We start from the raw sequence: 230,686 nt of genomic DNA on the forward strand, positions 1-230,686 counted from the left end.
TTCCCGCCTCAACGCAGTCACAAAACTGCCTTCCGCTCTGCTCAGCAGAGATAGCGCTGCGATCGGCACGCTGTCGCGTTACATCTTTACGCGCTGAGCTGTGGATAGAATGACCGGCATGGCTTTCCCTCTTGAACGCGTGCTCATTGTGATGCCCGCCTTCAACGAGCAAGAGGTGATTGCGAGTGTTGTGCGCGAGGTTCGAGAGACGCTTCCTGGTGCAACGGTACTCGTAGTGAACGACGGATCAGCCGACGCGACGACAGAGCGCGCTCGCGAAGCCGGGGCAAGGGTTCTTGAGCTTCCGTTCAACCTCGGTGTGGGCGGGGCCATGCGTCTGGGGTTCCGTTACGCGGAAGCGAATGGCTTTCCGGTTGCCGTGCAGCTTGACTCAGACGGCCAGCACAACCCTGCAGACGTGCCCGCCCTGGTAGCGCTACTCGACGCCTCGGAGGGATCCAACGGCGTTGACGGCGCTGACGTTGTTGTTGGGGCCAGATTTACCGAGGGTGACAACTATGAGGTTCGCGGACCAAGGAAATGGGCAATGCGCTTCCTCTCCGGTGTCTTGAGCCGAGCGTTGCACGTCAAGCTCAGTGACACGACTTCCGGGTTCAAAGCCCACGGACCACGCGCAATCAGCATTTTCGCTCGGGAATACCCGGCAGAGTACCTCGGCGACACGATTGAGGCGCTTGTTATCGGTCACCGCGCGGGCCTGCGTTTCGCTCAGCTCGGGGTTACCATGCGGGAGCGTGCTGGCGGCACTCCCTCACACAATCCACTGAAATCGGCCATCTACCTCGGTCGCGCGTTTTTTGCCCTGGCTATCGCTTTTCTGCGCCCGCGGCCAAAGACAGGAGTGGAATCATGACCCCGCAAGTTACATTCTCGGGATCGCTTCCGCCCTGCTGGTGCTTGTTGTTGTGATCGAGCTGCTGCGCCGAGGCCGCCTGCGCGAGCGTCACACACTCTGGTGGCTGATCGCCGGAGGCATCGGGCTTGTTGTGGCTGTCTTCCCGAATCTGCTTGAGGGCACGGCGAAGGCACTCGGCATTGAGGTGCCGGTCAACCTCGTGTTCTTCCTCGGCATCCTCGTTTTATTCCTGGTGCTCATGCAGCAGTCGGGAGAACTCACCCGCTTTGAGGAGCGCACAAGAACACTCGCCGAGCACACTGCTGCCCTAGAGGATCGCGTGCGTGAGCTGGAGCTTGGCGCTTCGCGTCCAGAAAACTCGGACGACCCCCGCTAACTTGCCGCCAGGTACGCATGCAGGGCGTCGCAGGCGTCGCGGGGGTGAAACCCGTTGACTCGATTTTGGTGAGCGACAGCGTGCTGTTCAGGGGCGCGGGGCCGCCTGCTTGCCCTCGAAGTACACTTCGGTGCTTACACCCGTGATGCGGTCAGGATCCTGACCGACCCCCACAAACACCAGACGGGCGATATCGGCCCACGACATCGGATCGCCCTCGTTTGTCAAGTTGTACAGGCCAAAGGCAGGCCGGGTGTCGAGCAAATGCCGGATTCCCGCCGCAACGTCTTCCGTGAAGCTGAGGCGGCCGACCTGATCGTCGACCACACTCGGATCGATACCCCGTTGGGCAAGCGACGCCATCGTGCGCACGAAGTTGTTACCCTCACCGATCACCCAACTGGTACGCACGATGTAGTGTCGCGGCGCAGTAGCCACCAACGCGTCGCCCGCGGCCTTCGTCTGCCCGTAGACCCCGAGTGGTGAAACCGGGTCGGCCTCACCAAACTCAGACTGTGAACCATCAAAAACGTAATCGCTCGAAACGTGCACGAGGGTCAGGCCATGATCAGTGGCGATGCGCGCTAGCTCGGCGACCCCCGTTACGTTCGCGGCCCAGCACTCGGCGCGACCCGTGGCTGTTTCGGCCTCGTCGACCTTTGTGTAGGCGGCAGCGTTGATAACGGTGTCATAGTCGGCCCAGCGAACGCTCGCCAGAGATGCAGCATTGCTCAAGTCAATGCGCGCGCGATCAGCGAAGTCCGCCTCGGGCAGCGCAGTGCGCAGCGCGAGCCCAAGCTGCCCACCGGCTCCCAGCACCAGCGTGCGCTTTGGCTTCATCGGGGTGACATCGGCCAGCACAGGGTGGTTCAGATCTTTCTCGGAACGCTCGGCCTGATCCAGCGGAATCGGCCACTCGATCGCCGCAGTGGGATCCGCAAGGTTTAAGAAGCAGTATTCGCCCTGCGCCTCAGCGCTCCAGTGCGCGTTGACCAGGTAGACGTAGGCCGTGTCGTCGGCGAGGGTCTGATACGAGTTACCAACCCCGCGCGGCACGAAGATTGCGGTTGACGCGTCGAGTTCAGTGGTGAACACCTGACCGAACGTCGGACCCTCGCGCAGATCGACCCAGGCACCAAAGATGCGCCCGGTCGCCACCGAAACGTACTTGTCCCAGGGCTCAGCGTGGATCCCGCGTGTCGCCCCGGCCTTGTCGTTAAACGAGATGTTGTTCTGCACCGGCCCAAAGTCAGGCAGGCCCAGCGCCAACATCTTCTCGCGCTGCCAGTTCTCCTTGAACCAGCCGCGGTTATCGCCGTGTACCGGCAGGTCGAGCAGCAGCAGGCCCGGGATCGTGGTCTCGCGGATCGCGAGCTGCTTCGTTGCCATATTTACTGCCCCTGTTCACGGTACTTGGCCTCGGTGGCAGCCTTCTGAGGTCGCCACCACGCTTCATTCGCTCTGTACCAGTCGATGGTCGCGACGATCCCGCGCTCGAAATCTGGGAACGATGGCTGCCAGCCGAGTTCCGTGCGCAGTTTGGTTGAATCGATCGCGTAGCGCAGGTCGTGGCCCGGGCGGTCGACGACGTGGTCGAAGGCGTTGGCGGGCTGGCCCATGGCCTGCAGGATCAACCGCAACACCTCAAGGTTGTTCTTCTCGCCGTCGGCACCGATCAAGTAGGTCTCGCCTATGCGCCCGGCCTCGACGATGCGCAGCACCGCGGAGGAGTGGTCGTCGGCGTGAATCCAGTCGCGCACGTTGAGACCCTCGCCGTAGAGCTTGGGGCGCTGGCCGTCGATCACGTTGGTGATTTGCCGCGGGATGAACTTCTCGACGTGCTGGCGCGGGCCGTAGTTGTTCGAGCAGTTCGAGATGGTGGCCTGCAGGCTGAAAGAGCGCACCCAGGCCTGGACGAGCAGGTCGGAGCCTGCTTTCGTTGACGAGTAGGGGCTCGACGGGTGGTAAGGGGTTTGCTCAGTGAAGCGCTGTGGATCGTCGAGTTCGAGGTCGCCGTAGACCTCGTCAGTCGAGATGTGATGGTAGCGCTTCTCGTGGCGACGAACGGCCTCGAGGAGCGTGTAGGTGCCGACGATATTGGTGTCGAGGAAGGGGCGGGGTTCTGCAGCGAATTATCGTTGTGTGACTCGGCCGCGTAGTGCACCACCACGTCGGTCGCCGCGACCAGCTCGTTGACCAGCTCGGCGTCGCAGATGTCGCCGCGAACCACACGCACGCGATCCGCTGGCAGGCCAGCGAGCGAGGCCTCATTGCCGGCGTAGGTGAACTTGTCGAGCACCGTCACCACGTCATTGGTATTAGCGACGAGGTAGTGTACGAAGTTGGAGCCGATGAAGCCAGCGCCTCCGGTCACAAGAATCTTGCGGGTCACGGGTTTCCTCCGGGTTTTTGGAATGCCAGTGCGGTACGAGCGCCCCCAAGTGTATCTGGCTCAGCCGTTAGCGATCTGCCTCGAAACGGAAGCAAACTGAAGTCCTCTGTTCCCTATGATGTCTACACCAGCGGGGAACAGGCATCGTGGAATAAGCTGTTGGGCAACACAACGAAAGGCAGTGGTACGCGTGAAGGGCATTGTTCTCGCCGGCGGATCAGGCACCCGGCTTTGGCCGATCACCAAGGGCATATCTAAACAGCTGATGCCAATCTTCGATAAGCCGATGATTTATTACCCGCTTTCGACGCTTATGATGGCTGGGATCCGCGAGATACTCATCATCACAACCCCCGAACATAACGAACAGTTCCGCGCACTGTTAGGCGACGGCTCGCAGCTAGGCATGCGGCTTGAATATGCCGTGCAGCCAAAGCCAGAGGGGCTCGCTCAGGCCTTCACTATTGGCGAAGAGTTCATTGGCGACGACAGTGTCGCACTTGTGCTCGGCGACAACATCTTCCACGGCACGGGGCTCGGATCCAACTTGCGCAAACACACCGATGTTGAAGGTGCTGTCGTGTTTGCTTACCATGTTGCGAACCCTAAGGCTTACGGTGTGGTTGAGTTCGACGCTGAGATGCGCGCACTATCGATCGAAGAAAAGCCAGAGAACCCAAAGAGCAACTTCGCCGTTCCCGGCCTGTACTTCTACGACAACGACGTGGTGAAAATCGCCAGCTCCATCAAACCGAGCGCCAGAGGCGAGCTCGAGATTTCGACGGTCAACGAGGAGTACCTGAACGCGGGCAAGCTGCACGTACAAACCCTCGACCGCGGCACCGCCTGGCTCGATACGGGCACGGTCGAATCAATGATGCAGGCCTCAGAATATGTACGCGTCATTGAGGATCGCCAAGGCTTCAAGATCGGGTGTCTCGAAGAAATCGCGTGGCGAAACGGCTGGGTGAGCGACGCAGATCTTGCTGAGCTCGCCGCGCCTCTGCGCAAGAGCGGCTATGGCGCGTATCTCGATGGAATTCTGCTCGAGGGCAGTCGGGCATAAGCTTTCTCGTCTGGGTTCACGGTTACACTATTAAGGTCATAGAGCAGGATCGCCACTGCCACTGGCTGAAGTCGTCTGTGCGTCAATTAAGGAAACAGTTTTGAAGCTTCTGGACCGCCCCGCGACTCAGACCCATCCGACAGCCCCTAAACGCCTGCGTTTGGATATTCAGGGCTTGCGTGCCCTCGCGGTCGTGTTGGTCGTGGTGTTCCATCTCTTCCCCACCCATGTCCCTGGCGGCTACATCGGTGTCGATATCTTCTTCGTAATTAGTGGCTTCCTCATCACCGGACACCTCCTCCGCGAGGTCGAAACCCGCGGCCGGATACGCGTCACCGAGTTCTGGGCGAAACGTGTCAGACGCCTCCTCCCCGCATCTCTCCTCGTACTCGTCGCATCAATCATCCTCACGATGACCGTGATGCCCGCGAACACCCGCATCCAAAACTATGGCGATATCGGCTACGCCGCCAGCTACATCCTAAACTGGCGCCTCGCCGCGAACTCCGTCGATTACCTCAACTCCGAGTTCCCACCCACCCTGGTCCAGCACTACTGGTCACTCTCGATCGAGGAACAGTTCTACCTCGTCTGGCCCCTCCTGATCGCGCTCGTGATCGGGATCGCCGCGCTCGCCAAGAAACCCCAACGCCGCTTCATTCTTTCCGCCCTCATTCTCGTTGGCGTACTGTCGCTCGGGTTTTCGGTGTTCGAAACGATGCGGTCGCAACCCTCCGCGTATTTCGTGACGACCACACGGGCGTGGGAATTCGCGTTGGGTGGACTCGTCGCAATGATCCCAGCGGCCAGGATCCTCCCGGCTCTTCGTGGGCTCCTCAGCCTCATCGCGTTGGCTGTGATCACAGCGTGCGCGTTCCTGTTTGGAGCCACGACCCCGTTCCCAGGCGCGATCGCGCTGATCCCGGTGACCGCGACCGCGATTCTGATCTGGTGCGGTGACAGTGACGACGGGAGTTGGCAGTTCGCGCCGCAGCGTCTCACGCATAACCGTGTTGTTCAGTTTTTGGGCGACACGTCGTACTCGGTCTATCTGTGGCACTGGCCGTTGATCCTTGCGGTCACGGCCGTGTTTCCAGCGGCTGGGTGGGGGTGGCGGCGCGCGCTGCTCGTGGTGCCGGTCACGGTCGGGTTGGCGTGGGTGACGTTGAAGGTTGTGGAAGACCCAATCCGGAAAGCTCCCGGGATGCTTAAGCGGCGCAGCGTGACGTTTGGGCTGATGGTAGTCGCGGTTGCCGCGATTATCGGGGTGTGTGCAGGGTCGAGTGTCGCGATCCAACACGACGTAAAAAAACGACAAACCGAGATCGAATCACTCCTCAACAACGAGAACATGCAGGGCGAACAGACCACGGGTTTGTGTGTGGGGGCGTGGGCGATCCTCAACAAGTGCCCAGACCCGTACCGGTATGACGAGGCCCTGATTGATCCAACCTTCGCACAAGAAGACACACCGCGTCGCTGGTTTACGGAGGGTGTTGGCAAAGAAAATTGCACACAACAGAGGGTCGGTAACTTTGCGGAGCGCTCCTGCCACTTCCCCGGGGACGGCAAGAACGTTCTACTCATCGGAGATTCCCATGCCGATCAGTTCATGGCCCCGCTGCAGACCATCGCAACCCAAGAGGGATGGAACTTTAGGCTGGAAAGTCGTACCGCCTGCGAGCTGTTTGTCACTCCGGCTGCCGACGATGACGAAGACGAGATTCGCTGCACCGAATGGAGCAAGCAGCTCCTCGATTCCATTGAGGCCGACCCAGACATCGACGTGGTGCTGGTTATAGCGCGTGCCGACCGCGTTCCCGCGGAGCGCACGGATGCTCAACCCGCACTTGCAAGGCTGCGCGATGCCGGCAAACAGGTCATTGTCGCCCGGGACACCCCCACAGTAGGAGTGCTCGGACCCGACGGCAAGGTCTTCAAAGGGCCAGAGTGCCTCACCGCGCAGGGAGTGGTTGATGATGCGTGCTCGTGGCCCGACACAAAGGACCTCGACTGGTTGACAACCGCTGCATTGGAGCTCGAATTGGATGTGCTCGACCTGCACCAGGTCGTCTGCCCCGATGGCACCTGCCACATGGTTACTGGTGATCTTATCGTCTATTCAGATGCTAACCACCTCACCGGCATGTTCGCAAAGTCGTTCACCGGGTGGCTGGAGCGCGAGCTCGTGCCACTCATCAATTAGGCGAACACTCACGCAGCGAAGCGCACCCCGTACGCCCTGTAAACCCCACCCAGATATTGGAAGTAGGATTGCCCGTTGTGAGTTATCAAGCAGCGCTTACTGACCCTGAGTATCGCACTCCAGGCAAGAATCTTGGTTTGTGGGATGCGCTCCGGCACCGCTATCTGCTGACGCTCCTGCTCAAGAAGGGCATCACGACCCGGTACTATGGTTCCGCGCTCGGCTGGATTTGGTCGTACGTGCGGCCGGCGGCACAGTTCTTGATGTACTTCGTTGTGATCGGCGTCATCTTTGGCATGACCCGCGGGATGGAGTACTTTCCGATCTACCTCTTCTCAGGCATTATCGTCGTCAATCTCTTCAGTGAGTCGCTGCGAAACACCACCTCGGCGATCACCGACAATGCTTCGCTCGTCAAAAAAATCTACCTTCCCCGCGAACTCTTCCCGCTCTCCGCGATCGGGGGCAGCTTTGTACACTTTCTGCCCCAGCTCGCAGTCTTGTTCGTTATTGTGCTCTTTCTCGGCTGGACAGTTACCTGGATGCAGGTTGTCGCGCTGATTCTCGCCCTCGTTACTGTGCTCACGTTTTGCCTCGGTCTCGGCCTATTCTTCGGTGCCATCAACGTTGCCTACCGTGATTCGCGCAACGTGGTCGATCTGATCCTCATGTTTGCGACTTGGGCCTCTCCGGTGCTCTACACCTGGGAAAAGGTCTACGATCATGCCCCCAACTGGTTGTTTCAGATTTACATGTCGAATCCGGTTACAGCGGCGGTAGAACTGATTCACAGTGTGTTCTGGCTTCCACTCGAACCGAACAGTCCGCGCCCCGAACACGTCATGCTCAACGCGCTTATCGCGCTAGTTATTGCACTTATTACGTTGCTGATTGGTCAGTTGACGTTCCGCAAGATGGAGGGGAACTTTGCCCAGCACCTCTAGCCCCAACAGTGGGAATACTTCGAGCGAAAAGCCCGCCATCGTCGTTCACGACGTGAGCAAGAGCTTCAAGATCAAGCACGCAAACTCGTTCAAAGAGGCGTTTGTGTCAAAATTGCGCGGAGAAGAAACCACCACACAGTTCCAGGCAGTCAATCACGTCAGTTTTGAGGTGCCGGCGGGACAGTCCGTCGCAGTCATGGGCCGCAACGGGTCTGGTAAGTCAACAACCCTGAAGATGATTTCTGGCGTGCTGCGCCCAGACACGGGATGGATCCGGATCCGCGGACGTGTCGCGGGTCTACTCGAGGTGGGTGCGGGCTTCAACCCGAACCTGACCGGGCGCGAGAACGTCTATCTGAATGCCGCGATCCTTGGCATGTCAAAAGAAGAGACCGACGCTCGTTTCGAAGACATTCACGAATTCTCTGAACTCGGTGAGTTTATTGACACCGAGGTCAAGCAGTACTCGTCGGGTATGTACTCAAGGCTCGGCTTCTCGGTGGCGGCGCACACGGAGCAAGACGTTTTGCTCGTCGACGAGGTGCTGTCGGTCGGCGATGCCGCCTTCCGTAAAAAGTGCACCGCGCGCATGCTCGAGATGCGGTCCCACGGCAAAACGATGTTTATCGTCAGCCACAGCACGTCTCAGGTTCGGCAGCTCTGCGATCGTGGAATTGTGCTACAGCAAGGCAAGTTAGTGTTCGACGGTCCTATCGAAGAAGCCATCGAGATGCACGAGAGTAGCGTCAGTGATTCGGATCGCCGTCTACAGCGCGGTTCAAAACGTCCCTTTGTCGCAGCGGAATCGCACGAGCGCTTCATGCGTAATCACCCTGACGCCTACGGAGCTCCTTTGGGGGCTCCCGCGGTAGTTGAAGAGAACGGCGGCGGTCTGATACAGGAGTGTGTCACCGGTCTCGTCGTCACCTCGAATGAGCTCCGTGTGAGCCAGGGCCTTCGCAACGGCGCCTTCCAGCGGGCATACGCCGCCGCCGGAGGCCCCGCGGGCGAGTGGGGTTTTCTGGTTGGCAAGATCCAGGTGATGGACCAAGAGGGCCTTCGGGCACTGCGGTTTCAGAACGGAACCGCTTACTTCAGACCTGAAACGGAAGAGATCGACTTCGTTAACGAAACAGCGTGACACTACGCTGCGAAATTGGCCAACCCAAGCTGCTCAAGGATCTTGCGTGAGGCTTCACCCTGTTCCCAGAGTAGGAAACGCTCAACAAACTCTTGCCGTTTCGGCTCGTAGCGATTATGCCAAGACTCAAGGTCTGAGCTCAGCCGAATAGCCTCGATGAGCTCTTCGGTCGTCTTGGCGACCGCTCCAGGTGCGACTTCATCGACATTGAAGTAGCTGCCCCGGGTTGCGTTGTAATGCTCGATGTCTGGCGTAAACAGTACCAGCGGTTTGCGAAGATGCGTGTAGCCAAACATCAGCGACGAGTAGTCAGAGACCACAACGTCGGACACAGACAACAGTTCGTTGATGGACCCGCCGATTTTGCGAACAGTGGCTCGGGATCGCGATGCCTCGGATTCCAACGTGGCGGGAATGTAAGCGGGATTAACACGAACCTCTCCCATGAGCTTCACAAATGGGGAAGAAACAGGATCCGACGCAAAATCGGTCAGCTCTTGGAAGTCGATCAGGGCCATCTGAGTGTGATTGAAGGGGTGCACCTTCATGACGAACTGATACTCGTCACCCAACTGCCGCTGCATCTCCCGCACATCGAGCAGGCAGGGAAACCGCGAACCCTTCTTGTTGCGAAAGGTCGGCGCGTACAGCACGATCCGCTTTTCGGGGTCGAGTCCGTACCGTTGCCGTATCGCAGCCGACTGATCCCTCTGAGAGGGCGTCACGAGCGCATCGTGCTGCGGCAAACCAGTCGCAAGAACCCGCACGTTTACCGCGTGTGATTTCATGAAGGTCTCAGCGACGAACGGACTCGTTGAAACAAGGTAGTCGTAGCGGCTCGCGCGTGCCAGAAAGGCGGCTCTCCCTTTCGCCGAAACGGCAAACTCGGAGTCGAGACCCATCTTCTTAATGGGAATGCCGTGAGTGACCTGCACTTCAACCTGACCGCGCCGCTTTTGCGTACACTGATTGGTTCGAAACCCAAGCTGAAAGTTCACGTCGTTAAAGAGGTACTTCGCCCTCCACAGGTAGCAGTAATAGGCGAGGCTGGTGTTACGCACCACCCGAATCCGGTGTGGGTGCTCAGCCAAGCGAGACACTTCCGCTTGAATACGCTCTTGTTCAGCGCCCGTCGCAAACACCACACTTCTAAACCGCGGGTTCTGTCGGTTCAGCTCGAGACAGATGGCAGGCGGGCCAAACGATGGTGAAAAACTCTTTCCCCAGTAGGACGAAAACACCGCCGTCTTTTTCATCACCGGAAGCCAAAGTAAAGCTGGCCGAAGCACCAGATACACCAGCGCATTTCGAATGCTTCGTTTCATCGCTGGCCAGCGACGTGCCCGCCGCTGTGGTCCCCGGTGTGTTGGTGCCTGCAAAGCTTGCTCAAGGGCAGCCGCATCATCATGCTTCGCCACCATTGCCCACTCAGCGATAGGGGAAGGCACCCGAGCAATCGCCTCATCTGACACGGGTCCTAGAATCTTGTGCACTTCTTCAGCGATGTAGCGCTGTGTCTCCGCATCGTGCTTCGGATACTCAAAAAATATGCGCCGCAGGTTGTAGTCCACGATCGCAAACCCAAGCTCCTCATTCAAACGAGTCGAGGATCCGCGCGCCGCGAAGTGCCCCTGAATATGCGCAAGTGCCCACAGTCGATCGTGTGCTTTGGTCGGACTGAGCGACTGCGTGATGCTGCCGGGGGTTCTGCGCCAGAAATACCCTGCCTCCGCCAACACGTCAAATGCCGAGGCTTTGTCGTAGAGAATGGGGGTGGTTGCGACGTCTTCAAAGATGCGCCCCTCCGGAAACCTGACGCCACTGCCGACAAAAAAGTCACGTCGATAGATTTTGTTCCACGCGGTGAAGTCACGCAGATACTCTGGGTGCTCGTCAAGCGTCAGTCCTCGCCTCGACTCTTGAAATAGATCTTCGCTTCGCACAAATGGTTTCGCGTGACGGTTTCGTGCAGAAAACCGGTACGGTGCCGCTGTAATGAAGTCAGAACCTGACTGAGACAGCACCTCAAGCATGCGCGCGTAAACTCCGTCAGGCACGATGTCATCTGAATCAAGAAACGTCAAGTATTGGCCTTTTGCCGCGTCAAGTCCCGTGTTTCGCGCTGCAGAAAGACCCCCGTTCGTTCTACTCACAATCTGGACTTCGGGTTGGCGGCCCGCCCACTTCTCGGCAATGAGCGCCGAACCGTCTGTAGAACCATCATCAACTACGATGACTTCGAACTCGCCCGCGCTCATTCCCTGCTGAAACACAGAGGCAAGGCACTGGTCGAGGTACTGGGCAACGTTGTACACAGGCACCACAACCGAAAGCAATAACTGTTTTTCTGGGCTATTCACTTTCTGTGCCAGTCATCAATCCGAGTGCAGCGAGAACCTTGCGCGATGCATCGCCTCGGTCCCACTCCAAAAATCGTTCAGTGAACACGTTCCGCTTCACGTCGAAACGTTCGTTCCACGAATCCGCATCCGAGCTCAAACGAATAGCCTCAATGACCTGCTCGGTCGTTTTGGTAACGGCTCCGGGAGCAATCTCGTCGACGTTGTAGTAGCTGCCGCGGGTTGCGTTGTAGTGGTCGATGTCTGGCGTAAACAGCACCAGCGGTTTGCGCAGATGTGTGTAGCCAAACATGAGCGAGGAGTAGTCAGAGATCACCACGTCCGCCACAAACATCAGTTCGTTGATAGAACCGTCGACTTTACGAACAGTGTCGCGGGATCGCGATGCTTCGTAATCCAGTGTCGCAGCAACGTAGCTGGGATCCAAGCGAACCTCACCCATCAACTTCACGAACGGGGAGGGAACGGGATCCTGAGCAAAATCGGTCAGCTCCCGGAAGTCGATCAGGCCAAGCTGGGTGTGGTTGAAGGGGTGCACCTTCATGACGAGCTGGTACTCGTCGCCGAGCTGATCCTGCATCATGTGGAGATCGAGCAGGCAGGGAAAGACGGATCCGTCGGCGTTGCGGAACGTCGGCGCATACACGGCGATTCGCTTTTGGGGGTCCAGGCCATACTTCTTACGGATCCGCAGCAGTTCCTGCGCATCCGGCGGTGTAAAGAGCACGTCGTGCTGCGGCAACCCGGCCTGCAGCACCCGCGGCTCTATGCCGAAGGAGTGTGCGTATGTCTCTGCGACGAGCGGGCTCGTCGACACGAGATAGTCACAGCGCTGACTGCGCGCGAGAAAGACCTTCCGTTCGGCGAGATCGATTGCAGCCTCCGAGTCGATCCCCATCTTTTTGATCGGGATCCCGTGTGTCGTCTGCACCTCGATTTGCCCTGGCCGCTTGCCGGTGAACTTATCGACACGGAAGGCGAGCTGAAAGTTGGCGTCGTTAAAAAGGTACTTCGCTCGCCAGATGTACCAGTAGTAGGCGAAGCTCGTGTTGCGAACCACCTTGATCCTGCGAGGATCCGCCGCGAGCTCTCTCACCCTCGCGCGAATACGGCGCTGATCGTTTCGTGTCGCGAACACGATACTCCGCATCGAGGGGTTCGAACGATTGAGCTCAATGCAGACTGCCGCCGGCCCGTCTGAAAGCGAGAACTTCTGGCCCCAGTAGTTTGAGAACACCGCAGTGTTTTCGAGTAGTGGCATCCGAAACAGAACGGGTCGGAGGGCCAGATACACGAAGAAGTTTCGCAGTCGGCGCGCGGAATCGGGGAGTCGACGTGAGTCACGTATGCGATCGCGCAGACTCTGTCGCGGCAAGGACTGAGATTGAACGGCGGCGGTTGAGCCGGGCGGAATATCTGGCAGATTCTCATGCTGCGAGGTGCGCAGCGCACTGTCGAGCCCCGCGGCGTCGCCACGCTTTGCCAGCATCGCCCAATCACTCAGCGGTGATTGCACCCGGGTGATGGTCTCATCGGGCACAGACGCAAGAACCTCTCGCGACTTCTCCGCGATATAACGCTGCGTCTCTTCATCGAGCTGAAAGTACTCAAGAAAGGTCCAGCGCAGGTTGTAGTCGACAATCGCAAACCCGAGTTCGTCCTGCAAACGGGGTGAGGATCCGCGCTCCTTGAAATAGTGCTGAATGTGCGCAAGTGCCGCCAGCCGGTCGTGTGCTTTCACGGGCTTGATCGTTTGAGTGATGCTGCCCGGTGTCATGCGCCAGAAATAGCCGGCCTCGGCGAACACGTCAAAAGCTTTGGCCTTGCTGTAGAGGATTGGGCTCGTGGCGATCTCTTCGTAAATGCGCCCCTCGGGAAAGCGCACTTCGCTCTCTACAAAGAACTCGCGTCGATAGATTTTGTTCCACGCAGCAAAGTCGCGCAGATACTCGGGATGCTGCTCGAGTGTGACCGCTCGCCGCGACTCATGGTAGAGATCGGCGCTGCGCGCAAAGGGTTTCGCGTGCCGATCCCACCCCGCAAACCGAAAGGGTGCCGCGGTGATGAAGTCAGACCCTGTCTGCCGCAGCACGTCAATCATGCGTCGGTAAGCTCCCGAGGGAATGATGTCGTCTGAGTCGAGAAAGGTTAAGAAGGTGCCGGTGGCCAGGTCAAGACCTGTGTTTCGCGCTGCGGAAAGCCCGCTGTTCGGCTGACGCACGCTCTGCAGTTCTGCGTGGCGTCTTGCCCACTTATCCGCGATAAGCCCTGAGCCGTCCGTTGAACCATCGTCGACAACAATGACCTCGAGTTCCCCAGGCGCAAACCCCTGGTCAAACACCGAGGCGAGGCACTGGTCGAAGTACTGGGCAACGTTGTAAACCGGCACCACGACCGACAGCAGCGGCTGCCCAGCAGAACTACTCGTGTTTTGCATCTGTCCCTCTCTAGTCGCGCGCCTAGCGCCGACGCTGGAGTTTCGTCCGGATCCGATCCCTCAGCGCCGCACCAGGTGGGCGGAGCCGGTGTCGAATTTCAGCAAGTTCGGCCCTGAACTCGCCCCTAAGCTGCTGTAGCTGTTCCTCTCGCGCGGCTTTATCTGCGCGAGCCTCAAGGCGCTGTAGGTTGGTCCCTTCTTGAGCCACTCTGGCGAGTGCCAGCAGCTCGGTGGTTCGTTCGTCAGCCCAGGTCAGTATCTCGGCAGGCGGGTGATCTTCAAGAAGCGGAGCCCCTGAGCCCGCAATATCGGAAACAATCCCGTCCCACCAGCGTGCCTGATACTCACGCATTTGCGCCCCGGCCGCCACGCTATGGGCGCGGAATGTGTCGAGACGCGCTCCAATGGCCTCCATAAGGCGCGAACCGAACAGCGGCTGCCACGCCTCGAAGGGAATCGCGAACTGTTCCATACCTACATTGCTGAGCGCGCCGCGCATACGAATTGCCGAGTAGTAGCTCGTCACGATACCAACGGCGGGCACTCCCACCGCGGCACCAAACACGACAGGGTGATAACGGGTGGATACCGTGAACTGGGCCCCCTGCGTTACCGCAAGCAGATCCCTAGCCGACATCATGGGGACGGATCGCACACGTCCGCTCTGAGAATAGCGCTCAATGTGTTCATGGCCGGTGACGTCATTTTTGGGTGTGCGTGGGGTGTTTGGATCAAGCGATCCCATATGTGGCAGCAGAAGCACGTTCACGTCACCCTGCGCCACGATGTCGTCGAGGATCGCTGCAATCCTGCGGTAGTAGTCCTGCTGTGAGAGCGCAGTAGACCACGAGTGAAACGTGAAGCTGGCGACTAGGTACCGTTCCGGCAACGCAAGATCCGCGAGTGTTTCCGGTGAGAGCGCAGAGGGCTCAAGCAGAACCGCATCGTCGAGTGTGTGCACGACGGAGGCTTCGCTCCCCGCGACCTCGCGCATGAGAGCGGTTGTGGTTGCCTCTCGTGCACCAAATACCCTCGCGTAACCAGCCATCTCGCGCATCAGCTTGCGGTCCAGGTCGTTCAGTTCGGGGCCAACTGTCTGGCTCGTGATATACAGCGGAATACCCCGAGCCTCCGCGATGCGCTTGAGCGTCAGCCGCTCAAAGATGTGGTGCGCCCAGCTCGAATTGAGGTTCCCGCCGCCAGCAATCAATACCGCGTCAGCGGTTTCAACCGACCGAAGAGTCTCAACCGCATAGTCCGGGATCGCCGTGTCATCGTTCAGCGCTGCGACGATCTCGGCGAAGCGCGCTTCCATCTTCTTACGATTAGGCAGCGTCCTAAAACCGAACTGTGGCACCGTATCAACGTGATAAAAATCACGCGACAGCGCAGGGTCCCCCGCGATGAGCGTCACCTCGGCTCCGCGACGCTGCAGCTGCGTGATGGCAACCTCGGTCATAGCTTCGTCACCGAGATGGTAGTCCCGCTGCCAGCTCACATCCCGATCACCACTACTCTCATGGTGTTCCAACCTCCGGCCGCAGTTCGCTTTGTCTCTGCGCAAGCCTACCCTGGCAGGGCATCGACTATCCCGTTCAGTGTCGTCGAGTCATCCGCGGAGAACGCACCCGCTATGAGGCGGTCTCGATAACCAGTGAGCAGGAGTGTCTCCTCAGGAAAAAACCTGTAGTAGCCACCATCGCCGCAGAGTCTCTGCCGCTCTTCAGCATTGTCCGCCGCAATCAGGTCGACGTGGCTCGGGTTTAAAGTCCAGTAGTCGCGTGCACCGAGTGGGGTGTCATTCAGGTACACGTTGCTCCAACTCTTCCCGAGTACCCTGTCCGGGAACGGCAGGTGGTTGTCGACGCTCACACTCACAACCGCGCGGGCCCGCTTCAAAAGCAGAAAGTGTCTGATGCTCCCAGCTGCCACAGCGGGCAACCCCGCGCGGCGCAGAGAGGTGAAAGCCGCAGACCCGGCTTCCGCAACTGCCCAGGCGTTGACCGCGGGGCTCACGATGCCCGCACGCAGCAGGCGCTCCAGCGAAGCTCCGCCCTTCGCAGTCATCTCAAACACGACAGCACCATTGAACCGGTGCAGGTATCCCGTAGCATCCGCGATCCGCAACGGTAGCGAGTAGCGCAGGCGTGCGAGTTTGCCACCGACTCGGCCGCCCAGAGAATCGTTGTCTAGGCGCTCAGCCCCCTCAACTCCATCTGTATCAAGAAGTCTTGGTCGATCCTGTCCCAGCTTGTGCCGGATTTCGTCGGCAAACAAGGGCGCGCCCCCGAGTTCGAACGCAAGCCCGTCTGCAATCAGGCTCGCACCCGCGGTGGGCGGTGGGTTCAATCGCAGGATGTGCTCGACCGCCCAGGTCCCCCCAAGGTACTCGATACTGCGCGCCTTAGAGTCCACGATCTGAGATGCCGTCCCTCGATTCGCAGCCCCCTGGGTAACGAGAGATTCGAAGAAACAAACGAGACGCACGCGGTGCTCTCACTCGCAACAACTCCCAGTCTCTCTACGGGCGAGGAGCGCAATTCACCCTGCGCAGCGGCTAACCAGGCAGCTCGCATATCGAGCGGTACATCGTGTAGTCGAAACGCACGGATCCGCGCGGCCCCGATGCTGCGTAAGTTTTTTTGCAGGGCTCCGCGAATCTCCGCGAGCACTCCGGCATCCGTCTCATAGACCGGAGAATCCGCGCTTCGGTTACGCCTGAACAAATAGAAGGTGAAGTAGAGAATGGTGTTCGCAAGCCACTGCGGGCAGTCGTCACTGCCCGTTTCATGTGCACTCAGCTCAAGCAGTCTTCTGTGGGCGCGCCCGAAAACAAGCTTGTACCGCGTCACATTCTGCTGCTGCTGATCAACGATCGACGAACCGTCACCTCGTCTGCGGTACTCGTAGACCGCCAGAGGCACCAGCGTGTAGGCGGCGCGCGTGAGCAACAGATATCGTGCGATGAAGTCGGAGTCGGAAGCCTGCGGAAGCTGCTCATCGAAGCGCAGCTGATGCCTCTCAATCAGTTGGCGGCGCAAAAAAACTGTGCCACCTGGGGTTTGCAGACGATCGGGTTCCCGTGCCAGATCCACCTCGTAAGGTTCGTCGCGGTCGAACCGAAAATCGAAGGGGTGCGGCAGCGGGTGACCGTCGGCGTCTTTGAGTGCAACCCTCCCAGAGAGCATCTGAGCCTGGGGAAACTGAGCGGTCGCGCCCGCGACAAGCGCGAGGTAATCGGGGCAAGCCAGTCATCAGGATCCGGACACGAAATCCACTCACCACGCGCTGAGTCGAGCCCCACATTTCGAGCGGAGGCAACCCCACCGTTCGGTTTCGAGATGAGGCGCACCGCGTAATCCGTGTGCTGCATCCACTCCCGCACGATCGCCTCAGAGTTTTCAGGGCAACCATCAATCACAAATACGAGCTCGTACTCCGAGTGATTCGCCGTCTGATTGTCGAGCGAGGCCAAAAAGTCGGGAAGGTAACGTTCGACCTTATAACAGGCCACGATTAGCGTGTTCTGCGGTGCTCGCAAGCCCCAGGCATCATTATCAAGCATCGTCCCCACTCCATCAGTCTGCCTAGCCAATCTACCAATCAGGGGCGACGCGGTGTACGAAACAGGTCCGCCCTGCCACTTCCAAGTGTCTGCACAAAGAAACGCATAGAATGGCACGGTGAGTAATTCTTCTGGAGCCAAACTGGTAGTTATCGGCCAGGGCTATGTCGGTCTTCCCCTTGCCGTCCGCGCCGTCGAGGCGGGCTACAACGTCGTCGGAATTGACTTCGACCAACGTCGCATCGATGCCCTCAATCAGGGCGAGTCGTACGTCGAAGACATTTCACACGACCAGCTGGCGGCGGTAATTGCCACCAGCCGTTACCAGGCGACCAATGACTATGCGCTCGCGGCGAACTTTGATTTTGCCGTGATCACGGTACCCACCCCGCTAAAAGATTCACTTCCTGACCTTTCTTACATCGAAAGCTCTGGCACTTCGCTAGCCCCTTACATTACGCGCGGCGCAACCGTCATCCTTGAATCAACGACTTATCCCGGAACCACCCAAGAACTGCTGGTGCCGGTGCTTGAGGCAGGATCCGGGCTCGTTGCAGGATCCGACTTCTACGTCGGCTACAGTCCTGAGCGCATCGATCCTGGCAACCAGAACTTCAGCTTCAAGACGACTCCGAAAATCGTGTCGGGCATCGATGCCCCTCGCTCGCGAAGATCAACGGCTTGTTTTCAGACCTCGTCGATCAGACCGTGCCGGTCAGCACTCCACGCGAGGCCGAGATGGCCAAACTACTCGAGAACACTTTCCGCCACGTCAACATTGCCCTCGTTAATGAGCTCGCTGTGTTTGCGCACGAGCTGGGCGTAGACGTCTGGGAAGCAATCGATGCGGCAGCGACAAAGCCGTTTGGCTACATGAAGTTCACTCCAGGTCCCGGCGTAGGAGGTCACTGCCTCCCCATCGACCCGAGCTACCTGTCTTGGAAGGTGCGCACCGAGCTCGGCCGCTCCTTCCGCTTCGTTGAATTGGCGAACGATGTGAATGAGCACATGCCTGATCACGTTGTGCAGCGGGTCATGCACATTTTGAACGACGAGGGCAAAGCTCTCAAGGGCGCAAAAGTGATCGTCGTGGGCGTGGCCTACAAGAAAGATTCCGGAGACTCTCGCGAGTCTCCGGCGCTCCGCATCATCGAGCTCCTAAACAGCTTCCACGCAACAGTTCTTGGTGTTGACAGCCTTGTGGAAGACCACCGCTGGCCCAAGGGTATCGAGCGGGTCGAACTCTCAGACGAGGTCCTCTCGGAAGCAGATATCGCTATCGTGGTGACCGATCACTCCGACATCGACCTCTCTAAGCTTGTGGGCTCAGGCTTGCCGGTCTTTGACACCCGCAACAGCCTCGAGGGATCAAACATCCACCGACTGTAATCATTCACGCGCCAGATCGCACAGTCACTGTGTGATCCGGCCCTGACTACAAGGCAGTTCTCAATGTCACTCTCTCCTCGCCAACTCGCAACGGTCGTTTTCGTTGGGGTGTGCATGCTGGCAGCTGCAGCGGTGTGCCTGTTCGCGCCGCTGCGTTTTGCGATACTTGCCGTACTGTTCGCCGTCGGCGGTTGTGTACTTGTGATCCTCGTTTTCCTGCGCAAGGTACTCTCTTCGATCTACCAGCTGCGCGATGCGATCAACAATGGTGAGGTCGCACTACAGTTATCAGCCAAGTCGCCAGCTGACGTCACAGAACGGCTTGATCGCATTGAACGCCATATGCCCGAGCGCATTACAGCGCGGGTCATTTTTGAGCTAGCTCAGCGCGACCCTCAGCTGCTCGACCCGGCTGGTTCAGACTCCTCGGAACGGTAACTCCTACAGACACATGTCCAGCACCACGCCAGCTGCAAACGAGCTTCAGCCTCATTCCGATTCAGATCATTTTTATGAGCTGACTGAAGAGGAGTTTCTCAAGCTCAACAGGGTGGATCCTTGGAAGATGCTCTCACTGGGCGCGCGTTTGCGCTCGCCCGCAATACTCAATCAACTCGCGCGCAGAGCCACGCACCACCAGCTCAATTGGGAAGAGCTCCGAGAAGCTCTGGCCACAGATGGTTCCCGCAGCCAAATACTCGAATGGCGTGTACCGCACGTCGTCTGCGCTGTGCTGCTAGCATGCACGCTCGAACCTGAAGAGCAAAATTTCAAACTCTTGCCGCGCGTGCTAACGCAAGCGCTGCCAGAATCTCGGCTCGGCACTGGAGGAGCGTCAGGCGCACTCAAATTCGCGGCACAGATTGCGGCAATGAGCGGTTCATTTGATCTCTTTACTGAACTCACAAAGTACCCGTATTTGAACCAGGGTGTCGCCTGGGCGGGAGAAGTAGATTTTCTTCGCCCGAGAACCTGCGACGAGTGGATCAACCCAAACGATTCAACCCATCCAACTGTGGTATTCCAGGAGTGGTGGTCGGCCTTCAACTCACCATTTACACAGCACGGTCTCGCCCCTACCGACTCCAGCCTGAGAACATTACGAGCCCGGATGATCTGTTCTCCGCAATCGAGTCGCCTGAGGTTGCGCCCTCCGCGGTTCCTGTTGACGAGCAAGAGCTCGTTACCATCATTGTGCCCACCTACAATCCCAACGCTGGGTTCCTGAACACAATCAATTCGTTGACGCGGCAATCCTGGTTGAACCTCGAGGTATTGATCGTTGATGATCGCTCGCAAGAGGGTCACGAATTCCTCCGTGCCGCTGCGGCCTCTGATCCTAGAGTGCGAGTGATCTCATTGGAGCAAAATGGTGGAGCATACCGCGCAAGGAATGCGGGAATGCTCGAGGCAAGAGGGGAATTCGTTGCGTTTCAAGACGCTGACGATCTCTCCCATCCTCAGCGCATCGAATTACAGATTCTACCGCTACGCGGCGGCCCGGAAGTAGCTTCCATATCGCGTGCGCAGCGGGTGCTCGGCAACGGAAAACTCACTTATCTCGGGTTCTTTCCCCATCGCAATAATGCTTCCTCGCTTCTCTTCCGCACGGCACCGGTCCTTGACACCCTTGGGGCATTTGATGCAGTGCGTAAGGGAGCTGACTCAGAGTTCACCGAGCGTCTCACACGTGCATTCGGATCTGAATCGATTGTCATGCTTGACGAGCCACTAAGTCTTGTTCAACTTACTCTCGGCTCCCTCTCACGTTCAGATTTTTTCCCTCTTTGGATGTCGGGCGATCGACTAAGCTACCTCCGCCAGTTCCGCGCTGCCCACACCATTATTGAAAACCAATCCACACCCGACTGGAAACTCTCGGCTGAGCGGCCCGCAATCTGCTGGTCTTCTCCGCGAATGCGTGGAGAATCCTGTGTTTCGAAGTTATCCGCCGCGGTTGTGTCGGACTGGAACATCAATATCGAGGCCTTCAGCGCTTCTAGCGGCCGCATACACGATCTTCTACCTAGCTCGGAAGGGCCAGTCGGACTGCTCAACGGCATGCGGCCTCGTTTTAGTTCCTTCGCACGCGCTCGAGTTCGCTCAGAGGTGACAGCGGGAGTCGAGTCAGGTTCCTTCAGATGGATGAACTGGCTCGACACCACACACGTCGAGACACTGGTGATCGACAACCCAGAGTATATTTGTGCACTACCCAGCGGCGAAGCCATGGGGATCACGGTCGACCGGGTGAAGATCGTACTTGATGAGACGAATCGCCGTTCTGGATCAGTAAGCATTCCCTCAATTTCTTGGTGCGAAAAGGAAATTAGGGAACGGTTTGGAACAACACCACACTGGCTCGTCTTCTCGCCAAAGCTCTTGGCACAGTTGCGTGCACAGGGTGTGTCAGCGGAGCTCATTGAGAAACGTATTCCCCGCCCCGCTGCTCCTCCTTCGTCGAGAAAGCCCGTTGTCCGACCTGCAGACCCACGCGGCACACTACCGAAGGTTGGGGTTCCTCTTCCTGCTAGGGCAGACAATGCAGACTGGGACTTCGAGACTCTGCGTGATCTCGTCCCAGATCCACACGTTGCCGAAACCGTGTTTTACGATGCCTCAGCAACCTACGAAAACAAGCTCGAGGCTGCCGGCATTACGGCGATCAGCAGCCTGGATCAAGGTAGAGATGACTTCTTAGCCAGTCTGGATTTCTTGCTGCCAGATGTCATGGGACAGAATCTGCTCGGTACCGAAGCCTGGATTCGTGATAGCGCTGCACACGAGCTACTTACGTTACTCCCCCATGAGATTGAGACCCACCAGGATATCGATGTGCACCGATATCCTCTATTCGGGTCACGCGAAGTGCTCTCTGCGTTAGCTACCAGTTCCGATTCTACTGACCGCTTCAAACGCGCAGCGAGCGGAGAGTCGCTGCGGCCACGACTGCGTTCCAAGGTGCCGCTCCGCTTCGTCATCTTCGGCTCAGGCGACGCGGATCAGCGGTCCGCAACCGAGACCTCGCTGAGAGGGCTATCAGGGTCCCACAACATAGTGGACGTGTTGGCCGTTCCTGGTACCACTCTCGATGCTCTGCAGGGGTCGCACCTCTTCAAGAACCTCGATCCTGACAGCCGCGTCTGTCTTGTGCGTTCCGGAACGGTTTTTGAGCAAGATGCTCTCTCCACGTTCACTGGCAATTCCGGTGAAGACTTACATGTCTTCACCGAGGTCTCCTACCCCTACGATCTCAATGAGCAGCTGGCTGATTCTAAAGTGATCATCGCGGGCGAAAAAGCTCCGCTCTGGGTAGGATCCACGCCGATTCTTGTACGAGCAGATGTTCTCGCCGAGGTCTTGCGTCGCTACCCTTCGGCTCAGACGACCGGCTTTGCGTTCGCCGCTGCCCTCTCTATCACCGGTGGATTCGGTGTGCTCGGGGGGTCAGCTCGCCTTCTCCACTCGAAGACCGCGCAAGCGAGTGCGCCGAGACCCTTGATATTTCCTGGTATACAGATTTTCTTCGCGATTGGACGGAGCTTCTCAGGCAGGCACGGGGACTAGGCAATACCCGACTCTACCTGCAACGCATATTTGTCTACCTACTTTCCGTCAGAAACAGAATCAATACTGGCTCTACGCAGAAACTGACGATAGATTCGCCTGATTGGGAAAAGTATTGCGATCAAATTAGTGAAGCACTCCAAGGAATCGAGGATCGTTTCCTCTGGCCACCCCCGCCTACAACGGGCGCGTCTTCACTACCATTCAGATACATCTGTTCTTGCTCCGGTTAAAACATCGCATGAGTTTTGTTCCGGTCCAAGGCACAGACGAACTCGGTCCCTACACAACCTTTGCGGGTCAAACGCTTGAGCGACCGTTTGAGATTCGCGTCTCGATCGATTCGATGGACGCGCACGATGGCTTCCTCACCATCCGTGGACGTTTCCCAGCTACGTTCACCTATGGTTCTCGAGACCTCACCCTGCACGTCGGAGAGCACAGCGAAGCTCTCACCGACCAGGGTCGCTACGCTGACACAATTTTGCACGGCCAGAAGCTCGCCCGCGCCCGCACATTCACTGCAAGGGTTCCTCTGCACATGGTATGCGGTCGTCTGGAGTTCCGGTTGGAGACGAAGGGAGAAGTCTCCCCACCATTACCCATTCATTTCAACGGTCCCATCTCAAAGCTCAGCCACAAGTCTCACGCATACTGGGCGATTCCAGGCACGGCGATCCTCACTTCCTCGGCAGAAAACAGCGTCCAGATCACCCCCTACTCAAAGCTGCGCCACGCTCGTGCGGAGGGACGCAGGCAACTTGCACTCCGCATGTTGAATACCCCCGAGCATCGAGCAATAGCTAGGTTGCGACTCAAGTATTTCTTGACACGGCCCAGCTTCAGGAAGCGTCGAATCTGGATGTACGCAGATCGCATTGTAAAAGGCGGCGACAATGGCGAGTACGCCTTCCGCTATGCGGTCACCCAACGCGACGGTATCGAGAAACACTACGTGTTACAGCCAGGAACTACCCTAGCTACTCATTTCCGAGATTCTAGCTTGCCGTTTCTTGCATTCGGCACTGATAAGCAACGCTTGCACTACCTGAATGCGGAGGTTGTGTTTGCTACCAGGCTCGGCCCTGCTGCCACTTTTGGTCTCCAGCAACATAGCCAAGGAATTCGGGACTTACTCAACTCGCGAACGGTCTATATGAACCACGGACTGGTGGTCGATAAGCTCGATTTCGCACTCAACGTTGGGTATACCGGGTTCGACCGAATCTGCGTGGTCTCCGAGGGGGAACGCAGCAACCTAACAGCACCGAACTATGGCTATGCCACACAGCAGGTTGTGTCGACCGGTTTCGCGCGTTACGATGGGCTACACTCGTCACCCAATCGAACGATCTTGCTGGCTCCCACTTGGAGAGCAAATCTACACCGACCACAGCGTGGCAATGCGACAGCCGAGGAGCATCGGGCGTTCCGGCAAACCCCCTACTTCCACACGTTCAACTCACTCATCAACAATCCGCGACTTCATCAGATGCTGCACGACTACGATTTTCGTCTCGTGTTTTTGCTCCATCCCAATGTCGGGTCTCAGCTCAGCGACTTTTCCTCAACTTCAGATCGGGTTGAGATTCACGCCGCTACCGATGACGTGAGCTACGAACAGCTCTTGACACAGGCCAACATCATGGTCACTGACTACTCGGGTGTGCAGTTTGATTTTGCTCACATGGGTAAGCCCCTCGTGTACTTTCACCCCCCGAGATCCCCTCACGCTACCGCGAGGATTCATTCAGCTACGACCGTGACGCATTCGGACCAGTTGCGACGACCGAAGATGAGCTACTCGATCAATTGCAGGAGAATCTAGAACGGGGTTGCACTCTGGAGCCATGCTTCGTGGAGCGCATCGAACGTTTCTTTTCTCACCTTGACCACAAAAATGCTCAACGAGTTTACGATGTGGGAATCGAACTTACGCAGAGCCAGAAACACGAGACCGCCAAGTGATTCAGCAAACCATCACACATGAGCTCAATCGTCCACAGGCTGAGTGGGACCTACTGCGGCCGCACACCACACTCATCGTTGCCTGCTACAGGGTAGAGAAATACCTACCAGCGTTCCTCGATTCATTGGAACAGCAGGATGTCGACCACGCAGGCTACGAACTTATCTTTGTGAACGATGGCTGCCCTCAGGGGTCTGACGAAGTCGTGAGGGAGTGGATGCAGACGAGTAACTACGCGGTACGTCTCGTGTCCAAGCCAAACGGTGGGGTTGCTTCTGCTCGAAACATCGGCTTGGGGCATGCGCGTGGTGCCTGGGTTTCACACCCCGACCCCGATGACAGACTCGATTCGGAGTACCTGATCACAATCGAAACAGCTCGTGATCAATTCCCCCAAGAAACAATGTTTGCCGCACGTGCGATTCTCTCCAACCCTGCTGGTGAGGAGACAGGGCACACCTTGGATGCGCGCTATGCCGGCACAGGCACCTCCATCATCGATCTCAATCTACAGCCGCGCCTCATCCACACTCTCGGTGGAGTGGTGTTCTTCAAACGCGATCTTATCGAGAGCAACGACCTTCGATTTCAAGAAAGCCTCCTCCAATCGTCTGACACTGATCTCATTGGACACTTCCTGTTGTGCAACGAAGCGAGATACGTCATCGTTCCGGGCGCTCGCTACTTCTACATGCGACGCTCCGACGGTTCCTCCATCGTTTCCACGCACAGTGGAAACATGGCTCGTTACGCTTCCCTGTTTGCCAACTCTCACATGAAGATGCTTGAACGGGCCGGGGAGGACTGCCCGCCCTGGCTTGCAAATCTGCTGCTCTACTTTGTGTTCATGCTGTTCAGACGAAATCGTCGATTGAACACGCCAGTCGATCTAGTGTCGAAAGGCGATCTAGCGACCATCCGCGAGCTTCTTCAGGCAAATCTGCGCCGTATCGGCACCAAGAACATCAGCCGTTTCGACCTTTTTGCGATCCCAATCGAGTTTCGGATGGCATGGCTCGCGGCGGTTGAAAAGCTTCCCTCTTCTCCCGTCGAGCACCTCAGCTGGCACCCCGCCACAAAAACCCGCAAAGTCGCCGTGTACACAAGCTCACCCGTCAAACCGTTGGATATTGGCGAGGGCGGACGGCGGCGAGGCATCATCGACTGGAAAAGCCGCACCGTGGAGTTCCTTGGCGGTGTATGGATCTATCAACACGTCTTTCGTATCAGCGCCGCGTCGCCCGCACCGGTTCGATTAGAGTGCTTTGAGAAGGAGTACACGCTCGAATTCAACGGAAACGTGCTGAACCCCAGCGAAATCCGAGCGCGATCGGGTCTCGAACCCCCGCTTGTCGTTCAGCCCAAGCGGCCCCGCAGCGCACCGAAGGTCGTGCCACCAAGCTCGAAACTCCGTCGCTGCCTCAAAGCAACCGGACTCTTGCGCGGACCAAACTGGGTATTTCTCGCGGATACACAGCACGAGACCCTACAGTGCGAGCTTCTGTATAAAGAAACTGCCCGGGCCTGGCGAGGCGCACGAGCATGTTTTGTTGCCGAGCAAGATTCTCCTCGGTTCACACAGCTCGAAAAGTCCGGGTTCCGGGTACTGGCAGCGGGATCCAGAGCACACTTTGAAGCCATGCAAACCGCCCAGTTCGTCGTGACTCCCCAAATTGGCGCCTTGGCTCTTGACCCGTTTCCCGGCCAGAACATATCGAGAGCCTGGCGGATCGTGCTTCTTCCGGAGCAAGCCCAAGACAGGCTTGCGTACCGACAAGCCGCCATGGATCATGCGGAATCTGTGCCCGTCTCGACTTCCGTTGAGTTTGACCGCCTTGCGGGGCGCTATAGTCGCACCAGCTTACTCACGAGTGATGTCGTTCTCACCGGACTTCCGCGCCACGACCTCCTTGAAAGGCTTAGAACAGCACCGTTCGACATCGCTATCGCACCAGACTGGCCGCATTCACTGCCTCACCCATCCACGATTGAGGCGGGGTCCCTGCTGGAGATACAGAACACAACCTTCGTGCGTTCCTGGGTAACCTTCTTGGCCTCTGAATCGTTGCGTCAGTTTATAGAAAGAACGGGTCGCAGGGCAAAACTACTACTCCCACAGGGTGTTCCGTCCTCGCTCTTTTCACCGCCAAAGACCATCGAAGTTGTCTCAGGGCTTCGGTCTTGCCTCGAAGCAATCGCAGCTTCGGCAGTGCTCCTGACCGACTTCTCACCTCACGCGCGCGATGCGGCCTACCTCGGTCGCCCGACCGTCTACCTGCAAGAGGATCCTGGGGCCACTCTAGGCGCACCGGACAGCCCTCTCGCACAGGCCTTCGCCTTCCGCAACGAAGGCTTCGGCCCCGTCGTTAGGTCGCATCCGGAGGCCGTCGAGGCTCTCGAAGCTTTGCTCCAAGCAACACCCACTCTCTACCAGGATCGGATCCGTGAGGCCTTCCAGTTTCGGGACGGGAAGGCGAGCGCGCGGATCGTACAGGAGTTGCAGCGGTAATCGAGGTTTACTCGAAGACCACCTTTACCCGCTTCGTCACCTTGCAGATCCGCTCTTCATCGCAGGAATACTCCTGCAGAGAAACAGCATACGCTTTCCCCTCGAGCGCACGGTGAATGAGGCTGGTAAACGGGTAGCTTCTGAGGTGAATCTCTTCCTCCCCGGCAGACTTCTGCTGCTCAGCAGAGATCTTGTTCTTCACATCTACGACCTTGTTGACAGCCATAACGCCCATGAGCGAGCTAGCTGCAATTGATACCATCACAAGAATGGTCGTTGCAGCGTAGCGAACCCTGCCCAACCGATTGAGCGTCGGGGCGAGCACTATGAAGACCCCGACCAAGAAACAGGCAACCGTGACATAGAAGTTCCTGGGGCCGAAGGGCCCGATCAGCAGGAAGGGCGAAGCAACAAGAACGCCAGCGATTATCCAGATGGCCGCTTCCCTGTTCTTGGAACGGCTTGTTGGCCACAGGCTGATAACCATCGCGGCACAAAACACCAAGAAAACAAGCAGCACACCTGCACCGACTGCCACCTTCAACGATCCGCCAAGGTCACTGACCTTGACCTGCTGCAAGATAAGGAGGGCAGCGGCAGCGCCAAGCATAACCGCGGGGCAATCCTAGCACCCCTTGCGTTCTTCCAGAGCCGACCACCGGCTGCCACGGCCAGCGCGATACCGAAATAGAAAATTGCGTTGTCCAGCACAAGGTGCTGACTCAGAAGCGGGATGTTGTCTGCGAGCCGAGAGACCAGCCCCCTAGCGGGCTGCTGTCATCGATCATCGGGCGGTAAGCGTCTTCCCCCGAGAGTACCTTTCGGTACCCGGGCGAGCCGAACATCAGAACTGCACCAACGATGGCACCGGCCAAGAAGGCTGCCTCTGCAAAGGAGAATCGTCGCTGAACAAGTCTGAGGACTGTCAACCCAACCGCCGCGACGACGAGGGCGACGGTAACTGTCTCCATATACAAACAGGCCGCTACCGAGAGGGGAAGGATCGCAGCGGCGCGCCAACGACCACGTAGGTCACGGAGCAGAACAACCAGCAGCAGCGCCAGAAAGACCGGGACCGCATAGTTGTAGTAACCCGCTGACCAGGTGATTGCCTGCCGCAGAATCGGAACCGATGGAACAATCGAGAACATCAGGATTACCGGAATAGCCGGCAGGTACCGCACCCTGGCCAAGCGGGTGATAGCCCATACGATCCCTAGGGAAATGGCTGCTCGAACTAGGGCATTGAGAACAGACGGTTCGAGAAACGCAAAGTGCATCGAGTTGCCAAGAATGCGTCCGTTGAGACTTGTGTAGAAGCCCTCCACAAACCCAAAGAAGTCGGGTCCACCCACCCGCGCTCGCGCCAGGTTAGACATCCTCGAAAAATCATCGCCGCTGTAAACCGTCAGCATGAAGAACACGAACAGAAATGCGTACATGCCCAGGTAGAGATACAGCTTGCGGGGATTTTTTTTCAACACGGTCCTTCACTCTATCCCAGTAATCTGCCTCGTTACTCTCTATCCGAAATCAATGTGCGTCCTGCCGCTATACTTGTGTCTATTCGCGCGCGTCCGATTCTGCACACAAGCCAACCTTTAATCGAACCAGTAGGCCCCCGCATTGACCAAGGAACTTCCAGCTAACCCAACCTTCTCCGTTGTCGTCCCGGTATTCAATGAAGAAGCTGGTGTCAAAGATTTTCACGAGAAGTTGCTTCTACCCGAACTCGAGCGACTCGGGCTCGATTTCGAGATCGTTTACGTCAATGACGGCAGCCGCGACAATACGCTCAGCATCATTACAAGAATCGGTCGCGAAGATCCTCGAGTTCGTGTTGTCGCACTTTCCCGAAACTTCGGAAAAGAAATTGCCACCACCGCGGGCATCCACATGGCCCGAGGAGAGGCAACCGTCATCATGGACGGTGACGGGCAACATCCGCCTGCGATGCTCGCTGAGTTTATTGAGAAGTGGCGTAACGGTGCCCAGGTAGTGGTTGGCATTCGCACGAAGAATGAAAACGAGGGCCTTGTTAAGCGGTGGGGATCAAAGATCTTCTACTCGCTTTTCAATGCAACTTCTGGAGCAACGCTTGTTCCTCGCTCCACCGACTACCGCCTGATTGATCGCGAAGTCCGCGAGGCTTTTATTGAGTTCCCCGAGCGCCAGCGCATCACCCGCGCACTTATTGACTGGCTCGGCTTTGACCGCAGTTACGTAGAGTTTGACTCACCCGCACGCCTTGCAGGGGAAGCCAGCTACTCTGTCAGGCAATTGACACGTCTCGCGATCAATAGCTATATCTCGCTTTCGCTCAAGCCGCTCTATTTCTTCGGGTGGGTTGGCGCGGCCATCACGCTGCTCTCGTTTATCGTAGGGATTTTTGTGTTCGTCGAGCAGTTCCTGATGGGAGATCCGCTCGGCCTCAAGTTCACCGGAGCTGCCCTTCTAGGAGTCTTCGTGGCTTTTCTCGTTGGCATCGTGCTCATTTCGCAAGCCATGGTCGCGGCCTACATGGCACACATTTACGAGCAGACGCAAGGACGGCCTCTCTTCACCGTCAATCGTCCCCGATCAGTGAATCTGTGATGCGAGCCCGACTTCGCTCAGTTTTCAACTCGAGCGGGTTTCGCTACCTGATTACCGGCGGTCTAGGATTCCTTGCTGAACTCGTCACGATTTGGATCGCTCGAGACGTCTTTAGAGCTAGCTCGATCATTGCGGTGGGCATTAGCTTCTGGGTTGGCATGCTCGCTTCGTTCCTCATGCAGAAGCTCTTCACCTTCCGGAATACTCAGAAGACAGCTATTGCGCTCACCAGGCAGTCCATTTCGTTTGCGGTGCTGGTCGTGATCAACTATACGTTCACCCTCGGCTTCGTTGCGCTCATGGATCCCGTTTGGTCTTCGCCAGAGCTATCAAGGGCCATAGCACTCCTCATCACCACAGTGTGGAACTACCTCGCGTACAAGTACATTATCTTTCGCCGATGAAACATAGAAAGAGCACCCGCCGAGATCTTCACGGCGGGTGCTCTTAATCACTAATTACTTGCTCTTGGCAGAGACAGAGTTGTAACCGGGGGAATACGCGACTCCACCGACCTTCACGTACATGCGCCCACCGCGACCGCCAACATTATGCCACTTCGAAATGTTGATGGTTGCCTTCGTGCTCATGCCCTTGTAGGCCTTGAGTCGGCTCGTACCCACCTTCATGTAGGTGGTCTGACCGGTTGGCTTGTAGTAAGCGCTCACCCATGCACCAGCCTGGTACTCCGGTGCTGTAACACTCAGGGGGAACGTCTGCCACGCGTAGGCCGTACCCGAGAAGCCGGTGTTGTTGCGTGATGCTGCCGGGTTGGCATTCACCGTGAAGAACTTAGCTGTCGAGATGGTCTTCTTCACGTAGGTCTTACCGTTCCAGGTGCTGCGGGTAACCGGCACGGCCAACTTGTATACACCGGGTGTGGTGTAGTAGCTCGCCGAGACCTTAACGGTGCTGGGCTTTGCGGGATCGATCCTGGTATATGGCCCAGCGGCATTCGCCTTGATAACCCACTTTGGCAGGACGCCAGCGTTCTTCTTGACGAGAGTTGCTGTCGGGCTTCCGTAGTTCGCCGTCCACATGCCGTAGTAGTTGTTGGAGGTTACCTGGGGGCCGTTGAAGGTGACCTTTGCAGTCTTGTACACAGTTCCCGGCTTAGTGGGTGTCTGCAGCGCGGGCAGGTTGGCAACTGCCAAGCTACCGAAAGAACCCGACACGAGAGGTGCTGCAGAAGAGTCACCCTCCTCAAGCCCCTGGAACTCCTCCGACGCAGGAGCAGCTTGGAGCTTCTGCTCAGACTTCACCAGCTTGTCCTTAGACTGAGCGGTCGCTTCGTTGTTCGTGCTACTGTCGATGCTCGTTCCGGACTCAGCAAACGCTGGGCTCACGAAACCCAGCGGAAGCGTGAGAGCAGCTACCGCAGCTACTCCCAATTTCAGTGTTTTGTTGCGCATGCGCGTGTTCTCCTTGTTATTTTCAAGCGTTTTTCTCGCTGCGCGAACGGCTCTAGCAGTATCCAATGCGGCATTGAAAGAAAAACGGAGTGGGGCCCCCTAAGCAATGAGGGTACTATACTTTTTGCAATGCGAAACCGTGAGGGAAAGAATTGTGCTAAGCATGAGGGCCAATTCAATGGACAGTCGACAAGTCAGACGAGGTCCTTTCCCTCACAAAGCGGTCTGCAAATAACCAACCAGATGCCATCGATCCAAGAGTAAATAGGTCGCAAAAATTACGCGAGTTTGAAGACCCTGTGGCTATCTAAAAGCCGCGAGACCATCGGCTGGTGCATTACTACAGTGCGTCTTGTTCAACTCACGCCGCCCCTGTTTCGTCCGTTAGCGTGGAGTCCGTTAGTCGACAGTGAGGCGGCTGCGCCACCTCGGCGACACCCGACGCGGCCAAAGCCGACAGTTCATCTTCCAAGGAGTCGAGCAGCAGCTCCACCCCTCCGAAGCGAACAAGTAAAGACGTTGCCTTCAAAGGCGTCTCTATTCACACCGAGTGCAGCGGCCCAACGGACTCAGGCAAACCGACCGTCGTACTCATTACAGGCGTGATGGACTCCCTCACCGCGGAGGTCCTGACAAGCGATTCCATTATGCTCGCTGGGCACTCATTAGGAGACATGATCGCTGCGCAGTACGCTGCTGACTATCCCAAAGAGGTTGCCTCGGTCGTGCTGATCGACGCAATTCCTCCCCGCGCGATTGTGGAGATTCCCAAGCTCATTCCTGAGACTGAGCCGGCAGACAAACCAGCAGGCGCCTCCCGGGCCGAGATCATGAGCATGACCAGCGGCGAGAACCCCGAGCGCCTGATGGTCACCGGTGATCCGCTTACGCCGATCGGAGATACTCCACTAACCGTTATCCGCCACGGACTCGACCTCTTCGCAGAGATCCCCACCTACGGCACGCAGCTCGACGAAATCTGGGTTGCCGGCCAAGAAGAGTGGCTAGCCCTCTCTTCTGAGAGCAGCATGGTCGTGGCTAAGACAAGCGGTCACTACATCTACGATGACCAGCTCTATCTCGTGGTAGACGATGTTATTAAGGCGCTCGGCTAGGCCACTACTGCCCTGCACCAAAACTGACAGTTCCCCTGGTAGTACGACTTCTCATAGAGGAATCGCTCTGCCAGGGGAACTTCATGGGATCGTGCCGGATCAACCGCACACTGTCAGGGGCGAGGGCGGATTGCTGTGCGCAAGACCACCTTCGGTGGCATCTCCGGGGCAAATTGCCGAAACATTGCGGCGAGTTCACCCGGCCCAGCCGGCTGGCCAGTGTCCGCTCGTACGAGTCCGTGCTCGGGAATCACGGCGCACTGACCCCTGGCAAAACCGGCCAACACAAACCCGTGAGACACGGCCATCGAGGTCATGTCTGCGAGGGTGAAGGCGATCGTAGTGCCGCCCAGCGCATAGTGCACGTGAGATGCTGTCACCCTCCAGACAGCAGCTGGCTGCGACTCATAGCGTCGAGCGGCCTCCCGGAGTTTAAGGAAGACGACACCCCAGAGCGCAAACAGCAGGAACGCGATGAACCCGACCACCACAAGCGAGCCTGCGGTGAGGCGACCTTCCACGGCAAGCGAAAGAAACGCGATGAACGCGGCAATACACACGGTGACTACTGAGATGAGGATAAGACCGCGGTACCCAGAGCCAACTCGAGACACCGCAAGGGTGTCCGTCCACGGGGGTCGCGTCGCGTTATAAAAGATAATCTGATCGGTCACAGAGTTTAACCTTATTGTGCGTAAGTCTCCCCGGGTCTCATTCTATCGCCGCCTGCCCCACTACCCAATTGTGTAGTGAGGCAGACGGGCCGCCCGGCCTTAGCTCAGCTCACGTACTGCAACTGGTACTGCGCAACAATCATGCGGTGGTCCGAGGCAAGATAGTCCTTCAGGTTGGTGTCAACGCTGCTGGTGTTCAGTCGCATCGACGTGACCGAGTAGCTGCGGACTTTCAGAGTATCCGCTGGGACCTTGAGCAACGCGTGGTCGATGACGACTCCGTCTCCCATGATCGTCTCGTTCGGAAGGTTGGTACCCCAGGCGGCAAGCTCTGGGGTGTCCTTCGCAGGTTTGGTGTAGTCAGGACCCTGAAACTTGTATCCGGTGTAATTGATCAGCGCATACGGGCCGGTCTGAATTGCGTTCTCCGCCGCAGTCTTACTTGTCTTTTGATAGACCGCGTTGAAGTCGCCCGTAATCATCATCGGTACAGTCGGTGTCTCGACGGAGGGAGATGCACAAACCGCAGCGCAGGCGTTGCTGCCCGTGTTGCGTGCGATTCGTTTGGCCAGCTCACGCTGGTAAGCCGTTGACTGTGCATAAGCACTTGGAAACTTAGTTCCATCTCTAAGGGTCTTCTCACCTGGGCTAAACGAATTCTCTGTAGGCAGATGAACATTGGTTACCACCAGCTTGTTCGCTCCATGGGTGGAGCCGACGCGCTGAAACTTCGCAGACACAAACACTTGCCCCTGGGTCGGAGTGAGCATACGGAGCTCCTACATGGCGCTTCCCTTCATGAGCGTTCCCTCCACAGAAACGAAGGTGCCGCTCGGTTGGGAGTTCGTCACGAGTTTGTACTGCGACGCCTGGTAGTAGATTTCTGCCTTCTCCCCGTAGCGCTTCTTCTGGTCCGCGGCGAGTTTTGAGTAACCGGGGCAAATTTTCTCCCTGTCAGCACTGCTCAGTTCCGCCTTCGTGAAGCCCAGGCTCTTCATCAGGGCCGCAACCTCCTTGCGATACGTGCTCTCTTTGACCTGTCCTGTTGAGGTCCAACTCGACCACACCGGATCGTCGGTAATCTCTTGCAGGTTCACAACGTCCACGTTTGCATCGCTGATAACAGCTTTTACGTGAGCCTTTCGGACTGTCCAAGAGCCCTTCTTGATGCAGTTTTGCACGGCCTTTGGGAACTGCTGCATGCATCTATCCCAGAGCTGCTTGCTCACGTTGCCAAACTCATAGGGGTTCGTACTCTTGTTGTCAACGCGTGTCCGATAGTACAGATTCTTTTGAGTGCAGTATCCCTCACTGATTCGATCCTCAGTGCACATACGAAAACCCGGAAAGTAGTCCGAGTGGCCGAGGTTGAAGGAACCGATCCTGGCGCACCCACTAACGCGAGCACCGTTGACCACGCAGCTGGCCTGTGCAGAGGTCGCTGCGAGTTCAGCCGCCGACGCACCCTCGGCGAGCTCGGCCGGCTCCCCAGCACTGGATCGCGCCGCGTCACCCTCCGGAATAAGCTCTGTGTTCTGCTCTTCCGGGGTCTCCATGCCTGGCACGTTCTCAACCTCAGGAGCGGTTACGTCTTCCTCTTCGGGAGCAATCTCAGCGTCTCCCTGAGCGTCCTGGGAGGAATCCACATCTTCGCCCTCAGAGGTATCCTCAACAGGGAGAGCATCTTCCTCGACACTCACAGTGGGGAGGGCTTCAGCGGATGAAGAGTAGCCCGGGGTGAGTGCCGTCGTTGCAACCAATAAAGCAAGCGCTCCGACCGAAAGTCGTGCTATAGATATTCGCGTGTTTCCTCCGTTTACTTCTCAGATTCAGTGAGGGCATAGAGCAATGCTGCTCTTCGGGAGTTTAGGTCTTATTCAGATCAGATACCAAGCTCCCTGGTTCCACAGGGTTGAGACGCAAAACCACAGCACACGACAGCGCCACTCACCGATCCCACAGGCCCAAGTTCACCCTCGAGTCCTGCAGCTTCTGCTCGAGTGGGGTCACCAAAGAGTTTGAATAGGTCGCCGTGAGATGCTGGTCATCCCGCCAAATGAGCACGTTCCCAATGACCGGCGCACACGAGGCAGCCGGGCATATCCAATCGTTCATGTTGATCAGCTTCGTGTCTTGCATGCCGTGCTGAGCTGGGATCTCGGGTGTGCTCAGCGCATCAACCGCTTCTGCGCGCGGCACCGCGCACTCGGTGAGCTGATCCGGGTGCGCAGACACGCACTCGGGAACGTCGATGCCCATGCGAGGAATGTCTTGAAGGACAGCGACCGGGATTCCCGCGTCATTGAGTTGCTGCCAGGTTCTGCGGAGCCCCTCAGCAAAGGGCTCCTCGCTCTGCGCGAGGGTGAGCTGGCCGTCATCCCAAAGTGCACGCTTTGCGGAGTTGCTCGTAACAACAAGGTCAGGCTGTTCTTCAATGAGCTTCTGCGTCACACGATCATTCCAATCGGTGCACGCATCGTAGCGCTCGCCCTCGCCCTTCAGCGTCACAACATCGGCGAACGGGCAGGCCGATTTTGTAAACACCCGCAGACGCCAGCCATGCTTTTCAGCCAGGGGGGTCATCGCGGGAGCCCAGTTCGCGGCGTGAGAATCGCCGACGAGAGCGACCGTGGTGTCGCCGTTTTCGTCCCCGAGCGTGCAACCAGGGTTCTGTGTAAACCCCTGGTCGGCGTGGCATCCAGTCTCGTAAATCACCGAGTTGTCGTCGCGCGCCTCGATCGCTGAGGGTGTGAAACCCCCCGGCACACTATCAACTGGTTCGCCAGCCCCCGGATCATCCACGAGTGCCATCGCCCCGAGTGCAGTGGACGGATCCACTCCACCGCCCTGCCGCGTTACCGGAGCCACAAACACACCCGCACCCACGAGCACAGAAACGAGCATCAAGCCAGCACCCGCGAACAGCGATGCTGAGACACGTTCCTTGAGCCGTGACCAATTGCGGAAGGGGTTCTCAATGAGACGGTAACTCAACCATGCCGGCACAAACGACAGGATCACCACAATAATCCCGTGCCTGAAGCGCAGCTCTTCGCCGAGCATGTAGGTCGCAACAACGACAAGCGGCCAGTGCCACAGATAGAGCGAGTAGGAGATATCACCGACCCACCGCATGGGTCGTATCGACAGCAGCACACCCACTCCACGGGTGCTGCGGCCGTTCATTCCACCGACGATGACCGCTGCGGCACCGAGCGTTGGTAGTAGCGCGGCAGCACCAGGGAACGGGGTCGCCGCGGTGTAAAAGATGCTCGCAGAGGCGATCCCACCGATCCCAACCCAACCGACAATCAGGCCGGGGAGGGTTGGGATGCGCTCAAGCTGGACCGCAAACACCGCGACAAGCGCCCCGATCGCGAGCTCCCAAAGTCGTGTGGTCGTTGCGAAGTACGCTGGCGCAGGGTCACTCGCGGTATAGGTGACAGACCAGAGCAGCGACGGGATCAGAAGAATCAGAACCCCTGCCCGTAGAGACCACTGCGTGGCCGTGTTTCGGGTTTGTTCGTTGCGCAGGCGGCGCACAAAGAGCAGCAGCAGCAAAATGATCAGTGGCCAGACAATGTAGAACTGTTCCTCAACGGCGAGTGTCCAGAAATGCTGCAGCGGGCTCGCCGCCACGTCGGCATTCAGATAGTCAGTGTTTGCCGCGAGCACCCAGTTGACTACGTACACCGCTGCCGCGGCAATCTCTATGCCAATGTCTTGCCAACGAATCTGCGGCAGGAAGAGCACCGTCAAGATTCCAGTCGCGACCAGCACGATTGTGGCTGCTGGCAGGATCCGACGCGCTCGTTTGGCGTAGAAGCTCGCGAGCCGAATGCGGCCCGTCGCCGTGGCCTCGCGCAGCAGAATACCCGTGATGAGGTATCCAGAAATGACGAAGAATACGTCTACCCCGACAAAGCCTCCCGGCAGAAAGGGGGCGTTCGCGTGAAACAGCAACACGACACCAACTGCGACGGCTCGGAGGCCCTGAATATCAGGCCGGAACATGCTTCCAGGTATGCGGGGTCGCGCATCCCTGCTAAGCACAACGTTCTGAGTCACTAATACCTTTCGAGCACACTCTCCGCCACCCCCGCAATCTTACGTGATCACGTCGTGTACGGTTGCAGAGGCAGGAAGGTGACACTATGTCGGTAGCACTCACGCACGGCGCAAAGAAAAACGTTGGCGACTACTTGATCCACTCAAGGGCGCGTAAGCTGTGGAAACACCTTGCCCCAGAGGTAGACCTCTTCTCAGTGCCGCGCTGGGAAGCAGCCGCGCTCCCTTTAGACGCGCAATCGCTCATTTTGTGCGGTGGACCGGGGTTCACGCCGCGGATGGTCGAGGGTGTCTTCCCAATCGTAAAGACGGCACTCGAGCGAGATATACCGATTTCTGGACTCGCGCTTGGCTGGCAGGGGCTGCCCAAGCGCAACCCCGGCTCGTTTGCGATGACGGCCAGAAGTGTCGCAACCCTACGGAGCATCGCTAACTCGGGAGCGCCGATCTCCGTGCGCGACGACGTGACTCAAGACATCGCGCGGCAGTTCGGGATCGACACGATCCGCACCGGATGCAGTGCTTGGTATTCGATCCCTGATCTCGGCCGGACTCCTTTGCCCACCTCTGAGTCACCACAAACTATTGTGTACACGACTCCCGCACAGCCCTCTAACACTCGTGAATCGATCGCGATCATGCGCGCCCTTCGCCGTAAATTCCGGGGAGCACGCCTCATCGCTTCCTTCCACCGCGGCATTCGCCCCGATGTTCAAACCACAAAGAAGCAAAGCGCACCGCTCATTGCACAGGCGGCTGCTGCACGTGTCCTAGGGTTTGAAGTTCGCGATGTCTCCTACGACCTTTCAAAGATCGACTTTTATCGCGAGAGCGACCTGCACATTGGTTACCGAGTACACGCACACCTCGACTATGTCAGCCGCCGTATGCCAAGCATTCTGATCAGCGAAGACGGCCGCGGATTCGGCCAAACCGAAACGCTTCACGGCAAGAATCATGTTCTTTGGGCGGGGAGCAAGAATCTGCTGGAACGGCTCGATCGCAGACTTACCACTGAGATTTCTGGCGGCTGGCCGTCACTGGCCCACGCGGTTGATGTTATTGAGAACAGCTATCCGGTCATGCGAGAGGTGATCCTCACGCAAGCAATCCTGGGTTCGAGGGCCTAATCAGCCAGATCCCCCTCAAGGATTGGGTCATCTTTCTGCTTGTTTGCCGTTAGGCGGCGCCCAATCACCGAGTCCCATCGCGCAACCTCAAGACCGGTGTTGGCTCGCAATGCGATGAGATCGCTCTCAGCTACCACGGTTTCGGTGGGGAGATCTCGGGTGACAAAAATCCTTCGACGAGCGTTTGCCACGGCCTCATGCTGTGCGGCAATATCGGGGTTGCCATCACCAGCTAGGCGGCGGACAGTTTCAAGTGAGGTTACATAGCTGCGCAGTTGTGCCTCATCGAAAGCGTGATAGTGGTCGTTGCCCACGCCATTGCGGTCGTCAGTGAAGTGCTTCTCGATGATCCTCGCACCCATAATCGCAGCCATATCGATCGCGGGAAGCGTACCGTCTGTCGACGGAGCGACGTGATCCGAGTAACCAATCACAGCACGATCCCCAAACCGCGATCGTAGACTCTCAATGCCCAGCAGGTTCGCATGCTCCTGCGGAGTGGGGTAGCGCAGAACGCAGTGAAGCAGGGCGATTTGCTCGGCACCAGCTTGCTCGAGGAGCTCAAGCGCCCAGTCGACCTCGTCGTAGGTTGATGCACCAACCGAAAGGATCACGGGCTTACCCGTTCCCGCCACAGCCCGGAGTAGCGGAACATTGGTCAGATCTGCCGACGCGATCTTCACGGCGGGCATGAGCGGTGCGAGCATGCCAACCGATTCAAGGTCGAACGGGGTCGAAAGGAAGTCGATACCGACCTCGGCACAGAACCCGGCGAGCGCCCGATACTCGTCAGCACCGAAGGTGTCGTATCGCTGAAACAGCTCATACTGCGAGGTTGTGGCTTCCTGCGAAGTGTCCCAGTAAGAGGGGCTGTTCCGTGCGCTCGCGAGCGTTGCGGCCTTGTAGGTCTGAAACTTCGCAGCGTGTCCGCCGGCGCGGGCCACAGATTGGATCATGGCTCGTGCACGATCCAGCGATCCCTCATGGTTCACACCGATCTCGGCGATGATGTAAGGGTCAGCGTATGAGCGTTCAAACATTGGTGTCTTGCACCTTTCAAACTGGCGTTGGAAACGCAGAATCAGTAGACGGAAAGTTCTTCGAAGCCTAGTCGGGCAAGGATCGCAGACAGCGTTTTGCGATTGCTGCGTTGCTTACCCGCTCGCACAGCCCTGTCAGCATACGACTGGCGCAGTTCAAGGTCGTCCAGCATTGACCGAGTAGCTGCGTCGAGCTGTTCGTCTGAAACACTGGCACCTAAGCCGAGCGCGAGCACCCCGTTTTCTTCGGTGGCGTGGTTGTGCGTGAGTTCTTTGGCATTCTGGGCGAGACAGATCGCCGGTGTGCCCCGGCTCAGTAGTTCGATGACCGTTCTGCCCGCTGATGTAAATGCGAGATCAGCCCGAGACATGAGCGCTGGCATGTTTTTCACGTTGTCGAGAACCTGAACTGCAAACGGAAGGTTGCTATTGAGGTCGAGCGCCCCTGCCCCCAGACCACGAGCTACAGTCACGTCGCCAACATAGCCGACACGGGCGAGAGAACCCAAGGCACGGTTCGCAAGACCTGAGGGATCTGTCCCGCCAAAGAGCACCAGCACATTGTGCACCTCGGCAACGACTCGTTTCGCTGCCGGTTCTCCGCTCTCAAAGCTGGGCGCGAGCAGTGCATAGTCTATGCCAGTCAGCTTGCGTTCTTGAGGCACTGACGGGTTATCTACAAACTCTGCGACGAGCAGATCAGCCTCGGCCGCGCCACCCCCACAGTCTTCAAAGGTCACGATCCGGCTGTTCGGCGAAGCCGCACGGATCGAGGCAATCTCGGCGGTTTCGGTGTCAAGCCTGTCAAGCACTATGAGTTCGGGGAGACTCGCTCTGAGCCTTGCGTGGAAGGCTTCCTCGTTCTCAACGAGCTCTACGCGGTAGGGAGTCCCCTCAAAGAACCGCTGCCCAAGCGGTTCACTTGCGCTCAAATAGACTGTGATGTCGTGCCGAGCCAGTTCCGAAACAAGAGCGAGCATGCGGTACACATGACCCATCCCAAGTTCACGCGACGCATCCACGCGGATCGCAACACGCATCCTGCTGAGCAGATGCGCCGCAGTCAGCAGATCTGCGTAGCTGTCGATGTCAACGGCTTCGTCGGCATCGAGCACGATTACCTCCACCGGTTCGATGATCCTGGTCTGTGTGGCTTCGATGTCACCCAGCCTGGCCGCAATAATCCCGCCGGTTTCTCGATATTCGAGGGGTAGTTGTTGCCGGTTCACACGCGCGGTGAAAGCGGGGACAACACTGCCGCTTTCGCTGAGGCGCCAACGCAGATGCTGGTCCGGCGCCACAGTCAACACCGACGCGACACCTGTTGATCCAAACGCTCGCAGCGCAGCACTCAGAGTGTCTGCGCTCAACAGCGGCGAGGTGGGTTGCACCGTAACCACAGGGTCAGTGTCTCGTGCGCCACGCCTGCGAAGCTCGGGGAGATTGCGCACAATCTTGGTGTCGAGTGTCTCTGCGGAGGGGGTCGGGGTCGTCTCAAGGATCACTTCTACGCCAGCTGCCTTTGCAACCGCATCAATTTCGACGTCATCAGTCACAACAACTACGTGCTCAGGGGGCAATACCTTGCGGGCCGTATCAATCACGTGCCGAATGAGAGGCTTGCCGCCCAGGCGTCTGAGGTTCTTACGAGGAATCCCGACGGAGCCACCGCGCGCAGGAATAACAACCCACGCAGTTGACCCGTCTTCTGCCTCACCCAAACTGAACCCCTCTGTGCTGCAATCTTCTCGGTCTCTAGCTTACCCGTGTCTGATTCACCCTAATATGTAGGGCAGGAACGTTCCGGGCGTCGAGCACGACGGATACTAGGACGGCTCCAAAAAAAGGGAGAACTCGGTGTCTACACAATCTGATCACACAGAGCAATTGCTGTGGTGCATGCGTCCAGCGATTGACCTTTGTCACCTTCGCGGTCCGCTCCCCGCGAAAATCAGGGACGTCCCTACAGCTCAACGCCCCTTCCGCCCAGCCACGCATCTTCGGTTTGGCGAATTTATGGTTGCGACGGAAACCGTCAACCAGGCGCGCGCGCTTGACCGCCTTATTTCCGCCCAGGCGACAGAGATCACAGTTTCGGTTCCCGAAGAACAGCATCGAGAGGTGCTTTTCGGCGGCCCTGGTGTGCAGCGCGCACTCGAACGGCTGACGAGCGCACTCTCTGACAGAGTGGACGGGGCGGTTCTGGCCTCGTTTGAGAATCAGCTTTACAAGGTCGCCACGGCTCTCGATATGTATCGCAGATTAGACCTCTCTATGTACTCCGGCGTTCTCGTCGCAACACAACACTCCCCCATTATTCGCGCACTGTTCGTTGCCGCTACCGAACAGCGTGTCCCTGTTGTTTACGTACCCCACGCTCCAGTGGCGGCAAACAGCGCCTACCTCGACCTGCCCGTTGACTACGCTGGTCTTCGCGGAGAAGGAGAGCGCGAGTTCTACCATCGTGAGCTCGGGATCGAGCTCACCGACCTCGGCATCGTCGGCAATCTTGCTAGCGACCTGCTGACTCGACCTGTTCCCGAGCTAAACCTCAACACTGCAGGTGTGCTCGCGCTGTCGCCTCATCAGCCCCACGTGCTCGAGCAGATCTTCCGCATCGTGGCCGAGGCTGACTGCGGCGACATGATCGTCGCTCCACACCCGCGTTCAGATCTCGACGCGATTCGGGATCTGCTCCCGCCGTCTTGGAGCATGTTCGAGGGCGAGCGAACGCTCGATTTGCTCGCCGCTGGCCCTCCGTTTCTCTTTCAGTTCTCAAGTGGCGTTGCGTGGGAAAGCGCTGCACTCGGTATCCCTACAGCGACAATTCACATTGATGATTCGCCCGTAAATTACCCATTCCTCGCCGATGAATCCATTTACCCTCCGATTCGAACCACAGATGAGACCCAGCGGTTCGTGTCGTTTGCTCGGTCTGGCACCTACGACCGAACTCAGATGCGCACCCACGCTGAGCAGTGGTGCGCTGTCGACGGTGACCAGGCTGTCGCTCAACTGCAAGAGCTTCTCGAAACCGTGTCGCCTCATAGCTCCCCAAACCGTCTACACGACGGCTGGGCAAAGGACGGGGTTGCCTTATCTCGATCTTGGATAGCTTCCACCGCAGTTGCTCCAGAGTCTGCCCACCAGTCGGCGCAGACTTTTGACTCTAGTTCACCGAGTTCAGAGAACAAAGGTACCCTGGTTTAGGTGTCCTCGCCCCCACCTGGAGTTGCATTGCGTTCACTGAGTTATCCATTTTTTGCCCTTGTACCGCGCAAGGGCACCTCGTGAAACCCACAAGATTCCTGGCGATTACGGTCGCAATGCTCACCGCTTTTGCGTTTCTCTTCGGCGGAGCAGACCTAAGCGCCACGCCAGCATTCGCTACGGAAGTGACTGATCCGACACAAACACCCCCACCGACGTCCGAGCAAGATCCAGACGAACAAGCTGACGTTCCCGGCGACGAGACTCCTATCTCTCCTTCTGGTCCCGACGGCCAGGAGAAACCGGAGATACCGAGTCCAGATCCCACAACACCAAGCTCCACGCCTCTGCCCCGACCAACCCAACACCGCTCAACAGCCGAGCCGCGCAACCAAAGACCCAGTGCAAGAGCATGTTCGCTCCCATTCGAGATGGCTACTGGCTTTTTCCGGGCGTAACTTACAAGGGAAACTTCGCCGATCCATTTGTGTTGCCCGTAAAGGAAGCAGGCGGAACGGTCTACTACGCGTATGCCACCAATACGGCGCAACGCAACCTTCCCATAATGAAGAGCACCGACCTCAAGACCTGGAACGTCACTTCCTACACTTCCAACCCTGGGTGGGCCGACAGTAAGTGTCTCAACAACTATGACCCCCTCAACGACAAGAGCATTCCAGCCGAGATTCGTCATTACAACTACAACGTGGCTAACAAACCACCCCTGTACCTTCCAAATCAGGTGGAAGCCTGGCTCAACGCCGACGGGCTCGTCTCACCTCGGCCCAGCTGGGCACGCTGGATGCCACAAACCGGACCCGGTGCCCTAGGCTGGCGCACACAAGAAACTTGGGCTCCAAGCGTGGCCCACTTTAATAACAAGTACCACGCTTATATGGCGGTGAGAGCAGAGGGTGCTGAAGACCGATTCTGCATCGCCCTTGCCCTCTCAACAAACCCCGCGGGTCCTTTTCGCTATGTCAAGGGCAACTCGGCTGTTGTGTGCCCAAAAGACTTCGTAAACGGTGTTATCGATCCGGAACCTTTTGAATACAAGGGCAAGTGGTACCTGCTCTGGAAGAGCGAATACTCTCCCAATAAGGGCCAGGGGCTGCACGCGCAACAGATCGATACCGCAACAGGTCGACTCAAATCGGGATCCCACAGGATAGATCTATTGCAGCGCGATACATCGGCAGGATCTTGGGAGAAACACGCCATCGAGAACCCCTCAATGGCAACCATCGGCGGAAAGACCTACCTGTTCTACGCGGGTGGTGAGTTCTGGCCTTACGGCCGCACCCTCAGCAATTACTCTACGGGATACGCTGTTTGCCCGCAGGGACCAACCGCCCCGTGTAGTCGCCCGTCCGGCGATAACCGTATCCTCGGCAGCGTAGGCAAGGTTCAGGGTCCCGGGGGTGGCAGCGCTTTTCAAACCGCAGACGGATCTTGGAAGTTCGCCTATCACGCCTACACTCGCGACGGGGATCCCAATACACGTCAGTTGCGCATCGCTAATATTTATCGCTGGAAAGCAGGTCAGATTTCAATCTCTGACGGCGCAAAGGCACGTTTTGCAGACGTTCCAGCTCATCATCAGTTTGCACAGCAAATCAGCTGGTTGGCTGGCGTAGGCATCACCACCGGCAATAAGAGCGGCAACTTCGTTCCATCCGGCTACACAAGCCGATCTGACATGGCAGCCTTCCTCTACCGTTACGCGGGTTCTCCCAAGTACACACCAAAGGGAGCTTCGCCCTTTGCAGATGTCTCCGAGTCGAGCAAGTTCTACAAGGAAATACGCTGGATGCAATCTGCTGGCCTCGCCACGGGCAACAGAAACCCCAGCGGAGGCAAGAATCTGTACAAGCCTGGGGATCCAATTAGCCGTGAGGCTATGGCTGCTTTCCTCTACCGTCTAAGCGGCACCAAGGGCTACACTCCCAGGGGAGCACAGCCCTTTGCCGATGTGAATCGCAACTCAAAGTTCTACCGCGAAATACGCTGGATGTACGACAACGGCATCACAACCGGCTACAAGGTGCCCAGCGGTAAGCCCCTCTACAACGAAAAGGGCAACACAAAGCGAGACGCCTTTGCAGCCTTTCTGCAACGCTACGATACGAAGTACCCGCAGCGCTCCCCAGCTCCACCGCTCAATTAAACTTCATTCTCCGAGGGAATAGAAGTCCCTCATTCCGAAGAGCACAATGCCCGAGTTAGCAAATGCTGAGATGCCGGAATCTGAGAAGCTAGACTCCGCGGCACGACCGTAGTCTTCAAGACCAATGCGTGACTCAGCCCTCTCCCTACTGTCCTCTATACCGTTCCTGTTCGTGTCTGAAAAAAGGACCCTGTCCGATTGCACCACCACCTTAGTGACGGCGCGGTACCCGGCTCGGCTCGCCGTGATTTCGACACTCAGCGATGATCCACGGTCTGCGAGGGCTGGTTCATAGGATTTGTGAGACGCGCCCTTGATCGCATCGCCATCACGTTTCCACTGGTAGCGCAGACTCGTCGGAGCCGGCCTCCACCCCTCGACATTCGCGGTCAACTTCTCTCCGACCACGGCCTGCCCGACAAGAACGGGTGCGGGAGTTTTCGAGAACGAGCTCACGATGTCTTTGATGTGAATGTATCCTTCAAAATCCCTCGAGTCGACCACGCGGTAGTGGTATGCACCACCCCATCCATAGTTGTACTCCTCGATCACAACCTTGCCGTTGCCAAGCACCTGAGCCACCCACGCCACGTGCCCAAACTCTGAAGCACCCGATAGTTTGCGCCGCTCCAGGCAACCGCTCCCACCTCTGGGACAGTATCGACACGTATCCCAACACTTCGTGCGGAGTCGGCCCACTGCCCGGCATTTCCCCAACGTGCTACACCCATGTACTGATTCGAGAAGGGAACACCGTTTGCCGTGTTCAAGCGCCACGCCACAAACGAGGTGCACTGCCGATAGGCAAAGTTCCATCTGTCCCATACCCCAGCTTCTCCAGCATACGGCCAGGGCAGATTGCGGTAGTAACTCGGGTAATTATCGCCAATGATTTTGCCGCGCAGGCCTCCAAAGTTCATCACGATCGGGCTATCGAGGATTCCCCCAGTTTGCCTGACCATGGGCAGCCCCGGTGAGTCAGACGTATTTTGCGGAGTAGGAGGGGCAACGGGCGGCGCAGGAATCGGGGTCGGGCTGGGAGTTGGGTTGGGTTTCGGGTCCGGCTTAGGATCGGGCTTGGGCTTCGGCGTTGGATCAGGCTTGGGATCAGGCTTGGGATCAGGCTTGGGCTTAGGATCGGGCTTGGGCTTCGGCGTTGGATCAGGCTTCGGTGTGGGTGTGGGTGTGGGTGTGGGTGTCGGCTCGGGAGCCGGAGTGGGCTCCGGTGAAACAGGAGTTGCTGGATCAGGCACTGCGCCCGGAGTCTCGACACCCTGGCCACCAGGCTCACCCACCCCAGGAGCCGGATCGGTGACCGACTGATCGGCAGGGCCACCGCTGGTTGGGGCCTCAGAGCCTCCCTGCACGGCCACCACTTCTGAGGCAATCCCCGACTCTGCCGCAGCACCCGCTGGCCTTCCCAAGCTGCCCGACAGCAAACTAGCAGCCAAGGTGCCTGATAGAACTGCCACCACCAGCGGTCGACTGAACGATGCCATAGGTCCCCCTTGTCCTAGGGGACCATTATGCAATGAACTTTTGTCCAGCCACTATCCCTTGCCAGGCAATTTCTTTACAACTACACTTCGTCTGGGATTGCCCGGTGCAGATAGGCCTTAGTGTTCCATCCGGTAGATAAACGCAGCCATTGCTCCACGTGAAACGTTGTCGTATGGCAGATATTTCGGCTTGCCCGATGGCTGCTTATTACCGGTGGAGTACCTCATCTTGTGCATCCAAGTGATCTCGCGATAGAACTTACTGCCCGGCTTTATGTCTGCAAAAGGGGATACCTTGGGGGCCGCATATTTGGCTCCCTCAAAACGGTACAGGAACGCGGCCATCGCGCCCCGCGAAACCGGATCCTTCGGTGCAAAAATGGGTTTGCCACTCGGCTGCTTCGTGCCGGTCGAATACCCCTTCGCATGCATCCAGGTGATCTGCCGATAGAACTTGTCACTCGGGCTTACATCGGCGAACGGTGAGACCTTGGGCGGCGAGAACTTGGCCTTCTCAAGGCGGTACAAGAACGCTGCCATCGCCTCACGCGAAACCGAGATGGTGGGTTCATAAACGACTCCTCTTCCGTCGTAGGTTTGGAACCCCGTACTGAGCCCCTCTGTGCCCATCCATTCGATCTCTTTGTAGAACTGCCGACTCTCGGGCACATCCGAGAAGAACGTTGTTGGCGAGCCAAACCACTGTGTGTAGTAAAGATAGAAATTGCGGTTGCCATATGATGAGCAACCGTCGCCTTCTCCCCAACCCGCATTCAACGCGGCTTGGTTAGGGCGGTAGGGAGTATAGGTGTAGAGCGTAGCGGTTGCGACATTCTGGATGTACACCTGCGAGGTGCCACAGGCATCCTTGGGGTTCCACTTAATGGTGTTGTAGCGGCCCGGGTTGTAATTCAGACCGTTCTGCGCGGTGTAACGCTTCAGGTGCCAGGCACCCCGGTAAACCTGCTTAGCAAAGCCTTTGTAAGCCGGGTTACAGTTTGCGCTGCCCCCTGGGCCGCTGTCAGGGCAATCAGATCCGGTTGCATAGTCGTACTGGCGCACTGTTGGCCAGGTATCACTGATCAGGCTCTGTTCGAGCTGCAGTCGCACAAGCAGCACCTGCGGGCTAATGCCACAAGATTGCGCCACCCGAGCGATGATTGTCGCTGCAGATTCAGGCGTCTTGCTCCCTTGATATGCACCACAGTACGCATCGGCGCTCATAGACGAAGAGGTAAACGTTTTCTCGTTCAGGCACTTATCCGCAACGATTCCAACGTTCCTGCCACCGACGATTGCCGGACCTCCGGCTATACGCCCGGGTTGACCGATGGTACAGCGTCCCGAGAGTTGCTGATTAAGAAACTTCTGAACGTCTGAGGTCGACATCGCCTTGCCGTTGTAGAACTTCTTGTCTGAAATAATGTAGCCCGCTCTAAAGCCATTGGCCTGCGCCGCAGCAGAGGCCCGAGCCATCGGCCTCGCTTCAAGAGCAGCCTGGGCCAACTTTTCGTCCAGCCCCTCTGGTGCAACGTCATCGCCGTCTGAGTTGTCGCCCTCAGACGTCGGTGGGGCAGCAGGTGTCTCAAGGGTATCGCTGCTGGTTGTTGGGTCGAGATCAACGGACTCTGCAGTCGGAGGCTGCTCCGCGTCTTCGCCCTCTGCAGGCGCAGCCGGCGGTGCGGTGGCCTCCTTGCTCGGGTTCGGAACCGGATCGCTGGTTCCAGAACCCTGTTCATCAGTCACGCCAACCACGGCGTCACTTTCAGCATTCGCAACGCTCCCCGGCACGAGCACTCCTGCGACGAGTCCCCCAGCAAGCACGGCGATCGAGAATTTCTTCAGTATCGCAAGCATGAGGTATAGCCTACCCGTTGGTTTCCATACGGAACAGGAACGCTGCCATAGCCTCACGTGAGACAGGGTCTTTTGGAGCGTAAATGGGCTTGCCACCCGGTTGCGGAGTGCCAGTCGAGAGACCCGAGGAGCGCATCCATGCAATCTCGCGATAGAAGCGATGATTCGTTGGCACATCGGAAAACGGCGAGGTTTTGGGAGGGGAGTAGCCCTTGGGCGCTTCGAGCCTATATAGGAACGCCGCCATCGCCTCACGCGATACCGCTGCTTTGGGATCGTAGCGGCTGCCAGTCGCCGTGCGAGTGCCAGTTGATAGCCCGGTCTCAGCCATCCAGGCAATCTGCCGATAGAACTTTTGGTTGACCGACACATCAATAAAGGGCGACTTGGCTGGCGGTTTCCGGGTCTTCAGTGCATCAAGTCGGTAAAGGAACGCCGCCATCGCCTCACGGGTCACGGCCGACTTCGGCCCATACACAGGGCCCTGCGCGGTAGCAGTGCCGGTAGATAGCCCCGTCTGGTGCATCCAGGCAATCTGCTGATAGAACCTGTGGTAAGTCGGGACGTCAATAAATGGTGACCTTTTCGGCGGAGTCGGCGCACCCTTCAGCTTGACGGGGTCCGAGGTGCGCGATGCTGTACCGTACGCTGTTTTAGACCCGGTAACCGTCACAGTGAGCCGGCGCCCGGCATCAGCGATGGAAAGCTTATAGCTCTCGCCGGTGGCTCCCGAAATCGGAGACCCATTGCGATTCCACTGGTATCTCAACTGCACTGGCTTGGGCCCCCAGGCGGCAGTGTTCGCTTTCAACACCGACCCTGCTCGCAGCTGCCCATCGATCACAGGAGTAGATGTCTGAAGCACACCGAGCGCAACCACAGACTCTGCCGAGCCTCGCTCGGCAGGCGCGTACCCGAGTTTCGATGCGACCACCCCACCGATAGCTTCACCCCAAGGTCCTGAGGTGTGATGGTGTAGCTACTCGAGGTTGCTCCGCTCACTGCTTTACCGTTGCGGTACCACTGCAGCTTGAGGTTGACCGGTCGGGGCTGCCAGTTGCCCAACACGGCGCTCACCTGCTGCCCAACCCGCACCGATCCTTTAATGCTCGGCACGGGTCTGCTGCTCAGGGTCTCGATGTTCACACTTCGGGGGTTGCTGTTGACCCTCCAGCCGCCGGCAGAGTACCCAAGATTGCTTAACCGCAGAAGCGGCGTAGCAAACTTTCCGCCCGTATTGTAAGCAATATTGACTCCCGAGCTGGCAAAGCCAACTATGTCGGCACGGCCATCACCGTTGACGTCGGTCACCATGCGCGGGTGACGATCAATGAGCCAGTTCGTTTTGCCGTCCTTTGTTGCGCCAAAATCACTCGACCATCGTTTCGTCACACCGAACTTCGATCCCGAACTGAGAGCCACCACTACCCCGGTTTCACCAAACCCGACAATGTCGGCTCGCCCATCACCGTTCACATCAGCCAGCACACGCGGGTGGCGACCCGTCTCCCATCCTGCGGTCACTCCAAAATCACTGGCCCAACGCACGGGTGTTTTGAGGCCAGATCGCGTGTTGATTGCGACGTACACTCCGTCATCCTTGAAACCGACGACGTCTGGTATGCCATCCCCATTCACGTCAGCGAGCATACGAGGGTGGTTCTCCATACGCCAGCCACTGCCATAGCCGAAGGCTGATGACCACTGCTTTGTGGCCGCAAAACCTTTGCCTGTGCTCAGCGCCACCGAGACTCCCGCATTCGAGAACCCCACGAGATCCATCTTCCCATCACCATTCATATCGGCAAGAAAGCGGGGATGCCGGTCCACGCGCCAACCAGAGCCTGCCCCGAAAGCCGTACTCCACCGCTGCTCAGGACCAAAGGTTGACCCCGTGTTCAAGGCAACGTAAACACCTCCGTCACCAAAACCAACGATGTCGGGAAGCCCATCCCCATTGACATCGGAAAGAGTGCGCGGGTGTTTGTGCACTTCCCACCCAGCGTTGACACCAAATCCGGTAGTCCACCGTTTGGCGGCGGTAAATCCACCACCCGTACTCGTAGCGACGTACACACCCTCGTTTGCGAAGCCCAAGACATCGGCTTTGCCGTCACCATTCACATCGACAAGCGTGCGCGGATGACGCAGGGGCGACCACCCGTTTGCTGAGCCAAAACCCGCGACCCACTGTTTTACAGGACCAAGCCCCGTCTTCGTATTGAGTGAGACCTGGACGCCGTCTATGCCGAAGCCAACCACGTCGGGCAAGCCATCACCGTTCACGTCTGAGTTCCACGGCAGCATCTCGAGTGTGTCGTCGAGTCCATCGCCGTTTGAATCGATCATGAGTACAGTCGAGGTCGCAGCCGAGGTCTTGGTCTCGGCACGGTAGCCTGCACGATCTCCCGTCACGTCGACGCTGAGTGTCGCGGTACGGTCGGTCATGGTTGGACGATATGTGCGCCCAGTCGCGCCAGGGATGGCGGTACCGTTCCGCTTCCACTGGTAGCGCAGTGCCGTCGGCGTGGGTGACCATCCGCTCAGATTCGCCGTCAGTTTGCTCCCGACAACCGCGGCACCGCTGATCGTCGGATTACTCGTCTTTGTGAACGGGTTCGAGAGATCTTGGATGTGAATGTAGCCCTGAAATTCGCTGGGACTAATTGTGCGGGCACCGTAAGCACCTGCCCACCCGTTGTTGTATTCTTCGATGACAATGTTGCCGTTGTCGAGCACCTGTGCCACCCAGGCGACGTGCCCGAACTCGGAGGCCCCTGGTACCAGGGGCCACTCCATGCAACGGCACCTACCTCAGGTGTGCTGTTGACAGTGATACCAACGCTGCGCGCCGAGGCTGCCCACTGCCCCGCATCTCCCCAACGCGTGAGCCCTTGTACTGGTTTGAGAAGGGCACACCGTTCGCGCTGTTGAGTCGCCACGCGACAAACGAGGTGCACTGCCGATAAGCAAAGTTCCACTCGTCCCAGATGTAGGCTCCGTTTGGGTACGGCCAGGGTAGGTTTTTGTATTTGCTCGGGTAGTTGTCACCGATGATGGATCCGCGAAGCGCGCTCAAAGCAGCTCTGCTCGATGCAAGGCCCTGCAGCGGATCGTCTGGCGCATCCTCTGCAGGTCTCGCTGTCTCGGGTCCGGGAGAGTTCGACGCGATCCCCCCATTGGGGCCCCGCGGCTCTTCTTCTTCAGCTGGCACCTCTGGGGTTGTCGCCGGTGGTGTCGGATCCGCAGTAGGTGGATCCGCCGGGTCGATGGTTGGTGGCTCCGTGGGTTCCGCGGTAGGCGGGTCAATCGGAGCCGCAGTTGGTGGATCCGTTGTTTCGTTTGTTGGAGGTGCAGTCGGTGACTCGGCCGAGGCGCCCGTCCGCGACCCCAAAGGCGCAACGAGCAGCGACACTATCAACGCTGCCGTAAGCACCGTCGCCGCGACCCCCGCCCAATGCGTGGCATTCGTCCCCCCAAATATCTCTTGCCTGGGGACTACCGATCCCCCGGCAACCCCCGTCCTATAAGCCCGCGAAACAGCACGCGCTTTACTGCCGCAGGGAGTAAACGGTACGCCCCCTTCATAACTACGTTACGCGCATACTGCGTGCGCGTCACAAATCCCATGCGCAACAGCTCTCGCTGCAGCTTCCATTCGGTGCGGGCCTCAGCCCAGCCGCCGCGGCGAGCAAAGGCTCCAGATCCCACCCGATAGCGCAACAGCGGATCCGCGATATTCTCAACCCGCGCCCCATCCGCAATGAGTTGCACCCCCAGCCAGTAGTCTTCCATCTTGCCGAAGGGCTGGTAGCGCCCAACACGATCGAGTGCGGCAACACGGTACATCATGGTGGGGTGGTTGAAGGGTTATGCGTGCGAGCGTGATCCCGAATGCGCTCGGCACCAACGGGTGGCACACGAATCGCGCTCGGGGTTGCGGGGTCATGCTCAAACTCCTGCATGCCCGTGCCCACCAGATCGTACCCCTGCTCGATCAGCTCCCACTGTCGCGCGAAGCGCTCAGGGCTTGAAACGTCATCCGCATCCATGCGGGCAACAACTGGGTGGGAACACGCGTCGAGGCCTGCATTCAGCGCCTCGGTAAGTCCGCGGTTTTCGGAGAGCCTGATCACCCGCACCGGAACAGAGCTACTGGCTTCGATGCGTTCGAGCTCCGCGGCGAGCGCATCTGGCACTGGACCGTCCTGCACTATGACAGCCTCGGCAGGTCGCAGAGTCTGCTGATCTACCGAACTCTCGAAGGCGAGACGCAAGTGCTCGGCGTTATCCCCCGCGTACACCGGGAGCAGGAGGGAGAAGTTCGCCTGGGGTGTTTCTGATGCAGGCATAATGTTCTAGCGTACCCGCTAAACCTCAATTGGCTAGCGTGCGTCGAGCTTCGATAGACGTTCGATCTCATACATGACGTCGACGGGCACCCCAGCGTTGCGCAGCACATCACGAGTCAAGCGCGGAGCCGTAGCCCAGCCGTCACGCCATCCTCTCTTCAGGCAATCCCGCAGTTGCGCGCGATCCTCTGATGCCCGGAAGGTACGCACCCAGCGCCTCGCGGTGGCGGCGGAGTACAGAAGCTTCTCCCAGCCGTGGAGCGCACGGCTGCAGCGGAACACCCAGAGTTTGTTACGCACCTCGTAGAAGAAGCGAGGACCAGGATCCTGATCGCTTGAGCCGCGTTTCGCAGTCTTATGAGTCACAACAGACCCTGGCACATACAGACCCCGCGCACCACGCAGCAGTCGGGCAGAGTATTCGAAATCGTCGTTCCAGAGGAAGTAGTCGGCGAGGGGCAGACCCAGTTCACGCACCCGCGATGCCCTCAGAAACGCTGAGACGAAAGAGATGGAGCGGATCTGCATGCCCCCGGCCTGCGCGGCGCGGCGGCGTTCACGTTCTCCCGCACGAATCTTGGCTTTGGGCGTGTTCATGGGGTGGTCCTGACCATCAGTCCAGATGACCCTCGATCCCATGACGGCCAGATCATCTTGCCCCGTGCCCCGATAGCACTTGTGTGCCTCAAGCGCCCCCGAGAGTGCGTCGGGGGAAGGAACCGTGTCGTCGTCCATCACCCAGACCCAGTCGATCCCCTCTTCGGCAACGGCAGCTGCGATCCCGACCGCAAACCCACCGGCACCGCCGGTGTTCTCAGTCAGTTGAATACACCGAGCGCGCTCGCCCCACTCTTCAATCAGTTGTTCGGCCTCTTCGCCGATTCCGCCATCAGATGCGTTGTCAACGACCACCAGGCGATCGACCGGTCGGCTCTGTGCGGCGAGCGCACGGAGCGACTCTTGCAGCAGCTCGCGCCGATTGTATGCCACCAATACGGCGGTTACGCGCATGCGAACACTCTCCCCTCAAGACAAATTGGCCTCGCCTAGTCTACGTTGCCCGCGAAGGAGCTGACTCGCTCGCGGCTCGAGCCCTTTACCCCGCTGCGGTAACCTGCGACCCGTGAGCCCACATCTTGGCGTAGAAGTCCATCGATCGGGAATTCACCACGTCTAAGTATTCGCTCGAGTCAAGGTCGAGGATCGATCCTGCTGGCACGTCCTTCGCCTTCACTAACGCAGAAACCCCAATGCCGGCCCGGTGATCCTTCAAATTCAGTCCGACGAGTTCAAGCAACGTCGGATACATGCTGAGCTGGTCGATCTCATCGCGGGCGAACTGTGCTCCGCCAGGCGCCCAGACGCGATTAAAGATCGTGCGATCGTCACGATCCTTCAGCTCGTCCCAAAAGCTCCCACCCTCGACATTCATCTTGCGATGGTCACCCATCAACACAACAGTCGTGTCGTTGAGGTAACCCTCGTTTTCCATGAAGTCGACAAACTCCGCCACCTGCTCCATGGAACAGAGCGTGATTGAGGTCATGGCCTTCTTCGTGGTCACGTCGCAATAGTCGTAAACGTGCGGTTCCTCGTGCGTATCGAGTGTCAGTATCGTGAGATTAAAAGGCTGCCCAGCATCGTGGAGCTGCGTTACCTTTTCCTTCGCGCGCTCAAACAGACGTCTGTCAGAGAGCCCCCAGTCATCGCGCGTCTCGGTCTCGCCCTCGCTCGCCCATACTTTGAGGTCGTCAACCTCGTCATAACCGTGTCCAGATAGAAACGTTCCTTTACCCGCGAAGTCCGCGTTGGCTCCTCCGAGAAAGACGTTTCGGTATCCCTTCTGTTTCAGCACGTCGCCAAGACAATCGGCTCCAGGCAAAAATTGTTCCACCTCGTGACCCTTATCGCCGAGCACATTCAGGTCGTTGTTGTCTGCGTTCGAACTCGCGGTGCGCAGTGGGATCCCACACTGCGTGCTCACGATTCCGGCCATGGTCCAACCACCACCCTCGTACTGCTGCAGACGAGGAACCGCTGCCCAGCCAGAAGTCGCCTCCTGCACAGGTGCAAGCATGTTCTCTTCGAAAACTGTGTCGTCTGCAAATGTATCCTCGATGGATTCAAGGTAGATCAATACGAGGTTTTTCGTGCCGGCTGCACCGTTCGTTGCGGTGACACTTTCATCGTTGCGCGAGCCGACACTCACTGCCGAACCGCCAGTCCCCGTCGTCGACTCAATCTTCGGTGCAGTGTAAAAGTCGGCGAGGGTTGTTCCGAGTGCTTTCTCTCGCATGGAAGCCTGCACGTAGTCAGCAGCTCCGATCGTATCGCCAAACACAACCGCACCGCTCAGGGGCAACACCACCGCAAGCGCAATCGAGATCCCGCGAAACAACCTGGTGCGAAGGGTGGTAAACCAATCCTTGGAACGCAGCCCGCGCCGAAACGTCTCAACTACCACCGCCAACGCGAGTGTGATGGCCACGGGAACCACGAGGATGGCCGCGACTGCCCCCGCGACGAGGGCGTCACCGCCGGCACCATCTCCACCACCGTTGATGTTGCTCAGCAACTGGTCAATAGAGATGACTCCAAAGGTTCGCCGAACCCAGATTCCGGCACCGGTAAAGACAGCGCCAGCAGCAACGAGCATCCAGAACCCGACGATTCCAGCGGCCCACAACCCACGTCTCGGGTTGACCGACTCTGCAGTCAATTCTTTTTCCACCTCTATCAATCGCTGAACAAGCAGCGATTTTACCCCTCGTCTTTTTTGGGCGGAGATGCTTCGGCAATACCTTCGGCAGTGAGCTGCCTGATCACGTCAAAGTCGGGCGCATCCGGTTCAACCGCGGGCGGAACGAGTTCGACGTTCACAATCTCGTGGCCACGCGACTTACCCGCAAGATCGACAAGCCTGCCCAGCATTGACTCGGGAATGTCGGTCTCAATGAGTTGGGTGCCCGCTGAGGCGATTCCCTGGAACTTGACCAGCACATTCGCGGGGTTCATCTGTGCGAGGATCGCCGCCTGCAATTCACGCTGCCGCTGCATGCGGTCATAATCGCCGTTGCTCGAGCCATAACGTGAGCGCGCGTACCATTGCGCCTGAAACCCATTGAGGTGCTGTTTGCCCGGCTCGATCCAGCCGTCCATGTTCACCGGTTGACCGTATTCATCAGCTCCACCACCAATTGGCAACCGTTCGGTGACGTCCATGGTGACGCCGCCTAGCGCGTCAATCAGTTCAGCGAAGCCGTCCATGTTCAGAAGCACGTAGAACTGAATCTTGAGTCCGAGTGCTCCCTCAACGGCTTCTCGCGTCGCCTCGATCCCCGGGGAAGAATCGCGTTTTTTGGCGTTCGGGTAGAGCTCGGGGTAAAAAAGCTCAGCTTCGGCGTAGATGCCGTTCAGAATGCAGCGCCCAACCTCACAGCCGCCGTAGTCGCCGAATGCGTTCGGACCAACCCCAAAACCGTTCGGATGCATCTCAGCCATGGGCGATCCCTCGGCGAACGGCGTCGCCTCAAGCTCACGCGGCACGCCGATAATCGCGGCCTGCCCTGTTTCAGCGTCGACACTGACCACAGAGATGCTGTCGGGGCGCAGACCCTCACGGTCGGCCCCCGCATCGGTACCGAGCAGCAAGAAGTTGTAGCGTCCGTCGACGGGGGCAACCGCGGGAGCGCTGCCGAAAATATCGCTGAGCGCCCCACGTCCGGCAGCCACCGACGTTCCAGCCCACGCTGCCCCAGCTGCAGGCACGAGGGTCAATACCACAGAGAGCACCGCGACCGGCAGCTTCCAATTGCGCTGCACCCGCCTCAGCCGGGTAAGGCCGAGTGTGTTGAGCCCAAGGATGACCCACAGTACAGCGTATGCAAACAGCGCCCACTGCAAGATGAGCAGCACCCAGCTGTTCGTAAAAATGGTCAGTGTGGCTGCTCGGGCAAACATCAGCCCGAGCACCGAGGCGATCCCTCCCACCAGCAAAATAATCGTGGCGGTGAGCCCAAAACGCCCAAGCTTGCGATTGCCGGAGAGAATCTGGGCGCTGCCGGGGAGCAGAAAACCGAGCACAACAAGCCAGCGCGCTCGCTTGCTCATGAGCGGCGGCGAGGTGAGGTCTGGGTTGCGCAGCGGCCGCTCAAGATCAAGTGTCACGCGTCGTATCCTCCAGGATTCGATGACTGCCAAGCCCAGGAATCACGACAGGCTTCTGCGAGCGAGCGTGAGGTACGCCAGTTCAGTTCACGGTTCGCCTTCTCGGGGTTTGCTACAACCTCAGCAACGTCACCGGGGCGCGCCTCCACGATGGTGTAAGGAATTGTCTGCCCGGAGGCCTGCTCGAAAGCGCGCACCACTTCGAGCACACTGGATCCCGTTCCCGAACCAAGGTTGTAACTGGCGACTCCTGCAACGGAGTTATTGAGGGCCGCGACGTGCCCCTCGGCCAGGTCCATCACGTGAATATAGTCGCGCACACCCGTTCCGTCGGAGGTCGGATAGTTTTCGCCGAATACGCTGAGCCGTTCACGCTTACCCACGGCAACCTGAGCAATAAATGGCATGAGGTTGTTCGGGATCCCTGAAGGATCTTCACCAATACGCCCAGAGGGGTGCGCCCCTACCGGGTTGAAGTACCGCAGCAGCACAGCTTCTAACTCGGGCCAAGCCAGCTGGGTGTCGCGAATGATTTGCTCATTCATAAATTTTGACCACCCGTAGGGGTTGGTGAGGCCAACGCCCACGCGGTGCAGCTCGTCTTGTGGCACATACTCGGGGTCACCGTAGACCGTCGCCGAAGAGCTGAACACCAGCTTCGTTACGCCGCGGTCGCGCATAATGTCGAGCAGCGTGGTGGTGGAATCAATATTGATGCGGTAATACTTTGTTGGCATAGCCACCGACTCGCCAACTGACTTCAGACCGGCGAGGTGGATCACGGCGTCAAATTCAACACCTGTGAGCGCCTCGGTTGCTCTGTCACGATCCGCGAGGTCAACTTCAACCACCGCGACGCTCCGGCCGCTCAGTTCTTCGACCCGACGCACCGCTTCGGGGCTGCTGTTTGAGAAGTCATCGAGAACGACCACGTCGTGTCCCTGGTCCAAGAGCACGAGGGCGGTGTGGGAGCCAATGTAACCGGCTCCACCTGTCAGCAATACACGCATGCATACCAGCGTACTTCGTTTGACCCGTGGACTCCCCGAATGATGGCGCTATCGTCACATTTCTATTTCGTCCTTGAGTTCGCAGGGCATAAGTTCAGGCTTCGCCCTCTCTGACTCATAGAATGATCTGGGACAGTTCTAGAACACGAATCAACGATGGGAGACATTACGTGGCAACACTCACTCTCATCGCCGAGCCTTTCCCTGATTGGGAAGCACCGGTGCACGCCGCTGCCGCTCGAGATCTTACGGAGGCCCTGGCTGTCACTGCACCACGCAGCTGCAGCACGCGCTACCTGATGGCAAAGGGTTCCACGGATCCCCACTTCACCTCCCCACTCATTCGCTCCGAACATCTGCCGTTTCGCTCAACGATGCTGCCGCTTCTGTGGCAAAACGGAGCAACCGCTCGGCCGCTCGATGGCGAGTTTGTGCACTCAATCACCCCAATGGTTCCGCTGCGTTCCCACGGCGACGACGACGGCACCCAGACCTCGGTCACTATCACGCACAGCATCGCCTGGGATGCCCCAGCGATTCTCGGTAATTCTCAGGCCAGGTTGTACCGTGCGTTCGTGCGCCGTGCGGTGAAGCTTGCTGACGTTATTTTCACGCCGACTCACGCAACCGCGCGGGCGCTGCAGGAGCACTTCGGTGCCGATCTGCCCGTTCAAGTTCTACAGCTTGGTGCTCCATCTGAATATCTGCGCCCAGACGACGCTATCGAGCGCCGCGCCGAGATCGGAGTTCCCGATCACTACGCGGTGACAACCGCCACCGCGAGCGAGCACGGCCGCCTGAGCTGGGTTATCGATGCGCTGCGCGCCGACCCTTCACTACCCAACGTGGTGGTACTTGAGGGACTGGATCCCGCAGCCAACGCCACCACACCGCCAAACATCCCCGATGAGCTGCGGCACCGCCTGAACTTCGTGAACCCTCGAGACTTGACCGACGTCGGTGCGGTGCTCAGCGGCGCTTCGCTTTTGCTACACCCCCAGACATACGTCGGCACTGGGTACACCCTGCTCGGAGCCCTCACCGGATCCGTTCCCGTGTTGCACGCCGGCCACCCAGCCGCGGAAGAACTCGTGCTCGATGCGGGTCTCGCCGCAACCGAAGCTGGCGAATTTGCTGCCGAGTTCAGCAGACTCTTTCGTGACCCCAACTCACTCACTAAGTTGGCGGTTCTCGCTCGCGACCGCAGCCGCGGTTTCGGATGGAACGGCGCGGCCTGGCAGCTCTGGGAAGCGCACGCTAATATGTAGTGTCTGCGCGGCGCTCATCTGGCACCTGTGGCACCTGTCTCGCTAGGAGTTGCCCTGTTCCGCGTCGACACGCGCCTTGAGCGCGGTGTTCTTCTCTTCAACCGCTGCTGTGAGTTCAGCGGCGTAAGCGTCAAGCTGGGCTGCGATGTCGCGATCCTGAACACCGAGAATGCGCGCCGCCAGCAATCCGGCGTTTTTGGCACCACCAATTGAAACGGTTGCGACGGGGATTCCTCCCGGCATCTGCACGATGGACAGCAGCGAGTCGAGGCCGTCGAGTTTCGCAAGTGGCACCGGCACACCAATGACTGGGAGTGTCGTCATTGACGCGACCATGCCTGGCAGGTGGGCAGCGCCGCCCGCACCGGCAATGATCACTTTGAGGCCGCGCCCAGCGGCCTCTCGCGCATAGCTCACCATCTTGTCGGGCGTGCGGTGGGCGCTCACGACCTCGACCTCGTGGGTGATATTGAAATCGCGCAGCACCTGGACCGCGTCGGCCATCACGCTGAAGTCTGAATCTGATCCCATGATCACTCCGACGAGGGGCACTGCATTGTCAGTCATAGTTTCTATCGTAACCGGGTCAGCGACGCGGGGTTGCTCGCGCGCCCAGGACTCACAACCTAGGCACTTTTGTCCTGTGCTTTTATGCCCAGGCCTTTTCTTCACTGGACCTTTATTACTTAGGTCAAGCAATCTAGTGCGATGACCAAGACAAAATCTGTCGCGGCGATCGAAATCGGTCGCCGCATTCGTGAGGCACGACAAAAACTTGGCATTTCACGTGAAGACTTGAGCGAGCTCTCCGAGTTGGAGACCACCAGCATAGGACGTATTGAAAGGGGCGAGTCAAGTCCCGCCGTGCAATCAATCGTCCGTATTGCCTTTGCGCTGGGGGCTGATCCCGGCAACTTCATCTCTGGCATTACCCCCGACGCTTACGCACCTCCCTCACACCAGCTCAAGGTCCGCGACCTCATCCGCCAGCGCAGAGAACAGCTCAACAACCGGGGCTAGCCGTTTCGCCACCCCACGATAAGGCAGAATAGATGCATGGGCGAACTGGGCATGAACCGCAGCAGCATCCGAGTTGGCGTCATCGGAGGCGGGCAGCTCGCCCGCATGATGGTGCCCCCAGCGATTCACCTGGGACTCGGCATCAGCGTGCTCGCTGAAATTGAAGGATCAAGCGCCGCTCGAGCAGCAGACGCGATCGGCGACTATCGCGACCCAGAAACGGTCTATACCTTCGCCGAAACTGTAGACGTCATTACCTTCGACCACGAGCACGTACCCCAGGAGATCCTGCTTGAGCTCGAGCGTCGCGGCAAAGCCGTGCACCCGCGACCCGACGCACTGCAGTACGCCCAAGACAAGATTTTGATGCGCCAGAAGCTTGAGGAGCTGGGTGTGCCAGTGCCGAGCTGGGCGGCGGTTGCTGATGAGGCGGAACTGCAGACGTTTATCGACACTCACGGTGGCCGTGCTGTCATAAAAACCGCGCGAGGCGGCTACGACGGCAAGGGAGTGCGTGTCATCGCTGACGCAAGCGAAGCTCGCGACTGGTTTACAACTCTCGCTGAGGATGCTCGCGGTGGGCACCTGCTCGCCGAAGAACTCGTCGACTTCACTCGTGAGCTCTCGCAGTTGGTTGCGCGCCGCCCGAGCGGTGAGACCCGCACCTGGCCCGTGGTCGAGACGATCCAGCACGACGGTGTGTGCGCTGTCGTACTGGCACCGGCACCAGTGGCTGATCCCGCCACACTCGACGAGGCCGCTCGCATCGGTTCCGTCGTCGCCGAGGGCGTGGGGGTAACCGGAGTGCTCGCGGTAGAAATGTTCGAGGCTCGTGATGGTCGTGTGCTCGTAAACGAACTGGCGATGCGGCCTCATAACTCGGGACACTTCTCGATTGAGGGATCCGTGACCAGCCAGTTCGAACAGCATCTGCGGGCCGTGGCAAATTTGCCGCTCGGCGATACCTCTATGACAGCTCCGGCCGCAGTCATGGTGAACGTTCTCGGTGGCCCGACCGAGGGACCGATGCTCGTGCGCTACGCCGCGGCACTCGCGGCGCACCCTAGAGCGAAGTTTCACAGCTACGACAAAACATCGCGGCCGGGCCGCAAGGTCGGCCACGTGACGGTCACGGGCGAGGATCTCGAAACCGTGCGAGCCGCAGCGCAGGCCGCGGCCGACGAGTTCAACTAGCGGACTACTCCGCCCTACTCAGCTGGGCGGGAGCAGCGGGTTGCCGGGCTGTCGGCCCCGCGGGCGCTGCACCGTTGAACCGATGCAGCGCCTCGCGCAGGGCCGCTAGGTCGTTAGTTTGCCACCCCTGAAACCGTTGCCGGTAATCGTGCGAGGTATGCGCGTGCAGCTCTTCGATCGCTGCCTGCGCCGCGGGACTCGCCGTGAGTAACACCACTCGCCGATCTTCAGCCGCCGCCTCGGCCTCGATCAGATCGAACTCCCGCAGCTTCGTCACCTGTCGGCTCACCACAGCCTTATCCATGCCGAGCAACTGGCTCAGCTGGGTCGCGGTGATCGGCCCCTTTCGCAAGATAGTCTGCAGCACCATAATGCCGACTCCTTTGAGCTCAGGGTGGACCTCCTCGGCGTACCGCGCCCAGCGCGCACGGGCAAAGGCGAACACCTGAGAGAACTCAGCGATGATCTCGGCGATCAACTCGTCACTCTGAGGCGGCTGATTCGGGATCGCGGAGGCCTCTGAGGCTACCGTTTGCATCACGTGCTGCTGCGACATACTGAATTCTAACGCGCTGGCGAATCTGGTGCGTAGACGTCAACTCCGGGCGGCCCTGAAAGCAAAGCCTCGTCGAGTTCGATTTCCGCCCCCGTGTTCGGAGTTGTTGCAACGGAATCGGATCGCGACCCAGCCACGATCCCCGCGACCCCGCAACAGAAGCAACAGAAGCAGCAGCGGCGTCTGCCGAGGCACGCTGCTCGGCGAGCCGCTCGGCGTTGCTCTTGTCACTCAGCGGGATGTTGGGCAGCAGTGCGATGGCGATAATCGCAACGATGGCGACGGGTGATGCCGCTAGAAAGACGTTGCCGATCCCGTGCCCGTAGGCGCTCTCAACGACGATACGAATGGGGTCCGGCAGCTCCGCGATCTTCGGAATCGTGCCGCCGGCGAGCGTGTCAGCCCCGACCAGTTGCTCAGGGCTGAGCTTGCCGAGTCCGTCCTTGATGTACTCAACCACAAGGTTCGCAAGCAGGGCACCCATGGCCGACATGCCCGCGGTACCGCCGATGGTGCGGAAGAACGTGACGGCTGAGCTCGCAACACCCAGTTGGTGTGGGTTGACCGTGTTCTGCACCACCAACACGAGGTTCTGCATGCACATGCCGACACCCGAACCGAGCACAAACATTGCGACGCCGACGAACCAGAATGACGTGTCGTAGCGCAACTGGCCCATCATGAAGAGGCCAACGAGCATGATCACGGAACCGGAAACCATGTAGCGCTTCCATTTGCCGGTGCGCGTGATGATCTGGCCAACCAGCGTCGAGGCGAGCAGCACACCCGCCATCATCGGGATCGTGAGCAGTCCCGACTCAGTCGGTGTTTTACCGCGCGCAAGCTGCATGTACTGACCCAGGAATACCGAGGTGCCAAACATGGCAAGGCCGACCGCGATACTGGCAATGACGGCCATGGTGAAGGTGCGGTTCTTGAAGAGTGTCATCGGGATCAGCGGCTCTTCGGCGCGCAGTTCAACGAAGACGGCCGCCGCGAGCAGCAGTAACCCACCGCCAACCATGAGAGCCGACTGCCACGACCACCAGTCAAATTCGGTGCCACCGAGGGTCACCCAGACCAGCAGGCTCGCAAACCCGAGTGAGATAAAGGTCGCACCAATGTAGTCGATCTTGATCTTGCGTTTTTCGGTGTGCAGGTGCAAAGTGCGCTGCAGCACAATGATGGCGATGATTGCAATGGGAGCGGCGACATAGAAGTTCCAGCGCCAGCCGAGTGTGTCGGTGATGGTGCCACCAAGCAGCGGCCCACCGACGGTTGAGATGGCCATGATCGCACCCATGATGCCCATGTACTTGCCACGCTCACGTGGGCTAATGATCTCGGCCAGGACGATCTGGCCGAGGGCCCCGAGACCACCCGCGCCGAGACCCTGAAGCACACGGAACGCGATCAACCAGGAGGGCTCCTGAGCGGTGCCCGCGAGGGCTGAGCCGACAGTGAACAGGACCAGCGAGAGCTGCAGCAGCACTTTTTTGCTGGTGAGGTCGGCGAGCTTGCCCCAGACGGGCGTGGAAATTGCCGAAGCGAGCATTGTGCCCGTGACAACCCAGGTGAAGGCGGCCTGGTTGCCGTTAATGTCAGCGATGATAATCGGCATCGACGTACCGACAACTGTCATGGAGAGCATGGAAACGGCCATGCTCATAAAGAGGCCCGTGAGCGCGAGGTTCTTGGCGCGACCGGCGAGAAGCCCCTCGACGGGGGCTTTCTGAGGGGACTTGATTTGAGTCTGAGACATCGGCGGAGCGGGGTCCTTTGGCGTACACTGTTTTAGTTGACAAAAATCAACTATATGAAGTTGGTTGATTTATGTCAACTAACACCGCGGACCCCAGCCTCACGGTGCCCCTGAAACACGATCTGTGTGCTAGACGGCCAGCGGAACACGCTCCGTGCTCAGAGAAGCCGAAACCATAATCGGCAAGTGGTCGGAGGTGCCCCGCTGCAGCGTGCGCACACTCTCGATGTCGAGCCCCGACGAGGTCGCAAAGTCAAAGTGCCCGCGGAACATCTTGTAGCGGGTGTAGGTGCGCTTATCACTCAGACTAAGTTCATAGCCGTGATCGCGCATTTCGAGGTCCAGCCGCCCCTTAAACACAGGATAGTTGTAGTCACCCACCATCAGTGCAGGGAGCCCCGGACCAAGCTGACGCAGCTCTCCGAGTGCGGTGTGAATCTGGTGGCGGCGCAGCGAGTTCAGCGCTGTGAGAGGGGCGGCGTGAAAGGACGCGGCAACAAAGTCACGCGAGGTCTCGCGGTCGTGCAGGCGCACACCGAGCAGGCGTTCGTGCGCGGGGGCGAGCAGCCTGTCGTGCAGAGACTTCTTGAGCTGGAAGGTGTGAGCCGCATGAGCCCGGAAGCGCTCGTCGCGCACGTACATCGCGAGCCCAAGACGATTCCGCTCGGTTGCATGCACCAGACTTAGGTGGCCGAGGTGCGCAGGCAGCGCGACAGCTTCAGCCTCCTGCAGACACAAAATATCAACACCGTGCGCATCAGCAAGTTCGCCGATCTCTGAGACAGCACGATTCTTGCGGAGGTTGTAGCTGACGATCTTCACTCAAGTCCTCTCAGCGGGGAGCATCATTCGACACCACACAGCAGCCTACGCCTCAAAGGCTGGGCTGTCGCCGGTTCTTACATGCTTTCTGAGCTATCGCACAGTTCTGAGCCATGGCGGACGCCCGGGCCTAGTTCATCGGGCGTAGCCTCACCTCAAGTGTGCCAATGATGAGGCGTTCCGAAACCTCAGTTTCTCGCCCCGATTCCACCTGAGTTGAATTACCCAGGTCGTCGAACACCGCAACACCATTCGTTGAGTGCAGGTCTTCGATTGTCCAGCCGTCGCCGACACGACGCATTCGCGCGTGGGTCTTCGACATGGTTCGTGTGGGGTCTTCAATCTTTAGGGCAGAAGTCCCGTCAACGGCGGTGGGCTTACGCCCGAGCACAATGTCGTCTCCAAGCAGTTCGAGCACTTCACCACTGGGCAGCTCAAGGCCCCAGCGGCCTCCCGCGCAACGACAACAGTGTGATCGAACTCTTCTTCTGAGTCTTCGGCGGCGTCAGTTTCAGGCAGAACAGCGGGTGCCACTGGAACCGCAGGAACCGCTGGCGGCTCCTGCGGAGGCACTGAGGTCTCAAAGATCGTCGGGACTGCAGGTTCGGCAACGGGCTCGAACTCGGACCCATGAGCGACCTCTTGCGGAACTGCAGCATTCATAGAAGCCGCGTGCATGTTTGGAACCTCTTCGCCTGCGGTCTCCGATTGAGTCGCAACGGGTTCGGGATCAGGCACGAACTCAGGAGCGGGCTGTGCCGGTGCCTGCACCTGCTCGGGAACGGGCACAGGTGCTGGCGTCACCGCCGTAGCCTCTATTGGCAGTTCGGGATCAACCCCAGGCCAGGAGTACAGCTCTTGCGGAGGCATGACCTCTCCCAGCGGAGATTCTGTCTGTGGTGGAGCACCCTCCGAAGCGAGTCGCTCAAACGCTCCCTCGGTCGTGTTGCTGAACCCCCAGTTGTTTTCGGGTGCTGGCGCTGCAGAAAAACTCGGCTGCTGAAAGTTCAGCTGAAAAGCATCAGGCACTTCAGCCACCTCAGGGTGTGCGGTCGGCGCGGGAGGCACGGAAGGAAGGGGAACCTGGGGCATTTGCCCCTGAGGTATCTGTCCCTGCGGTATCTGTCCAGACTGGCCAGCACCAGGGTAGGGAGCGGCCGGCACTCCCCCGGAAGCAGGGGGTGGAGCCCACGACGATTGCTGCGGCGGAAGCGCCTGCGACTGATCTAAAGGTTCGGAGTGCCCGTATGCCTGTTGCTGGTCTGAGTTCACCTGCCAAGCGGGGTCACCCTGCCAACCTGCGACCGGCTGCCCCGCAGCGTCTCCCTGCCAGGCAGGATCAACCTGCGGCGCGCCGTGCTGCACGCCCGGCACCACACCCTGCCACTCACCTGCCACGGGATCCTGTTGCACGGGCGGCATCCCCTGCCACTCACCGGCTGCGGAGTCACCCATAAAGTGTTGCTGTTGGTTCTGATACCCGCCGAATGGAGCTTGCTGCACCGGCTGACCATACCCGTCGTGTCCGACAGCATAGGGCAAATGACCATTTTGCCCAGCTGGTGCGCCCGGCTGCCAAGTGCCCCCGTAGGCCATATCACCGATGTGATTCGAAAGCATCGTGGCCCACAGCGGCGCCAGAAACGCCCCCAGCACCGTAAACCCGGCACCTTTGCCGAACTCGAAGTTGATGCGGTGAATCGCGATGATCGTCACGACAAGCGCCACAACATTCAACCCGGGCACTAGCAAGAACAGGGCAAGCCACCCAGGCAGGCCACCCCGCTGAATGAGCTGCCAGAGGTTCCAGATAGGAATCCAACCGTGCGAGGCGGGCAACCCGAGTTTCGGGAACAGCTTTGACAACGCCCAGAAATACCAGATGATGAACCCGAGGCCAACAAGCCCCAGATTACGGAGACGATGAGCATCCCACCGCCCAACGCTGCGCCAGTTATCCCGTCGTCCATGCATTACCCTCTTCTTGTAAAAAGCCTGCGGGTCACCCCGTGCAACCCAACTCTGCCACGAAATCGTCGCGACTCATACCTGGCACCAAGTTTTTCAGGGCACGCGGCGCCTCAACTGTTTGGCCCATAACCCTATTCTTCTGTTTCGTGCACAGAGCGAACGTAGGCCAGCTGTGCCACCTGCAGCCCGCGAGCCCTGGACACCACCTGGGCGCGGCCGGGTTCGCTGAGGATCGGCTTTACCCTGCCGATCAGCTGCCCCTCTTCGGGGTTGCCACTGAGCAACACACCGGTGACACCGAGGTCTGTCATGCCCTGCAGGATCGGGTCGTACGCGGCTCGTGAAGCACCGCCGGTGCGCCTTGTCACAATCACGTGCATGCCAACATCGCTGGCCTGCGCAAGCATCTGCGCGAGCGGGGCTGCGGGGTTGCCCTGCTGGGTGGCGACCAGATCGTAGTCGTCGATCAGCACATAACCCTCCGCCCCGTCCACCAGCTGCGGTTGCGCAGTTGTTCGGTCGTCACATCGGGGCCGGGCAGCCTGCCTCTGAAGAACTCGACCAGGGCCGAGATCCCCTCGCTTGCTTGCTCAGCCGTGGTGTAGTAGCCACCCAAATATTCGCTTGGAATTTCGCCGAGGTGAGCACGACGATAGTCGATCATGAAGATCATGGCCTTCTTGGGTTCGTAGAGACGCATCACCTCGTGCGCTACGCCGCGTAGCATCGCGGATTTGCCTGATCCCGAGTCACCAAAGAGGAACAGGTGGGGCTCAGCAACCGGGTCAAGACCGATCGGTGCAAGCTCGGCCTCGTCGAGACCCAGCAGCAGTTGCGACGGGTTCGCTCCGGGGTGTGCACGCAGCTCTTCAAGCGGCAGCACTTCTGGCAGCAGGCGCAGCTTGGGTCCGGGTTCGCGCTGCCAGGCGCTTGAGATTTTGGCAACAAGGTCTTCAACCCCGTCGACGAGGGTCTCCGGCGAACCGTCACCGTCGATGCGGGGCAGTGCGGTGAGCATCTGTAGTCCACTCACGTCGAGTCCGCGGCCGGGCAGCGCGGTCACGTTGCCCGCCGCTTTGCGGTTGATCTCGGAGTCGCCGGAGTCGCCCAGACGCAGCTCCATTTTTCCGCCGAGCAGATCTTTAATGGCGGGCCGAAACTCCAGCCATCGGCTGGCAGCGATAATCACGTGCACCCCAAAGCTGAGGCCGCGCGCGGCGATCTGCTGAATGTTTTCTTCGAGGGTTTCGTAGTCATCACGAATGGTGATCCAACCGTCGACGATCAAAAAGATGTCGCCGTATCCGTCGTCGAGCGCACCCTGCGCGCGGCGGGTGCGGTAGGTGTCGATCGAGTCGATGCCCTGCTCACGGAAGTACGCCTCGCGTGCGTTCAACAGCGACAGCACCTCGGCCACGGTGCGGCGAATCACGTCGGGTTCACCACGGGTGGCAAGACCCGAGAGGTGCGGCAGGTCACGAAGGCCCGCGAAGCTGCCACCAAAGTCGATCACAAAACACTGCACCTCTTGCGGGGTGTGGGTGAGCGCGAGCGCCGCGACGATTGTTCGCGCCGCGGTGCTCTTACCTGAGAGGGGTGCGCCGACGATGGCGAGGTGGCCGTTGGCTCCCGAAAAGTCGAGAGTCATGGTGTCGCGGCGCTGCTGCAGCGGCACATCGATCAAGCCGACCGGGATCGTGAGTCTGCGGTGTGCACGCCACCTGGGCGCGTGCAGCCCGAGCTCGTAGCTCACGGTCAGTTCACCGAGCAATTCGTCGAGCGTCGCGGGCTCTTCAAGCGGCGGCAGCCACACCTGGTGTGCGGCCGGGCCTAGGCCCGACATACGAGAGACGGCGATCTCGAAGGTGCTGCGCTTCTCTTCTGGCTCTTGGGCGATCAGCTCGGCTTCTTCGCGCTCAGCGGCCGCGGCCGCGTCTGCAGCTTCAAGTTCGGGATCGCTGAGCTCGAGTGGGGCTGCCGTGAAACTTGTGATGCGGGCGGTGCCCTTGGCCGACGAAGTCTCGGATCCTGCAGCCTTCAGCCTGCGAACCGGCGGCGGCCCCGACACGTAGGCGGCCCGGAACTGGTCGAGGTTTTCGTCGCTGCCGACCTTCAGCAGGCCCCGCCCGGTTCTTGCGGCAGGTGGTAGGCGTCGGGCACACCGATCACGGTGCGCGACTCGGCGGCGGAGAAGGTGCGCAGACCGATGCGATACGACAGGTGTGTGTCGAGGCCCTTCAGTCGCGATTCTTCGAGACGCTGAGAGGCGAGCAGCAGGTGCACGTGCAGCGAACGGCCGAGGCGACCGATGGCCACAAACGATTCAATGAAGTCGGGTTTTGCGCTGAGCAGCTCCGAGAACTCGTCGGCCACGATCAGCAGCGCGGGCAGCGGGGCGAGCTCCGTGCGCCCACCACGGCGAGCTTTTTCGTACTCACCAACGTTGACGAAGTTGCCCGAGGCGCGCAGCAACTCCTGCCGCCTGGTCATTTCGCCCTGCAGCGCGTCTTGCATACGATCCACCAGGCTGATCTCGTCGCCCAGGTTCGTAATGATCGAGGAGACGTGGGGCATGTCGGCCATACCGGCAAACGTTGCGCCACCCTTAAAGTCAACGAGCACAAAGTTCAGTTGCTCGGGCGAGTGCGTCAGCGCGAGCGACAGCACCAGGGTGCGCAGCACCTCAGACTTACCCGAACCGGTTGCGCCAATAATGAGACCGTGCGGGCCCATACCCTGCGAGGCCGATTCTTTCAGGTCGAGGATCAGCGGCGCGCCACTTAAGTCTTGACCGATGGGCACGCGCAGCCGATCCCGCTCTGGCAAATACCTCCACTGACTCTCGAAGTCGAGGTCGCGCACGTCGGGCATGCCAAGCAGTTCGATAAGTTCTTGCTGCTTGGTGCTCGTGCGGGTTACCTGGCCGCTGCCGCCAGCCTCTTTGTGCAGCGGGGCGAGTCTGCGGGCGACAGCCTCCGCTTCAACGAGGCTCATGTTGTCGGGGATAAAGCTCAGCTGGTGCTCTTTGCCCTCGGCCAGGTCGGCGCTGCCTGGCGAGAGTGCAATACGGGCCACGTTGGGATCGTCGTTGTCGTCCCAGCTGGTGGGCAGGTCAAGAACGGTGACGCCCTGGAGGCCACCAGAAAAGAGCGGGTTCGACATAGAGGTTTTGGCACCGTCAACAATCACGAGCAGGTGAGTGCCACCAGCTTGGGTGTCGGGGTTAAAGCGGGGGCGCTCACGCATCTCGGCGGGCAGCATGCTGGTGAGTATTTCGGGGTCGTCACTGATCATGCGCGCGGGTCCGAGGGCGTCACGCAACCTCGTCGACTGTACGTGAGGCAACCACTTTGCCCATTCCCAGTGGGGCAGCGAGTCGGCGCCAGCGAGCACCATAATCTGCAGATCTTCGGGGTCTTGCAGTGCGGCCAGGTGACTCACGATGCCCGGGTGAGACCACGAATCTGTTCGATGTTGTCGCCCACGATCTGCAGACTGCTGTAGCTCGAGAGACGTATGTACAGTGGCAGTTCTGGCTGGGTTTCGTGGGTGGCGATAAAGCGGTGTGCCGCAGTGGTTGAGACAGGATCGAGCTGCGCAATATCGGGCAGCTCGGGGGCTTCGATGCGCAGCGCGAGGGGTTGTTCGTTGGTGCCGATTCTGGTGTTGAGGTGGTCGTCAGTTGCCGCGTCTCGCTCCCACACACGGGTGCCGTCTTCGACCAGATAGCTGAGTGTTTCAGGGGCAGGGTACCGCCAGTTGCGTTCGCGGCGCTGCGCCTTTGCTGCGTTGCGCACCGTCTCACGGAGTCCGGTGAGGTACGCGAGGTACTCGCGGCGTGAGGCGAGGATCGAGGCCTGGCGTTGAGCACGCTGGCGCCAACCGTTGACGAACACAAAGCCAAGCGCAGAGACAAGAAACATGCCGCCGGTGAGCCAGCCCGTGGGACCGGCCTTGTTCAGCGACACCATAATGATTGCGCCGACACTGCCGAGCATGGGCAGCATCGAGGTGAGTATGCTGCTGCCACCGTCTGCCGCTTCAATCTCTGGGGGTGCTTGAACGGCGAGGCTGCCCGAGGGTACTTTGGGCGGGGCGAGACGGCTGCTCATGTGTGGTTCGTATTTCCCTTCAAACGAAGCGTGTCAGCGGGTGGGGTGTGCGAGATACGTGTCACACCCCACACGCTGTGTCAGTGGTTACGGTTCGCGACTGCCCGCGCGCGAGGCAGCAGCAGCGGGACCGCCGTCTCCCTCGTCTTCGATCTTCGGAGCAACATACCCAAGCCCGCTCCGCTTCGCATTCTTCTTGTCAGCGGCACCGCCACCCTGGCCGCCCATCATCATGCCGGATCGGCCAGCGCCCTTCGAACCACTGCCCGAGGCGGCACCGGAGCCCGCACCAGCAGCGCCGCCCTTGCCAGCAGCGGCCGCAGAGCCCTGCAACCCACTGCCACCACGAGCAGCACCGCCAGCGCCGACCGCACCGCCAATGCCGCCAGCCCCAAGACCGCCAGCGAGCCCAGCGCCAAGACCGCCACCACCGGCAAGCTTTGCGCCCGCGGCAAGACCGGCAGCACCCAAACCAGCAGCACCCAGACCGTTGCGGGCAACTGATCCGTCGAGACGACTATCAACGCTCGGGTTGCCGTAGTTGTTTCCGCCACCGGGGCGACCACCGTTGCCGTTGCCGCCACCGGTGTTGTCGGTGACATGGCTCGCCACACACCAGCAACTCAGACCAGAGTGGCTCATGCACCGGCACGAACCATACCCGCACGCACCCTTGGCGGTCGTGTGCCGCGGAATACACCAGCAGCCCGACCCAGAGTGACTCGTGCACAGACACGAACCATACCCGCAGGCACCGTTGTAGACGGGGTGCCTGGAAACGCACCCACACCCCTCGGAGTGATTTGAGCACGAGCACACACCACAGACGAGGCGCTTGGCAATATCTTGGTCGTTGCCACCACCATTATTGCCATCGTTGCCGCGGTTACCGCCGCTGCCGCCGTCACCGTTTCCGCCTCCGCCAGGACCAGTGGGTCCACCGGTGTAGCCAGGGCCGCTGTAGTTGACACCGTAAGACTTCTTTCCAGGGTCCCAACCACCACCATTGTCGCCCCCACCGTCAGGGACCTCAGTCGGAAGCGGGTCATAGTCGATCTTTTCAAGTGGGTTAAACTTGTCTGCTTCATCCCGCGCAAGCTTTTGAAGTTCAACCAGAGCTTTTTCCGCGTGTTCGTCACGCTTTGCCCCAAAGAAGTTGCTGAGATTCGAGAGCTGCGTATTGACATCAACCTTGCCAAACCCGGGCACATCAATTTTTAAGCCCCGGTTGACCGCATCGTGCACCTGGGGCGGAATGACTCCGCCGGGCAGCTCGCTCAGCAGTCTCTGCGCTTCTTCTTTTCGTACCTGGTTCGCAGAGTTTGCGATACACGCTTCCTCACTCGAACCAGTAATGAGCGCCTTACCCTGATTCAAGGCAGTTCGAATCTTTCCGTGGTTCGTTTTGTGAACCCTCAAGCGAGCCACAGCGACCTGAGAAGTGTCCCCCGTCCATTTCTGGGGCAGCTTAGCAATAAGACTGTCAATCTTGTCTTGCACGCTCTTGATTGAAGCGGCGAGACTGTCGAGGTTGTTGAGTTGCCAATCCTCCGCAAAGGCGATTTCTTCAAGATCACTCTCGCTGCTCATTTGTGTTCTCCTTCAAGATTCGGGGTTGCTGCGGCACATACTGCGGGTGGTCGGGCGGTGCCTGGTACTGCGGGTAGCCACCCTGAGGGTGTTCAGGAACAGGCTGCGGTGCAAGCGGCGGGTACCCTTCCGGGGAACCCTGCTGCACTGGCCATCCCTGCTGCATAGCACCTGCGGCGAGTTTCTTCTTGCGCGAACGAGACACCACAATCGGGATCGTGATCGCGGTCGCAAGCACACCCAACACCAGCACACCCACCACCACCCATACAAGAGCCTGCCCCACACCCTCAGCAGCAGTGGTTACAACGGGCTTCGGCTCCGTGGCTTCACCCTTTTGGTTCGGATCACCATTAGGCCACACCTCCTCAGCCGACGGGCTAGGGACCTTTCGATCCGCTGCACAAGCGTCCATCGTCTTCACGCCCGGGCCACAAGGAGGGTCACTAGCAGTCATTATGAACAATGGGTTCACATCAGGGAACTGTGTCGGGTCAACCGCGAGCATCCCCACCGGATTCACGACACCATACCCATACTGTTCGTCCGTCCATTCCGGGTCAGGCTTTTGTTCTCCTGTACCGGTTGTACGAATCATGGCCTGCAGCACCTGAAACCCCGAAGCCTTCGGGTACTTCTCCATCCCCAACGCAACCGTCCCCGCAACCAACGGCGTCGTCAACGACGTACCCTGAGAAATACCCGCCTCCCACTTCCCGTCATTGACAGGGACAAGCAGGTTCATGCCTGGCCCAACAACGGCCAGGTTGCTGGCTCCCTCAGCTTCCGACTTGATGCCGCCCTCACCCCCGGAGGTGATCACCTCATGATTCTGATCAATACCGCTCACCGCTACCACACCGTTCACGCCAAACGGAATATCTATAGCGAAACTCATTCCGGGGTTGTGGGCTCCCGCAACGACAGGCACCCCGGCGTGCATCGCAAGTGACTGCACAAAATCCCAATCAGTGGGATCGTCGCCTAACAGGGAGATGCTGATGATGTCGGCCCCGTCTTCAAGAGCCTGCGCTGCCGCAAGCGCGACCGCCGACCCCAGAAACCCCTTGAACTGCCCACCTATATGTGCAAGCTCAGGGTCGTCTCCCACGAACTCCTTGTATTGGAGTTTTCCCGACACGGGGTTCGCGGTGTCGCACCCGTCCCCTGCTTCGCGTATCTTTCCTATTGAATAAAACAGTACTTTCGCGTCCGGCACAATACCCCGGGCACCCAGTCCGCCGTCACTGGCGACCCCGTTGCCCACCAGCATCGACACCACGTCCGTCCCGTGACTCAGGGCAGGGTCACTCGTCACCGCAGGCTCGGTGTCTCCCGTGGTTTTGTCTTTACAGAACTGGCCCTTCACCTCGATATCGGCACCCTGCAGTTCGGCCGCATCAAGATTGATCGCGTCATCAATCACCGCAATCGTCACCCCCTTACCGGTCAGCCCCATGGCCCGGATCTCGTCAAACTTCAGATCCTGCGTGTGCCACAGGGCCGCCTCACGGTCTGCGGCGGGGAGTTCCGTTTTCAGCGGTTGCGCTGCCGCGCTCGATGCGATCCCGGGCAGCACACACAGCGTGACGAGCGTGGCGCCTATCAGTCTTGCGGTTCGACGGGATCTCATGGGTGAGCTTTCGGGGCCTTGCTGGTGGGCACATCACTGTTCAGTGCCTTCAACTGCCTTGCAATCTCTTCGTCCAGGTCCTGAAGCTCTTTGATCGCACCCAGCGAGATATCAAGATCCGCCTGAAGTACCCTCAGTTGGTCAGCGAATTCTCGGCGCATTCGAACACCAAATTCTCCGAGTCGCTTCGGGTAGTCTTTCACCCAGTCATTTTTGACCCCACTTGTCTGTTCCATCTCTGCTTCGGATGGTGGGGCGGGGTCGTAGTGTCGCACTTCCTTCACGAGGTCGTGGGTGTCTTTGTGGACGGCGATTACTTTTCCTTTTGCCACGGTTATCGCTGCTTTCTTCCGAGTGGGAATCTCAAACTGTTGATGAACTGAAGTTTTGGGTCAGGCGGCACGAACGAACATCGGCGGCTACTGGGAGTCATGTGTGTTCTCCTTCGACATTCGGGGGTTGCTGCGGCACATACTGCGATTGAATAGGCGGTGCCTGGTGGGGCGGGTAGCCACCCTGTGGTTGTTCAGGAACAGGCTGCTGCGGCTGCGGTACTGGCAGCGGGTACCCTTCCGGGGAACCCTGCTGCACGGGATAGCCCTGCTGTTGCACTGGGTAGGCCTGCTGCATGCCAGGGTGCGCCTGCTGTGCAGCGGGGTAAACCGGTTGCATGCCAGGGTGGCCCTGCTGTGCAGCTGGGGAACCCTGCTGCACCGTCGCAGCTGCGGCGAGTTTCTTCTTGCGTGACCTTGACACCACAATCGGGATGGTGATCGCGGCAGCAAGCACACCCAGCACCAGCACACCCACCACCACCCATACGAGAGCCTGGCCCACACCCTCAGCGGCGGTGGTTACACCAGGCTTCGGCTCCACGGCTTCACCCTTTTGGTTAGGATCACCGTTAGGCCACACCTCTTCAGCCGACGGGTCAGGGACCCCGTGATCCGCTGCACACGCGTCCATCGTTTTCACGTCCGGGCCACAAGGAGGGTCATCAGGAGTCATGATGAACAACGGGTTCACATCGGGATACTGTGTTGGGTCAATCGCGAGCATCCCCACCGGATTCACGACACCATACCCGTACTTTTCATCAGTCCATTCCGGGTCAGCTTTCTGTTCACCTGTGCCGGTTGTACGAATCATGGCCTGCAGCACCTGAAACCCGGAAGCCTTCGGATATTTCTCCATCCCCAGCGCAACCGTCCCCGCCACAAGCGGCGTTGTCAACGACGTGCCTTGAGAGATTCCTGCTTCCCATTTCCCGTCGTTGTCGGGAACAATCATGTTCATCGCGGGACCAACAACCGCAAGATTGCTCGACCCCCCAGCCATCCACCTGATACCGTCACCGTCCACGTAAGAGATCACTTCATGAGACTGGTCAACACCACTCACCGCCACCACACCATTCAAACCATAAGGGACCATTGCGGAACCACTAGGCCCGGGGTTGTGTGCTCCTGCAACAACCGGCACCCCGGCGTGCATCGCAAGCGACTGCACAAAATCCCAATCATGGCCGGAGTCGCCGCCCAAAGAAACACTGATGATGTCGGCCCCGTCTTCAAGAGCCTGCGCTGCAGCAAGCGCAACCGGTGACCCTAGAAACCCTGCATACAGTTCACGTACTGGTGCAAGCGCGGGATCGTCTCCCCAAAACTCCTTGAACTGGAGTTTGCCCGAGACGGGGTTCGCGGTATCGCAGCCGTCCCCTGCTTCGCGTATCTTGCCTTTTGCGTAGAACAGGACTTTCGCGTCCGGAACAATCCCACGAGCACCCAGACCGCCGTCGCTGGCGACCCCATTGCCCACCAACATCGACACCACGGCCGTTCCGTGACTCAGCGCGGGGTCACTCGTCACCGCAGGCTCGGTGTCTCCCGTGGTCCGGTCTTTACAGAACTGGCCCTTCACCTCGATATCGGCTCCCTGCAGTTCCGCGACGTCAAGGTTGATCGCGTCATCAATCACCGCAATCGTGACACCCTTACCGGTCAGCCCCAAGGCGCGGATCTCGTCAAACTTCAGATCCTGTGTGTACCACAGCGCCGCCTCACGATCCGCCACCGGCAGCGACGCCCTCAAAGGTTGCGCTGCCGCACCCGACGCAGCCCCGGGCAGCACAAAGAGTGCTGCGAGAACAGCACCAAGCAGCCTAGGAGGCAAGCTCTTTTTCATGCGGTTGAACCTTTCGGGGAACGACGGAGGCGGGTATGGCGGGGCGGATCCTGCGCGAGCGAACTAGCCGGGAGGCTGGACAGCGCGCAACCGCTGCAGCGTCGCAACCAGACGATCCTGCGCCTCGGAAAGCTCCGGGGTCAGAGCCACCGGACCCTCACCCGATTCTTCACGTTTGTCTGCCACTTTGCCGAGCGCCTCGCCCATCTGCTTGCGCACCGCGCGGGCCTCGTTTGAGAGGTCGATGCCCTGCACAATGTCAAACTCGGTGGTCTGCCCCAGGTCAATGCGCTGCTGTAGCACCTGCCAGTCTCGGCCATGCTCGCCCTTGCGCCGCTGCTCGATCAATGCGCCCTGCCGTTTGGCAGACTCGTCTTCACGCCGCCTGCGCTCTGAAGCGAGAGCCGCGGTTCTTGCCTCCACTCGGGCCGTCGCCTGCCGCAATTGCTCAATAGCGTCTGTCGGGTTCATTGTTCCTCCACACCTGTGATGTTCACTCGTTTATGCCGGGGGGCGCTCACCCTTGTGGTGCGCTGCCCGATGATCCCGACGGTTTTGCCTCGCTCACAATGTTGTAAATCTCAAGGCCAATCGAGGCCGCAGTCGTCAGCATCGACAGTGACTGACGAACCGGGCCGAGCATTCCCACAATTCCGGTGTGAATCGCATGAACAGCATCCATGAACCCAAGGAACTCGTTAAAGAGGTTGGTGATCTCAATCGTCCAGCCAATAATCATTGGGATTGCGATCGCGAGAACTTTACCCACGTTGATCTCACCCACAACCGGAACCCAAATCATTGACAGAATGTCTAAGCCAAACTGAACCAGACTCTGGATCACCTCGCCAATAAACGCAACGATTCCCTTGGCAAAAATTGCCAGCTGCTGATCCATCACGCCCGCCTGCTCACACTGCTGCGGCAGCGGTGCGAGCAACTGGCCCAACTTGGCGTGACACTCACCAAACTCGAACGCGGCTTTTCCCTGCCAGCCGTCGCCCACGAAGCTGCCGAGTTCACCCACCCTCTCATTGATCAACTGAACCGCCTCGCCACAGCGCGGCCACGCCTCGGCCGCTAGCTCCATGGAGCCCCAATCACCAATAAACGGCTTATAGACCCATTCTTGAAGGGGATCAAACCCAACCAGCATGCCGATCACGGCACTGATCTGCCCGAGACCCAGCGCCCCCTGGCTCTGCACACTCTCGAGAGCCTGCTCCATCAGGCCAGCGGGCACCGGCGGCGTCAGCACCGAATCTACGTTCACGGGGGGAGCAATCGTGCTCATCGTGCACTCCTTTCAACACGGGGAACGCTATAGGCCTGGGTAATAAGGGCATCGATACTAAACCCCGGAGTCACACCGCACACCGGCGTTCTGTAGTCTCCGCCCCAAACATCGTTGGGGGTGTTGTGAGCACGAAGAATCTGAATCTGTTCACGCTCCACGAACCGCCTACCCTCCGCAGCCAATTCTTGTTCTTTGAGGTGCCGGTACTCCTCCATGCGCCGTTCTTGCAGCCGCGCCTGCTCCCGCTCCGCCTCTATGCGCGCTTCTTCGTATCTCGCCCGCTCCCTGGCGTCTTCAAGTCTCGCGTCTTCGCTCCCGTTGAACTCCGCAGGCAGCTTGACGAAGTTCTCAAGGTGAGGCTTGCCAAAATCGCAGTTGGCCACGTACCAAGGAGGAAGGTGCGTCTTTCCGCTGCGGCATTCTGCACACGAGGGTGAGCACCCCAGCTGAACGTTCGCACCCTCACACAATTGACACCTGCACCCAGCGGGGTGAACATCACACGCGGTGCAGCGACAGCCAACCGGATGCCCCTGCTGCCCTGGGGTTTCCGGCCCCCATGAACCTCTGCATGCTCCGACTTTTCCGAACCCGGTCGCCAGTTTGGACCAGGATCTTCGGTCTCACCCAAAGCGACACACTCACCTCTGCATCTGGAGTTGTGACAACCAGGGTAGGGGCAGTTTTCGAACCGCTTCCCGAGCCTCTCATCCCTTTCTGCTGCAGTCTCTGGGCGACTGGTTTCCGGCCCAACAGGCGGCGGAGGCGGGGTCACGGGCGCAGGTGGCGGAGGCGTCCCACCACCGGAAGATCCGCCACCGGGAGATCCACCACCTGGAGATCCACCACCGGGAGTCGAACCCCCGTTGTATTCCGGGTGCTCTTCGCCATGAATTTCAGCAATCAGGCAGTCACAATAGTGGCGAATTCTCTCTTCGAGCTCTTTGGCCTGCAAGTATGATTTGTTCACACTCAGCGCGGTCTGGGTGAGCGCACCGCCGAGCGCATCTAAGTTATCCATGACGGCATCACGCGCACCATTATGAATGGGCTGCAACGGCTGTAGCAACAAACCAAACGAACCCTCAAGTGAGCAGTATTCGCGCGCGTAGGCCTTAATTTTGTGAAGTGCCTGCTCGCACTCAAGAATGTTTTGCTGGGCGTTCAGCATCGTTTCTTGGTCGTAGGCAATGGGTTGTGCCACTATGCAGCTGTCCTTTCATGTTGATGAAGTCGTTCCACTGGCCGGAGCCACATTTCGTTCAATACCGCGATGTCTCTGTGTTTCAACTAACTACCCCTGCTCTCAAGACACCTCACCCTGCACAATTGCGGCAGTAAAACTGCGACGACCGATGCGAACACGCGACCCGTCGTCAAGACGAACTCGCACGCCCCTGCTCAGCGGAGTCCCCTCGCCCGTGTCGTCAAAAATCTCTGACCCGTTGGTCGAGCCCAGGTCTGTCACCCAGACACTTTCGCCGCGATAGTCAAGGCGAAGGTGCGTCTTTGACACGGAACTCTCCGGGTCCTGCACAACCAGCAGCTGATCCTCCGCCTCCGTGGGATCCGGCCGACGGCCAAGATTCACGGTGACCGGGATCGGCAACTGTGCACGCTGACCGGTGTCGAACGTGAGAAGCAGCTGTTCTCCAATCTCAACGTTTCGCACGGGAGGCGGCGGCGCAAGGGGTGCGTCGACCGGCACAACCCCGGCGGGCAGATCTCTGCCGTGCGCACCGCGTGGCGGGGCAGTGCCGGTATCTGGCCCCCTGCTTGGTGTATTGGGCCGCACGAGAGGAGGGTGCGCTGTCTCGGCACCCCGCTGGGGGCGCCGACGCAATTGCGGTGGCCGCTGCGGCTGATACTGGCCCTGCTGCGCCTGCGGACGTGGCTGACCTTGGGGTAGTGAGTGACCCTGGGGCACCTGCGGGCCGGCTGCCCAGGCACCAACGACTGAACCCGTGGAGCCTGTTGCGCCAACGGGGCCTGCGGAGCCACAAACCCCGGTGGCATCGAAGCGATTGGGGTTTGCACTGGCTGCGGCGGCTGCGCTTGCGGCGCTTGAGCACGCACCGCCCGCTGCTGCCTCGACGAGACCGGCTGACTCGTGACCTGCCGCGAGTTCACGGCCCACCTCTCGGCGCCTCGCGCCCACTCAGCGCGCTCCGCCGCCGTCGGCACCTTCACCACGAGCGTGCGCCCCGCGCGATCCGCCAGGCTTCGCCCCATCTGCATCGGGTCGGCGGCGCTCGTGGCAACCACGATCCAACCGCCAATGTAAGCGACGGCGCTCGCGGCCCCCAGCACCAGCGATCGAACCGCTCCCCGCCCGACCCCAGGAGAGTACGGCGCGTCGTCGCGCACGGTTCGTAACCTCAACATCAGGTTGCCGAGCGTGATGCCTGTACGCGACTCAAGGATCGTGAGAATCACACCCAGCTCAAGCAGTACGAGCACACCCAACACAAGGCTCCGAAACAGCAACGCGACGGCAGCCGCGACACCCAACACACACACGGCGTCTACGGTGAAGGCCGCAAGTCGCGCACCGGTTCCCGCGGGCCTAGCCCAGGCACGCGAGCGCGCCAGCGCCGCGGCAAGTCTGGCTGAGGCTCGGGCATTGCTGACCCCGCGAATGTTAACGGAGTTGCCCTGATGCACAGGGCTTCCCGGAACTCCTGGCGCCTGCGGTGCAAGGGGAGACCCCGCGGCGGGATACATCTGCGGCGGTGCCGAAGGGGGCGCAGAAACAGTCATCAGCTCAGCACTCCCTGAAGCAGCTCGAGGGTACCCGCCGCCAAGAGCGCGGCTGGCAACACAAAGGCGATCGCAAGACTGTCAAATATGTCTCCCGTACGCGACCACCCGAGAGAGCGGTTACCGCGCGCAAACGACACACTGAGAACAGCCACGAACACACCAATAGCAATGAGGGCCGCCCCAAGAAGCGGAGCGTATGCCCAAGACGAGCCCATCGCAAAAATGAGGGTGAACACGATGCTGCCAAGCAGCACCGCGATACGAGGGGGGTTCTGCAGATCGGGCGCAACAGTGCGCCGTGACGTTAGCAAAAGACCAAGCACCGCAAACACCAAAAACGCTGCCGCTGCAATCTGCTCAATGAGGTTTGGGGCCGCAAGAGTCAGGGTTGCGGCAGGAAATCCGAGCCCTGCAAAAAGTGAGAGCAACAGCGTGAGCGCCTGCAGCCGTGCTTCGGCATTTGCCACGAGCTGCCGAACTGTCTTCTCTTCAACCGCCGAGATGTACTCCGGCACGCGGCCCCTCGCTGTCCATCGCAACACCATAAATTTGCCGTAATCAATAAAGTAACCCTCGTCGACGTTGACGAGCAGACTCGGAAGTGCCCTAAGCGCAACCACCGACGCACCCGCGACGGCAAGTGTTAGCTGCCGCAGGTCGACGGCCAGCGCTGAACTCGCGAGTGCAGCCGCGGCGAGAAGCACGGCGAGCACCACCACTGAAGAGGCTGCGGCGCGCACACGTGCAACCGGCGCGACAAAACCGACCAGGGCGGTGAGAATAGCCGCTGAGCCAGAACCCGCGGCAACCACGAGCGTCTCAAAATTCTCCGTTGCGACTGGAACCGCAAGAACACCGGCCAACGCTCCAAGCACAAGAAACGGCGCGGCACTCGAAAGTTTGGTCTTGTCTGTGCCACGAAGTCCCCAGGTCAAAGCAACAATCACCGCAGCAACCGCTACAACCACGGCAGCAACCCAACGATTCTGCAAATCCCCCGACACGATCACCATAAACGTGGCCGTTGTGGCGCACGCAACCAGGGCCCACGGCAACGTTCGCGTAGCAGTGAGTGCACCCGCAACTCGGCGATTCGACGCCTCTCTAAAGGCGACTGCACGCGTAACCGAGTAGAGTCCACCCTCGCGCAAATCAACCGCAGAAGTGGTTGGGTCAATCCGCGAGCCATCGGGTCCGAGTACCTGGTCCGCATCACCCAGATACACCCCCGCTGCCGCGAGAGCGTGCGTGAGCACATCGCCCTTTGGCACAACAAGGTCATGCCGCTCGCCCGAGGCGAACAGGGCAATGCGCCGAAGCGGGGTCGAAGTTTTGCTCAACGTTCCAAAAAATCTTTGTGTCTAGTCTCGCGAGCCAAAGCTCTCGCAAGGTGAAGGTGTTCTATTGGCGCACCGCAGGGCCGTGAGAAGCTCTCCCACGGCCCCGCAAAGGCACAAGGCGGAAACTAGCCACCAAAGCGGTTCGCGTTGCGCGAATCGCTCGACGAGTAATCTTGCCCGATCTGTCGCGTGCCGTTCGAAATACGATCGAGCAGCGCTTTCATGTTGTTGAGCGACTCCGTCCACTGACGCTGAGCGGTGTCGTAGGCAAGCTGCGCTTCGCCGCTCCAAGAGGAACGCAGCGCGCCGACTGCAGACTCGAGCTTATCCAGCTCGCTTTGAATGGCGTTAGAGCCGCCAGCGATATCTTGCGAAAGTGCATCAATTCGAGCTGTCTCGACTGACATTGACTGCATGTTTAATCCTTAATCTTTCTGCGAAAACCCGGGCCTGACGGCTTAGGCACCCGACATCATTGCGCCGAGATTTCGGATCGCCTGCTGGTGCGAGTCTTCCGTCTGGGCCTGGTCAGTTTCGGTGTCTTTCATTGAACGCTCGAGCTCGATCAGCACGTTGTTCAGCTTTACCGTCTCGGTGTCCCAGCTGTTCATGAGCTGAGTGAAAGCGCCGGCAGCGGCACCCTTCCAGTAACCCGACATTTCTTGGATCTTGTTACGTACTGCCTTGGTCTGAGCGTCGATACCCTGCTTCGCATCGGCGACGGCCTGTTGCCCCTTACGTAGGGCTCCTTCTTCTGCGGAAATGGTGTTAGCCAATTCAGCCTCCTTAAATTGCACTCGTCAATACAGATCGGAGTGGCTGCTGTTAGTTCAACGCATACTGACCATGACAGTAGTTGCCATTAGGGAAGGACAGCCTGCATTCATTAAGCTAAGGTACCTGTGTAGATTTTGCAAAGTTAATAACTGACAAATCTTCGTCGCATCACTTCTTAATGAGTGACAGTATGGCCTAATACAGGTAAAACAAATCTCAAGAAAAACTTGAACCTGGAGAGCAATAGTGAGCAGTTCCGCCCCCGATCTCGATTCGATCGTGCGCGTCTCCGTCGTTCACGCGGAACGTCGCACCGACGTCGCAATCCCCGGCAGACTCCCCCTCATCGAGGTGCTTCCCGGCATCGCCCGAAGCCTCGGTGTGCTTGATCCAACACTGCTTCACGGCGGTTACAAACTCACACGGGCCAATGGCAACGAGCTTGACCCCACCCGTGGCGCGTTTGCGCAGGACATCGACCAGGGCGAAATTCTCACACTCGCGCGCGGCGGCCTCATCTCGGTTTCCCGCCGCTACGATGATGTGGTTGAGGCCGTCATCGACGCAACATCATCACACCACGCCGCGTGGAAACCTGAGGATGCGGCACACACCGCAACCGCGATCAGCCTGACCTTGCTGGGACTCAGCGCAATCCTGCTCGCCCTGCAGCCAGCGGGCAGCATCGTTCCAGCATCCATCGCCGGTGTGAGCGCATTTGTGTTGCTCGCGGTCGCGGCCACACTCAGCCGCATTTCACAACACAGCGCGGGCATTGCCTTTGGGCTCGCGGCAGCGGCTTTCGGGGCACTATGCGGCTACCTGCTCGTACCGGCGAGCCCAGATCAGTCGTTCTGGGGCTACCCACTTGCGTGCGCGGCAGTCGGAGCCATCGTTGTGGGTGGGCTCTCAATGTTGGTCACAACGAAGCCGCTCGAACTGCTGCTATTGCCCGTCGCTCTGGGGGTTGCACTGGGCATTCCCGCGGGCATCGTCGGCGTCACTGAGATCACCCCGGCCGGCCCCTACGCTATCGCAATCGCGGCCTCCGGCATGCTTGCGGGGGCACTGCCCTGGCTGACCCTCAGCAGCACCCGCATCAAAGTGGTTTCGCCGCTCAGCGACATCGAGATGTTCGACCCACCACCTCCAATTGACGAGGCGAAAGTGACCGCGCGCGTCAACGGAGGCCACCGCCTGCTCATTGCCTTGCGTGTTGCCTTCGCGCTCGCAGTGCTGATTGGCACACCCGTGGTGGCGAGCGAAAGCTGGTTGGGTACGGTACTTGCGGCACTCACGGGCGCGACCTTCATGTTCCAGTCGCGGCAGTCAACACGCAGAGCCTCCGTTCTTGTGCTGGTTGCTGGCGGCACGGCAATTATTGCGATCAGCGGGCTCACTGCAGTGCTCTCTCACCCAGCGGAGGCCCCGATCCTGCTCGTCGTGCTACTTGTTGCAACCGGCGTTGTCACCGGCCTCACACTTCTCAGCGACAAAGTGCGTCTGCGACTCACAACGCTCGGAGACACCGTCGAGGTCATTTTGTTGGCGCTTCTTTTGCCGCTCAGCGTCGTTGTCGCCGGGATCGTGTAGCCGTGGCAACTAAAAAGGACCTCATTGAGGCGCAACAATTCAGCCGCAACCGGCTACTCTCGGCCTTTATTGGTGGTGCACCCGGCGGCAAAGAACTCGAACCTGCAAAGCCAATGCGTGCCGTATTTGGTGGCATCGCGCTCTCAGTAATGATCATTATCGCCGGACTGTTTATCGGTTTTTTGAACCCCGGACTGCCCAGCGGATGGGAAAACAACCGCCTCGTTGTGGCAAGAGACACTGGCGCGCGTTACGTCAGCGCAGACGGCACCCTACACCCCGTAATCAACACGGTGAGCGCACGCATGATTATTCCTCCGGGCGAGTTCGAGGTCATCAGTGTGAACCAGTCTTCGCTGAGTGGTGTTCCCATCGGCGGCACCATCGGCATCCTTGGTGGCCCCGACACACTCCCAAAGGTCGCCGACATTGACGGCACTCGGTGGCGGGCCTGCGCCGCAGAACAGAGCACAGAACTCTGGATCAGCGGTCAGGATCGCACACCCGCCGGGCCCGATACCGGCACAGTTGTGGTGCGAGACGCAGAGACGTTTGTCATTTCTGACGGAACGAGTTTTGCTGTGCCCCGCGGCCAAGAGACAGCGGTGCTGCGGGCCTTAGGCCTCGACACGGTCAAACCGCACGAGGTGCGTGGCGAGTGGTTGGCGCTCTTCAAAACAGGTGCAGATCTCACGCCGCTCAAGGTCGAGGGTGCTGGCCAAAAAGCCCCCGGCACTTCGCTCTCCATTGGTGCCGTGGTTCACCCTGCCGGCAACTCCGAGGAAGACCGCTACCTCATCACGGCCGAGGGCAAACTAGCACCGCTCAGCCCCCTTGCCCACCGGCTCTACATGCTCGGCACAGCGTCAAACGGTCTCGGTGAAACGTCTGAGATGAGCCCGTCAGAGCTCGCTACGTTGCCGACGACCGAGAGTGCCGGCGGCATCGACTGGCCAAAGGATCGCCTCACGCCTCACCCAGGCACCGGTTTTCCGTGCGCCACTCTCTCGGGTGGAAAAAAGGGGCAGCACACAGTTCTTGCTCAGGCCACCTTCTCTGGTGCTGGCACCTCGACAGAGGCGGCCTCGACGCCCAACTCAAAGTCCAACCAAGACAGTGTGTCTTCCACGGGCATCGACGTCCACATTCCTGAGAACACTGGCGCACTCGTGCGCGGAGGACCCGCGGGCGCACTCACCCTTATCGACTCAACGGGCATGGCCTATTCAGTGCCGGGCGACCTCGGCATCGGTCTAGAGCGACTCGGTTACACGAAAAAAGATGTTGCCGTGATGCCCGCCGAATGGCTTCATCTGTTGACCGATGGGCCCGAGCTCACCCCCGAAGCCGCCGGAACAAGCCCCAAGGCGTCTTGATGCGGCGGATGGATTCAGAGGGGACTCACACCGCGTGGCGGCACCGCACCCGCGTGTTCGCCGCGGCCGTTGTCGGTGCCGCGCTCGCGGGGCCGATGCTCGTCGTAGCACCGCTGATTCCCGCAGCAGCCCCCTCGGCTTTTGCTGCCGACAATGATTGCAAGCCTGGCGTCATGGCACGGATTCCCGGTCCCCCACCGGTACTCAAAGCAATTGAGGCGTTGCCAGGTGAGCTACGGTTCACGGGAGCGGGTGTACTCGTTTCCATTGTCGACTCGGGAGTCGATGGCACACGACCGCAGCTTGCACCAGCATTTACGGAGGGAAGCACCTCGCTTGTGCAAGACGGCGAGCGCCCTGACGGACTGGGCGATCCGCAAGGGCACGGCACCGCCATTGCCGGCATCATTGCAGCCCGACCCGAGGCCGGGTCAGGCGTCGTTGGGATCGCCCCCGAAGCCAGCATCATTTCCATTCGGGTCTTCAGAGACAACGACGACGAGAGCAAAAAGGCGGGCTTCGGGCCAGAAGCCCGCGCATCGCCGATGGCATTCGCAGGAGCGTCGATCTGGGAGCCAGGATCATTGTGGTTGCCCTCAGCGACGACGAAGACAGCCCCGATTTGCGTGACGCAACAGATTACGCCCACAGAAGCGGCGCTTTGGTCGTGGCCAGCGCCGGAAACCGAGACACCACCGACAACAAGGAGGACACACCCCGCTACCCCGCCGCCTACCCCGGGGCACTCTCAGTTACCGCGCTCAACAGCGAGGGGCTTCCCACCTATGACTCCATTCACGGGAAGCACATCGACGTTGCGTCACCCGCGCAGTCGGTACTCACAACCGCGACCGGTGCAGGCGACTGCATCTATGCGGGTGACGCGCCCACCTCAAGTTTCGCCACGGCCTACGTCGCGGGTGCCGCAGCACTTCTTGCTCAGGCATACCCCCATGAAGGCCCCGATGGCTGGTCATATCGACTCAAAGCGACAGCCCAGCGCCCCAACCAAGACTCAAACGATGACCAAATTGGCTGGGGGAGCATTCGCCCGGCCGCCGCGCTCAGCCTGCGCCCCGACCGAAGCGTGCGCGGGCCGGCGAGCCCGTTCGCAGACACCACCGACTCGGCGCTGCCCCCACCGGTCACACGAGTCAAACTCAGTGAATCACCCAGCAATGACTCCTCTGCGGCAATCGCAATTGCGGTGGGGCTCGGTGGAATTGTCATTCTTCTCACGCTTCTCAGAAGGCTGCGGGGTCGAGGATCAAAACCCGCGAGAGACAACTCGATAGGAAACTGATTCGCCCCGTCGCCCTGTCAACCCGTCACCCAGGAGGAAAAGCTTGTCGGCAACCGCAGCTGAGCGCATTGTTATTGATGACGATGTGCTCAACAAACAGCTCACCACACTCCGCTCCGCCGCTGACCAACTCGAAAAGGAGGTCGCGGCTGCCGCCAGCAAGGTTGGCGGCAACTCGTTTGGTGCCTTAAACGCCTTTCTCGCGGCTGCGGTCAATGGCATGATGCTCGAAACAAGTGCGACCATGGCCGAGGCCGCGGTGCTCGCGGAGCGAATGCACGCGGGTGTTTCGGGGGCCAGGGAGGCCTTTTCTGCTTTTGAAGATGAAGTCGCGTCGAGTTTTAAGGGGCTCATCAAATGAGCACCGCAACAGCACTGCGCGGAGGGAGCTGGGCAGCCGGCATTCCAACGGGTGGCTACACTGTTCCGACGGGTCCGCCACCCACGATTGCGTTCTGGGCGCTGAGCTACATCCAGCCGCTGCAGAACTGGTGGGAGGAACTACTCGGTGACCCCGCAAGCATCGCGAGCGTTGCTGATTCTTGGGATACCGTCGAGAGCAACCTGAGGACTGTCGCCGCAGACCTAGAAGCCGCGAGATCCAGCCTTGATGGGCTCGAGGGCCGCACGATTCGCACACTGGAGCTTCGCTACAGCGACCTGATCCCTGTCGCGCAAGACGCTGGCGATTGGGCGGGCTCCGCCGCTGCAGCCGCTCGTCTTGCCTCAAGCATTGTTGAGGCCGTCCGATCCTTCATTCTCGACTTTCTGTACCAGCTCTCCCGGCTCATTGAGGCCCTCTTCGGGTTCACTCTCAACCCCTTCTCGAAGCTCAAGGAATTGCAGAAGTTGATGAGCGCTGCAAGCGAGCTGATTCGGGCCGGCGGCGAACTGATTCAGAACATGTTCGACGCCTTCCAGCGGCTGATCGAACTGCTCGGGGCGCTCGGGCCGGTCATCGAACTCGCGAACCAGCACTTGCGCAGCGCGGTCGCGAACATGCTGCCAATTGTGGGTGGCAGCACTGGCCTGCTGGGCCTTATGGGAGGCGGGATCATGCGCGACTTCATGACGGATGGTGGTGACGTTTCGCGCTACGACATCGATGAACTAGAGCGACTCCTTGCTGCAGATCCCACCAATGAATCATTAAAACAAAAGGTGGCGGCGTGGAGGGAAGCGCACAAGGTTAAATCGTTGAACTCCCTCGCTGATCTGGTCGGCGTGAACGGCACGACGGACAGGATGGGCGGTGGCGACTCAACCGTCTTCGACATCAAACTGGTGCGAGCAAAGGACGGATCTGAACACTGGGTCGTGTCACTACCTTCCACTCAGGAGTGGATTGACATGGGCGGTTCAGGTGCGATGAACGACGGCAAAAACAACATCGCCCTCTTTCTCGACAACCCCGCGCTCAAAACGCAGTATGAGCGCGCTGTGATGCAAGCCATGCGCGAGGCTGGCATGAAACCGGGTGACCCGGTCGTCTTCACCGGGTTTAGTCAGGGCGGCATCATGGCAGTGAATCTCGCGAGTGACCCGACACTGCCCTACAAACCGATTGGTGTGGTGACCAATGGATCGCCGATCGGCACGTTCACCCCACCAGCAAATGTTCCCGTTGTTGCCTTCGAGTACATCACAGACGTTGTGCCAAAGCTTGACGCGAATCCCTTTCACGGCCTCGTGCCGGGGTTAGACACAAACCCGAACAATCGAGGCATGACAAATGTTCACACGAGGGTGCTCACAACCGGGTCTGAGGCGAACCCCCTGAGGCCGTTGGACAGTGCGCCCTGGACCGTTCATAACAACGACAAATATGTTGACGCCATCAAAGATCAGGCTGCCGACCTTTCAAAAGAGTACGCGTGGATGGGAGGTGATGTGATTGACCACCAGATCTTCAGTGCGACGCAGCGATAGTCGTCTCGGCGGGTGGCACTACAAGAGCCGCGTCTTCGCCATGCTCTGCGCGCTGCTCGCGCTAGGCCTGAGTGCGAGCGGCTGCGCAATCCCCGAAATGGGAAGTTACCTGACAACCATCCCAAAAACCTTGCAGACCCTCGACCATGATGTCGTGAGCGCTTCGGCCTACTCGCGTACCGGTGGCCTGGCTAGAGAAGTTGTGGTTGACGTTGATCTTAACCGCAGCACCGTTTCAACCGAAGAGCTGCGCACGTTTCTCGAGACCATAGTGCCACTGGTCGATCAACCTGGTGCATCACGCATCGAAGTAAATTTCAACGATTTTAGTTCTACCGCCACTGACACCTTGATGGGTGACCCGATCGACATCTCAGACTCTCGCGCGGAGCTCTTCAGACGCTGGGATTTAGTAGACCACAGCGGTCACTACGACACCAACAGCGTAAATGAAGACCTCTCCGCCCTTCGCGACAAGATAAAGGAAGTCAAGAAGCAACGGTGAGGAGTGGCGATTGGTCCCCCCTCCGCACATCATCATTCACAGCCTCAACACGATTGGAACAACAATGTCAACCGAGTTTAGTCAAGACGCACTGGAGCAAGCGCGCGCACGAATTGCAACCCAGGTTGCCGAGGCCGAAGCCAGAAACAAAGCGGTTTCGGCACTGGCAGACGGTCTTTCGAACATCTCTGCCACGGCGACCTCCCCGCGCGGCGAGGTGACCGCAACCGCAAAGCCCGATGGAAAAGTAACCGCCGTCAAATTCGCCCCCTCAGCTGAGTCGCTCACCGCTTCTGCGCTGTCGGACCTCGTGACGACAGTGATTGCCGAGGCGCAGCACAAGGCCGCAATGTCGGCCGTGAACAGCTCCGCTGAGACGCTGGGGGCAGACTCAGCTTTCGTAGCGCAGTTGCGCAGGGACGCGGAGGTGACCTTTCCCTCCCCGACCTCCGGCACAATCGAATACCGATAGAGAGCGCCCACCATGGACAGGATAGAAATCACCCCCTCCTCCCTGAGAGCGTGCGCCGCCTCTCTTGAGGCAGCCTCAAAAGAAATCGCCGCGACACTGACTGTGCTCAACGCTTCTCTCACCCTGCTCTCAGCGCAATGGACCGGCCAAGCTCACGAGGCATTCGATGCTGCTCGGCTACGCGCATACAGAAACCTTGAGGCACAAAGAGGTGCCCTCGCGGCAATCGCCAAACAGGCAGCCGAGGTCGCTGAAGGCTACGGCGAAACCGACAGGGCCGCCGCAATCGCCCTTGGTGGACAGTAAACGTCTGATCCGCTACTACCCAAAGGCCAGCAGAGCCACACCCCAGAGTCCAAACACGGCCACGAGCAACACCGCAGTACCCCCACCCAGCGCAAGCAGACTGTATTTGCGGTTCTGTCTCTCCGTGGAGGGCAGACCGTCACGCTGTGCAACAAACACATACCCGTTCGGGGGCGGCGGGCCGATCTTCGCATCAAGTGCGGCGGTCTCGTCAGAATACTGCTCATCAAGCTCGGCCCTGGTGCCGTACACGACCGGCATGCCCTGGCGGACCCCTACCCGCGGGAGCGCATCCTCGGTTTGCGGAAACGGAGACTCTTTCACCCTGCGGTGTGGATCAAGCGGTTGCTTGAACATGAGTTGGGCGAGATCAGCAGGGATCTCCACCTCCGGCTCATCAACCGGCATCGCGACGGAGCCGTGCTGCCGGTTCAGCATGGCTACCGTTGCGTCTTGAGTTTCGGCTCGTTCCGCTCGCTCAACGATCGGGTTGGCAACAACTACAGTCTGCTCCTCAACTGGCGGGGTGGCGACTACTGCGGTGTGATCCTTCACCGCCATGCCGGTAACAACGACAGTCTCTTCGACCTCGGTGCCCACCTCGGTTTCATCGTCGCGCATCACACCCTCCTCGTTGGCAGCGTCACGGTGAGTGTCTCATCGGCTTGTGAGGTGTCGGGAGCAGAGGTGTCTGACCCTACGTGCCAAGCCCTCCCACCAGCAAGCACATCAACGACAACAACAGTGATGTTGTCGCGTCCGCCAGCCTCATTTGCCCGCCGTACCAGTTCTTCAGCAACGGCCTCGGCTCGCCCACCCATGGTGAGCGTGGCTCGCAATTGCTCATCACTCAGTTCCGTGGTGAGTCCGTCCGAGCAGATCAGAAGTCTCGCCCCAGTCTCGACCGGCAGCAACCAGGTATCGGCAACACTATCGAGCGATCCAAGAGCCCGCGTAATGATGTTGCGCGGGGGCAGCTTCTCCCCTTCCACTCCCACCGCCATCGCGTGTTCGATCAGCGAATGATCAACCGTCAGCTGGCGCAGTTCTGAACCACGATGCAGGTAGACGCGAGAGTCACCGACGTTCAGTATCAGCCAGTACAGCTCGTGATCGTGCTCCACCAGCACAACTCCAGTGAGGGTGCATCCGGCACCGCGCTCGCGCCCTTCAGCCACACGGTTGACTGCGACACGAGCAGCGTCCAGCGCCTCATTCACGGCGCGCACTGAGGCCCGCTCGTCGGGCCTGATCCCGCTCGCAAACGCAGCGACCGCTGCCTGGCTCGCAAGGTCGCCAGCTTCATGCCCTCCCATGCCGTCAGCTACGAGAAAACAGGGCATGGCGGCGAGCGCTGAGTCTTCGTTTACGGCCCGGCGACGACCAGTATCCGTGCGCATCGCAACACTCAGCTCTAGCGCGAGCTCTCCCGCCTGCATCATGGTTGCGTCTCCATCGGCTTGACTCGTGCGTTGCTAGGTGAGGGTTTTTGAGGTTTCGAAGACGCGGTGGATCTGTTTCGCCCGAATGCCCCAACCCCAAACGAGGCAAGCGAATAACGCGCACGCAGTCGCTTCCAACCGCTGAGACCACTCAACCGCTTTGCAATCTCGCCGTCAACCACCTGCCACAGTTGTTGAGCACTCTCGACTCTTATGCCCTCGGGAGCATACACGGCCCGATCAACGGTCCAAGCGATCCAATCCCCCGATTCAAGACCCAACTGAGTTGCGGTTTCTCGGCGGCTTCCGGTTCGCTTCACCCTCATTCCCGTGTCTGCATAGAGGTCAATCACCTCGTCCCAGGCACCGAGCGTCTGTATTTCTGCCGAGGCTGCACCGCGCCTGCGTCGGCTGCGCGAGCGCTTCACAAATGGTAAGAAAAGCAGCGGTAGCGCGATCAGCAGCAGCGTCGCGAGGCTCAAGCCGATCACCCGAATGATAGGCCAGAGAGCACTCAACCCATCGGTGTTTTTGTTTGGTGTGTCCGTCGCTTCCGAGTCGCTCGTGCCAACGGGCGGATCGCTCTCGGTTGCGTCACGCTCCTCGGGAACAGACGGGTATTCCGGCAGCAACTCGCCCTCTTCGAGTGTGGTCGGTGGAATTTCTACCTGGGGAGTCACATCGAGCGGCGCCCACACCCCATCTGAACCGCGGGCTTCTACCCAGGCGGCAATGTTGTCGCCCGTGCACTCCCGCTGGCAGGCCGGCACCCCGGGCACCCCGTCGTCTTCACCGCCGAGCCGCACACCCAGCACCACCCTCGAGTCGAAGCCCATTGTGCGCGCGATAAGCGCGGCAGCGGTGGCGAACTGCTCGTCGTCACCGATTCCGGCCACGAGCATGTTCTCTTTTGCGCGCTCACCAGCGGCCTGCTGCTGGTCATTGAGCTGCTTGAATACCTGCTCAATGCGCGCGATCGAGTGCCCGCCCGGGCTCGGCACGAACTTCGTTCCGTATTCCTTTGGGAGCGCGGTCAACCAGTCTCGTTCCCCCGCCTCACTGGTGAGGGAGTGGCTGAGGTAGCCGCGATCCCGCAGCCGCTGAACCGCGTCGCTGAGCCCCTCACCGGTCGAGGGCAGCTGCTGCACACGCAACCAGCGGTCGAGTTCGGGCATGCTCTCAACATCGATCTGCGGGTCTGGGTGGGCAGGATTGGCTCCCAGTTTTGCATCGGCGACCACCGCCATATTGGCGGAGTAGCTGTCACCCGAGCGCAGGCCGCTCGTTGTGGGAACGGCAACAGCGCTGCCCAGATCTCGGTTCACATAAAAACTGTCGGCAAGTTTGTTAGCCCGGTTACCACCAAAACTTGGCGGCCCACCGAGCGGCATCGCGAGCGGTACCCACACACCCTCGTAGCCCTCATCAATCTCCACCCGCACCCGACTCGACTTGGGCAGCGATTCGCCGCTGGGGTATCGGCTAAACCGCCCTACGGCCACGCTATCACCAACGGTAAAATCGACACCATCATAGCGGTCGAGCACGGCGATACGCAGACGCGCGGGGAGTTGCTCTGAGCTGGAAACGCTAAAGACGGGGGTAGCAAGTAGGGCATCGCGCTTCCACACACGGTATCCGGCAAGGGGGCTCGTCTGCTTTCGCACGACAAGCTCCGGGTCGATGGCATCGCGTGCGACGCTGCGGGATCCATTATCGAGCACCGGCACAAATGTCAGCCCGGCAACCAGCGCAGCACACACGAGCAGCACACCAACACCAGCACGCACAACCGCGTTGCGCCGCACTGAGCCGAGGCCCTGGCGTGAGTTCGATGTGCTGTCAGACATCGGGTCCCGCCCGAGCCGAAGCGCCGCACGACGCGCCATGCCCGAAGACCAGGCTACCCAGATCGCTCCAACGCAGAACACTCCGAGCCACAGTGCGAGCTCTCTCGGTGCCGCCACTTCGAGCGAACCAAGCGTCACAGAATCACTCACATTGGACGCCCCAAAAATGGTGCCAAACAGCACCGGCAACATCATTGGGATCGCCGCGAACGGTGCCCAGCGTCCCCCACGCAGAGCGAGCGCCCCCATGGAGGCCACCGTGACCAGCATCACCACAAACAGCGGTACAAGAACGGTCTGATACGAACCGACCGGCAAAGTCAGCGTGAGCAGTTGTTTCCATCCGAGAGCGACGGACGCAAGCCCATCCCCAACCCCGCGCAGAGTAGCGAGTGCACCGCCGTTCAACGCGCTTGGCACCGCCAGCGGCACCACAAGAACAACAAACAGCACGATCAGGGCGGCGATCGTCAGGCTTCCCCAGCGCCACCGCCATCCTGCCAACACGGTGGCAAAAGCGCCGGCTCCAGCAGCACCCACAACCCACCACAGCTGCCCGGTCATGTAAATGGGTTCGGCGGCGAGACCGCCCAGCACAACCGCCGCAAGAGTGAGTAGCGCTGCCCCGGCAACCAGCGACACGGGAATCACCCGCGGTCGCCTCCGCCTGCGCACTACAGCGCTCACGCAGACACCCCCGCAGCATCAGCTGTGGCAGGTCACTCAGTTCACCAACGGTAAACAGCGTGCAGACATCAAGCAGGGTCGAACCGGGGTCGGCGAGCATCGCGCACCGCACCGCCAGCACCGTCACGTCTTCCGGAAAGGCCACCGCCGCCCGACGCAGCCGGGTGGGGCCTGGCACCGACCCCGTCACAGCGATCACGATCGACAGCGGCCGTCTCGACTCGGCCAGCCCCCTCGCCAACCACTCGATCGGTCGCGCTTCATCGTCTGCGGGTTCCAGTTCGGCCCAGGCGTCAAGCATTTGGGAGAGCGTCTGCGAGGGCAGCTCCTCGAGTCCATCAACGCTCGGGCGCAGCCTCCCGGGCGCCCACTGCGAAGCTATAAAGCGCTCACGCCCCTCACGAACTGACTGCATCGACAGCGAGGCTGCAACGCTCACTCCAAGCTCAAATTCTTCGTCGCTGGTGTACTCTGCCCGGTTTGCATCGAACAGAATCGCCGAGCGCGCTGTCTGGGATTCCTCATACTGACGCACCATCAGAGTGCCTGTCTTTGCCGTTGAACGCCAGTGAACGTGACGCATGGCGTCACCCTGCACATACTCCCGCACCGCGTGAAACGACAGGTCGGAGTCCGTCAAGCGCCTGCTCGCGGCACCGTCAAGGTCTCGCACGAGCCCCGCAGAACCCAGAGGTAAATACACCGTACGCGGGTGCACATGGATGAGGTGCCGGTCCCGCCAGGTCACTTTTCGCTGCACAAGACCCAGCGGATCTCGCCGCGAAAGGGTCACCGGGCCAACCTCAATAACACCGCGCTTTGAGGTTGGGACTGCAGCTGGAACCACCGCAGTGGCGTGCGGACCAATAAACGGAATCGGGATCCGCCTCAGCGCTTCGCCCACCGGCATCTCGGCGGTTGTGGGTAATGCCGGGCGCGCACTCGAGTTCTCAACCTCAATGGCAACATCAACCGCCCCACCGACAACGACGCGCATGCGATCCACAACTATTTTGATCAGGTACGCGCGGCTGCCAAGCAAAAATGGCAGACCGAGCAGAATCAACACCGCCCAACCACCGAAACAAACCAGGCCTCGACCCAGTGAAGTGTCGCCCCCAACACCGTAGCGAGCGCGGTGGCAAAAAGCACAAACCAGCCCGTGGGTGTGATGGTGCGTGAGATTCGACTCCAAACTCGCAAAATCTGCCGCCGGTTGCGGCGCCACAAGCGCTTCAGGCGGCGACGCATCAAATACGCAGCGCTATTGCCCCGAGCGCCGTGTCTTGCAGTTGCGTCGTGCCGAGAGTGCGGCTCTGGGTGCCCGTGCGCCGGAGCGGTGCACGCGACGTGTCTTTGTTCACGCGACGCCGTTCTCCTGCGGAGGAGCGATGTCAAGCAAGATCTGGCCAATAACCTGCTGTGCGGTCACACCGTCGAACTCGGCCTCGGGTTCGAGCACAAGACGGTGAGCGAGAACAGGCATGGCAAGATCTCGAATATCGTCTGGCGTAATGTAGTGGCGACCGTTGGCCACAGCCCAAGCCGACGCGAGGCGGACGAGTGCGAGCGTGCCGCGAACACTCGCTCCCAGACGCACCTCGCTCGCCCTGCGTGTCGCCTCCACCAGTCGCACTGCGTAATCGGCGACAAGCGGACTGACATGTGCTTTCAGAACAAAACTCTGCGCCTGGGTAATCGAGTTCGTCGTAACAACTGGCTTCAGCGGTTCCTGTGTGGATCGCTCCCCCCGCAGAATGCGAATCATCGCGGCCTCGTCGGGGTATCCAATTGAGGTCTTGATCATGAAGCGGTCGAGCTGGGCCTCGGGCAATCGATAGGTACCCGCCTGCTCAACCGGGTTTTGGGTGGCGATGACCAGGAACGGTTTACCCGCCTCGTGTGACTTGCCGTCAATGGTGACCTGACCCTCCTCCATCACTTCGAGCAGGGCCGACTGCGTTTTGGGGCTCGCCCGGTTAATCTCGTCTGCAAGCACAACGTTCGCGAAGATCGGTCCGGCGTGAAACTCAAACAGGCCCGCCTTCTGATCAAACACAGAAACACCGGTCACGTCACCGGGCAGCAGGTCGGGTGTGAACTGGATGCGGGACGACGTACCCTGAATGACCTGGCCCAGTGCACGAGCCAGGGCGGTTTTACCCGTTCCGGGAACGTCTTCAAGAAGCACGTGACCGCCCGCGAACACACTCGCCAGCACCAGCTCAATCACTCGACGCTTGCCGTGAATGCGCTGCTCAATCGCCCCAGCACACGCGCGAAACACCTGCGCCACCCACTGGGTTTGGTCAGCGGTCAGCGTCTCCAGCTGCCCGGGAGCATCGGTCTGGGTTGCCGCTGATGCTTGAAGGTTCATGGGTTCCTCTGGGGTGGTTGGGAGTTGGATCGGGGCGCCGGTTAGCTACGGACCGGTTGGTGGCGGCGTGTAACAGAGCTTGACCGTAGCATCATCAAGCATCTGGAAGTCATCTTTCCAGGTCACCGTGATCGGGATAGTAGTTGCGTCAGGCGTGCCTGCCGTGATGGTGGCGGAGTTCCTCATAAAGCTGGGTATGGTGATCAAGCTCTCCCAATCGGCCTGGGTCAAGGGTTTGTTGGCATCGTTGTAGCAGTTCGTGTCAGATGCAATCAACGACACGGTCGTTTTTGGCCCCGCTGTAGTTATCGGCGCCCATTCGGAGCAGGTTGCCTCAATTGCCGGGTTGATGCACTGGCGAACTTCGATGTTCTGCTCCCAGACACCTGGGTCGAGGGCAAAACTCGGTATGTTGACACCATTTCGTCGGTATTGAAGTACCGTGGCGGAGTCAGTCAGCTCGGGGGCAGGCTCCCTCTTCACCTTGTACTCTGCCTTCTTCGGGTCAGCGCTTTGGTCAGAAACCGCAGTATTGATTTCATACGTGAGGTTTCCACCGGGCTTCGCCACCGGATCACCGATAGTCTCATCATTGCTCAGCTTCGACGACCGGCCCCAATCGCTCGAAACACACACGATCGCCTGATACTTAAGCTGTCGTGCCAGGTTCGCGAAGTCCGGACTCGTAGATTTTGCATCCGCGCACGTGGGGGCACCATCTGCCTTAAGCTTAATCCCGTAGGTGGGTTCGCTTCCCTGAACGTCGCCGGCAAAAACGAGTTTTGCGGTGTGTGGGCCGGTGCTCTGCAGGGTCACAGTATCAAGCCTCGGTGCACCCATAACTGTCACATTGTCCTGCCGCGAATCAACAGTCGTTACGCCGCTACCTGCACCGGGAAGCGGCACGTTGCTCTTCGGTGTTGCCGTAAAGGTGATGTCTCCGACTTCAACGCCGTCGAGTTTCTGAGAGCCTTTCTTTCCGCTCAGCTCTAACTCGTGCCCCTTGTTAGAAACAACGGCAACGGACACCACGTCATCAGATCCCGAATAGCTCAGTGTAACCGAGCCGTGTTGTGGGTCTTCATTCGCTGCGTTACGAACCGCAACTGCTGTAAAGCTCGACAGACTCGGAGCCTTGTAAGCCCAGGCTTCCACCGAGGTAGACGCGGCCGATGAGCCAACTTGATTTACAGCGCTCGCAGAAAAGCTATGTTTTTCTCCGCTCACCAGCCCCGAGGCAACACACTGGTACGAGGAGGGCCCCTTTTCCGTGCAGGTCTTTGAACCCGGACCAGAGAGTGCAGCCCCAGTTACTTCAGGATGGGCCTGGCCGCCGAGGGTTACAGAGAACGTGACACTCGTGGCATCGAACGCGGTCTGCGTGATGCTCGTGGGCGCCTCAGGAACCCCTGCGGCGTCAAACTCGATTGATCCTGTGCCTGTGCGGCCCTGCGCATCGATCACGGTGAACCCAACCGTGCAGGTACCACCCACGACACGGTCGGCTGGCCAGGCAACTGCAACGCCCGCCTCGCCAACCCGCGAGAAGTTACCGACCTTGCATGATCTGGTGCTGACCGACTCGAGCTTGAGCCCGCCACCGCTCTTTCCTGCGAACGGGTCGTGCTCTCCAGCTGTGCCGATAACGCTGGCACCACACTCGGAACCGACTTTGCAGCGCAGCGCAAAGCTACCACCTCGCGGAAGGTCTTTGGGCGCGTCACCAACACGAACGGTCAACGGTGCCCGCGACTCTCCCGCACCACTCACCGAGACAGAGAACACATGCTGTGAGCCAGGGGCCGCGTCGGCTCGAGCGGCAACCTTGAGCCTTGATCCCTCTTTTGTCACCTCAAAAACGGAACCGTTACCCTCCGTCTCAAAACGCAACTTTGACGGGTCGCCCTCACGCCCTCCCGGCCACGTCACCATGTCTGTGAGTTGGATGGTCTCGCTTGCACCCGGCATGACCGTACGAACGAGAGCGTTCAACTGTGCCTCGGGCACACGCGGCGCAATGTTGATCGCAACGGGCAAATTGGTCCAGGCCTTTTGACCAACCAGCCGAACCGAAATGAGACAGGTATCACTCCACGGTGCTTCTTTACCCGCCACATAACGCACGGTGTCACTCGACACCGCCGAGCAAGTTGCCTGCCCGCGCCCACACTGAACCCTGTCTGCCGCAGCTCGGCGCGATCCCCCGGACCCAAATCGACCAGATCTTGCACGCGCTCTTCGACCGACTTGTCTTCATCGACGTTGAGGGGCTTCAGCCCGGCTTTCAAGGTCAATCGCAGCTCATCGAGCGGCGGCACCATCAAAAACCCGTAGCTCGAAACCTCTTGCCCGGTAATGTCGCTCCCGGTGAGTTTAAAGACAACAAGATCACCATCCGGGTTGTACTGCCCAATGATCTTGTTGCCATCGGCCCGATAGTTCTTGGCGTTTGAGCCCACAGCGACAGCTTCAGAGACGACAGGTCTCCGGTAGACCAGCGCACTTTATCGGTGACCACATCAACGCCGCCGCCAGAGAGCGCAGCGCGATCCCGCACGTTCAACACGGTGTCGTCAACCCTGGGGGCCTGCGCCCCAACTCGCTCGGAGGTCTGCACCACAATCAAACCGTCTGCCGTGCTCGAACTGACCGATGATTTAATCGTGTATCGGTACGAAACCGTGCCGATGTCCTTATCGGGAGCGATTGACACATTGCCCTTTTTCAGGTCAGCAAGATCAACTCGAGCGGCGAGCTTTTTGTACTCAGCACTGTCTTTTGATCCGGGCACGTTGGGCACAACTGACACAATGCTGAGCTTGCCGTGGGCAGGATCAATATCGTTATCGAGCGGGCGGACCGCCGCGGGCTGAGCACTACTTGGCACCATCCTCACGTAATCGGTTGAGGCGACAGGGGCGCTACTCTTTTCGTCTGAGGCGATCACAAGAATGCGCAGTTTGCCGACCGCAACACTGTCGAAGTCGTCGCGCACCGTGTAGTCAACGCTGTACTCACCGGGCTTGGCAGCCGACGATGCAGACACCATAATGCTCGTGCCAGAGGCTGAAAGGCTCGCGTTAACCTGCGGATCCTTAGGCGAGTCAACATCGACGAGACGAACACGGTCGCCATCGGGGTCGACCCCCGAAAGCGGCACTCGTGTTTCCGCCTGTTCACCAGGGGCGACCCTCGCTGTGACTGCGCGCGGCTGCGGGTCTCGGTTCGAGCCCTTCGCCACCACCGTGACGTACACCATGCCCACGTCGCTCTTCTCAGGCGAACTCGCACCGTAGGTCGTGTAGCTCAGACGGTAGACCCCCGGCTTATTCGGGGCAAGATAGCGCAGCACGTTACCCGAGGCGAAAGCAAGCTCACCCTTCGCTCCTGAGCCGGTGACCTCGGGGTGCAGCAGTAGTCGGTCCCCGGCGGTGCAACGTCGTTGTCAAGCACTCGAATGTCTGTGATTGATCCGGCCCGCACCGTGGCAACATCAGCGACCGCGATGGCCCCGTCTCCTCCGGTCTCTGGCACCTGGAACACCGTGAGTCTTCCCTGCGCGTTCGCAACCCCCTCGGCCACAGTTACGTCCACCGCGCCAATACGGCCGGGCGCTCCGTCTGCAGTGCTCCCGGCAACACGCACCTGCGCGTGCTCGATCACATCAGCGCGAAGCTCACCCTCTACGACGTTCGCGGCGGTCACGGATAGTGACCGATCACTCGCACCAGAAATGGCATCAAGCACATTCACTGTTGAATCAGAGAGAGGACGCACAAAAGCGCGCAGCGGCGGCAGTGCGAGCGAGGCACCCTCCGGTGTCGCCGTGACCCGCAACATGCCCGTAATCTCGCCACCGGTCACGGTATCCCGAATATTCAGCGCGACCATCGCGCTGCCTGTCTCAGTAGCCTCCACCTCAATAGTTCCCGATGCAAGCTGCTGGTTCAGCTGCAGCACGTTACTGCCGCTCTGCACCGTGGCGTTTGTCAGGGCGTACGATCCGGATCCGCCAGCAACTCTCTGCAGCGGTTGCAGTGTGACGGGTTCGCCAACTCGCACGGTCGCGGCCGTATCAATAAACTCGGCCGGAGCATTCGGCTGCACTGACAGCTGCAGGTTTCTCTGCTGTTGCTGACCGCGGTCATCAGCCACCGTGATCCTCAGCATCACCTCTGATGCACCGGCGTTGGGGTCGGTGTGACGAACGGCGAGTTTACCGTCGTTTGTAACGATGGCACGAACCGGGTCATCTGGGTTCACGACCTCGGCCCCAGACAACATGAGCACGTCACCCTCGGGATCAACCCAGCCCTCAAGAATCGGGTAGACAAGAGTACCTCCCGGTGTGATCGCTGGCACTCGCCACTCCCGTTGGCAGCCTTCAACCGGGCACCAGGCAGGAGCGGTGTTCGCTTCGTCGCCCATGACCGTCAGCGTGACTGTGGCGGTCTCAGACGAAAGTCCGCCATCAGTAATGCGATATGAGAACGTTGCCGTTCCGGTGGCCTCCGGTACCATTTGCACGGTCAGTGATTGACCGTCTGGCATAAGCTGAACTGTTCCGAAGGCTTCCGGCAACGGCGACTCAGTCAGCGACTCAGGAATGATTGTCAGCACGTCGCGTTTGTTTGGATCGTAATCATTGAGCATCACAGGCAGTGGTGCCTGCTGCCCAGCTCTCACCCCAAACGAGTCATCGACCGCAACCGGCGGCAGTTGCTCGGTCACCTCGTCGACAACCACCGTTCCGCGGTCCTCTTTTGGGGGATCCGAAATGTTCCACTGAGCGAGCGGGATCAACGTGCCCTCAGGCAGCGTCCACAGCATGCCGGTTCGCATTTCGCTGAGAACGGCACGCTCTCCGTTCGTTCGGAAGGTCGGGTTCAGGTCTCCCTTTTGCCGAATCGAGTTATCGAACTGCAGTGGCTTCAGTTCACCGTCTTGCCACAGCGATCCACCGCTCTGGCCTAGCCACGCGGCGTACATCTTGCCCGCAACCTCAACCGGCTGCGCTGGTGTTCCTTTCGCTTCAGCCTCGCGAGATGCTTTGCCACCCTTTCCCACACGCCACAGGCCACCAGCATCGGCTACGAGTACATCGCCGTTGGACTGAGCTGCGCTACTCGTCTGCAGTAGGGCCTCACCCTCGAAGCTCAGCTTTGTCTCGCTCGAATCTTTGCGCCACAGACGCCCCCGCTCAGCGTCAACCAGAACCCAGTCACTACCCACAAGAGTGAGCTGAGGATCGACCAGACCCTTTGCAGCATCTGGCAATGAGTCTGTAGTGCCTCTAAACTCGCCTGTGGCACCATCAAATCGGCGCACGGCATTTTCTTCAGACGAATAAAGAGCAACCTCACCGGTTGCCGAGACCGCAATTGCGTCTGCGTGATAATCCTTTTCGTTCGCTTCGGCCTCGCCGTTACCCGCCTTGTTCTTCGTCTTCGAGGTTGACTTGTTCTCAACTTTGTCGCTTTTCGCTTGCTCTTCAGCGAACGGGTTCATCTGTCGCAGTGAAGCCAGGCGGCTGCTCAGATCTGCGGTGTAAAACTTTGCATCTGCGCTAGATCCTTCGTTTGAGTCAGGATCACCCGAAAGCTCTCCAAAGTAAGCCGATCCTGGCTCGGTCAACACACCCACAAACCTGCCGGACGCCACGACAGCCCTAGTGCCTTCGGGCATTCGAACAGCAGAGGCCCCATCTTTCTCTGAGCTTTGTTCGTTCGATTCATTCCCGACGGTTTGCACACCGTCCTTCGGCTTTGCCGCATCCCCCAGATCAACCGGGTTTGAAGCCTCAATAGGCCATGCCCGCCCATTTCCATTCGAGAGCACAACCCCGCGCCCACCAAACTGCAGCAATCCGCTTACGTCACTGGCCTTACGCACAATGTCGAGCTCTCCGGTATCGGTGTTCACACGAGCGTACTGCCCGGCGTCGCGCGCCACCCACACACTTGCGTCTTCGCGCGGTGTCTCGCGGGCATCATAGCCACTCGCGATAACTGCGATGGTTGTTACCAGCGCGAACGCGATCCCACCCGCAATCCACATGCGCAAACCTCTGGTGCGCTCTGCTGCAGCGTCTTGGGACCGCCCGCGACGATCAACCAGCCCCGGGTGACTCATCTGCCACTCCAAACTGCCAGCACAATTGCGGCTATTCCGGCCACCCCGGCCAGCGCGACGCCCGCCCCGATAAGCCCGGCCCGCAACGGCGATGTCGGCCGATCCAACACAACGCCGTCGGAATCCATGCCACGCTTTTCGGCCAGCGCCGCAGCTCGCACTTCAGCTCGAGTCTGCCGACCTGCAACGGCACTCACCACTGGGCCACGCGTACCCGCTTGTACACTTTCGGAGCGCGGCAACCAGGACTCCGCCACCACCTCAAGCGGTGTCACGTCAAAGTGGTAAAAACGCTGCAGCTCTTGAATTGCCTCACCGAACTGCGCCATAGAGCTGAATCGCTCATGCGGATTCTTGCGCAGCGCGCGCGAAATGAGTTCGTCGAACTGCTCGTAGCCCTGCGCGCCCGGCACAGAGGGGTACACGGCCTTAACGATTCGCTCACTGAGCTTCGACCTCGTGTTCAGCCGTTTGTCCGCGAGCTCAAACGGCGAACGGCCAGCAGCGAAGGAATACAGCGTCGCACCCAGCGCCCACACCTCGCTCGTCACATCACCACTCGTTTGCAACTGCACAACCTCGGGAGCAGACCAGGGAATGGACATCGCAACGTCACCATCGCCGGGTTCTTGCTGACCAATCATCTGGGAAATACCGAAGTCGGAAAGCACGGGTCGACCGAGCGTCGTGAGAAGCACGTTTGAGGGTTTAATGTCACGATGCAGCACACCGGCTTTGTGCGCTGTCTCGAGTGCACCCGCGATCCTGACCCCAGCGTCGAGCACGTCCTTGAGCGGAACAGGGTTGCCCTTTGTGCGCGCGCCCATAGATTCAGGGCAGTACTCCATCGCGAGGTACGGCAGGCCATCGAGTGAAATGCTGGCCTGATAGATCGACACAACGGAGGGGTGGCTGCTCAGGCGCGCCATCACGTCAGCTTCGCTTTCAAACACCTCGCGCAGCTGAGCCACCGCCGCGGCTGTGTTGCTTGAGGGATTGAGCACCTTTACGGCAACAACACGGCGCGGCATGTCTTGCTCGTACAGGTGAACCTGGGCGAACCCGCCAGAGCCCAAAGGTCGAACGTAACTAAAGCCAGGGATCGCGGGAACGCTGGCCTGCGCGCGCTCAGCCAAGGCAAGTGGGCGACGCACCGCGTCTTGAGGGAATGTGTTGTACCGACATGATCCTACTCATCCTAAACTGAACCGCTGACAAGTGCATATTCGATACACAGGGTCGCTGCTCTCGCCAATGTAAAAAACGGCCCCCTGCCGAAGCAGGAGGCCGTTTTTGGCTCTAACTAGAGTCCGCTCACATCCAGGGGGATGCCGGGGCCGAAGGTCGTCGAAACGGCGCCCTTCTGCACGTACTTGCCCTTTGCCGAAGACGGCTTGAGGCGTGAGATCTCGTCGAGCACCGAGTTGATGTTGTCGGTGAGCTGCTCAGCGGTGAAGGATGCCTTGCCCACGATGAAGTGAACGTTGGCGTGCTTGTCAACGCGGAACTCGATCTTGCCACCCTTGATGTCGGTCACGGCCTTGGCCGGATCCGGGGTAACGGTGCCGGTCTTGGGGTTCGGCATGAGGCCGCGGGGGCCAAGTACCTTACCGAGACGGCCAACCTTGCCCATGAGCTCGGGGGTCGAAACAGCCGAGTCGAAATCGGTGTAGCCAGCGCCAACCTTCTCGATCAGCTCGTCACCACCAACCTCGTCAGCACCGGCAGCGATTGCTGCCTCAGCTGCAGCGCCGGTCGCGAACACGATAACGCGTGCGGTCTTACCAGTGCCGTGGGGCAGGCTCACGGTGCCACGCACCATCTGGTCTGCCTTGCGGGGATCAACACCAAGCTTGACGGCGACCTCAACGGTCGAGTCTGTCTTAGTTGAACCAGTCTCCTTCGCCAGGGCGACAGCCTCAGCGGGAGTGTAGAACTTTCCTTCGCCGATCTTCTCGGCGGCGGCGCGGTATGCCTTTGACTTCTGTGCCATGTCCGTTGCCCTTACTCGACCGTGATGCCCATGGAGCGAGCGGTGCCCGCGATGATCTTCGACGCTGCGTCGATGTCGTTCGCGTTCAGATCAGCCTGCTTCTGCTCGGCGATCTGGCGAACCTGCTCAGCGGTAACCTTCGCCACCTTGACGGTGTGCGGGGTGCCGGAGCCCTTCTGCACGCCAGCTGCCTTCTTGAGAAGCTCAGCTGCCGGAGGAGTCTTGAGAACGAAGGTGAACGAGCGATCCTCGTAGACCGTGATCTCGACGGGCACAACGTTGCCGCGCTGGGATTCTGTGGCCGCATTATAGGCCTTGCAGAACTCCATGATGTTGACGCCGTGCTGACCCAGCGCAGGACCCACGGGGGGTGCAGGGTTGGCGGCGCCGGCTGCGATCTGAAGCTTAATCAGACCGGTAACCTTCTTGGCTTTTGCCATGATAGTTTCCTTTCAATTCGAAGCCGCACCTTGCGGTGCAGTTCTCCCGCCTCTCCGGCCGTTCCGAAGCGCGGTGTGGTTTGCGTGATTCTCGAAAGAAGCCGCAAACCAGACAAGCATACCTGAGTTGCTTGAATCTCGCACTTGTGGTGCCACCACACCCTTGGGCACCGATCACGCGAAGAACACCTCTTTCAACAGAGATGAGGTGCCCGTGCGGTTTTCGGTGCCGAACCGGCTCACCCATACTTCGCTCACATGATCAGCCAGCGCCCGAATCGGTGCCGACTTATTCACAACCGCGACTTTCTCCTCCCGCCGCCACAATACTTCGACAGAATCTCAACATGGGCATTACACAAGACCTACGGGATCGCGGCGGGGTCACGCTAACTGCACATATTGCCGCGCTCGGTTACTCGCCCAACGCGATTAGGAAGGCTGTGGACCTTGGCTTGGTCGTTCGTCCAAGAAAACGGTGGCTCGCTCTCACCGATGCAGATCCGGCCCTGGTCTTTGCCGCTCAACACGGCGTGATTTTGTCGTGCATCACTCAGGCAAAGAGGTTGGGACTCTGGGTACTAAATCACAATGAGGCTCACTTTGCGGCTAGATCACGCGGACGCAGGCTACAGGTTCACTCCGGCATTGTTCACTGGCAACTCCCCCTGATCATTCGGGCACCAGAAACACTGGTCGATCCAATCGAAAACGTGCTTCACTGCGTCGCTCACTGTCAACCACACGACGTAGCACTTGCCATCTGGGATTCAGCGCTAAATAAGGGCCTCACGGACTACGCGTCTCTGGACTCACTTCCGCTTAGATCTCGCGCAAGACAACTGCTCGAAGAAACCACACCCTTCGCCGATTCAGGGTTAGAAACTTTCTTTCGGACCCGCTTGAGTTGGTTACAGATCTCAATTCGATTCCAGACATGGATCCACGGGCACCGCGTCGACTTCCTTATCGGCGACAGGCTTGTGGTTCAGATTGATGACAAGCAGCACTCTGGAACGCAGCGCACCGAGGACATGCAGCACGATGCAGACCTCACACGAAGCGGCCACCACGTGATCAGAGTAAACTACGAACTTGTTACGCATCGCTGGCACGTCGTGCAGCAGATGATCCTCGAGGCGATCTCACGCGGACTACATCTGGTTCGTTGGACTGCGGGCGAGCGGGTGCAGGATCAGCCCGACGCCATTTGTGACTCCAAACCACCGCGTCTCAGGTCTCGTCACGAGCACAATCACCAACAGGACACCGAAAAACCACTGGGACACCTCTTTTGAGCCCAGAAGCGGTGTCATACGCGGAATCGGTGCCGAACTGGCGGATAGTGACCTCCGGTTCCCGGAGCTGAGACCAAGACCCCAACGTTTAAGAATCACCCAAACGCAAAAAGCCCCGCCGAAGCGGGGCCTTTTGCAAAAACTACTAGATCATCTTGGCGACCTGGTCGAAGCTGAGTTCGACCGGGGTCTCGCGCTCGAAGAGCGACACCAGAACCGTGAGCTTGCCAGCCGCGGGGTTGATCTCGCTGATCGTGCCGGGCAGACCCTCGAAGGAGCCGGACTTGATGGTGATGGTTTCGCCGATCTCGAAGTCGATCTCGACATTGCCGGCAGCAGCGGCAGTGGCAGCCGCATTACCTTTGGCGGTCGCTGCAGGCTCAAGCTCGACGGTGCTCTTCAGCATTTCGAAGGCCTCATTAATGCGAAGCGGCACGGGATTGTGAGCATTACCAACGAAGCCAGTCACGCCGGGAGTGTGACGCACAACAGACCACGTGCTCTCGGTGAGGTTCATACGAACGAGCACGTAGCCGGGGATCCGCACGCGGGTCACCATCTTGCGCTGGCCGTTCTTGACCTCCATGACGTCTTCCATGGGAACCTGGATTTCATAGATGTCGTCTACAGCACCCATGGTCTCGCGTCGGTTCCAAAGGTTGGACTTCACCTTACGCTCGTAACCAGCGTAAGTGTGGATCACAAACCACTTGCCAGGACGGCGACGCAGGTCCTTCTTGAACGCCTTATAGGGGTCCTCCGCGGAGGCAGCTTCTGCATCCATCTCAGCCTCATCTTCGGCTTCCTCGTCAACAATCGCGTTGGCCGCAGCTTCAGCCTCTTCGGCGTTATCGATATCGAGGGCGTCTTCGACAGCAGCATCGGCAACGGGATCGGTGCCGTGTGCCAGTGCATCAAGCGCGGCGTCGAGGTCAGCCTCGGGATTCATGCTGTTATCGCTCGTCATCTGATTTTCTTGCCTTTGCTTTGCTTAAGATTCGAAACTCGTGAAATTCGGGATCCGAGCTGTTCAGACCCGGGGAACATCTAACCGAGTGGCGACCCGAAGAGGAACAGTGTGAACCAACCGAAGGCCTGATCCAACACCCAAACAAGCGCCATCATGACAACAACGAATGCGAGCACAACGAGTGTGTAGTTGATGAGCTCTTTGCGGGTCGGAGTAACGACCTTCTTCAGCTCAGCAATAACCTGCTGAATGAACAGGATGATGCGTCCAAACCAGCTCCGCTTTGCGGCACTGTCCGCTTTGGCGCGCTCGACAAGCCCGCCGCCGCTCTCGTCGACCTCGCTGCTGCTCACTAGATTGTCCTTTCACATTGTCCCGGATGGCGCTGAACACACCATCCGGGAGTGGCAGGGCGGACAGGACTCGAACCTGCAACCTGCGGTTTTGGAGACCGCTGCTCTACCAATTGAGCCACCGCCCTTCAGAACTTGACCCCTGAATCTCCGTAGCCTTTAGGCACAGGAAATTCTGGCAGAAGTCAACTACCTCGCAATACTCTACGTGATCCTCGTCGGCTTGTCTAACCCGGTCACCGCTCGCAACAAACTTTCAGCGCCCCCAAATCCCGCCACAACCCTGTTGTGCCGTAGGCTTGAGGGGTGAGCAACATTTCCCGTCTTTCGAAGAAGATCGCAGCTATCGCCGAGTCCGCAACACTCAAGGTTGACGCCAAAGCGAAAGCCCTCCAGGCAGAGGGGCGCCCCGTCATTAGCTACGCTGCCGGCGAACCAGATTTCGCCACTCCAGCACACATCGTTGACGCGGCTCGCAGGGCGCTCGACGAACCCAAGAACTTTCGCTACACAGCGGCAGCCGGGCTACCCGAGCTCAAGAAGGCGGTCGCCGAAAAGACCGCTCGCGATTCTGGCTGGGCCATTGATCCCTCGCAGGTGATCGTGACCAACGGTGGTAAGCAGGCGGTTTACGAGGCATTCCAGTCGCTGCTTGATCCGGGTGACGAGGTTCTCCTCCCCGCCCCTTACTGGACCACCTACCCCGAGGCAGTCCAGCTCGCAGACGGCGTCGCCGTTGAAGTGTTCGCCGGCGCGGATCAGGGCTACAAGGTAACTGTGGAGCAGCTCGAGGCGGCCCGCACCGAGCGCACCAAAGTACTACTCTTTGTCTCCCCCTCTAACCCAACCGGCGCCGTGTACTCGGCAGAGGAGACCCGCGCCATCGGCGAGTGGGCTGTCGAAAAGGGCCTGTGGGTTGTTGCTGACGAGATCTATCAGAACCTCACTTACGACGGCGTGCGCGCTGTCTCGATCGTTGAGGCAGCGCCCGCGATTCAGGATCGTGCGGTGCTTGTCAACGGTGTCGCCAAGACCTATGCGATGACCGGCTGGCGTCTCGGCTGGATGGTCGGCCCCGCCGACATCATCAAGGGTGCGTCGAACCTGCAGTCACACCTCACCTCAAACATCAACAACATTGCGCAGCGCGCCGCAATTGAGGCACTCACGGGTCCGCAGCAGCCCATCGAAGACATGCGCCTCGCCTTCGATCGCCGCCGCAAGGTGATCATCGAAGAACTCAACAAGGTCGAGGGCTTCAACTGTCCCACCCCAGAGGGCGCGTTCTACGCCTACGTTGACGTAACCGAAGCGCTCGGCAAGACTTACGGCGGGGTCACCCCAACGACCTCGCTTGAACTCGCAGACCTGATCCTCTCCGAGGCGGAGGTTGCAGCGGTTCCCGGTGAGGCGTTCGGCCCGAGCGGTTACCTGCGCTTTAGCTATGCGCTCGGCGATGAGGCGCTACTTGAGGGCATCAAGCGCATCCAGAAGCTACTCGGGGCTTAGGCAGCGCCACCCTCTGCAGAGCTGCATCCCTGTCCGGGTCGCTTGGGCACAGTCTTACGCATAAACACTGTGCCCAAGTGACCCGGACAGGGTGTACAACATAAATTCAGGACAGCTGGGAATAGATTCAGCCAGGTCGCGTTGAATCTATATGCACACGCATATAGATGAGGGGCATTATGGAATTCGGAATCTTCTCCGTCAGCGACATCACCCGCGATCCGGTCAGCAGTGAAACACCAAGCGAAGCGGAACGCATCAAAGCCACCGTGCAGATCGCACGCAAAGCCGAAGAGGTCGGCCTCGACGTGTTCGCAGTCGGTGAGCACCACAACCCACCTTTCTTCTCTTCAACACCAACGACCCTGCTCGCTTACATCGCGGCGCAGACGAGCACGCTGAAACTCTCAACGAGCACCACACTGATCACCACAAACGACCCGGTCAGGATCGCCGAAGAGTATGCAATGCTGCAGCACCTGGCAGACGGGCGTATGGACCTAATGCTCGGCCGCGGCAACACCGCCCCGGTCTACCCCTGGTTCGGCAAAGACATTCGGAGCGCGCTGCCGCTCGCCCTCGAAAACTACAACCTGCTGCACCGGCTGTGGCGCGAAGACGTGATCGACTGGGAGGGCAACTTCCGCACGCCGCTGCAGGGCTTCACAAGCACACCTCGCCCACTCGATGACGTACCCCCGTTCGTGTGGCACGGTTCGATCCGCACCCCCGAAATTGCCGAGCAGGCCGCCTTTTACGGCGACGGGTTCTTTGCCAACCACCTCTTTGCACCCTCCGAGCACTTCCTGCGACTCGTGCGTTTCTACCGCGAGCGCTACGAGTTTCACGGGCACGGCACGCAGAAACAGGCGATCGTCGGACTTGGCGGGCAGGCGTTCATTGCGAAGAAGTCGCAGGACGCGACGGAGCAATTCCGGCCCTACTTCAATGAAGCACCCGTCTACGGTCACGGCCCGCGGCTCGAGGACTTCACACAGCAGACCCCGCTCAGCGTCGGCAGCCCGCAAGAGGTGATCGACAAGACTCTGAGCTTCCGCGAGACGTTCGGTGACTACCAGCGCCAGATGTTTTTGATCGACCATGCCGGCTTGCCACTGAAGATCGTGCTCGAGCAGCTGGACCTGCTGGGCGAAGAGGTGGTGCCCGTGCTGCGCCGCGAGCTTGAGGCAGTTCGGGATCCCGAAACGCCCGACACCCCGTCGCACGAGGCGAGGGTGCGCGCCAAGTACGGTGACGCTGCCCCGCGCCAGCCGCGACCAAACGCGAACCGCGGTGACAACGTGACCGGTGGATCGCCCTACCAGGATTCGCCGGCCAAGGCGGGCGCCGCCTTTGGCCTCGGCGAGTAAGCTGCCGACCATGGGAAACAGCACTCGCATCGACGTTCGCCTCGCTAACGAAGCGTGGGAGGCGTTAATGACGGCGCACGCCACGCTCATGGGGCGCTACGCCTCCGAGGACATCTGGAGCGAGGCCACGGTGTCAGAGTACGACGTGCTGTACACCCTCGCGAAGGGTGATGGGCCGATGCGGATCAGCGAGATCCAGCAGGGGGTGCTACTCAGCCAGCCCGCACTCTCGCGGGCCGTGGATCGGCTCGTCACTCGTGGTTTGCTGTCCCGCTGCCCCGATGCGACCGACGGGCGGGCCGTGCAGGTCGCACTCACCGAGGATGGCCGTCGCGTGCAGCGCGAGGTCGGGCGGGCCCACGCGAAGAGTGTGGCCCGCGATGTGGGCGGCGCACTCACCCCCGACGAGATGCGCGATCTACAGAGACTGTGCGAGAAGCTCATCGCTCAGTAGGCTTCGGCGGTTGAGTGGGCAAGGCGAAACCCCCGGTCATTCTGCGCGAGGAACGAGTCGCAGAGTGACCGTGACCATAAATAGCTCACGCTCGCGCAGAATGACACTAAACGTTGAAAGGACCACAAAATGACCACAACGAAAACACTCGCCGTGGTGACCGCAGGCACGAGCGATCCATCCACCACGACCATGCTCGCGAATCGCGCGGCCGCTCGTGTGACCGCACTCGCGGCCGATCAGGGCGTCGAAGTTCTGACCCGCGTGATAGACCTGCGCGCACTCGCAAACGACATAACTGCCGCCCTCGTAGCACAGCACGTCTCTCCCGATCTGCAGAGAGCCATTGATGTGCTCCGCGACGCGGACGCCGTTATCGCGTCGACCCCTGTCTACAAGGCAGGCGCGAGCGGGCTGTTCACCTCGTTCTTTCAGGTGCTCGACAACGACCTGCTGATTGGCACTCCCGTGCTGCTCGCGGCGACCGCGGGCAGCGATCGTCACGCCCTCGTGATTGACGACCAACTGCGTGGACTCTTCGCCTATCTGCGCACGATCACCGTGCCGACCTCGCTGTTCGCGTCACCCGACGACTGGAACGGGAACGGCCTCAGCGCCCGCGTGGATCGCACGGCGACCGAACTGGTGGCGCTGCTCGTGGCGGGTTTTCGCTCCGTCGTTCGAGGCGATGCATGGGAGGCGTATCAGCACTCCTACGGCAGCGCGGGCGGCACGGAGCTCGGCATCGACCTCGACAGCGAGCTGATGCGCATGGCGACCGGGGGTCGTTAGTAATGGATTACCGGTAACCTGCAGCTATGACCGGTTCTCCTTCTTCTACGCCTTCACCTGACCATAAAAAGAACCCACTCGCATGGAGCGAGGAGCAGACGAGGCAACTTGAATCTGAGCGGTTTAGGTGGCGGTTTCCTAAACTCGCCGTGTTGGCTCTGCTCGCGGGGATCATCGCCCTCGTAGTTCCGTTGGTCGGGCTACTAGGGATCGTCCTCGGCGTCATCTCTCTTGTCATGATGTCGGCGACTGCGAAACAAGGGTCACAACCCACTCCAGGGCTCAATGCCATGGCAATCATCGGTATATGTCTCGGGGCATTTCCGCTTTGGGTCTGGGTCTGGGTGACTCTGGTCTTCGACGGCTTCAGCTACTCGTTTTGGAACTAGCCTGACGAATAATGAACTTTTCCGACGCCGCGAGGAATACCTAGTGTGAGCACAGACAGCAGCGTCATTACACGGTCCTTGCAGGAGCCCTCGGCCTTCGGCGAGATTTTTCATCGCCATGCCCCGAGGCTCTATCGGTACGTTTCGCGACGCGCCGGGCCGAGCGTCGCCGACGACGTCATCAGCGAGACATTTATGGTGGCGTTCGAACGGCGGGCCTCTTTCGATCTCAGCCGCGACGACGCAACACCCTGGCTGTTCGGGATCGCCACCAACCTGATGCACAGGCACCGCGTGGCCGAGGCGCGAACACTGCGCATGCTGGAGGAATCAGCGGGTGACACTGACGCTGACGCTGAGGACTCAAGCGAGCGCGGCGATCCTGCCCTCATCTTGGCGGAGCGAGAGGAGTTTCGAGAAACGGCTCGAAACATTCGACTGCTTTCGGTCAAAGATCGCGACACACTGCTGCTGTACGCGTGGGAGGGACTCTCCTACGACGAGATCGCACTGGCACTTGAGGTGCCGGTGGGCACGGTCCGCTCACGACTCAATAGAGCGAGGCGCGCACTGCGCGTTACGCCCGCACCTGAGGAGGGATCACATGAACGACTTCAGTACACTCAAAACCTTGCGTAGCGAGGTACCCACCCCCGGCCCGGATGACCTGGCACCAGCGTTTGCGCGGCTCGAGCAGGCTATGGCGGCTGAGGTAGTTGGCAGTGCGGCTGCTGGTTCGGGATCGCGCAGCGCCAAGCCGCGTCGTAGGCCTTGGAAGCGGCGGCTTGCGTGGATCGCGGGATCGTCGGTCGGGGCTGTCGCGCTTGCTTTCGGGGTGGGGCCTGCCGCCACCGCCTTTACGAACTATCAGACCAACGTAAGGCTGCACGAGATCGCTGGAGTTACCGTTGAGTTCAACGAGGTTATGCCGGGTCCGGGGCAGTATTTATTGTCCACAGTACGATCTGACTCGCGCAACTGCATGTCTGACGATGGGAGTGGAGATGTAACCTTTGATTGCCCACAAAACATCGAGCAGTCCGACGTGTATGTGCCGCATGACCTCGGCGCGGAGTGGGTATTGGTGGCTGAGTCGGGATTCATGAACACTGAAGGCGCTGGCGGCCCAGAACGAATCACCGCTCGTAACGGAGACTTCCACGGAGCTGTGAGCGATGATCCCAATCGCCCGGAAGCGCCCGGTGAGATAATCGCCGAGATTCCCTCGGAAGGTGGGGAGGCTGCCCTGCGATGGATCGATGAGCAGTATTATGGTGGCTCGAACTCCCGGATGAAGACAACTTCTTCCGTATTCAAGGACTGCTGTCGACAGGAATCCTGCCTGCGAAACAGCGCGCGTCGCTCATCGAGGCCATGGCGATGATTCCCGGTGTGACCGGCACACCCAACGTCGCGAATCTTGATGGAGTCAAAGGAACGGCGTTCGGCAGATCAGAGCCAAACCGCGCTGGTGAGTACAACGAGATTATTATCGATCCCACGACGGGTCTGGTGATCGGCGGGCGAACGCTCGCGGGAGAGGGCTACAAAGGAGTAAAAGCGGGTGACCCAGTATTCACATACGCGGTAACCACTCGCGTGGTCGATGCAGCACCAAGTGATGCGGTCTTGAGTCCAATTACGAATCACTGAAATGCTCTGACCCCGTCTTCCCGGCCCCACAACCGTCTCCGGTGTGCAGTTTTCTAACGTATGTTCGTCATGCGGCAGAAAGCTGCACACCGAAGGTGTACTCGCACTGTACCGAGGGCCGCTGTAGAGCGCACCCCCGAGTAGGTCGACGAGGCCACGTTGCACGGTAGGTCAATCGCCTCGATGACGGCCTCGGTGAGGTCGGTGTTGAGCATCCCGAGCAGAACCAGGCACACGGTCAGCGCACCCAGCATCCTGAAGAGCAGGGGTCGCCGCAGTGGTCGGTCTGGGTTCGGTGGTGGTGCTCGTGATGACTCCTTGGTCGTAGTGTGTACGCGTGTGGTTCGGGATCAGCGTGGCGCTGCTACACCTGCTCGCTGAGCTGCAGCATGATTGTGGTCGCGCGCTCAAGCGCCTCGCGATCCTTACCGGAGAACTCCACGAGCAGCGGCGCGATCCTCTCGGCCATTGACTGCCGGTAGTTCTGTAGTGCCGTCTCGCCACCGCTCGTGATGAGCACCAGGGTCGCGCGCCCGTCTTCGGGGTCGCGCTGGCGCTCCAGCCATCCCTCAGCGGTGAGCCGCTGCACGAGCACGGTGATGGTCGGCTGCGCAACTCGCTGCTGTGCCGCCAGATCACTGACGCGTGTTGGCCCCTGCTCGCTCAGGTCGGCGAGCACGCGCCAGGCGACGGAGGAGTAGGCGATGCCGGGCACACGCGCGACCATCCGAGTGAAGCGCGCGGCTGAGCGGATGAGCTCAAGCGCGGTGTCGCCGAGTGCTGTTGCGTCGTCGCTCTGATTGTGTGGATCCTGCACGATACCTCCCGAGGTTTGCGCAAGCAACACTACCGCAATTTACATAGCACTACTATGCAAATGAGTTTCAGCTCTCTCCGACTGATGCACCATCGGCCCAGGTGCTTTCTGATAACCAACGCCACCAGGTGCTGCACAACAGAAATGCCTCACGAGAGGGCAGTTTTACATGATCCGCCACGGACAAAACCTGTAAAATCGCTCTCTCGCGCAGGTTCGCGCCACACACTCGTGCAGATTCTTGCCGCAATACACAACTTTAAGAAGCCCCCGTCATCACCCCAAAGCAGTGCGAGCACAGATGCACCGTATGGGTTTCCATACGGTGCATCTGTGCTCACACCAGGGGTGGAGGGTTACTAAGCCCGACCTACTTTACGTACCCATCAGCCACGTCGAGCGCCGCATCGATGATGTCGAGACCCTTCACCAGATCCTCTTCCGAGATGATCAGCGGGGGCGCGATCTGCAGGCGGTTGCCAGCGGCGAACGGCCACAGGCCAGCGGCCTTGCACGCGGCCACAACTGCGTTGAACGGGGCCGCAGCCTCGCCCGCCGCGTTGAACGGCACGAGCGGTTCGCGGGTCTCGCGATCCAGCACCAGCTCAAGCGCCCAGAACAGGCCCTTGCCGCGGTACTCGCCTACCGAGGGGTGCTTCGCGGCCATCTCGCGCAGACGGGGTTCGACCACCCGCGAACCGAGATCCCGAACGCGCTCGATGATGCGCTCCTCTTCGAAGATGTCGAAGGTCGCAACACCGGCGGCGCACGCGAGGGGGTGGCCCGAATAGGTCAGTCCACCCGGGAACACGCGGTTCTCGAACGCCTGGTGGATCGCTTCGGAGATAACAACGCCACCGAGCGGCACGTAACCTGAGTTGACGCCCTTCGCGAAGGTCACGAGGTCAGGCGCAACGTCAAAGCCCTGGTAAGCGAACCACTCACCGGTGCGGCCAAAGCCGACCATGACCTCGTCACAGATCATGAGGATGCCGTACTTATCGCACAGCGCGCGCACGCCGGGCAGGTAGCCGGGCGGCGGTACGAGCACACCGTTGGTGCCGGTGACCGTCTCGAGCACGATCGCAGCGATGGTGCTGGCACCCTCAAGCTGGATCTGCTCTTCGAGGTGCTTCAGTGCTCGTTCGGCTTCCTCTTCAGGAGTCGAGGCCCAGAACGCACTGCGGTAGGCGTACGGTCCGAAGAAGTGCACAACCTCGCCGTCGATGACGTCATTCGCCCAGCGACGCGGTTCACCGGTCATGGTGATCGCGGTCGCCGTCGAGCCGTGGTACGAGCGGTAACGCGACATGATCTTGCGCTTGCCGCTCGACTGGCGGGCGAGGCGCACCGCGTACTCAATCGCCTCGGCGCCGCCGTTTGTGAAAAACACCGAGCGGGCACCCTCGAAGGAGTGCTCGACGATGCGCTTGGCGAGTTCACCGCGCACGTCGTTTGCCATGGCGGGCTGGATGGTCGCCATGCGCGCGGCCTGATCCTGAATCGCCTTCACGAGCCCCGGGTGCTGGTGACCCAGGTTCAGATTGACGAGCTGCGACGAGAAGTCGAGGTACTCGGTGCCGTCGTAGTCCCAGAACCGTACGCCTTCACCGCGAGCGATGGGCAGCGGATTGATCTGACCCTGCGCCGACCACGAGTGGAAGACGTACTGGCGGTCGTTTGCGCGCACCTCGCGCTGGGCGTCGGTGTCGCCGAAGGACTGCTCGGCACCATTGAGATCTGTGTAATCAGCCATTGAATACTCCTCGCTTAGCTGTTGCTGGGGAAGCCGAGGTCAACCTTCGACTGGTCGGGGTTCGGCCAGCGCGTCGTAATGACCTTGCTGCGGGTGTAGAAGTGAACCGACTCGGGTCCGTAGATGTGGGAATCGCCGAAGAGCGAGTCCTTCCAGCCACCGAACGAGAAGGATCCAACGGGCACGGGGATCGGCACGTTGATGCCGACCATACCAGCCTCAACCTCGAACTCGAACTGGCGGGCGAGGCCACCGTCGCGGGTGAAGATCGCGGTACCGTTGCCGAACTGGTGCTCGTTGATGAGGGTCACGCCCTCCTCGTAGGTGTCGACGCGCACGATCGCGAGCACGGGCCCGAAGATCTCCTCGCGATACACCTTGCTGTCGGTCTTGACGTGGTCAATCAGTGAGACGCCGGTGAAGAAGCCGTTGCCCTCGAACTTAGTCTCGCGGCCGTCGACAACCACGACGCCACCCTCGGCCGCAGCGCCAGCCACGTACGACTCAACGCGATCCCGAGCCTCGGCAGTGATGAGCGGGCCCATCTCCGAGGAGGGATCGGTGCCGTCACCGATCTTGAGATCCTTCATGCGATCCGCGATTTTGCCAACGAGCTCGTCGCCAACGCCACCGACAGCGACGACCACCGAGACAGCCATGCAGCGCTCGCCGGCCGAGCCGTAGGCTGCCGAAACAGCAGCGTCAGCGGCCATGTTGAGATCGGCGTCGGGCATCACGATCATGTGGTTCTTTGCACCACCGAGAGCCTGCACGCGCTTGCCGTTTGCCGCCGCGCGCTCGTAGATGTAGCGGGCGATCGGGGTGGATCCAACGAAGCTCACTGCCTTCACCGTCGGGCTGTCGAGCAGCGTGTCGACGGCGACCTTGTCACCGTTCACGACGTTGAGCACACCGTCGGGCAGCCCGGCCTCGCGGAACAGATCCGCAATGAAGATGGAGGCCGAGGGGTCGCGCTCGGAGGGCTTCAGCACCACGGTGTTGCCGCAGGCAATCGCGCTGGCGATCATCCAGAGCGGCACCATCACCGGGAAGTTAAAGGGGGTGATCGCCGCAACAACACCCACGGGCTGCTTGACCGAGTGCACGTCAACGCCGGTCGAGACCTGCTCGTCGCGCTCACCCTTCAGCAGGTGCAGCAGACCGGAGGCGAACTCAACGTTCTCAAGGCCACGCGCGATCTCGCCAGCTGCGTCAGAGAGCACCTTGCCGTGCTCGCTCGTCACAATCGCGGCAAGCTCAGGCGTGCGCTGCTTCAGCAGCTGACGCAGGTTGAAGAACACATCCGCACGCTTAGTGAGACTCGTCTTGCGCCACATCGGCAGGGCCGCTGCAGCCGCCGCGATCGCCTGCTCGACGGTTGCCGCCGAGGCAATGCCCAGTTCGTGCTGCTGTTCGCCAGTCGCCGGGTTGTACACCGGCTGGTAGCGCTCACCAGCGTCAATCTTCTGGCCACCAATAACGTGGGGGATGCGTGCCATTCGGTTCGCCCTCTTTCTGCTTTCGGTCAATGTGTTTGGGATCACTGGATCCCAGCGTTATAAGTGTGCCATTGCCGTTGGGGATCGCCTGCCGCCAAATCATCGGCACTTTTGCAAAGTGCCGTACAATCTGTATGAATTCTGAAGTTCACGGCCCGCGTGGTCGCGTTGACCAGACGGGGGATCCATGCCAGACCACACGACAGAGTCCGCGGGGCTCAGCGTTGCCGCCGTGCTCGAACTGCCGGAGGTACTCGCGGGGCAGCCCGAATTGATCACGGGGTCTGCCGCTTTGGATCGCCTCGTGCGGTGGGCGCACGTGGTCGCTGGCACCGGGGCTGCGGCTTTTCTTGACGGTGGCGAACTGCTCCTGACAACGGGGGCAGGCTGGCCAACCGATTCCGAGTTGCTTGCCGCGGTTACAGATACACTGACGGGAACCGAGCCAGCGGCTGTGATGCTCGAACTCGGCACCCACCTAGCCGAGGTGCCCCCAGAACTCGTGCGCAGCTGCGAGGCGAGTGGTGTGCCCCTCATTGCACTTCACCACGAGGTTCGTTTCGTGCAGATCACGCAGCGCATTCATCAGCGTATTCTCGCGACCCAGACCGAGGCACTGCAGGCGCGCGCCGGAGTGCACGCCATGCTCACTGAGCTCGGCCTCAATCGCAGCCCCGTTGACTACGTGATCGAGCGGCTCGCGGCGACGCTCGAAGCTCCCGTGGTGCTCGAGGATTCCGCGCAGCGCGTCGTCGCCTGGGCCGCGGGTGGTTCGCAGCCGCCAGACCCCGAGCGAATTCTGGATCGTTGGTCGTCAGCGGCGAGCCTCGCGGCAACCTTGCCCGCCGGATGGGCGCGAGTACCGGTCGAGGCCCGGGGCACCCGCTGGGGACACCTCACTGCGCTACCTGGATCACCGCACCCCGCGGGACGGCAGACAGTTCTCGAACTGGGAGCCTTCGCGCTCGCCCTCGGTAGGCTCGCAGACACGGGCGAGGATCAATGGCTTCAACTCAGCTCAAAACAGCTCTTTGGCCAGTTGCTCGGTGGGCGCTTCCGCAGCGATACCGAACTCGCGGTGCAGCTCGTGGCCGGTGGGCTTCCCGTTGCCGGGCGACGCCTACTCGGAGCCACCCTTCGAGGCTCTGGTGACTTCGGAGCGCACGAGAGCCTCGAGCGAGCGATTCTTGAGACAGCGCTCAGGCGAGCGGTATCTCCAGAGGGATCTGCGATCCTTACCCCGGATATTGACGCACCCCGCGAGGGAACACTGCTCGCGCTCCTTTCTTTTCCTGTGAACGATCCGCGAAGCACCTCGTCCGAGCGCGCCGAGCGCGTACCCGCTCTCGCCGAGCGATTCTCGCACGAACTCGGGATGCTGCTGCCTGACACGACACCTTCCGTTTGGAGAGCACAGCTCAGTCTTGGGCTGTCCGGCAAACGGATCGGGGAACTGATTGCGTCTCTGGAGCGTGTGCGGGCAGCAGGGTCTTTACCCACGACTGCCACAATCGGGCGAGTTATCGTGCAGCAGGCTGAGCGGCAACCGCTCGCGTACCTGGTGCGCGGACTCGCGGCGACCCCAGCGGTGCAGGAATTTGCGGCGGACATACTTGGCCCCCTCGTTGCCCACGACCGCGAGAGCGGACCCGGGCACAGCGGTGATCTGCTGAGGGTTCTCGACGCCTACCTCGCGCACCCCACAAATCGCTCGCTCGCCGCCCAACAGGCGCGACTGTCGCGGTCCGTGTTCTACCAGCGCATCGCCCTCATCGAGGACTTACTTGGTGTGGATCTCGCCAGCGGCGAGACAATCGCCACGCTCACCGTGGCGTTGCTGGCGCGGGGTGACCAGGGGCCCAGAATCACACGGACCACAGCGCCGGATAGTCATGACCCAGCTCCCGCACAAGCTGACGCAGTTTCGGCAGTGAAAGCCCAATCACGCAGCTCGTAGAGCCCTCAATGCGCTCAATGAAGGCTCCGGCCAGGCCATCGATCGCGAAGCCTCCGGCCAGCTCAAGCGGCTCGCCCGTCGCCACGTACGCCTCAAGCTCGGTGTCTTGCAGGTCGGCAGACAACGTCACCTTCGCGGTGTCGACGCCACCAACGGCGCCGCGCACCTCGCCACGCGTATGGTCGATCAGCCAGTGACCCGAGTGCAGCACCCCCGTATTACCGCGGTGCCGTTTCGAGCGTTCGAGCGCCACTTCGGGCAGGTGCGGCTTGCCGAGAATCTCACCCCGAGCAGAAACATCGAGTCGCCACCCAGCACAAGCCCGTCAATCTCGCCGCCGTGCCTGCGCACCACGTCTTCGGCCTTGAGCCGCCCCAGATACTCCGTCAACTCTGGCGCAGAGAGGGCCCGCCCTAACTCGGCCTCGCGCGCTGCCAAAGCTGCGTCCTCATCTACCTCAGGCGAGAAACAGATCGGTTCGATTCCAGCCCCGCGCAATACAGAGAGTCGAGCGGGCGAGGTCGAGGCGAGGTACAGACGCATGCGCCGATTCTATGGCAGAAATCTAGGGCGACCGTCGCCGCAGGGTTGCCGCAGCGAGTACCATTGCGACCACCGTCACTGAAGCAATAATAATCAGCGGGCGCCCGAGGTCCCACCCCTCAGTACCATCGGTCACGGCTGTCACCGCGTCAATTACATAACTCAACGGCAGCCAGTTTGAGATGGCGTGCAGCACGTCGGGCATCTGGTCGCGCGGCATAAACAGTCCGCCCAGAATAATTTGGGGGAACACAACGATCGGCATAAACTGCACAGCCTGAAACTCGGTCCGCGCGAACGCGCTCGCAAGCAGCCCCAGCGCGGTGCCAAGAAGTGCGTCGAGCACGGCGACCGCACCCAATTGCCATACTGGGCCGGTTACCTGAAGCCCACACACAACCACCGCGAACGTCACGGTAATAATCGCCTGCACTGTCGCCGCCAGCCCGAACGCGATCCCGTATCCCACAATGAAATCGCCCTTGCCAAGTGGCGTCGACATCAACCGTTCGAGTGTGCCAGACCGCCGCTCACGCAGCGTCGTGACCGAGGTAATGATGAACATCAAAATGAAGGGGAAGAGAGCAAGGATCGGCCCGCCAAACTGATCAAAGGTGCCTTCTTGATCGCTAAACAGCCACGCAAACAGACCCACTAACAAACTCGGCGCAAGTAGCAAAAGCGCAATGGAGCGAGGATCATGCGAAAGTTGCCTCAGCACACGTCCAGCGACAGCAAGAGTGCGTTTCGGGCTCACTGTGCCACCTCCCCTGCATGGCGTGGGCGACCCGAGGGTGAATGGCCCGTTCCTGCCCCGGCGATCACGGCAAGAAAGGCCGCCTCGGGATCGCGCTCGCCGGTCGACTCCAGCAGATCCGTCGGCGTAGTGTCGGCGACAATCTGGCCCTCGCGCAGCAGGAGCAAGCGATCGCAGCGCAGCGCTTCTTCCATCACATGACTACTCACGATCAAAGTCGCCCCCACGCTCGCGAGCTTTCGAAACAGCGCCCAGAGTTCGGCCCGGAGCACCGGGTCCAACCCCACAGTCGGCTCGTCAAGCACGATGAGTTCCGGTGATCCCAATAGAGCAGCCGCCAGCGACACCCGGTTGCGCTGTCCACCGCTCAGAGCCTCAACGCGCTGTTTGGCTTGATCGCGCAGCCCAACGAGATCGATCACGCGATCCTCGTCGCCCTTTGGTGCACCGAGTGCCCGCGCGAAGAACGCGAGGTTCTGCCGCACCGAGAGATCGTCGTAGACGGAGGCCGCCTGCGTCGCGTAGGCGACCCGGGTGCGCAGCGAGCGTGATCCCGCGACCTCACCCAGCACGCGCAGCTCACCCTGCGCTCCGGACTGCACACCAACGATCGCGCGAAGCAGCGTGGTTTTGCCACAGCCAGAGGGCCCCAGCATTCCTGTCACCTCACCACGCGGGATCTCAAACCCGATGCCATCAAACACAGTCTTGCGCCCGCGCCGCACCTTGAGATCTCGCACGAGAACCGCTGCTTGTTCCATGTTCTGATCCTAGACCCGCAAAAGCAATGGGAGAATGGTCAGCATGTCTGAAACCCGCACCACCGCGCCCCTTACCATCGGTGACGAAATTGAACTCGAAGTCACCGGAATCGCCCACGGCGGCGTGTGCGTCGCGCGGCACGACGGGCGCGTGGTGTTCGTGGCAGATGCCATCCCCGGCGAACGCGTGCTTGCACGCGTGACTGAGGCCCGCAAGAAGTCGTTTGCGCGGGCCGCCGTGGTCGAAGTGCTTGATGCGTCTCCGGATCGTCGCCCACACGTGTGGACCGAGGCAGCTGTTGAGCGCACGCCCGAGGAACGCGCGGGCGGTGCAGAGTTCGGGCACATCGCTCTTGAACGCCAGCGCTCGCTCAAGGCCGAGGTGCTTGCCGAAGCCATGAAGCGCTTCGGCGGGGTTGAACTCGCGAGCGAAGAGGGCGAGGATCTTGCGGATGCGCTCGCAGACCTCGTCGAACCGGCACCCGGTGACGATGAGACCAACGGGCTCGGCTACCGCACCCGTGTGCGCCTGCACGTCGATGCAGAGACCGGCGCGGTCGGCCCCTACGCCGCTCGCAGCCGTCGCGTTGTGCCAGTTGCGTCGCTGCCACTCGCGAGCGAGGGCATCAATCAGATCGCTCCACTCACAGACAGCATCATCGACGTTGCAACCGTCGACCTCATCGATCCTGCTGCCGATGATCCCCGCATGCTCCTCGGGCTCCCCGGCGAAAAGAAACGCGCTGGTGCCGACGACGTAGTGCGTGAGCTGGTCGAGGATCGTGGCTTCCTCGTGCGCGCAGGCGGATTCTGGCAGGTGCACCGCGAGGCTCCCACAGTGCTCTTCACCGCCGTGCGCGACGCTGTTCAAGATCTCATCGACGCAGAACGCTTCGATGCAACGGCGAGCAATCTCGACCTCTATGGTGGTGTCGGGCTTCTTGCTGCAGCGATGGCCGAGGCCGCTGGCCCCACGATTCGCGTTACGACCGTCGAGTCAGATGCCGGTGCCACCGATGACGCTGCCGAGAACCTCGCCGAGCTCGTGGGCGCACTCGCCGTCACCGCACGAGTGGATCGCCACCTGGCAGACTTGTTGAAGGCGACAGCACCTGTTCGAGATCGCATGCGCCGTGGCACCGTGGTGCTCGATCCGCCACGATCCGGTGCTGGCGGCGACGTCACTGCCCAACTGATCGAGCTGTCACCGGCGAACATCGTCTACGTGGCCTGCGATCCTGTGGCTCTCGCCCGCGACACGCGCACCCTGCGCGACGCTGGTTACGAACTCACGGGACTGCGCGCCTTCGATATCTTCCCGCACACCCACCACTTTGAGACTGTGGCGGTGTTTGAGCGGGGGTAAGCCGTCCCGCTGCTCGACGGCCTTGCTCGATCCGGCCCGGCCAGACCCGCGGTACAGATCACACCAAACCTACGAGTGGGCCACTTTCCCGATGCCATACAGTCCAGGAACGTGGCCCATTCGCAGGTTTCATGTGCTCTGCTCAGAGATTCAAACCGCTAAGCCCCTACGACGACGGCGACTTCGAAGACTCGGTCCCGTCAGCTTGCACGGCCTGCTTCTCGAGTGGTGCCAGCGGGTAGACGGTGATCCTTCCTCGGTGGCGCGGTCGGCTTCGCCTTCGAAAAATCCACGACCCCGTTGGGCCCATTCGATTGATCAATAGCATCAGCTGGAAGCGTTCTGAGGGGAAACACGTTCCATGCATACTGGCCACCGTTAGTTGGTCGTGGTGCCAGCAGCAATTGGTCACCTACATAACTGGGCACGTTGTCTGCGGTCGAGTTCTTTGTAGGATCCATCACCGTCACAACTGGTCGCCCATCCTGGTCAAACAACTGAACGTCCTGCAGCAAATTCCCGTCTGCATCAAATGCGAATAGGTTGCTCGCAAGTTGACCGTTCACCCACATCCCGGGAACACCATTCCCCGGGGCTTCTGCGTTTGTATTCCAGCCACCATTATCCTCTATGGCGTTTTGGTACCCCTGGTCATAACTGCCACCACCCAGCTGAGGGATCACGGTGGGGCGATGACGAGCGCGATCACAAACAGGACCGCACTACCAATCGAGCGCAGCTGGGGTAACCACCGCCACGGCATCCACTTGCCGCGCCCCCACTGCACACTCACCAAGGTGATAGTTATCAGAGCAACCCAGTCGAGAGGACCGTCTGGAAAGATGTCATAGAAATCGACGGAGTAAGGGCCGGGAACGAAGGTCCCCAGTATCTTAAACGTCAACCACGCACGCACCACCCACCAGATGGGCTGCAGCGCAAGCACAACATCCAACAACCCTGACAGCTTTGGCTTCGATCGGATTGCTCCAACGGCCGCGTCGCGCGTCGCACTCAGACGGCCTGCCAACACATCAAGCACTGAAGGCTGCTTCTCACCAGATTTGCCAATAACCGTCCCAGCTGCCGGCAACCCTGCGGCCTCACGAAGCTCTGCGGCGTAGGCGTCCGCATCGCCTTCGTGGGGCAGCGTCGCCCCTGGGTTTGAGTCCGCTGCCTGTTCAGCGAGCGAAGCTTCCAGCCCTCAGTGAGCTCAACGACATCACTCTCAGGGAGATCCCGCAGCGCGGCACGCACGCGATCGGCGAAGGCTTGAATTGATTCTTCAGTTGCACCGGCGGCAGTGCTGGTGCTGTTCTGGGTTTTGGTTGTCATTTTGTGGCTCCGGTCAGACTGGGGTTGGCTGAGTGGTCGGTTGCTGGAATGGGATCGAATTGCAGTTCAGTATCCGCGAGAGTTTTGGGGCGATCCACTCCGTTGAGCAACGATGAGAGCGAGCGACTAAACGCAGCCCAATCGAGGCGCTGTGCAGCGAGCACCTCGTGTCCTTGCGGGGTAATCGCGTAGTACTTGCGGTTTGGTCCGCCGTCGGAGGCAACAACATAGGTCGAGAGTGACCCTGCCGAGAAGAGCCGCCGGAGCGTTCCATACACCGAGGCGTCACCGACATGATCGAGACCGGCGGCGCGCAAACGGCGCACAACGTCATAGCCGTAACCGTCTTCCTGACTGATCACCGCGAGAACTGCGGCATCAAGCACTCCCTTAAGAAGTTGCGTGGTATCCAAATTAACCCCTGTTCCGCACACCACACTACTACGGATTGCGCAGTAGTGTGCAATCTGCAAGATTGTCTTCCGCCTCAGCTATCTTCGGAAAGCAGAATCCGCCCGACTTTGTGCACTTAAGACCGGGTTTTAAGCGCACAAAGTCGGGCGGATTCGGAGGGGTGGGTGGGAGTTGAGTAAGGGCGTTCAGGAACCGCCCGGCTACTTCACCTTCACGTTGCCGACCATCTCGGGGTGAATCGAGCAGATGTAGCGAAAATCACCCTCGTCCTTGAACACGTGCGTGTAGCTGCCGTCATAGACGAGCTCACTCACAAAACTGCCGTCGTCAGAGACCACGTCGTGCTGATTCGTGCCCTCGAAGACCCAGCGAACGGCCTGGCCTTTTTCGATCTCCACGTCAGCCGGCTCAAACTTGTTGTCGATCGCGCGCACCGTAACGACGGGCTTTGCACTGTCGTCAGACGGCACAGGTTCGGGCTTGCCCGAGGCGCACCCTGATAGGCCCAGAACCAAGCCCAGCACCATGACTCCTGCGATCCCGCCGCGGATCCCGCGCTTTGAAGCCGTGCGCACTCGTTCGCTCAACATCATTTGTTCCTCTTCTCTCGCGGCCAACATACCCTTGGGGCACACCAGTTTCACTCGACCGCTTGAGACGGTCGACCCCACCCGTTCCCACGCTCTAGTGCTGGTGCAGCGCTCGCGCCGCATCAGTAATCGCGCCAGTCATTGACGGGTAGACCGCAAACGCCGACGCAACCTGGTCGACGGTCAGCCGGTGCTCAACGGCGAGCGCTAGCGGAAAAATGAGTTCACTCGCGCGGTGCGCAACAATCACGCCGCCGATCACGGTGCCGGAGGCCTTCCAAGCAAACAGTTTCACGAAACCATCGGTGAACCCGATCATCTTCGCGCGCGGGTTCAAGCTGAGCGGGATCGTGTGCTCGATCGCCTGCGCCACGTCGCGAGCCTCTGCAAGACTGCGGGCGTTCCACCCGACCGTCGCGATCTCGGGGTACGTAAAGACGTTAGCTGCAACGTTGCGCAGGTCGATCGGTCGCACGAAATCGCCCAGCGCGTGCATTATCGCGGTACGCCCCTGCATCGCAGCAACCGAAGCGAGCGGATAGAAGTCCGTGCAGTCACCTGCCGCATAAATCGAGGGGATCGCCGTGCGGGCCACCTTATTCACGCGAATGTGGCCGCTTTCGGTGAGCTGCACACCGGCTTCTTCAAGCCCAAGGTTGGCCGTGTTCGGGATCGACCCCACCGCCATGAGACAGTGCGAACCTTCGACGGTTCGGCCATCTTCAAGTGCAACAATGACCCCATTCTCCGTGCGGGTGACCGACTCGGCGCGGGACTTCGACATCACGTTCATGCCGAGCCGCGCAAATTCACGCTCAATAACAGCGGCGGCGTCGGGATCCTCGCCCGGCAGCACCTGATCACGACTCGACACGAGTGTCACCTCTGCACCGAGGGTGCGGTAGGCATTGGCGAATTCCGCCCCGGTCACTCCCGAGCCCACCACAACGAGATGCTCTGGAATTGCGGGCAGATCGTATAGCTGTTTCCAGTTCAGGATCCGCTCACCATCGGGTTTTGCCGAGTCGAGTTCGCGAGGGCTCGCGCCCACAGCCAGCACTATCGTGTCGGCCTCGATGCGATCGAAGTCGGTGCCACCGGATCCGGCGGAGGTCGAAACGAGCACGGCACCGACACCGTCAAGCCGCCCCTCGCCTTGTACAACGTGCACACCGGCAGCTTCGAGGCTCTGCAGCATGTCGTGCGACTGCGCACCGGCCATCGCGAGCAGACGCTTATTGACCGCTGCAAGGTTGACCGCAATCTCGGGGCGCACGGGCTTTCCGTCTCCCCGGGAACAAAGGCTTGCACGCCGAGCCGTCCGGAATCACGGACCGCCTGCACGGCGCCCGCCGTGCCAATCAGGCTCTTCGAGGGCACCACATCGGTGAGCACCGCTGCTCCGCCAACACCGGCCCGCTCGATCAGCGTGACATCTGCTCCTTGCTGTGCACCAGCGAGAGCCGCCTCGTAGCCACCAGGGCCACCTCCGAGCACAACGATCCGATGCTTGCGTTCATACGACTTGGCCATGACTACAAGCTTACGCTGGCCACGACTCAGCTAGCGTCCGCTTAATCAGAAGAACCGAAGCAGTCCCGCACACAGTTCGGGTCACAGAATCGGGGCAGCCGCTTCTTCAACCGACGGTCGAAACTATGCCAATAGCCCTGCATGACAGCATTTTCGCGAGCCCCCGTCCAGAGGTGGAAGTTGCGGTCCACACCGCTGTCAGGCCATAACCACTCGTCGAACCAGGCGTCGACGGCTGTTTCCAGCGCAACACCAGGGTCCCCGCCTCCTACAAACAACCACGTTGCAGCGACGTTTACAGGTAGCGGCAGTGGCTCAATCTGGGCGCGATCACTGACCTCAACAAAAACCTGCCCATAGGCGGTGTCGGGCAACAGCTGCAACCACTCACGAATCTCGTCGAGATCGGCCGCGTCTCCGGCGGCCAGCACGCAATCAATCCCGTCGGGGTCGACGACCGAGGTGATCTCTGAGCCGTCTGATTCGAATGCCTGCACGCCACTATTTTAGGGCATCCTAAGTTACATCGGGTGAACTCTCGGCGTTCGATCAGTATCGCAGGGTCACGCGGGGAATACCCCGCACCCTCAGGCGTTCGTTCATGATGCAGGTAGCACCCGCGAGGACCAGCGGGCCATACGACACGAGCCGCCGATCCCGCTTCAAAACCCATAGGACCAACCGTGAACAAATCTGTGTACCAACTTCTGCACGCCCTGATCGTGTCGATCATCATCTCTGTGCCGCTGACCCTCGTCATGCTCGCCGTGAATGTGGGCTTCGATAATCCCGAGTTCGGCACGATCTACCTTCGCAGTTTCTTGATCGCCGTCGCCGTTGCCACCCCTGTGTCGCTGTTCGCGGGCCCGCTTGGAGCGAAGATACTCACGAAAGCAGCCCCTCCGACTCAGTCGTAAATCGCAACGTACCCGACCCGGCATTTGAAACGACGTATGATCGACAATCAGAACTCAACGCAACACCAATAAACGCCGATGTTGGAAGGACTGTCGTCAATGACGAGGATCGACTCCGCTCACGAAACACTTACAGAGGAATTTCGGGGCACCGGTTCGATTTCCGACAGCATCCCGGAACCTCGCGCGACGCAAGCCGACTCAGGCAGTGTACTTGAGCGCGATCCCGGCATGCCATCGAGCACCTGGCGTCTCCGCAGCGATGCTTGGGAGTACCTGCGATTCGGCGTGAAGCGTCTCGCACTCGGCAACGACGACACCGACACGCTCACCCCAGATAGCGAGATCTACCGCTCACTGCGCTCGCTTGAGACCATCGAGATGTACTGGGCAGGCTTCGGCCAGCGATACGTGACTGGGATTACAGACCTGCTCGAAGCAGGCGACTACGTCACCGCGCTCGACCGCATTGGACGGGTCGTCAACCGGCTGCGCGGCGACACGGTGCCCGAGGAGCCTCGCGAAGAATTCATCGATGAACTCGATCGTCTCGAGACCAGCGGCGACGGCGATCCCCGCACCCGCTTCGAGGTGCTCGTCATCGACGAGACCACCGCTGCTGACCGCGACACGATGCGCGCGGAAGCGCTGCGCCTGCGCAATCCGGCCGATGACTTTATCTACGAGTACGTCATCGTGCCCTCTGCCGACGACGCCGTTGCCGCCGTTCTCACCAATCCCAACATTCTCGCCTGCGTCGTGCGCCCGGGCTTCAGCGACCGCACCCGACAGAGCCTCAGCAAAGACCTCAAAGAGGCCATCGGTCTCGCCCGCACAGATTCAGAGAACACCAACACGATTGCACCGGCTCGCAGTTCGCTCGCCTCCGTGCAGCGGGTGCTCGGGATCGCCGATACACTCGCCGCGATCCGCCCCGAACTCGACCTGTATCTCATGGCAGGCGCACACATCGAAGAGCTTGCCGGGGCACTGACCCGCCGCTTCCGTCGTGTGTTCAGGCGCGAGGATCAACTGGAGCTTCACCTCACGCTGCTTCGACGCGTCTCGCACCTCTACGACACCCCGTTTTTCAGCGCGATTCAGGATCACGCGCGGCGCCCCGTCGGGGTCTTCCATGCACTGCCAGTGGCGCGTGGTGGATCAGTCGTATCGTCCAAGTGGATCAAGGATCTTGAGACGTTCTACGGTTTGAACCTGCTGCTCGCCGAAACCTCGGCGACCTCGGGCGGTCTCGATTCGCTACTCGCGCCGGTCGGCACCATCAAGAAGGCTCAGGATCTTGCCGCGCGTGCATACGGTGCGAAACACACGTTCTTCGTAACGAACGGCACCTCAACAGCCAACAAGATCGTGCACCAGGCGCTCGTCGCCCCGAACGATGTGGTGATGGTGGATCGTAACTGCCACAAATCACACCACCACGCCGTCATGTTGACAGGCGCAAGGCCTGCCTACCTCGAGGCATACCCGCTGAACGATTTTGCGTTCTACGGTGCCGTGCCGATCAGTCGGATCAAGCAGATGCTGCTCGACTACCGCGCTGCGGGCCGCCTCGATGAGGTACGCATGATCACGCTGACCAACTGCACGTTTGACGGCATAGTTTACGATCCCGAGCGTGTGATGGCCGAGTGCCTCGCGATCAAGCCCGACCTTGTCTTTCTCTGGGACGAAGCCTGGTTTGCGTTTGCCGCGTTCCACCCGGTCACTCGCCGCCGCACCGCGATGTCGGCAGCAAAGCGCCTGGAAGAGCGCCTCAAGTCCGGGACCCACGCGGCGGCCTACCGCGCTCAGCAGTCACGGCTCTTCGGAGCGGACGGCGATCCCGCCCCCGACGCAGCCTGGTTGAACGAGCGACTGATCCCCTCGCCTGATGCTCGGATTCGTGTGTATGCAACGCAGTCGACGCACAAGACGCTGACGGCATTGCGTCAGGGATCAATGATCCACGTCTACGACCAAGATTGGGTGCGCGAGGCGGAAGAGTCCTTCCACGAGGCGTACATGACACACACCTCGACCTCACCGAACTACCAGATCCTCTCGTCCCTCGACATTGGCCGCCGCCAGGTGGAGCTTGAGGGCTTCGAACTCGTGCAAAGGCAGCTCGATCTCGCCACGAGCCTTGCCCAGGCGATCGCGCGCCACCCGCTGCTGCGTCGCACGTTTAGGGTTTTGACCGCGCACGACCTCGTGCCCGCCGAGCACCGCGGGGTCGGCCGCCCCATGCCGTTGCGTGACGGCCTCACGAGCATGTGGCAGGCGTGGGCACACGACGAGTTCGTGGTGGACCCCTCGCGTATCACCATCGAGATCAGTCGCACTGGCGTCGACGGCGACACCTTCAAGCACGAGCACCTGATGGATCGCTATGGCATCCAGGTCAACAAAACGAGCCGCAACACGGTGCTGTTTATGACCAATATCGGCACCTCGCGCAGTGCGGTCGCGTACCTCATCGAGGTGCTCGTCAAGCTCGCCGATCGTTTTGAAGAGGAGCAGGCGCAGCGTGATCCCGAGCTGCCGTTTGAGTCTTCTGTGGAGTCTCCACCCCTACCCGATTTCAGCGCGTTTGCGCCCGGCTACGCGACCGATGCCTCCCTGCCCGACGGGGATCTGCGGGCGGCGTTCTTCAATGGACAGCGTCGCGGCACCGTCGAGCATGTCTCACCCGAGGTGCTGCGCGAGCGCGTGCGGGCTGGCGAGAAGCCTATCTCTGCCGGATTCGTGACCCCCTACCCACCCGGATTCCCGGTGCTGGTTCCTGGCCAGGTCATTACATCCGAGGTGCTCGACTTTATGGCTGTGCTCGACACGAGAGAGATCCACGGCTTCGATGCCCGCCGCGGGTACCGGGTGCTGCGGGGTTAGTTGGGAGGGGTGCCGGCACCGGCCTTGCCCTTGCCGCTTCGGCGCACTCGCACTCGCACTCGCCCCACGCACCCGGTATTGCCGAATGCACCCCTAGGTACCGCGATCTTTGGGTGCACTGGGCAACGAGGGGTGCGTGGATAGGCTGGAGACGGGTCTACGGCGAACAGGGATCGCGATCCCAAACGAGATAAGTCTGTCGCGAAACACACCCCGCGTGCGTAAGTGGGGCATGCCCCAACGGATCATTCGATAGCTCGTCACACCTCGGATCCAGTCTTCCCGCTGTTTCTCTTCGATAACGAGTTGGTTCGCGGTTTTCCCGCGTGTCATTTCGGGGTCCGTGTACTTCACAACCCCGTCAACCTCACCGAAGACACCAAGACCAAACAACTCAAAATCGACCCTGTAGGGCCGCCCACCGTATGGTGAGCGCACAGCCACCTGTGTCGCCACATCAAACCCGAAGTCTTCCAAGTACAGTCTGCTCACGCTTTCAGCCACCGACTCTGCGCTGCCATTGGCCCGCGCGAGAACTGTTCGGGCCGCCGCGTTCCCGCGCATACCTTTCACTTTTGAGACATGCTGCTGCGCCGCTCGGAGCCAGTCACGTTGTCGTTGCATACTCTTGCCGTCCCGACGCAGCGCCGCATCCATACTTCCAAGGCCAACTTCCAGTGAAGCAACCCTGGCAACATCCACTGCCGTCCGCATCAGTGAGGTACACAGGAACGGGCCGATTTGAATCAGGTCATCCGCTTCGAGCCGCCCTATATGGCGAACAATTTTGCCTTTGCTGTTCACCCGCGGCCCCTGCAATGCCGTCATGTGCAGTGGTTCATCTCGAAATTGGAACAGTGGAAGACGATGCAGAATCGCTGCTGAGTGATGGGAAAACACTGGCGGTTTTTCGGCTCGGGCAAGCGCCGCAAGCATTTGTATCAGGTGACGAATTTCGGAGGTCGTTTGGCGCCAGTATTCTGCGTCGACATAGCTGTCGCGCGACACTCTTCGCAGAAGGCCATCGGCCAGTGCACGTTCAACGCCTCGCCGGTTCAGGCCGGACGCCCGCAGCTGGCCGTAAGTTCGCAGTTGCGCCTGGGCCTCGGAGATCACTCGGGTTGAAAGCATCTACCCATCGTCTCTGAGAAGCATCCGTCTGGGGCCGATATATGGGCATTGTGAATAACTCGGTGACTTTGCCGTTAACTCTCCGTCTGTGAACGAAGGATCGGACCGCCGGCAGGCAGGAGTCCGTGCACCCAATACCGCCGTGAGCACCCCTTGTGCACCCTGAATATCGGGTGCACTCGACAGCAAAGGGTGCACGGCTACATAGCTGCCCTGGAAAAATTAGGTCAGGGCAGCACAGGGCAGGTGGGAGCGAAGAGCGCTCACACCGCAGACAGCAGCAGTGACAGGCCAAAACGCGCTGCAGCGTTACTGAGCGCGTCGTCGAAGGTCACAAGTTGCGAGCCCGTGGCGATCGCGGCATCAAGCACGCAACAGTCGGGCATTTTCAGACCGGTTGCCGCTCGAATCTCCGCGAGACGAAGCCCCGACCCCTCCGTCGGTACCCACTCTTCGATGCCCATCGCGGCAAGCTCGCGCGCCTTGAAATCTGCTAACCCACGTCGCGCGGGCCCCAACAGCACCTCGGCTTTCGTGAGAGGGTGCAATAGTAGATCGTCACTTAAATGGGCCATGAAAAACTCACGCGCACGCAGGTGGTGTACATCATTCGTGTTTCCGAGCGCAATCAGCACACTCGCGTCGAGCACGATCACTCAGGCCAATCCTCTCGAAGCTGCTCAAGGTAGTCCGCCCCGTAGGTGTCGCTCAGGCTCCCAGCGAAGGCCTCCAGGGCCGCCTCGCGACGCTTCGCTGCACCGCTCTGCCTCTGCTGACGCTCCTCTTCGATCGAGTGCGCGCCCCTCAGTAGCAGCTGCCTCACACGCTCAGAGTTTCGCAGATCGGGCCAGGTCATTCGAGCAACCTCAAGCGCCCGAGCGACCTCGGGCGTCTCGGTCACTTGAAATCTCGGCAACGTGGTGGGCATGTGGAAAGTGTACCACCAAGAGATCAGGTGCAACACCCCGCAAGCACCCTAAACTATCCGCATGACTGAAACGCAGGATCCGCACGCCCTCGCCCAGCAGGCCGCCGACACGATCGCAGAGTTGACCGGGGTGGAGCGGCACGACATCGCACTGACCCTCGGAAGCGGTTGGGGTAAAGCTGCCGACATGATCGGCGAGACCGTCGCCGTCGTGCCCGCCGAGCAGGTGCCCGGGTTTCACACGTCCGGGGTGCCCGGTCACTCGGGAACCTTGCGTTCGATCCGCCTTGAGAGCGGCAAACACGCCCTCATTATCGGGGCGCGCACCCACCTCTACGAGGGCAAGGGTGTGCGGGCCGTGGTGCACGGCGTGCGCACGGCGGCCGCGGCAGGGGCAAGCATCATGATCCTCACCAACGGCGCGGGCGGTGTGGATCCCGCTTTCCGCGCTGGCGAGGCCGTACTCATCAGTGATCACCTCAACCTCACCGCGACGTCGCCACTAGAGGGTGCCAACTTCACCGATCTCACCGATCTGTACACACCGCGCCTGCGCGACATTGCACGCACCACCGAGCCCGCACTGCAGGAGGGTATCTACGTGCAGTTGCCGGGTCCGCACTACGAAACTCCGGCAGAGATCCACTACCTGCGAACCATTGGTGGTCAGATCGTCGGCATGTCGACCACCCTTGAGGCCATCGCCGCACGCGAGGCCGGGATGGAGATTCTGGGATTCTCCCTCATCACCAACCCCGCCGCGGGCATGGGCGACCCGCTCAGCCACGAGGAGGTGCTCGCAGAGGGCCGCGCCGCGGAGCCGCGTCTTGCGGATTTGCTGAGCCGGGTAGTCCGACGCCTCTAATACCTCCGGTTCCCATGTCACGAATGTGCACGATCGGCAGCTTCAATACACGGGCACGGGAGGCCCAGCAGCCTCATACGGAAATATGACGATGATCCCTTAAGTACCGACGTTTCGCGATATTTTTGGAGCCGCCGAGCCGTTACGCTCGGGAACACACCCACCCGCATTCCCAAAGGAGAGAAATGCAGTCTGTTGATGTCGTCGTCATCGGTGCCGGATTCGCCGGGCTCATTGCCGCCCGTGAACTCGGTCAGGCCGGACTGAACGTGCTCACGCTGGAAGCGCGGGATCGCGTTGGCGGTCGCACCTGGACCGACCACCGCCTCGGGCACGACCTCGAAATGGGCGCGAACTGGGTGCACTGGGTGCAGCCGCACGTCTGGGCCGAGATGACACGGTATCAGCGCGAGATCGTGCGCAGTCCGCAGACTGAAGAGGTGTACTGGCGCGGATCCGACGGCGCGCAGAAGAGCGGCACGCTAGAAGCATTCATGGCGCTCATCGACGAGGGGCAGCAGTTGCTCATCGACGATGTGCGCTCGGCTATTCCGCGCGGCTCCGATCCGACGCAGGGGGAGATCCAGCAGCTTGACCGGCTCAGCGTGCAGGATCGCTTCGACACCCTGGGTCTCAGCCAGGAGGCCCGCAATGCCAACGAGTCCGTGTGGGTCGGTCACTTGAATGCGCCCCTCGATCAGGTCGGAATCTCGAGCGCGCTCCGCTGGGTTGCCGCGACGGGCGGGCACTGGCAGCTGATGCATGAGGCCTCCGCAACCTACCGCATCGTCGATGGCATGGGCGGGCTCACGGCGCTGATTGCGGCGGATGTGCCCGGCGAAATTCGTCTGAGCACCACCGTCGTGTCGGTGGCTCAGAACGATGATGGTGCGCTCGTGGAAACCGCTGACGGCGAGCAGATTCAGGCTCGCAAGGTGGTGAACACACTCCCGGTGAACGCGTCGGCGGGGATCAGTTTCACCCCCGAGCTGCCCGAGGTGTGGCGGCGACAGCGTGCCGAAACCGTGGCGTCCCAGGGCACAAAGGTGTGGCTGCGGGCCGAGGGGCACGTGACCCGCTTCTCCGCCTACGGCAGCCAGCAGGATCCCTTCTCCGTTCTCAAGGCCGAGTTCCACTGCACCGACGAAGACGGCAACGACTACACGATTCTCGTTGGCTTTGGTGGTGACCACACACGGGTTGATCTCGAAGACCTCACGGGCATTCAGGCCGCGGTGGATCGCGTGCGCCCCGGACTCACCATCACCGAGGTCGCGGCCCACGACTGGATGACGGACCCCTCGCCCGCACCACCTGGATGACGCACCGCCCTGGCCAACTCACCCGAGACCTGGCCGAACTACAGCAGCCACAGGGAGCCGTGCACTTCTCGACCACCGACAATGCCAACCTTTGGGGTGGCTTCATCGACGGCGCGATCGAGAGTGGTCTGCGCGAGGCGTGCAGGGTTATCGAAGAACTCCGCCAGCGTTAATCGATCAACCCTCGAAAACTACCCGCCCATCAACCACGGTGAGGCGAATCGGCACCTCGGGCAACTCGTCGGCGCTTGCCACGACAGGATCGGCACCCCACACGGTCAGATCCGCAACCGCACCAACAGCAAGCACCCCGCGATCGGAATGCCCACGAGCCTGTGCTGGCCACAGCGTGTAGGCGAGCAGAGCTTCTTCGCCCGTGAGCCGCTGCTCGGGTTCGAACACGTGCGCCTCTGCATCACCGGGGGTGTGCCGTCCGCGCGCCCACGCCATGCCGAGCCGAGGATCGTATTGCGCCACGGGCCAGTCAGATCCGAGCGTTACCCGCACACCAGCATCAATCACACTCCGCACGCGGTAACCGGTTGCATCGCGCCCTTCGCCGAGCCGCACGGCCCAGTTATCGCTGTTGTCGGCAGCTCGCCACTGCATGTGCAGGGGCTGCATCGATGCGGTGATGCCTGATCCTCGTAGCGCCTCAACGTCTTGATCAGCGAGCACTTCGAGGTGCTCGATCGAGTGGAACGGCAGTCCGTCTCGCGCAGGCAACCCGGCATACACCTCAAGCACGCGGCTCACCGCGTAGTCGCCAACCGCGTGCGTCGCGATCAGCATGCCAGCGTCGTGGTAGGCGCGAACGACCTCACCGTAACGATTCCAGTCGGGCCAAAAGGCCGCCCTGCCGTCTCCGCAGGCGTCAGCCGTGTGCAGCCAAGCGGTACCGGTGTCGATCACTCCGTCGCTGAACAGCTTGATCGCGCCGGTCTGCCACAGACGACCGCGGCGATCCTTGTTCGCTATGACGCGGGCGACCGCGGCGTCATCATCGCCAACGGCGTGCCAGTGGTGCACGGTGACGCGGTGGTCAAGCTCGCCACGCTCTTCGAGTTCAGCAAGCAGTTCGACCGTGCGGTCCTTACCGTCCATGATTGCACCGCCGGTGAGTCCGGTCGCTGCGAGAGTGCGGAACATATCGCGCAGCAGTTCGCGCTCTTCTTCGGAGCCCGGGGCTGGTGCCGCGTCGAACACCAGTTGATAGGCGCTGGGTTCGCGCAGTTCACCTGTGGGCATGCCTGCAGCATCGACAACAATCTCGCTGGCGTCGGCGAAGTCGCGCACCCCGGTGATACCCGCTGCGGCGAGCGCGGGGGCGGTCGCGAGACCCGTGTGCAGGTCGTAGCAGATGAGCGCGACCGGACGCCCTGGCGCAGCGTCTTCGAGCAGCGATCCCAACAGACCGGTCTCTTCGAAGGGTTCGTACTCGAGGTTCCAACCGCGCACCCAGGCGCCCTCGGGCAGGCGTGTGTGCTCAGCGGCAATCGCGTCTCGAATCTGGCCGAGGGTCTCCAGCCCGCCCAAGTCAATACCACGGGTAATCTCTGAGGCCCAGTGCGGGTGGGTGTGCGAATCAAACAGGCCCGGGGTCACGGTTGCACCGGCTGCATCGCGGCTCGGGATCCCCGCAGTCTCAGCAGCTGCACCCACCTCGGCATCACTGCCGATCAACACAATCTTGCCGTCACGGACGAGGATCGCTGTTGCCCCCGCGTGGTCAGTGGTGTTGGTGCGCAGGTTCGCGCCGACAAGCGCGATGTTTCCGCCGTGAACCATGTTGTGTGTTCCCCTAGTCGTTGATGATTGTGTAGTGCTTGCGCAGTGGCTCGTGGACCCGCCACACACCCTTCCACCCCGAGGGTGTCACGAAGACGTCGCCGGGACCAAACTCCTCGGGGTCTTGCCCCTCCACCTCAAGCGTGACTCGACCCGAGAGGATCGTGCAGACCTCGGAATAGCCGATGCGCTCGGCACCGAAAGACCCTGGGCTGCACTCCCACAGGCCGGTGTTGATGCGGTCGTTCCCCACAATGGCAGACTGGCCTCGGTGAGATTGCCTTCAATGGAGGTCGCCTTCGGAGAGTGTTCGCCGAGGTCGACCGCCGCGGTGTTATGGATGGCGTGGGTGAGGATCGTGCTCATTGTGAACTCCTTCGTTCTGTTGTTGTGAGATCTAGCCCCGGCCCGTCACCACGTCAGCGATGTGGGCGATGGGTGAGGTCTTTGCACGGCCAGCAAGCTCCGAGTGGTCGGCGATGCCGTAGGCAGCGTAGAGTCCTTTTGTGGCGATCCAGCGCAGGGGCTCGGGCTCCCATTTGCGCACGCGGTGGTTGACCCACGGCAGCGAAGCGATCTCACTCTTGTTTCCAAGAATCAAGTCGGTGATCGTGCGACCAGCGAGGTTGGTCGAGGTCACACCGGTTCCCACGTAGCCGCCACCCCAGGCGAGTCCCGTCGAGCGGTCAAGCCCAACGGTCGCCGCCCAGTCGCGCGGAACACCGAGCACACCCGACCAAACGTGGTCGACAGCCGCGCCCCGGGTTGCCGGGAAAAAGCGGTGCAGAATCTCGCCCAAGATATCAACGGTGACCTCGGGGGTCTGCCCGTCGGTGTCGGTGCGAGACCCGTACTTGTATGGCACTCCACGCCCACCGATGGCGATGCGGTCGTCTGCCGTGCGCTGCGCGTACATATACACGTGAGCGAAGTCGCCCAGCACCTCACCTTTGTTCCAGTTCAGTTCGTCCCAGACGGAAGTGGGCAGCGGTTCGGTCGCGATCAGCGACGAGTTCATCGGCAGCCACAGCCGGTGCAAACCCTTGAGATTTGCGGTGAAACCCTCGGTGGCACGCACGATGTACTCGGCCGAGACAGCACCGTGGGTGGTGCGCACACGATGCGGTTCGATCTCGACGGCGCGAGTGCGCTCGTAAATTTCGACACCGAGGCGCTCACAGGCTTCAGCTAGCCCGCGAGCGAGCTTTGCGGGCTGAATTCTGGCGGAGTGCGGGTGCCACACGGCCGCCCGCGTGTTCGCCACGTTAATCTTTGCCTGCGCTTCGGGCGCTTCAAACAGTTCGAGGTCGGTGTATTGCCAGCTCTGCTCGCTCGCGGCAAAGGCCCGGATCCTCGCCTCCTGAGCGGGCGTGTAAGCGACGTTGAACTCACCGCCCTTTTTGATGTCGGCGTCGATCCCCTCGGCATTCGCAACCCGAATGACCTCGTCGACGGTCTCGTTCATCGCACGCTGAAAACGCTCGGCGGCGTCCCGCCCGTGGGTTTTGACGTACTGCTCTCGCCCGCCGGTAATCGCATTGGTCAGCCAACCGCCGTTGCGGCCGGAGGCCCCGTAGCCGACGTGACGCTGCTCGATCACCACAACTCGCAGCTCAGGCTTCGCCTGCTTGAGGTAGTAAGCGGCCCACAGCCCTGTGTACCCCGCTCCCACAATCGCGACGTCTGCGGTCAGGTTTCCCGGCAGCTCTGGGCGAGGATCGGGCGCACCGATCTGCTCCCACCAGTGCGACACGTTGCCGTTAATCATGTTGCTTCTTTCTCTCTACGGTCTTGGATCGAGTCAGGATCACGCCGGAGCGTGCGGACTCTCATGTGGAGTCGGCGGGCTGTTGATCCACACCACCGAAGCGGGCGCTGCGGAGGCATTCAGCACTCGATGTGGTACCGAGCTCAAAAACTCGATCGAGTCATCAGCACGCATCGTGTAGCAATCCTCCCCAGTTCAAACACGACCTCACCACTGGTTACAAGAAACAGCTCTTGCGAGTTACCGTGCACGTATGCATCGCTGCCGGTAGAACCACCCGGCTCGAAGCGACCGGCGTACACCTCAAGATTGCGCAGCGGAGGTAGCGAGAGCACGTACTTCTCAGCGCCCTCGAGCGGCAGGCTAGGGCGATCCGCCGCCCGAAGCACACCCCTTGTGTGCACCGTTGTGTCATCGAGTAACTGGGCTGGCGCTACGCCGAGGGCATCAGCAATCTTACGAAGTGACGCGACGCTCGCGTTGGTGCGTCCGTTTTCGAGTTGGCTGAGAAAGCTTGAACTCACCCCTGCTGCCGCGGCGAGCGCACGCAGACTCAGGCCGCTCAGCTCTCGGAACGAAGCGACACGTCGACCAAGTTCCGTCTCGGCAGACTCTTGCAAGTTCACGGCACCCTCACCACTGAACACCTTGTTCAGTACACGCTTCCTCACTGTACAGCGACTTCGGCGACAAGGCAATGGAACTCAACTGCGCCTCAAGCAATTGCCGCGTAGACTTGTTTCGTTCTGCCACAAGCGGATAGGCCCAACGTCGAGCGCACAGCCCGATCTCGGCTTCGCGCGAGACATATTCAATCGACCTTGAAAGCTCCACGTGTCAGCCAAACCCTCTGCCCAGGCAACAGCCGCACCGCGCAACACTCGATCCCGCGTGATTCTCGCGAGCCTCATCGGAACCACCATCGAGTTCTACGATTTTTACGTCTACGCCACCGCGGCCGTGCTGGTCTTCCCACACCTCTTTTTCCCATCCGAAAACGAAACCACCGCTTTGCTCGCGTCCTTCGCCACTTTCGGTGCAGCGATGCTCGCGAGACCAATCGGGCGGTGTTCTTTGGCCACCTCGGCGACCGGCTCGGTCGCAAGACCACCCTGGTCGCCTCACTTCTCACGATGGGGATCGCGACGTTCCTCATCGGCGTACTGCCGACTCACGCCATGGTGGGTGCCTGGGCCGCTGCCCTACTGCTGCTCATGCGCCTGACGCAGGGTTTTGCGATCGGCGGCGAGTGGTCGGGCGCTGCTCTCGTCGCAACCGAGAATGCTCCCGAGGGCAAGCGCGCATGGTACGGCACGTTCCCGCAGCTGGGTGCGCCCCTCGGCTTCATCATCGCCAACATGCTGTTCTTTGTGATCAACCACCTGCTGGCCGACCCCGCAGCACCGGGACAGCCCTCGGCGACCTTCCTCGAGTGGGGCTGGCGGATCCCGTTCCTGTTCTCGGCGGTCATGGTGATTGTCGGGCTGTGGGTGCGCCTGAAGCTGGTTGAGTCGAAGGCCTTCGAGCAGACCAAGGAGCGCGGCACCGTCAAGCGTGTGCCCATCGCAGAGGCGTTCAAGAACCACTGGCGCGCGCTGATCCTCGGCACACTGGCCATGCTCGCTACGTACGTGCTCTTCTACCTGATGACCTCATTTACGCTCACCTACGGCACCCGCCCGGTGATGCCCCTGTTCCCGGCGCAGGCTACACCTACAACGACTTCATTCTGATGCTCGTGTTTGGAGTGGTGTTCTTTGGCATCTTCACGCTCGTATCGGGGCCTCTCGCTGACCGTTTCGGCCGCCGTCGTACACTTCTCGTGGTGACAGCGGGTATCGCGCTCTTCGGACTGTTGTTTGTGCCGATGCTGGCCAGCGGCAGCACGCCGATCGTCATGTTCTTCCTGGCACTCGGTTTCACGCTCATGGGTCTCACGTTCGGCCCGATGGGCGCGTTTTTGCCCGAGATGTTCCCGACCAACATTCGTTACACGGGATCGGCCGTCTCGTACAACGTGTCGTCAATTCTGGGCGCCGCCCTGGCGCCGATCATCGCCGTGTGGCTGTGGGGCCTCGCAGACGGCAGCCCGCTGTACGTTGGCCTTTACCTGACCGGAGCAGCGCTCGTTACTTTCGTGGCGTTGCTACTCACGAAGGAAACGAAGGGCGTCGACTTCGAGGAGTAAAGAGACTCTTTGAGTTTGGGAGTTTGGGAGTTTGGATCCCTCCACGAGTGTCCAGGCACCTGACGAGTGCCCAGGCACCCGACGAGTGCCCAGAATCCTGACGCGTGACTACGGGGGCCGCTCGTTAGTTACCTGGGCGCTCGTGTCCAGGTAACTAACGATCGCACTAGTACCCGCGCATGCGCTCCTTGAACTCATTGACGTCACCCTCCGCGAGCAGCGGAGTGGAGTAGGCATCCAGCGTGAACCCGTCAACCGGGTCATCTGGATTCGTTCGTCGCGCTTCCGCGGCCGCACGAAAGTCTCCGGTGGGATCACGCGAGAGATCGGTGATGCCCGCGTACATGCGCGTTGGCTGCCACCCATCCCAGCTCAGGTATTCCCAAATGGCCTGCTCTTCAGGTTTTACGCTGCCGTAGAGGTCTTTCATGCGGGCATCGGGCAGACCAGTTTCGTACTCGTTCATCGAGATGAGACCGGCGGCATTGTTCGCCATAAACACCTCGTTGGCGGTGGCCAACATGTCGCTCTTCTGCTTGAGGTCGTGCACCGGCTCATTGGTGGTCCAGCCTTCGAACGTTAACTGTTTAAGCATCGACTCACCACCCTGGCCGTTGCGTTCCGGCTTCACCTGTTCGTCGCTGGTCTTCGTCCAGCTGACCCCGTAGTCGCGGCTGAGCCGATCCCGAACCTGCGCAAATATCTTTGCGACACGGTCCCGCTCTGCCTCGAGCGACGGCTGGGCGAGAATCTCCTGCTCTGAGTGGTCCTTAACCCGGGAAAGGCCTCGCGATGAAGCTGACCGGTCGATTTTGAAACTGCGTAGCTGCCCGCCGACGCCGTCTGTAGTACACCGAGGCTGCCGACTGTCGCCACGTTACACAGCAGCACAACCGCGAGAGACACGATCCCGAGTCGCCGCGCGCGCTTGGTAATGAGCGCCGCAACAACTGCGGCGATAACCGCCAACTGCACCGCAAACACCGTCACACTGAACAGAGCGTCGGCGGCCCCTGAAAAAGCCATCACCACCAGTACGAGCGCAAACACAATCGCAACGCTCAGAGCAACCCAGCCGAGCCAGTGACCCCGCACACGTGTGCGCTGTAGCGTTGCGGTTTCAAGCTTGGGCGATGCCACCCCCCGAGTCTGCACGGTCGCCCGACTCGCTCCGCGATACCCACCCTTCGGCGGCAGCGGAGGTGCACCCTCCGTGTTCGACACGTAAGACCGAACACTCCCGGTGTTCTGATCCTGACTCACCATGGTCTGTCCGTCCCTCCGCCAAAGCCGCCGTCAGACTTTCCTTGATCACGGTCTTGGCGCTGCTGAGCACCATCTTTTAGCTTCTTCTCGATCTCGTCCAACTGCGAGTCGTTCGGTTCTTGGTCTTGCGGGTTGGGTTTGGGTTCTTGCTCGCCTTGCTGCGGCTCTTGAGGCTCCTGCGGTTGCTGCTGGTCTTGATCTTGGCTCTGACCATCCTGCGGCTCTTGAATCAGTTTCTCCATGATGCGGCGCACGAGCTCTTCAAGGCTTTCCTTCATCGGGCGTTGGTGGTCGGGTGATGCAGCATCGGCTTCGGCCGTGCCACACTCCTTGGGCGCGGCACTGAGAATCTCAAGCGCCTTACGATACAGCTCCTGCCCCTTCTGCAGGTCACCGGCACCGGTCGCACGGTCACCCTGGCGCTCAACCACGGTTGCCAGGTTGTAACGCACGGCGCACACCTCAAGTCCCGAGACGAGCGGCAGAGCTTCTTCGAGAGCAGCCCTCGCCTTGTCGAGTTCGCCCAACTCGGCGAGACCCGTGCCGCGGTTGTAGGGCGCCTTGTACGGTTCAAACCAGTTGGCCACGCCCTGCCACTCGGCGGCAGACACTGTGCCTTCAAAGTCGGTCGCCACAAAAGAGCGGATCGACTGGTGAGCAAACGCGTACATGCTGAGTAGCTTCAGCACGAGCAGCGCGGCGATCAGCACAATCGGGATCGCGGAAATGCCAATCCACTTGCGCGCGCGTCGCCTGCGACGATTCTTTTGGAGCAACTCACCAAGAAGTTCTTCGCTTGGTGTTGGGGCGGGGTTGTTGTGTCGTTCTCGCTCATCGTTCACCCCGCTCTTGTCGCTCTTGCCGCGTGAGCCTGCCCAGCCGCATTGCGGCCGCGGTTGCGTTCGCGACCTCAAACACCAGCAGCACAACCGCTATGCCCGCGGGAATCCAGTACAGCTCGATGACCGTGCCGATCTCTCCGGAAGCATTGCGAGTTGTGGTTTTGGGGGTCTCAGGAAGCCGTAGAGCCTCGTCCGCCGTGCGGTGCACGTAAGAGACGTCGAGCTGACCCGCAATCCGCTCAAGGTTCGCGGTGTCGAGCACAGACATCGCGTCTTTGCCCTGGTACTGAATGTACGACTCGTTTTTCGCTTCGGGATCGGCATCGGTCACCCGCATGGGGCCACCTTTTTTGGTGCCGTAGCCGAGCACAAGACCGCCGCCAACAAAGTCTGCGCTCGCGCGGAACGAACCCGGCTCCGTGTCCGAGGTCTGCTCACCATCGCCCAGGTAAAACACAAGCCTGGCGCGATCCTGCCCGCTGTTCGCCGCGGCCTGCAGCAGATCACGCAGCACCCCGTTGGCCTGGGTGATCGAGCTGCCCTTCGAGCGGGTCGTCACCTCGGGGCTGAGCGTTGCCATTGCCGCACCGACGGCCGTTGTGTCGGTCGTTAGTGGCAGCCGCACGGATGTGGTCGAGTCGAAGGTAACGAGCGAGAACCGCGCGCCTGGATACTTATCGACGATGGTCTTCACGTCTTCGCGCACACCGTCGAGCCGCGGCTTGTCACCGTCCCAGTCCTCGGCCACAATGCTCGCCGAGGTGTCAACGAGAATGAAGACATCGGCGTTTGTCGCGTACGACTCGGATTGTCCGCCAGGGATCCCGGGCCGCAGCAGCATGGCCACGCACGCGAGCACAAACACCACCCGAACACCCCACACCGCGCGCGCCCGCAGGCCCGGTGCGCGCACGAGCGCCCACACGGCAAGGCCAATCGCGGCGATCGCGACCGGCAACAGTACTGCCGGATGAATGACTGGATTAAAAATCACTGAGTTCACAGTCGGATCCTCCAAGCCACGAGAATCCAGGTAAACCCGAGCACCGCAAAGATGCCGATCCACAGGTCTGGGGAGTCGGTCTCAACGAGCTGCTGGCTACCCTTGAGCAGCGTCGCCTCCTGCTGCTGCACCTTCGCAATGATGTCTGGCACCGTCATGGACTCGCGTAGCGCGTAGGATCGCCCACCCGTCTCGACCATCGCCTTCGAGAGCTCTTCGCTCTCTTTTTTGGACACTCCGTCAGCAGGGTTGATCGCGTAAACGCGCACCTTCTGCTTCTTCGCGTAGGCCGCGGCCTGGTCGAGGGTCACGGTTGGTGCGCCCTGCAACTCGTTGTCGGTTGCGAGAATGACGGTTCGGGATCGCTCCTCACCCTCGTGGTCAAAGCCCATCACACACGAGGTCAGCCCGTCACCGATCAGCGAGGCTCCGGCACCGGTCAGCGTGCCAGCCCAGTGCTCGGGGTACTCATCGACATAGTCAAAGCTCTTTTTCATGCGGGCGAGTTCACGCTGAATGAAGTCGTAATCATCGGTCAGGGGAACACCTGCACGGGCGAACTGTTGAAGATTGTGAGGCCGATCCGCTCGCCCTTGAGATCGGGAAGAAGCTTCTCGAAGACCTCAATCACCTCGGTAACAACCTCGCTCATCGAGCCCGAAACATCGAGACAGAGCACGACATCTCGGTTGGCGTTTTCGGGCTGAATGAGGTGGGTCGACATCGGCCGGGCGGTCACCACCCCGCCGACGGCAAGAGCGAGCGCGCCGATCCCGGCCAGCGTACTGAGCATGACCCGCCTGCGTCGTATCGCGTGCTGGTACCCCGGCAACGAGCGCACGCGCTCAGAACGCGAAAGGAGTGCGGGTGACTCCGGCGCCTCTTCTTTGGGGCCCCGCCCACGCACGCCCCACAGCACACCAATGCCAACCGCGAGCACCAGCAGTCCGAGGGAAACCCACAGCACCCAGAGCTGACCAAACAGCTGCCCGGCAAACTCGGTCGTTTCACTCAGTACCACGAGGTCACCACCTGCTTGCCAGCGGCGACGCCGGCGACCGGATCGATCACCATGTCACTGCGGAAGATGCTCGGGTAGTAGTGGCGCTGCATAGCGTCGATGAGCGCGGGATGCACCCCGAGCTCGATCAGGTCGTTGAGCCCAGCACGGGGGCCTCAAACCCGCTGTAATCTTGCACAAACGCGCGCACTTCACGGCTCAGCCGCCGGTTCGCCTCACGGGCGTCGATCTCACCCGCGGTGTAGGCCTGTTCGACTCGCCCTAAGCGGTCAAGATACTCGGCACGCAAGGCAGCGGTGATGAGATCACTATCACCAGAAGGGGCATCGGCGATGGTCTCCCTAGTGAGCTTGTAGCGTGGACGTGTCGCCCACAGCACCACGGCTCCCGCGAGAATAACCACTGCAATGACACCAAACGCAAGCAGCAGCCAGCCCCAGCCGTACTGGGCCGGCGGGTAGAGCCCCTCGATGTCAGACACGGGACCTCCGATCAAGCATGCGCAGCAGCTCTGACACGGCCGTTTCTGGCTCGCGCAGTTCGGCGTGGGTGATCCCGAGTTTGACCATCAACGCCGCCCGGTGTGTGGCGTTAGCACGGTCGAAAGCCGCCAGCTCTTCAAGCACCTCTTCGTCACCGTTCAAGAAGTCGGGGACGCGCCAGCCAGTATCAATGTCTACTCGCTGGGTGCCTGATCCGCGCCTCTCAAGAATTGGATCGGCATCGGCGATGGTCACCCACACCACATCGTGTTGAACCCGCAATCTGCGCATCAGCTTTTCCGTGCGCGCCGAGATCGGGGCCGCATCCGCGATCACCACGAGGATGCACCGGCGCGACACCGTGCGCACAACCGTGTCGAGGAGCTTTTCAATGTCACTGCGGGCAGCGGTGGGTGTTGTGGCGGTCTGGATCTTGCGCAGGGCAACCTCTAGCGCACCCTCCGACCGGCGGATGTCGCTGCGCTGCACCTGCTCTGCGTCACCACTGAGCACCCCGAACTGATCGCCGTGACGCAGCGATAGGAACCCCAGCATGCCCATAGCGAGGATCGCAAGATCGCGCTTTGGCTCGCCGTCCGGGGCGAGGGCGGCCATACCGCGACCCGAGTCAACGGCAAACAGCACTGTCTGAGCGCGCTCTGCTTTGGAACGCTTCACAAGCGGCACTCCGAGCCGCGCGGTTGCCCGCCAGTCAATGTCGCGAATGTCATCGCCGTGCTCGTAGCGGTGCAGGTCGTCAAAATCGAGGCTGCGACCGCGCAGCGCGGACTGGTATTCGCCATCTAGCGCGTTCGTTGAGAGGCGCGATGACGCGATGAAGAGTTTGCTCTTCACCTGTTCAATCAGTGTGGACATGTCTCTTGGGGCCCAACGCCCTACGGAGTAGGAACTGCGCCGAAGATGGCATCGATAATCTGCTCGCTGCGCACACCATCGGCCTCAGCCTCGAAGTTCAGCAGCACACGATGGCGCAGCACGAGGTGGCGCAGGCCGCGCACGTCATCGGGGTCACGTAGCTACGGCCACTGAGCAGTGCGAGGGCACGGGCCGCCTGCAAGAAGGCGATACTCGCACGCGGGCTCGCGCCATACTTCACGTAGCGTGCGAGATCCTCGCCAATGTACTGTGCCGGTTCGCGCGTCACGTAGATCAACTGCACAATGTAGTTACGCACCACCGGATCAACATAGATGCGGCTGGCAATGTCTTGCAGTTCGAGCAGCTCTTGGCGGGAAACCACCGCGTCAATTGAGCTGCCCGAAGCAAGTATGCCCGAGTCGATGCGGCTCAGAATCTCCGCCTCCTCGGCTGGGCTCGGGTACTCAACGATCTCTTTGAGCAGGAAGCGATCCATCTGAGCCTCGGGCAGCTCGTAGGTGCCCTCTTGTTCGATGGGGTTCTGCGTCGCGATCACCAGGAACGGCTCGGGGAGGCGGTGCACCTCACCGCCGATGGTGGTCTGGTGTTCCTGCATCGCCTCGAGCATGGCGCTCTGGGTTTTGGCGCTGGAGCGGTTGATCTCATCGAGCAACACGAAGTTCGCGTGTACCGGGCCGAGCACGGTGCGAAACTCTGCCGTCTGAGCATCGTAGATCTGGTTGCCCGTGATGTCGCTGGGCAGCAAGTCGGGCGTGCACTGAATGCGCTTGAACGAGGCCTGTACCGCCTCGGCGAGCGTGGTTGCCGCAGTAGTCTTTGCGAGGCCGGGCACACTCTCAAGCAGCACGTGCCCACCGGCGAGCAATCCGACAAGCAAGCTGACGCGAAGGCGCTCCTGCCCCACCACCTTCGAGGTGTAGGCGGCCGAAATGCGGCCCAGCTTATCTGCTGCTGACGCGATTTCTTGCTCGCTCGGCGTCGTTCTGGTTGCGGGTGCTGCGACTTGGCTCATGCTCTGCGGGTGATCCTCACGTGACTCTTATTTCCCCGGGCAAGCATAGCCGTTGCCGATTGGAGAGATATGAGATTGCCGTGTGGATCGACCGAATCGGCCCCCGAATCGGGTGTAGCCATATTGCTAGTTGAAGGTGACCTCAACTAGCAATATCGCTACACCCGATCGAGGTGGTGGCGCAGAGCGGGACCACGGGACCACGAGGCTGCCCCCGAGAAAGGTCCATGGCTGCGGGCTACGTCGCCGACTCGCCCGCCTCCCCGGTGTCAACCAATAGCACTCCCGAAGAGATATCCCACATCATCGCGACATTGTCGCCACGGTTGTGGATCCTCGCTTCCTGACCCAGTCGCACGGCCCCTCGCTGCCATCGGGCAACTGCACAGTGTAGCGGCGCGAGGCCCCCAGGTAGGTCACGTCGGTAATGGTCACCGGGATCGCGTTCTGCGATTCCGTTGGCACGCTCCCCGCAGGTTCGAGCCGCAGGTTTTCGGGCCGGATCAGGATCGCGAGATCTTCGTGCGCCGATTGCCCGTCGGCCACCACACGGTGCCCGGCAACATTAATCGCGGTGCGACGCTCTCCGTCAGCAGCCCCCTTGCCGAGCAGCACCGTCGACTCCCCCAAAAAGCGGCCAACAAACAGCGTCTGCGGGGCCTCGTACAGGTCTTCCGCGGTGCCGACCTGCTCGATTCTGCCGTTGTTAAAGACCGCAATACGATCCGACATCGACAGCGCCTCTTCTTGATCGTGAGTCACGTAGACGAACGTCGAGCCAACCTCGCGGTGAATGCGTTTGATCTCGTTCTGCAGCCACTCGCGTAGCTTCTTGTCGAGGGCACCCAGCGGCTCATCCATGAGCAGCACGCGAGGTTCGTAGACAAGAGCCCTGGCAAGCGCGACACGCTGCTGCTGTCCGCCGGAGAGCTCGGAGGGGTAACGATCCCCAAAGTCCCCCATGCGAACCATGCCGAGCGCGGTCGCGACCTTCTCCTTCTGCTCCGCCTTCGAAAGCTTCCGGCGCTGCAACGGATACGCGATGTTTTCGGCCACGGTCTTGTGCGGGAAGAGCGCGTAGTTCTGAAACACCATGCCGATGTCGCGCTTGTGGGGCGGCAGCTTCGCCACGGGTTTGCCGTAGATGTGCAGCAGCCCCTCGGTCACCGAGGTGAAGCCCGCGATCATGTTGAGGGTGGTGGTCTTGCCTGATCCTGACGGGCCCAAAAACGTCATAAATTCACCCGGCTCAATCACGAGGTCGATCTCGTCGACCACCGTGCTCTCGCCGTAGCGCTTCGTGACCGAACTGAGGCTTATCCCTGCGTCGCCAATGGTGTGGATCGCGCGGGTGTTCAAGCCCTCGGCGCGCAACTCCTGCTCGTGCTCAACAGGCAAGGGAGTGTCGTTGTGAGTCATAGCGTTCACGCTACAGGTCGCTTTCTCTTGCGGGTGGCAAATTGCGCGACGAGCATCACGATCACCGAGGTGAACATCGTGACAACCGCGACCGCGGCCACCGTTGGGTCGTTAGTCTGTGTGACGCTGTTGAAGATCTTCACAGGGAGCGTCTGCAGGTTCGGGGACTGAATAAACAAGGACAGGATCACCTCGTCGAACGAAGTGACGAACGCAAAGAGCGCGCCAGCCGTGACTCCGGGGGCGATGAGCGGCAGAGTGATGCTAAAGAACGTGCGAACGCGCCCACCGCCTAGGCTGGCCGAGGCTTGCTCGAGGCGGGGATCAAGACCCTGCAGAGAAGCCATCACGTTGGTAATAACGAGCGGCATCGCCACAATCGTGTGCGCCAGCACGAACCCTGGAAGGGTGCCCAGCAGGTTAAGCCGCAAAAACAGCGAGTAGAGGCCGACCGCGAGCACAATACCGGGCACGATGAGAGGCAATAGGAAGTAACCCTCCATGAGCCCCTTGCCTCGAAACTTCACCTTTGAGAGCCCTAGCGATGCGAGCACCCCGACAGAGGTCGCGACGAGCATGGTCAGCACGGCAACCTGCAGCGATGCAAACAGTGACTTGAGCCAGTTCGGGTCGGTGAAGAAGTTTTCGTACCAGCGCGTCGAGAACCCCTTCGGTGGGAAGTTGAACGAGGGCGCCTCGTTGAACGACATGGGAATGATGACGAGTGTTGGCACAATCAGCCAGATCACAATGAGCACGGCGAAGATGCTGAGCAGGCGTTTTGAGGTCATCAGCGATCCACCCCGGAAACAGGCTGCCGTTTTTATTGAAGCGCGACACGATCACCAAAATGAGGATCGTGCACGCGAGCAAAAAGATGCCGAGCGCGGTGCCCTGGCCCCACATCAAAAAGACGCTGATCTGCTGCTGGATCATCGCCGAGATCATGATCTCCTTTGACGAACCGAGCAGGGCCGGGATGATGTAAAAACCGAGCCCCAGAATGAACACGGTCACTCCGCCCGAGAAGATGCCGGGTTTTGAGAGCGGCAGGTACACCGTAAAGAACGCGGTCACCGGGTTCGCCCCGAGATTCGAGGCTGCCGGCAGCAGTCGTTTGTCAATCTTCGCCATCGACGAATAGAGCGGCAGCACCATAAACGGCAGCAGCACCTGGCTCATGCCGAGGGCAACACCGAAGGTGGTGCGGATCAGCGGAATCGGCCCGATGTCGAACCAGGCGGCAAGTATGCCGTTAATAGGGCCGGTGTCTTGCAAGAGCACCATCCAGGCCAGCGTGCGCACCAGAATCGAGGTCCACAGCGGCATCATGATGAACAACTGCATCATGTTGCGCGTGCGATCCGACACGATCGTCATGAGGTAGGCGTATGGATACGCGAGCAGCAGGCACACAACGGTGACCAGGATCGCGGTACCGAAGGTGCGCAGCACCACGTTGAGGTTGCCCGGTGTGCTGAACAGCCACTGGTAGTTCTGCAGCCCCGGTTGGGGGTCCGTAACCGAGCGCACAAACACGTCGATCAGCGGTGCCAAGAAAAACAGCGAAACAATAACGAACGCCGGTATGAGCAGGAGCAGGGGCCGCCAGTTTTTTGGCCCCCGCTTCTTCACCCCGGTGTCCGCACCGAGGGCGATCGCGCGTGTTGACACGTCGCCCTCGGTGACAGAATCGATGGCCATTGGTGTTAGTTACCCGTTGCCCAACCGGCCCACGCTGCGGCGAGCGCGTCGTAGTTCTTGACCCAAAAATCCACGTTGGGTGAGATGCCGGTGTCGAGGTGCTCGGTGGTCATCCACTCGGTGAGAGTGGCGTCCATCTTGGGCTTCGCATCGACGTTGACCCCACCGTAGGAGGTAAGCTCGGTCATCTTGGCCTGCTGCTCGGCACCGATGGAGTAGTTGACGGCTGCGAACGCCGCGTCCTTGTCTTTGACACCCTTCGGGATGCCGTTCGAGTCGACCATGATCATCCACTGATCCCACATCGGTGCGACAGGAGCACCGGCACTCGCGGCACCGTAACCACGACCCGACCATACAAGACCCATGACGGCCTCACCCGCTTCAAGCTGCTGCTGCGCCTGCGCGCCGGTGGTCCAGCCAATCACGTTATCGCCGAGGTCCTTGTACATGTCGAAGGCACCGTTGATGTCTTCGGGCTTCAGGTTCTTGACGTCTTTGCCCTGCGCGGTGAGTGCAAACTCGACGGTCTGCGGATCAACGTAGGTTGACTGGCTGACGGTGCGCTTACCGGGGAACTTTTTGGTGTCGAAGAAGTCGGCGGCACTCTTCGGCGGGTTGTCACCGAACTTGTCAGTGTTGTATACAACGACCAGGCCGTAGAGAATCTGCGGCACCATGCACTTGTCGGTGATGGTGCCCTCGGGAATCTTCGAGGTATCAACCTTTGACATGTCGTATTCTTCGTAGAGCGTGCCACAGCCTCGGGCGGTGTCGAACTGCGTGGTGTTGACGATGTCCCAGCTCACGTTGCCGCTGTCGACCATTGCTTTGAGCTTGCCCGCGTCAAATGCGTCCTGGTTGACGGTCGCGCCCGAGGCGTTTGCAAACGGATCCCAAAGCGCCTTCGTCTGGCCGTCCTGGAAGACCCCACCGGATCCCGCGAAGGTGAGGGTGACACCGTCGAGGGCACCCTCTTTGATCTCACCAGCGACGGGGGTGCCGAGGTCGTGCGTCGGTGCCGCCTTGGGCTCGGATCCGCTACCGCTGCACCCAGCCAGCGTCAGCGCAAGGGCCGCGGATGCCGCGGCGAGCGCAAGCATCCTTCGAGTTCTAGGGTCTTGAGTGTGGCCATCCTGTTTCCTCACTTCATTGTGTGTTGTGCCGTCCGCCGAGCGGATGCTTTCGAAGCTAACAGCGTGCACGGGCACCTACGGGCCTCCCGTTACCCCTTCGTTACCGCCTGGGGCGATATTTCATAGCTTCGTACACCGCCCACAAATCAAGTAGTACGAACATAAGGAATCCAGCCCGCAAGCCGCCTCTGCGCACCACGTAGGCGATTCTCGCTTCTACTATGAATCAGGACACAGCACCCAGTTCAAGGAGGAACAGGCATGAACATTGTTGTCATCGGAGCCGGGCTCGCAGGGCTCACCGCGGCCTGGGAGTTGCACAAGTCCGGACACCAGTGCACTGTTCTTGAGGCTCGGGATCGGGTTGGCGGACGCACCTGGTCTGCGCGGCTGGGCAATGGGGAGGTCACGGAGCGCGGTGGTGAGTACGTGTTTCCGACCGAGTATCCGATTCGCAAGCTGGCCGCAGAAGTCGGTGTGCCGATCATGTCGCACAACGTGCGTTACGCCCGCCGCACGGTCAACGGTCGTATCATATCGTTCGCCGAACTCAGTGCGACCTCTGATCGCGTGCGCGCCACCCTGGCGGGCATGGTCGCTGACGGAGAAACCCGGGTGTCGCTTGAGCGTGCGTTCGCCGAAGCGCTCGGCCCTGACTACCGTCTAGATCCCGTCTACCGCCGCACCACCACCTCGGCAGCGGCCGATCCAACGCTCGTGAGTGCGGAGGCCGTGCTGCTGCACGAGTCATCGACCGCGGGTGGATACATCGAAGACGGCGGCCGTTTTGTCGGCGGCAACCAGTCGCTCTCGCTGGAACTTGCCCGCAGGCTCGGAGATCGGGTCCGCCTTGAGCACCCAGTCACATCCTTGGATCAGTCACCAAACGGTGTGCAGCTTCAACTGAGTGACGGAACGAGGATCGACGCCGAAGCGGCGGTTATTTCGGTTCCGCTGCCGATCCTGTGCGAAATCGAACTCGGGTTTGCTCTGCCAGAAGTGCAGCAGCTCGCCCTCGATCACCGGTTCATGGGTGTCGCCGCGAAACTCGGCGTGCCGCTCAGTTTGGTTGATGATGACGTCGCCCTGCAGAACCCCGAGCACACCTGGTGGTCATGGCGATCCCTATCAATTGACGGTGAGAGTCGTGTGAACGCTCTCTCCTCCTTCACGGGAGGTCCGTTTGCGTTTGAAGCGCTCGGGGTTTCGAACGGGCCGGAGGGCTGGGTGCGCGAACTACAAAGGATGCGACCCCAGCTCAAAATCGACGGGGAGGTGCTGCTTACCGACTGGTCGGTCGATCCCTGGACCAGGGGCGCCTACAGCGCACCGTCACTCGAATGGACAGCGGAGGACGCCGGCGCCTTCTCACGGGCCGCCGGTCGTGTGGCCATTGCGGGAGAGCACACCGGACTCGCGCAGTCCCTCTCGGGTGCGGTCGCCTCGGGATATCGTGCAGCCACCGCACTGGATCGTGCGCTCAGTGCATGAACCGAAGCGTGAACATGCGGATACATTGAAGCCATGACCTTCACAGTTAGGTCGTTACTCGATCTCCCTGAGGCCCGGACCACATCACTCACCCCGGGAGTCGGCGAGGATCGCACAATCTCCTGGGCGCACGTCTGCGAGTTGGGCGACCCCTGGCAATGGCTGGGTCAGGGGGCACTGCTCATGACCACGGGGATTGGGATTCCTGAGTCGAGTGAGGATCAATGCGGTTACTTGCAAAAGGTGCACGCCGCCGGGATCGCGGCCGTCGCGATCGATGAGGTAGCCGCGCGCGTTCCGTTCACCGAGGTGGCACTGCTCTATGCAGCGCACATTGGGCTGCCGGTGCTACAAACCGCACACGAGGTTCCCTTCGTTGTGCTCGCAAAAGCGGTGGCCTCGACGGGACGACAGGAGCGAGTCAACCGCTTGCACCTGACGGAGAGATTATACGCCGTGGCGGGGAAGCACACCGTCGAAGATGCCATCGAGACACTACTCGAGGCACTTGAAGAGGTGCTCAGCAGCCGACTTCAGCTGCGCCCGAGTCGCGGCGGCGATATCGGTCTCCCCCAAGAGTTACCGGGCACGATCTCTCAGATCTCCTCACGAATATATTCCACCCAGCTCCTCGCACCGGGAACACCAGAGCTGCGCTTTGCGGTCGAGGGTCCCACCGATCACGCGCTTATGCTGCACGCCGCCGGTGTAATCAGCAGCGCGCTGTCGGTGAAAGCTGCAGCCAGGCGCAACGAGTGGATGCACGGCTCACTCCTGCTGACCGATCTGTGCGACGAGTCCGTGCCGTCAAGCCCCGCCGAACACCTCGTTGCCGCGTACGACGTGCTCTCTCCCTATCTCTTCGCGGTGGTGCAGAGCGACAACGCACGCTCCGCGCTTGACGAGGTGCACGCCGTGTTTGCCGCGGACCGGGTTCCGGCCCTCGCCACGATCAAAGACGGGCACGTGCTGATCCTCGCCGAAACCGGGGATCGTGTCGAGCGATTGCTTGAGCTGCTCGCAACAAACGACACACGAATTGGCGTGAGCGCCCAGTTCTCGCAGCTGAACGATACTCCCGCGGCACTCAGGCAGGCGCGAAGCGCTCTGATACGAAACCGCCAGTCGGGCCGCGTACTACGCTTCGAAGAGAACGAGGCGACGTCACTGTTTCTGCCGAGCAACATGGATCAGTTGCGAGGGATCGCGCGCCAGGTACTTGGACCTCTGCGCACTTACGACGAACAGCGAGGCACCTCACTCACCCAAACACTGCGGGTGTTTCTTGAGGAGAACCGCAGTTGGGTGCGTGCGTCGGAGCGACTGTATGTGCACCGGCAAACACTGATTGCGCGCATCTCTCGCATCGAGAAGATCATCGACCGGGATCTATCTTCGATCGAAGACACGGCCGAGTGCTGGCTGGCGGTACAGGCCGCCATAGAGTGCGGCGATCTCGAGCCGGGCGAGTACGTGCCGGCGGACGTTGCCGATGAAGACTAGGCGTCGACACGCTCGCAGGCGCAGCGGCGTTCCTCGGGCACACCGGCGAGTGCCTCCTCAATGTGCTGGCCGCAACCCTGCCAGGTAGTCTTGCCACACGTTGCACAGGGGCTGGAGAACACATAGTGAATGCCTTTCGGTCGTTTGACTTGTGGACTAAGCCACACAGACTCATCGTACCTCTCTGCTTTGTATGCGAATCGAGACGGTTGGCAAGCGCGTCATGGCTCTCGGTGGTAGCTTAAAAGTCAGTGAATCGGCGGTAAGGGAAGAGGTGCCCGAGGATGGCAGACCGCACTCAGCAACTCATCGAGGAGGCGATTGCCTGGGTCGACCACGACCTCGACGAGGTCACTCGGCAGCAAACTCAGGATCTGATCGAACTCGCTCGGGCTGAGAATACCGACGCGCTCGCCGAGCTCGAGGCTGCCTTTAGCGGGCGTCTCGCGTTCGGCACGGCCGGGCTGCGCGGCCCCATCGGAGCAGGCCCCTCCCGCATGAATCGCGTCGTAGTGTCCCAAACCAGCGCTGGCTTTGCGGCCTACCTGCATGACCGTGCCGCCCGCGGCGAAACCAGCAAGAGCCCCTCGATCGTGATCGGTTACGACGGTCGCGTCAACTCCGAGGTATTCGCGCACGATGTCGCAGAGATTATGGCTGGGGCGGGGATTCGCGTGACGCTATTGCCAGAGGCAGGACCAACGCCGCTGACCGCATTCGCCGTGCGCTATCTCGGCGCATCCGCTGGCGTCATGATCACCGCCAGCCACAATCCGCCACAAGACAATGGGTACAAGGTGTATCTCGGCGATGCCGACGGCGGTTCCCAGATCGTACCCCCGGCCGACGGTGAAATCGCTGCCCACATCAATCGCGCAGCCAAGATCCCGGTCGCTGACCTTCCACGATCCCGAATCTATACCGTCGAGGGCCCCGCACTTCTTGAGGCCTATGTTTCTGAGACCGTCAATGCGCTGTGCTCGGGTTTTCCCCAGCACAACGGAATGACCGTCGGTTCACACACCCCCCTCGCCATCTCGTACACTGCAATGCACGGTGTCGGGTCAGCCATCGCGCAGCGAGTCTTCGCGGCCACGGGCCTCCCCGCGGTCACACCGGTGCCCGAGCAAGACGAACCAGACGGCGCGTTTCCCACTGTCTCCTTCCCAAACCCAGAAGAGCCCGGTGCACTCGACCTGGCTTTTCGCACCGCACGCGAAATTAACGCGGAGCTGGTGGTTGCGCACGATCCAGACGCTGATCGCCTCGCCATCGCACTGCCGCACTCTGAATCCGCTGATGGATACAGGCGGTTGACCGGCAACGAGCTCGGTTTGCTGCTCGGTTGGCGCGCTGCGGAGCGTGAGCGCGTGCGCGCTGCTCTTGCGGGGCGGGCGCCAGCTGGTACCCTCGCCTGCACGATTGTGTCGTCTCCTGCACTGCGCGCGGTTGCCGAAGACTACGGTCTCGATTACGCAGAGACCCTCTCCGGCTTTAAGTGGGTATCGCGCGTACCAGGGTTGATCTTCGGGTTTGAAGAGGCCCTCGGATACCTCACCCACCCCGAAATCGTGCGAGACAAGGACGGCATTTCGGCAAGCGCCGACGCCATCGCGATGGCGCGAGAGTGCGCCGCAGCGGGCCGCACGATTTGGGATCTATTGGATGACGCAAGCATGCGCTTTGGGCACTTCGCAAGCGGTCAGGTCACACTACGCCTGGCCTCGATGACCGCCGCGACCGCACTCTCGGAGCGGGTGCGGCAGCAGCCACCCCCGATTTTGCGGGGATAGCCGTGGCGCGGTCTCAGGATCTGCTGCTACCGGGTGCCGCGGAGGTACCGGCGAACGTGCTCCGCTACGATCTGGCCGACGGGTCGCGGGTCATGATTCGGCCAAGCGGAACCGAACCAAAACTCAAGGTGTACATCGACACGTTCAGTGACGAGGGTGGCCTTGCCCAGCGCCGCGAGACCGCCGAGTCAACGCTCGTGCGCGTTGAGGCAGCGGTGCGGAAGTACCTGGCGGCTGCTCAGAGCAACGAGACACCGTGACCGAGCGCTGGTCCGTAACCGATGCAGCCAAGTGGTTGCGTGTGCCCGGACCGGCCGACGATAAGTACCGCCGCGGAGTGCTCGGCATGCGCACCGGCTCGACGCAGTATCCAGGGGCAGCGGTGCTGAGCGTCACGGCCGCCTGGCGGGCGGGCGCGGGCATGGTTCGTTACAGCCCACCTCTCGGCGACAGCACACCGTCTCTCGGGTTGCCTTCTCCCGCCGCCGCTGTTCTCGCGACTCACCCCGAAACGGTTTTTGACGGGGGTGATCTGCGTTCCTGCAGCGCATGGGTGATCGGTTCGGGCACCGACCCCCTTCTGCGCGCGGAACCCGAACACAAACGACTGTTGAAATTGCTGAATGGGGCGGATCCCGTCGTCGTCGACGCGGGAGCGCTCGAGCTGGTTGGAGCACGCAAGGGCGCAATCGCCGCGCCAACCATCATCACCCCGCACCATGGAGAGTTCACAAAGTTGTGGCGCAGCTGCGGTCTCGGTGAGCTTCCGCGGTGGTGGGGTGACCTCAGAGACAACGGTAGCTCAGACCGAGTTGGCACGAGTCACCTGGCAGAGGCTGCTCTCTGCCTAGCGGGTTGCCTCAGAGTGTCGGTGCTGCTCAAGGGCTCCGTGACCGTGGCTGCGACTCCGAATGGCCGACACCTCGCTTCGGGCCCGGCAACTCCCTGGCTCGCGTCGGCGGGAACAGGCGACGTGCTGGCAGGGATCCTTGGCGCGCTCGCCGCAACGCACTCGGCTGAGGTGCGAGCTGATCCTGAACTATTTGCTGAGCTCGGCGCGACCGCAGCGACTCTGCACGATGCCGCAGCCCGTCTTGCCGCTGACGATCCCGCGGGTAACGGATCGGGGCATCCGATCACGGCACTTGATGTGGCGGCCGCGATCCCCTCTGCTTGGGAGAGCCTGCGCAAACTCGACGCCGGCTAGGACATGAACGATTGAGTGAACATCGCGGAACCGATACCCCAGTTTGCCGCGGAGACAAACATTGCAGCAATGGCGAAAGCAATGGCGAAAGCAATGCCTCGCTGGTTGTACATGTTGATGCGCACAAACGCGATTGCCACGATGACGAGGCCCACTATTGGAATGAGTAGACCAGCGCCAAGGGCAATGAACGCGAGTATGCCCATTTTCGGTGTACTGCGAGTTCTGGTTCATTCAGTTGTGGTGAACTGATTGGTTGTTCTGACATGAAACCCCTTCATTGGCGTTCGGACATTCGTTACTGCTCAAACTGAGCTTCGCTGAAGCGACGGATCGCTTCTTCAGGATCAGTGAGTGCGTCGCGTTCTTGCGGGTGATCTAGGTAACACTGCATCAACGCCGCCACCACATTCGGATCAGAGCCAAGCTCAGTCGCATCAACATGAAAAATCCGCCCCCCGTCAGCCTCGATGCGCACACACGGCAAGACATTCTTCCGCCACTCACTGCCCTTGTTCACCATCGCAACAGTGACGTTATTGATCTGGTCCCAGCGCAAAAACAGATCCTGATGCTTGTGATTCAGGCCAACATGATCCGGCGCTAGGCGAATACCGATGTTCGCCCGAAATACCCGCGCAACTTCTCGCCACCCATGCACGCTCAGGCCCAGAAAGACAACGCTGAATATCCACACCGACCAGGGCGCAGCACCCCCCACGTTCCCGCTGTTCTGTACCACTGCCACAATGAGAAAACAGACACCGTAAATGCCAAGCGTTGTTCCGATCAGCACAACCCCGGTCGTGATCAATGGGTTAAGTAGTGGGATTTGGGAAACCCAAGTCACTAGCGGCCAGGTGCGATGCCTCACACGGCCTTCCTTTGAATCAAAATAAATGCCGAGACCCATTGCGATGAGACCCCAAACCCAAAAGAGCATACTGATTCGAAAAAATCCCGATAGAAACGGTGGCGGAGGAAGGTAAATGAACGTGGCGGCAGTGAGAAGCGCAAAGGCAACTATCCAATAGCCCCACCAAGGCGTCTGGAAAGCATAAAAACCGAAGGCGAGACCTTACCGCCGCCAACTGCTTGAGTCCCCTGGCCCATATACACGTGAACCAACCGAGTTTTCACTTTCATCACCGAAATGACCCGTACGTCTCCGGCTGATGGCGCCTGCGCGGATCGAGCGTCGGAGATATCCGATATTTTCCGGCCAGTCCCTCATCAACAGCCTGGCGCGTGCGTAACGATACCCAGCTCTCCCAAGCTGCCTCGCCACCCACACCGCCAAAGTATCCACCCACTGCACCTGCTCCAGCACCTATTAGTCCGATCGTGATAGTGCCAACACCAGGAAAGGCCACAGTGCCTAGAGCGGCCCCTGCCGCGGCACCAGCCACGCCGCCCGCCACCCCACCGGCAAACCCAGCCGCCACCTTCGACGGCGACTCCCCGTCATAGATGTCATAGGCAGCCGACGCCAAACCGCCTAGGGCACCAGCAGCCTTGCCACCCTTCGACAGAAAGTCCTTCACCCCAAGCTTCTTGATCTCAGCATCGATACCGTTTCGCGCCTTCCGATGCACATCCTCGTCATACCGCTCACCCCGCGCATTCCGCGAAGGATCACCCGACCGAGCATCCTTCTTGTGATCCTGCCACCGATCCTCATACTCCTTCTGCTTGTCCAGAAAGTGAGACAAATCCTTGCTGATCCTACTGTCCGACTCCTCCGCTAGCGCATCAAAGGTCGCAAGCGAGCACTCAGTCGACCTCCGCGAAACCACAGATTGTTCAGCCCGTTCAACCGGGAGAGTTAGCCTCAACATCACACCTCAACCTGCGCATCACTGAAGCGACGGATCGCTTCTTCAGGATCAGTGAGCGCGTCGCGTTCTTGCGGATGATCCAGGTAATAACACGCGAACGCAGCAACCACGTTCGGGTCTGAGCCAAGCTCAAAAGCCTCAACGTGAAAAACTCGGCCCCCATCAGCTTCGATTCGCACGCACGGAACAACACGCTTCCTCCGCTCCGTACCCTTGTTCACCATTTCAACAGTGATGTTACTGATCTGGTTCCAGCGTAAGAAGCAGTCCTCGCGTCCATGATTAACACCAACACGATCTGCCGCAAAGCGAACACCAACATTTGTTTTGATCCCCGGTAGACCTCTCTCCAGGTGAACACGCTCAGCCCAAGAAAAGCGATGCCAAACAGCCATGCCGAACGAGGGGCGGCCGTCAACAGATTCCCGCCATCACGCACAAGTCCTCCAGCGACAAAAATTGCACAATAAATCGCAAACGTCATTACAAGTGTTGCGGACACTATTGACACGAGTTGGTTGACGAGCGGGATCTGAGAAACCCAAGTAAGTTGCGATACCATGCGATATCTAATTGCCCCCGTTCTAGGGTCAAAGTAGCTGACGATACTGACGGCAATAATGCACCATATGCAGAAAACGATGGTTAATGCAAAAAAACCATAAAAAAAAGATGGAGGTGGCGCATATATTAGAGTGATTAGTAACATGAAAATAAAAACAATTAGTCCGCCACACACAGCTAATCGTCTTTGAAGCGAGTGAGACCCAGCCCTAACGTTTTCTACGTCGTCTTTTTGACACTTTTCACTTAGGCGAATACTGCTCAATTGCGTCCTAGCGCTCATCATCGATAGCTTCCGTATGTCTCCCAATCATCGCGTGTGCGCGGGTCGATAGTCGGAGATATTCGATACTTTCCGGCTAGTCCCTCATCGATAGCTTGGCGGCTGCGCAATGAGACCCAGCCTTCCCAAGCAGCTTCACCTCCTTTGCCACCCCAGTACCCCCAAAGGCTCCGGTGATAAAACCTCCAGCAGCCCCACCGATTGCACCTGCCGCTGTGCCTAGCCCTGGGAAAAGGAACGTTCCTGCGGCGGCTCCTGCGGTTCCTCCGGCCCAAGCACCAGCAGCCCCACCAGCCAACCCACCAACAGCACCCGCCGCGACCTTCGACGGCGACTCCCCGTCATAAATGTCATACACAGCCGCCGCCAGCCCCCAAGCGCACCCGCAGCTTTGCCACCCTTCGACAAAAAGTCACCTACGCCGAGTTTCTTGATCTCTGCATCAATACCGTTACGGGCCTTGCGATGTGCATCCTCATCGTAGGTTTCACCCCGCGCATTCCTGGCTGGATCACCAGACCGACCATCCTTCTGATGCTCCTGCCACCGATCCTCATACTCCTTCTGCTTATCCAGAAAGTGAGACAACCCCTCACTCACCCGCCGATCCGACTCTTCTGCCAAAGCATCCCAAGTCGAAAGCCCAGAATCACGGAGATGTTTCGCCAAATCCTCCACCACATCAAGCTCCCCACACGCTCAAGCAACGGACCAAAATAATCGGTAATCCATTTTTCAAGGTCCGTTCTCCACGTCGCTACCAAGCCCTGAAGCTCCCGGAACAGCTCGACCTGTTCTGCATACGTTTTCTTGGCCGCTTGATCTGAACCATCGGCCAAACAGGCCGTCATATCGGGAGCTGTCGGCGGGTGAATATACCATTCCTCGGTGACCTTCAACTCTGCTTTCTTCGCTGCATCCGCATAATCAGCAAACTGGCTTCGGCCCCGCTCAATCAGCCCCCGTACGCATCGGTCACCGAAGAAGCATCCTTCGCAAAACTGGCTATGACCTTGATCGCGTCTGCGTGCTGGCTCGCAGCGTACGTAAAAGAGTCGAGAGACTCACCTTCCCAGAAGAAAGTCATATTTCCAGGAATAATCCCCAGCCGATTCGCGACGTCATCGAGCCTGTCATGAATCGTCGACATACTGCGAGAAAGGTCATATAGCGCCGCAACCTGCCCCACGATCTTCAAATCGATAGGCCCGCTCGAAGCAAACACGGCAGAGCTTAGTGGTTTAACCATCGGGCAACACGTCCTTCAGCTTCTTGAACACGTCTGCGGCCTCTTCATCACCCGAGAGCAAATCATTCGCAACCTCAAGCACGAGATCGCTGAGCCCTTCCTCAGCAAAAACAACCCGCTCCGCTTTTGCTTTCAGATCGGCACCAATCGCAGAAAGTTCGCTCGACGCTGACCCCGCATCAGCCGCAGTGGGAAACCCGCTCAAGGCTCCCTTCAGATCACCAACAATGTAGGAGAACGTGTTCAGCTGATTCTTAATACCCGCCAGGTCAATATCGATCTTGCCGCCACTCATGCGATCCTCCCATCAGCTAGAAGATTTCTCGGCAGCTCAGGATCAAACGCCACGATGTCAAACGGTTGCGTCTCTTGAATCGAGTCAAGCGCAACTGTCTCGATCAATTTCCAGGGCTGGTTTTTACCACACGCGTCGAGCAGTCGATCCAACGCCGTAAATACAAGAAGGGCACCTCGCTCATCAGTGGTCTGGTGTACTTCTGCGATAAGCCCTCCCTCGGGCAACTCCCTCACAGGAAGGTACAGCACCGGTGGAACTACGGTTGTGGAAGCGCTAGCGGATGCGGGCTGCTAGGTTCGTTGATAGGCGTCAAACAAACCACCAGCACTCTGGGCAGGATACTGCATCGTTGAACTACCTCGTCTCTACGAAACAACAAAATCCATTCATAGAATAGCAGCATTCATACACACCGGTGCAGCCCAGCAGGGCATTCCTGAGGCCGGTGGTTGAGGCGTGTCGCCATCCTAACGAGCAAGGCCCCTGGTGGTTTTTGACTTACGATGCCCGGTCACAACTCGCTGTAAGGTGCAACCGTAGTGTGAGCGCAGATCAACCGTACGCCCACTCATAGGGTTGATCTGGGCTCACACAACAGCGTTTTGGGACGCGGTGGACACGGTGGACTTGCACCACGAGGAAGCTTGATTTCGGCTCGCTGAAACAGCAGCCCCAGCCAAACCCCAAACGGCAGGGCAACCTCAGGAAGAACCTGAGAGTCCAGGGCTTTGGCAAAGCCGTTGCCAGAGTTGTTGTGGCGTGCTGCTGAGGCGTGCCGACGCTTGCGCTGCCCGCAATTCGGTAGTGTCAGTTTGCCGGTTGCGGTAACCGCAACACGGCACCACCATTCGTTTCAAGCAGCGCCGGCCACCCGGCCCGCGATCAACGGGCGACTCGAAGGAACACTCCCCCCAATTTCCGCCGCTTCACCAAGCAGTCCAAGTCCCCGGGCCATCCGCCCAGCGTTGTCGCTGGCCGCCACAAACAGCGGATCACCGGCGCGCACCCGCTCCCCCGGCTTGACCAACACTTCGACACCGGCAGCGTGATCGACCGAGTCCCCGGGCCGCGCACGGCCAGCGCCCAGACGCCAGGCCGCTACACCCACCTTGTGCGCGTCAACATGCTGCACAATTCCGTCAGCGGCAGCCCGCACGGTCTCCGTTTCACGTGCAACCGGCAACGGTGCATCGGGATCCCCGCCCTGGGCAAGAATCATACGGCGCCAGGCATCCATGGCTGTGCCGTTGGCAAGCGCAGGCTCGGGATCCACATCGCCCCGCCCCGCAAGCTCAAGCATTTCGCGGGCGAGGGCGAGCGTCAGCTCGGTCACGTCGCTCGGACCACCACCAGCGAGCACCTCCACCGACTCACGCACCTCGTTCGCGTTGCCAACGGCTCGTCCGAGCGGAGCATCCATGTCGGTGAGCAGGGCAACCGTGCGCATGCCCGAATCCTGTCCCAAGCGCACCATCGTTTCCGCCAGTTCGCGGGCGTCTGCCATCGAGGCGAGAAAGGCCCCTGATCCAAACTTCACGTCGAGCACCAGTCCATCGGCCCCCTCAGCAATCTTTTTACTCATGATTGATGAGGCAATGAGCGGAACGGAAGCGACGGTGCCCGTGACGTCGCGCAGGGCATACATGGCCCGATCTGCCGGGGCCAGCCCCGATCCCGCAGCGCAAATCACGCCCCCCACCTCGCGCAGCACCTGCTCCATCTCTGTGTTCGAAAGGGCAGCACGCCATCCCGGGATCGACTCGAGCTTGTCGAGCGTGCCGCCTGTGTGCCCGAGGCCCCGCCCCGAGAGCTGCGGCACTGCGACTCCCAGCGAAGCCATCAAAGGTACGAGCGGGAGGGTGATCTTGTCTCCAACTCCGCCCGTCGAGTGCTTGTCGATCGCAGGTCGCCCGAGGCCCGAAAAACTCATGCGCTCACCGCTCGCAATCATCGCCGTCGTGAGTGCCTTGATCTCGCCGCGGTCCATGCCCTGAATCACCACGGCCATCAGCAGCGCACTCATCTGCTCGGGCGCGACCGCGCCACGAACGTAGGCGTCAATGAGCCACTCGATTTCACTCGAATCAAGCGCTTCCGCGAATCGCTTCTTGGTAATGAGGTCGACCATGTCAAAGGACTCGACCTTGTCTATACCCACCCGTTTTGCTTCACTCAATGATGCTCGCCCCCTCAACTGGCATCCCGAACTCGGGGTTTTGCCCGACGGCAATCCAAGAGGCCGTCAACAGCAGTGCTCGACAGATGAAATTGAACCAGAGCAGCAGGCCGATGATCACCGCGAAAGTAGCAAGCAGGGGGTTGCTTGATGCTCCGCCGAGCAGAGCAGTTCCCAGAATCTTCAACCCAAGCAGCGCTACTCCGCCGAGGGCGCACCCACGCAGAAGTGACCATTTGGGCACCTGCACCTCGGCCAGGAAGCGGTGCATCGCGATAAGCACTAGCACGTCAAACGTGTACATCGCGCTGTAGCGAACAAGTGTACCGAGACCACCGAAGAACCAGCTGTCGGCGTCAAGCCCCAGCCAAGCAAACAGGCTTTCGGTGAAGTTCGAGCTCAGTACCGTGAGCGCCGCAGAGACCAGAATGGCCAGAAAAAACCCCATCGCGAGCATCAAGTCACGCAGTTTCAGCAGCAGCGCGCTGCGGTACTGTTTGACTTCAAGTCCAAAGATGATCCGGATCGAGCGACGGGTACCGGTGAACCAGTTCAGCGCCACCCAAATTAACGTCACTCCGGCAATGATGCTTGTCCAGTCAAGAGCTCGTGCACCAAGGAGCACATCAAGGGACACGGCCCCACGCTCGTTACTCTCTGCAAGCAGCCCGGGAATAAAGGTGTTGATCTGCATGACGATGGATTCGAGCAACTCAGTGCGATCCCGCAGCCAAATCCCGAGCACACCAAACCCCACCCAGAGCGCAGCGAACACCGCAAACAGCGCTTGGTAGCTCATGCCGCTCGTGAGTACGTTGCCGCCGACATTCGTGAAGTGCGAAAAAGTTCGCAGCGGCCTCGTACGCTGCATGCGACCCCAGAACCCTTTGCCTTTTGTAAAGGCCGCAGACACGCGCGACGCCCCGGTCTCCTCACCAGATTGGCGCTTAGAAAGTCGGGGCGTCGTCATGTGGCAATGCTAGCGGCCCACACGCAAGTTGTGCAGACTATGCAGTCTTTCCACTCAGGATCGCTGCCTTCACTTCGGCGATCGCCTTGGTCACCTGAATGCCACGGGGGCAGGCGTCGGTGCAGTTAAAGGTCGTGCGGCAACGCCACACACCCTCGGTGTCGTTCAAGATGTCGAGGCGCACCTGCGCGTTGTCGTCGCGCGAGTCGAAGATGAAGCGGTGCGCGTTGACGATGGCGGCGGGGCCGAAGTACTGACCGTCCGTCCAGAACACGGGGCATGACGAGGTGCACGCTGCGCACAAAATGCACTTTGTGGTGTCGTCAAAACGCTCGCGCGCCGCGATGTCTTGGATACGCTCTTTGCCGGCCTCAGGCTTCGAGTTCGCGACAAGGAACGGCTGCACCTCACGGTAGGAAGCGAAGAACGGCTCCATATCGACGATGAGGTCCTTCTCAAGGGGCAGACCCTTGATGGCCTCAACGTAGATCGGCTTCGTGATGTCGAGATCTTTAATCAGGGTCTTGCACGCGAGCCGGTTGCGGCCGTTGATGCGCATCGCGTCGGAGCCGCAGATGCCGTGTGCGCAGGAGCGACGGAACGCGAGCGTGCCGTCAACATCCCACTTAATACGGTGTAGAGCGTCAAGGATGCGGTCCGTTGGATACATCTCGACGTCGAAGTCTTCCCAGTACGCGTCGCGCTCCGACTCTGGGTTGTAGCGACGAATGAGGAGGGTGACAGTAAACGGCTTGGGTGCGTCGGGCGCGGCCGTCGTCGCGGCCTCAGCAGTAGCGGTGCTCATGCCTAGTACTTCCTCTCCATAGGCGGGTAGTTCAATTCGCCCTTGTCGTTCTTCGTAAACACAACCGGCTTCCAATCGAGACGAATGTGGTCCTCGGGATCCGCGGAGTGCGGATCGCCCGAGAGGTACGCCATGGTGTGCTGCATGTACTTCTCATCGTCGCGGTTCGGGTAGTCATCGCGCATGTGACCGCCACGGCTCTCCTTGCGGTTACGCGCCGTGTAGGCGAGCACCTCTGCGAGATCGAGCAAAAAGCCGAGTTCGATCGCCTCAAGCAGGTCGGTGTTGAAGCGCTTGCCGCGATCCTGAACCCCAACGTTCTTGTAGCGCTGGCGCAGGTTGTGGATCACCCCGAGCACCTCGGTCAGCGATTCTTCGGTGCGGAACACCTGGGCGCCGCGATCCATCGCTTCCTGTAGCTCCTTGCGGATGTCTGCGACCCGCTCGGTGCCGGTGCCGGTGCGGAAGTGCTCGACCAGCTCGCGAATCTCCTTCGAGGGATCAGCGGGCAGCTCTACAAACTCGGCACTGTTTGCGTAGTCAGCGGCACGGTTGCCCGAGCGCTTTCCGAAGACATTAATGTCGAGCAGCGAGTTGGTGCCGAGGCGATTTGCACCGTGTACGGAAACGCAGGCGCACTCACCAGCGGCGAAGAGGCCGGGAACGACCGTGTCGTTGTCGCTGAGCACCTCGGCGTCGTTGTTCGTCGGGATGCCGCCCATTGCGTAGTGCGCGGTCGGGAAGACTGGCACGGGCTCGGTGACCGGATCGACACCGAGGTAGGTACGGGCGAACTCGGTAATGTCGGGCAGCTTGGTCTCAAGTACCTCTGCACCGAGGTGGGTGCAGTCGAGATAGACGTAGTCCTTGTGTGGGCCAGCACCGCGTCCGTCGAGCACCTCCTGCACCATGCAGCGGGCGACGATGTCGCGCGGGGCCAGATCCTTAATGGTCGGCGCGTAGCGTTCCATAAACCGCTCGCCACTCGCGTTACGCAGAATCGCTCCCTCACCGCGGGCGCCCTCCGTCAGCAGGATGCCGAGGCCCGCGAGGCCCGTCGGGTGGAACTGGTAGAACTCCATGTCTTCAAGCGGCAGACCCTTGCGCCAGATGATGCCGACGCCGTCACCGGTCAGGGTGTGCGCATTAGATGTTGTCTTGAAGATCTTGCCGAAGCCGCCGGTCGCGAACACGATCGACTTGGCCTGGAAGACGTGGAGGTCACCCGTGGAGAGCTCGTAGGCGACGACGCCCGAGGGGCGCTTCTTGCCGTTCTCCTCGGTCATAACGAGATCAAGCACGTAGAACTCGTTAAAGAAGTTGACGCCGAGCTTGACGCAGTTCTGGAACAGCGTCTGCAGAATCATGTGACCGGTGCGGTCAGCGGCGTAGCAAGCGCGGCGCACGGGAGCCTTGCCGTGGTCACGCGTGTGTCCGCCGAAGCGACGCTGGTCAATCTTGCCCTCTTCGGTGCGGTTGAAGGGCAGGCCCATGTTCTCGAGATCGATGACCGCGTCGATGGCCTCCTTCGCGAGAATCTCAGCCGCGTCCTGGTCAACGAGGTAGTCGCCACCCTTGACCGTGTCGAAGGTGTGCCACTCCCAGTTGTCGTCCTCGACGTTGGCGAGCGCCGCAGCCATGCCACCCTGCGCTGCACCGGTGTGCGAACGGGTCGGGTACAGCTTCGTGATGACGGCGGTCTTGGCCTTCGGGCCAGCCTCGATGGCGGCCCGCATGCCCGCGCCGCCAGCGCCGACAATCACAACGTCGAACTGGTGGTAGGTGACGCCGTCCTTGACGGTCACTTCCTCGCCCTCGTGGGTGTTGGTGGTCACGTGAATCCTATCTTCCGTACAGGTGGGGTGCGTAAGCGCAGATTAGCGAGTCGCGCAGAATGATGCGACGAGCGAGGGATCCGCTCCAGCGGGGCAAGGATCAAGCGTGTAGATCACAAAGGTGCCCAGCAGAATCAGCAGCGCAGCCGACAGGAAAAGCGCGACCTTAAATGCCTTTGCGAGACCCGGGCGCGATACGTAGTCATTCACGATCGTGCGCATGCCGTTTGCGCCGTGGATCAGTGCGAGCCACAGCAGGAGGGTGTCCCACACCATCCAGAACGGATTTGAGAGCTTGCCGCCAACAAAACCGAAGTCGATCGCGTGAACACCGTCACCGATCATCAGGTTCGAGAACAGGTGGCCGAACACCAGCACTACGAGCAGCACGCCCGAGACGCGCATGTACACCCAGCCCCATTTTTCCCAGTTGGTGCGCTTCTTTGCCGGCGTCTGTGAACGCGGGGAATCAATCGTCATAGTCATGTTTTTCTCGCCCCTCGCCTAGTGACCGAACACGTTCATCAGGTGACGCGGCAGGAAGCCAGCCATGGTGATGACCCATGCCACGATCACTATCCAGAACATCACTCGCTGGTACTGAGCACCCTTGCGCCAGTAGTCGACAAGAATGATTCGGATTCCGTTGAATGCGTGGAACACAATCGCGGCGACAAGAGCCGCCTCACCGAGACCCATGATAGGCGTCTTGTAGGTGCTCATGACGGCGTTGTACGCCTCTGGACTCACGCGAATAAGCGCGGTATCGAGCACGTGCACGAGCAAAAAGAAGAAGATGGCGACGCCGGTGATGCGATGCAACACCCACGACCACATTCCCTCGTTGCCACGATAGAGCGTGCCACCCGGGCGACTCTTTTTCTTCGCCGCCGGTGCGACCTCTGCCGTTTGGCCTGACACGAGCATCCTCCTTGGTCCTGCTTCGTCGAGTTGTTGCTCGACAGCTGACAACGCGAAATCTAACCGGAGTGCGGGCATCGTTGCACCCACATTAACCTTGGGTTGAGAATCCACTGCGTCCCTATTATGTCACCATTCGGGGCGAGGCTTGGCACGCTGCGGGCTCTGACACGTTCGGCGAGACTTTTCAAATGAGCCAATACCGATTCATAGACCTGAGCCACACGCTTTGCGAAGCCCCCATAACACTTGTCGGTGCGCCAGCTCCTTCCATCGCCTCGCATCTGCGCAAGGGGGAGAGACACTATTGACCGCGGCGCCGCCAAAGTTTGTGGGAACCGGCACTTTTACTGTTCGCGAGTTCACGAAGACCCTGCGATGGAGGCTGCCAACCCAGCCTCCCCAGATACTCCCTCGTTAGGCTTACCCTTATGCCCAAGGCAACTACTCACCCCTCCGCACTCGACCGGCTCACCTGCGTTATCCCTGCTGGTGGTGTGGGATCACGGCTGTGGCCCTCTCTCGCGCAAACGCCCCCAAGTTTCTACTCGACCTCACCGGCTCCGGTGATTCCCTTTTGCGGGCAACGTGGGATCGCCTCGCTCCTGTGGCACCGCCCGAGCGAATCATGGTGGTCACCGGTAACGCACACCGCGATTCCGTCGCGGCACAACTGCCCGAATTACTGCCCGAAAACCTCGTGACCGAGAGCGAGCCCAAAGACTCCTCTGCCGCCATCGGCCTTGCCGCAGCGATCCTCGAACTGCGCGATCCCGATGCCATCCTCGGTTCTTTCGCCGCCGACCACGTCATTCGCGGCGACGTACTCTTCCAGCGCGCGGTCGCAACGGCGGCGCAGGCGGCCGACCAGGGATACATTGCGACAATAGGGATCCACCCCTCGCACCCGGCTACTGGTTTTGGCTACATCGCCTGCGGCTCTGCTCGCGGCGACCTCGCACCCTTCGATGTGTACGAGGTCACCGAGTTTGTGGAGAAGCCAAGCGCCGAGAAGGCGAGCGAATACTTGGAGGCGGGTGGTTACCTCTGGAATGCTGGCATGTTCATCGCCAAGGCCTCGGTGCTGCTCGATCAAATGGCGCTGGCAGAGCCAGACATGGTGCGTTCGCTGCGCGAAATGGCGGCGGCGTGGGGCACTGAGCGCAGCGCAGAAGCGCGCGAGCGCCTCTGGCCAGTCCTGCCAAAGATCGCCATCGACTACACCGTTGCCGAGCCAGCGGCTGCGGCGAGCAAAATGGTGTGTGTCGCCGCTCACTTCGACTGGGACGACGTTGGCGACTTTGCCAGCGTGGCTAATCTACTCACGCGTGGCCGTGGAAGTGACCTCGCCGTGCTCGGAGATGGCGCCCAGGTGCTATCAGATGCGTCAAGCGGCATTGTTGTCTCTGAGAGCGATCGCCTAGTGGCCCTCGTTGGCATGGAAGACGTGGTGGTCGTTGACACCGCTGACGTGCTGCTCGTCACTTCGAAGAGCCGTGCGCAAGACGTCAAGAGCCTGGTTAACCGTATGAAGGTCTCGGGCGGCGGGCACTTGCTCTAGCAGTACCGGCCACTTCGCTCGGCGCAAATCGGGAACGTAGAGTGCGCCGAACGCGCAAACCCAGCACTGTCCAGGATCGCGCACTCACCCAGGGTGAACAGAATTGTGGTCCCGTAATGCTGCGGGCCAGCCTCAGAGAGAGCGGAGGTTGTGTCCGCCATGACATCTCCGCGTTACTGCGTCAATACGCGAGATCACGAGCACCCAAAAAGCACTTATACAGCCTAATCACAAATGACCTGCGCATGTACTCCCTGGCAACCATTCTCCAGTTCGAGCAGTCTAGTGCGGTGCCCAAAACCCACTCAGTCGCAGCTGTTGAAATCGGCCGCCGTATTCGAGAGGTAAGGCAGTTGCTCGGCATATCGCTCGAAGATCTCGGTGAGCTCTCTGAGATTGGCTGGACGAGCATCGGCCGAATCGAGCGTGGAGTTTCAAGTCCGAATGCAGAAACCCTGGTGCGTCTCGCAACGGCACTCGAAGTTGATCCCGGCCAATTCTTAACCGGCATCACGGCCTCAGACTACGGCCTACGCACACACCAGATCACCGTCCATGACCTCATCAAGGCGCGTCGCGAGCAGGGTTAAGTCACGGGCCCCCTGCCTCCTTTACAACGCTGAGGACCAGCTGAAATGATCAGGGCGGCAAAGGACAACAGCGACTCCACGCTCTGCTTATATCCGACTCTGAATTACGGCCCGGCAGGAGACCCGGTTACAACCCTCGGCCGCACGGGTCGAACCGACAAAACAAATCACCCGTTCCGGGCAAATGTCGTCAATAAAAGCTTTCAAACACCAAGTTCTCCTCTGTGCAATAATCGCAAGAGGATGGTGAAGGAGGGGGCATGCCACTATCAGTTCCTCACGTACTGGTTGTCGATGACGATCCCGATGTTGCGCTTCTCGTCAAGACACTGCTCGAACGTCGCGCTGGGTGCACTGTAGAGGTCGCAACAGACGGCATCAGCGCGGTGAAACTCGCTGTCGAGACCCAGCCAGATGTTGTGGTGACCGATATTGAAATGCCCGGACTCAACGGCCTCGAACTCGTCGAGGAATTGCGACAGAAGATCCCCGGAATTCCTATCATTGTGATGACCGCGCACGTCTCCGTAGACTACGCGGTGTCAGCGCTTCGGGCGCAGGCAGACGAGTTCCTCACAAAGCCCCTCGACAACGCTCGCCTCATTGAAACAGTCAAACGCCTGGCAGCCGAGGGCCGGAGTCGGCGTGCGGTACAGCGCACTCCCGAGACAGTTCTTGCGATTGGTGCGCATCCCGATGACGTAGAGATCGGAGCCGGCGGGATCCTCGCCGCCCACGCCCACGCAGGCGACAACATCACGATCCTCACAATGTCTCGGGGTGATCGTGGCGGCAATGCAAACGATCGACAGGGTGAATCGCTCGCGGCAGCCGAACTGCTGGGTGCACGGCTGTTCTTGAAAGACCTGATCGACACTGAGATTTCAAGCGGCGGTGCAACTGTTCGGCTGATCGAAGAGGTTGTGCAAGAAGTGCAACCGACGATCGTGTACACGCACTCCAGCCATGATCGGCACCAGGATCACCGGGCAGTGAGCGAGGCAACAATTGTCGCGACTCGCAAGATTGGCACAGTCGCCTGTTATCAAAGCCCCTCCGCGACAATCGACTACCGGCCAACGCGATTTATTCGCATCGAGCAGTTCTTAGATGAGAAGCTCGAGTTGCTGAAGTGTTACGAGTCGCAGGTACTGAGCCGCGACTATCTTGCGCCCGACTTCGTCACGGCCACCGCCCGCTACTGGACCCGCTTCGGCGGCGGTACAGCAGTGGAACCACTTGAGGTGGTTCGGGAGAGCTCAGAGCTTGCTCGCGCCCGCGAGCACCTTCGACAGGAGAGTCAATGACCACTCGCGTACTGGTTACAGGCGCTGGCGGCCCCGCAGGAGTTGCAGTGATTCGATCACTGCTCAAGCGAGCAGACCTCACAGTGTTTGCAGCCGACATGGACGGTTGGGCAAGTGGCCTGTACCTGGTACCCGCCGAGCAACGCCGCCTCGTACCGCCCGGCCGCAACGACGATTTTGTGCCAGCCCTCAGCCGAATAGTCGCCGAGGATCAACTCGACCTCGTCATCTCGACGGTTGACGTTGAGTTGCTTGCTGTTGTTGACCGCCGCGACGAGCTCGCGCCGGCGGTGTTGGCTGCACCCTCTAGAGAGACACTGCAGGTTTCGCTTGACAAGTTGACCCTCGCGGAGCGCTGCGCAGACACAGGGCGTGCTCCACGCACGGAGCTCGCTGGACCAGACGCGCTCGCTGTCGAGTGGGAGTTCCCCGCGTTTGCTAAGCCTCGCCAAGGTGCAGGCAGCCGTGGGATTCGTATGGTTCAGGATCGCGCGGCACTTGAGGCGCTGCCGCTCGACGAGGGCCTGATCGTGCAAGATTTGCTGCCGGGCGAGGAGTACTCAGTTGATGTCATCGCCGACGCAGCTGGCAACGTGGTCGCGGCGGTGCCTCGCACCCGTGCACGTGTCGACTCGGGTGTTGCGATCGCTGGTCGCACACTGCACGACCCCGAGCTCCAAGAGACGGCGGCTGCTGTCGCCGAGGCCATCGGTCTCGTGGGCGTTGCAAATGTGCAACTGCGACGGGATCGCTCGGGTCGCGCAATGCTGCTCGAAGTGAACCCTCGTTTTCCGGGGGCGCTGCCCCTCACTATCGCTGCCGGGGTCGATATTCCGTCGCTTGTGGTCGACCTTTTCCTTGGCAGAGACATCCCCGCGAAAGTGCCGTTCGCAGAGATCGCGACCGTGCGATATCTTGAGGACGTCATCATCACGGTTGACGAAGTGCTGGAGTCAGCTCACGCAGGGCACCAGGATGAACTATGACAGCTGCACTTCTGCGCGGTGACCATCACGTTCACTCAACTTTTTCTGATGATGCCACTTCAACGCTCGAAGAAAATGTCGTCGCGGCAGTGCGGGCGGGCCTCGACACTGTTCGTCTCGTCGATCACGTTCGCGGCAGCACCACCTGGGTACCCGAGTACCTCGCGGCGGTGCGCGCGTTGCCCGTTCCCGACGGACTGAGCATTCTCACCGGAGTAGAAACCAAGGTGCTCGATGTTTCTGGAGCACTTGATCTCCCGGCGCTGCCTGCCGGGATCGACCGCATCCTGATCGCCGACCACCAATTTCCCAGCGGCGAGGGTCCTCTGTCACCGAGCACCGTCGTGGAACGCCTGGCAACGGGATGGTCGACCGAAGACGCTCTCGATGAGCTGGTCACCTCACTGGTACAGGCAATGCGACGCTACCCCGGCAACCAGCTTGCGCACTGCTTTTCGATCCTACCCAAGGTCGGCCTCAGCGAGAGTCAACTCGGCAGCGAGCGCCTTGCGGTCTGGGCCGAGACCGCTGCGGCCACAGATACCCATGTTGAGATCAACGAGAAGTGGGGCTGCCCCCTGCCCGCGACCCTGGCAGCGCTGCGGCGATCCGGAGCCACCTTGGTTGCCTCAACCGATAGCCACAAGGCGGAAGACGTCGGCCGATACCGCCGCGTGCCCGAGATTCTGGGATCCGTGAGCATCCATGGGTGACTCCAACTGGCCGCAGGTTACACTCATCGTCTTCTTGTTGGTGTGTGTGTTCCTGGGCACTACACCGGTGCTCAACACCGCGCTCCAATTCTTAGTATTACCCCTCCACTCAGTGAGGAACCATTACCGCCGCGCCGCACCGTACTTTCCGAATGTCGCGGTAATTGTTCCCGCCTGGAACGAAGCACTGGTTATTGGGGCGTCCATTGATCGACTCTTGACCCTGGGGTATCCGGCGGAGCGTCTACGCATATACGTCGTCGACGATGCCTCAACCGATGACACCCCCGTCGTTGTGCTTGACAAGGCTGCCGAGCACCCCGGCCGTGTGGTTCACCTGCGCCGCGATGTGGGGGCGAGGGTAAAGCGCACACGCTCAACCATGGCATCTCCCGTGTGCTCGCGGAACCGTGGGCGGAAGCGATCCTCATCATGGATGCTGACGTGATCTTCGCGCACGATTCGCTCCGTAAAATGACCCGCCACCTCGCAGATAAGCGGGTTGGCGCTGTAACCGCATACATCGCAGAGGGCAGCGATGATCGCAACTACCTCACCCGCTTTATCGGTGTGGAATACATCATCGCCCAGCTCGCTTCACGACGTGCACAGAATGTACTCGGGGCGATCGCGTGCCTTGCTGGCGGGGCACAACTCCACTCGCGCAGCAACCTCGAAGCCATCGGCGGCAAGATCCCCACCGGCACACTCGCCGAAGACACAATGACAACCTTTGAGAGTCAGCTCAATGGGCGACGTATGGTGTTCGAGCCGCACGCAAAGGTGTACGCGGAAGAACCCCGGTCATTGGACGCACTGTGGAAGCAGCGCCTACGCTGGGCGCGCGGCAACGTGCAGTTGACCTCGATCTACAAACGGGTGTGGTTTCGGCCAAGCCGCAAACATCACCTAGGCAGCATTCCATTTGGGTTGAGCTGGTTCAGCATTCTGCTGCTACCGGCGTGGATGCTGCTCGCGTCGTTCTCGCTACTCGCGCTGCTACTCATGGACACCACTCTCGACGAGGTTGCTTTCCGCTTCACCTGGATCGCCGCAGCGTGTACCTACATCTTCTCAATGGGGTTTTCAGTGCAGCTAGATCCCGCGCACGGCCTCAGGTCCTGGCGAGAAGCTCTGCTGTTTCCGGGAGTCGGGGCGATGCTCGTGATGACGATCGCGATCTTCCCAAGGACCTCCGGGCTTGCAATGACCGACCTCTTTGGAAACACCTCTGAGCAGAGCCGGTTTGCCTTCACGATTCTGCTTTATCTGTGGGGGCCAATCTCTATGTTGGGCGCCTGGGTTGCGCGCCTCGTTGAGGGTCTGCCAGGGGGACGATTCTTCACCGGGTTACTCATTTACTTTTTCGGATACGGATCACTGCTGTGCGCGATTACAGTTGACTCATACATAAAGGAATGGCGCCGCGCCGACGCCTCATGGGTGAAGACCGAGAAGGTGGGAAGGGTCGTGTCATGAACGAACAATCCTCACATGCTAAACACGGCACAGACGAGATCACTCGCGACGCACGCAAAGAGCTGTGGTTGATCCCGCAGGCTCTATTGGCGTTCGCCGTGGTGGCCGCAATCGCCGTCGTGCGAGAGTTGGTGTTGCGATGAATGCTCGCCCACTCGCGCTTGTTGTTGAAGACAGCGACGATCAATCAGCACTGCTGCGGCACCTTCTTGAGCGTCAGGGGTATGAGGTCTTCAGCGCAGCCAATGCAGAAGTTGCCGTGGCCGCCTTTGTGAACATCAAGCCACGCATTGCGATCCTCGACCTTCGCCTGCCCGGCATGAGCGGAACGGAGTGCGCTCGACTCGTGCGAGAGCGTTTTCCCGGTTGCTTTATTATCGTCAGCTCCGTCCTCGACGTGAGAGACTACCCTGCCGCCGATGCCGCTCTACCGAAGCCGATCACGGGTGCAGATCTACGCAAGCTACTTGAGGGGCTAGCTCCGTGACCGCAGCGGACGAGAGCGCCGTCGAAGACCGCTGGTATCGGGCGTTCTCACGCGCCACACCACTCGTCAAACAGCTGCCCAACACGATAGCGATGACGGTTGCGCTCATCCTCACCTTTGGAGTGCCGGATCTGCCGATCACCAACCTCGCGGTCACGCTCTGGAGTGGGGCCGTCATCTTTGTTGCCACGGCCTACGCAGCGGTCCTCAGCTGGCGACATCGGCTAGACGGCATCCTCGTCTTTATCATTCCGATCATCGACATCATTGGCTTTGGCATGCTGCGGGCTGGCACAGGCGCTAGCCTGTCGATTTTTGCGTCACTCGTGCTCATACCAGTGGTCTGGCTCGCAACGGCACCGGGCATTCGCTACGTTTTTTTGATCCTCTGCATGAGCTCACTCATCATCTTGACGCCCTACTTCGTAGATCCGCCCTCCACCTATGCGGATTGGCTACGAGGCGTCATCGCACCAATCGTCTTCGCAGCGGCAGCCGCCATTGTGAACGTGCTGTCGCAACAACAACGTCGACGGGCTGAGCAAGCAGAGGAACTTGTGAACGAGCGTACCAAGGCGCTCAACGAAAACGTCGAGATGATCACTCAGCTACGCACGAGTGAGCAGCAGTACCGCACGCTGCTCGAATCGTTTGAGAGCCTGTGGTCGTCGATCACAGCACAGGCAGTCATCGCAACGGATTGCCGAGGCACCATCGAGGCGTGGAATCCGGGGCCGAACGTATGCTCGGGCTCAGCTCTGCGGAAGCGCTCGACAGCGTGCGGATCGACCGCTTCTTCCCCTCATCTGTGCTCACGATGCTCGCGGATCAACACCCAGACGTGAGTCACCCCCACGCCCCGGTCGATATGCCCGCGGGAATACAGGCTCTCTTTGCCCGCGCAGACACCGACACACCGGTCGAGGACGACATAGATATTGCCACAGCGGGTGGATCGACCGTACCCGCTCGAATCACGGTCACTCCTCGCAAGAGTGGCACGGGCGAACAACGCGGATACTTACTTGTGGTCACCGATGAGACGCGTTCCGTAGAGGTCGCGCGAATGAAGGATGATTTCGTTGGGATGATTTCTCACGAGCTGCGAACTCCACTCAGCGCGATTATTGGCTTCATCGACCTGCTGCGCAACGACCCCGAGACACCACTTACAGCCGAGCAAAACGAGTTCGTGAGCATCATTGAGCGCAACGCGCAGCGCCTCCTCTCTCTCGTAGGTGACCTGCTCTTCACAGCACAGGTCGAATCTGGGCGCTTTCCGCTTGAGCCACAAAGCATCGACATGTGCGAATCCGTGCGGTCGGCTGTCCGTTCAGCGACACCGCACGCCCAAAGAGAGGGAATCACCCTCTCAGCGGAACTCCCCGAAGAACCGGTCACTATGTCGGTCGACCCGGGCCGCATAGGCCAAGCCCTCGACAATCTGCTCTCGAACGCGATTAAATTCACTCCTCGCGATGGTCAGGTGACCGCGGGATTGAAGTGAACCCCGACGAGGTTGTGCTCTACGTTCGAGATACCGGGCTTGGTATTCCAAAAGATGAACAGGGCATGCTTTACAACCGGTTCTTCCGCGCCTCAACGGCAACCAGAAACGCGGTACCTGGAGTCGGACTCGGTCTCACCATCACAAGGGCCATCGTCATCGCACACGGTGGCACCATGGAATTTACGAGTGAGGTTGGTGAGGGAACCGAGTTCCGAATGATGTTGCCTCTTGCCTCGAGTTCCGAGGCCTCTCAAGTAAGCGCTGCAAGCAACTAGGCACCTCAAACATAATTAGGCCGGAACCAAGTCCCCCACTTGGTTCCGGCCTGGACCCCACACTCTCGGCTGTCTCGCTCGAAGCGTATCCACCGGGACTGTGTGTCCCCCTTCTTTCGGGTTCTCCCCGTGATGACTATTGTGCACGGAATCAAAAAACTCGGTAAGGGGTTGACACAGCTTTACGGAAGCAATATGCGATAGGTGCTGCGTGATTCAGCGCGACTCCTACAGGCCAAACTGCAACGAAGAGCACACAAACTCGAACCGGCACTCACTCGGTGCATTCCTGACAGGAGCATCCATCTCGTTCTAACCCTCAAAGTCGCGCAGCCACTACTGAATTTTGGCGTTTGAGTACTGATTCTTGTCACCGAGGAGCGAGATTACAATGCTTCGATGACAAACTTGAATACAAGTGGAGGATGAGCACCTATTTTTCTAGACAAATGGGTGTCATTCCGAGCAACCGGTCCCCCAGACACAATTGGTATCTCGGAACTCACCTCCGCTGGAGGATGCGCCTCTCCCCGGGCCCCTCCAATATTGTGGCGGCCTCGCGGTCAAAGACGCGCTGAGGCCGCCACTCCGCTCTTCAGACCTCTATCTGATCAGCGCTCTCAACCCGGCCCGCGCAGCCATGAGTGTCACCACCAGCAGAGTTACAGCAAAGAACCCACCCAGATAGATGGCGTCACCCATCACCATGTCAATCAGCCACAGTATGAGCGCCTTGCTGCCAGCCGCAACCACAAAGAGGCTTGCGCCCGCCAACACACGCACACGCCCAGTCTCTGCTGCCTTGATCCTGCCAACGATGCCGGTCTTCGCCCAAACAACTACCTCAAGCACAAGTTTGAGAATGATCGCAGTCAGCAATGATGCAAGAAACGACTCGCTAATAACTGCAGGAAAGAGCTGCGTGAAAGTACCGAGCACCACGAGGTAGATGAGCACATCGGCGAGATCAAGGGCACTGATCCTGGGTCTGGACATGGATCAATGGTATTCCTGGACAAGAACAAACAAGAAACCCCCACCTCAGTGGGGTTTCTGTGCTGTTCAACTGGCGGAGACGGGGGATTTGAACCCCCGGTCGAGTTAACCCCGACCCTTCATTAGCAGTGAAGTCCATTCGGCCGCTCTGGCACGTCTCCATAAATGAACAGCGTCACCTATTCTAACCGGATGATCCCGCGAGCAGGAAATCGAACGCGAAGAAGTTAACGCACAGTTCGTCCGAGCGAGCAAATGTTCTGGTCGGGGCGCACTCCCGTGATGTCAGATGGCAACTCCACCTTGCCATTTGTGTTGGGGGTCGGGGTATCAGTGGGAGTTGGCGTCGCCGTGTCAGTGGGAGTTGGCGTAGCGGTTGCATCCGCTGCAGCAGCATCCTCGGACGCGGTCACACCCGATGAATCAACACCGTCAACGGCGACCCCCTGGCCGACACCAGTGAGATCAAAGGGCTGACCGCTCTTGATCACGTCGAACAGCGTCTCAGCAGAAGCACGATTCGGCGTGAGGCGCCCCGGTTCGTATGGGTGGTCAGTCGCCGGGTACTGCACGAAGTTCACACGATCCAGATCGATATCTTTCACGGTGCGCGCCATCGCCAGCATAAAGTCAACGCTCTGCATGTTCTTCGACAGCGTCATATTCGTCACCGCGGCTTTCGCGAGCGAAAAGACCTTCACCGGGTCAGAGAGTGTGTCGGCCTCTTTCAGCTTTCGCACGAGCGACGACATGAATATCTGCTGGTTGCTGATACGGCTTGTGTCACCTCCATCACCTACGCCGTGTCGGGTGCGCAGAAACTGCAGCGCTTCCATGCCCTGGATTGTGTTGTTGCCTGCAGGGAGACTCAAATCAGCATCTGGGTCTTCAATGGGCTGAGCCAGGCAGACATCAACGCCGCCGAGCGCGTTGGAAATACCAATCACACCGTCAAAGGTAATGAGCCCAGCGTAGTTAATATCCATGCCTGTGAGGTCTTCGATCGTGAGCACGGTGCAGGGCAGGCCGCCGTAAGAGAGCGTGCTGTTAAGCTGCTGCTCGCTCATTGCCGGGTAGTCTCCGCCATCGGGATTGGGGCAGCTCGGGATCGGCAGCATCAGGTCACGAGGAAAGCTGACGACAGTGGCGTTTTTGTGGTCCGCCGAGATGTGCAGCATCAGCGTGACGTCGTTGAGCTCGCCTTCTTCGCCATCGTTCAAGCTCTGCCCCTGACGCGAATCGGACCCCACAAGAAGGATCGTGACTGCACCATCGAGCGATTCAGCGTTCGCGCCAACGATCTCAGGGCCCGAGCCTATGTCGACTGTCTTTACCTGGCCGAGAGTCCCCCAGACGGCGTAGGCGATGGTTGCGACTCCGCTGAGAGCGACAACCAGAGTCGTCGTCAGCAGGATTCTGAGGGCGTTGCCCCAAGCGTTTGAGCGGCGTAATTTGCCGTGGCGCACGATTGCCGGCTTAACGGCCGCAGCGTCCTTTTTTGCCATCCAGAATTCCTCACACGTTACGCGCGACAGTCGCCGCGCTCGTTCGCAACGGCCAAATCTACCCGAGGGGTCTGGGTAGGCCCTTGGAGAGTCCTGTCTGAGTTCTTCGTCTCAGCTTGATTTTATGCCACGATAGTGAATATGGGCTATCTTGCGTACGGTACCTCCGCCGAATATGAGTTTGATGACCGTGTGCTTGCGCACCTCAAGGTGGCCATCAGTTTAAAGCTGCGGCGCCAAGAGTGTTTCTTCTTGAGTTGGTCCAATCCCGCTGACCGAGGGAGCGGACGTGTGTCTGTGTGGATGTCCCCCAACATCCCCTGACGTTTCGTTTCGCCGGCAGTAAGGCACCCGAGCTGAGCGACGTTTGGCTTCGTGTGCTCGGCGAACTCTCCAACACCCCTCGCGGGCTCGTAGTCATTTCTGAGCGCGAGGCAGAAGCCTACGCGCAAAGTCACGCTGCGGATTAGCGGAAAGGCAACACAACATGGGCTTCCTCCATTACAGTTCGAATCAGGTTTTTCTCTTTGAAGATCGCGTTCTCGCCCATCTCCGGTCGGTCATTCTCGGCAAGCTGGTTCTCCAGGAAAGCTTCGCCTTTACTTGGAACGACGCCGGGGTGCAACGCAGCATCTGGATGCACCCGGGTTTGGCTCTTCAGTTCGAGTTCAGTTCAATTGAGGCACACGAAATTAATCGGGGTTGGATCGAGGCACTCGCTGCGACTGCGAACAGTCCCGGGGGCCTCAAGCTCTTGCCGGAGCGCACCCCGAGTTCCAGCAGTTAGCCCCCTCGGGCTAGGCTTGCTCGTATGCGCATCGCCACCTGGAACGTCAACTCGATCCGCACCCGCTATGGCCGTGTGGTCGACTGGCTCGTTCGCAACGACGTCGACGTGCTCGCCATGCAAGAGATCAAGTGCCGACCGGATCAGTTTCCCGTAGAGGCGTTTGAGCAGGCCGGGTACCATCTCGAGATTCACGGGTTGAACCAGTGGAACGGCGTCGCGTTCGCGAGCCGCCACGAGATGACCGACGTGTCTCGCGGTTTCGATGGCATGCCCGGCTTTGGTAAGCTGATCAAGGGGCAAGAAGAGGTTCAGGGCGAGGGACCGAACGGGTTGCCACTTGAAGCACGAGCTCTCGGGGTGACCGTTGGCGATCTTCGTTTGTGGAGCCTCTATGTGCCCAACGGGCGCGGGCTCGATGATCCTCACCTCGACTACAAACTGCGCTGGCTCGAAGCACTCCGCGGCAACGCCGAGGCGTGGTTAGCCGAGGATCCCGAGCTCCCATTGGCGCTCATGGGTGACTGGAACATCGCCCCGCTTGAAGGCGACATGGGTGACCCGAGTTTTGTCGTGGGGCAGTCAACGCACGTGTCGCCGGTTGAGCGCACAATGTTTGAGTCGTTTGCCCCCTACGTTGAAGACGTCGTGCGCCCCATCGCTCCCGAAGGCTATACCTTTTGGGACTACAAGGCCGGGCGCTTTCCGAAGAACGAGGGCATGCGTATTGACTTCATCATGGGATCGCGCGCATTTGCCGGCGCAGTGACAGGAGCATCGATCGACCGCGACGAGCGCAAAGGTGACGCACCGAGCGACCACGTGCCCGTGGTGTGCGACGTCGATCCGACTCTGCTGAGTGACACCTTCGAAGACGAGTACGACCGACCAATGGTGTTTTAGCCTCAGGTTCTGGCGCGGGACCGCTGCTGCGGAACTAGGATGGAACGCATGGCTGAAACACTTCGTGTCGCGTCCGTGAACGTCAACGGCATTCGTGCTGCGTACCGCAAAGGAATGGGCGACTGGCTCGCCTCAAGCGGCGTTGATGTGCTCGCGCTGCAAGAGGTGCGCGCCGACGATTCCCACATCACCGAGTTGCTCGGCGAAGAGTGGCACATATTGCACGACCCCTGCGAGATCAAGGGACGCGCGGGGGTCGCAATCGCGAGCCGTGTCCCCGCAACCGCGCACCGAGTTGGGCTCGGTGCCCTCGATGCGCAGGAGCAGATCCAGTCTTCGGGTCGTTGGCTCGAGGCCGACTTCGAACTCGGTGGCAAAACCTTCACCGTCATCAGCAACTACACACACTCGGGTGAGGTCGATACGCCTCGCCAGGAGGCGAAGTGGGCGTTTCTTGACGCGATGGGCGTGCGCATGGACGAGCTGATCGAAGAGCGCGAGTACGTCGCTATTGTCGGCGACTTCAACGTTGGCCACCGCGAGTTCGATATTAAGAACTGGAAGGGCAACGTGAAGCGCAGCGGGTTTTTGCCGCGCGAGCGCGCCTACTTCGATCGTTTCTTTGGGCCGCGCGGCGAGACCGTGATGGGCGTCGACGGCTCCGAGGGTGTTGGCCACGGTTGGGTCGATGTCGGTCGCCGATTTGCTGGCGAGGTCGACGGACCCTATACCTGGTGGTCAAACCGCGGTCAGGCCTTCGACAACGACACCGGCTGGCGCATTGACTACCAGGTTGTGACCCCCGCACTCGCTGAGCACGTCGCCGACTACCGCGTCGCGCGCTACCCCTCGTACGACACACGCTGGTCGGATCACGCTCCCGTGATCGTCGACTACACCGCGTAAATCATCTTTTTTCTGAAAGCACCCCCTCTGCCATGAATACACCCGCTAAACCCGTCATTTTTTCGGGCATGCAACCCTCAAGCGACTCGCTCCACCTCGGCAACTACATTGGTGCGCTGTCGCAGTGGACGCAGATGCAGGAAGACTTTGACGCGTTTTTCTGTGTCGTGAACCTGCACGCGATCACCGTGCCGCAGGATCCGAAGGAGCTTGCAGCCCGCACCCGTGCGACCGCTGCACAGTACATCGCTGCTGGCATCGACCCCACCAAATCGACGTTGTTTGTGCAGTCGCACGTGCCCGCGCACGCCGAGCTCGCCTGGGTGCTCAACACCATGACGGGCTTCGGCGAGGCCAGCCGCATGACACAGTTCAAAGACAAGTCACAGCGCGCAGGAACAGACTCGGCCTCCGTGGGTCTCTTCACCTACCCGATCCTGATGGCCGCCGACATTCTGCTATACCAGACCAACGTCGTGCCCGTTGGCGAAGACCAGCGCCAGCACGTAGAACTGACCCGCGACCTTGCAGCCCGTTTCAACTCGCGCTTCGGCGACACGTTTGTGGTGCCGGAGGCGCAGATTCAAAAGGGCACGGCCAAGATCTACGATCTGCAAGATCCAACCTCGAAGATGTCGAAGTCAGCAGAGACCGAGGCCGGATTAATCAAGGTGCTGGATCCCGCAAACGTGACCAAAAAGAAGATCATGCGCGCGGTCACCGACGACGACGCTTCCATTCGTTTTGACCGCGAAGCAAAACCCGGTGTCTCAAACCTGCTCACTATCTATTCGGTGCTGACCGAGCGCTCGATCGAATCACTTGAGAGCGAGTTCGAGGGCCGAGGCTACGGTGACCTGAAGAAGGATCTCGCAGAGGTCGTCGAGGAGACGTTCGCCCCGGTGCGCGCCCGCACCGAAGAACTGCTCGCTGATTCTGCAGAGCTCGATCGCATCCTCGCGGGCGCGGCAGAGCGCGCAAACGAGATAGCTGGTCGCACACTTGCCAACGCCTACGAGGCGCTCGGTCTATTGCACGGGTAATTCTCTCCACCGCCCATAAATCGGGTGTAGCCATATTGCTAGTTGGCGGCGGCTCAACTAGCAATATGGCTACACCCGATGGGAGTGGAGGAGCAGTGGAGGAGCAGGTGCGCAAGCGGTAGCCCCAGCAAGCCGCGATCCCTACACTGGGGACCATGACTGACGTTGTCGCCAGCCCAGAGCAGACCACCCCGCAGGGGCGCGAGGATCCGCCTCGCTCTGCCAGCCGCGCCCTTTCAGCGGTGAAGCGCACTCCGTTCACGATCACGCTCGTACTCGCTCTGATCGCTGTCGGCATTGCGACCGGCACACTGCTCTCCCCAGCCGCAGATAAACCCTGGTTCCAAGACGTCGCCACCGGCCTACCGTCATTCGCCGAGGGGCGCTGGTGGACGATCCTGACCTCACCGTTTTTTGTCGATCACCCGGTCGGGTATCTGCTCCTCGCACCGCTCGTGATCGGCGGTGTGGGCTGGGCCGAGTGGCAGTTCGGCTGGCTACGCACTCTCGGCTTGTTCGTGGCGGGTCACGTCGTTGGCATTCTGGGGGCCGCAGGCATTGTCGCCCTGATCGTGCCAACGGGCTGGCCCTGGGCTGTGCGACTCTCCGAGGCGTACGACGTTGGCCCCTCCTGTGGCGCGTTCTTTGCGCTTGTTTTTGCCAGCGCGACACTCCCGGCTCCGTGGCGTCTGCGGGCACGCGTCATTATTCTCGTGTGGACCATCATCTCGGTGCTCTACCTCGGCCGCATCTACGACCTAGAACACGCTGTCGCAATGGCCGTGGGGCTCGTTGCCAGCGGGTGGCTGCCGGCGTTCCGCCATCCGTCAGGCAGGCCGAGCGAGCGCGAGTGGCGCCTCATTGGGTTTGCGGGCCTCATCGCAATTGGTGTGATCCAGGTGATCGATCTTGTGGTCCCCTTCGACGGCCCCCTCGGCCAGAACCACCCGGTCGCCTCGTTTATTGACGTCGCGATTGACGTGGTAGTGATTCTGCTGATCGCCAACGGGGTGCGGCACGGCTACCGCATCGCGTGGATCGGTGCCCTGATCATCGGTTCCTACAACGTTCTGACAGCGGCCCTCGGCGTTGCTATCGTGCCGTTGCTCGTGGATGCCGGCGCGATCGGCTCGCCCGAGGAAGTGCTGGGCATCTTTATCGCACCCGCAGTGTTATGGGTGGCGATCATGATCTTCATCATCGTCGGTCGCGGCGCATTCCGCGTGACTCTGCGCCACTCGCGCCGCAAGCTCAAGGCTGAAACCCTCACCCCGAACAGACAGTAGATCGCATCAGGCGCTTCGGTGGTGGCACCATCTCGTGGATGCTGAGCTGGCCCGCGAACCGCTACATGGCGGTCGGTGATGGTGTTGTGGGCTATCAGGCGCACGCTGGCGTCGCGATCATGCTCGGGGATCCGATTACTCCCGCGGGCGGTCAGAGCGAGGCGTTCGCAGAGTTCACCAGGGTGACTCAGCAGGCTGGCCTGATCCCGTGCGCGTTCTCTGCAAACGGGGTCAGCGAGCAGGCGAGACCAAAAGGCTGGCGCGCCGTCGTGGTTGCCGAAGACACGATCGTGGATCTGCCCGGCCTCGAGTTCAAGGGCAAGTCTTGGAACGCGGTGCGCACCTCGATCAACAAGGCCGGGCGCGAGGGAATCACGTTCCGCATGGCCCGTCTCGCCGACGAACCCTGGAGCACGCTCGCGCAGGTGCGCGCAATATCTGAGCAGTGGACGGGAGACAAGGGTCTGCCCGAGATGCGTTTTACCCTCGGCACGGTCGAGGAGGCGCTCGACCCAGAGGTGTACGTTGGTCTCGCGTTCGACGACGAAGGCAGCCTGCACGGCGTCACCTCGTGGCTGCCCGTATACGCGGGCGAGGGGCGGATCGCGGGTTGGACTCTCGACCTGATGCGGCGTCGCGATGGCGGTTTTGGGCCGGTCATGGAGTTTCTGATCGCCTCGTCAGCGCAGTTCTTCGCCGAGGCGGGCTACGAGTTTGTGTCGCTCTCTGGTGCGCCGCTGGTGCGGCCCGAGGGTGTCGATGCCGGCCCGGTGGACCAGGTGCTCGAACAGATCGGCGGCATGATCGAACCACTCTATGGCTTCAAGTCACTGCACAGGTTTAAGCAGAAGTTCAATCCGCGATCCGAACCGATGTATTTGCTGTTCCGAGATGAGGGCGACCTACCTCGGATCGGCATCGCGCTCACCCGCGCTTACCTGCCCGATGCCTCACTGCGTGACCTGGTTGCCTCGGCTACCTCCGTCTCGCGATCAGCTACGTAGCCGCATAGGCTGGCGGAATGGATACACAACCCAGGCGTCCCTCTCGAACCGGAGCCGTGCTCAGCACAGGCGGCGAGATCGTTGGCCTCGTGATGCAAGTGCTGCTTGTGTACCTCGGTGCCGACATTATGTGGGGTGCCGAGGATGACAACGAAACCGCGCGACTGCTCGCCTGGTGCCTCTTCGCGACGCTCTATCTGGGGGCGACGATACTGACCCTCAACATTCTGGTGCGCCTGGAACAACCGGACCCCGCGTCGACGCGCGTGCTTGTCGGGCATCCACTCACGCGGTTCTTGTCGACCCTGATTACCTTCGGGGCCAGCATCATTGGCCTCAGTGTTGCCCTCGAACTCATCACCAGCATTGGTCTGCAGATGCAGAACCCGGTGCAGGAGTTCGCGGCCATCTGGGCGATGATGCTGTCTTGGGCGATGTTCAATTGGGGCTACGCACGCATCTACTTCTCGCGCTATCACCGCGCTCAGGATCCGCCGCTGTCATTCCCGGGAACACCCGAACCGCGGCTCGTCGACTTTGTGTACCTAGCCTTCACGAACGCGACGACCTTTGCCGTGTCAGACGTGAAAGTCACCAGCTCTCGCATGCGCTGGACCGTCGTTTGGCACACCACACTCGCGTTTTTCTTCAATGCTCTGATCATCGGCCTTGTGATCAAGGTGATCGCTGACGGGCACCTCTTCGCTGAGCTGTTCAGTTGAAGTGTTGAGCCGCACTTATTCCCCGTTACGCACTCAGCGAACGGACCCCACACCTACCGCGTAACAGCTACAGTGGGAAGCGTGTTCCGGGGTCGGTGAGAATCCGAACCGGCGGTCAAAGTCCGCGACCCTCGCTCCCGCGAGGTTGAACCGGTGAAACTCCGGTACCGACGGTGATGGCACGGTGGTCTACTACCTGTCTAGTCCGGATGTGAGGAACGCAGGGTTTTTGTGAACCCTGCGCCCGGCACGCGTAGAGACAGCGAGACCGGATGCACGAGCGAGACACCCTCACGGGGGTGGACTACACAGACGCCATGCGTCGCGGGTTTGCGCTTGCCCGCCGCGGCCCCGCTGATAACCCGAACCCCCAGGTGGGTTGCGTGATCCTCGACCCAACCGGCCACATTGTTGCCGAGGGCTGGCACCGCGGTGCTGGCACTCCACACGCCGAGGTTGATGCGCTCTCGCGAGTGCCCGCCGAGTGGCGTGAGCGTTCGCGCGAGCTCACCGCCGTCGTGACCCTTGAACCCTGCAACCACACCGGTCGCACCGGGCCGTGTGCTGTTGCGCTCACGGAATTTGGAGCGGGTGGGATCGGGGCAGTCGCCTATGCGCTCGGCGACCCTGGGCAGGCCTCCTCGGGTGGTGCCGAGACGCTGCGTGCGCGCGGTGTTTCTGTGACCGCCGGTGTGCTGGCTGGTGAGGCGCGAGCGTTGCTCGAGCCGTGGCTGGCGCGGGCCTTTCCTTCGCCGGCGGGATCGGTACGGCCCTCTGAGTCTGCACTGCCCTCTGAATCGCCCCGGCCCCACGTCACCGTGAAGTGGGCACAGACCATCGACGGCCGCGCAGCCGCTGCTGACGGCTCAAGCAAGTGGATTACGGGGGCCGATGCTCGGGCCGACGTGCACCGTCGCCGCGCCGAGGCGGACGCGATCCTCGTTGGCACTGGCACGCTGCTTGCCGATAACCCCTCTCTTACCGCCCGCGCCGAACACGGCGAGCTCCTTGTGCCCGCTGCCGAACAACCGATCCCTGTGGTTATCGGGCACCGCCCCGTTCCTTCCGATGCGCTCCTGCGCCAGCATCCGGCGCTTTCGGCAAACGGCCTCGATGCGCCGATACAGTTCAGCGGTGACGACCTCGTTGGTGCGCTCGCGCAGTTGCACGAGCGCGGGATCCAACGCCTGTTTGTGGAGGGTGGCCCCTCGATTGCGAGCGCACTGCTCGCAGAGGGTTTGGTCGACGAAGTGCTTATCTATATCGCGCCCTCACTGCTTGGCGGACCTCGGCTTGCCCTCGGCGACATTGGCGTTGCTTCGATGACCGGTATCAAGCAGTTACTCGTCACGCACACCGCCCAGCTCGGTGCCGATCTGCTGATCGAGGCGGCCGTCGTTGGCTCTAGTTCTTCACCCGCAGCACGCAGTCAGAAAGGTTCCTAATGTTTACAGGACTCATTGAGGAGATCGGCGAGATCACCGCGATTGAACCGATTGGTGATTCACTCCGCCTCACGATTGCGGGGCCACTGGTCACGAGCGACGCAACCCACGGGGCGTCCATCTGTGTCTCGGGTGTGTGTCTCACCGTGATCGAGCAGGGGAAGACCACCGATGGTCGCGGCACCTTCACCGCCGACGTGATGGCGCAGTCGATTCGCATGTCCGCACTCAGCGACCTCGCCGAGGGCAGCAGGGTCAATCTCGAGCGCGCGGTGCGGGTTGATACCCGCCTCGGCGGTCACATCGTGCAGGGTCACGTCGACGGCACCGCAACTCTGCTCTCTGCCACCCCCGGGGATGCCTGGCAGGTGCTGCGGTTCTCGCTCAGCCCAGACCTTGCACCGCTGCTCGTCGACAAAGGTTCGGTAACGCTCTCAGGCGTCTCACTGACCGTTTCGGCGATCTCGAACGAAACCGAGACCGAGCAGTGGTTTGAGGTCTCTCTGATTCCGGAGACACTCTCGGCGACGATCCTCGGTTCGCTACAGCCCGGCGATCGCGTCAACGTGGAAACCGACATTCTTGCCCGTCACGTCGCGCGGATGCTCCGCCTCGGCGTAACGACCCCAACTCCCACTCCACCCATCAGCTTCAGCGAAGGATCACAGGCATGACTACAACGAGCACCGGCATCTCTCGCATCGAAGAGGCCATCGAAGCCATCAAGGCTGGGAAACCGGTCATCGTCGCGGATAACGAGAATCGCGAAAATGAGGGTGATGTGATCCTCTCGGCCGAACTCGCGACACCGGAGTGGGTGGCGTGGACCGTGCGCTGGTCATCAGGCCTGCTGTGCGCACCGATGTCGAACGAGGTCGCGGACCAGCTTGAACTACCCATGATGGTGAGCAACAACGAGGATGTACGCGGAACGGCATACACCGTGACCGTCGACGCGGCTCACGGGGTTACCACCGGAATCAGCGCAAGCGACCGCACCACCACCGTGCGCGCCCTCGCCAACCCAGACGCCGTGCCAAGCGACGTGCGCCGCCCCGGCCACGTACTCCCGCTTCGCGCGGTTGATGGTGGCGTGCGCGCCCGCGACGGACACACCGAAGCGGGAGTTGAGCTGATGCGCCTCGCTGGTCTGCGTCCTGTCGCGGTGATCGCCGAGATTGTTGCCGAAGATGGCGAGATGATGCGTCTGCCCGAGCTCATCAAGCTCGGCAACCGCGAGGGTATTCCCGTCATCACGATCGAGCAGTTGATCACGCACCTCAATGAAACAGACCCCAAGGGTGCGCCTCAGGGAGAATCTCCGGCAAACCAACACCGCAGTGTGAGCCTGCGCGCAAACGCACTGCTGCCAACCGTACACGGCGAGTTCCGTGCCCTGGCCTACCGAGATCGCAGAGTGGGCGTCGACCACATCGCGCTGGTCTCGCTGATGCCCGACGGATCGCTGCCCGGCGATGACGCGCTGGTGCGGGTGCACTCCGAGTGCATCACCGGCGAGGCGTTCGGATCGCTGAAGTGCGAGTGCGGGCCGCAGCTCGACGCTGCCCTTGAGCGAATCAACGAGAGTGGCGGCATCGTTATATACCTCCGCGGGCATGAAGGTCGCGGGATCGGTCTGGCTAACAAGCTCCGCGCGTACCAGCTTCAGGAACAGGGCGCCGACACCCTCGATGCCAACCTGCAGCTCGGGCTGCCAGCCGACGCCCGCGATTACACCGCGGCGGCTGAGATCCTCAACGATCTTGGCATCAGCCGGGTGCGTTTGCTCACCAACAACCCCGACAAGGTTTCGCAGTTGCAGCAACACGGTGTTGTGATCAGCGAGCGCGTACCGCTGCTGGTTGGTGTCAACGAAAAGAACATTGGATACCTCAACGCAAAGCGCGATCGCATGGGACACGTACTTCCCACCGACGTCGCGTAAACACCCCAAGCCAAAGGAGCACTCATGAGTGGAGCTGGAGCCCCAGACCTTTCCGTCAACGCGAGCGGTCTGCGCATCGCGGTCATCGCCGGAAGCTGGCACGAAGAGATCATGTCGCCCCTCATCAAGGGCGCGCACGAAACCGCAATCGCCTCGGGCGCGGATCACACACTGTTCCGTGTCGCTGGCGCCTTTGAGCTGCCCGCCGCCGCGCAGGCGGCACTGCAGAGTGGCTTCGACGCGGTCGTTTGCCTCGGCGTGATTATTCGCGGCGGCACGCCCCACTTCGATTACATCTGCAACTCCGTGACCGATGGCCTCACCCGCGTGCAGCTCGACTCGGGCAAGCCTGTTGGGTTTGGTGTGCTGACCACGGACACCGAGCAGCAGGCTCTCGACCGCTCAGGTCAACCCGGAGCACCCGAGTCGAAGGGCAAGGAGGCCGCCGAGGCTGCCCTGCACCTCGCGGTTCAGCTGCGGCGGATTCGCGAGGACGGACCCACGATGGAGCTCGTACCGGGGCGACGGTGATCCACAACCCACAAATTGCCAGGGGCACCGGCCTAGAGTAGAAGCGTGGCAGTGCATACTGAGCAACCAGGTAGCTCCGGATCCCCCGAACCCAAGGGTTCCCGCAAGCCCCGCCGGGGCGGCAAACCCCCGGCGGTGAACAGCACCCCGAAAGGACCCAGGGCCTCGCTTCGAGAGCTCGTGCCGTTTCTGTTCGAGCAGCGCAAGCTACTCACGCTCGCGCTAGTGCTCGGCCTTGTGGCCGCGATCGCCTCGCTGCTGCAGCCCATTTTGCTCGGCCAGGTCATCACGCGAGTTGAGGGGGGCCTCGCGCTCGACTGGATTCTGGTGGGGCTCTCGGCCATCGTGATCGTGGGTGCGGTGCTGAGCGGGCTGCAACACTACGTGCTGCAGCGCATGGGCGAGGGTGTGGTGCTCAACAGCCGCAAGCAGCTCATCGCGAAGATTCTTCACCTGCCGATCTCGCAGTTCGATCGCCGCCGCACGGGTGATCTTGTGTCGCGAGTTGGCAGCGACACGACACTGCTGCGGGCCGTGCTCACGCAGGGATTCGTTGAGGCCATTAGTGGCCTGCTCGTGTTTGTGGGCGCTCTCATCGGCATGCTCGTGATTGATCCCGTGCTGTTTGCGATCACGTTTGGTGTGATTCTCGTCGCCCTCGTGGTTGTGGTGGTTGTGTCGGGCAGGATCAGGCCAGCCGTCGCAAAGTCTCAAGAAAAAGTGGGCGACCTCGCCGCGCAGGTGGACCGCACCATCTCGTCCATTCGCACGATTCGCGCCGCCGGTGCCGCGAAGCGCGAAGAGCAGGCAACCGTGCGTGATGCCTCTGAGGCGTATGTGCTCGGCGTGAAGGTCGCCAAGATCTCGGCGTTCATTGTGCCGGTGTCGTTTCTCGCAATGCAGCTTTCTTTTCTGGTTGTGCTCGGCCTTGGCGGGTATCGTGTCGCGACCGGTGCGATCACCATCGCGCAGCTGGTCACCTTCATCATCTTCCTGTTCCTCATGATCATGCCGCTGGGCCAGGCCTTCGGCGCGATCACCGCGATCAACCAGGCGCTCGGCGCGCTCGGACGCATCCAAGAGATCGCAAACCTGCCGTCGGAAACCGACAACGATGAGTCGCTCTCCCCACTGGGCCGCATCGCACCACTCAGTGAGCTGCACCGCGAAGATGCTCCCGCACTCAGCTTTTCTAACGTGCACTTTACGTATCGCTCGGCAGCGCCGGATCGGGCGGACGCTCGTGCCCTCGTGAGTCGCGGGGCCAAGCGTGACGCCGAAGCGGCCCCCGCTCGCATCGTGGAGACCCCGGTGCTGCACGGTGTGAGTTTCGATGTGCCCCGCGGGTCCCGAGTTGCACTCGTTGGCCCCTCCGGTGCCGGCAAGTCGACAATTCTCGGCCTGATCGAACGCTTTTACGATCCCGAGTCGGGCTCGGTTTCGCTGCACGGTGCCGACATCCGCGCCCTTGACCGCGCTGAGCTGCGCGCCCAGATGGGCTACGTTGAGCAGGACGCGCCCGTGCTCGCTGGTAGCCTGCGCGACAACCTGCGCCTGGCCGCCCCGGAGGCCTCTGACGTGGCGTGCGAGCGTGTGCTGCGTGCGGTGAACCTCGGCAGCCTGCTCGACCGCACAGCGGCGGGTATCGAGTCGGGATCCCCACTCGATCTGCAGGTCGGCGAAAACGGGGTGATGCTCTCGGGTGGTGAGAAACAGCGCCTCGCGATTGCGCGTGCTCTGCTCACGGCACCGCCGATCCTGCTGCTTGATGAATCGACCGCGAGCCTCGACGGCGTCAACGAGCGGCTCATGCGAGACGCGCTCGACTCGGTCTCAACCGGGCGAACACTCGTGGTGATCGCGCACCGCCTGGCCACCGTGGTCGACTCCGACAAGATTGTGGTGCTCGACGATGGTCGGGTTGTCGGCGAGGGCACCCACGAGGAGCTCATCGAGAGCACTCCGCTCTACCGGGATCTCGCGGCGCACCAGTTACTCGTTGCGGATACTGAGGCATAGTGGGCGCTGAGGCCTGGCGGATTGGGCAATGACGACGAGGTACTCGTCCTTGGCCCCGCAAAGCGCACAAGGGCTTCACGAATTAGTCGGAGCCGCCTGTCGGATTTGAACCGACGACCTGTTCTTTACGAGGGAACTGCTCTACCCCTGAGCTAAGGCGGCCTGCGTGCGAGAACGCTCGCGCACACGAGGTAATACTCTAGCATGGCGGCAGGCCGCACTTCACATCGAGGGTTGCCCGGTCTGTCTCGCCACTACTTACAGCGTGTACCCTCAGCGGGCAGTGTCCCATTCAGCAGGTAATCATCAACCGCGCCGTTTACGCAACCGTTGCTGCCGTATGCCGTGTGGCCCTCACCCTCGTAGGTCAGGAGCCTCGCACTCTCAAGCTGTTTCGTCAGAGATTCGGCCCAGCGGTACGGCGTCGCGGGATCCCCCGTTGTGCCAACCACCAGGATTGGGTCGGCGCCCTCTGCTTTGACCGCGGTTCGCTCGGCTCCGGGGTACGGCCACCCGGCACAGCCGAGATCACCGTACCCCTGGAACTGCCCGATGGTCGGCGCGATCTTCTTGAGTTCGGCGGCTTCTTCGCGCATACGCTTCACATCGACGTCGCTGGGATAGTCAAGGCAATTGATCGCAGAAAAGGCTTCCGTTGAGTTGCTCGTGTACTTGCCATTCTCACGGTCGTAGTAGAAGTCTGCGAGCGAAAGACCAGTGTCGGCATTGCCGTCGGCCACAGATGTGAACAGCTGGTCAAGATAGGGCCAGTTGCTCTGCGAATAGAGGGGCGTAATGATTGCGGTGAGCATCGTGCTCGCGGTGAACATGCGCCCATCAGAACCCTTCAGTGGCTTCGCATCAACACCATCGAGCAGATTTCCGATCGATGCCATGGCCTCGTCAACGCTGCCACTCAGTGGACAATCCGAACGCTTCAAGCAGTCCGTAACGTACGCGCGCAGGGCCAACTCAAACCCGAGTGTCTGCTCGCGAACGACCTCTCCGAGCGAGGTTGTGGGGTCCATCGCGCCGTCGAGCACCATGCGCCCAACTTTGTCGGGGTAGGCGTCGGCATAACGCGCGCCAATAAATGTTCCGTACGAGTAGCCGAGGTAGTTGAGCTTTGGATCGCCCACGATCGCACGCATCATGTTGAGGTCTTGCACGGTCGAAGCAGTACTGACATGCCCCAGGAGCGCACCGGAGCTCTCGGCACACGCGGCACCAAACTCGGCAGACTCCTTCTCGGCGGCGGCGATCCACTCATCGCTCCCCTCCGGCAGCTTGTCGGCGGGGCTCAGTCCGAATAGGTACTCGTCCATGCCAGCCGCGTCGAGGCAAGTCACCGGCGTCGATTTGCCAACGCCTCGCGGATCCCAACCGACCACGTCGTAGTCTCTTTGTACAGCGGGCTCAACAGCAGAATTCACGCTGTCTAACACAAAGTCGGCGCCTGAGGCACCGGGCCCACCCGGGTTCACAAACAGTGAGCCGATTGCTTTTCCGCTCTTCGCGGGCTGCTTTACCATGTGCAGTGTGATGCGCTCGCCAGCGGGGTCGTTCCAGTCGAGTGGCGCATACACGTCGGCGCACTGCATGCCCCTGCCACACGACTGCCAGTTTGGCACCTGGTTCTCGAAGTCGGTCGCGGTTCCCTTGGGCACCTCGGGCAGCTTCGTTGCGACCGCAGTCGACTGAGCATCACCCTGAGAGGTCAGGATAAGTGGGAAAATGATGAACGCCGCCAACGCAACCACGGCGACCATTGAGACGATCGCGATGGTCACGGGCCGCTTCAGAAGGGCGCGCTTTGGAGGTTCAGCCTGTTTCACCGGCATCATCCCCTGCAGCTCTGGCGGCACAGGAGGTAGCGGCGGTTCAGGGGTTCCCGGTGCTCCAGGTGCTTCGTTCACAGCGTGCTCTCTCTGTTGGAAACTTTTTCGGCGATGACCCCTGCAAACAGCGCCTCGAGCACCAGCCCTGGGGTGATTCCCCTGGTCAGGCGAACACGCGCGGTCTCAATAGCCGTCACCATAGCGAGCGCGTGTTCGGGGTCCATCGGTCAGCAAGGTCTTCGATGCGCGAAGCATGCTCAAGATTGACGAGTTCTGGCTTCGCCTCAAGCGCAGTAAGCAGCACGTCGCGATATAGCGACAGCAAATCGGTGAGAATGCGGTCAATGCCGTCTCGCAAGCTGCGCGTGGCTCGCCGTTTTTGATCCTCTTCGAGTGCTTTTATCTGTGACCGCATTTGCGGGGGATGGCAGCACCCGGAGCAAGCCCGAGACTGCGCATGGCATCGTCTCGCTCACTCGCGTCAAGTCGCTCAGTCAGCGCGGCCGCGTCGGCCTCTGCCACCTTCACCAGCGAAGACGCCGCGTGCATCGCATCACCCAACGTCTCAATGCCGAGCGCAATCTTGATGGTGCGATCACGCCGATCCATCGATTCAGGATCAGTCGCGAGCCTTCTAGCCATACCTATGTGGCTCTGCGCCAGTCTTGCAGCACGCTCAGCATCAGCCTCACTCGCCCCGTCGCGCTCGTGCAGCAACTTTGCGATGTCACCCGCGCTCGGCGTCACAAGGCGCAACGATCGCGCCCGTGACCGAATCGTCGGCAATAGGTCGGCTTCGCTGGGTGCGCACAGAATCCAGATCGTGCGCTCGGGTGGCTCCTCAAGCGCCTTCAATAACACGTTGGAGGTGCGCTCTGGCATACGATCCGCATCTTCGATCACAATCACCCGGTAGCGGCCCTCGGCAGGTGAGTAGTGGGCTGTCGCCACGATCTCGCGCGCCGCCTTAATATCGATCACGAGCTTTTGCGTCGTGAGAACCCCCAGGTCAGGGTGTGTCTGTGCTTGCACTTGCTGGAAGACAGCCTCGCGGTCTTCCTCGCTGCGGGCGATGAGCGAGGCCGCGAACCGGAAAGCCAGATTCGACCGGCCTGATCCTGGTGGCCCAGTAATCAGCCACGCGTGCGCACCTGGCGCCTCGGACTCGCGCTGCAGCGTCTGCACCGCCTCCGGCTGCCCGACGATCTCTGACCAAAAACTCACGCGCCAAGCGTATCGCGAGCCACTGACGTTGATACTGGTAATGCCCCGTTCCAGGGCTGACTCGCCCACTGACTGGCCCCGTGCCTTCAATTTGATCTGTCGTCCAGGAGCGGGGGTTACAGGACCCAGCCAGGCGAGCATGACCTCATAGGAGCCTGGTCAAGAGGCCTCTTCAACGTCCTGTCTGCCCGCCCGGCCGGTTGCCTCCCAACAGAAACCGGAAAGGCAGAACCATCATGACAAACATTGCTGAACCCTGCGACATCTACGCCGGGGTCGATACCCACGCCGACACACACCACGCGGCCGTGATCGATCAGAACGGGAAACACCTCGCAGACGCGCAGTTCCCCACCACGCCCGCAGGCTATGTAGCTCTCACTGCGTTCATCCTCATGTACGGCATCCTGGTTCGTGTCGGGATCGAGGGAACCAGTTCCTACGGGGCCGGCCTTACCCGTCATCTCACCTCTTTCGGGCATCACGTCATCGAAGTGATCCGCCCGAACCGGCAACTGCGCCGTATGAGCGGAAAGTCCGACCCGATCGACGCCTACGCTGCCGCGAAGACCGCGCTCACTGAAACGAAGCAGCCCACCCCGAAATCCGGTGACGGCACGGTCGAGCAGATCCGGTACCTGTTCGCTGCCCGACGCTCAGCGATCAAAGCGCGCACTGCCGCGCAAGTACAACTGAAATCACTCCTCGTGACCGCACCCTCGCTTCTGCGTGAACGGTTCCGTAACGTGACCGATGCAGCCCTCGTCGCTGACCTCGCAGACTTTGATATCCGCCCCTACCCGAGCATCAAGGCATCGTGATCGCACTGCGAGCACTGGCACGCAGACACCGCTATATCTCGACTGAAATACACACCCTGGATCAAGAACTCGAAACCCTCACGAAGCACACCAACCCGGCTCTGACCGCAGCGCACGGGGTCGGAACAGTCACTGCCGCGCAGCTCCTCATCACTGCAGGCGATAACTCCGACCGGCTCCGCTCAGAAGCCGCGTTCGCGGCGCTCTGCGGAGTGAGCCCGATCCCCGCGTCCTCGGGCAAAACAACCAGGCACCGGCTCAACCGGGGCGGAGACCGGCACGCAAACTCCGCACTTCACCGGATCGCGCTCGTACGGATGAGTCACGAGCCGCGCACGAGAGCATATGTCGAGAAGAAACGCGCGGAAGGGAGAAACAACAAAGAAATCATCAGGTGTTTGAAGCGAGCGATTGCGCGCGAGGTGTTCACACTCCTCACGAAGAATGTTGAGGTGCCTCGCGTGGATGATCTTCGGCCATTCAGGCAAGCGCTGGGGATCACTCTGCAGCAGGTCGCGGAACATTTCAATGTATGGCTGACCAAAATCTCACGCCTTGAGCGTGGCCTCACGCGTGATGATCAACTCGCTCAGGCATATCGGGAATGGCTCGAAACAAGCGCGCCTAAGAGTTGACAACAATAGGAGCATCAAACTTGCTCGGGCTGATAGCGCGCAACGTTAGAGGTCGACGTAGCTGATCCCACCAGCCTCAACGTGGGCAGCCCCCGCGCTCAGTTCTGCGGCGAGCGCGGTCAACGCGACAACTTCTTCTTCTGCGATCTCAAAACCCTGCGCGACCTCGTCACTGTACTCGGCGGCACCGATCCCGTACCCGCGCCGCCGCGCCTCTGCCTCTATCTGCGCCGCAACCTCGTACGAGCAACGCACGATGACTTCCCGCCGTAGCCCCCGGCGCTGCCGCTTCGCCTCAAGCACCGCGCCCGCCACAGACGAGCGATAAGCGCGCGTCAGTCCACCCGCCCCCAGCAGCACTCCTCCGAAGTACCGCGTCACCACGGCGACAACGTCACTGAGGCCGGCGGAGGTGAGCGCATCGAGCATCGGAGCACCAGCCGTGCCGCTTGGCTCGCCGTCGTCGTTGGAGCGCTGCACCCGGCCATCCGACCCAATCACAAACGCCGAACAGTGATGTCGCGCTCGGGGATGCTCCGCCCGCACGGCAGCGATCACCTCGCGTGCAGCGGCCTCGTCTTTAACGCGCTCCAGCCGAGTTATAAAACGGGATCGCGAGATCTCAATCTCAGTTTCGACCGTCTCTGCGATCGTCTCGTACTCGGCAGCCATGCCTCCATTCTGCCGGTTCGCGCTATCCTTGCGAGCATGGCCGTACGAGTGGATAGCTGGGTGTGGGCGGTGCGACTTGCCAAAACGCGCAGCCAGGCGACAACCATGTGCCGCGGAGGTCACGTTCGCGTCAACGACCAGACTGCAAAGGCGGCACAGCCGGTGAAGATCGGTGATGTGGTGCGCGTGCGCATTCGGGGTTTCGACAAGATCTATCGCGTCACGGGACTCGCAACCCGACGTGGCAGCGCAACCGAGGCGGCCAAGCACTTCGAGGATCTAACCCCACCGCCGCTCCCCGGGTTGAGCAGCCAGCCGCGGTGATTCGGGATCGCGGCGCCGGCCGCCCCACCAAGCGCGAGCGCCGCGACATCGACCGCCTGCGGGGTCGCGACGTGGATCCGTTTGACCAGGACTGACCCGTGGTTGCCTGGTGCCGCGGCGGTTTGGCGCCTTGGCGCCGCGGGGCATCCCACTTGAGCTTCCGCGCGGTCGCCGGGTCCGCCACGAGCGCCCAGATTACCGACGAAAGGCCCAGCTACCCACGTGCAGGCAAGACGGCCTCTCGTCGGTAACCCGTGCACTCGTCAATAGGGACTGCCCGGACTCGCGCACTTGCCGCAGATCGGGTCGGTAAACTCAGGGGGTGGCCGCGCTTGTTAGTTCTTCCCCCACCACGCTGCGTCTTTCCGCAGCCGAGTGGCAGGCGCGGGCGACCGAGCACGAAGACCGCGCAGACGCGCTCACCGCGGGGCATCGTGAACGTAAACTGCGCGGCGAGAAGCACCCCATCGAAGACTTTCTCTGGCACTACTATTCGGTAAAACCTCGGGAACTGCGGCGCTGGCATCCCGGTGCGGGTGTGGTGCTTGAGGGGGCGGATCGCGGATCCTGGCGGCACTACATGACCGTTGCCACAGCCCCGAACCGATCGGGATCCGACCCCACAGACAACTCGGTCACAACTAGCGCAGACTCCCTCGACACCAATCTCCGCACGGATTCTTTTGTCGACCTCTCCGAGTTCTTCGCCACCCGCGGCGGCACCGTCGACTACGTCGAAAACCTACTCTCGGCGACACTCGAGCGCACACCACGTTACGGTTGCTTTGGGCTACACGAGTGGGCAATGGTCTACCGTATGACGCCCGAACAGCTGCGCCACAGTGCGCTGCCCCTGCGCATCGGCCACGAGGCAACTGACCTCGTTGTGGAGCAGCACCCAATCGCGTGCACTCACTTCGACGCGTTTCGGTTTTTCACGCCGGAGGCGGCGCCCCTCAACACTCTGCAGCCAACCCGGGAAACCCAACCAGAGCTTGAGCAGTCCGGCTGCCTGCACGCCGGCATGGACGTCTATAAGTGGGCGTCGAAGCTCGGCCCGATCGTGCCCGGCGAGGTTCTGCTGGACACCTTCGAACTTGCGCGCGATATTCGGGTGGTTGACATGCAGGCCTCACCCTACGACGTGAGTTCGCTCGGGCTGGCGGTGATCCCGATCGAAACCCCCGAGGGCAAGCGCGAATACTCACGGTTGCAACGCGGGTTCGCCGAACGTGGCAACGGGCTGCGGGAGCGGGTGCTCGAGGCGATTGCGGCGGCCCGGGCCCTCGAGGGTTCGCAAATCTAGCGGTGCGAGTTTGCCGCTTGGAAGGTGCGCAACCGGCAAACTCACACGACTCGATGGGCGCGCGGGATAGGCGCGCGGGATAGGTCTGCGCGGGATAGGTCTGCGCGACAGCACAGGCGCGGCCCGGGGCTCGGCGTGGCCCGGCGCCCCCTAATCGCGCGCCTGGTTGGCGATGTGATTGTGGTGTTGAATCACCTCGGCGACCACAAAGTTAAACCACTTTTCGGCAAACTCGGGGTCCAGGTGCGACTCCTCAGCGAGGCTGCGCAGTCTCTCAATCTGCCTAGCTTCGCGCGCGGGATCAGACGCCGGCATGTCATTCGTCGCCTTCAGCTCGCCGACCTCTTGGGTGCAGCGAAACCGCTCGGCCAACATGTGGACGAGCGCGGCGTCGATATTGTCGATACTCGAACGCAGGCGACTGAGGCGGTGTTGAGGATCTTGCTCGGCGCTCATCACACAGCCCCTAGCCGAGCAGGTCGTGGCGCACCACAACCTGCTCACGCTCGGGGCCGACACCAATGGCCGAGATTCGGGATCCACTGATGGCCTCAAGGGCGAGAATATAGTCTTGCGCATTCTTCGGCAGATCCTCGAACTTGCGGGCACCCGAGATGTCCTCTGTCCACCCCGGGAACTCCTCGTAGATCGGCTTTGCGTGATGGTAGTCGCTCTGGTTGACGGGCATCTCGTCGTGGCGCACGCCATTCACGTCGTAGGCGACGCAGACAGGGATCGTATCGAGACCCGAGAGCACGTCGAGCTTGGTCAGCACAAAGTCAGTGACACCGTTGATGCGGGCGGAGTAGCGCGCCATAGGTGCGTCGTACCAGCCACAGCGGCGTGGGCGGCCAGTAGTGGTGCCAAACTCGAAGCCCTGCTTGCGCAGGTATTCGCCCGACTCGTCGAAGAGCTCAGTGGGGAACGGACCTGCGCCAACGCGCGTCGTGTACGCCTTGATCACCGAGATGATGCGGTCGAGCTGGTGGGGCGGCAGCCCCGATCCGGTACTCGCTCCGCCCGCCGTTGCGTTTGACGAGGTAACAAAGGGGTAGGTACCGTGATCGATGTCGAGCATGGTCGCCTGACCGGCCTCGAACAGTACCGTCTTGTCGTCTTGCATCGCATTGTGCAGCAGCAGCCCCGTGTCGCACACCATCGGCTCGAGCATCTCGCGGTAGCTCAGCAGGTCTTCGACAACCTCGTCAGCCGAGATAGCCCGACGGTTGTAAATCTTGACGAGCACCTGGTTCTTAAACTCGAGTGCGGCCTCGACCTTTTGACGAAGAATGCCCTCGTCGAAGATGTCTTGGATGCGGATGCCGACCCGGTTAATCTTGTCCGCGTACGCGGGGCCGATCCCGCGCCCCGTGGTGCCGATCTGGCGTTTACCCAGAAAACGCTCGGTGACCTTGTCAAGGGTGCGGTGGTAAGCCGTAATGACGTGCGCGTTAGCGCTCACCTTCAGGCGGGAGACATCGACACCGCGGCCACCGAGCGCCTCGAGTTCACCCTTGAGTACCTCAAGGTCAACCACCACACCGTTTGAGATGACCGGCGTGACACCCGGGGTCAGAATGCCGGAAGGGAGCAAGTGCAGTGCGTACTTCTCTTGCCCCACAACAACCGTGTGGCCGGCATTGTTACCGCCATTGAACTTAACGACATAATCGACGCGGCTTCCGAGCAGATCGGTCGCGCGACCCTTACCCTCATCGCCCCACTGGGCACCGGTGATGAGCACTGCGGGCATTTCAGCCCCTTCCTTCGACGGTGGCAGTTACCGGCCTAGTCTAGCGAGGACGGCCGACATAGACAGCTTCGGGCGTTCCGCCGCCCTCCAAACAGGGGTGGCAATCAGGGCAAGATAGTCGCGACAAGCCCACTAGGCCTCCTCGATGGCCCTGATCGCCTCAGGGTCGGCGCCCTCCAGAAATTCCGTCAGGCGATCAACTTCGCTCTGCTCACCAATCGTTGCCGCCGCACGACGCAGCGCATAGAGCGCGCGCAGCACACCGCGATTGGGCTCGTGCGACCAAGGCACCGGGCCAGCACCGCGCCAGCCTGACTTGCGCAGCGTGTCAAGGCCACGGTGGTAGCCGACACGAGAAAAAGCGTAGGCCTCGATCTCACGACCCTCAGCATCGGCCTCATCAGCGAGGATCGCCCACGCGAGGGGCGATTCGGGATGATCCCGAACAATCTGCTCCGCAGGCCGCCCTGCAGCCAGAGCAGCATCTACGTCTGAATCAACTGCGAGCAGGGTGGGTTCGGGGCCAAGAAGGTTTGTGCCAATCATGCGGCCAGTCTATGCGGCGAATCTATGCAGCACGGTTGCGCCGTGGCAGTTACCCCGCGATTTGCAGCGACAGCAGGATCCGCTTCAGTGTTTTGTACTCATCGCTCTGCGCAAAGGACTTGGCCTCATCCGTAGAGGCGAACAGGTGCGGTGGGTTCTCAGCACTGACTTGCGTGGCGTCCGCGAACGAAATCGTTGTCTCCCCTGGGTGCAGCAGATTGTAGAAGGCACAGGAATCCGTTATGCCCTCGTCGGAGAGCCCCAAACTGGCCACAACACCCTTGTCGGTTTGCATTGCACGGTAGACGAACTGCGGCGAAGTGAGATTTTTGATTGTTCTGCTCGTCAGTGTGTAGCCCGGAATCGTCGCGGGTTCTGCATCCATCTCTTGCACGTTCAGAGGCGCAGCATCGCCACACCTGCCACCGAACCCCGATGCCTGACTTGAGAACACCAACTGCTGTTTACCCTGGCCGTCGTTCACTAGAAACTGGAGCGGACCCTGGTTGCCGTACGGCGAAGGCTGCTCCACGACCGCCCAACCGGGCGGCACCTCAAACGAGTAAGGCATGCGCGCGTCAATAAAGCGCTGCCACAAGTCGGGCGTCGATGTTGGGGTGGGAGTTGGCGTAACGGTAGGGGCAGGAGTGGGGCTCGGTGAAGCTGTGGACTTCGCCGTGGTTGTGGGCTTGGCGGAGGGTTCAGGATCCGGCACCGTCGCACACCCAGCCACCCCCGCAAGCAGACCAACCACTACGAGCCCAGCAGCAACAGTCCTGCGCATCCCAAGCCCCTCACCTCAATGCCCAGACCAACACGCCTAGCGGTAGTTCACAAACTGCAGGGCAACATCGACGTCTGCCCCCTTGAGCAGCGCCATCGTTGCCTGCAGATCGTCACGGCTCTTCGAGCTGACGCGCAGCTCGTCGCCCTGAATCTGACTCTTGACCGACTTCGGACCCTCGTCACGAATCAGCTTATTTAGCTTCTTCGCGGTCGCCTGGTCAATGCCCTCCTTGAGCTTCGACTCGATGCGGTATTCCTTGCCACTCGGGTAGGGCTCGCCGGTGTCGAGCACCTTGATCGACATGCCTCGCTTAATGAACTTGGACTGCAGCACGTCAAGCACCGCGTTCGCGCGCTCCTCCGTGTTTGCCTTGATCATAATCGTCTCGCCGCTCAGCGAGACGTCGGCACCTACGCCTTTGAAGTCATAGCGCTGCTCGACCTCTTTGCGGGCCTGGTTAATCGCGTTTTCGACCTCCATTGAGTCGACCTTGCTCACTACGTCAAAAGAAGAATCAGCCATGCCAATAACCATACCCCCGCCCACTGACGTTGATACTGGTAATGCCCCGTTCCAGGGCTGACTCGCCCACTGACTGGCCCCGTGCCTTCAATTTGATCTGTCGTCCAGGAGCGGGGGTTACAGGACCCAGCCAGGCGAGCATGACCTCATAGGAGCCTGGTCAAGAGGCCTCTTCAACGTCCTGTCTGCCCGCCCGGCCGGTTGCCTCCCAACAGAAACCGGAAAGGCAGAACCATCATGACAAACATTGCTGAACCCTGCGACATCTACGCCGGGGTCGATACCCACGCCGACACACACCACGCGGCCGTGATCGATCAGAACGGGAAACACCTCGCAGACGCGCAGTTCCCCACCACGCCCGCAGGCTATGTAGCTCTCACTGCGTTCATCCTCATGTACGGCATCCTGGTTCGTGTCGGGATCGAGGGAACCAGTTCCTACGGGGCCGGCCTTACCCGTCATCTCACCTCTTTCGGGCATCACGTCATCGAAGTGATCCGCCCGAACCGGCAACTGCGCCGTATGAGCGGAAAGTCCGACCCGATCGACGCCTACGCTGCCGCGAAGACCGCGCTCACTGAAACGAAGCAGCCCACCCCGAAATCCGGTGACGGCACGGTCGAGCAGATCCGGTACCTGTTCGCTGCCCGACGCTCAGCGATCAAAGCGCGCACTGCCGCGCAAGTACAACTGAAATCACTCCTCGTGACCGCACCCTCGCTTCTGCGTGAACGGTTCCGTAACGTGACCGATGCAGCCCTCGTCGCTGACCTCGCAGACTTTGATATCCGCCCCTACCCCGAGCATCAAGGCATCGTGATCGCACTGCGAGCACTGGCACGCAGACACCGCTATATCTCGACTGAAATACACACCCTGGATCAAGAACTCGAAACCCTCACGAAGCACACCAACCCGGCTCTGACCGCAGCGCACGGGGTCGGAACAGTCACTGCCGCGCAGCTCCTCATCACTGCAGGCGATAACTCCGACCGGCTCCGCTCAGAAGCCGCGTTCGCGGCGCTCTGCGGAGTGAGCCCGATCCCCGCGTCCTCGGGCAAAACAACCAGGCACCGGCTCAACCGGGGCGGAGACCGGCACGCAAACTCCGCACTTCACCGGATCGCGCTCGTACGGATGAGTCACGAGCCGCGCACGAGAGCATATGTCGAGAAGAAACGCGCGGAAGGGAGAAACAACAAAGAAATCATCAGGTGTTTGAAGCGAGCGATTGCGCGCGAGGTGTTCACACTCCTCACGAAGAATGTTGAGGTGCCTCGCGTGGATGATCTTCGGCCATTCAGGCAAGCGCTGGGGATCACTCTGCAGCAGGTCGCGGAACATTTCAATGTATGGCTGACCAAAATCTCACGCCTTGAGCGTGGCCTCACGCGTGATGATCAACTCGCTCAGGCATATCGGGAATGGCTCGAAACAAGCGCGCCTAAGAGTTGACAACAATAGGAGCATCATCAGGCGGTAGCGGCCGTTGCTGGCGGTGATCCCGAACGACCATTGAAACATTTTGCAATGTGTCACATAACAGGAGTGAATAGTTTGCTATGCTCTTCGACGGTCGGGCATTCCGCTCACAAGCACAATGACCCACACTCCCGTTTTCTCACATCGAAAGGACCACCGTGTCGACAAGCACAGCGCCGCAGACCAAGCGCAGCCTTCCTCAGTGGATGACCTCGTTCGGTTGGCAGATCCTCGCGGCCCTGGTTCTTGGCCTCGCGCTCGGTGCGCTGGCCCTCGCCATTGGACCAGACGCTGCAGACAACCCGAACGGCCTCCAGGCAACACTGGACACGATCGGCAGCAGCTACGTTTCGCTGCTGCGCGCCGCCGTCGTGCCGCTCATCTTCACGGCGATCGTGTCGAGCATCGTTGGGCTGCGAAAGGTAACCAACGCGGCACGGCTCGCTGGCCAAACGCTGCTGTGGTTCGGGATCACCGCGCTCATCGCGGTTACCATCGGCATCGCGCTCGGTGTGACGCTGCAGCCGGGGGCATCCGCTGCGGGAGACTCTGCATTGAAGCCCGCTGATCCCTACGCCGTTGGCACCTGGTGGAACTTCTTGATCGGGCTCGTTCCCACAAACTTCTTGGGCCTGAACGTGAGCGCCTCGTTTGACGCAGATGCGGCATCGGTCTCGGCGAACGCAAGCTTTAACGTGTTGCAGGTCATCGTGATCTCGGTCGCGATCGGCATCGCCGCGCTGAAGCTGGGCCAGAAGGCTGAGCCGTTCATTCGCCTCACCGAGTCAGCCCTCGCCATCATTCAGAAGGTGCTGTGGTGGATCATTCGTATCGCACCACTCGGCACCCTCGGCCTGATCGGTAACGCCGTCGCGGAGTACGGCTGGAACAAGATGGGATCACTCACGTGGTTCGTCGCGGTGCTGTACATCGGCCTCGCGCTTGTGCTGTTCGGGGTTTATCCCGCGCTCATCAAGGCGAACGGACTCTCGGTGCGCCAGTACTTCTCGGGCGTGTGGCCCGCGGTGCAGCTCGCGTTTGTGAGCCGCTCCTCGATCGGCACATTGCCGCTCACCGAGCGGGTTACCGAGCGCAACCTTGGTGTTCCCGCAGCTACGCGTCGTTTGCGGTGCCGCTGGGCGCGACCACCAAGATGGACGGCTGCGCCGCCGTGTACCCCGCCGTTGCCGCGATCTTCATCGCTCAGTTCTTCGGGATCGAGCTGACGCTCGTGCAGTACCTGCTCATCGCACTCGTTTCGGTTGTTGGCTCTGCCGCGACCGCTGGCACCACCGGCGCGACCGTGATGCTCACGCTGACGCTCTCAACACTTGGCCTGCCGCTTGAGGGTGTGGGCCTGCTGCTCGCCGTTGATCCGATCATCGATATGGGGCGCACCGCTGTCAACGTGGCCGGCCAGGCACTCGTGCCGACCATCGTGGCGAAGCGCGAGGGGATCCTGGTGCTGGATCGCTACAACGCACCGCGCCAGGGGCTGGCCTTCGACAACGGCGACGACGCGGATGCGCCCGGCTCGGGGCTGAGGCGGGCGACGCCCGGGATCCCGAGCCGGCCGTGAAGGCGTAGCTGCGGGCACAGTACCCCGCCACCAAGGTCGCCCGGTCGCGCCCGCGCCCGGTCACTCCGGTAGGAGACGGCACTTCTGAAGGATGGATTCGTTCGAATCGGCCCTGCGGGAGTGCCATTTCCTTTTGTAGTGACAGGGCCGAGTGCGGCGTACCCTGTAGACAGCACGACAACAGCAGGGAGCACACAATGAAGTACATGCTAATTATGCGAGCGACCGACGAGGCTCTCGCGGCCTCGAAAGAGATTCCCTTTGAAGAGATGATCGCCACGATGGGGCACTACAACGAAGAACTCGTGAACGCCGGCGTGATGGCCGGCGGCGACGGACTCACCGAACCAGAAGAGGGGTTCGTTGTAGATTTTGCGGCGGATCCGCCCAGCGTCACCGAGGGAGCCTACGGAGCAACCGAGTCACTGTTCAACGGCTTCTGGATGCTCGAGGTCGCCTCACGCGAAGAGGCAATGGAGTGGGCGAAGAAGTGCCCGCTCGGCCCGGGGTCAAAGCTCGAGGTCAGACGCATTCACGGCGTTGAGGACTTCCCACAAGATAACGAGTGGGTGCAGAAGGAAAAGGAGTGGATCGAGCAGGCTGAGAAGGCATAAGCACGGCCATTCTGCGTACGTGAAATGCTGAGGCGAAAACACGAGGCCTTTTTACGCATTTCGCACTGGGGCCACGGCCCCAGTGCGAGTCGCAGAATGACAAAGGTTACCTCACCGAGGCCCGCCGCATCGCTAACCAGGTGACGAACAGCGCGACCACAATCACCACGATTGCGGTGAGCGCCACCCCGAGTCCGGTGATGCCGGCGAAGATCGACCCAAGATTGGGAGCGAGGATCAGGATCGTCACCGCGAGCAATAGCCCGATGCCACCTCCAACAACCGCCGGGCCCTTCGCACCGAAGCGCACCCAGATGGCTCCGAAGAACCCACCAATGGTCAGGCAAAACATTACGCCGAGGAACACTGTCGCCGCGAGAATCAGCGGATTACCTGCGCCCAGCGCATTGACGTCAAGCACGTACACCGACATGAACCAGTGGTTGGTGGCGACCTCAAGACCGAGCAGGATCAAGAGCACCAAGGTAATGTAAGCCGCTTGCAGAGCATTCGCGAGCATGGTGCCCAGCACAAAATTGCGCCGTGTGGCGCCGAGCGCGAGCCCGAAGGGATAGGTGGTCGCCACGGCCTGAACCCCGTAGTAGATAAGGAAGCCGGGCAGCGACCAGACGATGCCGCTGTTCCAACGGGCACCTTCGACGTAGGTGGCCATATCAGCGCCCGCACCACTGCGCTGAATCGCAAGTGCAATGATCATACTCACCACCATCACAAGGCCAACAATGCTGAGTGGTGCGACAACAAAGGTGCTGAGTTTGTTGAGGTGCAGTCGCGTCACCTTCAGTGTGCGGTTCATGCTGCGCTCCGTTCAGTGCGCGACGCTCCCCGCGCCGCTGTTTCCGCTGTGTCGTTTTCAGCTGCCGTGTCACCAACTCCGTAAGCGGCAACGAGGTCTTGCAGAGACACCGGGGTGATCTCAAGGCCGACGGCCTCGGCTGCGACTCGATCCTCGGCCAGTGGTTTCTCACCCACAACCGCGGTCGCAAGCCCACCGATGCCACGCTTTGAAAGCACCTTGCGCCCGGCCACGAAGGTTTGGAGAGCTGCCGCCCTGCCAGCAATTTGGAAGGCGCTGCCGCGAAGCGCGTCAACCTCCTCGTGATGCACCACTCGACCCTGCTCAAGCACGATAACGCGCTCAAGCAAACGATCCATCTCGTCGATGAGGTGTGTCGAGAGGATGATCGTGCGCGGGTGCTCGGCATAATCGCGGAGCAGTTCGTCGTAGAAGATGCCGCGGGCGGTCGCGTCGAGGCCCAGGTACGGCTCATCGAAGAACGTGATCGGCGAGCGCGAGGCGAGCCCCAGCACAATGCCGAGGGCCGACAGCTGACCGCGCGAGAACTTCTTCACGACAGGTTTGCTCGGGATCCGGAACGCCTTGATCAGCCGATCCGCGGTGGCCTGATCCCAGTTCGGGTAGAAGATGGCCGCCGCTCGCACCGCGTGCTTCAGTTTGTAGTCGTCGGGGTAGCGCTGGTTGTCGCGCACGAAACACATTTGCTCGATGATCTCGGCGCGCTCGAACGGCTCCCGGCCGTTGATGCGCACGGTGCCAGAGCTGGGCTGATCCTGCGCTGTCACGAGCGACATGAACGTGGTCTTTCCCGCACCGTTGCGGCCAAGCAGCCCCGTAATGGTGTTTGCGTGGACTTCGAGCGTGACGTTGTCGAGCGCCGTCGCGCCCCGAACCTGCGAGTGAGACCGCGAGTCTCTATGGCAATCTGGGTGGTCATTGTTTCGTTTCTTTCTCAATAAGTCGAATGATGTCTGCCGCGGTGAGCCCGAGCACTTGAGCCTCAGCGAGCAGCGGTTTCACGTAGCTCTCCGTGAGGCCCTGCTGCCTGTCGGCGGCGATGCGCTGTCTCGCTCCCTCCGAGACAAACATGCCGATGCCGCGTTTTTTAAAGAGGATTTCCTCGTCAACCAGAAGGTTGAGTGCCTTCCCCGCCGTCGCGGGGTTGATGCGCATGTGCGCGGCGAGCTCGTTGGTTGAGGGAACCTGCTCCCCCTCCGCGTACGTGCCCCGCAAGATATCGCTTGCGAGCTGATCTGCGAGCTGAAGGAAGATCGGGCGTGTGTCGTCGAACACTCCCTACCTCACTTTCGGTTCTTTGGTTAGTTACTCCACCAACTAACCTACGCACCATGAAAGTCGTTGTCAAGCGCATGCCCACCGCTTAGGAAGGAATTAGCACTAAAAAGGAGCATTTCGCACGAAGCTCTCCCGCATGGGGGCCATCTCCTTCTCTAAGTGATAGCGCAGCTTCATGCGGCCCAGTCACCTCACTGAAAAACAGTCATGAGCACAAGCGAGTCCGCGCCATCAATCAAGTACACGCGCGAGGAATACCCGTCCGTCGAGAACTTGGCGTCGAGTTCAGGGGACCCAAACACTGCTCCGTCTGGAATCACGGCGCGCAACGGTTCAGACAGCCCCGCAATTACCTCGACCGGCTGCACCTCCGCTGCGCTCCTCAAGGCCTGCGCCTCATGTTCTCGCACTTGAGCGAGCTGCCGAGGCATCGGTGCACAAGAAGCGAGCATGCGCCCAAGGGCGACGACTGCGACCGGCCTGATAAAAACACGTCGTTTTGCCCGCTCAAAACGGCCCTCGTTCACGAACCAGCCGCTCTCTGCCACACTCAATCTAACCAGCACTCGGGTACTAGTTCAGGATCCCAAGCTCCATCGCGCGGGTCACCGCGCGAGTGCGGTCACCCACATTGAGCTTTTCAAAGACGTGGATCAGGTGCGTTTTAACGGTCGATTCACCAATAAACAGGCGCTCCGCAATCGCCGGGTTGCTGAGGCCCGCCGCGACGAGAGCGAGGATCTCGTGTTCGCGCGGGGTCAGCTCGGGCGCTGCCTTGCGCGGGGTTGAGGCCCGCGCCACCAACTGCGCCGCGATCGAGGGCGCCAGCACCGTCTGGCCAGCAGCAACCGCGCGCACCCCTGCGGCAAGCTCTTCAGCTGGAGCCGCCTTCACGAGGTAGCCACTCGCACCAGCCTCAATCGCGGCGAGAATTTGGTCGTCGTCTTCGTAGGTCGTGAACACCAGTACCCGCGGTCCATCAAGCCGGACGATTCTGCCGGTCGCCTCTACACCGCCAATGCCGGGCATGCGGAGATCCATGAGCACAACAGCGGGTTCAAGCTCAGTCGCCAGGGAGACCGCTTCCTCGCCAGAGGCAGCCTCACCCACCACCTCAACATCAGATTCAGTGTCGAGCAGCCCAACGATTCCTGCACGCACAATGGGATGATCGTCGACAACCAACACCCGAATCACAGTAATCCTCCTTTGTCGGCGACGCCATCGGTCCCGAGAACAGCAACGAACGGCAACCTAACCTCAAGTGTGGCGCCACCCCGCACCCCCGCACCAAATCGCACCTCGCCTCCGGCCGCACGCAGACGATCTCCCAGCCCGGTGAGGCCAAACCCCAAGGCGCCTGACGTCCCCTGGCCAGGACCAACGCCGTTGTCTTCAACCCGCAGCATCGCAACGTGCCCGCCATGAGCGCCTACCTCACTATCGAGCACCACCCGAACGGCAGTGGCCCGCGCGTGCTTTCGTGCGTTCGCGAGCCCCTCCTGCACAGCACGAAGCAGGATCACCTGCTGCTCACGGTCGAGGGGCAGGATTTCGAGCGAGCACACAACGTCAAGACCAGTATCGGCGCGCAATCGTGCCGCCACTCGCTCAATCGCGGCTTCAAGACCACCATCACCGAGGGGTTGGGTAGTGGCGACCAGGGCTCTGGCCTCGGTCAGCGACTCAAGCGCCGCGGAGTGCACACGGCTCAGCCGATCCTGCACCAACCCCGCGTCGCCCGCGGAAAGCGCACGCTCCGCCTGCTCGCTCAACATGACGAGACCTGTGAGGGTCTGGGTGAGCGTGTCGTGCAGTTCGCGGGAGAGCCTCTCGCGCTCTGCAGAAACGCCGGCCTCTTTCGAGAGCACGGCAACCTCGTGCTGGGTAGCCTGCAGCTTCTCTGCGAGTCGACGCTGGGCCTCGCCGCGCTCATAGATTCGAGTAATCCAGGTGCCCATGACAACCGCAAACACAAATGAGGCAACACCAACTCCCACCGCGACCCAAAGAGCATTTGGCACGCCGAGTCGCACGTATGAGACAGCGGAGCCAATTCCCACCAAGGTTGAAAGTACCGCACAAGCCACCACTGCTTGGCGATACTGCTCCAGGATCGACCACACCATCGGATAGGCCAAAAATTGCACGGTTGCGAAGCTTGGATTCACGGTGGCGGCAGCACCAAGCAACAGAATCCACAGCACCAAAAACACCAGGTCTCGTGGCAACGGTGGCTCTGGACAGGCAAGCGTTGTGCGCCTAACAGCCGCCCTACCCAGGGTGAGATAAAGCAGTGCAAACGCAAGAATCACACCGATTGAGATCGTCGCATTGTTCACCCCGGCCGTGGTGTCTGCGGTTCCCCAGTCGACGGCTCCAATTGAGCCGGGCACCATCATCACACCCAACCCGACAACGACGCCCAGGTCCCACCACCGAGTTGGCCAACGCTGATGGGTATCGCCGTCAGCCAACGTAATGTCAGCGCCAGATGCCGTGTTACTCATGGTTTAACCCTTCCATACGCCACCGACAGCTACGGCTACGACCGCCGCTGCCACCGGAACGTCAGTAGGCTCACCACGAGCCCAACCACGAGCCAGATGCCCAGGTTCAGCGCTACCAGGCCGAGATCCCACGATCCCCCGCTTCTTGCGAAGCAAAGTGATCCGGCAAGAATACCGAGCGCATGCCCTGGGCAAGCCACTTCAGAGGAAAGATGCCAGCGATATTCTGCAGCCACTCTGGCAGCATTGAGAACTGCAGGTACACGCCCGACACAAACTGCAGAATCAGCACGATCGGAATCACGACCGCCGTCGCGCTACGCGACGAACGGGGTAGTGCAGACAGCGCGATCCCGAGCAGAGTCATGGTGACGATACCGAGCACAAAGATCCAGCTGAAGCGCAGCCACAGCGCGGGGTCATTCGGCAGTTCAACCCCGAGCGCGAAGTGCGCAAAGGCTAACAGCAGCGCGAGCTGCAGCATCGACGTCACCAGGATCTGCCCGGCCTTGCCCAGGAAGTAGCTGACGGGCGACAACGGTGTTCCGCCGAGCCTGCGCAGCCAGCCCTCACTCTTTTCTCGGGCAATGTCGATCGCGAGGTTCTGTAGGCCAGAGAGCAGAATACCCGCCGCGACCATACCCGGCAGGTAGTAGGCCGCCATGCCGATGCCACCGGTACCATCAGGCAGCGCCCCAACCTCGCCCTGCGATTCGAAGGCGACGCCGAAGATTCCGAGCATCAGGATGGGAAATAGGAACGTGAAAAATACCGTGTCAGAGGTGCGGAAATAGCCACGAAGTTCCATACGGGCGGCCGAGAGTGCTGAGCGCAAAATGCCTGGCAACTTGAGTGCCTGAACTTCGCGGGCGGGTGCGATGGTGGTCATGCGTTTACTCCTTCGAGTGCCGCGTCTTGCGCGATCAGGTCGAGGTAAATGTCTTCAAGAACCGGGCGCTTCACCTCAAGGTTTCTCGGTTCAGTCCCGCCACTCGCGGCCACCAGCTCGGCGACCAAGCGCGCGGGCTCGTCAGTGCGCTGCTCACGCTGCTCACCGGCATTGTCGACCCAACTCACGAGCGGAGTCCTCGCCTCAGGGCCACCCAGTTCCGCGGGAGGAGCCTCAGCCACAATCCTGCCGCCCGTCAGCACACCAACCCGGTTGGCGAGCTGCGCCGCCTCATCGAGGTAGTGCGTGGTGAGCAGGATCGCGGTGCCGTCGCTCGCAAGACCACGCAGCATGTCCCAGAATTGGTGGCGGGCTTCGGGATCAAAGCCGGTCGTCGGCTCATCAAGAAACAGCATCTCGGGCCGTCCGACGATCCCAAGCGCAACGTCGAGGCGTCGCTGCTGGCCACCCGACATCTTGTTGGCGCGCAAGCCCGCCTGCGCGGTGAGCCCGACGAGGTCAAGCACTTCGTCTACATTGCGCGGGTTTGGGTAGATCGTGGCAAAGTGACGCAGCAGTTCGCGCGGAGTGTTCGGGCCGAAGTCGCCCGTGCCCTGCGACACGAACCCGAGCCTCGATTTCCATTTGCGGGGAGCGATCAGCGGATCCTCACCGAGCACCATCACCTCACCCGAGTCGCGGCGACGCAGCCCCTCAAGAATCTCGATAGTCGTGCTCTTGCCAGCTCCGTTCGGGCCGAGCAGCGCGTAGGTTTCGCCCGCCGCAATGTCGAGGTCGACCCCGCGAAGAATCTCTCGCTCGCCGTAGTGTTTTTTGAGGCCGCGCACGCGCACGACAGCCTCAGTGTTGGTTGTTATTGTCATACATAAAGCATCCCGCGCTTCGCAGTGCGGCGACAGCCTCCGGTGGAAGGATCTTCGCATCCACCGGTCGGTGGATGGCGGCACCTTGTCGCTACTCACCTCGAACCTCGCCCGTTCTATGCTTAGAGGCATGAACCAGCCAAACACGCTGCCCGAACTTGCCCCAGCGCCCGTTTCACGAGCCTTCGGTTCAGATAACTGGGCTGGCGTCCATCCCGAGGTCATGGCGGCACTTGCAGCCGCCAACGTAGACCACGCCCCCGCCTACGGCGGCGACGCCTGGACCGCGAGCTTCGACGAACTCGCAAAGCGTCTCTTTGGCGAAGACACCGAGGCGTTTCCGGTGTTCAACGGCACGGGGGCTAACGTACTCGCACTGCAGGCGGCACTGCCGCGCTGGGGCGCCGTAATCTGCGCACAGACCGCACACATCAACCTCGACGAGACCGGAGCCCCGAGAAAACCGGCGGCCTGAAGCTGTTGCCCGTGCAGACCCCCAACGGCAAACTCACTCCCGAACTTGTTGCGCGCGAGGCCTGGGGTTGGGGCAGTGAGCATCGTGCACAGCCCCTCGCGGTTTCGATCTCACAGGTCACCGAAGTTGGCACCTGCTACACACCAGACGAGATCCGCGCACTCGCCGACTACGCCCACGAACACGGCATGCTGCTGCACGTCGACGGCTCGAGGCTCGGCAACGCGGCGGCCTATCTGGGGTGTTCACTCGCAGACATCACCAGCAATGTTGGAGTCGATCTACTCAGCCTCGGCGGCACCAAAAACGGCCTGATGGGCGCAGAAGCCGTTGTGGTGCTTCGCCCCGGATCCGCCCCAGGCATTCCGTTTCTGCGCAAAATTAACCTGCAGCTCTCCTCTAAGATGCGTTTTATCTCGGCGCAGTTGATCGCCCTGTACGAGGGCGAGCTGTGGCGCAAGTCGGCGTTGCACGCAAACACGATGGCAGCACGTCTCGCAACTGGCATTGAGGCACTGATTGCGAGCGGTGCGGCAGACGGGGTGCGGATCGCCTATCCTGTCGAGTCGAACGCGGTGTTTGCGGTGATCCCACCGAAGATCGCAGAGCGGGCCCGCGCGCAGTACGCCTTCGCCGACTGGCCCTCGGGCGAACACGTGCGCCGCCTCATGTGCGCCTTCGACACAACGCCCGAAGACGTCGACGGTCTGATCGCGACGCTCGCGGGCTGATCTTGCCCCTATCTCCACCTCTACAGCATGCGCATTCGTAATCGAGTGCGTCCATATTGCTAGTTGGCGCGAGGCGAACTCGCAATATGGCTACACCGGATTGGTGGGGTGCGGTGGGGTGCGGTTGATGGGCCGGCTAGGCAGATACCTTGCGCGGTGACAGGCGTTCCAGCAGCACCGACAGCACCAAGGCCGTCACGATTCCGATGACCGGAGGGATCCCGACGCCGAGCTGACCCGCGAACCAGGCCAGCGCGCACGCCAAGACATAGACACCCAGGTTGACAAGGTTGAAACGAGGCAGAATCTCGCCGACCGGCATCTGCGTGCGTCGCCAGCGCGCAAGGTAGTCGCCGATAATGACACCACCGAGCGGCGGAATGAAGGTGCCCAGCAGACCGAGATATTGGGGCAGATGCTCGTGCACCCCGACGAGCGCGAGCACAGTGCCGATGACGGATCCGATGATCACAAAGCGAGTCTTGCTGGGCTTCTCGAACAGCTCGGCACCCGCGACACCAAACGCATACGCAGTATCGGCGTTCGACTTCCAGAGGTTTCCGAACAACAAGAACAGTCCCCAGCCGACGAGCCCGAGCTGGTAGAGCACCAGCACAAAGTCGCCCTCGCCAAAGGTGATGGCGCCGATGGCACCAAAGAAGATCATGAGTGCGTTGCCAATGAGGAAGCCGATCAGGCACGCCCACACGGCCTGCCGCCCGGTGCGACCGAAGCGTGTCCAATTGGGGGCCTGCGTGCCCGCCGACACAAACGTACCAACGACGGTGGTGATGGCGACGGCAAAAGTCATCTGTCCACCGGGTTGGATCGCCGCGAGGCCGACCCAACCGCCGACCTCATCGAGCGAGCGGAACATCACCCAGAACGCCAAGATGAGAATGAGGGGTGTCGACACGAGCGACACCCAGTACATGCCGCGGTACCCGTAGCAGGCCGTCGCGCACATGAGGGCACTGACGCCAACCATTACAGCAGCCTTCGCGGCGTAGGTCTCCCACCCAAACGCCTGCGCGGTAAGCTCACCGATCATGCCGATCACAACGCCGTACCAGCCGATCTGTGTACCACCAAGCAGGATCGAGGCGAGCTTAGACCCCCGTGTGCCGAGCGTGTAGCGGGCCATCACCACGGTCGTGAGGCCAGTGCGGGCGCCGATCCACCCCAAAAACGCAACGTAGGTGCCGAGCACGAGTGATCCGACCGCAATCACGAGCACCAGGTCGCTCAGCCCAAACGCCTCGCCCAGCGCCGAGCCCGCGAGCATCGTTGGCGTAAACACGGTAAAACCGAGCAGCACCACCATAAGCGAAAACGCGCCCTTGCGCGCGTGCTGCGGCACGGGTGTGACCGGGTAATCGGAGTCTATGACCTCAGAGGGCGATTCGGGATCAGCGGCGCGCACCGCAGACTCCGCGCTCACGCGCCGAGCTCGCTCGCACCAGCACTGAGCTCACTCGCCTCAACACCGATGTCTTCGGCCCACACTTCTGGCCGCTCGCTCATCATGCGGTCCATCAGCGCGATGCACACGGCATCGTCGGCGATGACGAGCTCGGTTCCCTTTGAGCGCAACCACTCTTCCGATGCCTCGAAGCTGCGGTTTTCGCCGATCACGATGCGCGGGATCTCGTACAGGATCGCGGTGCCCGCGCACATGGTGCAGGGAGAGAGTGTTGTGTAGAGCGTGCACTCGCGGTAGACGCTCGCGGGCAGGCGGCCAGCCCGCTCGAGGCAGTCGGTCTCGCCGTGGCGGATCACGCTACCCATCTGCACGCGACGATTGCGTCCGACAGCGAGCACCTCGTCACCATCGGCGCCGTGGCGCACGAGAGCCGCCCCGATCGGCACTCCGCCCTCGTCCCAGCCCAGTTGGGCCTGCTCGATGGCGAGGTCCAGAAACTTACGATCCGCGGTGTTCAACGTTGGGCTCAAGGGCATGAACTCAATCGTATCGCGGCTCCGCCTTCTGGGCTCCCTCCCTCACGAGGGAGCCCTCGCAAAAACATCATTCGTCTGGCGGATGGTTAAGAATACGCTTGGACCCTAGATTCGAATCAGGCACAACACAAACTCTCCCCAGACCGCCACCGCCACCGCCACCGCCACGAAGCAGTTCATCTCCCCGACAATCATGAGCACCATGACCGGCGCAGGCATTGGACTCGGCATGGGGTCGAGCATGGCGGTTGCCGGTTTGACTGACACGCCCCTCGGTCTCGCAACGGCGGTCACAGTGCCCACCACGATGATCCTCGCGATTTTCGGCGCACGCCTTCTCACTCTGCGCTCGTGCGCTCGGAACGCCTAAGCGCTTGCGCCAGCAACCACTCCTAACTTAGGCTAGCCTTACTAACGTGTGACGAGGTGCTCAAGTGAGAACTTCTCGGCTCACGCGGCCCACCCAACCCTAAGGAACTCGCTTGCGCACCTCCCGAATCTTCGGCGTTGCCGTCGCCGTCATTCTTGCCGCGTCTCTCGCCGCCTGCGCACCAAGCAGCGGTAAAGACCAGACGGGCAGCACACCCTCAGACGCAGGATTCCCCGTCACCATCAAACACGCCTACGGTGAGACCGTCATTAAGAAGAAGCCGGAGCGAGTCGCGACCGTCGCCTGGGCAAACCACGAGGTGCCACTCGCGCTAGGCATCGTGCCGGTCGGCATGGCAAAGGCGACCTGGGGCGACGACAATGACAACGGCGTGCTGCCCTGGGTTGAAGACAAGCTCAAAGATCTTGGGGCCAAGACCCCCGTGCTCTTCGACGAGACCGATGGCATCGACTTTGAGGCCGTCGCCGACACTCAACCCGATGTGATCCTCGCCGCCTACTCAGGCCTCACCAAAGAGGAGTACACCACACTCTCGAAGATTGCTCCGGTAGTCGCTTACCCCGACGTTCCCTGGGGCACCTCGCTTGAAGACATGATCACCATCAACGCCAAGGCGCTCGGCAAAGACGCCGCAGCAAAGGAATTGATCGAAAAACTCCAAGGTGAGATCGACACCGCCCTCAACGCGCACGCCACCCTCAAAGATAAGAGAGTGCTGTTCACGTTCCTTGATCCCTCCGACTTCTCGAAGATCGGGTTCTACACGGCACATGACACCCGTCCCGGCTTTCTCGCGAGCCTCGGCCTGCCTCAGCCAAAGGCGGTCGAAGAAGCCTCCGCCAAAACCGACGCGTTCTACACGGAGGTCAGTGCAGAATCGGCCGACAGCTTCGACGACGTCGACATACTCGTAACCTACGGCGATCCCGACAGCGATCTGATCAAGCAGGTACAGGCCGACCCGCTGCTCTCGCAGATTCCCGCGGTCAAAAAGGGACTGATCGCGATCCTGCCAGACGCGACGCCGCTCGCAGCCTCCGCGAACCCGTCACCACTCTCGATCGGCTGGGGCATCGACGACTACTTCGCGGTGCTCGCGAGCGCCATCCCCGCGGCGTGACGCTGCTGAGCCCACCGAGCGCATCGCCCCAAACTGACCGGCTGCGCCGCTCCGCGCTACACAAAAGTATGTGGATCGGCTGCGGAGTAGCGCTCGTTGTGGTGCTGATCGTTGCTTCGGTGGTGCTCGGTGCGCGCGAGGTGACTTTCTCAGATGTTGTTTCTGCTCTGCAGGGATCTCACGATTCAATTGGCGAGGCGGCAGTCGCGAAGCGGATCCCGCGCACCGTTCTCGCCCTGCTCGTGGGGGCAGCGCTCGCGATGTCGGGCGCGGTCATGCAGGGCGTCACGCGCAACCCTCTCGCAGACCCCGGCTTACTGGGGTGTCGAGCGGGGCATCGCTGGCGGTTGTTGTTGGCATCAGCTTTTTTGGTCTGACTCAGCCGATGAGCTTCATGGCGGTGGCGATCGTGGGTGCCGCCCTCGCAGCCGTCTTCGTCTACTCCATCGGTTCGGTCGGTAGGAGCGGCGCGACCCCGCTGCGGCTGGCGCTCGCGGGTGCGGCCACCTCCGCTGCATTTATTTCGCTCACCAGCGCGATCATGCTGCCCCGGGTTGATCTGCTGCGCACCTTCCAGTTTTGGATCATTGGCAGCGTGGGTGGCGCCAATTGGGAGAGCATCGCCGCGGTGCTGCCGCTGCTCGGCGTCGGTACCCTCGTGTGCCTCCTCAGCGCACGCAGCCTCAACTCGCTCGCACTGGGTGACAGTCTCGCTGTGGGTCTCGGCGTGCGGGTCGGCCGCGCGCGCCTCGTGTCGTCGCTCGGGGCCGTGATTTTGTGCGGTGCAGCCACGGCGATTGCTGGTCCCATCGGGTTCGTTGGGCTCGTGATCCCGCACCTGTGCCGCCTGTTGGTGGGTCCGGATCACCGCTGGCTGCTCCCGTTCTCAGCGATCGTCGGCGCGGCGCTGCTGCTGGCAGCCGATGTTCTCGGGCGCATCGTTGCCCGCCCGGCAGAGATTGAGGTGGGCATCGTCGTGGCGCTGCTGGGTGCACCGTTCTTTATCTGGATCGTGCGTCGGCAAAAGGTGCGTGAGTTATGAGCACGAGTGAACGCAGCCCCAGCGCCCAAAACCCTGCGGCACCGTCCGCCGCGGCCACTCGCGTTCTCAAAGGTCGCCGCCAGCGCCAGCGCAGCCGCACGCTCATCACGCTCACGCTCGTCACCATCACGCTTGTGGTGTGCTCGGCCACCCTGTTGCTGGGCCGCACGGTCTATAGCCCCGCGGACGCGCTCTCGGTGCTCATGGGAGACACGGTGCCCGGGGCCTCCTTCACCATCGGAGAGCTGCGGCTCCCGCGCATGGTGCTCGGTGTGCTAGCCGGATTCGCCTTCGGTGCTGCTGGCTCGACCTTTCAGACCATGCTGCGCAACCCGCTCGCCTCCCCCGACGTCATCGGCATCTCGGCTGGTGCCAGCGCCGCGGCGGTCATCGGTGTCGTCACACTCTCACTCAACGAAACCGCGGTTTCGTTTCTAGCTCTGCTCGGCGCACTCGTCACGGCCGGGGCGATCGCACTGCTGTCGCACCAGGGCGGATTCTCGGGCATCCGCTTCATTTTGATTGGCATCGGGATCGGCGCGATGCTGCACAGCGTTACCTCGTACGTGCTGTCTCGCGCGTCTGACTGGAACATTCAATCGGCCATGCAGTGGCTCTCAGGCAGCCTCAACGGGGCGAGCTGGGAGCGGGTGCTGCCACTTCTGCTCGCGTGCGCCGTCTGTGTTCCCCTGCTCATGCTCGGCAGTTCCAGCCTCGGCACGCTTCGTTTGGGCGACGACACCGCCCGCGGCCTGGGTGTGCCGGTGCAGTTGACACGCATCGCCCTGATCCTGGCAGCCGTTGTGTTGCTCGCGTTTGCGACCGCCGCCACCGGACCCATCGCGTTTGTAGCCTTTATGGCTGGCCCGATCGCGGCACGCCTGGTGGGCTCGAGCGGTTCGCTGCTGTTTCCAGCGGGGTGTGTGGGTGCGCTGCTCGTTATCGCCTCTGACTTTGCGGGGCAGTTTCTTGTCGACACGAGATACCCTGTTGGCGTGATTACGGGTGTGCTGGGCGCCCCCTACCTGCTCCTACTTCTTATTCGCATGAACCGCACCGGAAGCAAACGATGACTCTCACTCACCAACTGGCGGCGGAGTCTGTCACGCTCAGCTACGGCGACCGCATGATCGTTGAGGACTTCTCGCTCAATATCGAGCCGGGTGCCATCACCGCGATCGTGGGGGCCAACGGCTGCGGTAAGTCAACCCTGCTGCGAGCGCTCGCGCGCCTACTGCGCCCGCGATCGGGGCAGGTGTTGCTCGACGGCGTTGCCCTGCAAGATACCCCTCGAAAAAACTCGCTCGTGTGCTCGGCCTGCTGCCGCAGAGCCCGATCGCGCCGGAGGGCATCGCCGTTGCCGACCTGGTGGGCCGCGGTCGCCACCCCCACCAGGGACTGCTGAGCTCTTGGAGTCCCCGCGACTACGAGGTGGTGGCCTCGGCACTTGAGGCAACCGGCATGAGCGAGTTCGCGGATCGCCCCGTCGACGAGCTCTCTGGCGGGCAGCGGCAGCGGGTGTGGATCGCGATGGCGCTCGCACAAGAGACGAGTGTGCTGCTGCTCGACGAGCCGACGACGTTCTTGGACGTCGCCCACCAGATCGAGGTGCTCGACCTGCTCACCGATCTCAATCGCGATCGCGGCACGACGATCGTCATGGTGCTGCACGACCTCAATCTCGCGGCCAGGTACGCCGACGTGCTCGTTGCGCTGCGCGACGGCGCGGTGCAGGCAGTGGGATCGCCCGGAGCGATCCTCACCCCCGAGCTGGTGCGCGACGTGTTTGGTTTAGAGAGTCGGGTGATTCCGGATCCCGTGTCTGGCACGCCGCTCGTTATTCCGGTCGGGAGACACCATGCTGAGTGAGTCGCAGGAAACGGTAATCGAGAAGGCAGACTCCTCGGACACAGCGCTAGAGGCGCCCTTTACCGTGGTCACCGCCCGAGTGGATCTGGTTGAGCACCCATGCCCCAACTTCGTGCGGGTGCACTTCGTGGGCCCCGGCATCAACGGGGTCGGCACCCCCGGCAAAACCCTCGACCAGCGGGTCAAGCTCATCTTTCCGAGTGACCACGGCACTCTCCCCGACATCGTGGGAGCGGGCGGCGACTGGTACCAGGCCTGGCTCGCCGTGCCGTCAACCAGGCGCGGAGCAATGCGCACGTATTCGATCCGCGAGCTGCAGGTGATCGGCGGTCACACGCGACTCATCATCGACTTTGTGCTGCATCTCGCCCCCGGAAAAACTGGGCCCGCCTCGCTCTGGGCGAGCCAGGCGAAGGTCGGCGACGAGCTGCTGCTGGTGGGTCCTCGCCGCGGGCGGTTCGATGGTGGTGGTATTGAGTTCGATCCGGGATCAGCGAAGACGATCTTGCTTGCCGGCGACGAGACGGCGGCCCCCGCTATTGCGCGCATCCTGGAAGACGTAGACCCTGCGACCAAAGGGGTCGCGTTCATCGAGGTTCCCAGCCCCTCCGATGTGCTCGATATTCGGGTGCCCTCGGGGGTTGAGGTGCACTGGCTGCCGCGCTCGGCCAGTAGTCACGGCGCCGAGCTGATCCCGCGAGTGCTCGGCCACCTGGGCGCGCAGTCGCACGTGCACATCGCCGACGACGGCACCGAGAACCTGGTGTGGGAGACGCCGGGGTTTTCAGCCTCCGGCGAAGAGATCGTTGCAGAGGGCGGCGCCGATGAGAACCGCGACGCCGACTGCTACTACTGGATCGCGGGCGAGAGCCGCGTGGTCACCACACTGCGCAGGCACCTCGTCAAAGACCTCGGCATCGCCCGGGCGCAGGTGGCCTTTATGGGCTACTGGCGGCAGGGTGTTGCTATGAAGGGTTAGTGCCGCTTCTAAACCCCAACACCACCAAACACCAACCGCGCCGCAATCACCAGCATCACTGCGGCGACAACACCATCGAGAATCTGCCAGGAGCGCGGAGTCGCAAAGAACTTCGTGAGCATCCGCGCTCCATAGCCGAGCACAAAGAACCACACGACGCTCGCCAGCGCACCGCCTGCCACGAACCACCAGCGCGCCGGGTCGCCCTGTGCGTTACCGATCGAACCCATCAGCACCATCGTGTCGAGGTACACGTGCGGGTTCAGGTAGGTGATCGCGAGGCAGGCGAGGATCGTGCGCTTCAGTGAGCCATCCGATCCCTCGCCAGCAACCAGCACCTCGGGCTTCATCGCCCGCCGCGCTGCCGACCACGCGTACCACAGCAGAAAGGCGACACCGCCCCAGCGCACAATCTCGAGCACCACGGGTGCCCGCTGCACCACAAAGCCGATCCCGGCCACACCAAGCAATTCGAGTACCGCATCAGTGAGCCCGCAGATCAGCACAACCGGCAGCACGTGCTCGCGCCTGATCCCCTGCCGCAGCACAAACGCGTTCTGCGCACCGATAGCCACGATGAGTGAGAGGCCGCTGCCAACGCCGATGAGAAGAGGAAGGATCATTCCTCCGACGTTAGGGCCTGCAAGCCCCGAATTGCTACTTTAGTGGGGCTAATTATCCTTCACCTCAATAAGCAGTGCTTAATTTTAACAATTGGGCTCTTTCTTGGAACACTTCTCTCGACGGTCGAGTCGATGATGTGGGGCAATATTGCGACATCTCAGTCCTGCATGAGAGTGAGAGACTTGGTGGCCTACACCTGGGCGACGAACTGGGCATCATTTATGCATCTCGAAACGGTGAGCACACCGCCAAGATTGTGTCAGGCGGCAAAACAGAAACGTTTAGCTTCGATCTCACCCGGCAACGCTGGCCGCGTTCCACGGCACTTTCCCATGGGCGCTGGCAAGAGGTGTTGTGGCAGACCCAGGTCAAGGGTACCTCTTCCGCGGAGCCGTATCCGGCTCTCTGGCTGCCGCTCAGATACTCGAGCCCGCAGACACCGCGCACGCAGCGTCACAACGCAGCAGGGTGACTCGGGCACCGGGACCGAGGAGAAACCCGCTGCGCCGAAGAACGAGACTGGGCGGCAGGTGGATCGCCAAGCCGCAGAGGCCGAGGATTCTGTTGCCGGCAACCCTATTGAGGAAGGCAAAAGGCATCCACCCATCGACATGAAGGAGGTTACCGTCATCCGGCCGCCAGAGACGTTCTGGACGGGCGACCGCGGACAAAATGACTGAGACGGTACCCCATTGACGCTGAATCGTTTCCGTGAATAACTTAGATGTGCGGGGATATTCCGACGTAATCGGGATAGTGAGGACGAGGGCGATGATTGCTGATCATGCGGCATTTAGCATTAGGGGAACATCTTGGCCGAAACGCGGCGTGAGCACTCTAGCTTTCCTGCTGCTTGTTTCCCTTTCTCTCTTCGTTCCGCAACCGACGTGGGCGGCGACCAATGCGACCAATGCGACCGTTAACGCCAACCAGACCTTTTATACGTGGGTGCAGAGTGGAGAGACGTTTTCTTCGACGTTCACTGAGGCGGGACAAATCTTCTCTGGCTCCGGAAACCCAATCGTGACGGTCGTGCGGCCTGACGGGTCATTTGAGGAGTGTGTCAACATCATCGTGGGTGCACCGTTCGGCCAGGTGTGCAGCTTCAGTGAAGTGGCAGCCGTGACCGGGGTGTATGAGGTGCGTTTGCGCAGTTCGGATCCCAATTCAAGCTACGTCAACGCACCTATGCGCTGGACAATAGCCGCATCGGGCGTGAGCGGTGAAATATCCGGACGCACGTGGTCAAACAACTTTTTCATGCGAAATGAGAACACTGGGTTTGTGCCGCTTCTGAACCTGTGGGTGCAAACGGAGTACGGTTACGCCTACGCGCTCAGCATGTCGGGATTGCACGGCATCAACTCCGCGTACAACGCCGATGCCTTTGGGGTGGTCGATACGAACACATGCGCATCCGCTCACCAAAGTTCTGCATTTACGGCCAATAGTTTTCCAAACATTCGAAACGTGGTTGGGTCATCGTGCGAATTCACGCCATACAAGGTCTTCTTTGAACGACCTGCCCCAGACCTGCCCGAAAGCGTGACGCTGACAGATGGATCCTCAACTTGGCTGCAATTGCCAATCGGGGAGCCAGCCATTACATCCCTAGCGTTCACCCCCGATAGCCCAGGTGCCATGGCGGGTACCGTGGACATCGTTACCCAGAACATCGAGGGAACAGGTCGCCTGCAATTTGACACTGACAATGACGGAGATTTTGCTGGTCCGAATGATCGCCAGGAGAACCTGGCAATTCGCAGCGGAGACTCCACGTCGATTGCATTCGATGGGCTCGACGGCGATGGCAACCCGATTGGCGGGAGCATTGGGTTTGGGGTTCGCCTGACAATTAATAGCGTGGGAGAAGTCCACTTTACGCTCGACGATATCGAATTGTTGCAGGGTGGTCTCAGCGTTACTCGCTTGAATGGCCCGACTGAGGGAAGGTCTCAACTCTTCTGGGATGATCGTCCGTTGCAAGACGTTGCCTTCGATGCGCAGGCGAACATCAAGTGTTCCACGACACCGGCTAACTTTGGGGGAGAGAACGGTACAGACGCATCCACTGGGGTTCATGGCTGGGATTTTGGGGCCTGTCCTGACGTTGGTTCGCTCAATAGTGCCCCGACAGATACTGTCAATGGAGGCAGCTGGGGAAACAACAGGGCGATAGACAACTGGGCATATGTGGGTGTTGATCTGCAAGAGACGATTCAGGTGGTCAATGATCCCCCTCAGCTTTCGCTCGTGAAGAGCGCGGATCGAGACACGTACGCCGCCGGAGACCCTATTGAGTACTCCTTCCTGCTCACAAACACCGGAACCGTGCCGGTCTCAGACATTGCCATCGAAGAGCTGTCGTTCACAGGAAGCGCTGACCTTTCCGAAGTGGTGTGTCCTGATCCTGCCTCCTTGGAGCCAGGCCAGTCGTTCACCTGCACGGCCAGTTACACGGCTTCGCAGGAGGACTTGGATCGAGGCAGCATCGACAACACCGCGGTCGCAAATGGCACCGGTGAAGCTGGTGATCCGGTTCGCTCGAATGAAGACTCGGCCCGAGTGATAGGAGACCAGCAACCGAAGCTCGAGCTCGAAAAATCCGTTGATCAAAAAACCTACGTAACGGGCGACACTCTCACCTACACGTTCACGGTCACCAACGCGGGAAACGTGACGATGCGCAATGTTGACGTGCGCGAACTTGAATTCTCTGGCACGGGAGAGCTCTCTGAGCTGACGTGCCCAGCGGAGGAGACCCAGAGCCTTGCGCCAGCAGCTTCCTTTACCTGCACCGCAACCTACGTGACGACGGGTGATGACCAAGAGGCATCCGAACTCACGAATGTTGCTCGCGCCAGCGGCACCCCCGGAACACCGACGGCGCCCGGTGTTGACTCAAATGATGATTCCGCCCGGGTGGCGGCAGAGCCGATAGCGCGAAACCCGCTCGTGGTGACCGGTAACAATGGGGTGTCGCCTCTGCTGCTGATAGGGGCTGGTGCGCTTGTAGTGGGAGGGATCGGCGCGTTTGTGATTGCGCGGCGGAACCGACGAGAGCCACGATGAGCAGCCGAGCTAGATACTCCTCTAAAAACCTGTAGGGAAGCAGCGACAGAAGCATTTTGGCGCACAAACAGCGTAGAAAAATAGGCTTCACCAACCAAAAGTGGCGGGTTGCGTGGTCACCGGACGGGAGCATCCGCCACCAAGAACGCAAATCTACGCCACAGCTACCCAACTATCAACGTAGCCTTTAACTTAGAACCATGGACCTTCCCGTCGAACACCTGCAGACCTTCGCCGCGATCATCGAAGAGGGCAGCTTTGAGGGTGCCGCGCGCCGCCTCCACATCACGCCCTCTGCCGTTAGCCAGCGCGTGCGTGCGATGGAGGAGCGCGCCGGGTCCGTGCTGCTGCGCCGCAGTCGCCCGGTGGCAACCACCACCGCCGGCGCGAGTGTGCTGCGCGCGGCACGACAGGTACAGCGAGTGGTTGGGGATCTCGCCACCGAGCTTGAGCAGGGCCCGTCTGGTGGCGCACTGATCCCGATCGTGGTGAATGCCGACTCCCTCGCGACCTGGTTTGTACCCGCCCTCGCCCGAGCCAGCCACGAAACCGGCGCTCGCTTCGAGGTGCTGCGCGCCGACGAATCGGTATCGACCGAGCGGCTGCGCAGTGGCGAGTCGATGGCCGCGCTCACCGCGACCGCCGAGGCGGTGCCGGGCTGCAGCTCAACGCGTATCGGAGTGGATCGTTACCAGGCCGTCGCGAGCCCCGAGTTTGTGATGCGCTACTTTGCCAAGGGCCTGTCGGCCGAGACGCTCGCTGCCGCTCCGGTTGTCGAGTTCGACCGCCACGACGACTTTCAGGCACGCTTCATTCGCCGCGTCACCCGGGCGCGGATCGACCCGCCGCGCCACTTCATCCCGTCGTCGGCGGAGTTTGTGCGCGCGATCGAACTCGGCATGGGCTGGGGCATGGTGCCCCGCTTGCAAGGAGTCCCGTGCCTCGAAGCTGGCAGCCTCGTTGCGCTCGGATCAGGTAATTCCATCGACCTACCGCTCTACTGGCAGCGCTGGAACCTGCGCTCCCCCGTGCTCGACAGGCTCTCCGTAATCATCGCGGAAGAGGCAGCAAAGGCACTCGGCTGAGCCCAAAACCGCGAGGCGGCGAGCGTCTACCCCACCATCGCGAACCCGGCGATCAGGTACGCGATAAACGACAGCACACCGGCGGTGGCCGCGTAGGGCAGGATCGACAGCATGAGGTTGAGCGGCTTCACGCCGACCGACTTCGACGCCAGAATGATGCCGTCACCGTAGAGGCAGGTTGTCGAGCCGAGTGCGGCTCCTGAGAACACCGCGGTGCCGGCGAGCACCGGATCTACCCCGACCGCGATTGCGAGTGGCAGCACGACGGGCGTGATGACCGCGGCGAGATCCCAGAACGCACCGGTCGCGTAAGCGTAGACACCGCACACCAAGAAAACAATCGCGGGCAGCAGTGCACCGTGCATGACCGGCTCGGTGGTGCCAATAACCCACTCGGCAAGCTTCAGGTCGGTGTTGATCTGCTGCACCATAAAGGCCAGCACAAACAGGATAATCACGTAGCCCATGCTCATGACACCCTCAAAGGCCTGCTCGAACACATCACGGATGCGCATGCGCTTCTGCGCAACGTACAGAATGATGGCCACAACAACCGCCGCAGCGGAGCCCTTCACAATATCGACCTCGGTCAGGATCGTGACAGCTACGAGCGTGATGATCGGGATCAAAAAGTTGTAGGGCAGCGGCCGCCGACCCTCGGTGTCGGAATCAGCGAGTTCAAAGGCCCGTTCCTCAGCGGTGAGCCCCTCGGGCAGCGTATCGTTCGTGCGATCCACCCGCAGCTGTTCGCGGCGCAGCGGCCCAACCAGCGGCAGCACACCGAGCGCGAGCAGCAGACCAATGATCAGCGCAAACCAGCCGAAGAACACAAACGGCAGACCCTGCACGTAGGCACCGAAGCCCGAGCCGTTAACTGTCACGCCGTCTTGCTCAAGCAGTGCGGCAAAAAACACCGCCCAGGTCGAGAACGGGATGATGACCGCGATCGGTGCCGAGGTTAGCTTCACGATCGAGCCGAGCAGGGTGCGAGGCACACCGTAGCGATCGGTGACGCGCTTCATGGAGGTGCCGACGGTGAGCGCATTGAGGTAGTCGTCGATGAACAACGCGACCGTAAGCAGCCAGGTCAGCACCAGCGACTTGCGCCGCGAGTTGACGAAGCGCTCAGTCCACTTCGCGAAGTCACTCACCGCGCCCGACACATTGAAGTACGCGATGAGGATCCCGAAAAGCACGACCACAAGCGCCAGCCAGTGCACGGTCTCGTTCGACAGCGACGCACCAAACGTTGAGACGAGGGTGTCGAAGAACCCCCAGCCACCCAGCAGGATCGCACCGACAATGCTGCCCGCGAAGAGGCCAAGCAGCGCACGCTTCGTGAAAACCGAAACGATCAGAACGGTGAGCACCGGCAGCAGCGCCAGAGCGGTATTTTCTATCATCAGTGTCCTTCAGGCGCGGCATCGACGCTGCGCCGGTTGTGAGGGTTGGGGTTAAGGCGTGTGATCCTCGCGGATCCCATCGAGGTAGGTTGCGAGCACAGGCAGGTCGAGCAGTTCGTCGCCCGAAGCGGTTGTTGGGTCGGCGGCCCAGACCGCCAGGTCGGCGCGGGATCCTTCGCAGATCACTCCCTGGTCAAGGTCACCCTGCGCGTGCGCCGCGCCGCGGGTATATCCGTGTAGCGCCTCTGCTGCCGTGAGCCGTTCGTGGGGCTCGTAGACAAAGCCGTTTGGATCGCGGGGGTCTCGCCGCAGCACCGACCACGCAAGCCCGAGGCGCGCGTCGAGGTCGGCAATCGGCCAGTCAGAGCCGAGGGCGAGCGACGCCCCGGCCCGCAGCACCGAACCGGCGTTCCAACCGCGTGCCGCGCGCTCGGGCCCCAAGCGCCTTGCCCACTCGTCACTGCCGTCTTCGATGCGCCACTGCATGTGCGGCAGCTGCATCGAAGCGGTGATGCCGTTCGCAAATAGTCTCACGATGTCGCTCGGGTCGAGGCACTCGAGGTGTTCGATGCGGTGAGTCGGGCGGCCGACGGCCTTGCAACCCGCGGCCTCGTATGCCGTGATCGTCTCGCCGACGGCACGGTCGCCGATCGCGTGCGTCGCGATCTGAAACCCCGCGTGGGTGAACTCGCGCACGGCCTCAACGAACGCCGCCTGCTCACCCCAGAAACCGGTTATGCCATCGCCGTCAACATCGGGTTCGTACAGCCAGCCGGCTCCCGTGTCGATCACACCGTCGGCGTAGAGCTTAATTACTCCACCCCGCCAGCGCTCGCCCGCGCGATCGCGCTGCGCACGAATCGTGGCCCGCTCCGCCGCGGTGTACGAGGGCTTCACGTCCATTGCGCTGACAATGCGAACCGGCAGGCCCGATCCCGAGCTGTCGAGTTCTTCGAGCAGGTCAAGCGTGCCCGAGTTGCCGTCCATAATCATGCCGCCGGTGAGTCCGGATCGCCGCATGCGCGCGAGCGTGCGGCGCGCTGAGTCGAGGGTCTCGCTGCGGCTGAGTTCTGGCATCGTCGCGAGCAGCGGCTGGTATGCGCTGTCTTCGCGCAGTTCCCCGGTCGGACGCCCCAGGTCGTCGACCACAACCTCGGAGGTGTCGTCGAAGCTGCGGGTGCCGGTGACCCCGCCCCTGCGCAGTCCCTCAGAGCTCGCGAGCGCAGTGTGAAAGTCGAAAAAGAACAGCAGAGCTGGCAGGCCGTCGACCGCGTCGTCAATAAGCTCGGCGCGAAGGCGTTCACCCTCAAAGGCGGCGTAGTCCAGGTTCCAAGCGCGTACCCAACCGTCGGTTGTCTCACGGCGAACTCGGCCCGCTTCCTGGCGAAGCAGGTTCAAGACCTCGCGCAGATCCACCACGCCGCCAAGATCCACACCCTGCGTGAGTTCGACACCCTGAATCGGGTGGAGGTGCGCATCGATAAGTCCGGGGGTGAGAGTCGTGCCGCTGAGGTCTTCGAAGCGAGTGTGTGAAGCCGCAAAGGCCTGTGCCACTTCCGCGCGATCGCCCACACCAAGCACTCGACCCGCAGAGATCGCCACAGAGCGCGCATCGACACAGTTGTCACCCGAAACGAGACTCCGAACCCGAGCCCCCTCTAAAATGATGTCGGCTGACGTCACAGGCGCGCTTCCCCTCTCCCGTGACGATTCCCACGGACCAGCTGTTAATTTACGCTCATTCAATTATTATTGCAAAACGCCCAGGAAGGCCCATGTCCTCAGAAATCGAGACACCAAAGCCCAGCGGACGCCCTGCAGGCCGCCCAAGATCCGCCATCCTGTCACGAGAGCGAATTCTTGAGGCCGCGTTTGTGCTCTCCGACGAGCGAGGATCCGATTTCACCCTTGCCGCTCTCGCCCGTTCACTCGGCGTGCGAGCATCGGCCCTGCACCACTACTTTTCGAGCCGCGAGGACCTCATTGCTGGCATGCGCGGGCAGCTGACCCTGCGGGTGGGTGAACACGGTTTTGACACCCTGAGTTGGCACGCGGCTGTGATTCCCTGGGCGCGCGCGTACCGCGAAACCCTCGGTCAACACCCGGGATCATCGCAGCACTCGCGACACTTCCCGTTGACGGCGAACCCGAATCCATCGCAGATTACAACCGGATCGCAGAAGCCTTCCGACGCGACAACTACCCCGAGCACCGCATCGTGCCCGCCATCATCGCCATCGAGTCGTTCATCATCGGATCGGCGCTCGACGCACTCGCCCCACAAGACAATCTGCGCCCTTCACGAGAGCCGGCGGAGGCAGAAGCCCTCGCCTCTGCCGAAGCCGCCGCTCGCGATCATGCCGCGGCGCAGAGTGAGACCGTTACAGAATCCTCGTTTGAGTTTGGGCTGCACGCCCTTGTCTCCGGGCTTCGTGCCGCCAGCACCCCCGCGACCCTGGGCGAACACTAATGTGGGGCGTGCTGCAGGGCTTCACCCTGATCCTCGGCATCATCGGAGCCGGGTACCTTGCCGCGCGCTTTGGTATCGTCGAGGGGATCAGCGCCGCGTACTGAACAACATGGCGTTTTACGTCGCCACCCCCGCGCTTCTGTTCTCTGTACTTCACACGAGCGACCCGAGTGTGCTGCTGTCGCCAGTGATCCTCGTGACCAGCACTGCGGCGCTACTCGCCGCCGCGGTGTATATTGTTGCCTCGCGGCTCTGGTTTAAACGCGATCTCGCAAGCACAACCCTTGGCGCAACAACCTCGGGTTACGTGAATTCAAACAATCTGGGCCTACCTGTAGCCGTCTATATTCTCGGTGACGCCGCGTACGTCGCTCCCCTGCTGCTCGTGCAGCTTGTTGTGTTTGCGCCCGCGATCCTCGCCATTCTCGAAACCACCCGCGGTGATGCACGGCCTCACCGTGCAGATCGAGGCGGTGTCGCGCGCGGGGCTCTTGTTGCGTTCGGGCGAGCTGCACGCAACCCCATCATCGTGGCTTCAGTGCTGGGATTTTTGGTCGCGCTCCTGCAACTGCCGATCCCGAGTATCGCCATGGGCCCGATCGATATGCTGGGCCAAGCCGCGATCCCAATGGTACTGATGAGCTTCGGAATCTCACTTCGCGGGCAGCGCGCTCTGCAGCCTGGCTCCGGCCGCGGGGCGGTATTCGCGGCGTCTGGGATCAAGGTGCTGCTGATGCCTGTCTTGGCTTGGACGATCGGCACTGCGTTTGGGCTCAGCCCGCACGAGGTCTTCGTAGCAACCACCATCGCCGCCCTGCCAACAGCCCAGAACGTCTACAACTACGCCGCAACGTACCGCCGCGCGGAGACGATGGTGCGCGACACGGTGTTTCTCACGACGTTCACCTCGATTCCAGTTATTGCCAGTGTTGCCTGGTTGCTCGGCGGTTAGATGCGCGGGAATATTTGTTTCGTTCACCCTGTTTCACTCCTGCGGAAAGCACGTCCCGCACCACACAAAAAGTAGGAGACCACCCGTGAATCCGCGCATTGCACAGACCAGCGCCCCTCTGCTCGACACGCTCGCAGAGCGCTGGAGCCCCCGCGCTTTTGATATTGAACACTCATTGCCCGAGGGCGCACTTCGCGGGATTTTCGAGGCCGCACGCTGGGCACCAAGCGCAAAAAACACACAGCCCTGGCGCTTCATCATTACGCGCCGCGGCAGCGAGAGCTTCGCAAAGATTGAGGCAGCGCTGCTCGGCTTCAACCAGACCTGGGCCGGCAACGCGGCCGCCCTCGTTGTCAACATCGCCGAGACCACTGACGCAGACGGCAACAAACAGCCCTGGGCGGAGTATGATCTCGGCCAGGCGGTCGCACACCTCAGCATTCAGGCGCAGAGCGAGGGTCTCCACCTGCACCAGATGGGCGGCTTCGATCGCGACGCGATCCGCACCGCGTTCGATCTTGAGGAGCGTTTCCTGCCGGTCTCGGTGACCGCCATCGGTGCAATCGGTTCGCTTGATCAGTTGCCCGA

214 protein-coding genes, 3 tRNA genes, 22 pseudogenes and 1 riboswitch (2 of these 240 cut by a window edge) are annotated in these 230,686 nt (G+C 60.6%); of the genes and pseudogenes, 99 read left to right on the plus strand and 140 right to left on the minus strand.

From position 1 onward, the window contains the following. The 3 genes in view from G7066_RS13235 to G7066_RS13245 are tightly spaced (at most 21 nt apart) and all read left to right on the plus strand, a layout consistent with a single transcriptional unit that may run on beyond the window. A protein-coding gene (locus tag G7066_RS13235) for a glycosyltransferase family 2 protein (protein WP_166331535.1) crosses the window boundary here: on the plus strand, positions 1-97 show its final stretch. It extends 791 nt beyond the left edge of the window; only the last 97 of its 888 coding nucleotides appear in the window; its start codon lies off the left edge, out of view; the stop codon is at positions 95-97. 21 nt (positions 98-118) lie between these two features. After that, positions 119-874, plus strand: coding sequence for a glycosyltransferase family 2 protein (locus tag G7066_RS13240; protein ID WP_166331536.1), 756 nt, complete (start codon positions 119-121; stop codon positions 872-874). After that, positions 819-1,253: a DUF2304 domain-containing protein gene (locus G7066_RS13245; RefSeq protein WP_166331537.1), complete on the plus strand. Its 435-nt coding sequence runs from the start codon at positions 819-821 to the stop codon at positions 1,251-1,253. The genes G7066_RS13240 and G7066_RS13245 overlap by 56 nt, the downstream gene beginning before the upstream one ends. A gap of 28 nt (positions 1,254-1,281) precedes the next feature. Here G7066_RS13245 and G7066_RS13250 read toward each other — a convergent pair. Together G7066_RS13250 and rfbB are read right to left on the minus strand one after the other, a co-directional pair. Then, positions 1,282-2,642: pseudogene (locus G7066_RS13250) on the minus strand (sugar nucleotide-binding protein); the annotation flags it as partial. A gap of 2 nt (positions 2,643-2,644) precedes the next feature. Next, positions 2,645-3,645, minus strand: a pseudogene (gene rfbB / locus G7066_RS13255) (dTDP-glucose 4,6-dehydratase). Positions 3,646-3,835: 190 nt separating this feature from the next. Between rfbB and rfbA the strand changes: the two are divergent. The 4 genes from rfbA (at position 3,836) to G7066_RS13275 (ending at position 9,002) form a co-directional block, all read left to right on the plus strand. After that, a complete protein-coding gene (rfbA, locus tag G7066_RS13260) occupies positions 3,836-4,711 on the plus strand; it encodes a glucose-1-phosphate thymidylyltransferase RfbA (protein WP_166331538.1) in 876 nt (291 codons plus the stop codon). A gap of 100 nt (positions 4,712-4,811) precedes the next feature. Next, positions 4,812-6,917: an acyltransferase family protein gene (locus tag G7066_RS13265; RefSeq protein ID WP_166331539.1), complete on the plus strand. Its 2,106-nt coding sequence runs from the start codon at positions 4,812-4,814 to the stop codon at positions 6,915-6,917. A 77-nt stretch (positions 6,918-6,994) separates the two neighbouring features. After that, on the plus strand, positions 6,995-7,861 hold the full coding sequence (locus tag G7066_RS13270) for an ABC transporter permease (protein ID WP_166331540.1): 867 nt from the start codon (positions 6,995-6,997) through the stop codon (positions 7,859-7,861). Between the two features lie 52 nt (positions 7,862-7,913). Further along, entirely contained in the window at positions 7,914-9,002 is a 1,089-nt protein-coding gene (locus G7066_RS13275) for an ABC transporter ATP-binding protein (protein ID WP_244303009.1), read from the plus strand. 2 nt (positions 9,003-9,004) lie between these two features. Here G7066_RS13275 and G7066_RS13280 read toward each other — a convergent pair whose 3' ends face one another. The 6 genes from G7066_RS13280 to G7066_RS18015 all read right to left on the minus strand — a co-directional run bounded on the left by G7066_RS13280 (position 9,005) and on the right by G7066_RS18015 (position 17,364). Next, entirely contained in the window at positions 9,005-11,362 is a 2,358-nt protein-coding gene (locus G7066_RS13280; RefSeq protein WP_166331542.1) for a bifunctional glycosyltransferase/CDP-glycerol:glycerophosphate glycerophosphotransferase, read from the minus strand. Next, on the minus strand, positions 11,355-13,799 hold the full coding sequence (locus tag G7066_RS13285; RefSeq protein ID WP_166331543.1) for a bifunctional glycosyltransferase/CDP-glycerol:glycerophosphate glycerophosphotransferase: 2,445 nt from the start codon (positions 13,797-13,799) through the stop codon (positions 11,355-11,357). The genes G7066_RS13280 and G7066_RS13285 overlap by 8 nt, the downstream gene beginning before the upstream one ends. A 22-nt stretch (positions 13,800-13,821) precedes the next feature. Continuing rightward, positions 13,822-15,297: a polysaccharide pyruvyl transferase family protein gene (locus G7066_RS13290; protein WP_166331544.1), complete on the minus strand. Its 1,476-nt coding sequence runs from the start codon at positions 15,295-15,297 to the stop codon at positions 13,822-13,824. 68 nt (positions 15,298-15,365) lie between these two features. Further along, the gene (locus G7066_RS13295; RefSeq protein WP_166328082.1) at positions 15,366-16,214 is read right to left on the minus strand and encodes a hypothetical protein; all 849 of its coding nucleotides are present in this window, start codon (positions 16,212-16,214) and stop codon (positions 15,366-15,368) included. Continuing rightward, a complete protein-coding gene (locus tag G7066_RS18010) occupies positions 16,145-16,840 on the minus strand; it encodes a hypothetical protein (RefSeq protein WP_166331545.1) in 696 nt (231 codons plus the stop codon). Before G7066_RS18010 ends, G7066_RS13295 begins: the two co-directional genes overlap by 70 nt. Continuing rightward, positions 16,825-17,364 carry a glycosyltransferase family 2 protein gene (locus G7066_RS18015; protein WP_166331546.1) on the minus strand — a complete coding sequence of 180 codons (540 nt, stop codon included), beginning with the start codon at positions 17,362-17,364 and terminating at the stop codon, positions 16,825-16,827. Before G7066_RS18015 ends, G7066_RS18010 begins: the two co-directional genes overlap by 16 nt. 118 nt (positions 17,365-17,482) lie before the next feature. Here G7066_RS18015 and G7066_RS16530 point away from each other — a divergent pair, with 118 nt between their 5' ends. The 7 genes from G7066_RS16530 (at position 17,483) to G7066_RS13335 (ending at position 26,798) form a co-directional block, all read left to right on the plus strand. Continuing rightward, positions 17,483-18,190 carry a nucleotide sugar dehydrogenase gene (locus tag G7066_RS16530; RefSeq protein WP_244303011.1) on the plus strand — a complete coding sequence of 236 codons (708 nt, stop codon included), beginning with the start codon at positions 17,483-17,485 and terminating at the stop codon, positions 18,188-18,190. Next, positions 18,073-18,753 (plus strand): nucleotide sugar dehydrogenase, encoded by a 681-nt coding sequence (locus tag G7066_RS16535; protein WP_244303012.1) that lies wholly within the window; start codon positions 18,073-18,075, stop codon positions 18,751-18,753. The genes G7066_RS16530 and G7066_RS16535 overlap by 118 nt, the downstream gene beginning before the upstream one ends. 63 nt (positions 18,754-18,816) lie before the next feature. Continuing rightward, positions 18,817-19,191, plus strand: a complete 375-nt coding sequence (locus G7066_RS13315; protein ID WP_166331547.1) for a hypothetical protein — start codon at positions 18,817-18,819, stop codon at positions 19,189-19,191. 594 nt (positions 19,192-19,785) lie between these two features. Next, positions 19,786-22,320, plus strand: coding sequence for a glycosyltransferase family 2 protein (locus G7066_RS13320; RefSeq protein ID WP_166331548.1), 2,535 nt, complete (start codon positions 19,786-19,788; stop codon positions 22,318-22,320). Between the two features lie 241 nt (positions 22,321-22,561). Further along, positions 22,562-24,148, plus strand: a complete 1,587-nt coding sequence (locus G7066_RS13325; RefSeq protein WP_166331549.1) for a CDP-glycerol glycerophosphotransferase family protein — start codon at positions 22,562-22,564, stop codon at positions 24,146-24,148. Beyond that, positions 24,043-24,288 carry a CDP-glycerol glycerophosphotransferase family protein gene (locus tag G7066_RS18020; protein WP_166332081.1) on the plus strand — a complete coding sequence of 82 codons (246 nt, stop codon included), beginning with the start codon at positions 24,043-24,045 and terminating at the stop codon, positions 24,286-24,288. Before G7066_RS13325 ends, G7066_RS18020 begins: the two co-directional genes overlap by 106 nt. Beyond that, complete coding sequence (locus tag G7066_RS13335; RefSeq protein WP_166331550.1) at positions 24,285-26,798, plus strand: bifunctional glycosyltransferase/CDP-glycerol:glycerophosphate glycerophosphotransferase; 2,514 nt, start codon at positions 24,285-24,287, stop codon at positions 26,796-26,798. The genes G7066_RS18020 and G7066_RS13335 overlap by 4 nt, the downstream gene beginning before the upstream one ends. Before the next feature lie 7 nt (positions 26,799-26,805). Here the strand turns inward: G7066_RS13335 and G7066_RS13340 are convergent, their stop codons facing one another. Both G7066_RS13340 and G7066_RS13345 read right to left on the minus strand, forming a co-directional pair. Next, on the minus strand, positions 26,806-27,408 hold the full coding sequence (locus G7066_RS13340; RefSeq protein WP_166331551.1) for a hypothetical protein: 603 nt from the start codon (positions 27,406-27,408) through the stop codon (positions 26,806-26,808). Between the two features lie 112 nt (positions 27,409-27,520). Further along, the gene (locus tag G7066_RS13345; protein WP_166331552.1) at positions 27,521-28,282 is read right to left on the minus strand and encodes a DUF6056 family protein; all 762 of its coding nucleotides are present in this window, start codon (positions 28,280-28,282) and stop codon (positions 27,521-27,523) included. A 142-nt stretch (positions 28,283-28,424) separates the two neighbouring features. Here G7066_RS13345 and G7066_RS13350 point away from each other — a divergent pair, with 142 nt between their 5' ends. Both G7066_RS13350 and G7066_RS13355 read left to right on the plus strand, forming a co-directional pair. Then, on the plus strand, positions 28,425-29,393 hold the full coding sequence (locus G7066_RS13350; RefSeq protein WP_166331553.1) for a glycosyltransferase family 2 protein: 969 nt from the start codon (positions 28,425-28,427) through the stop codon (positions 29,391-29,393). After that, positions 29,393-29,797, plus strand: a complete 405-nt coding sequence (locus tag G7066_RS13355) for a GtrA family protein (protein WP_205881458.1) — start codon at positions 29,393-29,395, stop codon at positions 29,795-29,797. The genes G7066_RS13350 and G7066_RS13355 overlap by 1 nt, the downstream gene beginning before the upstream one ends. 54 nt (positions 29,798-29,851) lie before the next feature. Here the strand turns inward: G7066_RS13355 and G7066_RS13360 are convergent, their stop codons facing one another. Further along, positions 29,852-30,805 (minus strand): hypothetical protein, encoded by a 954-nt coding sequence (locus G7066_RS13360; protein ID WP_166331555.1) that lies wholly within the window; start codon positions 30,803-30,805, stop codon positions 29,852-29,854. A gap of 647 nt (positions 30,806-31,452) precedes the next feature. Here G7066_RS13360 and G7066_RS13365 point away from each other — a divergent pair. Beyond that, positions 31,453-31,920 (plus strand): alpha/beta fold hydrolase, encoded by a 468-nt coding sequence (locus tag G7066_RS13365; RefSeq protein ID WP_166331556.1) that lies wholly within the window; start codon positions 31,453-31,455, stop codon positions 31,918-31,920. A 113-nt stretch (positions 31,921-32,033) separates the two neighbouring features. Here G7066_RS13365 and G7066_RS13370 read toward each other — a convergent pair whose 3' ends face one another. From G7066_RS13370 to G7066_RS13385, 4 genes are all read right to left on the minus strand, one after another. Beyond that, a complete protein-coding gene (locus G7066_RS13370; RefSeq protein ID WP_166331557.1) occupies positions 32,034-32,594 on the minus strand; it encodes a hypothetical protein in 561 nt (186 codons plus the stop codon). A 104-nt stretch (positions 32,595-32,698) separates the two neighbouring features. Continuing rightward, positions 32,699-33,364 carry an exonuclease/endonuclease/phosphatase family protein gene (locus G7066_RS13375; RefSeq protein WP_166331558.1) on the minus strand — a complete coding sequence of 222 codons (666 nt, stop codon included), beginning with the start codon at positions 33,362-33,364 and terminating at the stop codon, positions 32,699-32,701. 9 nt (positions 33,365-33,373) lie between these two features. Further along, positions 33,374-34,354: a prolipoprotein diacylglyceryl transferase gene (locus tag G7066_RS13380; protein ID WP_166331559.1), complete on the minus strand. Its 981-nt coding sequence runs from the start codon at positions 34,352-34,354 to the stop codon at positions 33,374-33,376. 187 nt (positions 34,355-34,541) lie between these two features. Next, positions 34,542-36,608 (minus strand): acyltransferase family protein, encoded by a 2,067-nt coding sequence (locus tag G7066_RS13385; RefSeq protein WP_166331560.1) that lies wholly within the window; start codon positions 36,606-36,608, stop codon positions 34,542-34,544. 140 nt (positions 36,609-36,748) lie between these two features. Between G7066_RS13385 and G7066_RS13390 the strand changes: the two genes are divergently transcribed. After that, positions 36,749-37,792 (plus strand): polysaccharide pyruvyl transferase family protein, encoded by a 1,044-nt coding sequence (locus G7066_RS13390; protein ID WP_166331561.1) that lies wholly within the window; start codon positions 36,749-36,751, stop codon positions 37,790-37,792. Here the strand turns inward: G7066_RS13390 and G7066_RS13395 are convergent. Then, entirely contained in the window at positions 37,789-38,832 is a 1,044-nt protein-coding gene (locus G7066_RS13395; RefSeq protein WP_166331562.1) for an N-acetylneuraminate synthase family protein, read from the minus strand. The genes G7066_RS13390 and G7066_RS13395 overlap by 4 nt on opposite strands. Positions 38,833-38,873: 41 nt before the next feature. Beyond that, positions 38,874-40,553: a cytidylyltransferase domain-containing protein gene (locus G7066_RS13400; RefSeq protein WP_166331563.1), complete on the minus strand. Its 1,680-nt coding sequence runs from the start codon at positions 40,551-40,553 to the stop codon at positions 38,874-38,876. Between the two features lie 295 nt (positions 40,554-40,848). Between G7066_RS13400 and G7066_RS13405 the strand changes: the two genes are divergently transcribed. Next, complete coding sequence (locus tag G7066_RS13405; protein WP_166331564.1) at positions 40,849-42,042, plus strand: hypothetical protein; 1,194 nt, start codon at positions 40,849-40,851, stop codon at positions 42,040-42,042. Positions 42,043-42,454: 412 nt separating this feature from the next. Next, entirely contained in the window at positions 42,455-44,209 is a 1,755-nt protein-coding gene (locus G7066_RS13410; protein ID WP_166331565.1) for a family 43 glycosylhydrolase, read from the plus strand. A gap of 3 nt (positions 44,210-44,212) precedes the next feature. On the opposite strand, the gene G7066_RS13415 is transcribed toward G7066_RS13410, so the two are convergent. The 12 genes from G7066_RS13415 to galE form a co-directional block, all read right to left on the minus strand. Further along, positions 44,213-44,782, minus strand: coding sequence for a hypothetical protein (locus G7066_RS13415; RefSeq protein ID WP_166331566.1), 570 nt, complete (start codon positions 44,780-44,782; stop codon positions 44,213-44,215). Further along, positions 44,758-45,708, minus strand: a complete 951-nt coding sequence (locus G7066_RS13420) for a CHAP domain-containing protein (RefSeq protein ID WP_166331567.1) — start codon at positions 45,706-45,708, stop codon at positions 44,758-44,760. Before G7066_RS13420 ends, G7066_RS13415 begins: the two co-directional genes overlap by 25 nt. Before the next feature lie 117 nt (positions 45,709-45,825). Next, a complete protein-coding gene (locus G7066_RS13425) occupies positions 45,826-47,565 on the minus strand; it encodes an S-layer homology domain-containing protein (RefSeq protein WP_166331568.1) in 1,740 nt (579 codons plus the stop codon). Between the two features lie 10 nt (positions 47,566-47,575). Next, the gene (locus G7066_RS13430) at positions 47,576-48,379 is read right to left on the minus strand and encodes an S-layer homology domain-containing protein (protein WP_166331569.1); all 804 of its coding nucleotides are present in this window, start codon (positions 48,377-48,379) and stop codon (positions 47,576-47,578) included. Between the two features lie 26 nt (positions 48,380-48,405). After that, positions 48,406-50,364, minus strand: a complete 1,959-nt coding sequence (locus G7066_RS13435; RefSeq protein ID WP_205881459.1) for an FG-GAP-like repeat-containing protein — start codon at positions 50,362-50,364, stop codon at positions 48,406-48,408. Positions 50,365-50,374: 10 nt separating this feature from the next. Beyond that, a complete protein-coding gene (locus G7066_RS15345; protein ID WP_205881460.1) occupies positions 50,375-50,980 on the minus strand; it encodes a hypothetical protein in 606 nt (201 codons plus the stop codon). A gap of 83 nt (positions 50,981-51,063) precedes the next feature. Then, the gene (locus G7066_RS17590; RefSeq protein WP_341873808.1) at positions 51,064-51,417 is read right to left on the minus strand and encodes a glycosyltransferase family protein; all 354 of its coding nucleotides are present in this window, start codon (positions 51,415-51,417) and stop codon (positions 51,064-51,066) included. Continuing rightward, entirely contained in the window at positions 51,414-51,917 is a 504-nt protein-coding gene (locus G7066_RS17595) for a glycosyltransferase (RefSeq protein WP_341873809.1), read from the minus strand. The genes G7066_RS17590 and G7066_RS17595 overlap by 4 nt, the downstream gene beginning before the upstream one ends. Before the next feature lie 33 nt (positions 51,918-51,950). Beyond that, positions 51,951-52,928 carry a glycosyltransferase gene (locus G7066_RS13450; RefSeq protein ID WP_166331571.1) on the minus strand — a complete coding sequence of 326 codons (978 nt, stop codon included), beginning with the start codon at positions 52,926-52,928 and terminating at the stop codon, positions 51,951-51,953. 85 nt (positions 52,929-53,013) lie between these two features. Then, positions 53,014-54,636, minus strand: coding sequence for a sulfatase-like hydrolase/transferase (locus G7066_RS13455; protein WP_166331572.1), 1,623 nt, complete (start codon positions 54,634-54,636; stop codon positions 53,014-53,016). A gap of 41 nt (positions 54,637-54,677) precedes the next feature. After that, a complete protein-coding gene (locus tag G7066_RS13460) occupies positions 54,678-56,084 on the minus strand; it encodes an LCP family protein (protein ID WP_205881461.1) in 1,407 nt (468 codons plus the stop codon). Beyond that, positions 56,081-57,094 carry a UDP-glucose 4-epimerase GalE gene (gene galE, locus G7066_RS13465; protein ID WP_166331573.1) on the minus strand — a complete coding sequence of 338 codons (1,014 nt, stop codon included), beginning with the start codon at positions 57,092-57,094 and terminating at the stop codon, positions 56,081-56,083. Before galE ends, G7066_RS13460 begins: the two co-directional genes overlap by 4 nt. A gap of 170 nt (positions 57,095-57,264) precedes the next feature. Here galE and G7066_RS13470 point away from each other — a divergent pair, with 170 nt between their 5' ends. Continuing rightward, positions 57,265-58,362: a glycosyltransferase family protein gene (locus G7066_RS13470; protein WP_166331574.1), complete on the plus strand. Its 1,098-nt coding sequence runs from the start codon at positions 57,265-57,267 to the stop codon at positions 58,360-58,362. Positions 58,363-58,404: 42 nt separating this feature from the next. Here G7066_RS13470 and purE read toward each other — a convergent pair whose 3' ends face one another. After that, positions 58,405-58,929, minus strand: coding sequence for a 5-(carboxyamino)imidazole ribonucleotide mutase (gene purE / locus G7066_RS13475; protein ID WP_166331575.1), 525 nt, complete (start codon positions 58,927-58,929; stop codon positions 58,405-58,407). A gap of 141 nt (positions 58,930-59,070) precedes the next feature. On the opposite strand from purE, the gene G7066_RS13480 reads away from it, so the two are divergent. Both G7066_RS13480 and G7066_RS13485 read left to right on the plus strand, forming a co-directional pair. Further along, entirely contained in the window at positions 59,071-59,382 is a 312-nt protein-coding gene (locus G7066_RS13480; protein ID WP_166331576.1) for a helix-turn-helix domain-containing protein, read from the plus strand. A gap of 36 nt (positions 59,383-59,418) precedes the next feature. Then, on the plus strand, positions 59,419-60,576 hold the full coding sequence (locus tag G7066_RS13485; RefSeq protein ID WP_244303014.1) for a 5-(carboxyamino)imidazole ribonucleotide synthase: 1,158 nt from the start codon (positions 59,419-59,421) through the stop codon (positions 60,574-60,576). A gap of 4 nt (positions 60,577-60,580) precedes the next feature. Here the strand turns inward: G7066_RS13485 and G7066_RS13490 are convergent, their stop codons facing one another. The 18 genes and pseudogenes from G7066_RS13490 to G7066_RS18025 form a co-directional block, all read right to left on the minus strand. Then, complete coding sequence (locus G7066_RS13490; protein WP_244303015.1) at positions 60,581-61,132, minus strand: MarR family winged helix-turn-helix transcriptional regulator; 552 nt, start codon at positions 61,130-61,132, stop codon at positions 60,581-60,583. Further along, positions 61,059-62,894 (minus strand): MDR family MFS transporter, encoded by a 1,836-nt coding sequence (locus G7066_RS13495; protein ID WP_244303016.1) that lies wholly within the window; start codon positions 62,892-62,894, stop codon positions 61,059-61,061. The genes G7066_RS13490 and G7066_RS13495 overlap by 74 nt, the downstream gene beginning before the upstream one ends. 129 nt (positions 62,895-63,023) lie before the next feature. Further along, positions 63,024-63,716 (minus strand): endonuclease/exonuclease/phosphatase family protein, encoded by a 693-nt coding sequence (locus G7066_RS13500; RefSeq protein WP_166331577.1) that lies wholly within the window; start codon positions 63,714-63,716, stop codon positions 63,024-63,026. A 130-nt stretch (positions 63,717-63,846) separates the two neighbouring features. Next, on the minus strand, positions 63,847-64,134 hold the full coding sequence (locus G7066_RS13505; RefSeq protein WP_166331578.1) for an FHA domain-containing protein: 288 nt from the start codon (positions 64,132-64,134) through the stop codon (positions 63,847-63,849). Further along, positions 64,062-65,690 carry a DUF5684 domain-containing protein gene (locus tag G7066_RS13510; protein ID WP_166331579.1) on the minus strand — a complete coding sequence of 543 codons (1,629 nt, stop codon included), beginning with the start codon at positions 65,688-65,690 and terminating at the stop codon, positions 64,062-64,064. The genes G7066_RS13505 and G7066_RS13510 overlap by 73 nt, the downstream gene beginning before the upstream one ends. Before the next feature lie 128 nt (positions 65,691-65,818). Continuing rightward, positions 65,819-66,160, minus strand: a complete 342-nt coding sequence (locus tag G7066_RS16540) for a hypothetical protein (RefSeq protein WP_244303017.1) — start codon at positions 66,158-66,160, stop codon at positions 65,819-65,821. Continuing rightward, positions 66,154-67,755 (minus strand): type VII secretion protein EccCb, encoded by a 1,602-nt coding sequence (gene eccCb / locus G7066_RS16545; protein ID WP_244303018.1) that lies wholly within the window; start codon positions 67,753-67,755, stop codon positions 66,154-66,156. Before eccCb ends, G7066_RS16540 begins: the two co-directional genes overlap by 7 nt. A 44-nt stretch (positions 67,756-67,799) precedes the next feature. Beyond that, the gene (gene eccCa / locus G7066_RS16550) at positions 67,800-69,128 is read right to left on the minus strand and encodes a type VII secretion protein EccCa (RefSeq protein ID WP_244303019.1); all 1,329 of its coding nucleotides are present in this window, start codon (positions 69,126-69,128) and stop codon (positions 67,800-67,802) included. Then, complete coding sequence (locus G7066_RS16555; protein WP_244303020.1) at positions 69,125-69,799, minus strand: hypothetical protein; 675 nt, start codon at positions 69,797-69,799, stop codon at positions 69,125-69,127. The genes eccCa and G7066_RS16555 overlap by 4 nt, the downstream gene beginning before the upstream one ends. Before the next feature lie 87 nt (positions 69,800-69,886). Continuing rightward, a complete protein-coding gene (locus tag G7066_RS17120) occupies positions 69,887-71,389 on the minus strand; it encodes a hypothetical protein (RefSeq protein ID WP_166331580.1) in 1,503 nt (500 codons plus the stop codon). Continuing rightward, positions 71,373-73,022: a S8 family peptidase gene (locus G7066_RS13525; protein WP_166331581.1), complete on the minus strand. Its 1,650-nt coding sequence runs from the start codon at positions 73,020-73,022 to the stop codon at positions 71,373-71,375. Before G7066_RS13525 ends, G7066_RS17120 begins: the two co-directional genes overlap by 17 nt. Continuing rightward, positions 73,019-73,354 carry a hypothetical protein gene (locus G7066_RS13530; protein ID WP_166331582.1) on the minus strand — a complete coding sequence of 112 codons (336 nt, stop codon included), beginning with the start codon at positions 73,352-73,354 and terminating at the stop codon, positions 73,019-73,021. Before G7066_RS13530 ends, G7066_RS13525 begins: the two co-directional genes overlap by 4 nt. A gap of 97 nt (positions 73,355-73,451) precedes the next feature. Beyond that, positions 73,452-75,206, minus strand: coding sequence for a S8 family peptidase (locus tag G7066_RS13535; protein ID WP_166331583.1), 1,755 nt, complete (start codon positions 75,204-75,206; stop codon positions 73,452-73,454). Between the two features lie 63 nt (positions 75,207-75,269). After that, on the minus strand, positions 75,270-75,677 hold the full coding sequence (locus G7066_RS13540) for a hypothetical protein (RefSeq protein ID WP_166331584.1): 408 nt from the start codon (positions 75,675-75,677) through the stop codon (positions 75,270-75,272). Positions 75,678-75,723: 46 nt separating this feature from the next. Further along, a complete protein-coding gene (locus G7066_RS13545) occupies positions 75,724-76,500 on the minus strand; it encodes a hypothetical protein (protein WP_166331585.1) in 777 nt (258 codons plus the stop codon). Next, positions 76,497-76,886, minus strand: coding sequence for a hypothetical protein (locus tag G7066_RS13550; RefSeq protein ID WP_166331586.1), 390 nt, complete (start codon positions 76,884-76,886; stop codon positions 76,497-76,499). The genes G7066_RS13545 and G7066_RS13550 overlap by 4 nt, the downstream gene beginning before the upstream one ends. A 923-nt stretch (positions 76,887-77,809) precedes the next feature. Beyond that, entirely contained in the window at positions 77,810-78,640 is an 831-nt protein-coding gene (locus tag G7066_RS13555; protein ID WP_244303023.1) for an FHA domain-containing protein, read from the minus strand. 128 nt (positions 78,641-78,768) lie between these two features. Then, positions 78,769-79,023: pseudogene (locus G7066_RS18025) on the minus strand (RDD family protein); the annotation flags it as partial. On the opposite strand from G7066_RS18025, the gene G7066_RS13560 reads away from it, so the two are divergent. After that, on the plus strand, positions 78,929-79,162 hold the full coding sequence (locus tag G7066_RS13560) for a hypothetical protein (RefSeq protein ID WP_166331588.1): 234 nt from the start codon (positions 78,929-78,931) through the stop codon (positions 79,160-79,162). The pseudogene G7066_RS18025 and the gene G7066_RS13560 sit on opposite strands and share 95 nt — an antisense overlap. 100 nt (positions 79,163-79,262) lie before the next feature. Here G7066_RS13560 and G7066_RS13565 read toward each other — a convergent pair whose 3' ends face one another. The 3 genes from G7066_RS13565 to G7066_RS13575 all read right to left on the minus strand — a co-directional run bounded on the left by G7066_RS13565 (position 79,263) and on the right by G7066_RS13575 (position 81,382). After that, positions 79,263-80,606 carry a hypothetical protein gene (locus G7066_RS13565; protein WP_166331589.1) on the minus strand — a complete coding sequence of 448 codons (1,344 nt, stop codon included), beginning with the start codon at positions 80,604-80,606 and terminating at the stop codon, positions 79,263-79,265. A 125-nt stretch (positions 80,607-80,731) separates the two neighbouring features. Beyond that, a complete protein-coding gene (locus G7066_RS13570) occupies positions 80,732-81,022 on the minus strand; it encodes a WXG100 family type VII secretion target (protein WP_166331590.1) in 291 nt (96 codons plus the stop codon). A gap of 42 nt (positions 81,023-81,064) precedes the next feature. Then, on the minus strand, positions 81,065-81,382 hold the full coding sequence (locus G7066_RS13575) for a WXG100 family type VII secretion target (RefSeq protein WP_166331591.1): 318 nt from the start codon (positions 81,380-81,382) through the stop codon (positions 81,065-81,067). 247 nt (positions 81,383-81,629) lie between these two features. On the opposite strand from G7066_RS13575, the gene eccD reads away from it, so the two are divergent. Both eccD and eccB read left to right on the plus strand, forming a co-directional pair. Then, positions 81,630-82,976 carry a type VII secretion integral membrane protein EccD gene (eccD, locus tag G7066_RS13580; RefSeq protein WP_166331592.1) on the plus strand — a complete coding sequence of 449 codons (1,347 nt, stop codon included), beginning with the start codon at positions 81,630-81,632 and terminating at the stop codon, positions 82,974-82,976. Positions 82,977-82,978: 2 nt separating this feature from the next. After that, complete coding sequence (gene eccB / locus G7066_RS13585) at positions 82,979-84,352, plus strand: type VII secretion protein EccB (protein ID WP_166331593.1); 1,374 nt, start codon at positions 82,979-82,981, stop codon at positions 84,350-84,352. A 25-nt stretch (positions 84,353-84,377) separates the two neighbouring features. Here the strand turns inward: eccB and G7066_RS15350 are convergent, their stop codons facing one another. Then, on the minus strand, positions 84,378-84,596 hold the full coding sequence (locus tag G7066_RS15350) for a hypothetical protein (RefSeq protein WP_205881583.1): 219 nt from the start codon (positions 84,594-84,596) through the stop codon (positions 84,378-84,380). Between G7066_RS15350 and G7066_RS18030 the strand changes: the two are divergent. From G7066_RS18030 to G7066_RS13620, 7 genes and pseudogenes are all read left to right on the plus strand, one after another. Then, positions 84,526-84,837 (plus strand): annotated as a pseudogene (locus G7066_RS18030) (S8 family serine peptidase); the annotation flags it as partial. The gene G7066_RS15350 and the pseudogene G7066_RS18030 overlap by 71 nt on opposite strands. 53 nt (positions 84,838-84,890) lie before the next feature. Further along, positions 84,891-85,655 (plus strand): S8 family serine peptidase, encoded by a 765-nt coding sequence (locus G7066_RS13595; RefSeq protein ID WP_166332085.1) that lies wholly within the window; start codon positions 84,891-84,893, stop codon positions 85,653-85,655. A 43-nt stretch (positions 85,656-85,698) separates the two neighbouring features. Beyond that, positions 85,699-86,016, plus strand: a complete 318-nt coding sequence (locus G7066_RS13600) for a hypothetical protein (RefSeq protein ID WP_166331594.1) — start codon at positions 85,699-85,701, stop codon at positions 86,014-86,016. After that, a complete protein-coding gene (locus tag G7066_RS13605) occupies positions 86,013-87,584 on the plus strand; it encodes a hypothetical protein (protein WP_166331595.1) in 1,572 nt (523 codons plus the stop codon). Before G7066_RS13600 ends, G7066_RS13605 begins: the two co-directional genes overlap by 4 nt. After that, positions 87,550-88,089, plus strand: a complete 540-nt coding sequence (locus tag G7066_RS13610) for a hypothetical protein (RefSeq protein WP_166331596.1) — start codon at positions 87,550-87,552, stop codon at positions 88,087-88,089. Before G7066_RS13605 ends, G7066_RS13610 begins: the two co-directional genes overlap by 35 nt. Positions 88,090-88,153: 64 nt before the next feature. Continuing rightward, on the plus strand, positions 88,154-88,561 hold the full coding sequence (locus tag G7066_RS13615; RefSeq protein ID WP_166331597.1) for a YbaB/EbfC family nucleoid-associated protein: 408 nt from the start codon (positions 88,154-88,156) through the stop codon (positions 88,559-88,561). 12 nt (positions 88,562-88,573) lie between these two features. Next, positions 88,574-88,867: a WXG100 family type VII secretion target gene (locus tag G7066_RS13620; protein ID WP_166331598.1), complete on the plus strand. Its 294-nt coding sequence runs from the start codon at positions 88,574-88,576 to the stop codon at positions 88,865-88,867. Between the two features lie 15 nt (positions 88,868-88,882). On the opposite strand, the gene G7066_RS13625 is transcribed toward G7066_RS13620, so the two are convergent. The 11 genes and pseudogenes from G7066_RS13625 to rplK form a co-directional block, all read right to left on the minus strand. Further along, on the minus strand, positions 88,883-89,488 hold the full coding sequence (locus G7066_RS13625; RefSeq protein WP_166331599.1) for a hypothetical protein: 606 nt from the start codon (positions 89,486-89,488) through the stop codon (positions 88,883-88,885). Beyond that, positions 89,488-90,309, minus strand: a complete 822-nt coding sequence (locus G7066_RS13630; protein WP_244303024.1) for a PP2C family protein-serine/threonine phosphatase — start codon at positions 90,307-90,309, stop codon at positions 89,488-89,490. The genes G7066_RS13625 and G7066_RS13630 overlap by 1 nt, the downstream gene beginning before the upstream one ends. Further along, complete coding sequence (locus G7066_RS13635) at positions 90,306-92,846, minus strand: transglutaminase TgpA family protein (RefSeq protein WP_244303025.1); 2,541 nt, start codon at positions 92,844-92,846, stop codon at positions 90,306-90,308. Before G7066_RS13635 ends, G7066_RS13630 begins: the two co-directional genes overlap by 4 nt. Positions 92,847-93,144: 298 nt before the next feature. After that, positions 93,145-93,843: pseudogene (locus G7066_RS17605) on the minus strand (DUF58 domain-containing protein); the annotation flags it as partial. 363 nt (positions 93,844-94,206) lie between these two features. Continuing rightward, positions 94,207-95,223, minus strand: a complete 1,017-nt coding sequence (locus tag G7066_RS13645; RefSeq protein ID WP_166331601.1) for an AAA family ATPase — start codon at positions 95,221-95,223, stop codon at positions 94,207-94,209. Between the two features lie 45 nt (positions 95,224-95,268). Then, positions 95,269-97,362 carry a fibronectin type III domain-containing protein gene (locus G7066_RS13650; RefSeq protein ID WP_166331602.1) on the minus strand — a complete coding sequence of 698 codons (2,094 nt, stop codon included), beginning with the start codon at positions 97,360-97,362 and terminating at the stop codon, positions 95,269-95,271. Positions 97,363-97,543: 181 nt separating this feature from the next. Then, a complete protein-coding gene (locus G7066_RS13655) occupies positions 97,544-98,575 on the minus strand; it encodes an Ig-like domain-containing protein (RefSeq protein WP_166331603.1) in 1,032 nt (343 codons plus the stop codon). Beyond that, positions 98,530-101,355 (minus strand): Ig-like domain-containing protein, encoded by a 2,826-nt coding sequence (locus G7066_RS13660; protein ID WP_166331604.1) that lies wholly within the window; start codon positions 101,353-101,355, stop codon positions 98,530-98,532. The genes G7066_RS13655 and G7066_RS13660 overlap by 46 nt, the downstream gene beginning before the upstream one ends. After that, complete coding sequence (locus G7066_RS13665; protein WP_166331605.1) at positions 101,352-102,491, minus strand: serine/threonine-protein kinase; 1,140 nt, start codon at positions 102,489-102,491, stop codon at positions 101,352-101,354. The genes G7066_RS13660 and G7066_RS13665 overlap by 4 nt, the downstream gene beginning before the upstream one ends. A 167-nt stretch (positions 102,492-102,658) precedes the next feature. Then, the gene (rplA, locus tag G7066_RS13670) at positions 102,659-103,348 is read right to left on the minus strand and encodes a 50S ribosomal protein L1 (protein WP_166331606.1); all 690 of its coding nucleotides are present in this window, start codon (positions 103,346-103,348) and stop codon (positions 102,659-102,661) included. A gap of 11 nt (positions 103,349-103,359) precedes the next feature. Next, positions 103,360-103,788: a 50S ribosomal protein L11 gene (gene rplK / locus G7066_RS13675; RefSeq protein ID WP_087012629.1), complete on the minus strand. Its 429-nt coding sequence runs from the start codon at positions 103,786-103,788 to the stop codon at positions 103,360-103,362. Positions 103,789-104,135: 347 nt separating this feature from the next. On the opposite strand from rplK, the gene G7066_RS13680 reads away from it, so the two are divergent. Beyond that, a complete protein-coding gene (locus G7066_RS13680) occupies positions 104,136-105,086 on the plus strand; it encodes an endonuclease domain-containing protein (protein ID WP_166331607.1) in 951 nt (316 codons plus the stop codon). A gap of 145 nt (positions 105,087-105,231) precedes the next feature. Here G7066_RS13680 and nusG read toward each other — a convergent pair whose 3' ends face one another. The 3 genes from nusG to G7066_RS13695 form a co-directional block, all read right to left on the minus strand. Beyond that, entirely contained in the window at positions 105,232-106,053 is an 822-nt protein-coding gene (nusG, locus tag G7066_RS13685) for a transcription termination/antitermination protein NusG (RefSeq protein WP_166331608.1), read from the minus strand. 80 nt (positions 106,054-106,133) lie between these two features. Further along, positions 106,134-106,409 (minus strand): preprotein translocase subunit SecE, encoded by a 276-nt coding sequence (gene secE, locus G7066_RS13690; RefSeq protein ID WP_166290712.1) that lies wholly within the window; start codon positions 106,407-106,409, stop codon positions 106,134-106,136. Positions 106,410-106,461: 52 nt separating this feature from the next. Continuing rightward, positions 106,462-106,537: transfer RNA gene (locus G7066_RS13695), tRNA-Trp, on the minus strand. A gap of 178 nt (positions 106,538-106,715) precedes the next feature. Here G7066_RS13695 and G7066_RS13700 point away from each other — a divergent pair. The 8 genes from G7066_RS13700 (at position 106,716) to G7066_RS13735 (ending at position 112,576) form a co-directional block, all read left to right on the plus strand. Then, on the plus strand, positions 106,716-107,918 hold the full coding sequence (locus tag G7066_RS13700; protein WP_166331609.1) for a pyridoxal phosphate-dependent aminotransferase: 1,203 nt from the start codon (positions 106,716-106,718) through the stop codon (positions 107,916-107,918). Positions 107,919-108,097: 179 nt separating this feature from the next. Continuing rightward, positions 108,098-109,288, plus strand: coding sequence for an LLM class flavin-dependent oxidoreductase (locus G7066_RS13705; protein WP_166331610.1), 1,191 nt, complete (start codon positions 108,098-108,100; stop codon positions 109,286-109,288). 10 nt (positions 109,289-109,298) lie between these two features. Beyond that, positions 109,299-109,742: a MarR family winged helix-turn-helix transcriptional regulator gene (locus G7066_RS13710; RefSeq protein ID WP_166331611.1), complete on the plus strand. Its 444-nt coding sequence runs from the start codon at positions 109,299-109,301 to the stop codon at positions 109,740-109,742. A 129-nt stretch (positions 109,743-109,871) separates the two neighbouring features. Beyond that, a complete protein-coding gene (locus G7066_RS13715) occupies positions 109,872-110,534 on the plus strand; it encodes a CE1759 family FMN reductase (RefSeq protein WP_166331612.1) in 663 nt (220 codons plus the stop codon). A 26-nt stretch (positions 110,535-110,560) separates the two neighbouring features. Next, positions 110,561-110,923, plus strand: coding sequence for a DUF4190 domain-containing protein (locus G7066_RS13720; RefSeq protein WP_166331613.1), 363 nt, complete (start codon positions 110,561-110,563; stop codon positions 110,921-110,923). 45 nt (positions 110,924-110,968) lie between these two features. Further along, positions 110,969-111,562, plus strand: coding sequence for an RNA polymerase sigma factor (locus tag G7066_RS13725; RefSeq protein WP_166331614.1), 594 nt, complete (start codon positions 110,969-110,971; stop codon positions 111,560-111,562). Then, positions 111,528-112,307 (plus strand): hypothetical protein, encoded by a 780-nt coding sequence (locus G7066_RS13730; protein ID WP_166331615.1) that lies wholly within the window; start codon positions 111,528-111,530, stop codon positions 112,305-112,307. Before G7066_RS13725 ends, G7066_RS13730 begins: the two co-directional genes overlap by 35 nt. Beyond that, positions 112,298-112,576, plus strand: coding sequence for a hypothetical protein (locus G7066_RS13735; RefSeq protein ID WP_166331616.1), 279 nt, complete (start codon positions 112,298-112,300; stop codon positions 112,574-112,576). Before G7066_RS13730 ends, G7066_RS13735 begins: the two co-directional genes overlap by 10 nt. 53 nt (positions 112,577-112,629) lie before the next feature. Here the strand turns inward: G7066_RS13735 and G7066_RS13740 are convergent, their stop codons facing one another. The 4 genes from G7066_RS13740 to G7066_RS13755 form a co-directional block, all read right to left on the minus strand. Further along, positions 112,630-112,830 carry a hypothetical protein gene (locus G7066_RS13740; RefSeq protein ID WP_166328086.1) on the minus strand — a complete coding sequence of 67 codons (201 nt, stop codon included), beginning with the start codon at positions 112,828-112,830 and terminating at the stop codon, positions 112,630-112,632. 110 nt (positions 112,831-112,940) lie between these two features. Continuing rightward, positions 112,941-113,423 (minus strand): MarR family winged helix-turn-helix transcriptional regulator, encoded by a 483-nt coding sequence (locus G7066_RS13745; protein ID WP_244303026.1) that lies wholly within the window; start codon positions 113,421-113,423, stop codon positions 112,941-112,943. 340 nt (positions 113,424-113,763) lie between these two features. After that, positions 113,764-115,149: an aspartate aminotransferase family protein gene (locus G7066_RS13750; RefSeq protein WP_166331617.1), complete on the minus strand. Its 1,386-nt coding sequence runs from the start codon at positions 115,147-115,149 to the stop codon at positions 113,764-113,766. Positions 115,150-115,163: 14 nt separating this feature from the next. Further along, positions 115,164-116,648 (minus strand): CoA-acylating methylmalonate-semialdehyde dehydrogenase, encoded by a 1,485-nt coding sequence (locus tag G7066_RS13755; RefSeq protein WP_166331618.1) that lies wholly within the window; start codon positions 116,646-116,648, stop codon positions 115,164-115,166. A gap of 187 nt (positions 116,649-116,835) precedes the next feature. Between G7066_RS13755 and G7066_RS13760 the strand changes: the two genes are divergently transcribed. Beyond that, positions 116,836-118,605 carry a PucR family transcriptional regulator gene (locus G7066_RS13760; protein ID WP_166331619.1) on the plus strand — a complete coding sequence of 590 codons (1,770 nt, stop codon included), beginning with the start codon at positions 116,836-116,838 and terminating at the stop codon, positions 118,603-118,605. Here the strand turns inward: G7066_RS13760 and G7066_RS13765 are convergent. The 3 genes and pseudogenes from G7066_RS13765 to G7066_RS13775 form a co-directional block, all read right to left on the minus strand. Then, positions 118,514-119,148 (minus strand): annotated as a pseudogene (locus G7066_RS13765) (Maf family protein). The gene G7066_RS13760 and the pseudogene G7066_RS13765 sit on opposite strands and share 92 nt — an antisense overlap. 22 nt (positions 119,149-119,170) lie before the next feature. Then, the gene (locus tag G7066_RS13770; RefSeq protein WP_166331620.1) at positions 119,171-119,905 is read right to left on the minus strand and encodes an ABC transporter permease; all 735 of its coding nucleotides are present in this window, start codon (positions 119,903-119,905) and stop codon (positions 119,171-119,173) included. Beyond that, positions 119,902-120,666, minus strand: coding sequence for an ABC transporter ATP-binding protein (locus G7066_RS13775; RefSeq protein ID WP_166331621.1), 765 nt, complete (start codon positions 120,664-120,666; stop codon positions 119,902-119,904). Before G7066_RS13775 ends, G7066_RS13770 begins: the two co-directional genes overlap by 4 nt. Before the next feature lie 34 nt (positions 120,667-120,700). Between G7066_RS13775 and G7066_RS13780 the strand changes: the two genes are divergently transcribed. Beyond that, entirely contained in the window at positions 120,701-122,032 is a 1,332-nt protein-coding gene (locus G7066_RS13780) for a class I SAM-dependent RNA methyltransferase (protein WP_425280735.1), read from the plus strand. Positions 122,033-122,232: 200 nt separating this feature from the next. On the opposite strand, the gene G7066_RS13785 is transcribed toward G7066_RS13780, so the two are convergent. The 6 genes and pseudogenes from G7066_RS13785 to G7066_RS13810 all read right to left on the minus strand — a co-directional run bounded on the left by G7066_RS13785 (position 122,233) and on the right by G7066_RS13810 (position 126,401). Then, entirely contained in the window at positions 122,233-122,715 is a 483-nt protein-coding gene (locus G7066_RS13785; RefSeq protein ID WP_166331623.1) for a hypothetical protein, read from the minus strand. Continuing rightward, positions 122,712-123,074, minus strand: coding sequence for a hypothetical protein (locus G7066_RS13790; protein WP_166331624.1), 363 nt, complete (start codon positions 123,072-123,074; stop codon positions 122,712-122,714). The genes G7066_RS13785 and G7066_RS13790 overlap by 4 nt, the downstream gene beginning before the upstream one ends. Before the next feature lie 289 nt (positions 123,075-123,363). After that, entirely contained in the window at positions 123,364-123,780 is a 417-nt protein-coding gene (locus tag G7066_RS13795; RefSeq protein ID WP_166331625.1) for a PadR family transcriptional regulator, read from the minus strand. Between the two features lie 201 nt (positions 123,781-123,981). After that, positions 123,982-124,374, minus strand: a complete 393-nt coding sequence (locus tag G7066_RS13800) for a cupredoxin domain-containing protein (protein WP_166331626.1) — start codon at positions 124,372-124,374, stop codon at positions 123,982-123,984. 91 nt (positions 124,375-124,465) lie between these two features. After that, positions 124,466-125,904 (minus strand): annotated as a pseudogene (locus G7066_RS13805) (NAD(P)H-quinone dehydrogenase). 41 nt (positions 125,905-125,945) lie between these two features. Beyond that, entirely contained in the window at positions 125,946-126,401 is a 456-nt protein-coding gene (locus G7066_RS13810) for an SIP domain-containing protein (protein ID WP_166331627.1), read from the minus strand. A gap of 186 nt (positions 126,402-126,587) precedes the next feature. Here G7066_RS13810 and G7066_RS13815 point away from each other — a divergent pair, with 186 nt between their 5' ends. After that, positions 126,588-126,821, plus strand: coding sequence for a DUF2798 domain-containing protein (locus G7066_RS13815; protein WP_166331628.1), 234 nt, complete (start codon positions 126,588-126,590; stop codon positions 126,819-126,821). A gap of 231 nt (positions 126,822-127,052) precedes the next feature. After that, entirely contained in the window at positions 127,053-129,713 is a 2,661-nt protein-coding gene (locus tag G7066_RS13820; RefSeq protein ID WP_425280776.1) for an aminotransferase class I/II-fold pyridoxal phosphate-dependent enzyme, read from the plus strand. Positions 129,714-129,806: 93 nt separating this feature from the next. Here the strand turns inward: G7066_RS13820 and G7066_RS13825 are convergent, their stop codons facing one another. The 3 genes from G7066_RS13825 to G7066_RS13835 all read right to left on the minus strand — a co-directional run bounded on the left by G7066_RS13825 (position 129,807) and on the right by G7066_RS13835 (position 131,772). Then, positions 129,807-130,844 carry a hypothetical protein gene (locus G7066_RS13825; protein ID WP_166331630.1) on the minus strand — a complete coding sequence of 346 codons (1,038 nt, stop codon included), beginning with the start codon at positions 130,842-130,844 and terminating at the stop codon, positions 129,807-129,809. Positions 130,845-131,107: 263 nt separating this feature from the next. After that, positions 131,108-131,500 (minus strand): type II toxin-antitoxin system VapC family toxin, encoded by a 393-nt coding sequence (locus G7066_RS13830; RefSeq protein ID WP_166331631.1) that lies wholly within the window; start codon positions 131,498-131,500, stop codon positions 131,108-131,110. Continuing rightward, positions 131,497-131,772 carry a hypothetical protein gene (locus tag G7066_RS13835; RefSeq protein ID WP_166331632.1) on the minus strand — a complete coding sequence of 92 codons (276 nt, stop codon included), beginning with the start codon at positions 131,770-131,772 and terminating at the stop codon, positions 131,497-131,499. Before G7066_RS13835 ends, G7066_RS13830 begins: the two co-directional genes overlap by 4 nt. 61 nt (positions 131,773-131,833) lie before the next feature. Between G7066_RS13835 and G7066_RS13840 the strand changes: the two genes are divergently transcribed. After that, on the plus strand, positions 131,834-132,637 hold the full coding sequence (locus tag G7066_RS13840) for a purine-nucleoside phosphorylase (RefSeq protein WP_166331633.1): 804 nt from the start codon (positions 131,834-131,836) through the stop codon (positions 132,635-132,637). Positions 132,638-132,822: 185 nt separating this feature from the next. After that, positions 132,823-134,132 (plus strand): annotated as a pseudogene (locus G7066_RS13845) (flavin monoamine oxidase family protein). 4 nt (positions 134,133-134,136) lie between these two features. On the opposite strand, the gene G7066_RS13850 reads toward G7066_RS13845, so the two are convergent. From G7066_RS13850 to G7066_RS13865, 4 genes are all read right to left on the minus strand, one after another. After that, positions 134,137-135,747 carry an amidohydrolase gene (locus G7066_RS13850; RefSeq protein WP_166331634.1) on the minus strand — a complete coding sequence of 537 codons (1,611 nt, stop codon included), beginning with the start codon at positions 135,745-135,747 and terminating at the stop codon, positions 134,137-134,139. Between the two features lie 13 nt (positions 135,748-135,760). Next, positions 135,761-136,000 (minus strand): cupin domain-containing protein, encoded by a 240-nt coding sequence (locus G7066_RS13855; protein ID WP_244303027.1) that lies wholly within the window; start codon positions 135,998-136,000, stop codon positions 135,761-135,763. Between the two features lie 144 nt (positions 136,001-136,144). After that, entirely contained in the window at positions 136,145-137,515 is a 1,371-nt protein-coding gene (locus tag G7066_RS13860) for an NAD(P)/FAD-dependent oxidoreductase (protein WP_166331635.1), read from the minus strand. Positions 137,516-137,658: 143 nt separating this feature from the next. Next, entirely contained in the window at positions 137,659-138,141 is a 483-nt protein-coding gene (locus G7066_RS13865; protein WP_244303028.1) for a helix-turn-helix domain-containing protein, read from the minus strand. Positions 138,142-138,349: 208 nt separating this feature from the next. Between G7066_RS13865 and G7066_RS13870 the strand changes: the two are divergent. After that, a pseudogene (locus G7066_RS13870) lies at positions 138,350-139,703 on the plus strand (MFS transporter). Positions 139,704-139,869: 166 nt separating this feature from the next. Here G7066_RS13870 and G7066_RS13875 read toward each other — a convergent pair. From G7066_RS13875 to G7066_RS13930, 14 genes and pseudogenes are all read right to left on the minus strand, one after another. Then, positions 139,870-140,298 (minus strand): hypothetical protein, encoded by a 429-nt coding sequence (locus G7066_RS13875; RefSeq protein WP_166331636.1) that lies wholly within the window; start codon positions 140,296-140,298, stop codon positions 139,870-139,872. A gap of 32 nt (positions 140,299-140,330) precedes the next feature. Then, positions 140,331-140,843, minus strand: coding sequence for a hypothetical protein (locus G7066_RS13880; protein WP_166331637.1), 513 nt, complete (start codon positions 140,841-140,843; stop codon positions 140,331-140,333). 119 nt (positions 140,844-140,962) lie between these two features. Further along, positions 140,963-141,811 carry a tetratricopeptide repeat protein gene (locus G7066_RS13885; protein ID WP_244303029.1) on the minus strand — a complete coding sequence of 283 codons (849 nt, stop codon included), beginning with the start codon at positions 141,809-141,811 and terminating at the stop codon, positions 140,963-140,965. Then, a complete protein-coding gene (locus tag G7066_RS13890) occupies positions 141,801-142,814 on the minus strand; it encodes a VWA domain-containing protein (RefSeq protein WP_166331638.1) in 1,014 nt (337 codons plus the stop codon). Before G7066_RS13890 ends, G7066_RS13885 begins: the two co-directional genes overlap by 11 nt. Beyond that, positions 142,811-143,311 carry a vWA domain-containing protein gene (locus G7066_RS16575; RefSeq protein WP_244303030.1) on the minus strand — a complete coding sequence of 167 codons (501 nt, stop codon included), beginning with the start codon at positions 143,309-143,311 and terminating at the stop codon, positions 142,811-142,813. The genes G7066_RS13890 and G7066_RS16575 overlap by 4 nt, the downstream gene beginning before the upstream one ends. A 38-nt stretch (positions 143,312-143,349) precedes the next feature. Further along, the gene (locus G7066_RS16580) at positions 143,350-143,835 is read right to left on the minus strand and encodes a vWA domain-containing protein (RefSeq protein ID WP_244303031.1); all 486 of its coding nucleotides are present in this window, start codon (positions 143,833-143,835) and stop codon (positions 143,350-143,352) included. Then, the gene (locus G7066_RS17130; protein ID WP_280116175.1) at positions 143,826-143,951 is read right to left on the minus strand and encodes a hypothetical protein; all 126 of its coding nucleotides are present in this window, start codon (positions 143,949-143,951) and stop codon (positions 143,826-143,828) included. The genes G7066_RS16580 and G7066_RS17130 overlap by 10 nt, the downstream gene beginning before the upstream one ends. An 11-nt stretch (positions 143,952-143,962) precedes the next feature. Further along, positions 143,963-144,316 (minus strand): hypothetical protein, encoded by a 354-nt coding sequence (locus tag G7066_RS13900; RefSeq protein WP_244303032.1) that lies wholly within the window; start codon positions 144,314-144,316, stop codon positions 143,963-143,965. After that, positions 144,309-145,193, minus strand: coding sequence for a DUF58 domain-containing protein (locus G7066_RS13905; RefSeq protein WP_166331639.1), 885 nt, complete (start codon positions 145,191-145,193; stop codon positions 144,309-144,311). The genes G7066_RS13900 and G7066_RS13905 overlap by 8 nt, the downstream gene beginning before the upstream one ends. A 20-nt stretch (positions 145,194-145,213) precedes the next feature. Further along, positions 145,214-146,229: pseudogene (locus G7066_RS13910) on the minus strand (AAA family ATPase). 303 nt (positions 146,230-146,532) lie between these two features. Next, positions 146,533-147,648, minus strand: a complete 1,116-nt coding sequence (locus G7066_RS13915) for an ABC transporter ATP-binding protein (protein ID WP_166331640.1) — start codon at positions 147,646-147,648, stop codon at positions 146,533-146,535. Positions 147,649-147,653: 5 nt separating this feature from the next. Next, positions 147,654-148,151, minus strand: coding sequence for an ABC transporter permease (locus G7066_RS16585; RefSeq protein WP_244303033.1), 498 nt, complete (start codon positions 148,149-148,151; stop codon positions 147,654-147,656). Next, entirely contained in the window at positions 148,069-149,352 is a 1,284-nt protein-coding gene (locus tag G7066_RS13925; RefSeq protein ID WP_244303034.1) for an ABC transporter permease, read from the minus strand. Before G7066_RS13925 ends, G7066_RS16585 begins: the two co-directional genes overlap by 83 nt. A 5-nt stretch (positions 149,353-149,357) precedes the next feature. Beyond that, positions 149,358-150,455, minus strand: coding sequence for an extracellular solute-binding protein (locus G7066_RS13930; RefSeq protein WP_166331642.1), 1,098 nt, complete (start codon positions 150,453-150,455; stop codon positions 149,358-149,360). A 294-nt stretch (positions 150,456-150,749) separates the two neighbouring features. Between G7066_RS13930 and G7066_RS13935 the strand changes: the two genes are divergently transcribed. The 4 genes and pseudogenes from G7066_RS13935 to G7066_RS13950 all read left to right on the plus strand — a co-directional run bounded on the left by G7066_RS13935 (position 150,750) and on the right by G7066_RS13950 (position 156,482). Next, positions 150,750-151,979: a flavin monoamine oxidase family protein gene (locus G7066_RS13935; RefSeq protein WP_166331643.1), complete on the plus strand. Its 1,230-nt coding sequence runs from the start codon at positions 150,750-150,752 to the stop codon at positions 151,977-151,979. A 33-nt stretch (positions 151,980-152,012) separates the two neighbouring features. Then, positions 152,013-153,482 carry a PucR family transcriptional regulator gene (locus G7066_RS13940; protein WP_166331644.1) on the plus strand — a complete coding sequence of 490 codons (1,470 nt, stop codon included), beginning with the start codon at positions 152,013-152,015 and terminating at the stop codon, positions 153,480-153,482. A 284-nt stretch (positions 153,483-153,766) separates the two neighbouring features. Then, a pseudogene (locus G7066_RS13945) lies at positions 153,767-155,535 on the plus strand (phospho-sugar mutase). Next, a complete protein-coding gene (locus G7066_RS13950; RefSeq protein WP_244303035.1) occupies positions 155,532-156,482 on the plus strand; it encodes an ADP-dependent NAD(P)H-hydrate dehydratase in 951 nt (316 codons plus the stop codon). Before G7066_RS13945 ends, G7066_RS13950 begins: the two are co-directional and overlap by 4 nt. On the opposite strand, the gene G7066_RS13955 is transcribed toward G7066_RS13950, so the two are convergent. From G7066_RS13955 to sdhC, 15 genes are all read right to left on the minus strand, one after another. Continuing rightward, complete coding sequence (locus G7066_RS13955; RefSeq protein WP_166331645.1) at positions 156,479-156,688, minus strand: hypothetical protein; 210 nt, start codon at positions 156,686-156,688, stop codon at positions 156,479-156,481. The genes G7066_RS13950 and G7066_RS13955 overlap by 4 nt on opposite strands. A gap of 92 nt (positions 156,689-156,780) precedes the next feature. Then, positions 156,781-157,296 (minus strand): hypothetical protein, encoded by a 516-nt coding sequence (locus G7066_RS13960; RefSeq protein ID WP_166331646.1) that lies wholly within the window; start codon positions 157,294-157,296, stop codon positions 156,781-156,783. Between the two features lie 331 nt (positions 157,297-157,627). After that, positions 157,628-158,194 (minus strand): hypothetical protein, encoded by a 567-nt coding sequence (locus tag G7066_RS13965; RefSeq protein ID WP_166331647.1) that lies wholly within the window; start codon positions 158,192-158,194, stop codon positions 157,628-157,630. 125 nt (positions 158,195-158,319) lie between these two features. Next, a complete protein-coding gene (locus tag G7066_RS13970) occupies positions 158,320-158,544 on the minus strand; it encodes a hypothetical protein (RefSeq protein WP_166331648.1) in 225 nt (74 codons plus the stop codon). 842 nt (positions 158,545-159,386) lie between these two features. Next, complete coding sequence (locus tag G7066_RS13975; protein ID WP_166331649.1) at positions 159,387-159,767, minus strand: hypothetical protein; 381 nt, start codon at positions 159,765-159,767, stop codon at positions 159,387-159,389. Continuing rightward, positions 159,764-160,066 (minus strand): hypothetical protein, encoded by a 303-nt coding sequence (locus G7066_RS13980; protein WP_166331650.1) that lies wholly within the window; start codon positions 160,064-160,066, stop codon positions 159,764-159,766. The genes G7066_RS13975 and G7066_RS13980 overlap by 4 nt, the downstream gene beginning before the upstream one ends. A 56-nt stretch (positions 160,067-160,122) precedes the next feature. After that, complete coding sequence (locus tag G7066_RS13985; RefSeq protein WP_166331651.1) at positions 160,123-160,416, minus strand: hypothetical protein; 294 nt, start codon at positions 160,414-160,416, stop codon at positions 160,123-160,125. After that, a complete protein-coding gene (locus G7066_RS13990) occupies positions 160,409-160,711 on the minus strand; it encodes a hypothetical protein (protein ID WP_166331652.1) in 303 nt (100 codons plus the stop codon). The genes G7066_RS13985 and G7066_RS13990 overlap by 8 nt, the downstream gene beginning before the upstream one ends. Next, positions 160,708-160,962, minus strand: coding sequence for an SAV_915 family protein (locus tag G7066_RS13995; protein WP_166331653.1), 255 nt, complete (start codon positions 160,960-160,962; stop codon positions 160,708-160,710). Before G7066_RS13995 ends, G7066_RS13990 begins: the two co-directional genes overlap by 4 nt. 605 nt (positions 160,963-161,567) lie before the next feature. Next, positions 161,568-162,842, minus strand: a complete 1,275-nt coding sequence (locus G7066_RS14000; protein WP_166332090.1) for a thymidine phosphorylase — start codon at positions 162,840-162,842, stop codon at positions 161,568-161,570. Between the two features lie 40 nt (positions 162,843-162,882). Further along, on the minus strand, positions 162,883-163,860 hold the full coding sequence (locus G7066_RS14005) for a YihY/virulence factor BrkB family protein (RefSeq protein ID WP_166331654.1): 978 nt from the start codon (positions 163,858-163,860) through the stop codon (positions 162,883-162,885). Between the two features lie 37 nt (positions 163,861-163,897). After that, positions 163,898-164,665, minus strand: coding sequence for a succinate dehydrogenase iron-sulfur subunit (locus G7066_RS14010; protein ID WP_166331655.1), 768 nt, complete (start codon positions 164,663-164,665; stop codon positions 163,898-163,900). A 2-nt stretch (positions 164,666-164,667) separates the two neighbouring features. Next, positions 164,668-166,500, minus strand: a complete 1,833-nt coding sequence (gene sdhA / locus G7066_RS14015; RefSeq protein ID WP_166331656.1) for a succinate dehydrogenase flavoprotein subunit — start codon at positions 166,498-166,500, stop codon at positions 164,668-164,670. Positions 166,501-166,542: 42 nt separating this feature from the next. Beyond that, positions 166,543-166,986, minus strand: a complete 444-nt coding sequence (locus G7066_RS14020; RefSeq protein ID WP_166331657.1) for a succinate dehydrogenase hydrophobic membrane anchor subunit — start codon at positions 166,984-166,986, stop codon at positions 166,543-166,545. Between the two features lie 18 nt (positions 166,987-167,004). Then, positions 167,005-167,421: a succinate dehydrogenase, cytochrome b556 subunit gene (gene sdhC, locus G7066_RS14025; RefSeq protein WP_280116176.1), complete on the minus strand. Its 417-nt coding sequence runs from the start codon at positions 167,419-167,421 to the stop codon at positions 167,005-167,007. Positions 167,422-167,852: 431 nt separating this feature from the next. Here sdhC and G7066_RS14030 point away from each other — a divergent pair. The 11 genes and pseudogenes from G7066_RS14030 (at position 167,853) to G7066_RS16600 (ending at position 176,329) form a co-directional block, all read left to right on the plus strand. Next, positions 167,853-168,982 (plus strand): annotated as a pseudogene (locus tag G7066_RS14030) (mannose-1-phosphate guanylyltransferase). A 290-nt stretch (positions 168,983-169,272) separates the two neighbouring features. Beyond that, on the plus strand, positions 169,273-169,572 hold the full coding sequence (locus G7066_RS14035; protein ID WP_166331659.1) for a helix-turn-helix domain-containing protein: 300 nt from the start codon (positions 169,273-169,275) through the stop codon (positions 169,570-169,572). A gap of 260 nt (positions 169,573-169,832) precedes the next feature. Continuing rightward, positions 169,833-170,879 (plus strand): response regulator, encoded by a 1,047-nt coding sequence (locus tag G7066_RS14040; protein ID WP_166331660.1) that lies wholly within the window; start codon positions 169,833-169,835, stop codon positions 170,877-170,879. Then, positions 170,876-171,865, plus strand: a complete 990-nt coding sequence (locus G7066_RS14045; protein WP_166331661.1) for an ATP-grasp domain-containing protein — start codon at positions 170,876-170,878, stop codon at positions 171,863-171,865. The genes G7066_RS14040 and G7066_RS14045 overlap by 4 nt, the downstream gene beginning before the upstream one ends. Continuing rightward, the gene (locus G7066_RS14050; RefSeq protein WP_166331662.1) at positions 171,862-172,578 is read left to right on the plus strand and encodes a PHP domain-containing protein; all 717 of its coding nucleotides are present in this window, start codon (positions 171,862-171,864) and stop codon (positions 172,576-172,578) included. The genes G7066_RS14045 and G7066_RS14050 overlap by 4 nt, the downstream gene beginning before the upstream one ends. After that, positions 172,571-174,057 (plus strand): annotated as a pseudogene (locus G7066_RS14055) (glycosyltransferase family 2 protein). Before G7066_RS14050 ends, G7066_RS14055 begins: the two are co-directional and overlap by 8 nt. Then, on the plus strand, positions 174,054-174,200 hold the full coding sequence (locus tag G7066_RS14060; protein ID WP_166331663.1) for a hypothetical protein: 147 nt from the start codon (positions 174,054-174,056) through the stop codon (positions 174,198-174,200). Before G7066_RS14055 ends, G7066_RS14060 begins: the two are co-directional and overlap by 4 nt. Further along, complete coding sequence (locus G7066_RS14065) at positions 174,197-174,544, plus strand: response regulator (RefSeq protein WP_166331664.1); 348 nt, start codon at positions 174,197-174,199, stop codon at positions 174,542-174,544. The genes G7066_RS14060 and G7066_RS14065 overlap by 4 nt, the downstream gene beginning before the upstream one ends. After that, on the plus strand, positions 174,541-175,389 hold the full coding sequence (locus G7066_RS16590) for a hypothetical protein (protein ID WP_244303036.1): 849 nt from the start codon (positions 174,541-174,543) through the stop codon (positions 175,387-175,389). Before G7066_RS14065 ends, G7066_RS16590 begins: the two co-directional genes overlap by 4 nt. Next, positions 175,386-176,051 (plus strand): sensor histidine kinase, encoded by a 666-nt coding sequence (locus G7066_RS16595; RefSeq protein WP_244303037.1) that lies wholly within the window; start codon positions 175,386-175,388, stop codon positions 176,049-176,051. Before G7066_RS16590 ends, G7066_RS16595 begins: the two co-directional genes overlap by 4 nt. Continuing rightward, positions 176,048-176,329, plus strand: coding sequence for a sensor histidine kinase (locus G7066_RS16600; protein ID WP_244303038.1), 282 nt, complete (start codon positions 176,048-176,050; stop codon positions 176,327-176,329). The genes G7066_RS16595 and G7066_RS16600 overlap by 4 nt, the downstream gene beginning before the upstream one ends. Before the next feature lie 603 nt (positions 176,330-176,932). Here G7066_RS16600 and G7066_RS14075 read toward each other — a convergent pair. The 3 genes from G7066_RS14075 to G7066_RS14085 form a co-directional block, all read right to left on the minus strand. Further along, positions 176,933-177,325, minus strand: coding sequence for a hypothetical protein (locus G7066_RS14075; protein ID WP_166331665.1), 393 nt, complete (start codon positions 177,323-177,325; stop codon positions 176,933-176,935). A gap of 71 nt (positions 177,326-177,396) precedes the next feature. Further along, a tRNA-Ser gene (locus tag G7066_RS14080) sits at positions 177,397-177,486 on the minus strand. A gap of 66 nt (positions 177,487-177,552) precedes the next feature. Beyond that, positions 177,553-178,830, minus strand: a complete 1,278-nt coding sequence (locus G7066_RS14085) for an LCP family protein (protein WP_166331666.1) — start codon at positions 178,828-178,830, stop codon at positions 177,553-177,555. 141 nt (positions 178,831-178,971) lie between these two features. Here G7066_RS14085 and G7066_RS18115 point away from each other — a divergent pair, with 141 nt between their 5' ends. The 14 genes from G7066_RS18115 (at position 178,972) to G7066_RS14140 (ending at position 191,421) form a co-directional block, all read left to right on the plus strand. After that, on the plus strand, positions 178,972-179,154 hold the full coding sequence (locus G7066_RS18115) for a DUF7882 family protein (RefSeq protein WP_482793357.1): 183 nt from the start codon (positions 178,972-178,974) through the stop codon (positions 179,152-179,154). Beyond that, a complete protein-coding gene (locus tag G7066_RS17615) occupies positions 179,130-179,300 on the plus strand; it encodes a DUF7882 family protein (RefSeq protein ID WP_341873812.1) in 171 nt (56 codons plus the stop codon). Before G7066_RS18115 ends, G7066_RS17615 begins: the two co-directional genes overlap by 25 nt. A gap of 17 nt (positions 179,301-179,317) precedes the next feature. Then, positions 179,318-179,617: a DUF7882 family protein gene (locus tag G7066_RS18120; protein WP_482793358.1), complete on the plus strand. Its 300-nt coding sequence runs from the start codon at positions 179,318-179,320 to the stop codon at positions 179,615-179,617. A 24-nt stretch (positions 179,618-179,641) separates the two neighbouring features. Next, positions 179,642-180,520 (plus strand): exodeoxyribonuclease III, encoded by an 879-nt coding sequence (locus G7066_RS14095; protein WP_166331667.1) that lies wholly within the window; start codon positions 179,642-179,644, stop codon positions 180,518-180,520. 48 nt (positions 180,521-180,568) lie between these two features. Beyond that, on the plus strand, positions 180,569-181,426 hold the full coding sequence (locus tag G7066_RS14100) for an exodeoxyribonuclease III (protein WP_166331668.1): 858 nt from the start codon (positions 180,569-180,571) through the stop codon (positions 181,424-181,426). A gap of 32 nt (positions 181,427-181,458) precedes the next feature. Then, complete coding sequence (gene trpS / locus G7066_RS14105) at positions 181,459-182,469, plus strand: tryptophan--tRNA ligase (RefSeq protein WP_166331669.1); 1,011 nt, start codon at positions 181,459-181,461, stop codon at positions 182,467-182,469. Positions 182,470-182,624: 155 nt separating this feature from the next. Further along, positions 182,625-183,755: a hypothetical protein gene (locus G7066_RS16605; protein ID WP_244303042.1), complete on the plus strand. Its 1,131-nt coding sequence runs from the start codon at positions 182,625-182,627 to the stop codon at positions 183,753-183,755. A 38-nt stretch (positions 183,756-183,793) separates the two neighbouring features. Continuing rightward, positions 183,794-184,759 carry a bifunctional lysylphosphatidylglycerol flippase/synthetase MprF gene (locus G7066_RS16610; RefSeq protein ID WP_244303043.1) on the plus strand — a complete coding sequence of 322 codons (966 nt, stop codon included), beginning with the start codon at positions 183,794-183,796 and terminating at the stop codon, positions 184,757-184,759. 17 nt (positions 184,760-184,776) lie between these two features. After that, a complete protein-coding gene (locus G7066_RS14115; protein ID WP_244303045.1) occupies positions 184,777-185,481 on the plus strand; it encodes a DUF1345 domain-containing protein in 705 nt (234 codons plus the stop codon). 78 nt (positions 185,482-185,559) lie between these two features. Then, a riboswitch (FMN riboswitch) is annotated at positions 185,560-185,706 on the plus strand. Positions 185,707-185,753: 47 nt separating this feature from the next. Continuing rightward, complete coding sequence (gene ribD, locus G7066_RS14120; protein ID WP_166331670.1) at positions 185,754-186,926, plus strand: bifunctional diaminohydroxyphosphoribosylaminopyrimidine deaminase/5-amino-6-(5-phosphoribosylamino)uracil reductase RibD; 1,173 nt, start codon at positions 185,754-185,756, stop codon at positions 186,924-186,926. Continuing rightward, positions 186,926-187,600: a riboflavin synthase gene (locus tag G7066_RS14125; RefSeq protein ID WP_166331671.1), complete on the plus strand. Its 675-nt coding sequence runs from the start codon at positions 186,926-186,928 to the stop codon at positions 187,598-187,600. Before ribD ends, G7066_RS14125 begins: the two co-directional genes overlap by 1 nt. Then, complete coding sequence (gene ribB / locus G7066_RS14130) at positions 187,597-188,871, plus strand: 3,4-dihydroxy-2-butanone-4-phosphate synthase (RefSeq protein ID WP_166331672.1); 1,275 nt, start codon at positions 187,597-187,599, stop codon at positions 188,869-188,871. The genes G7066_RS14125 and ribB overlap by 4 nt, the downstream gene beginning before the upstream one ends. A 24-nt stretch (positions 188,872-188,895) precedes the next feature. Further along, entirely contained in the window at positions 188,896-189,402 is a 507-nt protein-coding gene (gene ribH / locus G7066_RS14135) for a 6,7-dimethyl-8-ribityllumazine synthase (RefSeq protein ID WP_166331673.1), read from the plus strand. A gap of 51 nt (positions 189,403-189,453) precedes the next feature. Beyond that, complete coding sequence (locus G7066_RS14140) at positions 189,454-191,421, plus strand: ABC transporter ATP-binding protein (protein ID WP_425280777.1); 1,968 nt, start codon at positions 189,454-189,456, stop codon at positions 191,419-191,421. 90 nt (positions 191,422-191,511) lie between these two features. Here G7066_RS14140 and G7066_RS14145 read toward each other — a convergent pair. The 3 genes and pseudogenes from G7066_RS14145 to G7066_RS14155 form a co-directional block, all read right to left on the minus strand. Then, a tRNA-Thr gene (locus tag G7066_RS14145) sits at positions 191,512-191,583 on the minus strand. Positions 191,584-191,675: 92 nt separating this feature from the next. After that, a complete protein-coding gene (locus tag G7066_RS14150; RefSeq protein WP_244303047.1) occupies positions 191,676-193,337 on the minus strand; it encodes an alpha/beta hydrolase in 1,662 nt (553 codons plus the stop codon). Then, positions 193,334-194,483 (minus strand): annotated as a pseudogene (locus G7066_RS14155) (DNA polymerase III subunit delta'). Before G7066_RS14155 ends, G7066_RS14150 begins: the two are co-directional and overlap by 4 nt. Before the next feature lie 236 nt (positions 194,484-194,719). On the opposite strand from G7066_RS14155, the gene G7066_RS18035 reads away from it, so the two are divergent. Both G7066_RS18035 and G7066_RS18040 read left to right on the plus strand, forming a co-directional pair. After that, positions 194,720-195,304 carry an IS110 family transposase gene (locus G7066_RS18035; protein ID WP_425280736.1) on the plus strand — a complete coding sequence of 195 codons (585 nt, stop codon included), beginning with the start codon at positions 194,720-194,722 and terminating at the stop codon, positions 195,302-195,304. Beyond that, complete coding sequence (locus tag G7066_RS18040; protein ID WP_425280737.1) at positions 195,301-195,939, plus strand: transposase; 639 nt, start codon at positions 195,301-195,303, stop codon at positions 195,937-195,939. The genes G7066_RS18035 and G7066_RS18040 overlap by 4 nt, the downstream gene beginning before the upstream one ends. Positions 195,940-195,984: 45 nt before the next feature. Here the strand turns inward: G7066_RS18040 and G7066_RS14165 are convergent, their stop codons facing one another. Next, positions 195,985-196,611, minus strand: coding sequence for a YigZ family protein (locus G7066_RS14165; protein WP_166331674.1), 627 nt, complete (start codon positions 196,609-196,611; stop codon positions 195,985-195,987). Positions 196,612-196,647: 36 nt separating this feature from the next. On the opposite strand from G7066_RS14165, the pseudogene G7066_RS14170 reads away from it, so the two are divergent. Beyond that, positions 196,648-197,030 (plus strand): annotated as a pseudogene (locus G7066_RS14170) (RNA-binding S4 domain-containing protein). A 227-nt stretch (positions 197,031-197,257) separates the two neighbouring features. Then, entirely contained in the window at positions 197,258-198,241 is a 984-nt protein-coding gene (locus tag G7066_RS14175; protein ID WP_244303049.1) for a 3-methyladenine DNA glycosylase, read from the plus strand. A 150-nt stretch (positions 198,242-198,391) separates the two neighbouring features. Here G7066_RS14175 and G7066_RS14180 read toward each other — a convergent pair whose 3' ends face one another. The 5 genes from G7066_RS14180 to G7066_RS14200 form a co-directional block, all read right to left on the minus strand. Next, on the minus strand, positions 198,392-198,697 hold the full coding sequence (locus tag G7066_RS14180) for a chorismate mutase (RefSeq protein ID WP_166331675.1): 306 nt from the start codon (positions 198,695-198,697) through the stop codon (positions 198,392-198,394). 10 nt (positions 198,698-198,707) lie between these two features. Beyond that, positions 198,708-199,994 carry an adenylosuccinate synthase gene (locus G7066_RS14185; RefSeq protein ID WP_166331676.1) on the minus strand — a complete coding sequence of 429 codons (1,287 nt, stop codon included), beginning with the start codon at positions 199,992-199,994 and terminating at the stop codon, positions 198,708-198,710. Between the two features lie 132 nt (positions 199,995-200,126). Next, positions 200,127-200,540 carry a DUF3151 domain-containing protein gene (locus G7066_RS14190; RefSeq protein WP_166331677.1) on the minus strand — a complete coding sequence of 138 codons (414 nt, stop codon included), beginning with the start codon at positions 200,538-200,540 and terminating at the stop codon, positions 200,127-200,129. Positions 200,541-200,589: 49 nt separating this feature from the next. Next, positions 200,590-201,324, minus strand: coding sequence for a hypothetical protein (locus G7066_RS14195; protein WP_166331678.1), 735 nt, complete (start codon positions 201,322-201,324; stop codon positions 200,590-200,592). 36 nt (positions 201,325-201,360) lie between these two features. Further along, complete coding sequence (locus tag G7066_RS14200) at positions 201,361-201,849, minus strand: YajQ family cyclic di-GMP-binding protein (RefSeq protein ID WP_166331679.1); 489 nt, start codon at positions 201,847-201,849, stop codon at positions 201,361-201,363. Positions 201,850-202,086: 237 nt separating this feature from the next. Here G7066_RS14200 and G7066_RS14205 point away from each other — a divergent pair. From G7066_RS14205 to G7066_RS14215, 3 genes and pseudogenes are all read left to right on the plus strand, one after another. Continuing rightward, positions 202,087-203,115: pseudogene (locus tag G7066_RS14205) on the plus strand (IS110 family RNA-guided transposase); the annotation flags it as partial. Positions 203,116-203,540: 425 nt separating this feature from the next. Continuing rightward, positions 203,541-204,913, plus strand: a pseudogene (locus G7066_RS14210) (dicarboxylate/amino acid:cation symporter). A gap of 197 nt (positions 204,914-205,110) precedes the next feature. Then, the gene (locus G7066_RS14215) at positions 205,111-205,527 is read left to right on the plus strand and encodes a YciI family protein (protein WP_166331681.1); all 417 of its coding nucleotides are present in this window, start codon (positions 205,111-205,113) and stop codon (positions 205,525-205,527) included. A 106-nt stretch (positions 205,528-205,633) separates the two neighbouring features. Here G7066_RS14215 and G7066_RS14220 read toward each other — a convergent pair whose 3' ends face one another. From G7066_RS14220 to G7066_RS14255, 8 genes and pseudogenes are all read right to left on the minus strand, one after another. Beyond that, on the minus strand, positions 205,634-206,344 hold the full coding sequence (locus G7066_RS14220; RefSeq protein WP_166331682.1) for a hypothetical protein: 711 nt from the start codon (positions 206,342-206,344) through the stop codon (positions 205,634-205,636). Continuing rightward, positions 206,341-207,303, minus strand: a complete 963-nt coding sequence (locus G7066_RS14225; RefSeq protein WP_244303050.1) for an ATP-binding cassette domain-containing protein — start codon at positions 207,301-207,303, stop codon at positions 206,341-206,343. Before G7066_RS14225 ends, G7066_RS14220 begins: the two co-directional genes overlap by 4 nt. Next, complete coding sequence (locus G7066_RS14230; RefSeq protein WP_166331683.1) at positions 207,281-207,640, minus strand: GntR family transcriptional regulator; 360 nt, start codon at positions 207,638-207,640, stop codon at positions 207,281-207,283. Before G7066_RS14230 ends, G7066_RS14225 begins: the two co-directional genes overlap by 23 nt. Before the next feature lie 194 nt (positions 207,641-207,834). Next, positions 207,835-208,191 (minus strand): hypothetical protein, encoded by a 357-nt coding sequence (locus G7066_RS14235; protein WP_166331684.1) that lies wholly within the window; start codon positions 208,189-208,191, stop codon positions 207,835-207,837. Between the two features lie 25 nt (positions 208,192-208,216). After that, positions 208,217-208,840, minus strand: coding sequence for a response regulator (locus G7066_RS14240; protein ID WP_166331685.1), 624 nt, complete (start codon positions 208,838-208,840; stop codon positions 208,217-208,219). After that, a complete protein-coding gene (locus G7066_RS14245) occupies positions 208,837-210,153 on the minus strand; it encodes a sensor histidine kinase (RefSeq protein ID WP_166331686.1) in 1,317 nt (438 codons plus the stop codon). Before G7066_RS14245 ends, G7066_RS14240 begins: the two co-directional genes overlap by 4 nt. A 35-nt stretch (positions 210,154-210,188) precedes the next feature. Continuing rightward, a pseudogene (locus G7066_RS14250) lies at positions 210,189-211,042 on the minus strand (ABC transporter permease). Next, positions 211,039-211,926: an ABC transporter ATP-binding protein gene (locus tag G7066_RS14255; RefSeq protein ID WP_166331687.1), complete on the minus strand. Its 888-nt coding sequence runs from the start codon at positions 211,924-211,926 to the stop codon at positions 211,039-211,041. Before G7066_RS14255 ends, G7066_RS14250 begins: the two are co-directional and overlap by 4 nt. Positions 211,927-212,056: 130 nt before the next feature. Here G7066_RS14255 and G7066_RS14260 point away from each other — a divergent pair. Further along, positions 212,057-213,132 (plus strand): annotated as a pseudogene (locus tag G7066_RS14260) (threonine aldolase family protein). A 136-nt stretch (positions 213,133-213,268) separates the two neighbouring features. Here the strand turns inward: G7066_RS14260 and codB are convergent. Then, the gene (gene codB / locus G7066_RS14265) at positions 213,269-214,573 is read right to left on the minus strand and encodes a cytosine permease (protein ID WP_244303051.1); all 1,305 of its coding nucleotides are present in this window, start codon (positions 214,571-214,573) and stop codon (positions 213,269-213,271) included. Next, a complete protein-coding gene (locus tag G7066_RS14270; protein WP_205881462.1) occupies positions 214,570-215,091 on the minus strand; it encodes a nucleoside deaminase in 522 nt (173 codons plus the stop codon). The genes codB and G7066_RS14270 overlap by 4 nt, the downstream gene beginning before the upstream one ends. Positions 215,092-215,284: 193 nt before the next feature. On the opposite strand from G7066_RS14270, the gene G7066_RS14275 reads away from it, so the two are divergent. The 6 genes and pseudogenes from G7066_RS14275 to G7066_RS14300 all read left to right on the plus strand — a co-directional run bounded on the left by G7066_RS14275 (position 215,285) and on the right by G7066_RS14300 (position 220,492). Further along, the gene (locus G7066_RS14275) at positions 215,285-215,461 is read left to right on the plus strand and encodes a hypothetical protein (RefSeq protein WP_166331688.1); all 177 of its coding nucleotides are present in this window, start codon (positions 215,285-215,287) and stop codon (positions 215,459-215,461) included. 112 nt (positions 215,462-215,573) lie between these two features. After that, positions 215,574-216,602 (plus strand): iron-siderophore ABC transporter substrate-binding protein, encoded by a 1,029-nt coding sequence (locus G7066_RS14280; RefSeq protein ID WP_166331689.1) that lies wholly within the window; start codon positions 215,574-215,576, stop codon positions 216,600-216,602. Beyond that, positions 216,599-217,644: pseudogene (locus G7066_RS14285) on the plus strand (FecCD family ABC transporter permease). The gene G7066_RS14280 and the pseudogene G7066_RS14285 overlap by 4 nt, the downstream one beginning before the upstream one ends. Beyond that, on the plus strand, positions 217,641-218,717 hold the full coding sequence (locus G7066_RS14290; RefSeq protein ID WP_166331690.1) for a FecCD family ABC transporter permease: 1,077 nt from the start codon (positions 217,641-217,643) through the stop codon (positions 218,715-218,717). The pseudogene G7066_RS14285 and the gene G7066_RS14290 overlap by 4 nt, the downstream one beginning before the upstream one ends. Continuing rightward, a pseudogene (locus G7066_RS14295) lies at positions 218,714-219,513 on the plus strand (ABC transporter ATP-binding protein). The gene G7066_RS14290 and the pseudogene G7066_RS14295 overlap by 4 nt, the downstream one beginning before the upstream one ends. Next, positions 219,503-220,492 carry a siderophore-interacting protein gene (locus G7066_RS14300; protein WP_166331691.1) on the plus strand — a complete coding sequence of 330 codons (990 nt, stop codon included), beginning with the start codon at positions 219,503-219,505 and terminating at the stop codon, positions 220,490-220,492. The pseudogene G7066_RS14295 and the gene G7066_RS14300 overlap by 11 nt, the downstream one beginning before the upstream one ends. An 8-nt stretch (positions 220,493-220,500) precedes the next feature. Here G7066_RS14300 and lysE read toward each other — a convergent pair whose 3' ends face one another. After that, the gene (lysE, locus tag G7066_RS14305; protein ID WP_166331692.1) at positions 220,501-221,115 is read right to left on the minus strand and encodes an L-lysine exporter; all 615 of its coding nucleotides are present in this window, start codon (positions 221,113-221,115) and stop codon (positions 220,501-220,503) included. A 137-nt stretch (positions 221,116-221,252) separates the two neighbouring features. On the opposite strand from lysE, the gene G7066_RS14310 reads away from it, so the two are divergent. The 3 genes from G7066_RS14310 (at position 221,253) to G7066_RS14320 (ending at position 225,273) form a co-directional block, all read left to right on the plus strand. After that, positions 221,253-221,588, plus strand: a complete 336-nt coding sequence (locus G7066_RS14310; RefSeq protein WP_166331693.1) for a hypothetical protein — start codon at positions 221,253-221,255, stop codon at positions 221,586-221,588. Positions 221,589-221,944: 356 nt separating this feature from the next. Continuing rightward, positions 221,945-224,188 (plus strand): DUF7507 domain-containing protein, encoded by a 2,244-nt coding sequence (locus G7066_RS14315; RefSeq protein WP_166331694.1) that lies wholly within the window; start codon positions 221,945-221,947, stop codon positions 224,186-224,188. A gap of 200 nt (positions 224,189-224,388) precedes the next feature. Beyond that, positions 224,389-225,273, plus strand: a complete 885-nt coding sequence (locus tag G7066_RS14320) for a LysR family transcriptional regulator ArgP (protein ID WP_166331695.1) — start codon at positions 224,389-224,391, stop codon at positions 225,271-225,273. Between the two features lie 26 nt (positions 225,274-225,299). Here G7066_RS14320 and G7066_RS14325 read toward each other — a convergent pair whose 3' ends face one another. Together G7066_RS14325 and G7066_RS14330 are read right to left on the minus strand one after the other, a co-directional pair. Next, positions 225,300-226,676, minus strand: coding sequence for a Na+/H+ antiporter NhaC family protein (locus G7066_RS14325; protein WP_166331696.1), 1,377 nt, complete (start codon positions 226,674-226,676; stop codon positions 225,300-225,302). A 51-nt stretch (positions 226,677-226,727) separates the two neighbouring features. Next, positions 226,728-228,359: an amidohydrolase gene (locus G7066_RS14330; RefSeq protein ID WP_166331697.1), complete on the minus strand. Its 1,632-nt coding sequence runs from the start codon at positions 228,357-228,359 to the stop codon at positions 226,728-226,730. Positions 228,360-228,451: 92 nt separating this feature from the next. On the opposite strand from G7066_RS14330, the pseudogene G7066_RS18045 reads away from it, so the two are divergent. From G7066_RS18045 to G7066_RS14350, 4 genes and pseudogenes are all read left to right on the plus strand, one after another. Beyond that, positions 228,452-228,652: pseudogene (locus G7066_RS18045) on the plus strand (TetR family transcriptional regulator); the annotation flags it as partial. 68 nt (positions 228,653-228,720) lie between these two features. Beyond that, positions 228,721-229,146 carry a TetR/AcrR family transcriptional regulator C-terminal domain-containing protein gene (locus G7066_RS16615; protein WP_166331698.1) on the plus strand — a complete coding sequence of 142 codons (426 nt, stop codon included), beginning with the start codon at positions 228,721-228,723 and terminating at the stop codon, positions 229,144-229,146. Positions 229,147-229,255: 109 nt separating this feature from the next. Next, complete coding sequence (locus G7066_RS16620) at positions 229,256-230,098, plus strand: AEC family transporter (protein ID WP_244303053.1); 843 nt, start codon at positions 229,256-229,258, stop codon at positions 230,096-230,098. 85 nt (positions 230,099-230,183) lie between these two features. After that, a protein-coding gene (locus G7066_RS14350; protein WP_166331699.1) for a nitroreductase family protein crosses the window boundary here: on the plus strand, positions 230,184-230,686 show its 5' portion. Its footprint extends 73 nt past the window's final position; only the first 503 of its 576 coding nucleotides appear in the window; it begins with the start codon at positions 230,184-230,186; its stop codon lies off the right edge, out of view.

The sequence above is a fragment of the Leucobacter coleopterorum genome, assembly GCF_011382985.1.
GTDB classification, from domain to species: Bacteria; Actinomycetota; Actinomycetes; order Actinomycetales; family Microbacteriaceae; genus Leucobacter; species Leucobacter coleopterorum.

Bases quoted from the DNA above. Each gene is read 5' to 3' on its own strand.
- G7066_RS13240 (WP_166331536.1), top strand. From the start codon at position 119: ATGGCTTTCCCTCTTGAACGCGTGCTCATTGTGATGCCCGCCTTCAAC.
- G7066_RS13285 (WP_166331543.1), bottom strand. From the start codon at position 13,799: ATGCAAAACACGAGTAGTTCTGCTGGGCAGCCGCTGCTGTCGGTCGTG.
- G7066_RS18015 (WP_166331546.1), bottom strand. From the start codon at position 17,364: ATGCTTGATAATGATGCCTGGGGCTTGCGAGCACCGCAGAACACGCTA.
- G7066_RS13315 (WP_166331547.1), top strand. From the start codon at position 18,817: ATGTCACTCTCTCCTCGCCAACTCGCAACGGTCGTTTTCGTTGGGGTG.
- G7066_RS13325 (WP_166331549.1), top strand. From the start codon at position 22,562: ATGAGTTTTGTTCCGGTCCAAGGCACAGACGAACTCGGTCCCTACACA.
- G7066_RS13340 (WP_166331551.1), bottom strand. From the start codon at position 27,408: ATGCTTGGCGCTGCCGCTGCCCTCCTTATCTTGCAGCAGGTCAAGGTC.
- G7066_RS13355 (WP_205881458.1), top strand. From the start codon at position 29,393: ATGCGAGCCCGACTTCGCTCAGTTTTCAACTCGAGCGGGTTTCGCTAC.
- G7066_RS13360 (WP_166331555.1), bottom strand. From the start codon at position 30,805: ATGCGCAACAAAACACTGAAATTGGGAGTAGCTGCGGTAGCTGCTCTC.
- G7066_RS13365 (WP_166331556.1), top strand. From the start codon at position 31,453: ATGCTCGCTGGGCACTCATTAGGAGACATGATCGCTGCGCAGTACGCT.
- G7066_RS13375 (WP_166331558.1), bottom strand. From the start codon at position 33,364: ATGCTCACTCCGACCCAGGGGCAAGTGTTTGTGTCTGCGAAGTTTCAG.
- G7066_RS13385 (WP_166331560.1), bottom strand. From the start codon at position 36,608: ATGTTCCGGCCTGATATTCAGGGCCTCCGAGCCGTCGCAGTTGGTGTC.
- G7066_RS13390 (WP_166331561.1), top strand. From the start codon at position 36,749: ATGTCGGTAGCACTCACGCACGGCGCAAAGAAAAACGTTGGCGACTAC.
- G7066_RS13395 (WP_166331562.1), bottom strand. From the start codon at position 38,832: ATGTTTGAACGCTCATACGCTGACCCTTACATCATCGCCGAGATCGGT.
- G7066_RS13405 (WP_166331564.1), top strand. From the start codon at position 40,849: ATGGTTGCGACGGAAACCGTCAACCAGGCGCGCGCGCTTGACCGCCTT.
- G7066_RS13410 (WP_166331565.1), top strand. From the start codon at position 42,455: ATGTTCGCTCCCATTCGAGATGGCTACTGGCTTTTTCCGGGCGTAACT.
- G7066_RS13420 (WP_166331567.1), bottom strand. From the start codon at position 45,708: ATGGCATCGTTCAGTCGACCGCTGGTGGTGGCAGTTCTATCAGGCACC.
- G7066_RS13425 (WP_166331568.1), bottom strand. From the start codon at position 47,565: ATGCTTGCGATACTGAAGAAATTCTCGATCGCCGTGCTTGCTGGGGGA.
- G7066_RS13435 (WP_205881459.1), bottom strand. From the start codon at position 50,364: ATGGAGTGGCCCCTGGTACCAGGGGCCTCCGAGTTCGGGCACGTCGCC.
- G7066_RS17590 (WP_341873808.1), bottom strand. From the start codon at position 51,417: ATGATGTACCGTGTTGCCGCACTCGATCGTGTTGGGCGCTACCAGCCC.
- G7066_RS17595 (WP_341873809.1), bottom strand. From the start codon at position 51,917: ATGCCTGCATCAGAAACACCCCAGGCGAACTTCTCCCTCCTGCTCCCG.
- G7066_RS13450 (WP_166331571.1), bottom strand. From the start codon at position 52,928: ATGCGCGTAACCGCCGTATTGGTGGCATACAATCGGCGCGAGCTGCTG.
- galE (WP_166331573.1), bottom strand. From the start codon at position 57,094: ATGCGTGTATTGCTGACAGGTGGAGCCGGTTACATTGGCTCCCACACC.
- purE (WP_166331575.1), bottom strand. From the start codon at position 58,929: ATGACTGACAATGCAGTGCCCCTCGTCGGAGTGATCATGGGATCAGAT.
- G7066_RS13480 (WP_166331576.1), top strand. From the start codon at position 59,071: ATGACCAAGACAAAATCTGTCGCGGCGATCGAAATCGGTCGCCGCATT.
- G7066_RS13485 (WP_244303014.1), top strand. From the start codon at position 59,419: ATGGGCGAACTGGGCATGAACCGCAGCAGCATCCGAGTTGGCGTCATC.
- G7066_RS13490 (WP_244303015.1), bottom strand. From the start codon at position 61,132: ATGTCGCAGCAGCACGTGATGCAAACGGTAGCCTCAGAGGCCTCCGCG.
- G7066_RS13495 (WP_244303016.1), bottom strand. From the start codon at position 62,894: ATGTCTCAGACTCAAATCAAGTCCCCTCAGAAAGCCCCCGTCGAGGGG.
- G7066_RS13510 (WP_166331579.1), bottom strand. From the start codon at position 65,690: ATGCATGGACGACGGGATAACTGGCGCAGCGTTGGGCGGTGGGATGCT.
- G7066_RS16555 (WP_244303020.1), bottom strand. From the start codon at position 69,799: ATGAGCAGCCGTCTCGCCCCGCCCAAAGTACCCTCGGGCAGCCTCGCC.
- G7066_RS17120 (WP_166331580.1), bottom strand. From the start codon at position 71,389: ATGAGCAGCGAGAGTGATCTTGAAGAAATCGCCTTTGCGGAGGATTGG.
- G7066_RS13525 (WP_166331581.1), bottom strand. From the start codon at position 73,022: ATGAGATCCCGTCGAACCGCAAGACTGATAGGCGCCACGCTCGTCACG.
- G7066_RS13535 (WP_166331583.1), bottom strand. From the start codon at position 75,206: ATGAAAAAGAGCTTGCCTCCTAGGCTGCTTGGTGCTGTTCTCGCAGCA.
- G7066_RS13540 (WP_166331584.1), bottom strand. From the start codon at position 75,677: ATGAACCCGACAGACGCTATTGAGCAATTGCGGCAGGCGACGGCCCGA.
- G7066_RS13545 (WP_166331585.1), bottom strand. From the start codon at position 76,500: ATGAGCACGATTGCTCCCCCCGTGAACGTAGATTCGGTGCTGACGCCG.
- G7066_RS13570 (WP_166331590.1), bottom strand. From the start codon at position 81,022: ATGCAGTCAATGTCAGTCGAGACAGCTCGAATTGATGCACTTTCGCAA.
- G7066_RS13605 (WP_166331595.1), top strand. From the start codon at position 86,013: ATGAGCACCGCAACAGCACTGCGCGGAGGGAGCTGGGCAGCCGGCATT.
- G7066_RS13615 (WP_166331597.1), top strand. From the start codon at position 88,154: ATGTCAACCGAGTTTAGTCAAGACGCACTGGAGCAAGCGCGCGCACGA.
- G7066_RS13620 (WP_166331598.1), top strand. From the start codon at position 88,574: ATGGACAGGATAGAAATCACCCCCTCCTCCCTGAGAGCGTGCGCCGCC.
- G7066_RS13625 (WP_166331599.1), bottom strand. From the start codon at position 89,488: ATGCGCGACGATGAAACCGAGGTGGGCACCGAGGTCGAAGAGACTGTC.
- G7066_RS13630 (WP_244303024.1), bottom strand. From the start codon at position 90,309: ATGATGCAGGCGGGAGAGCTCGCGCTAGAGCTGAGTGTTGCGATGCGC.
- G7066_RS13645 (WP_166331601.1), bottom strand. From the start codon at position 95,223: ATGAACCTTCAAGCATCAGCGGCAACCCAGACCGATGCTCCCGGGCAG.
- G7066_RS13660 (WP_166331604.1), bottom strand. From the start codon at position 101,355: ATGAGTCACCCGGGGCTGGTTGATCGTCGCGGGCGGTCCCAAGACGCT.
- rplA (WP_166331606.1), bottom strand. From the start codon at position 103,348: ATGGCACAGAAGTCAAAGGCATACCGCGCCGCCGCCGAGAAGATCGGC.
- rplK (WP_087012629.1), bottom strand. From the start codon at position 103,788: ATGGCAAAAGCCAAGAAGGTTACCGGTCTGATTAAGCTTCAGATCGCA.
- G7066_RS13680 (WP_166331607.1), top strand. From the start codon at position 104,136: ATGGGCATTACACAAGACCTACGGGATCGCGGCGGGGTCACGCTAACT.
- nusG (WP_166331608.1), bottom strand. From the start codon at position 106,053: ATGACGAGCGATAACAGCATGAATCCCGAGGCTGACCTCGACGCCGCG.
- G7066_RS13705 (WP_166331610.1), top strand. From the start codon at position 108,098: ATGGAATTCGGAATCTTCTCCGTCAGCGACATCACCCGCGATCCGGTC.
- G7066_RS13710 (WP_166331611.1), top strand. From the start codon at position 109,299: ATGGGAAACAGCACTCGCATCGACGTTCGCCTCGCTAACGAAGCGTGG.
- G7066_RS13715 (WP_166331612.1), top strand. From the start codon at position 109,872: ATGACCACAACGAAAACACTCGCCGTGGTGACCGCAGGCACGAGCGAT.
- G7066_RS13720 (WP_166331613.1), top strand. From the start codon at position 110,561: ATGACCGGTTCTCCTTCTTCTACGCCTTCACCTGACCATAAAAAGAAC.
- G7066_RS13730 (WP_166331615.1), top strand. From the start codon at position 111,528: ATGAACGACTTCAGTACACTCAAAACCTTGCGTAGCGAGGTACCCACC.
- G7066_RS13735 (WP_166331616.1), top strand. From the start codon at position 112,298: ATGGCGATGATTCCCGGTGTGACCGGCACACCCAACGTCGCGAATCTT.
- G7066_RS13740 (WP_166328086.1), bottom strand. From the start codon at position 112,830: ATGCTGGGTGCGCTGACCGTGTGCCTGGTTCTGCTCGGGATGCTCAAC.
- G7066_RS13750 (WP_166331617.1), bottom strand. From the start codon at position 115,149: ATGGCTGATTACACAGATCTCAATGGTGCCGAGCAGTCCTTCGGCGAC.
- G7066_RS13755 (WP_166331618.1), bottom strand. From the start codon at position 116,648: ATGGCACGCATCCCCCACGTTATTGGTGGCCAGAAGATTGACGCTGGT.
- G7066_RS13760 (WP_166331619.1), top strand. From the start codon at position 116,836: ATGCCAGACCACACGACAGAGTCCGCGGGGCTCAGCGTTGCCGCCGTG.
- G7066_RS13775 (WP_166331621.1), bottom strand. From the start codon at position 120,666: ATGGAACAAGCAGCGGTTCTCGTGCGAGATCTCAAGGTGCGGCGCGGG.
- G7066_RS13780 (WP_425280735.1), top strand. From the start codon at position 120,701: ATGGTCAGCATGTCTGAAACCCGCACCACCGCGCCCCTTACCATCGGT.
- G7066_RS13800 (WP_166331626.1), bottom strand. From the start codon at position 124,374: ATGATGTTGAGCGAACGAGTGCGCACGGCTTCAAAGCGCGGGATCCGC.
- G7066_RS13820 (WP_425280776.1), top strand. From the start codon at position 127,053: ATGCCATCGAGCACCTGGCGTCTCCGCAGCGATGCTTGGGAGTACCTG.
- G7066_RS13825 (WP_166331630.1), bottom strand. From the start codon at position 130,844: ATGCTTTCAACCCGAGTGATCTCCGAGGCCCAGGCGCAACTGCGAACT.
- G7066_RS13835 (WP_166331632.1), bottom strand. From the start codon at position 131,772: ATGCCCACCACGTTGCCGAGATTTCAAGTGACCGAGACGCCCGAGGTC.
- G7066_RS13840 (WP_166331633.1), top strand. From the start codon at position 131,834: ATGACTGAAACGCAGGATCCGCACGCCCTCGCCCAGCAGGCCGCCGAC.
- G7066_RS13850 (WP_166331634.1), bottom strand. From the start codon at position 135,747: ATGGTTCACGGCGGAAACATCGCGCTTGTCGGCGCGAACCTGCGCACC.
- G7066_RS13860 (WP_166331635.1), bottom strand. From the start codon at position 137,515: ATGATTAACGGCAACGTGTCGCACTGGTGGGAGCAGATCGGTGCGCCC.
- G7066_RS13875 (WP_166331636.1), bottom strand. From the start codon at position 140,298: ATGCTTAAACAGTTAACGTTCGAAGGCTGGACCACCAATGAGCCGGTG.
- G7066_RS16575 (WP_244303030.1), bottom strand. From the start codon at position 143,311: ATGAAAAAGAGCTTTGACTATGTCGATGAGTACCCCGAGCACTGGGCT.
- G7066_RS13905 (WP_166331639.1), bottom strand. From the start codon at position 145,193: ATGTCCACACTGATTGAACAGGTGAAGAGCAAACTCTTCATCGCGTCA.
- G7066_RS13915 (WP_166331640.1), bottom strand. From the start codon at position 147,648: ATGACTCACAACGACACTCCCTTGCCTGTTGAGCACGAGCAGGAGTTG.
- G7066_RS16585 (WP_244303033.1), bottom strand. From the start codon at position 148,151: ATGGAGGGTTACTTCCTATTGCCTCTCATCGTGCCCGGTATTGTGCTC.
- G7066_RS13925 (WP_244303034.1), bottom strand. From the start codon at position 149,352: ATGGCCATCGATTCTGTCACCGAGGGCGACGTGTCAACACGCGCGATC.
- G7066_RS13930 (WP_166331642.1), bottom strand. From the start codon at position 150,455: ATGCTTGCGCTCGCCGCGGCATCCGCGGCCCTTGCGCTGACGCTGGCT.
- G7066_RS13935 (WP_166331643.1), top strand. From the start codon at position 150,750: ATGAACATTGTTGTCATCGGAGCCGGGCTCGCAGGGCTCACCGCGGCC.
- G7066_RS13940 (WP_166331644.1), top strand. From the start codon at position 152,013: ATGACCTTCACAGTTAGGTCGTTACTCGATCTCCCTGAGGCCCGGACC.
- G7066_RS13955 (WP_166331645.1), bottom strand. From the start codon at position 156,688: ATGGGCATACTCGCGTTCATTGCCCTTGGCGCTGGTCTACTCATTCCA.
- G7066_RS13970 (WP_166331648.1), bottom strand. From the start codon at position 158,544: ATGGTGAACAAGGGTACGGAGCGGAGGAAGCGTGTTGTTCCGTGCGTG.
- G7066_RS13985 (WP_166331651.1), bottom strand. From the start codon at position 160,416: ATGGTTAAACCACTAAGCTCTGCCGTGTTTGCTTCGAGCGGGCCTATC.
- G7066_RS13990 (WP_166331652.1), bottom strand. From the start codon at position 160,711: ATGAGTGGCGGCAAGATCGATATTGACCTGGCGGGTATTAAGAATCAG.
- G7066_RS14000 (WP_166332090.1), bottom strand. From the start codon at position 162,842: ATGGTCGACCTCATTACCAAGAAGCGATTCGCGGAAGCGCTTGATTCG.
- G7066_RS14005 (WP_166331654.1), bottom strand. From the start codon at position 163,860: ATGACGACGCCCCGACTTTCTAAGCGCCAATCTGGTGAGGAGACCGGG.
- G7066_RS14010 (WP_166331655.1), bottom strand. From the start codon at position 164,665: ATGAGCACCGCTACTGCTGAGGCCGCGACGACGGCCGCGCCCGACGCA.
- G7066_RS14020 (WP_166331657.1), bottom strand. From the start codon at position 166,986: ATGACTATGACGATTGATTCCCCGCGTTCACAGACGCCGGCAAAGAAG.
- G7066_RS14040 (WP_166331660.1), top strand. From the start codon at position 169,833: ATGCCACTATCAGTTCCTCACGTACTGGTTGTCGATGACGATCCCGAT.
- G7066_RS14045 (WP_166331661.1), top strand. From the start codon at position 170,876: ATGACCACTCGCGTACTGGTTACAGGCGCTGGCGGCCCCGCAGGAGTT.
- G7066_RS14050 (WP_166331662.1), top strand. From the start codon at position 171,862: ATGACAGCTGCACTTCTGCGCGGTGACCATCACGTTCACTCAACTTTT.
- G7066_RS14060 (WP_166331663.1), top strand. From the start codon at position 174,054: ATGAACGAACAATCCTCACATGCTAAACACGGCACAGACGAGATCACT.
- G7066_RS14065 (WP_166331664.1), top strand. From the start codon at position 174,197: ATGAATGCTCGCCCACTCGCGCTTGTTGTTGAAGACAGCGACGATCAA.
- G7066_RS14075 (WP_166331665.1), bottom strand. From the start codon at position 177,325: ATGTCCAGACCCAGGATCAGTGCCCTTGATCTCGCCGATGTGCTCATC.
- G7066_RS14085 (WP_166331666.1), bottom strand. From the start codon at position 178,830: ATGGCAAAAAAGGACGCTGCGGCCGTTAAGCCGGCAATCGTGCGCCAC.
- G7066_RS18115 (WP_482793357.1), top strand. From the start codon at position 178,972: ATGGGCTATCTTGCGTACGGTACCTCCGCCGAATATGAGTTTGATGAC.
- G7066_RS18120 (WP_482793358.1), top strand. From the start codon at position 179,318: ATGGGCTTCCTCCATTACAGTTCGAATCAGGTTTTTCTCTTTGAAGAT.
- G7066_RS14095 (WP_166331667.1), top strand. From the start codon at position 179,642: ATGCGCATCGCCACCTGGAACGTCAACTCGATCCGCACCCGCTATGGC.
- G7066_RS14100 (WP_166331668.1), top strand. From the start codon at position 180,569: ATGGCTGAAACACTTCGTGTCGCGTCCGTGAACGTCAACGGCATTCGT.
- trpS (WP_166331669.1), top strand. From the start codon at position 181,459: ATGAATACACCCGCTAAACCCGTCATTTTTTCGGGCATGCAACCCTCA.
- G7066_RS16605 (WP_244303042.1), top strand. From the start codon at position 182,625: ATGACTGACGTTGTCGCCAGCCCAGAGCAGACCACCCCGCAGGGGCGC.
- G7066_RS16610 (WP_244303043.1), top strand. From the start codon at position 183,794: ATGCTGAGCTGGCCCGCGAACCGCTACATGGCGGTCGGTGATGGTGTT.
- G7066_RS14115 (WP_244303045.1), top strand. From the start codon at position 184,777: ATGGATACACAACCCAGGCGTCCCTCTCGAACCGGAGCCGTGCTCAGC.
- ribD (WP_166331670.1), top strand. From the start codon at position 185,754: ATGCACGAGCGAGACACCCTCACGGGGGTGGACTACACAGACGCCATG.
- G7066_RS14125 (WP_166331671.1), top strand. From the start codon at position 186,926: ATGTTTACAGGACTCATTGAGGAGATCGGCGAGATCACCGCGATTGAA.
- ribB (WP_166331672.1), top strand. From the start codon at position 187,597: ATGACTACAACGAGCACCGGCATCTCTCGCATCGAAGAGGCCATCGAA.
- ribH (WP_166331673.1), top strand. From the start codon at position 188,896: ATGAGTGGAGCTGGAGCCCCAGACCTTTCCGTCAACGCGAGCGGTCTG.
- G7066_RS18035 (WP_425280736.1), top strand. From the start codon at position 194,720: ATGACAAACATTGCTGAACCCTGCGACATCTACGCCGGGGTCGATACC.
- G7066_RS14165 (WP_166331674.1), bottom strand. From the start codon at position 196,611: ATGGCTGCCGAGTACGAGACGATCGCAGAGACGGTCGAAACTGAGATT.
- G7066_RS14180 (WP_166331675.1), bottom strand. From the start codon at position 198,697: ATGAGCGCCGAGCAAGATCCTCAACACCGCCTCAGTCGCCTGCGTTCG.
- G7066_RS14185 (WP_166331676.1), bottom strand. From the start codon at position 199,994: ATGCCCGCAGTGCTCATCACCGGTGCCCAGTGGGGCGATGAGGGTAAG.
- G7066_RS14190 (WP_166331677.1), bottom strand. From the start codon at position 200,540: ATGATTGGCACAAACCTTCTTGGCCCCGAACCCACCCTGCTCGCAGTT.
- G7066_RS14195 (WP_166331678.1), bottom strand. From the start codon at position 201,324: ATGCGCAGGACTGTTGCTGCTGGGCTCGTAGTGGTTGGTCTGCTTGCG.
- G7066_RS14200 (WP_166331679.1), bottom strand. From the start codon at position 201,849: ATGGCTGATTCTTCTTTTGACGTAGTGAGCAAGGTCGACTCAATGGAG.
- G7066_RS14215 (WP_166331681.1), top strand. From the start codon at position 205,111: ATGAAGTACATGCTAATTATGCGAGCGACCGACGAGGCTCTCGCGGCC.
- G7066_RS14220 (WP_166331682.1), bottom strand. From the start codon at position 206,344: ATGAACCGCACACTGAAGGTGACGCGACTGCACCTCAACAAACTCAGC.
- G7066_RS14245 (WP_166331686.1), bottom strand. From the start codon at position 210,153: ATGAGTAACACGGCATCTGGCGCTGACATTACGTTGGCTGACGGCGAT.
- G7066_RS14255 (WP_166331687.1), bottom strand. From the start codon at position 211,926: ATGACAATAACAACCAACACTGAGGCTGTCGTGCGCGTGCGCGGCCTC.
- G7066_RS14270 (WP_205881462.1), bottom strand. From the start codon at position 215,091: ATGCCCTTGAGCCCAACGTTGAACACCGCGGATCGTAAGTTTCTGGAC.
- G7066_RS14275 (WP_166331688.1), top strand. From the start codon at position 215,285: ATGAGCACCATGACCGGCGCAGGCATTGGACTCGGCATGGGGTCGAGC.
- G7066_RS14290 (WP_166331690.1), top strand. From the start codon at position 217,641: ATGAGCACGAGTGAACGCAGCCCCAGCGCCCAAAACCCTGCGGCACCG.
- G7066_RS14300 (WP_166331691.1), top strand. From the start codon at position 219,503: ATGCTGAGTGAGTCGCAGGAAACGGTAATCGAGAAGGCAGACTCCTCG.
- lysE (WP_166331692.1), bottom strand. From the start codon at position 221,115: ATGATCCTTCCTCTTCTCATCGGCGTTGGCAGCGGCCTCTCACTCATC.
- G7066_RS14320 (WP_166331695.1), top strand. From the start codon at position 224,389: ATGGACCTTCCCGTCGAACACCTGCAGACCTTCGCCGCGATCATCGAA.
- G7066_RS14325 (WP_166331696.1), bottom strand. From the start codon at position 226,676: ATGATAGAAAATACCGCTCTGGCGCTGCTGCCGGTGCTCACCGTTCTG.
- G7066_RS16620 (WP_244303053.1), top strand. From the start codon at position 229,256: ATGGCGTTTTACGTCGCCACCCCCGCGCTTCTGTTCTCTGTACTTCAC.